The sequence below is a fragment of the Paenibacillus sp. FSL E2-0151 genome, assembly GCF_037993015.1.
GTDB classification, from domain to species: domain Bacteria; phylum Bacillota; class Bacilli; order Paenibacillales; family Paenibacillaceae; genus Paenibacillus; species Paenibacillus amylolyticus.
Window position 1 is genome coordinate 2,071,191 of sequence record NZ_CP150308.1, and the last position, 230,686, is coordinate 2,301,876.

The window sequence follows — 230,686 nt, forward strand, 5'->3', positions numbered from 1 at the left end:
AAAGTGGCAGAACCCATCAGATCAGGGTACATATGACGTCCATCGGCTTCCCGTTGATAGGTGATCGAATGTACAAGACACTACCTGTGCACGAGATCGATGAGCAGACCATGGCTGTCCGGGAAGAACGGGACAGCTGGATCGAACGCCAAGCATTACACGCTTGTGAGCTGACGTTTGAACACCCAATTCTACAGGAACGCATAACATTCCAGGCTCCTTTTCCAGCAGATATGGCCGCGCTTGAGAAGCGTTTGAATGATGAGGTAGCTCCCAGAGAAGAACTGTAGGAAGCTGCGACGAGTCCCTTAGATCTGCGCCCTGTGTCGCAGTCTCTTGCACGGCCTGTCCTGTTTGGAGTTCAACGCTGTTTGTCTTACCCTTGTGAGGGATGCTTAATGCACCCGAACAACATGCCGTAGGCTAATCTTTATGGTTCTATGGTTAATGTATTGATGTTTACCAATTTGATGTTAAATATTTCAAGAATTCAAATCTCAAAAGCTTTTAAGGATACAAAAGCTGTAAGATTTTGATCCGAAAAAATATAGACGAATGTGAGTTTTTGATCTCATTCGCAAAAGTCAGTAAAATTACATGGCGATGGTATCGATTTGGAGCGACTTTTGGATTTGCGAAGCAAACCAAGGGAAGCGAGAAGTCGAGACCGGAGCCACACAGGAGCCACACACTAGGAGGAAAATCAATGAGTAACTTAAAAATATATCAATATGCCAAATGCGGTACATGCCGCAAAGCTGTAAAATGGCTTGAAGCTCAAGGACATGAGCTGGAGTTAATCCCTATTTTTGACTCACCGCCTTCAGAATCTGAACTAACAGAACTCATCCAAAAGAGTGGACTGGAAGTGAAAAAGTTCTTTAATACGAGTGGGGAAGTATATAAAGAACAACAATTGAAGGACAAGCTTCCGAGCATGTCCGCTGATGAACAGATTCGTTTACTGGCTTCCAATGGTCGTCTGATCAAACGTCCGATCGTTACGGACGGAGAAAAGGTGACGGTTGGATTCAAGGAAGAAACGTACGAGCAGGAATGGAATAACGCATAAACGCGCTGAATATCAGCCTTGAATTGTTCAGAATTCAGGGCTTTTTTGGCTGAACGATGGTTGGCGGAACTATGCTATAATGATAGAATTAGTTTCGATATTTTATATGCTAGATTTAGATAGGAGAGAACAAATTCAAGTGAATCAACGTAATGAACCTACTTTGTTGCTGGTAGATGGTATGGCGGTGTTGTTCCGTGCTTTTTATGCGACATCTGCAAGCGGATATATCAGACGTACAAAGGCAGGATTGCCTACCAACGCAGTCTACGGATTTATCCGTTATTTCTGGGATGCGGTTCAGACTTTTGGGCCAAGTCATGTCGTATGTTGTTGGGATATGGGCGGTAAGACGTTCCGCGGTGAAGAATATGCAGCCTACAAAGGCAACCGGGCCGAAGCTCCGGATGACCTGATTCCCCAATTTGCTCTGATTCGTGAAGTCATGGATAGCCTGGGTATTCCGAATATAGGTGCACAAGGATTCGAAGCCGACGATTGTATCGGGACGCTTGCGAAGTATTATACCGAAGAGACCGATATGAATGTTATGGTACTGACGGGTGACCACGACATGTTGCAACTGATCAATGACCGCACAAGTATCATTATTATGAAAAAAGGCCATGGCAACTACATGGTGTACAACCCTGAAACGCTCATGGCTGAGAAACAACTGACACCTCGTCAAGTGATTGACATGAAGGGTCTGATGGGAGATGCCAGCGACAATTATCCCGGAGTACGGGGAATTGGTGAGAAAACAGCGTTGAAGCTTGTACAGGAATACGGCTCCATTGAAGGGATTCTGAGCAACATGGATAAACTGACCCCTTCGGTGCGTAACAAGATTGAGAATGATTTGGACATGCTTCATCTGTCCCGCAAACTGGCAGAGATTCATTGTGCTGTTCCGGTTGCCTGTGCGCTGGATATCTGTGAATTGCGTCTTGATCCGGATATGGTGATGGACAAGTTTGAACAACTTGAGATGAAGAGCCTTGGCTCTTGGATGGGAGTGGCAATAGGGTGAGCAACATGAATAACGTACGAACAGGCAAAAAGTGGTGGACAGGGGCTATGGCCCTTGTCCTGGCCTTGCCCGTAATTCTTTCGGGAGCAGTAAGTGCACCACAGACAGTGGATGCCAAAGCAGCAATTAGTACCAAAGTACAGAAAGTAAAAGCAGCAGGACGTAATTTTACCGTACAGACCGTTTCGATTCCAAAGGGAACACCGGTTACTGTCGGACTCGCGAAGAAGCAAGTTGGCCAGACGGCAACATTGCCATCGATTGTGAAAGCCTATGGTGCGCAAGCAGCCATTAACGGAGCATTTTTTGAAGCATATAACGGAGCACCAGATCCATACGGTATGTTAATAGCAAATGGTAAGGTCATACATATTGGAAGATACGGAACATCCATCGGATTTAAGGAAGACGGCTCGGCGATCATGGATTCACTTCAAGTGAGTTTGACAGGTAAAGTAATGGATACAAAAGGTAAATCACGGAGTTGGTATGCCACCTTTATTAATCGAACACCTTCAGCGAACGCAAGCATTACGATGCTATATACGCCTGAACGAGGTGCCACAGTCGGATTCAAAGGTGGCACTGCGGTTGTCATGGAGAAAGGTATCGTGACCAAAAAAGTGCCCAATACAAATGTAGCGATTCCTAAGAATGGCTCGGTACTGGTTTTCACAGGTAATCAGAAGTCTTCTTCGGATCGTTTCACCGTTGGTTCGACCGTAGAAATGAATTATAAGTATACGAACGCAGCAGGCAAAGAGATCCCTTGGCAAGATGTAGTGACTGCTGTTGGGGCAGGACCCCGTCTGGTGAAAGACGGCAAGGTAGCTGTCAATCCGACGAGCGAAGGTTTCAAGGATTCCAAGATTCTTAATGCTTCCGGAGCCAGAAGTGGTATTGCGATCATGGCAGACGGTTCTGTTATGCTGGCTACCGTTTCCGGAGCAACAATCAAGGAGTGGGCAGCGGTGATGCAGAAGCTTGGTGCCAAACAGGCCATGAATCTGGATGGCGGTGCTTCCTCGGGTATGTATGCCGGGGGCAAAATGCTGACTTCTCCAGGTCGGCTCTTGAGTAATACACTCGTATTTGGCGGCTCTGTGCGTTAAAAGAAAGTGATTATGGGAGGTATGACGCAAATGACACTCACATCTGATCGAAAGCCAGGGGAGGGCAATACAGCTGTTCTGGCCATTAATGTAGGACTGCCGCGGCCGCTCCCTGGGCAGAAGCGTGAAGTGCTGAGCGGCATTGTGAAACATCCTGTATCCGACGCGGTTTTCCTGTCATTCACTGGAATGACAGGGGACGCGCAGGCGGATCTGGTGCATCATGGCGGCCCTGACAAAGCCGTTTGTGTATACGATTACAGTCGTTATCCGGCGCTGGAACAACTGATGGATCGCAAGCTGGATTGGGGAGCTTGTGGAGAAAATCTGACGGTTGAAGGCTGTGCCGAAGAAGACGTACGGATTGGTGATGTGTACGAGTTGGGCGAAGCCACAGTGCAGGTCAGTCAGCCCAGACAACCTTGCTTCAAGCTGGGTGCGAGGTATGACTATAAGGAGCTGCCTGTTTATTTTCAGGAGAGTGGATATACCGGCTTTTACTTTCGTGTACTGCAAGAAGGTGAGATAAGGCCTTCATCGATATTTCGACGGATCAGCACCGATCCAGCCTCAATGACGGTTCTTGAAGCCAATCGAATCATGAATCAGGGGAAAGAAAATGTCGAAGGTATTCAGGCGTTGCTGGCCATTCCTGCGCTGTCAGACAGCTGGAGGCAAACGTTAATGAAACGATTGTCCAAGCTGGAGAACAAGTAGCAGGGTAATTATCGTGTCATCAAGTAAAGCAATTCGAATTCCTTTTTAAACTAACTTGGGAGTGTGACTAACATGACGATCTTAGGCGCAATTGAAGCAGGCGGAACCAAATTTGTATGTGGTATTGGCACAGAAAACGGAGAAGTTCTGGAACGCGTAAGTTTTCCAACAACAACACCGGAAGAGACCATGGCTCAAGTGATTTCATTTTTTGAAGGCAAAGGCATTGAAGCTCTGGGTGTAGGTTCATTCGGTCCGATTGATCCGATTGAAGGAAGCCCAACATATGGCTATATCACAACAACACCTAAACCACATTGGGGACAGTATAACGTGATTGGCAAGCTCAAGGAGCATTTTGATGTGCCGATGACATTTGATACGGATGTGAATGGTGCGGCACTTGGAGAAGCAACCTGGGGCGCTGCACAAGGTCTTGAGAGCTGTCTGTATATCACTGTGGGTACAGGTATTGGTGCAGGTGCTGTGGTTGGCGGTAAAATGGTCCATGGATTGTCACATCCAGAGATGGGACATATCATTGTACGCAGACATCCGGAGGATACATACGAGGGTTTCTGTCCGTATCATGGTGACTGCCTCGAAGGCCTTGCAGCAGGACCGGCCATTAACAAACGTTGGGAGCAACCGGCTTATGAACTGCCTGCAGATCATAAGGCTTGGGAGATCGAAGCACATTACCTGGCACACGCCCTGATGAACTATGTTCTGATTCTCTCTCCGCAGAAAATTGTCATGGGGGGCGGAGTAATGAAGCAGGAGCACCTGTTCCCGATGGTTCGTAGCAAACTGCAGGAGTTGCTGGCTGGATACGTTCAGCATCCGGCACTTCAATCCGACATTGACCAGTATGTTGTTTCACCAGGACTTGGCGACAATGCAGGGCTGTGTGGTTCGCTGGCGCTTGCCAAGTTGGCATTGAATAAGTAGGTCATTAAGGGATTGACGAATTTTACCATTGTGGTATGATATGGGCAACAGCATAGTACGGTTAATGAGGAAGCACCTCTCTTGCATGGATTTTGCAGGAGGGGTGTTTTTTTGTGCTGCCTATAGGTAGTATCTCTAACTCGTATAAGCTGAATATTCAAAGGGAGGGAACGAAAATGGAAGTCATTTTCATGAACAGATTGTCCAGAATGTCAGATCAGAATGCAGAGTATGCACAGTTATGGATTGGGGAAGAGGAAGATAGTTGGCAGCTGGGATGGAGTCGCTACGAGGAAGGAGAGCGTGAGGACAGCATCTGGTATGAAGGGACTTCTTGGGAGGAGCTGCTTCATATTTACCGTCATCAGCTTGCCATACAGATGAGTGAGGGGTACCGACCGCAGTTGCAGGGGTTATTTCATGAGAATGATGATCTGAAGTCACGCAGTTATGGTGGACAGCGGCTCCATTGTTACAGTGAGTTATACGGCAATGAACAATTATATACGGATCTGTGCACATGGCGCAGGAAGAGAGCTGTGTCTGACCGGAAGGCACCGTATTTTATTGCAACGAATCGTCTGCTGCGTTTGATCAGTGCCTTTGTTCCGCAATCGCTGGATGAACTGATGCAACTTCCGGGCGTAGGAGAGAGCAAAGCAACTGAGTATGGTGCGGAATGGATGGAGATTACAACCGGACTGGAGCGTTCAACGACATTCCCGCTGGACTGGGTATACACGGCGCTGAAGGAAGAAGAGTATGAGAGTTGGTTATACAAGCAGAGAGAGCAGAAGTACAAGCAGGAACTTGATAAGTTCACCACGCGTAAGCAGGTGCTTGAAGGCATGAAGGAAGGGCATACGTTAGAGGAGATTGTTAATCGATCTGGATTATCCCGACGCGAGTTGGTTGAGCTGTTAGAGGCACTGGATCACGAAGGTTATGACACCGATTGTCTTCTTGATGTGGAGCTGGCAGTGATGCCAGAGAACGAACAAGAGGCCGTATGGAGTGCGTATGAGGAGCTGGGAGATACGTTCCTGAAGCCAGTATTACATAAGGTGTATGGAGGAGAGAAACCCGATGGAGGAAGTCTGGAGCAGGTCTATGAAAGACTGCGCATGATTCGAATCCGCTTCCGTCGGCACGCAGAGACAGAGAAGAATGTTGGTTAATAATCAGAAATGAAAAAAGACGAGGCGTTTCTCCCGGAGGAGCGCTTCGTCTTTGTTATTTCATACGAGTTCATACCCAGTCTTTCTTGCGGAAAATGAAGAACATGCTCAGGCCCAGGGTAACCATTAGGCCAATCACAACAAAATAGCTGTATTTCCAGTTAAGCTCTGGCATGTTCGTAAAGTTCATGCCGTATATACCGGTAATGACCGTCAGCGGCATGAAGACCGTGGTAATGGCGGTAAATACACGCATGATCTCATTCGCCCGGTTCGCAATACTGGATTGGTAGGCTTCTCGCAAGTTGCCCATCAGGTCGCGATAAGTCTCAAAGGTTTCAGATATTTTTACAGCATTCTCATAGATGTCACTGAAATACTTTTGCAGTTGATCATCGATGAGACGCAGATCTTTTTTATTCAAGGTGTTAATGACCTCTTTCTGAGGTCCGAGCACTTTTTTCAGCCACAAAATCTCACTGCGCAGCCCGATAATTTCACTCAAATGTGACTTTTTGGTATGCATCAGAATGTCTTCCTCAAGCTTCTCGATTCGTGCTTCAATTCGGTCACCTACGGTGAAATAATTATCAACAATCAAGTCAACCAGTAAATACAGCAGACGATCCGGTGTACTGATTTCCTGTTCCCACAGGATCGGTTTCAGTGTGCGCAATTCGCTGATCTTGTGCTTGGTAACACTAATAATGAAATGTCTGCCAAGGAATAAGTTGACCGCACGTAGAAATATCTCTTCATCATCGAAACGGATGCTATTAATCACAATAAAATAATGGTTCTCATAAATTTCAATCTTCGGACGTTGTTCTTCGTCACTAAGACAGTCTTCTACAGCCAGATCATGCATCAAGAACAGCGGCTGAAGTACCGCCAAATCGTCTACGTCTGCATCAATCCAGTAAAATCCTTCCGCTGGTGGAGTCAGCGCCTGCTGAATGTCGTCCACCGGAATAAATACACCGTTGTTTACCAACCGGATTTTCATCGTTAATCTACTCCTTCTGCACCCGCCAACTTGGCGGATATTATCATTATGGGCGCAAAAAGAACAAATCAGCCGGTCGGCAGCGGAGCCTGGAGATCAGGGCTGCGTTCACTATATAATCAAACGGAAGTCACGTCCCGCTGCCGGCATGCTGATGTCAGTTCTCTATGCAGTTTGTCGGAATTCGGCTGCCAGTCAGGCCTCGGGTCGCCATCCATTTAATATGTCACCTCTCACATAAGGGTTTATAACACCTTGTTTAGTATACCGCTGGTACAAGGTGCTTTCAAGCGCAAAAATGTGTCTATTTCGCGCCCTGAGGCAGTGTATGACAATGGATGATGAACGGTTCCGATCTGGGAAGCAGACATCGAACTGCAACTTGACGTGAGGGCATTAATGTAATAAAGTAGACGGTGAACCATATTCAATTACAATCTAATACAGCGAAATCTTATCAAGAGTAGGTGGAGGGACTGGCCCGATGAAACCCGGCAACCGGCGGTATACCGCACGGTGCTAATTCTTGCAGCGACTAAGTGTCAAGTGGCACTGTTGTAACTGAGAGATGAGAGAGGCGCATATCTATTTTACATATGACCTTTCTCGAAATCCGAGTAAGGTCTTTGTCATATGCCCCGACTTCTCAGCAGTGATTTTCGCTAAGGAACTTGAGGTTGTTTGTAATGTTGGATGAAAGAGCAATTCAATGTTTTTACAAGCTCAAGGCAGTCTATAACTGTATTGATGTGAAGACATCAAGCCAGGGGTGGCTGCATCTATCTATGCACAAGGAGGAGTTAGACTTACTATGCCAATCAAAATACCCGATACGCTACCAGCAAAAGAAGTACTTGAAGGAGAGAATATCTTCGTCATGGATGAAACTTCTGCATATCAGCAGGATATTCGTCCACTCCGTATCGCTATATTAAACCTGATGCCCACAAAGGAAACGACCGAAACACAATTGCTTCGTCTGGTGGGAAACACACCTATTCAGGTGGATGTCGTTCTCGTACATCCCAAATCCCATACGTCGAAGAATACGTCTCAGGAGTATTTGGATCTGTTCTATAAAACCTTTGATGAGATTGAGCACCGTCGTTTCGATGGAATGATTATTACGGGCGCCCCTGTGGAACAGATGGATTTCGAAGACGTGAACTATTGGAATGAAATCCAGGAGATCTTCGAATGGACTAAAACCAATGTGACTTCAACCCTCCACATATGTTGGGCTTCCCAGGCAGGTTTATACCATCATTTTGACGTACCCAAGGTTGCACTTGATGAAAAGTGTTTTGGCGTTTTCCCACATACCATCAACAAACCACATGTTCCGTTGTTGCGTGGATTCGATGAAGTATTCAACGTTCCACATTCCCGTCATACGGAAGTGAGACGCGAAGATATTGAAAAGAATGAGAATTTAGAGATTTTGGCTGAATCCGAGGAAGCGGGGATCTTCCTGGTTGCTACCAGAGACGGCAAACAGATTTTTGCCACAGGACATGCCGAGTATGACCCGTTCTCATTAAAGTGGGAGTATGACCGGGATACAGCTAAAGGGTTGGATATCGCATTGCCTAGACATTATTATCCGAATGACGATCCTTCCCGTGTGCCACCAGCTACTTGGCGCGCTCATGCCAACTTATTATTCTCTAACTGGCTCAATTACTATGTGTATCAAGAAACACCTTACGATATTGGCCCGCAAATCTAATCGAGATTACAGGAGGATGCAGCAATGGAAGACAACAACAAGTTGAAAATCGAAAGCCGCTTAGCACAAATTGGGTCCATCAATGAACCGGTTACAGGCGCCATTAACTTTCCGATCTATCAATCCACTGCGTTTCGCCACCCGAAGCTTGGACAAAGCACGGGGTTTGATTATATTCGTACGACCAACCCAACTCGCAAAGTGTTGGAAGAGGCGGCCGCAGCGCTGGAGTCCGGTGATGCAGGATTTGCCTGTAGTTCAGGTATGGCCGCGCTACAAACCATCTTTGCCATGTTCGGTCAAGGGGATCATCTGATTGTATCGCTGGATCTATACGGCGGAACCTATCGTCTGCTTGAACGCATCTTGTCCCGTTTCGGTGTAACCGCAAGTTATGTGGATACAAATGACATTGCAGCACTGGAAAATGTTCGTCAGCCGAATACCAAAGCTGTATTTATTGAGACACCAACCAATCCGTTGATGATGATCACCGATGTGGAAGCTGTCGCTTCCTGGGCGAAAAGTTACAACCTGTTGACCATTGTTGACAACACGTTGCTGACTCCATTTTTCCAACGTCCGATTGAACTGGGTGCCGATATCATCATTCATAGCGCTACCAAATATCTGGGCGGACACAATGATGTGTTGGCCGGATTAATTATAACCAAGGGTGAGGCATTATCTGCAGAGATGGCGTTCCTGCATAATTCCATTGGAGCGGTATTATCTCCAAGTGACTCCTACCAGTTGATGAAAGGTATGAAAACCTTGGCTCTTCGCATGGAGCGTCATGAGTACAATGCACTTACCATTGCCAAATACTTGCTTGAGCACCCAGCGGTGGTTGAAGTGTATCATCCAGGCCTATCCGATCATCCGGGGTATGAGGTACAGAATAAACAATCCACGGGTAACACCGGTATCTTCTCTTTCAAAGTGAAGGATGCACGTTATGTTGAACCATTACTTCGTCATATCAAACTCATTGCTTTTGCCGAAAGTCTCGGTGGAGTGGAATCTCTCATGACTTATCCGGCGGTACAAACTCATGCGGATATACCTCTTGAAATTCGTGAAGCCGTAGGTGTGGATGACCGTCTGCTCCGGTTCTCCGTAGGCATTGAACATGCAGATGATCTGATTGCAGATCTCGGCAATGCTCTGACAGCTGCACAACAGGAAGTGGAAGGAGGCGTGCACTCATGAGTGAGTCCAACAACAAGCCCAATTCCGAGTTGAAATTTGATACCAAATTGCTCCATTTTGGCGATGAGATTGACAAAACGACTGGAGCCTCCAGTGTACCGATCTACCAAGCATCAACATTCCATCATTTTGATATCTTCAATCCGCCTCAACATGATTACAGTCGTTCGGGTAATCCGACACGTCAGGCTCTGGAAGATTACATCACATTGCTGGAGGGCGGCGCACGAGGCTTTGCCTATTCTTCGGGGATGGCTGCGATCTCAAGCGTGTTCATGATGTTCTCTGCAGGGGATCACATGATTGTAACGGAAGACGTATATGGAGGTACGTATCGTTTGCTTACTTCCATATTAAGCCGTATGCAGATCGAGACAACCTTTGTAGACATGACCAATATAGATGAAGTAAAAGCGGCACTCAAGCCAAACACCAAGGCAGTTTATATGGAAACACCGTCCAACCCTACACTGCGAATTACGGATATCGCTGCCGTAACTGACTGGTCGAAGGAACATGACCTCATCACGATTCTGGATAACACCTTTATGACACCGTACTATCAGCGTCCAATTGAGCTTGGTGTGGACATCGTCGTACATAGTGCTACGAAGTTTCTCGGAGGTCACAGTGATGTACTGGCAGGGTTAGCGGTTGCTCGCACGGAATCACTTGGCGTACAACTGAAACAGTTGCAAAATGGACTTGGAACTGTACTCGGGGCACAAGAATCCTGGCTTCTGATGCGCGGGATGAAAACCTTGGGGGCTCGCATGGCTCATAGTGAACGGAGCACAGCCAAACTGGCGGCATGGCTTAATGAGCGCAGTGATATTACCGCTGTGTTTTATCCTGGACTTGAGGATCATCCGGGCCGTGAGGCACATGAGCGCCAGTCCACAGGATATGGAGCTGTCGTTTCTTTTGACGTCGGTTCAGGTGATCGTGCAAAAGCAGTTCTTAACCGGGTGAAGCTCCCCATTGTTGCTGTAAGCTTGGGAGCTGTGGAGAGTATTCTGTCCTACCCAGCGATGATGTCTCATGCGGCAATGCCGGCTGAGGTTCGCCGTGACCGTGGCATTACAGATGGGTTGCTGCGCTTCTCTGTAGGTCTGGAAGATATCGAAGATCTCATTGTAGATTTGGAACAAGCACTTCAGGAATCCTAACAAAAGTGGATGCCCGAATACGCCGATGCGTATCACTTAATCTCGAACTAATTCTTTTCCATATGTAAAAATTTTTACTTATTTTTAAAGCACCTGTACATAAGGTGCTTTTTTTCACATGTAACCTGTGTTACGATATGTGGAGTACAGAAATACGATGTTGCCACCAGAACTTGCTTCTCTTGAGCAAGTTGGGACGGATCGTTATATAATTTCTCTTCATGAGGGAGGCTTTTTTACGATGAGTACGGTAGACCGTATCTTAGATAAAGCCCTTCGGGGCGAACGTTTGGACTTGGAAGACACGATTCAGTTATTTGAATCCAATGAAGTGGACAAAATCGGGGCAGCTGCTAATGTCATTATGAAACGCATGCACCCTGAACCATACAGAACATTTGTAATTGGGCGTAACGTCAACTACACAAACGTGTGTGATGTGTACTGCCGTTTTTGTGCTTTCTACCGCAGACCTGGTTCGGATGAAGGTTATGTGCTTCCGGACGAAGTGATTTTCCAGAAGATTCAGGAAACGGAAGATGTGAATGGTACCGAGATTTTGATGCAAGGTGGAACGAATCCAAACTTGCCTTTCAGCTATTATACAGACCTGTTGAAAGCCATCAAAGAGCGTTTCCCAAACATCACGATGCACTCTTTCTCCCCAGCGGAGATTATGAAAATGGTTGAAGTATCCGATGGCCTTACATTGGAAGAAGTTGTTCGTGCCATTCACGAAGCTGGACTGGATTCCTTGCCTGGCGGCGGTGCTGAAATTCTGGATGACCGCACACGTCGGAAGATCAGTCGCTTGAAAGGTTCATGGCGTGATTGGATGGACGTTATGCAAACTGCACACCGCATCGGTATGAACACCACGGCAACGATGGTTATCGGACTTGGTGAATCGATGGAAGAGCGTGCATTACACTTGCTCCGTGTACGTGAAGCTCAGGACGAATGTATTGCGAACAAGTATGACTCCGAAGGTTTCCTGGCATTCATTCCTTGGACCTTCCAGCCAGACAATACCAACCTTAAGCTGGAGCGTCAGACTCCGGAAGAGTACTTGAAGACTGTAGCCATCAGCCGACTGGTGCTGGATAATATCAAGAACATTCAATCCTCTTGGGTAACGATGGGTCCTGAGATCGGTAAGAAGTCGCTTGAATTTGGTTGTAATGACTTCGGTAGCACGATGATCGAAGAGAACGTTGTATCTGCTGCTGGTGCAACTTACAAAGTTAACATTGAATCCATTCTCCGTTTGATTCGGGAGTCCGGTTATATCCCGGCACAACGTAACACCCGATATGACATCGTGCGTATGTTTGACGAAGAGAATGCCGTGCATGAAGATTTCGTAATGCAGAACTAATTCTAATTAATTCAATACTACTCTTTATAAACTTTGATCGTTAGATAAGTATTTATGAAGCCAATCCCGCTGACTACTCCGTTTGGAGAGACGGCGGGCTTTTTGATTTCTTTCTGCGGTTCGAGGTCATCAAACAGTACATGTTACGCAATTGGCGATATTTTATATTGAAATTGAACTGTTACAATGAAGGGGAACTTGTGTAGACAGACACGCTGGAAGGGGTTAAACCGATGAAGAGAAGAATACTTGGCAAGACGAAACTGGACGTACCTGTATTGAGTTTTGGAGCATCCTCACTCGGTTCTGTATTTCGTGACATTGACCGGGACGAAGGGATTCGCACTGTACATGCAGCCGTAGATGCGGGGATGAATTACATAGACGTTTCGCCTTACTACGGGCTGACAAAAGCGGAGACAGTGTTGGGTGAAGCCATCGTTAGCTTGCCGCGAAATTCATATATGTTATCAACCAAAGCCGGACGGTATGGGGAAAATGAGTTTGATTTTTCACGTCAGCGGATTCTGGATAGCGTGCAAGAGAGCCTGGATCGACTGCATACAGACTATATCGACATTCTGTTCCTACATGATATTGAATTTGTGCCAGCAGAGATCATCGTAGAAGAAGCCTTTCCAACGTTGCTGCGTCTGAAAGAGCAGGGAGTTATACGACATGCGGGCATTTGTGGATTGCCCTTACCATTGTTTGAGAAGGTTCTGCCACAGATCGATGCGGATGCGATCATCTCGTATTGTCATTATTCATTGAATGATACCTCGTTATTATCGTTATTGCCCTTGTTGGAAAAAAAAGAAATTGGCCTTGTCAATGCTTCGCCTCTTTCTATGGGCTTGTTGAGTACCCGAGGGGCTCCTGCCTGGCATCCGGCAGATGATCGGGTGAAAGAGCTCTGCCTGAAGGCTGCCCGCTTCTGTGCAGAACAAGGTAGTGACATTGCCAAGCTGGCCGTGCAATTCTCCACATCGAATGAACGAATTCCGACAACACTGGTGAGCAGTGCCAGCCAGCGCAATATCCTCAATAATGCAGCCTGGATAGAGGAACCGTTGGATCAGAGCCTGCTGGATGAAGTGCTGCGCATTCTGGCTCCATTGCATAACGAGACGTGGTCAAGCGGACGACCTGAATATAATACGAAGCCAAGCAACACGTCAGCAGAAGCATCCAAGGGGGAACAACGATGAGAGCCATTGTATGTGAAGAAATAGATCAATTGAAGCTCCAGGACCTGCCTCAACCGGAACGAGCAGAAGGAGAGGCGTTGGTTGCCATTCGGCGGATTGGGATCTGTGGAACGGATCTGCATGCGTACAAAGGCAATCAGCCATTCTTTACCTATCCTCGTGTTCTGGGTCATGAACTGGCGGCTGTTATTGAAGAAATCGGTCCGAACGAGGCTGGGTTACAGCCTGGGGATCAAGTAAGTATTATTCCGTATCTGCACTGCGGTCACTGTATTGCATGTCGCAGTGGAAAAACCAATTGTTGTGCGTCCATGCAAGTCATGGGTGTGCACGTAGACGGAGGCATGAGAGAAAAAATTAACGTGCCTGTCTCACATCTGCTCTCAGCAGAAGGTTTGACGCTGGATGAGACGGCAATGGTAGAGCCATTAAGCATTGGAGCCCATGCTGTCAGAAGAGCAGGAATTAAACCTGGTGAGCATGTGGTTGTGATTGGAGCTGGCCCCATTGGATTGGGTGTGATGGCATTTGCCAAACAGGCTGGAGCGCGTGTTATTGCCGTTGATCGTAATCTGGACAGGCTGGAGCTTAGCCGGACTTGGGCTGGAGCGGATGACCTAGTACAGGCCAATGAACATACTGTACAACAAGTGGCTGAAATTACGGGAGGCGACTATGCTACAGCTGTCTTCGATGCAACAGGTAACGTGAATTCCATGAATGAGGCCATTCAATATGTGGCGCATAGTGGTCAACTCATTTTTGTTGGACTGGTGAAAGCGGATATTACCTTTCATGACCCCGAATTTCACAAGCGGGAGATGAGTATCCTGGGCAGTCGAAACGCAACCCGTGAAGATTTTGATCAGGTTCTGTCCACCTTGCGTCAAAAGAAATTAAGTATGGATGGGTATATCACACACCGTGTGGAATTTGATGAGTTACCTACTGCAATAGATCAATGGTTATTGCCAGATTCACATGTAGTCAAAGCCATCGTTGAACTATAATAACAATTAATTATAATAACAGAAAAAAACGCTCTCTGACCTTGGTGGACAATACTGTCCATCCATAGGGGAAGAGAGCGTTTTTTTATTTTTCCGGATTCGTTACAATGCCCGCATGTGGATCAATGTGACGCACAATGGACTTCAACCAGATCATCTCCAGCACATGTACCTCATAATAAAGTGCACCCGGGATTTGCCTGATCCATCCTTCCGCCATCGCGAGTTGTGTTGAGTCAGAAGTGGCTTCCAGAATTCCAGGTTCACGGCGTAGCCGTTTGCGTACAGCTTTTTCAACTTGAGAGCTTTGTGTGGTCAATATGCATACTTTGCGTTTGGAAGAGAAGCCCCTGAACGCAATGTACACCATTTCATAAGCAATAAGATAGGCGATTACAGAATACATCGCTTGGTCCCAGCCAAAGACAACACCAGCGGCTGTCAGTATCAACAAGTTAAGCAGCATGATTATTTTTTCGATAAGCATCCGTTTTCCGCTAAACACACGTTCAGGTGGGCGGGAAGACGGATCACCGATTTCCAGCGTATCCAGTGTCCCGCCATACCGCACGACGAGTCCAATTCCGAGTCCGAGGCATAATCCGCCAAACATGGCAGCAGCCAGCGGATGCTCTACAAGTGGCGGCATGGGATGAAGCACAATGGCACCGATCGAAAAGACAACCAGACCTAGAACAGTAACCAGTACAAATTTCTTCTGCACAATCTTGTAAGACAGAAATATAAACGGCACATTGAATAAAAATAGGAACAAACCAATCCTCATTTCGGTCCAGTGGGCGAAGAGTGAGGAAATGCCTGTAATGCCTCCAATAATAATTTTATTGGGGTGTAAGAACAATTCAAGTCCCACGGAGGCCAGAATTCCGCCCGCAATAACGAGAAACAGGTTTAACCAGCGGCGGGTAGACGATATCCTGGTCTTGGCGGTGTTTGGCACCGGATTAGCCGATATCAGAGGTGCTTTCATAGGTCATCCTCCTTAGTGCGGCTTTCGAGCCATTCTCCCTGGGTTAGTCACAGAAAGATCGGCGTAAGAGCCGCGAAGTACGTTAGTATGTCTGTTCTGTACAGACATAGGGATTATCCTTCTTTCTGCAGAACCTTTGGTTCTTCTTTCTTTTTCCGAGGATCTTTGAACTTGAATATTTTATCCAATAAACGGAATACATGTTTGGACTCTTTGGTTAATAAAGGACCCAGAATGGCCAGAATTAGGACATACAGCGCGGCAAACGGTTGAATCATTGGCAACAGTCCCCCGGCTTTACCCATGTTGGCCAAGATGATGGAAAACTCACCCCGTGACACAATGGTTAATCCGATATTCGCCGAAGCTTTGGGCGATAGTCCTGCACTGCGCCCGGCCAGCATACCCGCCAGGAAGTTACCGAACAATGTAATAACAACTGCAATCAGAGCTAACCATACGGCATCGCCACCTAAGGACAACGGATCAATGGACAATCCAAAGCTGAAGAAGAAGATTGCTCCGAAGAAGTCACGGAACGGTAGAATCAAGTGCTCAATCCGTTTCGCGTGTTCTGTTTCAGCAAGCACCAGACCAACCAGTAATGCACCAATCGCTTCGGCAACATGAATAGTTTCAGAGAAACCAGCTACCAGGAACAAGGCTCCAAATACAACGAGAGAGAATAGTTCATTCGATCGAATTTTAAGCAATTTGTTTAGTAGCGGTGTTGCTTTGCGTCCAAGGATAATCACGATAAGCATGAATCCGAGGGCAATAAGTGCGGACATGATGACGCCTCCGATGGAGGATGAATCACTAAGCACAAGTCCGGACAAGATCGAGATATATACAGCGAGGAATACATCTTCGAACATAATAATACCCAATATCATCTCTGTTTCCGGGTTGGCCGTTCGTTTCAAATCGACGAGTACCTTGGCCACAATGGCACTGGAAGAGATAGTAGTTATACCTGCGATAATAAGTGCTTCTGCAACTGGGAAACCCGACACAAAACCGAATATTAATCCCAGCGTAAAGTTAATGCCGATGTAGATCGAGCCGCCAACTGCAATAGAGCGACCCGATTTAATTAAACGACCTACCGAGAATTCAAGTCCAAGGTAGAAGAGAAGGAACAGGATACCGATCCGACCCATAAATTCAATAAAAGGCTGACTCTCAATAAAACGAAAGTCCAGATGCCAGATTTTCATGGCATGTGGCCCAACGGCCATCCCGATCAGAATATAAAATGGAACGACCGAAAATCTTAGTTTTGCCGATAAAAGGCCGGCTGCTGCAATGAGCACAAGGGCCAGACCTACTTCGAATATCAAATGATCCATCTATTTACCCCCTTCCAGTCAGGAGGAGGGATTTAAACAGTTTCTGCTGATTGCGTTCGCCAACGGCTACCACCGTGGATTCTGCACTGATAACTACCTCCGGACCTGGGCTGATATGTTTTTTGTGATTTTTCTCTACAACGGCGATAACCGTTGCCCCAGAGTTTTGACGTACATCCAATTCACCGATGGATTTACCGATACTTCCGAAGGATGGTTCGATTTTGTACCACTCGATAATCAGGTCGTCAAACGTTACTTCAATATTTTCAAGCTGTTTTGGTTTGTAAGTTAATCCGCCAACAATAGCAGCGATCTGTCGTGCTTCGTAATCGTCAAGTGTGATCATCGAGATGCTTTGATCGGGATCATCATACTCGAAGTGGTACATTTCCCGGCGACCGTCATCGTGAATAATAATGACAATTTTATCACCGCTGCTTGTTTCAATCTGAAATTTTTTGCCGATTCCCGGCAAGTCTGTTTCGCGTACATCCATGGATTGTTGCCTCCTTATAATTAGGGGCTGGCCATAGAAGACAGGCTTATTTCCCGAAAATGATTAATCTGCTGCTCAAGGGAACATCAAAAGATGCGGGTAAACAGAGCCAGAAATTCCTGACACAGCCATATGATTTGAATTTGTCGGTGTGGGTACAACAAAAATAGGTACTGTCATAAACATGGGTTTATCTAACGTGTGCTAAAAGGGTTATAAGTTATGCACAAGCGCACCGTCTTTAATTACAGAGGTGTCTTCATGCAAAAGCAACCTGTAAATACGTCGTAACGGCTAGTGAAGAGCGTTCACGTATTTTGGTGCTATAGGGGTGAGGGATACATACATGCTGGTAAACTTAATAGGTAGCAGAAATAATCTGCGTTTAAACAGACAATACCACGGTTTAAAGGACAGACCCGTTGTAGGGATTCGCAGCATCAATAACAATGCGAGGACAAGAAAGACAGGCTTATTATGCGTAACCGCAATCAGCTTGGACATAACTTGTGGATATTTGCGAATGACAGGTTTCTGCTGGGATTCGGGTATTTGCAACAGCACTTCCTTGTTGGAAGTTGCTTCTACAGACACCCCAACGGCAGATTCGGACTGCATCGGAATAGGGAAGCACAAGGCTTGGAAAACGCACAAAATGATAATGATAGTGTAGTGGAGTATTCTAGGTTGTTGTCTCATTTTGGCTTCCCTCCTTTCCCGTGAAATATACTGTTATTAAAATAATAACACATTTTTGTCTTAACTCCAAACCTCTTTATAATATACTGAGAAATCATGACACGCTTTCCATCAATCCGCTTCGTATATCCCCATCGGCCTTGCCATATACTTTGAACAGGAAGGAAAGGAGTGATTCTTGTGGAACTGTTTGCTGTATGGACCGATGTATCGGGGCAAGAGGAAGCGGATCAATTTTATCGTTGTGTCAAGGAAAAAACCAAAGGTTTACATATAAGTAAAAGAGGATTTCGGCTCACCTTCAAACATAATGATGGAAGAGCAACCTGGGTGTGCAGAGGGAATGAGAATCACGAAGACTTCCAGCAATGGCTTCCCCGGATCAGTGATCTGCTCTCCCTTGGACTCGCCGACTTCATTATGGAGACACAAGAACGGAGCATGGTGGAGGATATGATCGCCAAGGCGTGTTCTGTCATGGATGAGCATGAGGTGGAAAAGGTCAATCGAATTTGCATGCCACTTCTATTAAATGGTGATCTGGATCAGCCCGGACTTCGAGAGCGCCGTCGTACTACGTTAGCCAGTGGACTACGGCAGGACCTAGAGGATGTTCACTTTTTTCACCTTGAAGGCATTATCAACTTCCGCATACGGCCATATAAGCAGGAGCTTCAGGAATTAGTGGAGTATGCGCTGGATGAGTTCTGGATGGATCGGCAGTATGAAGAGTTTATGGGGTTGTTAAAATATTTTGTGTTTTTTCAAGAAGCCAAAGTACCTCTGGTTCATCTTGTACACAAGGGAATGCATGAATTTCAGGTCCTGGATGCTGGACTTAATCTGTTACCCGTGCAAAAGGATGAACAGGTCGTTGTGGAAATGCCGGGTCTTGAACTGGAGATGGATATTGAAGATATGATTGTAAGTACACTCATCTCAATCTCTCCTGAGAAGGTCATGCTCCATACACGCACCCCGGATCTGCCAATCATCTCGACCATATGCCAGATCTTTGAAGACAAAGTGCAAATATGTCATCATTGCCCGGAATGCGAAGTGCTGCGCTCAGGATTGTTGACAGGTCTTGACGCAAGTGATCTCGGCAATTATAATAACTGTTGATCCATGAATTTTTCATGTGAACCATTGAACCAAAAGCGTTGACAAAGACAACAACCACACGCAAGATCGGTGCAGAGAGAGGAACCAAGGCTGAAATTTCCTCCGGATATCCCGTATGGTTTACCCCTTTGTAGCTGCAATTTTGAAAGTGGAGTTAGAATATCGCCTTTATTGGGGATTATCCGCGAGTAAGGATCTGCCGGGTCATGCCCGTTATCGTCATGCCAATGAGGGCTGTATTTCCGAATATGGATGAATCAGCTGAATTAGGGTGGAACCACGAGTATATATCACTCGTCCCTTTGCCGGGACGGGTGTTTTTTGCGTTCCTTTGCAAAATGACTGGAATAGCAATAGATAATCAGTCCATAAATATCTGGACACAAAGGTTACATTAACAGGAGGAATGAGACAAATGGCAGTGAACATTAAATTACCGGATGGTTCGGTACGTGAGTACGCGGATGGCAGTAGCATTGAGGACGTAGCCGCTTCAATTAGCAGCGGATTGCGCAAAAATGCCGTAGCCGGCAAGCTGGATGGTATCGTGGTGGACTTGTCCACAACACTTCATGAGGGAGCATTGGTGGAGATCGTAACTCTGGATTCACCAGAAGGACTTGAAGTGATGCGTCATAGTACAGCTCACTTGATGGCTCAAGCAGTGAAACGTTTATATGGTAACAAAGAGGTACGCCTCGGTATCGGCCCTGTCATTGAAGATGGTTTCTACTATGATATGGACCTTGAACATGCGCTCAATCCTGAAGATCTGCAAAAGATCGAGAAGGAAATGGAACGTATTGTGAATGAGAACTTGCCAATTGTACGTAAGGAAGTTAGCCGCGAGGACGCGATCAAAACGTTCGAAGAAGTGGGCGATCCTTACAAACTTGAGTTGATTCGTGATTTGCCAGCGGACAGCGTGATTACGATTTATGAGCAAGGTGAATTCTTCGACTTGTGTCGTGGCCCTCACGTACCATCAACTAGCAAAATCAAAGTGTTCAAACTGATGAATGTCGCGGGTGCTTACTGGCGTGGAGATAGCAAAAACAAAATGCTTCAACGTATCTATGGTACGGCTTTTGTGAAAAAAGCACAGCTGGACGAGCATTTGCACTTCCTCGAAGAAGCTAAAAAACGGGATCACCGTAAGTTGGGTAAAGAGCTGGAAATGTTCACATTCTCCCAACTGGTCGGTCAAGGCTTGCCAATCTGGTTGCCTAACGGTGCGAAGCTGCGCCGTACTCTGGAGCGTTATATTGTGGATCTGGAAGAAAGCCTGGGATACCAGCATGTATACACACCGGTTCTGGGTAACGTGGAATTGTATAAAACATCTGGACACTGGGAGCACTACCAGGAAGATATGTTCCCGAAAATGGTTATGGATAACGAGGAACTTGTTCTCCGTCCAATGAACTGTCCTCACCATATGATGGTGTACAAGTCCAGCATGCACAGCTACCGTGATCTGCCAATCCGTATTGCCGAGCTTGGTATGATGCACCGTTATGAAATGTCGGGGGCGTTAACAGGTCTGCATCGTGTACGTGCAATGACACTGAACGACTCACACATTTTTGCACGGCCGGATCAGATCAAAGAAGAGTTCGCTCGTGTTATCGAGTTGATTCAAACAGTCTATAAGGATTTCGGTATTAACGAATACCGTTTCCGTCTGTCCTATCGTGATCCGCAGGATACCGAGAAATACTTCCAGAACGACGAAATGTGGGAGATGTCCCAACGCATGCTGCGTGAAGTTGTGGAAGAACTTGACCTTCCATTCTATGAAGCTGAAGGTGAAGCGGCGTTCTACGGTCCGAAGCTGGATGTACAGATCAAAACAGCTCTGGGCAAAGAAGAGACATTGTCTACGGTTCAACTGGACTTCCTGTTGCCTGAGCGCTTTGAACTTGAATATGTGGGCGATGACGGACAGAAACATCGTCCAGTCGTTATTCACCGCGGTGTAATTAGTACAATGGAACGTTTCACAGCATTCTTGCTGGAGAACTTTGCAGGAGCTTTCCCATTGTGGTTGTCTCCGGTACAGGCAAAAGTGATCCCGGTATCCGGAAACTTCGACGATTATGCGCGTGAAGTGGAAGCGAAACTGAAACGTGCGGGAATCTCTGCTGAAGCCGATCTGCGGAACGAGAAGCTTGGATATAAAATCCGTGAGGCGCAGCTTGAGAAAATGCCTTATATGTTTGTTGTTGGTGAGAATGAGCGTAATGCAGAAGCCGTATCCGTGCGTAAGCGTGGAGAAGGCGATCTGGGCATGAAACCGGTCGATGAAATTATCGCTCAATTGAAAGAAGAAATTGCAACACGTTTGGTATAAATGAACAAATGATCTATCAGATAACCAGTGCATAAGTTGCGCTGATCACTCTGAATAACGTCTGAATAACATGGGATTGACCTATGTTATTCAGGCGTTTTTTCGTAGTGTTTGCAGTAAAAAGTATAGATTAATTGCTTTTTGGAAAACCTTTGCAGTGAGGGGGAGGTTATACAATGAAAAAGCAATTCTCAATTCAAAAGGAACATATACGGGGTTTATTGGTTGGCTGTGTAATATTCGCCGGGATGATGATCAACCTGAATCAGGCGGATGCCTATACATTTGAAGAGGAAAGTACAGTACTGCATGTCGAGAGTCAGAGCAGCGGCATTGAAGGTCCAATTATTGAAACTTCGAGCAAGTCTGATCAAGAATTTCCGGAACAGGTTAGCCATCAATACAGCGATGAGGCTCAGTTGACGACCATGGTGTATATGGCTTTATTGTGGTCACCACAACCAATGGTCATTCCAAGACCTGAGCTTCCAGAGAAACAAGTGGCAGATCCGTCTATGCCGGTGCTTGCTCCGCGTTCAGAACAAATCCTGGGTACACAAAAGGTTACAGCAACGGGATATACGGCAGGTGTTGAGTCTACAGGAAAAGGACCCAAACATCCTCAATACGGAATTACGTATTCCGGTGTCAAAGTACGTCGTGATAAAGAAACAGTTTCCACGATTGCAGCTGATCCAAAATTGTTCCCAATGGGTTCCATTCTGTATATTCCAGGCTATGGTTACGGAATTGTTGCAGATACGGGTTCAGCGATTAAAGGTAATAAAATCGATCTGTATTTCCCGACAACCAAGCAAGTGTACAAAGAGTGGGGCAAAAAAGATGTGGAGGTACAGGTGATCAGGCAAGGCGCTGGGAAATGCACAGAAAAGATGCTCAGCGAGTTGGCCGATGCAATCGACGTGTACAAATCTGTACCGAATTCGTGGTTGGACAAGGCCATTTAATTTCACATGTTGAACATGAATAACTGAAGTGCTCTCTCCACATAATACTGACTGGGGACGAACCCCGCGGTGTAGCAATGCATCGTAAATATGAAGAGAGAGGTGATTCGTTGTGGCTAAAAAATCACAAGGGTACCAAACGCCAAACGAGAAGTACAATGCAGAGTTTGGAGAAGAGAATGCAGCAGCAAAAGTGAAGCAATCCGCTCAAAACAAAGTACAAGATAATTTCCAAACACCTGATGAAAAATACAATGCCGAGTTCGGTGTAGAAAACACAGGCCAAACTGGCCAAGGTCAAGGCAAAGCATCAAAATACAAAAAATAATTGAAGATTCATTAATCAAATGATGATTCAGCACCCTGGAGCAGCAGCTCCGGGGTGTTTTACATATGCGAAGTTTTTTTACATTAATATCCTCTGATCTCAGTCTCGAGACCGAGATGAATTCCACCTGCCGCCGCTGTTCTCATTGTCTTGTCTGAGTTACACTGGATACATAATACAGACAAAGGAGACATGAGCGATGAAACGATCGACGCGTGACCGCTGGTGGGTTGGCATACCTCTTATTGCTATTGGTGCGATGATCTTGTTCAGACAATTGGGATATGACATTGATGTAGGATATATTTTCAGAACATATTGGCCGTTATTTCTAATCTGGTGGGGGGTCAAAGGAATCTCCGAGATTCGTCGCAACGGAGGTTACGCCTTTATAGGACCGGTAATTGTACTGGCGATTGGTGGTTACTTTCTTGCCCGTAACCTGGGATGGATTGATTACTCCATGGGGGAGTTCATTCGTTATCTGATCCCGGTTATGCTGATTGGCGGAGGATTGTTCGTACTGATCGGGCCACGACGTCGTGATCGGAAACATCATGACAAGATGCAGCCACCTCCAGCACCTGAGCAACCTTATAAACCGTTGGCTCCAGAGGATCTGGAGATGCCGTCATCGTTTGACGAACAGTTCGAGAAAACATTTGGCAAACCAAAACAGGAACAGAAGAACGATGCACATGGCCCTCATTTCACAGGATCAACGGATTCATCATCACAAGGGCATCAATATAAGAAGAAACATCAATCGTATAACTCTAACGATACCGGATATGGAGAACATTATGATGATGGCTACGGAAATGGTTATGGGGATTATGGCAATGGCAATACCATTAACAAATCGGCGTTCATCGGTGATCTGTACATGGGGCAGGAAGTGTTCTCGTTGAAACCAATGAACATCTCGGCTTTTATCGGAGATACTGTAATTGATTTGACGAAGGCACAGATTCCTTATGGGGAGACGAAGATTGTCATTTCTTCATTTATTGGAGATGTGAAAGTATTTGTTCCAGAAGATATGGATCTGGGTGTGACGGTGACGACAAATTCCTTCATTGGAGATATGTCACTGTTGAACCAGAAACGCGGCGGATTCCTGAGTAGTGCCCAGGCTGAAACTGCCCATTACCATGAAGCTAGCAAAAAAGTACGGATTATTGTAAGTGTGTTTATCGGAGACGTCAAAGTGAATAAGGTGGGTTAATGCATGATTCGAACAATTCTCAAGGCCAATAAATGGGAACTGATGATGTATTTTGCGTTAACTGGTCTGATTACGCTGGGCGGATTCTATCTATTGTATGGAGAGGTGTTGATGGGGGCTGGTCGTCAGCGGGCATGGACCTATGTTGCTGTTGTTGTGCTGGCCACCGTTATCACCGGATATATCGCTGCATTACGACTCCAACGCAAGATCGACCTGCTTGATCTCAACATGTTGAAAGTATCCAAGGGTAATCTGGCGGTGCGCATGCCTGAAGCGGATGACGCTTCGTTTGGTCGTGTCTATCAGGAGTTCAATGTCATGATGGATTCGATTGAGAAAAAGATGAGACTGCTTCAGCGCCTCGGTGAGCAGGAAGTCATTGAGAAGGAGCAAGCCTCGGAGCGGGCTGTGCTTGAAGAGCGCAAACGAATGGCAAGGGACCTCCATGACACGGTTAGCCAGCAGCTGTTTGCCATGCATATGTCGGCTTCGTCCTTACCGCGACTGCTGGAGATGAATCCGGAACATGGCGGTAAAGTACTGGACCAGTTAATCCAGATGTCGCATATTGCACAGCGTCAGATGCGAGGACTTATTGCCCAACTTCGACCGGTGGAGCTGGAAGGGCGTGACCTCACCGCAGCACTGGATAGTTGGTTTCCTGATTATTGCAGGCAGAATGGTCTTAAAGGTGTGAAAGAGCTGGAACTGGATGGCGGAATCTCGGATGCCATTGAGCACCAGCTGTTTCTTGTTATTCAGGAGGCGGTTGCCAATGTTGTGAAGCATGCAGAGGCTGGAGTGGTTAGTCTGTCCATACGGGAGAGTGAACATCAGATCAGTATGAGCATCAGCGATGATGGTCAGGGATTTTTACAGCAAGCGGAGCGTCCGGGTTCATACGGGTTATCTACCATGCGTGAACGGGCAGAGAAGCTTGGGGGGCAAGTTCAGATTATATCGAAACCGGGAGCGGGAACGACGGTACGGGTATTGATCCCGAAATTCCCGAACGTTCCTGAGTGAACCAGAGGGGGAAACGCAATGAGTGGTAAAGTAAACGTGATGATTGTGGATGACCATGATATGGTGCGCATGGGGTTGAAAACATATCTGATGCTGGAACCTACTTTTCATGTGATGGGAGAAGCGGGCCACGGGCAGGATGCGCTTGATCAGTTACGTAAGTTAAATGATAGTGAAATGCCGGACCTGATTCTGATGGATCTGATGATGCCTGTAATGAATGGCGCTGAAGCAACAAAAGCCATCATGACTGAATTTCCAGGGATGAAAATTGTGATGCTCACCAGTTTCCTGGAGGATGATATGGTTGTGCAAGCGATTGAAGCGGGTGCGGTAAGTTATGTACTGAAGACAGTCTCTGCTGAAGAACTGATCTATGCTCTGCAAGGGGCCTATAGAGGCATGCCTGTTATGACAGGTGATGTGTCGCAGGCGTTAACCCGGGGAATCAGACAACGTACAGCGAGAGAGAGTGAATCAGGTCTGACTGAACGGGAGAAGGAAGTGCTGCTGCTTATTGCAGAGGGAAAGACCAACAAAGACATTGGAGAAGAATTACATATCAGTATCAAAACCGTCAAAACACATGTGAGCAACCTGCTGATGAAATGTGAGATGGATGATCGTACACAATTGGCCATCTATGCGCATCGTCAGGGTTGGGTGAAAACGAAAGGGTAAAATGCTGTCGTGACGGGGAAAAGAGTCTATTCTTACGTGCTTTTATCTCCTTTTTAATTGTTTTTAAGGTACGGTTAAGGTTTAAAGTACAAAATAAGGACAGTTAAAGAATATCTCTTGGGAATAAGAGATTGGGAGGTAGAGAGGCATGGACGAACGCAACTATAGATCGAACCGTCAAGACGAGGAAAACGAAACCAAACAAACGGAGAACCGCAATTCTTCCGGAACGGACGAATCCTCCTATTATTATTCTTATGGACCTTTTCAGTCCGTGAATCAGGAAGATACAGCAAATCACATGGGAAGCAATAATCAACGTGAAGAAGGAAATGTAGAGATTACAAAACCTGATCCGGTGAGACCCGTACCTACTTACTATAATAGTGAATCAACCGAACAAGCGAAAAGATCATCAGCAGGCGGTGGAAACGGCTCAGGTAACGGTGGAGATCAAGGGAATGGCGGCAAAGGCAACTGGAACTATAATAACCGCAAACCGCGTTCTTCCGTAAGATCACTTCTATTTTCCTTTATTGCCGGTATGCTGGTCATCACCGTTCTCATGTACACAGCTGACAGAACAAACATGTTCACACCGGAAACGGCACTTACGAACACGGACAATCAAAGTTCAGGACAGGAAGCGTCCACAAACACAGGCGGAGGCAACAATGTCACAGCGTCATTACTGCCAACAGGCAAAGAAGATGTGTCTTCCGTAGTAACAAGTACAAGTCCGGCTGTCGTCAAAATCGAAACACTCGCGAAGCAGTCCTCACGTACAGGATTAGGTCAGGGTGGATCCAATACAAGTGATCCGCTGTACCAATACTTCTTTGGTAATGGGGGCGGAACGGAAGGCAATCAAGGCCAAAGCCAGCAACCACAAAGCGGTAATCAGCTTGTGCCTATGGGCATTGGTTCCGGGTTCATTTTTGACAAAGAAGGATATATCCTGACGAACCAACACGTTGTTCAGGGTGCAGATGTAATCCAGGTAACCCTGGAGAACAACAGCAAGCCTTATGAGGCTAAATTGCTGGGAAGCAGCTTTGATCTGGATTTGGCTGTATTGAAAATTGAGAAAAACAGTGGTGACGATGCGTTCCCTGTAGCTCCACTGGGTGATTCCAACAGTACTCAAGTCGGTGAATGGCTTGTAGCTATTGGTAACCCGGAAGGATTTGAACACACCGTTACAGCAGGTGTACTGAGTGCCAAAGAACGTACGATCAGCATTCCAGATGAAGAAACAGGAAAAACACGTGAGTACAGCCATTTGCTGCAAACCGATGCTTCAATTAATCCGGGTAACTCCGGTGGTCCGTTGCTTAACCTGAATGGGGAAGTTATCGGAATGAACGTTGCAGTAAGCGCAGATGCACAGGGTATTGGTTTTGCAATCCCGTCGAGCGTCATCTCTGAAGCCGTTAAATATCTTAAAGAGAACAAAGAAGTTCCCAAAGAGCCAGTACCCTTTATCGGTGCGTCTCTGATGGCTCTCACGCCTGAAGTTGCTAAACAAATGGGAACAGACGTTACCGAAGGTTCAGTTGTAGCCAGCACGATCTTCCAATCACCGGCTTACCAAGCAGATCTTCGTGCATATGACATCATCACAGGTGCCAACGGTACGCCTTATGCGACAAGTCAAGACCTGATTGATTTCATCAAGAAACAGAAAATCGGCAGTGAAGTGACATTAAACGTGGTGCGTGACGGTAAGAAAATGGATCTGAAAATCAAAATCGGCAATAAAAATGATTTTGATACTTCACAAACCACAGATACACAACAGCAGCAACCATAAATATCGGGCAAGGATGAACACAACGGAAGGGTTTGAAGGCCCTTCCGTTTTTTTGCCCTGATGAAGCAGGGTTACAATGGACCAGGACGGATTGGAGACGCCTACTTGAAGATGCAGATTGTGCTTCTGCCTGTTACAATGGGATAAAACGTTAGGATAAAGGAGAAAGACCACCATGCGCTCAACTATTTTGATTGTGGATGATGACGAAAAAATTGTATCCATGCTCCGCCGGGGGCTGGCTTTTGAAGGATATGAGGTACAGACGGCTTCCAATGGAGCTGAAGGCCTCAGCAAACTGATGGACAAGGAGCCGGACATCGTTGTGCTGGATGTGATGATGCCGCAGATTGACGGATTTGAGGTATGTCGCAGATTGAGAGAAGCAGGCAGTAAAGTGCCTGTGCTGATGCTGACGGCCAAGGATGAAGTACAGAGCCGGGTGACCGGACTGGACACAGGAGCCGATGACTACCTTGTAAAACCTTTTGCGCTGGAAGAATTATTGGCACGTGTCCGTGCATTGCTGCGCCGCAAGTCAGATAGTGCGGGTACGCCGGACAACCGCTTAATGTATGAAGATATCATTTTGGACAATGACTCACGTGAAGTATTGCGAGATGGGCAGCGTCTGGAGCTGACTGCCAAAGAATTCGAACTGTTGAATCTGTTCATGCAAAATCCAAGACGGGTACTGTCCCGTGATCTGATTATGGATAAAATCTGGGGTTATGATTACAGCGGTGAGTCTAACGTGCTTGAAGTATACATTGCCATGCTCAGACAGAAGACTGAAGAATACGGTGGCAAACGTCTAATCCAGACCATCCGGGGAGCCGGTTATATTCTGAGAGGTGACTCCTGACATGTCCATTCGGTTAAGACTAACCGCATGGTATTCTGGTATTCTGGCCGCCGTGCTTATTTTTTGGGGCGTTGTCATCTATGCCTTTGTTTATTTTAATTCCTATCAGGAAGTCGAACAGCAATTAAAGGTGAAAAGTGCCCGGATTACGGATCAAATTGGTGTAAATCCTCTTTCGCAGTCGTTGGATCTGGACCCATTTACAGAGAGCCAGCTTCAGGAGGCACAAATTTACATTCAACTCTGGGATTATCAGAGTCGCTCAGGCATAATTTCCGGCAATATGAAAAAACTGGAGATTCAGTTTCCGGTATTAAAAGCCAATGAAATTCTTGAAAAGCGAGGCATATCCAAGATCTATGTGGATGGTACACCGTTTCTGGTGAATCAGCTTCCCCTTTCTCTTCAGGGAACCAATGAAGTACGTGGGATTCTTCAGGTTGGTGCGAATGTAAGTTCACAGGAGCGCTTGCTGGAAGCGTTGCTTAATATTTTGGTTTTTGGCTGGCTGGTAGCGATGGCCCTCGCTATTACCTCAGGTCTCGTCCTGGCTCGCAAGTCGATGCGTCCGCTCGTGACTGTCATTGATGCCGCCAATCAGATTCAATCTGGAGATGACTTAAGTGTACGTATTCAATATGCTGGGCCGAAGGATGAGATCGGGCGTCTGATTGAAACGGTGAATAATATGCTTGAACGTACAGAATTGTCATTCCGTGGTTTGGAGGAGACGAATGCTGCCCAGCGCCGCTTTGTATCCGATGCATCGCATGAACTGCGTACGCCGCTGACCACCATTCGCGGGAACGTAGACTTCTTGAAGAAGCTGTGGGATCAGGAAGGAAGCGACCGACCGAATCTGGATGAGGAGACTGTCAAACAAATGTCGCTGGAAGCCATTGAAGATATGGCGGACGAGGGAAAACGTATGAGCAGGCTGATCAGCGACATGTTATCGCTGGCGAGAGCGGATACGGGTCAGAAAATTGAACTGAATCCGATCCCGCTGCAGATACTCGTACAGGAAGTAGCACGCAGAGCACAATTTCTGGATCGTCAGGCAGACTGGCTTCCAGGAGATTTTTCCATCCTGAACGGCATTTATGTGAATGGTAGCAAGGACTATCTGCAACAGATGCTGTTTATTTTCATCGAAAATGCGTTTAAATACACACCTGAAGGCTCTGTGACGCTGGATGCCGTATTATACAAGGGCCAGGTGGGACTACGCATTAGCGACACCGGTATTGGGATGGATCGGGACGAAGTGCCGTTCATCTTTGATCGTTTTTATCGGGCAGATGAATCCCGCGGGGCTACACCGGGCATAGGTCTGGGACTTTCGATTGCGAAGTGGATTATTGAGGAACACCATGGATCGGTTGAGGTTGTGACCAGACGTGGAGAAGGAACCACCTTTATTATCTGGTTGCCGGTTGTCTTTGCTCCGCCTATCGAATAAAGGTATAATAGACAGGACTGCAATTACATCGGCAACGTTGCCGAGAAAGAAAGCGGGTGGCAACCAAGTGGAAGTACTACGAATTTCGCCGCGGGGATATTGTTACGGCGTTGTGGATGCGATGGTGCTCGCGCGTCAAGCGGCACGCAATCTGGATTTACCACGACCTATTTATATATTGGGTATGATTGTGCATAACCAACATGTGACGGATTCCTTTGAAGATGAAGGTATTATTACATTGGATGGTCCGAACCGGATGGATATTTTGAGCCAAGTGGAGAGTGGCACGATTATTTTCACAGCTCATGGTGTATCTCCTGAAGTGCGCAAGTTGGCACGGGACAAAGGATTGACAACAGTGGATGCAACATGCCCTGATGTCACCAAGACACATGATCTCATTCGGGAGAAGACGGCAGAGGGTTATCAGATCATCTATATCGGCAAAAAGAATCACCCTGAACCAGAAGGTGCCGTTGGTGTTGCACCAGATCTCGTTCATCTGATCGAGAAGGAAGAAGAGATCGAAGAGCTGAACGTATCTCCAGGCAAAATCCTTATTACAAATCAGACAACGATGAGCCAGTGGGATATCAAACACATTATGAGCCGTCTGCTGGAGAAGTTTCCGGGCGCAGAGATTCATAATGAGATTTGCCTTGCAACTCAGGTTCGTCAGGAAGCTGTTGCGGAACAGGCAGGTCAATCGGACCTGGTTATCGTGGTGGGTGATCCTCGCAGCAATAACTCTAACCGTCTGGCACAAGTGTCGGAGGAGATTGCGGGTGTTACGGCCTACCGTGTATCTGATGTTTCCGAGATTCAGCAAGAATGGCTGAAAGGTGTAAATAAGGTGGCGGTTACTTCGGGTGCATCAACACCAACACCGATCACGAAAGAAGTCATTCTTTACCTGGAACAGTATGAACATGACAAGCCGGAGACGTGGGAGATCAAACGTACCGTGAACATGAGCAAACTGTTGCCTCCAGTTAGAGAAAAAACACGTACACCTTAGGAAATGTAAAAGTAAGTCTAAGTGTATGTGAATTAAAAACGAGATGTGAATGAGAAGAATCCTGTTATGCAGATCCGAATGTCGGAGCCTGTGGAGCAGGATTCTTTTTTTGTATATGGATAAGGAATGTGTACCTTGACGCAATCAGATAACTGTGGTATATTCACTTTAACGGATAAAAGCTTAAAAGCGAACAAGCGTTTAAGCGCGACAGAGTTTTTATATTTAATCAGACGCACGTTAATGAAATTATTGTGCTCTCATACAAGGAAGGATGGGAATTAATATGATCGTTATTGCAGGCAAAGCTACACCGGAGGAACAGATTCAGGATATCGTTGCAGTTATTGAAAAAGAAGGGCTTCAGGTGCATATCTCTCGCGGAGAGGATCGTACTATCATTGGTTTGATTGGTAAAGTTGAACCTAAAATGCAAGAGCATCTTCGCCAAATGAAAGGTGTCGAGAATGTCGTTAAAATCTCGAAGTCCTACAAGTTGGCAAGCCGCGACTTCCATCCGGAAGATACGGTGATCTCCATCAAAGGTGTAGATATCGGCGGAAAAGAACTTGTTGTCATGGGCGGACCATGTGCGGTTGAATCCGCTGCACAGATTGATGAGATTGCAGGGCTTGTGAAAGCTGCTGGTGGGCAAGTGTTACGTGGGGGAGCATTTAAGCCTCGTACGGGTCCTTACAGCTTCCAGGGAACGGGCGTAGAGGGATTGATCATGATGGCGGAAGCAGGCAAGAAACATGATCTGCTGACCATTACAGAAGTCATGACACCTGAGTATGTGGATATTTGCGCCGAGTACGCAGATATTCTGCAAGTAGGTACACGTAACATGCAGAACTTTGACCTGCTCCGCAAATTGGGAGAGTGTGGCAAACCCGTATTGTTGAAACGTGGTTTCAGTGCGACATACGATGAATTGTTGAATGCGGCTGAATACATTCTTGCGGGTGGTAACCCAAATGTTATGCTGTGTGAACGTGGTATTCGTACGTTTGAATCCTACACACGGAATACGCTGGATCTGTCCGCGATCCCTGTTCTGCAGTCTCTGAGCCATTTGCCGGTTATTTCTGACCCGAGCCATGGTACTGGACGACGTGAACTGGTGGAACCGATGACAAAAGCTTCCGTTGCTGCAGGTGCCAATGGCCTGATCATTGAAATGCATACCGATCCGGATAACTCCATGACAGGAGATGGTGTGCAATCCTTGTTCCCTGACCAATTCGCTAACCTGTTGCAGGATCTGGAGAAATTGGCACCAATCGTGGGTAAATCATTCAGTACGGCCAAACAACCGGCAGAATTTTTCCCGGCACGTGTAGGCGTGTAATAAGAATTTCATAGTCAAGGTCTGGATCATCATCCGGGCATCTCCTCTGATCTCGTTCATTGCAACGGAATCAGATAGATGCTCGGTTTTTTGCATATTTTGCAGTTTTGAACGTATTTATTAATCAATAGTGATAAGAAACATTTATGATGTGAAGTTTTTCCCATGATTTAGGTTAAAATAGGGGTCGCTTTACCGCATTAAACCAGTTAAATGTATATGAAAATAGTTGTTATATGAATTTATGTTATTTATAAAGTGTGAGTATATCTAACATCCCTTCAAAAAATACCTTACATAAGTATTGACGATGTCATGTTTTAAAATTTATAATGACGACAGAAAAAAATTCGAATTTAGACATTTTCTTAGTGGGGTTGTTTAATGTTCGGAATATTTGGGAGGACGAATACATGTCGGTTGAAAACGTATTGAAATCAATTCAAGAGAACAACATCGAGTGGGTAGATTTTCGTTTTGTAGATTTAGCTGGTCGTGCACATCACATCTCGTTGCCAGCTTCGGCTGTTGATGCAGACACGTTCGTAAATGGAGTAGCTTTTGACGGTTCTTCTATCCAAGGTTTCCGCGGAATTGAAGAGTCCGATATGGTTATGATGCCAGACCCTGAAGCGACTTATGTCGATCCGTTCACTGCACACCCTACATTGAATGTTATGTGTGATATCTTCACTCCGGATGGCGAGCGTTATGAGCGTGACCCACGCAGCATCGCTGTTAAAGCAGAAGCTTTCCTGCAAGAAAGCGGCGTAGGTACAACAGCATTCTTCGCACCTGAATCCGAGTTCTTCATCTTCGACGATGTTCGTTATGAGAGCGGCACGAACAGCTCTTCCTATTTCGTGGATTCAGAAGAAGCTTCTTGGAATACCAACCGTCAGGAAGAAGGCGGAAACCTGGGCTTCAAAGTTCGTACTAAAGGCGGATATGTTCCAGTAGCACCAGTGGATACACAACAAGATATTCGTAGCGAAATGTGTCGCCTTTTGGAAGAAGCGGGCCTGTCGATCGAGCGTCATCACCATGAAGTGGCGACAGCGGGTCAAGCCGAAATCAACTTCCGTTTTGATACACTGAAGAAAACAGCAGATAACCTGCTTGCATACAAATACATCGTGCACAACACTGCACGTCAATATGGTAAAGTAGCAACATTCATGCCAAAACCATTGTTCGGTGATAATGGTAGCGGAATGCACGTTCACCAATCCATCTTTGATGGCGATTCCCCATTGTTCTATGACAAAGCGGGATATGCTAACCTGAGTGAAATGGCTCTGCACTACATCGGAGGTATCCTGTACCATGCTCCGGCACTGATCGCTTTGACTAACCCTAGTACGAACTCGTTCAAACGTCTCGTACCTGGTTACGAAGCACCAGTAAACCTGGTTTACTCCAAAGGTAACCGTTCCGCAGCAGTTCGTATTCCGGTTGCAGCTGTGACACCGAAGGGTTGTCGTATCGAGTTCCGTACACCAGACTCCACAGCTAACCCATATTTGGCATTCTCTGCAATGCTGATGGCTGGTCTGGATGGAATCAAACGTAAAATCAATCCAACTGAGCTTGGATATGGTCCGCTCGACAAAAACATCTATGACCTGTCTGATGCAGACAAAGAAAACATCCGCAGTGTGCCAGCTTCCCTGGAAGAAGCACTTGATGCTCTGGCAGCTGACAACGAGTTCTTGACTGAAGGCGGCGTATTCACAAAAGACTTCCTTGATAACTACATCAACCTCAAACGTGATGAAGCAAAAGCAGTAGCGATCCGCATTCATCCGCACGAGTACAGCCTCTACTTCGACTGCTAATCGGTCGGGGTCGGAACAGTTCTTGTTCCAACTTAAAGCCTCCGGGACACGCTCTCGGAGGCTTTTCCTTGAATTAAACAATGTAGTGCTTTAACTTTGCAGGGTGATAAAGGAATTTGATGACCTGAATTCAACACTTCAGTGCATATTGCCCTTGAAGCAGATAGAGAATACTGATATCATAGCGATAATATTTACTTTGAGTGCATTTTGCACAAATCCATAGAGCGACTTTCAATAAGTAAGATATAGATCAAAATGTTTCAATTTGTCTATACGTTGGTTGGATCAGGATGCTTCTTCCTGTCCAACTCTTATACCCGTGAGCGATTCTAATCGAATTGTGCAAAATGCTGTTTGTATGTCAGAGTTACGGATGGAAAGGGCGGGGGATTTTGTGACAAAAAGAGCGTATAACTTTAATGCAGGACCTGCGGCGTTACCACTTGAGGTACTGGAGCGTGCACAGGCGGAATTTGTAGATTTTCGTAATACAGGCATGTCGATTATGGAGATGTCTCACCGTGGAGCGGTGTATGAGTCTGTACATAATGAAGCTCAGGAGCGGTTGTTGTCGCTTCTAGGCAATCCAAAAGGATACAAGGTTCTCTTTCTGCAGGGCGGTGCAAGCACTCAGTTCGCGATGTTGCCAATGAACCTGCTCGGTGCAGGGCAGACTGCAAGTTACGTGATGACTGGCAGCTGGGCCAAGAAGGCTCTGTCTGAAGCGAAGTTGATCGGCGAGACACATGTTGCTGCATCTTCAGAAGCAGAGAAGTTCATGAAATTGCCGGATGTTTCGAATCTGAGTTTGCCAGAACGTACGGCTTATGTGCATCTGACTTCCAACGAAACGATCGAAGGTACGCAATTCAAGTCGTTCCCGGATACCGGTTCAGTACCTCTGATTGCGGACATGTCGAGTGATATTTTCTGTAAACCATTTGATCTTAATCAGTTCGGCATGATCTACGCGGGTGCACAGAAGAACCTGGGTCCATCCGGAATTACGGTTGTAATTGCTCGTGAGGAACTGGTGAGCGAATCGCCTAAAACGATTCCAACCATGCTTCGTTACAGCACACATGTAGATAACAATTCCCTGTACAATACGCCACCATCCTTCTCAGTATATATGGTGAATGAAGTATTGAAATGGATTGAAGAACAGGGCGGACTGGCTGGTATTGAGCAAAAAAATACGAAAAAAGCGGAATTGCTCTATAACACAATTGATGGTTCCGGTGATTTCTACCGTGGTTGTGTGGAACAAGAAGATCGTTCCCTCATGAATGTAACCTTCCGTCTTGCTTCTGAAGAATTGGAGAAAAAGTTCATCAAGGCTTCGGAGGAAGAAGGATTTGTAGGTCTGAAAGGACATCGCAGTGTGGGTGGTCTCCGTGCCTCCATTTATAATGCTGCTCCTTATGAAAGTGTTAAGGCACTGACAGACTTCATGAGCCACTTCCAGAAGACAAATGGATAATTAAGTATAGGTACGGTGTAATGGACCTTTGTGTCTTATCCTGTGCCTTACCAGAGCCTTCCACATTGACGTGTGGAGGGCTTTTCTTTAAGATTAGAGGGTTGTCGTCAACATGAAATGAAAAGGAGATTGAACACATATGGCTTTACACATCGTTCTGGTTGAACCAGAAATTCCGGCGAACACAGGCAATATTTCGCGTACTTGTGCGGCAACCGGTACCCATCTGCATCTCGTACGCCCACTTGGATTTCGAACAGATGATGCTACATTGAAACGTGCAGGGCTGGATTACTGGCATGCTGTCCATATTGAATACCACGACTCATTTGCTGAGGTTCAGGAAAAATATCCGGAAGGTCGTTTCTTCTATGCAACTACGAAGGCGAAGAACCGATATAGTGATTTTAATTTTCAGGATGGGGATTTCCTCGTTTTTGGTAAAGAGACTAAAGGCCTGCCACCTGAATTAATTGCTGCGAATCCCGATACATGCATGAAAATGCCAATGACTGGTGACGTTAGATCATTAAATCTGTCCAATTCGGCAGCAATTATTGTATATGAAGCGTTGCGCCAGCTCAATTTCCCGGGGTTAGAAGGATAAATTTTGGTTATAAATGACGGCTAGAATTCGGAAAAAAAACATTTTTCAAAAAAAAGGACAAAAAATGTTTATTTCCAGCAGGATTCGACAAAATCTTGGCGAATCTATAAACATAGTACAAATGTACCTAGAAATTTAGAGTAAGATAGGAGAGGTGTGCCGTAGCTATGAAGCCAGCTGGAGTAGTTCGCAAAGTTGACCAATTAGGTAGGATCGTATTGCCTAAATCTTTGCGTAAAAGGTATCAAATGAATGAGGGAGATCCTGTAGAAATCTTAGTACAAGGGGACCATATTATCTTGGAGAGATATCGTCCAAAATGTATTTTCTGCGGATCCATCGAGGAAGTCAACGAGTTCAAAGAGCGTTACATATGCGCACAATGTTTAGATGAAATGACTCAGCTTCCACAACACGGATAAGAAATAACGTCATGGGGTCCATTGACCCCGTGGCGTTTTTTTTTGTTTTATTCTCAATTGAATGGCATAATTGCAATTTGAAAAAAAGATAAAATACGTAGACTAACGCTGGGTGTAAAGGGGTGAAATCTCATTCCAGACGGCATTCAGGATGCCTTGCATATTTTCTTCCTCACTATTAATACATATGACAGCTTCCTTTGAGGGAATTACAATACACAATTGACCATAGGCGCCGTCGGCACGGTAAGCGCCATGAGAACACATCCAGAACTGATACCCGTAACCTTTTCCCCAATCTCCGTCTCCAGTCGTTTCGATCTGCTGGGACGTAGCCTGTCGAATCCAATCCGCAGGTACAAGCTGTCTGCCTTCCCAAAAGCCCTCCTGCAACAGTAACTGTCCAAATCGACTCAGTTCCTCATTGCTTATCCAAAGGCCTGCACAGCCAAGCGTTACGCCGAGTGGAGAGGTTTCCCACTCTACATCATGGATGCCAAGCGGATCAAATAACCGTGGAGTCAGGTAATCTTTCACGGTTTGGCCGGTAGCAGCCTGTAGCATGGCTGAGATCATAAATGTATCCCCGCTGCTATATGTAAATTGTTCTCCAGGTACCCGGTCCAGAGGCAGAGACATATAATATTTCGCCCAGTCCTTTTCGGTCAATGAAGCTCGTTCATCAGCCCAAAGAGGGGGAGAGTCATGACCTGAAGTCATTCGGAGAAGATCACGCAGTCTCAATTCTTGCGGCGATGGGAGATTGCCCTGTGCAGTGGGTACATGATCATAAGAGAAATAATCACCAAGTGTCGCATCCAGATGTATCAGACCTTCTTCAAGAGCAAGACCAACGGCCATACACGTGAAGGATTTACTGATGGAATGTTGTACCCTGCGCTGATCCTTATCCCGGTCCCAATGGGCAAGCAGATGCCCTTTTTGTAATATGCGAATGGAAAAAACGTTCAATTGTTGCTCCGTAATCGTATGAATGAAACCTTTGAGTTGCTCAGACATATTAACCTCCCTAATATCAGGTGAAACCTGAGTAAAATCGGTTGGTGAAACGTTTCCGTAATTCGAATGCAAAATCAGAACCCATGTTAGTATAAACCTGGTTTGGTGTCAATTAAAGTTGTAATAGCACTTACTAAATTTTCATTTTTTCGTAATAATAGTGTCTTTGGACGCAAATTTAGACTTAAAAGAGCATTTTTTCGAGAAAAAAACGCGAAATTTGTAAAAAGGTTATTGACAGGATTTACTCATCGGGCTTATGATTTATTCGAAACGATTCGAAGAAATCGCTTCCACATTAAAAGTGTTGTAATGAAGTCCATGTGGATCAACGTTGGCTATGTTTTGAAACGATTCGAGAAAATCGTTTCGATAACCCATCGTAATACAAGGGAATCTACAACAGCCTGCAATCCAACGCCAGAGAAACGAATGAGTAAAGACAGCAGGCGATGATGAGAGGGGTTACATTTATGGCACATATAACGATCGAAACTGGATCGCCAACCTTATGCATGAATACCAGCATACATGTTGTGTCCAGTGACTCCGGAGAGACTTCAGGCGGTACACTATATCTGTTGCACGGGGCAGGCGATAATGCGAGTACCTGGCAGCGGTTAACCACAATTGAGATGTATGCAGCGCAATATGGCTGTACTATCATTATGCCGGAAGCGAATCGAAGCTATTACACCGATATGGAATACGGCCTGAACTACTTCCACTACATCACTCAGGAGTTACCTGAAATATGCAAGCGTCTGCTCAATCTGAATCCTGATCCGGAGAAAACATACGTCGCCGGTTTATCCATGGGTGGATATGGTGCACTGAAATGTGGACTAACTTATCCAGAGCGATATCGCAAAGTAGTGTCTCTATCCGGCGTAACGGATATCCAGACACGACTTCATGATCCCCATATGCCAGCGACCATGATCAAGGAAATGAAAGCGGTTTTTGGAGAACGTTTACAGGTGAAAGCCGATCAGGATATTTACGCACTGTCGGCCAAGCTGCTGGAACAGGGTGTTCCTTTACCGGATATCCTCAGTTGCTGTGGCGATAGTGACCCCTTTGTAGAGATGAATCGCGACTATGCGAGATACATGCAGGGGACTGCCTTTGATTTTCGGTATGTGGAGACGCCGGGGGCTCATGAATGGAAATTTTGGGAGAACCACCTGAGAACGATGTTTGATTTTCTGTACAACGACAAGACCATAGTAGAGTGAGGAGATGCAATGTGAAACCTGCAGCCGAAGGACCTAGCAAAAAGCTGAAGGGAAACGTGAAGGGCAATTCGCTCTGGACTGAAATCTGGAAGCACCGAATGACATACACCCTGCTTATTCCGGGGCTTGTCTGGCTAATTCTGTTTGCCTACATGCCGATGGGTGGCCTGTCTCTGGCATTCAAAGATTACAAGGCTAACCTGGGCATCTGGGGAAGTCCATGGAGCGGATTCGAGAACTTCAAATATGTTTTCCGTGATCCAACCTTTATCGACGCAGTATGGCGTACGCTGTACATCAATATTCTGAAATTGATTATTCAGTTCCCGTTCCCGATTATTCTGGCGCTGTTGCTGAATGAATTGCGGATGCGCAGAGGGAAAAAATTGTTCCAAACCGTTCTTACGTTCCCGCACTTCCTGTCCTGGATCATCGTATCCGGGGTAGTCATCAATGTGCTGGCATATGACGGACTGGTAAATAGCGCGCTCGGATTACTCGGATTGCCAACGATTAACTTCCTGGGGTCCGAATCCAACTTTGTACCAATGTTGCTGTTGACTGATATTTGGAAATCAAGTGGATGGGGCGCGATTATATTCCTGGCTGCCATTTCCGGTATTGATCAGGATCAGTATGAATCAGCACAGATTGACGGGGCTTCCCGTATGCAACAGATGTTCAAAATTACTTTACCGAACATCCTTCCAACCATCACAATCATGTTTATTCTCTCGGTTGGTGGATTGATGTCTTCCGGATTTGACCAGATCTTCAACTTGGCAAATGCCGCTACCAAAAATGTATCGGAAGTACTCGATGTATATATCTATCGGATTACGTTCCAGTCATCTACCGATTTCTCATTCTCGACAGCGGTCAGCTTGTTCCGTTCCCTGGTGAATATGGCCTTGCTGCTTCTTGCTGACAGATTTGCCAAGTGGCTTGGCGGAGACGGTTTGTTCCGATAAGAGAGGAGGAAAAATGAGATGAGCAAGAAAGCTAACAAAAAACCGAGAATTGGTACAGAAAAAATGACACTTCTCGATTACATTATTTTTGCCGTATTACTAGTGCTTGCCCTGATGATCCTGATTCCGTTCTGGAATGTCATCATGATTTCGTTTGCAACACAAAAAGAATATGCTGACAATCCATTTTTGATGTTCCCTAAAGAATGGACATTGGATTCCTACAAGGCATTGTTCGCTGACGGAACGATTCTGACGGGGTACAAAAATACAATTATATTGCTAGTCATCGGCTTGCCACTCAGCTTGTTCCTGACAACGAGCATGGCATATGGTCTTAGTCGCAACAAATTTCCGTTTAAGAAATTTCTCTTTTTCCTGGTACTGTTCACCATGATCTTTAATGGTGGTATCGTGCCACTGTACCTGATCATGAAATCACTTCATCTTACAGGTACGCTGTGGTCCGTTATCCTGGCGGGAAGCTTCAGTGCGTTTAACATGATTCTGATGATGAACTATTTCTACACCTTGCCTGAATCGCTGATGGAATCGGCGAGACTGGATGGAGCAGGAGAGTGGAGAATTTTGTTCTCCGTTGTTCTTCCGCTGGCTACACCAATTATGGCTACAATCACGTTGTTCTACGGTGTGGCTTACTGGAACAGTTGGTATGATGCGATGATATTCCTTCGAAAAGCGGATCAGTTACCGCTCCAGAATGTACTCCGAAATATTATCGTGACATCTACGACGAATGCATCCAATGCATCCAGTGTGGATGCTGCCCAGGCAAGCAACTTCTCAATGGGTATGAAGATGGCGGCCGTATTTGTCACCATGGTACCAATTATGTGTTTCTTCCCAATGCTGCAAAAACACTTTGCCAAAGGGGTATTAACAGGGGCAATCAAGACCTGATATACGTATAGGATTTTGCAATAAAATTCTACTAAAAAACATGGGGGTAAAACATGAAAACGAAAAAAAAATTGTCAGTAAGAGCTCTCTTTGCCATCACGCTTAGTGTAGTTATGCTGATGGTGACCGCTTGTTCCAGTCAAGGAGCTTCAGGTGGTAACGAAAAAGATGCAGAGGGAAATTACAAAGACAACCTGACCATCTCTGTAGCTAACCTGACAGAAATCAAAAACGGGAACCTGGATAATGATTTCCACAAGTTCTGGACAGACAAATTTAATTTAACATGGGACTACAACTATATCGATTGGGATTCATGGGGCGAGAAGCTTCGTCTGTGGATCAACTCTGGCGACTTGCCGGATGTAGCGGTATGGAACTACGTACATGGCGATGCCATTAACAGCATTGAACAAGGTTTGTTCTACAAATTCCCGGATGACTGGAAAGAACGCTGGCCTAACGTGGCAGCAGCTTACAATTTGACGGGTCTTGGAGACAAGTTGGAAGAATTGACAGGTGGAACATATGTCCTGCCTAGACCAATCTATTTCGAGAACAAACCGGCTGACCCACTCACGAACCAAATTGGTGTCATTGCGCTTCGTAAAGACTGGGCTGAAGCGGTTGGTTTTGAACTGAAAGATGCTTATACAACAACCGAATTGAATGAATATGCTGCGCTAGTGAAAGAAAAAGATCCAGGCAAAGTGGGTAACAAACTTGTACCTCTGTCCTACAATGCGGCAGATGCTATGACAAACATGATTATGCCAAACAGTGTGCATGCCATGACTGACTCTCCGTTCTACAAAGGTGAAGATGGCCAATTCCACTGGGGACCAGCAGATCCTGAAACGCTGACAGGACTTAAATTGATGCAAAAAGCCTATAAAGATGGACTGCTCAATCCTGAGTTCTACACATGGAAAAACAATGAAGGTCAAAACAACTTCAAAGTAACAGGTACAGCTGCTGTAACAAGTCTGGGCGGACTGGCTTCCTACAGACAAGGTCTGGATTCCGATATGAAAAAAAATCTGGGTGTAGATAGTGATGAACTGGTACACACAGCAATCGTAGTAGGCGATGACGGTAAATACCGTAACATGGAACAAGCCAACTTCTGGTCTGCATTGATCTTCAATCCAGACATTAGTGACGAGAAATTCGAACGGATCATGGATCTGATCGATTACTCCGCAACAAAAGAAGGACAGTTGCTCATCAACATGGGCTTTGAAGGAAAAGATTGGAAATATGATGAAAACAACGAACTCGTTAGCTTGTTGCCAGAAGGAACGGTATTGGAAGATAAATATCCAGCTCGTTTCGAAGGTCTGTATCTGCTTGGTGACGACTTCAGTGTTGTAAACCCTGCAATCAAAAAAGATTACCGTGATAGAGCCGTGAAATTGTTCGAAGAAAAAGCAAAACTTGGTACAGAAGGCAAATCGCTTGCACCATACGATTGGGATGTCAACCTGTACGATTCCAAAGCTAAGAGTCAGGCTTCATTCGACTACCAGAATGAATATGCCAACTTGATCCTCAAAAACGGAGATCTAGAGGCAAACTGGAAAGAATGGGTAAACAGTAAAATGTCCCTGGTTCAACCTTATCTGGATGAGCTAAACGATAAATTCTAGTAATCATTCAGTAATTAATTTTGAACCCGGTGCGCGGTCTCTCCCCGAACGCAGCCGGGTTCTTTATTTCAACAACTTGTAGTGGAGGATACGATCAGATGAATAACGAGCAGTTGTTAGACCTGGTAAAACAGATGACGTTGGAGGAAAAAACAGCTCAGCTTCTTCAATTGACTGCCAACTTTTATGAAGGAACAAATGTTGAAGGTCAGATCACAGGGCCGATGGAAGAGATGGGAATTACGGAGCAGTCCGTGGATGCCAGTGGGTCCATTCTGGGATTGTCGGGTGCGCAGGCCATCATTGATGTACAGCAAGCTTATATGAAAAAAAGCCGTTTGGGCATTCCGCTTTTGTTCATGGCTGATGTAGTTCATGGATTCAAAACCATTTTCCCGATTCCACTCGCGATCGGTTGTTCATGGGACACAGAACTGGCTGAGAAAAGTGCTGAAATTGCAGCACGTGAATCAGCTGTATCCGGTTTGCATGTTACCTTTGCACCTATGGTGGATCTGGTTCGTGACCCGCGCTGGGGCCGTGTGATGGAAACGACAGGAGAAGATCCTTATCTGAACAGTTTGTTCGCGGCTGCGTTTGTACGTGGATATCAGGGCGACAGCTTGAAGGATGAGCCAGATCGTCTTGCAGCCTGTGTTAAACACTTTGCGGCATATGGAGCGGCTGAGGGTGGTCGGGATTACAATACGGTGGACATGTCTGAGCGTAACCTGCGTGAGTACTATTTGCCAGCGTACAAAGCAGCATTGGATGCGGGCGTGGAGATGGTTATGACTTCGTTCAATACGGTTGACGGTATTCCGGCGAGTGGCAATGAGAAGTTAATGCGCGGCATTTTGCGTGACGAGTGGGGCTTTGATGGTGTATTAATCTCGGATTGGGCTTCTATTCGCGAAATGATTGCGCATGGTGCTGCAGAAGATGATCGTGAAGCGGCATATCGTGCCATTCGCGCAGGAGTAGATATGGAGATGATGACACCTTGTTATGTGCATCATTTGCCTGAACTGATTGAGAGTGGTGAAGTGGATGAGAACCTCATTGATGAAGCCGTTCTGCGAATTCTGCAACTGAAAGAAAAGCTGGGATTGTTCGACAATCCGTTGCGTGCAGCCGATCCTGAACGTGAACGTGAGATTGTATTCTCCAAAGAGCACCGTCAGGTATCGTATGAACTGGCAACGAAATCAGCTGTCCTGTTGAAGAATGATGACAGCTTGCTTCCACTTCAACCTGACGCTAATGTTGCCCTTATTGGTCCTTTTGCACAGAGTCCTGATATTCTGGGCTGGTGGTCCTGTGAAGGAGTTAAGGAAGATGCAGTTAAGTTGGGAACAGCTCTGGAAGAACGCCTAACAGGTGGGAAAGTTCAATTTGCTCAAGGCAGTAATGTTCATACGATTACAGCTGAGCAGATTGCCGAAGCCCTGGAAGTGGCAAGCAAAGCAGACCTGATTGTCCTTGCTCTTGGTGAAGACTCCGAGATGAGTGGAGAAGGTGGCTCGCGCACGGATATTCGTCTGCCAGCAGCCCAATTGGAATTGGTTAAACAGCTCAAAGCAGCGGGAAAACCGATTGCCAGCGTTATTTTCAACGGCCGTCCATTGGATCTGCATGGTGTAATCGATGAATCGGATGCCGTTCTGGAAGCCTGGTTCCCGGGTAGTGAAGGCGGAGCCGCGATTGCAGATGTTCTGACAGGTGTAGTGAATCCATCCGCACGTCTGACGATGTCCTTCCCGCAGTCTATAGGTCAGATTCCGGTCTATTACAACCATTTCAATACAGGTCGTCCACTGAACCCGGAGAAGACGGAAGAACGTTATGTCTCCAAATACATTGACAGCCCGAATGAACCTTTGCTTCCGTTCGGTTATGGTCTCTCATACACTTCGTTCTCTTATGGTGATCTTGAAGTGTCAAGTAACGAGATGACTGCCGAAGAGTCCCTGAGCATCCAGGTACGTGTAACGAACACGGGTGAGCGCGCAGGCGTAGAGACCGTTCAGTTGTACGTTCGTGATGTAACGGGTGAAGTCGTTCGTCCTATGCGTGAGCTGAAAGGATATGTGAAGCTTGCACTGGCGCCAGGCGAGAGTGGTACAGCCACGTTTACGTTAAATGAAGAACAGCTTCGTTATCACCATTCTGACTTAAGCTACCGCAGTGATCGAGGCGAGTTCCATATTCTTGTGGGTGCAAACAGTCGGGATACTCAGAAGAAATCATTCAGACTTGTTTAATCTGATGAATGGAAAGAGTAATGTGTCAGGCCTTTTGTTATGGAAGGCCTGATGAACATAACAGGGGAGCGAAGAATGTGGTCAGTATCAAGGATATCGCCAAACAGGCGGGAGTTTCCATCTCTACTGTGTCATATGCGCTGAATGGCAGCAACAAAGTGACCGATGAGACGAGTTCCAAAATTTTGGCCATTGCCAAAGAACTGAACTATGTTCCAAATGCCGCAGCAAGAACACTGAAGAAGAGGGAATCCAAAATTCTAGGTGTATTCTTGACCGATTTTAGAGGAGATGTGTATGGAGACTTGCTGAGTGGCATGAAAGCCGTATGTAATGCTCAAGGCTATGACCTGATCGTGTGCAGTGGTAAACAATCCCATCGCATGCTTCCAGAGAGAATGATTGATGGTGCGATCATTCTGGATCATACGTTTGCAAGTGAGGAACTAATGCAGTATGCCGATCGTGGGCACAAAATCGTTGTATTGGACCGTGAGATGGATCATCCCAACATTAATCAGGTTCTGCTGGATAACAAAGCCGGGGCGACACTTGCGATGGAACATCTTATTGAACAGGGACATAAGAAAATCTACGTGGTGACAGGACCGGAAGGTTCGTTTGACTCTGTGCAGCGGTTAAAGGCTGTGAGACAGGTTGCTGAACGTGAAGCCGATGTGGAATGGATTGAGATTACGGGAGATTTCGAGAAGAGTGGTGGAGAACAAGCCGCAGATCAGATTGTGCAGGTGTATGATGGACCCGCAGCGGTATTCTGCCTCAATGATGAGATGGCTATTGGCTTGTGTGATCGTCTGGCAGACAGTACACTTGGCGTTGGTCAGGAGATTGACGTCATCGGATTCGACAATATTGAATTGAGCAAGTACGTGCAGCCGAGATTGGCAAGCATTGATTATTCCAAACGCAAGTGGGGATCGCTCGCTGCTGAACAATTGATCAAGATTATTGCTGGAGAACCCGTCGATCATGAACGAATTTATGTGACATTAGTTGAGGGTGGGTCGGTGAGTGGGCCTATTCCATCTGATTCGGTTATATCCATCCGGAATGACCGGGCAGTTAGCTATTGATCCCGAATACAGCAAGAGACAAGGCTTAGAAGAATCGAATCATTCTTTTAAGCCTTGTCTCTTGTTATTTCGAGGATGAAGCAATAGAAAAAGCCTCTCCGGAGAGAGGCTTGGCCTTTACAAGCCTTTTGTTTTGTCATTGTTGTAGGATGAAGTGAGAATGCCTGTAATGAAGAGAGTCAATACGATTGCAATAATCCAGAATGTCAGTGAAAATGACATGCCCTTCGCACCTCCTGCACAAGCTCATTTTCTTCTATTATAACCATTATAGGTAGAAAAGAAATGCTTCACCCTATTATTTGTAAAATAAAAAGTGTGTGGGCACTGGTCTGAGACTGCCATCTGAAGGGTTATTTACAACCCGATTATTCAGAATAAGCGAGGATGATCCACCGCCATCCAGATTATAGGCGTCAATCACCCCAAGCTTGTACAACCGCCCTTGCAACTCTTCAAGGGTAGCACCGGAACTTCCGCCCTCATTATATCCGTCAACTACAATAATCAATAACTGATCATCCTTATAATTGCCAATGACTGTACGTGGTGCTCGTTTGGGTGATACTTTCCATTTGGCAGGAATTGTGGTTTTACGCCCATTCTGTAGCAGCACCGGAACAAACGTAGCCCCGAATTGCGGTTGCAGGCGATCCAGTGAGTTTTTGTCGGAGAACTTGCCTCCAACCAGTTTACCGGCATCGTTAAGTCCTACAAAAAACAGATCTTTGAAACTGGCCTGGAAACCGTTCACGTATTTCCCGTCCATGACGGTTGTGCTAAGTGGATAACGTTTGCCGCCACTGTCAGCAAATCCACCTGCGTTAATCCCGGCAATAGCGCCGTTACGCTTCACAGCCTGCATGGTCGTCTCAGAACGCCCAGGTTCACTGTCTAGAGCCATCTGCATGGCTGTAGGGTCTTTTAGCTTGATCTTCATGGCATAGCCCTTATAGCTGCCAGGATTCACTCTGTACATTTCAATCGTTAGCCGGTCACTGTCTACCCGTTCAAATGGAACGCCAAGCTTGGATGAAATCCGGTTGTTGTAAATCTTTTCCGGACGATCCGCTTGGGTGGAAGCCTTCTGCACAAGTGTAGACATCGTACTTGTTGTTTTATTATAGAGCTGTGTCGTTCTTTTAATAGAAGAAGAAGTCTGGACAGCAGCATCTTTTGCCCCCGCAAGCTCTTGGCTAATTGCTTGGGTCCGGGGTGTAATCGTATCCTCTGACAGTTCGGTAGGCATCAAACCTCCGGGTTCAAGTGGAGGACGAAGCAGCAGCAGGCATAATATCAATCCAACAAAAGGAGCGAGTGCAAGCATAAAAAAACGATTAACCTGTTTGACGGGTGTAATCATTTGAGCAGGTCCATCTTTTTCTGGAGTGTCTCCAGTTGTTTTTTGACTTCGCTCAGCTGGGTATACAGTTTGTTGCTGTTATCCGTTTTGTCACTTGCATTATCCTTGGTGAAAGTCAGCAATTCATTGAAGGATTGAACCTGTCCCTGCAGGTCTTCTACTTCCTTTGATATCGTTGTTAGCTGATTTTCGTAGTCGGTTTTTAGTGCTGCAATCTGCTGCTGATTATGGGCTTGAAGCTGGTTAATCATCTGTTGCTGGAGATGGTTACTATAATAGTAGGTTCCAACGACTCCTAGTGCAATGAGAACAATCCACATTACCAGAAACAGCTTGATTGAAGATCCAGCCTTGCCTTTGGCGCTCCGGGTGTGATGGATGTCAGAGGACGGGGCAGATGGTTTCATGTCATCACTCCTGGTCATTTATAGGTACAAAAAAATTTCCAGTCCTCATTCTATCATGCCCCTATTGATTACGCAAAAATGAAATTCTTTACTTAATAGAGTAAAAAGAGATTGCATCGGAAGGAAGTCCTAGGATACAATTTCTTATAGATGCAATAAGTAGGAACTTTGGGCAGGTTTTTCGACTTTTTTAGATAGAAATGCAGGAAATTTATACTATATTTTGACCTTTCCGGGGATGGAAAGATGGACGTCATGGTGTTTTTATAACAAAATACAGTGAAAATAGAGCTTTTTTATCGGCTCCCTCCTGTATTTTTCTGTTTTTCGACATAATCCGACCTATGCTTCTTCTATACTCGGATTGTCGCATAGACGATGAAATCATCATGACAGAATTTAAAAGTTATTTGTCCAATACATAACAGGGGGAACAACAATGAAAAAAGTATGGCAGGTGGTCATCATAGATATCCACCCCACCAGCATGCTCGGTACAAAATTGATTTTGGAAGAGCAGCAAGATCTGACGGTACGTGGCATGACTTCGACCGGAACAGAAGGGCTCGATCTGGTGAATATTCACCAGCCTGATCTGATTCTGATGGATTATCGTCTTCCGGAGGGTCAGGCAGATCAATATATTGCCCAGATGAAGAATCTGTCAGCTCACAGTCACATCATTATTTTGACGGATGAAGACAATGTGAAGCTGTTTCGTCATCTGATGAGCCTTGGTGCAAGCGGCATGTTATCCAAACAGGCTTCCCCTAGCCAGCTGATTCATCTGATCTCTGGATTACGTGAGGGCCATGTGTCCATTCCATTGTCGTGGTTAAATAGTGCGGAATGGGCGCAGCCTGTGGAGTCTCCGACAGAAGCACGTGTCATTGAATTAACAGAAACCGAAACTTTTATCATGGAAAGAATTGTTCAGGGTGTAACCTATGATAAAATAGCGAATGAGATCAACGTTAGCAGACGTTCCATTGATAATTACCTGCGTAAAATATACGTGAAGCTGGAAGTGAGCAGTAGAGCACAGGCCATTGAACGTTATGCCTTGCATGCAAGACAAGTGAAGACGGGATCCTGACGAAACAGGTTTGTTCTTCCCATGATCACAACAGTTAGGTATGCATCCGGTCATATTCGATGGCGAGCAGGAATAGGTTGTAGGGCTGCGGACTGCGAGTACAGTTTCGGAATAGGGATGAAAGGGGAACGGATCGATGAAATATTTCTTTGCTTCCCGTACCAACAGGCTTTTGTCATCACCACTGAGGGATATACGTGAGATGTCTGGCAGGGATTATTTCATTTCTCTGGCAGAAGAATTGCCTGCGGAGGAGTTGTTTCCTTTCAAATTGTTGGAAGAAGCAGCGGTGTCTGTCTTTAGTTCAGGCCCCTCCGCATTGCAATATGGAGAGCCAGCAGGCTACACCCCCCTAAGAGAGTGGTTGAACAAAGACTGGAATGCACGCAAAGGCATACGAACGGTACCCGAGCAGATTCTGTTGACCACTGGTACCCAGCAGGCCATCGATCTGGTGATGCGTCTATTGCTTGAGCCAGGAGATTCTGTACTGGTTGAACATCCCACATCTCCAGGCTGTCTTGAGGTATTGGAGATGCAAGGAGCCAAGATTGTGCCCGTAATGGGTGATCGGGACGGCATACTGCCAGACCTTTTGGAGCATCACATGCAGCAGGTTAGACCGAAGCTGCTTTTTGCTGCACCCAGTTTCTCGAATCCGACCGGTGCTTTGTGGAGTATGGAGCGGCGGGAGGCTGTCCTTGAACTGTGTTCGCGCTATGGTGTACTGCTTGTGGAAGATGATTCTTACGGGGAGCTCCATTTTGATGGCCTTGAGCCAACGGAATTCTATCGTAAATATCCTTCACTCTTTGCACTGGATACTGCCGATCAGGGTGGACATGTTCTCTACATTGGTTCGTTCAGCAAAACGGTAGCGCCCGCTCTTCGAACCGGATGGGCCGCTGGACATCCTGCGCTGATTCAGGCAATGGCCTCGGTTAAACGAATTGCAGATGGTCAGTCCAGTCCGATGAATCAGCGGCTGTTGTATCAATTGCTTGCTCATTCCCCTTTTCGTTGGAGTGATCACTTATCCATGTTGAATCGGGAGTATAAGACAAGACTCAAACTGATGCTTGAACTGTTGAAGAGGCCGGGCTGGAAAGGGTGTCAGTACAACATCCCTGAGGGCGGAATGTATCTGTGGGTACAGTTGCCGGAAGGATTGGATAGTGGCGCTCTGCTTAAAGCGGCTTTGCCCAAAGGTGTATCCTTTCTTCCTGGATCACTATGCTCCACAGGTGTACAGGATCAACGGTACATCCGATTGAACTTTAGCCACCCAGGCCGGGATGAATTGCTGCTTGGCATGAACCTGATCAGTGAAGCCATTTCCGAATTTACGGCTCGTAGCTAAGTCAGATCAACAAATAGATTGTAGCAAAAATTAAAATTGGTTCATGACCAAAGTGATTACGTTATTGCATCCACTAACATTTTTATATATAATATGTATTAATGAGTTGTTGGTTTCTTTATATAAGCTACAATGGTGGCCAGTTCAGAAAAAGCACTCATATATTTTATTTAACGGGGGAAAATTCAACATGTCTAATATTTTATTCGTAAAAGCAAATGACCGTCCTGCAGATCAAGCAGTCAGCGTTAAATTGTACGATGCATTCTTGAGCGCATACAAAGAGTCCCACCCAGGTGACACAGTTACTGAGCTGGATCTCTACAATACAGAATTCCCATTCTATGGTAACACTGCTATCACAGGTACTTACAAAGCAGCTAACGGTTTTGAACTGACAGCTGACGAGCAAAAAGCGGCTTCACTTGCAGCACAATTGCAAGATCAATTCCTGGCAGCTGACAAAGTTGTATTTGCATTCCCACTGTGGAACTTCACTGTTCCAGCTCCATTGGTAAACTACATTGCTTACCTGAGCCAAGCTGGTAAAACATTCAAATACACTGCTGAAGGTCCTGTAGGACTTGCTGGCGACAAAAAAGTAGCTTTGCTTAACGCACGTGGTGGCGTTTATTCCGAAGGCCCAATGGCAGCTGCTGAAATGTCCCTGAACTTCCTGAAAACAGTTCTCGGCTTGTGGGGCATTCAAAACCCTGAAGTGGTTATCGTTGAAGGACATAACGCTTCTGCAGATCGTGCTGAAGAAATCGTTACTGCAGGTCTGAAATTGGCTTCCGAAGTAGCAGTAAAATTCTAATAATAATCTTCTATATAGAACACATCAAAACACCTGTAGTCTCCAGTGGAGATTACAGGTGTTTTTTTTGCATTCTTATTTTTCATATCACTTACTTCGAGTAATTCCATATCAGATATGGCCTGTATTTTTTAAGTAAAACTCTGCTGCTTCAGCAATGTGTGCAAGGTCGTCCTTATTTTCACCAGATACAGAATACGTTACATCGAGTTCATTAATGGTTCGTTCAATCATATCATTATCCTCAAGCATGTGTGCATGCTCGGTTAACGCCTGTACTCCCTTAATCGTCAAAATATACTTTCCACGGGAGAGGCGTTCAAACCAGCCATAATAATTTTTTTGCAGAATTGCTGCGGCAGAACCTACGCCTGTCTGTCTGGCAAGGTTGGCCGGAGAGGCTTCTCCGTTCGTTCGTAGAGCGGATGCTACACGTAAAGCCTTCTCACGATATGCTGTGACCAGCTGTCTTCGTGTGCTGCCTCCTGTATTGTAGTCTCCGCTTCGTTCGTCGAATTCCTTGAGCAATCGTTTCCGCCGAACTCCGCTTTTACGGGCAACCTGATTGCGGCCAGTGAGGGGGATCAGGGCGGAGGGCTCGCACAATACATCAATCAGGGGAGCTTTGGTTTTGTAAAATGTGACAGTCAGCAGCCCCAGACCGAGCTGTCTGCATAGTGCGGTCAGTTCGCTCCAGCGTTGGTTCACGGCTCCACGTTTGCTGCGATTGCGCTCGACGGCCAGATACACGAACGGGCTAAGTTTCAAGCGCTGCATGCCCTGCAGCAACAAGGAGAGGTTAAATGTTTTTTTCATCTCCACAATGAGTGGTTCGTCCTGGTCCGATCTGACTCCGACGAGGTCACAATGTCTGACTTCCGCCTTGACGTCAAAGCCACGCTGCTCGAAAAAAGCCTTCACAGGCGAATATAATTCGGTTTCGTATTTCACTGCCATCGTCCGTGCTCCTTTCCAGAAGTGGCCTGTCTCTGACCATGTGTTGTCCGGTTTCCTGAATTTAGAACCCTCATTATATCATATTCGTTCTTTTTTTTCTGAAGGCACAAGATGTCTGATAGAACAGGGAAAAGCCAAAATTCGAAGCGGTTGATTGAAAAAAAGAGGTCAACTTATCCGAATTGCCGCATAGGTATGTAATACACTTTTCACAACAAAACAAGACGTTTGGACAGAGGGTGGCGGGACTACACAGGACCGCAAGATTGGTATTCAAGCAGGAGCCGCAATTCTATTGATTTCTTCATACCATTCGGAATGGTTGACAATCACACTAAAGGAGCCATGGGAGGTACCAAGCATGAATATTTTTGAACGCGTTGCGGAACATCGGGCAGAGAGTGACCGTTTGACATGGAACGGAACATTTGAAGATTATATTGCACTGCTGAGAGAGGACCCGACTCCGGCAATGACGGCTCACGCCAGAGTGTATGAGATGATTGAATCGTTTGGGGTTGAAGAAGTAGGTGGGCATAAGCGGTACAAGTTTTTTGAACAGGAGATCTTTGGGCTGGACCGTTCGATTGAAAAGCTGGTTGAAGAATACTTCCACTCGGCAGCACGTCGTCTGGATGTACGGAAGCGGATCTTACTCCTGATGGGTCCCGTAAGTGGAGGGAAATCGACGCTTGTGACGCTGCTGAAGCGGGGGCTTGAACAGTTCTCGCGGACAGAGAAAGGTGCCATATACGCTATTGATGGATGCCCGATGCATGAGGAACCGCTGCATCTGATTCCACTGGAGCTTCGTCCTGAAGTGGAAAAGGAAATTGGAGTTCGCATTGAGGGTAACCTTTGCCCATCCTGCCAGATGAGACTGCGTACCGAATATGGTGGTGATATCAGCAAGGTGCCGGTGGAACGGGTCATTGTTTCCGAAGATAATCGCGTGGGAATAGGAACGTTCAGTCCATCCGATCCGAAATCACAGGATATTGCCGATCTGACGGGTAGTATCGACTTCTCCACCATTACGGAGTTTGGTTCGGAATCCGATCCACGTGCCTATCGTTTTGATGGGGAGTTGAACAAGGCGAACCGTGGACTGATGGAGTTCCAGGAGATGTTGAAATGTGATGAGAAATTCCTCTGGAATCTCTTGTCGCTCACGCAGGAAGGGAACTTCAAAGCAGGACGCTTTGCCTTAATCAGTGCGGATGAGATGATTGTGGCGCATACGAATGAATCGGAGTATAAGTCTTTTATCTCCAACAAGAAGAATGAGGCACTGCAATCCCGGATGATTGTCATGCCGATTCCGTACAACTTGAAGGTATCCGAGGAAGAGAAAATCTATGCCAAGCTCATTCAGCAAAGTGACATGAAGCATGTTCATATTGCACCGCATGCACTGCGGACTGCAGCCATTTTTTCCATACTTACCCGCTTGAAGGAAACGAAAAAACAAGGCATGGATCTCGTTAAAAAGATGCGCATGTATGATGGTGAAGAAGTAGAAGGATACAAAGAAGCTGATCTGCGCGAGATGCAAAATGAGTATCTGGATGAAGGGATGTCTGGCATTGATCCACGGTATGTCATTAACCGGATCTCCAGTGCTTTGATTAAGCAAAATCTTCAGTGCATTAACGCGTTGGACATTCTGCGGGCGATCAAGGACGGTCTGGACCAGCATGCTTCAATTACAAAGGAAGAGCGGGAGCGTTATCTGAACTTCATTGCTCTTGCACGCAAGGAGTATGATGAACTGGCCAAGAAGGAAGTGCAGAAAGCCTTTGTTTACTCATTCGAGGAATCCGCGAGAACGTTATTTGAAAATTATCTCGATAACATTGAAGCATTCTGCAACTGGTCCAAGATTCGTGATCCGCTCACGGATGAAGAGATGGACCCGGATGAGCGTTTGATGCGTTCCATTGAGGAACAGATCGGGATTTCCGAGAATGCAAAGAAAGCGTTCAGAGAAGAGATTCTGATCCGAATCTCGGCATACTCCCGCAAGGAGCGCAAGTTCGAATACAGCAGCCATGACCGTTTGCGTGAAGCGATTGAGAAGAAGTTGTTCACCGATCTGAAAGATATCGTCAAGATCACAACCTCAACCAAAACACCGGATGCAACACAATTGAAACGTATGAATGAAGTCATTAAACGCTTAATTGAGGAACATGGATATACCGCAGCCAGCGCGAATGAACTGTTACGTTATGTGGGTAGTCTGCTTAATCGCTAATCGGCAACGAACCATTCCGGATCAGGCTCCTGATGCCTGTTGTGAGGCTCCTTCACAGCAGGGTCAGGGCCTTTTTAATTACATGAAGGTCATATTAGGCTAAAAAGCTGACAAATAAGGTTAATTTTAAAGAGAATTAGTTCTAATGGTATATGTATATTTAGGTATTTTAGTCTATAATCAATACATATATTTACAATTTAAAGTAATTTAGTGTTTATTAAGGAGCTGACTGAACCAGATATGAGCAGTATTTCCGCAACAAGACAGAAGCAACTTGATTACATGGGATTAACCGCAGGGGATCTAACATTGCTTGCCGAACATCGGCCTGTTTTTAAAAAAGTCGTTAATGAAGTGGTGGATCATTTCTACAATCATGTGGGGAATTATCCTGAATTGGTAGATCTGATCGCAAGATTCTCTACCATTGATCGTCTAAAAGAAACACAGAAGATGTACTGGTTATCAATGACGGATGGAATCGTGGATGACGCATATATTGAGCAACGGATTGCGATTGGACTTGTGCATTCACGGATTGGTCTGTCTGAAGATTATTATCTGGGTACCTATATGGTCTACCTGGATATTGCAACGAGCATATTCCAACAGGTTATCCCTGATTCCTGGCATCTTGTCATTCAGGCGCTCAGCAAAATGTTTAATCTGGATTCACAGCTTGTCCTTGAAGCCTATGAGAAGAAAGAAAAAGAAAAGTTACATCAGCTTGCCGATGACCAACAACATACATTGCAGGCAATTACGCAGATTACCCAAGAGCTTACAGGCATGATTAGTGAATTAAATGAAAGTGCAATGGCGATATCAAGTGTTGCCAAAGAAACAGCGGCTTCTCAGGCTCAGGCTCAGGTTATGCTTACCGAATTAACAGGAGAGATCCAGCAGATCGGAAAAATGGGTGAACTCATTCGCGAGATATCGGATCAGAGTCATCTTGTCGGCCTGAATGCAGCGATTGAAGCTGCTCATGCAGGAGAGTTTGGACGTGGCTTTGAAGTAGTTGCCAGTGAGGTACGCAAGCTTGCCGCCAGCTCCCGGGATGCCCAAGGTAAAATCCAGTCTAATCTGGAGCAGATCATGAAGAAACTGAGCAGTGTGCAGCAGGAGTCGGATCATACGTCCAGAGGGGCACGTAGCCAAGCGTCACGTTCGGCTGAACTCGCTGTATTTGCAACAACAATGGAGAAACTGTCTCTGGATTTGAAGAAACTGGAACAGCAGGAATAGAGCTTAAAAGCATTAGGAACCTTCCATACCGTTTCAGGCTGTTTTAAGCTATAATGGGTAGACAAACCTGCCGATGTTATAGAAAATGCAGCCGGAGACAGGGGATTCGAAAGAGGTTGAGGTGATCAGATGGCTTCTATCCATGATGTAGCCAAGGAAGCGGGAGTATCTGTTGCAACCGTTTCCAAAGTGATAAACGATTATCCTGATGTAAGTGAAAAAACACGCAAAAAAGTCAATATAGCCATCGAATTATTGAAATATCAACCCAATGTGGTCGCACGTGGACTTGTCAAACGCCGTTCATGGACGGTGGGAGTACTGTTAACGGTTCCGTTTACGAACCCTTTTGTGTCGGAGTTGCTGGAAGGGATCAAGACAGCGCTGGAGAACAGTGGATATGACCTGGTCCGGTTGTCTACTCGATTCGATGATCCGGCGTACTCGTTTATCAAACATTGCCGCAGTCGTAATGTGGATGGCGTAGTGGTATTCGGGGAAGGCAGAGAAAACGCGAGTATTCAGGAACTGGTGGATGCAGAGATTCCGACGATGTTTGTTGATACGGACATGTTGGGCAAACGTGCCGGTTACATTACTACGGATAACGCGAACGGAATCTCGATGGGTGTCAAACATCTGCATGAGCTTGGGCACCGCAAAATTGCCTATATCTCAGGGACACTTGGACCTGCTGTAGCCAATCTGCGATTGGAAGGATATCGGGAAGGGCTGCGAGAATGCGGCATCCCTTATTCTACGGTATATCTGGAGATCTGCGATTATTCCTTCGACGGAGGAAGCAAGGCTGCCCGGCGATTGCTGGCACTTCAGGATCAACCAACGGGAATTGTCTGTGCATCAGACATGTCTGCCTTTGGTGCGATTCATGAAATTGAAAAGCATGGACTGAGTGTACCGGAAGATATCTCGGTTGTCGGGTTTGATAACACGTATTATGCTGAGGTATTCAAACCGGGGTTGACCACGGTGAATCAGAATATCTATTCCATTGGCATTAAGTCCATTGAATATCTGATTGCCATGATCGAGAATCCATCTTATTCTCCTCCTGTGGTGACGGAACCTTCCAATCTGGTCATCCGTCAGACGACAGCACCTTTAAAAGACTAAAAACGTAAATAGTAAAGATGTTTACACGAAGCACAGCTAATAAGCTGTGCTTTTTGTCGTTCTATATCTCATTTGGAAACATATGGCTTATGGAGTGGTGCAAGTCCTATAGTTTAACGGGTAAACAAAGTTTACTGGCAATCGTATAATGAAAATGCTTACAATTTTCTGTCCATTTGCATCTATCCATCCTGTATAACGATCTTGTAAAGGGCTGGCACATGGCAGAGCAAAGGTTATTCTTCACAAACAACGAACCAAGGAGGAGATCGGATGCATTTGAGAAAATGGTGGAGCTTGTGCTTGTCGGCTGTATTGATCTTCAGTTTGTTCCCAAGTGTGGGAACAGGAGGGACACGTGCTTCGGCAGCGGACGTTAAGACTGGCGATGATGAAGTACTGTTCAAGGCTGATTTTGAAGATGGTGTGTTGGGACAATGGCGTCCACGTGCGAGTGAAAAGCTTGATATCGTAACGCAAGTAGGTCATGACAGTACACGCAGCCTGAGAACCTCTTCACGTACCGAAACGTTCCATGGACCCTTAGTTGAAGTGCTGGATCATGTACAGAAGGGTAGCACAGTTCATATTTCATTTTGGGCCATGTACGATGAAGGACCGGACAGTCAGGTCATTAACGGTTCACTGGAGAAAGAATACAATAAGGACGCTTCGAGTCTTGAATATGCTACCTTTGCCTCCGCTACCTTGAACAAAGGACAGTGGAAAAAAGTCGAGGCCGATGTGGTGATTCCCGAAGAAAATAGTGGAATCACCGGATTCCGCATGTATGTGGAGACACCATGGAAGACGTCAGCGGAAGTGACGCCGGCAGATACGATTTCATTTTACGTGGATGATGTTCTGATTACGGCTGCTCAGAAAATTGAAATTGAGAAGGATATTCCGAATCTGGTCGATATCGTGGGACAAAATTACGCAATGGGAGCTGCCATCAACCAGTCTGCACTAGACGCGGAAAACCAGCATTCCCAGTTGTTGACGAAACACTTTAATAGTATTACAGCGGACAATTTTATGAAAATGGATGCGATGCAGCCCAAGGAAGGAGAGTTTGTCTGGTCAGAGACAGATCGCCTGGTGAAGTTTGCCGAAGCAAATGACATGGAAATCAGAGGTCATACGCTGTTATGGCATAGTCAGGTGCCGAATTGGTTCTTTACTGATCCGAATGATGCATCGAAACCTGCCACGCGGGAACAGTTGCTTGCGCGGATGAAAACCCATATTCAAAGCATCGTGACCCGGTACAAAGGAAAGGTTCATACATGGGATGTCGTCAATGAAGTCATCTCAGACGGAGGCGGCTTGCGGAATGAGGCCAGTAATTCCAAGTGGAGAGATATTATTGGGGATGTAGATGGCGACGGAGATGACAGTGATTACATTGAGCTGGCTTTCCGATATGCACGTGAGGCTGACCCCGATGCTGTACTGGTGATTAATGACTATGGAATGGAGGGCAATGGAAACAAGGTGAATGATATGGTGAAGCTTGTAGAGAAGCTGCTTGCCAAAGGAACACCGATTGATGCGGTTGGATTCCAGATGCATGTATCCATGTACGGACCGGATGTAAAGCTCATTCGTGAGGCTTTTGAGAAAGTGATCGCTCTTGGTGTAAATGTACAGGTTACAGAGCTGGACGTTTCGATCTATTCAAGTAATTCTGAACTGGAGATGCCTGTCACAGATGAATTAATGTTGCAACAAGCTTATCGTTATCGTGAACTGTTCGACCTGTTCGACGAGTTGGGAAAACGCGGTGTAATGGACAGCGTTACAGTATGGGGACTTGCGGATGATGGTACATGGCTTGATAATCATCCAGTCAAAGGACGCAAAGATGCACCATTGTTATTTGATCGTAAATTAAAAGCAAAACCGGCATTTTGGGCACTGGTGGACCCTACCACCCTTCCGATCTATCGTAATGAATGGACAGCATTGAAGGCCAGCCCTTCTTTCCCGAATCACAAAGGACAGGAAGATATTCTTTGGGGTGCTGTGAAAGGACTCGAAATTAATCATCTGGCAGATGGTACATCTGCGGTTACGGGTGAGGCTCGTATGATGTGGGATGCCAAAAAGGTGAATTTACGAGTGGAAGTGAAGGATACCACACGTCGCAAAGGGGATCAGGTGCAGGTTTTCCTCGCGGAAGAAGTCAAGGGGACCGGCGCTGTAACTTCTGAAGCTGATCTGTCTGCCAAGAAGAAAAATCCGCCGTCTGCAAATGGTCAATATACATTTAAACGGGATGACGGTAAAGGCAAAGATAAAAATACTTACAACGTACAGGAGACAAAAACCGGGTATGTTGTATACGCATCACTGCCTATGTCAGCTGCTTTACTTACCGAAGGCCAGGTCTTGTCTCTGGATTTTCGGATTACGGATGAACATGCTGCTGGAAAGACAGCGACCATTGTTTGGAATGATATTTCCAATCAACAGCCCGACAAACCAGCCAACCGGGGCAAACTGAAGCTCGGTTCTGTCTTGAAACAAACCAAGGTCACTTATGGCAAACCTGTAATTGATGCAAAAAAGGATAACGTCTGGAAAAAAGCTGCATCTGTTAAAACGGATGTCTGGGTGGTCGGAAACTCCGGTGCAACGGCGACTGCACAGCTGTTATGGGATGAGAAATACCTGTACGTATTGGCAGATGTGAAAGATCCATTGCGAAGCAAATTAAGTTCTAATGCACATGAGCAGGATTCGATCGAGATTTTTATCGACCCGAGCAAAGATCAGACAACATTCTATCAGGAGGATGACGCCCAGTACCGGGTCAATTTTGATAATGAGGCTTCTTTTGGTGGAAATGCACGGAAAGAAAGTTTCAAATCAGCTACCCGATTAACAAGCGGAGGGTATACAGTTGAAGTGGCAATCCCACTAGACAGCGTTCGTGCTGAAGGGCAAAGATGGATTGGGTTTGATCTACAAGTTAATGATGATGGCGCGGGAGATGGCAAGCGAAGCAGTGTATCCATTTGGAGTGATTCATCAGGTAATTCTTATCAAGATACTTCCGGTTTTGGCAGTCTGTTATTGACTCGTAAATAGAATATTTAGTTGTGAATTAGAATATGAGAATGTTAGTTATTCAACATTGTATATCTGGAAATAAGTGTTGATTTTAAAGGCTGGGACGTTTAGACTATATACATTCATAAAAACGGGTTCCAATGTATGACAACGGCTTCAACTAAGTCTGTTGTCACGAGTCAAATGATGCGGAGGGAGTGCCTGTCATCCAGACAGCGCACTCGCTTCTTTTTTACATTTTTGCATACATACAAGGCATTTCCCGGTTGAAAGGACAGAGTGAGTGGAGCACCTACATGGCACGTACAACTTAGAACTTGTTATTTTATCCTATATTATTGCATCGTTAGCTTCATACGCTGCCCTTGACCTTGCAGGCCGTGTAAGTCAGGCTAACGGGATGGCGAGGAATGTATGGCTTACCTGCGGTGCAGTATCGATGGGGCTGGGAATCTGGTCCATGCATTTCGTAGGTATGCTGGCTTTTGTTCTGCCTACGCAAGTCTCCTATTCCACCGGTAAGGTTGTTTTATCTGTTCTACTTGCTATTGTCGCATCGGGGGTGGCCTTGAACATTGCGGGTAGACAATCGGGCAGGATAAGCAAGCTCATGATTGCTGGAGTACTGATGACAGCAGGGATCAGCTCGATGCATTATGTGGGAATGGCAGCGATGTCAATTCCGGTTACGTATGAACCAGGCAGAGTGGTGTTATCCATTCTGATTGCAGCGCTTGCTTCCTTTGCGGCATTGTGGCTCATGTTTTTCTTCCGTTATCATCAATCAAGACATACTTGGGTTTACAAGATGGGCAGCGGTCTCATTATGGGTATTGGAATCTCTGGCATGCATTATACCGGGATGTCAGCCGCACATTTCCATCATTCACATGGCTCGATGGTAAGTTCAGGTATGCAGATTGAGCCAGGCATTCTCGCCTACTTGATCGCATCGGGCACATTTATTGCTTTGGGTTTGACGTTGTTTGGCATATTTATCAATCAGCGAATGTCACAGAAAGATCGACGGATTCATGAGAATGAGCAATGGTATCAGGCCCTGTATCATAACCATTCGGATGCTATTATTTCAGTGAACAAGGAAGGTATTGTCAAAGGGATTAATGCTGCTGTAACAACAATCACCGGATATCCTGAAAAAGAGGTCATGGATCGTTCCATTGATGAGATTGCTCAGCAAATCGATATAGAGTGGATAAGTGAATTTGATTCCATCGATTGGGATGATCATGGGCTGGAGCAGGCGCACTACATGGCCAAAATGAGAGATGTACAGGGTGAAATTCTGGACCTTAGTATTGTTGTAGTTCCTGTTGTCATTGATGGCAGACATGTGGGAAGTCACATTTTGATCAAAGACGTAACGGAGGAGAAACAGGCTCAGGAGAAGATTCGTCACCAAGCTTTGCATGATCCGTTGACGGGGTTGCCCAATCGGCGCAAGTTGGATGATGTGCTGGCTTGTACGATTAACGATTCAGCAGAAAAAGGGAATACTTTTGCCGTTATGGTGATGGATATAGACCGGTTCAAGATGATTAATGACTCGCTGGGACATTCCATTGGAGATGTATTTCTAAGAGAAGTGAGCAACCGGATCATGAAAGCTATAGAAGCTTCTGATCCCTTGGCTATGGAGAATGTTATGCTGGCTCGGATGGGCGGGGACGAGTTCACACTCGTTGTGACCCAGGGTCAAGCGACAGAAGTACGAGTGGCAGAACTTGCAAAACAGATTGTTGAAGCCATTCAGTTACCTTATCGACTGAAGGAAAATGACTTTTACGTAACCGCCAGCATTGGAATTGCGATGTATCCGGATCATGGAGTGGGTGTGGATGCTTTGCTGAAACATGCGGACTCCGCCATGTATGAAGTGAAGAAAAACGGCAAAAATGGTTTCCAATTCTACACTGCCCAACTGGATTCGGAACTATATGAACGCATTGAGCTGGAGGGTTATCTTCGTAAAGCTTTGGAACGCGATGAGATGGTCCTGTACTATCAACCACAGATTCGTACCGAGGATAGCCGAATGATTGGTGTTGAGGCTCTTATACGTTGGAACCATCCACTCAAAGGTCTGCTCGCACCCAATGTGTTTATCCCGCTTGCAGAAGAGACAGGCATGATCTATGAGATTGGCAATTGGACGCTGCGTGAAGCATGCAGGCAGATGAAACTCTGGCATGCCAGTGGGGGACCACTCATTCCGGTATCGGTTAACCTGTCCAGCCAGCAGTTCCACCAATCCAACTTGGTAGAACAGGTCAAGAATGCACTCTTGGAGACAGGGCTGGATGCTCGATATCTGGAGCTGGAAATAACAGAGAGCATGATGATGGATGCAGCCGTATCCACGGCGATCCTGAATGAACTGACAGCACTGGGTGTCAAGATCAGCCTGGATGATTTTGGTACGGGATACAGTTCACTCAGTTATCTGAAGCATTTCCCGATTCACAAGCTCAAGATTGATCGTTCGTTTGTGACGGACATTACAGAGAGTCACAGCGATCAAGCCATTGTGGCGACCATTATATCGATGGCACAGAATCTCAAGATGGAAGTCATTGCGGAAGGCATTGAGACGAAAGGCCAACTGGATATACTGATGCAGAATGATTGCCGGGAAATTCAAGGCTATTATTTCAGTCGGCCACTGCCGGCAAGTGAAGTGGAGCATGATTTTTTTGTGCCGCTGCGATTGCAGGGTAATGGTACACCACCGGCACCATCCTAATTTTATGTATGCCAAGCGGCAAGTCCCCGTGTATGTCGGGAACTTGCCGCTTTTTTATGTCTTATCTTTTATTAATCATTAATCTCACTCATGATAAGGGCATTTATTATTTTCGTTTCCAAAAACGATAATCGAAAACCTTACATAAACTTGCGGTGGTGTTTCTTGCCATCATACGTAAACCAGATCGGTTTATCCTCGACACGTGTCTCCACATGTACGGTACGTCCCCAGAGGCGATACAGATAAGGCAGGGTGCGTTCCATATATTTCAGATCCAACTCAATGCCTTCATATTGATGTTTCAGCACGAGTTCCCCTGTCCGCAGATAATCTGCATCTTGCACGACCAAGTAAGGGGAGCCCCCGTTGACACGTGAAAATACGAGCTGATCCCGTATGTTCTCCCAGGACTTGTCGGTGATTTTCCAGTCAGGGCCTTTTTTCTCAAATACGTAGAGGTCCAGATCCTCGGTTAATTGTTTGGTCATGTAATTGCGGATAAAGGAGGTATCGGAATCGAATTCACGCACCTCAAACATTTTGGCACGACCTTGCCCGGGTTTGCGGCCCCAACGTTCCTGTTCTTCACGGGTTGGGTTATCCCAGCGCCGTTCAATATCCTCGAAAATCTTCAGTCCCAAATAATACGGATTCAGACTTTGTTTGGATGGCTGCACCACGGAGGAGTTGAGCTTCGCAAATTCGATCGTATCCTCACTGTTCAGATCGAGCTCACGGATAATGCGTTGATGCCAGTAGGATGCCCAGCCTTCGTTCATGATTTTGGTTTCCATCTGTGGCCAGAAATATAACATCTCTTCACGCATCATACTCATGATATCCCGTTGCCAGTCGGTCAACACTTCCGAGAATTCCTGAATAAACCACATGACATCCTTCTCTGGTTCAGGCGGAAAATGATGGACCTGAATACCCTCAGCGGGTGCTTCTTCCGTCTGCACGTCATCAAGTGACCACAGATCATCATAGCGACCTTCCGGCCGTGGTTTTTTCTCACCGCGCTGCTCCCGCATTTTCATCTCCATGTAGCGTTGTTTGTCCAAATGGCGGGGTTTAATCAGCTGTGGGTCTACATGTTCCTGAATTGCGATCACGGCATCGATAAATGCTTCAACCGCTTCCGTTCCGTACTCCATCTCATAATTACTGATTCGATCTGCCGTAGCGGCCATGCTTTCGACCATATTACGGTTGGATTTGGAGAAGCGGGCATTGTTTTTGAAAAAATCGCAGTGTGCCAGGACGTGGGCTACGATCAATTTGTTCTGAATCAGGGAATTGCCATCCAGCAGGAAGGCATAACAAGGGTTGGAGTTGATGACAAGCTCATAAATTTTGCTGAGTCCAAAATCGTATTGCATTTTCATCTTATGAAATGTTTTGCCAAAGCTCCAGTGGCTGAATCTGGTCGGCATGCCGTAAGCTCCAAATGTATAAATAATATCCGATGGGCAGATTTCGTACCGCATGGGGTAATAATCCAGGCCAAAACCATTGGCAATCTCCATAATCTCGGCAATAGCGTATTCTAGGTCGCGGATCTCATCTGTCATCTAACGCTGCCTCCTTCCCGTTTCTGGAAAAAGCTGCGCAAAGCTTTGTACACTTCGCCTTTTTCTTTGATCACATAATACATGAACTGATCCATCTTGATATGACGGTAAGCCGACATCAGTGTGCTGCTGCGGTTGTACTGATTCACTTCGCCATATCCAAACATGTTGCTACGTTTCATTAACTCGCCGATCAGCTTCACACACCGTTCGTTATCCGAGGTCAGATTATCCCCGTCAGAGAAGTGGAAAGGGTAGATGTTGTAGCTTGAAGGTGGATACCGGCTGTCAATAATATCCAGTGCCTTCATATATACAGAGGAGCAGATGGTACCTCCGCTCTCGCCACGGGTAAAGAACTCTTCTTCGGTTACTTCCTTGGCTTCCGTATGATGGGCGAGGAAAACAATCTCAACTTTCTCATACTGACGACGTAGAAAACGGGTCATCCAGAAGAAAAAGCTGCGCGCGCAGTATTTCTCAAACGAACCCATGGACCCGGATGTATCCATCATGGCAATAATAACGGCATTGGATTGTGGAATGATTTTGTCTTCCCATGTCTTGTAGCGCAGGTCATCTGGACTGATGTGATGGATGCCTGGTGTACCGGTCGTTGCATTGCGACGCAGATTCTCCAGAATGGTACGTTTCTTGTCAATATTGGACTGCATGCCTTTTTTGCGAATATCGTTGAAAACTACCGTATGTGTCTCAATCAGGTCTTTGTCTTTCTGCTTCAGATCGGGTAATTCCAGCTCAGCGAAGAGCATATCTTCCAATTCCTCAATACTAACTTCGGCTTCCACGATATCATGACCAGGCTGATCGCCAGCTTTTTCACCTTTGCCGGGTTTCTGCGAAGCAGAGGGATCCCGACCGATGACGTCTCCGACCTGACTGTCACCGTCTCCTTGACCGACATGTTTTTGCTTCTGGTAGTTATACACAAAACGGTACTCATCCAGACTGCGGATTGGTACCTTGATGATTTGTTTTCCATCAGACATGATGATGTTTTCTTCCGTAATCAGATCAGGCAGATTCTGCTTGATGACATCTTTCACCTTTTGCTGATGGCGCTGTTGGTCCTGGTACCCTTTGCGGTGAAGCGACCAATCTTCCTTCGACACGACGAACGAGTAAGGCTGGTGTGAATTTGACATGTAGGCACCCCCCATTGATTACGCGGCACAGTTTGGCCTGTCGGTAATTAAGTATATTCACGGGCGAGGACGATATGTGATGAGAGTGGATATAAAATGATACAATTACGCAAGTTCACCTCGGAGGTGAGGTGAGTCGTAAGAACAGAACTGCACCATTTTTTACAGAAACAGTGAACAAGTGTGATATCCTTCCTTTACAATAGGAGAAAGACATCGATCTGGCATCTAATAGAGGTTGTTTAAAAAGTCCACTTAGACTTGTTGAACTCGCACTAATTTAGAGATGCATGTAAAGGAAGGATTTATGTGAATAAAAAGGCGATCAAGGCTTGGATTATGTATGATTGGGCCAACTCGGCTTACGCGACAACTGTGCTGGCCGCAGTACTGCCTGTATTCTATGCTTCGGTGGCTGCAGCAACGCTGGATACGGATACCGCCGCCTCCTACCTGGCCTATACACACTCCATTGGCATGTTGTGCGTAGCTCTGCTAACACCGTTGTTAGGCACGCTAGCTGATTTGTCAGGACGGAAGGGCGACTTCCTGCGTGTATTTGCAATTATAGGTGTCCTTGCTACATTGGGATTCAGTGCAATCGGTGAAGGGGACTGGTTCCTTGCTTCCGCGTTGCTGGTCATATCTACAATCGGTTTTGCGGGTGGTAACACCTTTTACGATGCAATGCTGCCGGATCTGGTACCCGTGGAACGAAGAGACATGATATCCTCCAAAGGTTATGCTTATGGTTATATTGGAGGAGGTTTGCTGCTTGCTGTGAACCTGCTGATGATTCAGCAACCGGGCTGGTTCGGGATGAGCAGTACACTGGCAGGCACAAGACTTGCTTTCATCTCCGTCTCGTTGTGGTGGTTGCTGTTCTCGATACCGATCTTTCGCCATGCTCCGAGACGGCCTGTATCACCGGATCTGCCCGGAACGTGGACAGGGTATGCTGCGGTGGGCGTACGCAGACTGCGGCAAACCTTTCGTCAGATGCGGCGTTTTCCCCAGTTAATCCGCATGTTGGTGGCTTTCTGGTTTTTTAATGACGGCATTAATACCATCATTCTAATGGCTACGATCTATGGGACAAGTATAGGCATAGGCACAGCCGACCTGATGCTCGCGCTACTGTTAACCCAGTTCATCGGGTTCCCGTGTACATTGTTACTGGGAGCATGGGCACAGCGTTGGGGAGCAAAGCAGGTATTAATCGTTAGCTTATCGGTCTACATATGTATTGTGATTCTCGGTTATTTTATGACACAAGCGATCCACTTCTACGTACTCGCCGGGTTGGTTGGTGTCGTGCAGGGTGTGAGTCAATCCACAGCGCGTTCCCTGTTTAGCAATCTGATGCCAGCAGGCAGAACAGGAGAGTATTTTGGTTTTGTGAATATTACAGGCAAATTCTCTTCGATCTTTGGTCCATTTGTGTTTGGTTATGTTGGGCAGATCACGGGTTCCACACGTTGGGGTATTCTGTCGCTCATCTTCTTTTTCGTCGCGGGCATTGCTGTATTGTTAACCGTGAAGGTACAGAAGGGGTTGCAGGATGTTACACGGGCAGATCAGGAAGAAGAGCGAAATGGGAGCGTTGGAGCTTCTGGGAAAAGTTCAGATGTAAGATTTACCTGATGGTTGTTCACCCGTTTTCATATTAAGTTTCTCAACGGATTACGTATGGCTTCAGGCATTGTTCCTCACAGAACATGTCTGGAGCTTATTCGCGTTTGTGCAATCAGAACATAATTGATCCATGAATAAGTGCTTAAATGACAGACAGCAGAATACAGTGAAAGAGTATCAATTTATGAAAAGGTGAAAATAAAAGATTGACATGATACATTTTGTATCATAGAGTAAAACTATAAATACATATTGTATCCGAGAGTTGTCGAATGTAACCATGTGTTTTGCTTCATTCCCGGGTGAACTTCCGACGGAATATTGCAAAATGCTGACCTATAGCGTGCATATTACTCGTTTTGCCAAACACAAAGGTAGAGTCTGGTCTATCCCAGCTACACATTTATACTAATGAACAGAGGAGAGGCTGCCATTGATCGATGCCCAAGGTAACGGACTTGTTTTCTTACTATGTGTTCCCCGTAGTGGTAGTTCCTTATCCACCGTAATGTTGCAAAATCATAGTCGTATATTTGCCACCCAGGAAATGTGGTTTCTGATGAATCTTGTCGATTTACCCAAGGCTGATTCACGTGCTTACGGTGGCAGCTCCATCATGCGCCAGTTCTACAATGCCATGGTATCTGAGGATGTCTTCGAGAAGGCGTGCAGAAGTTTTGCTCTTGAAATCTACAATGGATTCCTGGAGGGGAGCGGAGCAGACTTCGTCGTTGATAAATCTCCGCGTTATTATTACATGTTGGAATGGCTGGATCGTCTGTTCCCTCAGTCCAAGCGCATTCATCTCCAGCGTAATCCTCTGGCCGTAGCTGCATCATTCAAAAAGGTAAACCGCCACACAGGAGAAGGATTCGACCTGATTCATAGTCTGCAGAGCCCCAAATTAAATATGAAATCCGTAGATCTCACACTTGGGATGCTCCGCTTGAATGATTATTTTGCCAAACCCCACTCCAATGCGTATGAATTGCAATATGAACGATTGGTTTCCAATCCTCAAGAAGAACTTGAGAAACTATGTGCGTTTCTGGGAATTCGATATGAACAGGGAATGGAGCAGTATGGACAGTTTCTGGACAGTGCCAAGTCTGACATGTTCTACAGTATGGGCGTGGGTGATCCTTTCCTCTCTTCGCATCAAGAGGCACATCAGGGTTCTGTTAACAACTGGAAAAACATATTAGAACCACATGAAGTTGAACTGTATTGCCGTGTGATGGGGGCAGATCTGTTCCACCAGATGGGATACAGTGAACAGCTCGCAGAAGCCGAACAATGGACGGGTGTACATTATGATGCAAGTCCGGATCAGGAGGTCATTGATCGAATCACGCATCAGTTGACAGCAGCGACCGGTTGCCAGTGGCAACCGCAATACCGAATGCAGCCAGCAGATTCTGTCGTTCATGATCCGCTTGGGAATCTTAATGACCAAGTTGTCGAAGAACCGGAAAAGACAGACCCGACGCTAGCTGCACTGGTAACGATCAGACAGCTGCAAGCCGCATTACGGGCAGCAGATCATCGTCTGGAACGGGGTTACAGTGAGCGAGAACGCTTGAAGGTCCAGCTGGCTTCTGCTCAAAGCAAAATACAGCGTATCAAATCATGGGTACCATTTGGTCATCAGATCAGCGCATGGGCTTCACAGCGCAAGATTCTACGGGGAGGCAAGTCATGAGCGCCATAGCAGGAATTGTTCACAACGATGGTCAGCAGGCGCTATGGGAAGACAGCTGGCGTCTGTACGCAAGCCTGGGGCATGTCCCTGCGGATACAACAGGAGTGTGGAAAGGCAATGAGGCGTTCCTCAGCTGTCATGCCCAATGGATTACACCGGAATCGGTTAGCGAGAAGTTGCCTTTATATGATGAGGAAAGTGGTCTGACCATCACGGCAGATGCGATTCTGGATAACCGGGAACAACTGGCAGATCAATTACAGATATCCAGAGCTGAACTGGCTATGTTAGCGGATAGTGAATTGATCTTGCGTGCCTATCAGCGCTGGGGAGACAATGTAGCCGTCCGATTGCTGGGGGATTTTGTATTCGCGATATGGGATGAGCGGAATCGCAAACTGTATGCAGCAAGAGATATTACAGGCATGAGAGCTTTTTATTACCGACATGATGGTTCACGTTTTGCTTTCTGCACACTTATGAATCCGTTGCTCGGGCTTGAAGGGGTACATAAAGAACTTGATGAGACCTGGCTGTCCGAATTCCTTGCCATTCCTGACATGCATGATTCAGCAGATATCAATTCAACTGTATATCGGGGAATAAGCCAGCTGCCTTCTGCACATACACTTGTCTTCCGGGATGGGAGACTGGAGCTGAAGCAATATCATCGCTGGAATGAAGTGGAACCTCTAAGGCTTAAATCCGATGGCGAGTATGTAGAAGCGTTTAGGGAGGTCTTTGGGCAGGCGGTTGGATCACGATTGCGAACGCACAGACAGGTGGCTGCTGCATTAAGTGGCGGACTGGACTCGGGAGCCGTGGTTGGTTTTGCTTCCGGAACACTGAGAAGTCAGGGCAAACGGCTGCAGGCCTATAGTTATGTTCCCGTACCCGATTTCACAGATTATACGTCGAAAACGTTGCTCGCAGACGAACGGCCCTTCATACGTTCCACGATTAATCATGTCGGCAATATCACAGAGAACTACCTCGATTTTGAAGGCAGAAGTCCACTTAGTGAAGTAGATACCTGGCTCGACATTATGGAGATGCCTTATAAATACTTTGAAAATTCATTCTGGATTCGCGGATTCTATGAAAAAGCGAGCCAGCAAGATGCAGGCATCCTGCTCACAGGGGCACGTGGTAATTTCACCATCTCCTGGGGACCGGCTCTGGATTATTACGCCAGTCTACTGAAAAGTGGCCGCTGGTACCGCTGGTTCCGTGAGATGCAGCAGTATAGTGAACGAACGGGCATGCCTTTCTCACGTATAGCCAAGATTACCGGGAAAAAGGCATATCCGGATTGGTTCAAGGCTCAGTCCAAAGGAGCCAGCCAGGCCGCATCCGTACAATTGATCCATCCTGACTTTGCGCAGAGAACGGGTGTACTGGAAAGACTCAAATCCATTATTGTTCTGCAGGGCGGTGCCCAGGCTGATGCACTCAAAGTACGTGCCGAGAAATTTAATAACCTGGCCATCGCCAACAAAAACGGTGCTGTAGCTACGAAATGTTCTCTGCGTTACCGCGCTTGGGAACGTGATCCGACAAGTGATGCCAGAGTCATCCGGTTCTGTCTGTCCGTTCCGATTGAACAATATGTGAAACAAGGGACGGATCGTTCATTGATTCGCCGGGCTACTTCACCGGAGTTGCCTGACAAGGTCAGACTGAATCAACGGGTACGGGGTGTGCAGCCTGCAGATTGGTTACATCGCATCATTCCAAATTGGGATGCCTTTACCGCCGAGTTACGTGCTTTGTGTTCTGACAGCAAGGTCGCTGGCATATTAAACACGGAGCGTATCAAGTCTGCCCTGGCCAACTTTCCAAGTCCGAGACCAGAGCTTGCTTCACATCCTGATCTGCGATTGATGATGCATAGTCTGATTGTCTATCGGTTCATTCGGAAATTCTGATATAGCCCGGTGAACTGTGGGCCCGGATTTTTCTTACAATTGACTCATGATAGGAGGTGAATACGATGCAAATGGAAAAAAAGGAATGGCAAGCACCAGCACTGGAAATATTGGAAGTCAACCAAACAATGGCGGGCACAGGTTACAAACATATCGACTGGGTTACGGTTCACGATGCGGATCTCTACGGAACAAGTTAGAAAGCTTTACCATATGCCATCATACTTAGAAGTGCGAAAAGGAGGTGAATACGATGCAAATGGAAAAAAAGGAATGGCAAGCACCAGCTCTTGAAGTGTTGGAAGTCAATCAAACAATGGCCGGTACTGGCTACAGACAAATTGACTGGATCACGGTTCACGATGCGGATCTGTACGATCCAACTTCCTAAGTTGTTTAGTTTTATGAAGTGTCATCATACTTAAAGGGCGGAAATGCAACAAATCCAGCTTTTCGCCTCCGCCCTTATATTGAGCAACATGAATATAAGGGCTTTTTTTTACATTTTATTACGAAGGAGGCGTCGTTCATTGTTGCCTGTGCATTATGTGGCGTATGGTCTGCGCTGGTCGAGTCAAATTCGAATGCCTGAACTACAGATCGCACCCAAGGATGCAGAGACTGATTTTGATGTCGTGGATGTGCACATCGAGTCTTCAGATCTGACCCTATTGTGGGAGGGTTGGGATGTAGGCAACGACAACTTTGTGGCACGAGAGGGCAGTCTATTTTTCAAAATCGAAGATACAGGTCTGTTTCTAATGGAACAAGGAAAGCGCATTGTTGTATCCCCTCAGCCAGGAGCGGATGAGAAGAAGGTCAGATTATTCATCCTGGGCACCTGTATGGCGGTCATTATGATGCAGCGTGGCATCCTTCCATTGCATGGCAGTGCAGTGGTTATTGATGGCTGGGCTTACGCATTTGTCGGACATTCGGGAGCAGGCAAATCGACACTGTCGGCCGCACTGGCATCACGCGGATATCCACTTCTCACCGATGATGTTGTTGCACTGACCTGGGATGCCGGAGGAAGAGCTATCGTATCACCTGGTTACCCGCAACAGAAGTTATGGCAGCCCAGTCTGGACGGCTTCGGCATGAAGGAAGAGGATTATGCAACGGTTCACGCAGAGATTACAAAGTATGCGATACCTGTTCAGCACTATTTTCATGAGATGGCCGTACCACTAGGTGGAATATTCGAACTTGCTCCACAACCAGAGGCAAACCATACAGCTGTTCAACTGGTGGAAGTGACGGGGCTAGAACGACTGCATCTGTTATGCTCGCATACGTTCCGTGGTGGACTCGTTGCAAGACAGGGGCTGGCACAGTGGTTGTTCGAGACGGCTTCAAGACTTTCAGCAAGTGTGGAGATTGGCAGATTAGTCAGAACGGGTGCTGAGTTTACAGCATTTGAGATGGTGGATCGGATCACAGATCATATACGCAAAGGAGTGCATACAGGACAATGACAGCGACTACGCCGATGAATGTGGAAGACCGGGTAACCCGGAAGGAAGGCAATCTGGTCAGTGATATGGGTAGTGAGAAAGTCATGATGAGCATTAGCTCTGGAAAATACTATAATCTCGGGAGTACCGGTGGACGAATCTGGGACCTGATCGCAGAAGAACGCACGCTGGGTGAAGTTGTTGAGGTACTTGCTGCGGAGTATGAGATTGAGCCAGATGTATGTCGTGAGCAGGTGGTGCAATTCATGGAACATCTGTCCCGTGAAGGTTTAATCGACGTTACTCGCGGAGTGTAGAATGATGTTGCGAAAAATAAAGGCTTATCTCTCGCTCCCGCGGTCGATGCGTCGACTGGTATGGGAGGCCTATATCCTCCTTGGCTGGGCACGCATACAGAAGGCTATGCCATTTGCCAAAATCGCGCCAGGGCTGGGTACGCCTATGGTAGAAACACCGATGACAGGACTCGAACGCAGCGAGGTCATCACTATACGGAATATTTCCAAAGCAATTTCGCTCGCCAGCAAATATACGTTATGGGAAAGCCGCTGCCTTGTAATGGCGATTGCCGGGATGAAGATGCTTGAGCGACGCAAGATAGAGAGTACGTTATATATGGGGACTGCACGGAATAAGCAAGGACATATGATGGCTCATGCCTGGCTGCGAAGTGGTAAATTGATCGTGACCGGAGCTGATACTATGGACCAATATACGGTTGTCGGTGTGTTTGGCAAACGGTGTCCGGAGAAGGGATCTGGGGAGATTGTCTATGATACATGAAAGTGAACTCTATTCATCAGGGTTTCCAAAGGAGCTTAAGCTGATTTTGAGCATGATTAGAGGTGATCTGACGGCTCTATCCCCTGAAGAACTCAAGGCGGGTTTGCAAGGTACCGATTGGCAGCTTTTTCTGCGGCTTGTCTATCATCACCGCTTATACTCTGTGCTTTATGTGAAAATGAAAGAATTCAACTCTGCAATCATTCCTGCAGATGTTATGGAGAGTCTGAGACAACAATATACGGTCAATACGTTCCGCATGTTACATCTAACAGCTGAGATGGAGCAGGTGTGTGGAGCTTTTCGTGAACGCGGTATCCGCAATATTACACTAAAGGGACCGGCGCTCGCCCATGATCTCTATGGCGATGTATCGATGCGAACCTCCAAAGACCTGGATATCCTGATTCCGTTTGATGATGTGGAAGCAGCTGAAGGCATTCTGGCTACCCTCGGATACGTATCCAAGGAAGGGGAGCGGGCACCTACGGTGCGCAGCTGGAAATGGCGGGAACATCATATCTGTTACACCCATCCGGTCAAAAGGACTCAAGTGGAGATCCATTGGCGTCTGAACCCGGATTCGGGCAAAGAAACCGATTTTGAATTGCTGTGGAAACGAAGCCGGTTCAGTTCATACACACAGACACCTGTCCGTATGCTTGAACAAGAAGACCTATGGGCTTATCTCGTAACCCATGGTGCACGACACGGCTGGTTCAGACTGCGCTGGTTACTGGATATCGACCAGATGATCCGCAGCATGCCACTTGATGTGAAGAAATTAGAGAGACGTCTGAAAGCGGAGGGTCGTTTATCGATCGGTTCGCAGGCTCTTCACTTAGCCTCGGAGCTGCTGAATACGCCGCTGGATGTAGAGTACAGGTCCTTGATGTCCTTGAGTGACCGTACAGGCAAGCGATTAGCCAACGAAGGCGCAAAGTTCATGAACGACATGCTGGAAAGTCCGGCTGATATGAAGTCTTATCAATCGTATTTGTTTAAACTTCGAAGTACAAAACAGAAATGGTTTTTCTTTATTGAACGTTTATATCCAAGTACATGGGATGTGGATCAACTGCCGCTTCCGCGTTCTTTGTTTTTTCTGTACTTTCCGTTACGTCCGTTTCTCTGGTTCTGGCGGCGAATTAAAAGGTATACGGTGACGGAAAGGGGTAAAGTATGATCTCGGAATTAAGGTATTTCATGCGAAAGTTGCATCATGTCACGGGGCCCATCTTATATTGGAATCTGCTAGGGATGATCTGTATCAGTCTCATGGAAGGGATTGGCATCTACATGCTTGTTCCGATGCTGAGTCTGATTGGCATATTTGAGATGGGCTCCACAGGCTTAAACATTCCCTGGCTTGGCGACGTGTTGAATCGTTTTTCTGAAAATAGCCAATTGTTACTCGTATTGTTCACCTTTGTGTTAATTGTCTCCGGACAGGCCTGGATGCAGCGTCTCCAGACGATCCGTAATACTCGAATCCAGCAGCAATTTGTACGAACGCTGCGCATGGAAACCTATGGTGCTATTATTATGGCGCAATGGTCATTTTTTCTCCAAAAACGAAAATCCGATTTTAACCATATATTAACGACTGAACTTGCACGTGTGAGCCAGGGAACGAGCATTATGCTGCAAATGGCAGCCTCGCTGATCTTTACGGGCATTCAGATCGGTCTTGCTTTCTGGTTATCCGCCAAGCTGACGGCACTTGTGCTGGTCTGTGGATTGTTATTATTTTTTGTCTTGAGAAAATTCGTCAAGCGCGCCAAGCAGATCGGGGATCAGACCTCTGAATTCTCGCAAAGTTATTATAACGGCATTACCGAGCATTTTAACGGCATTAAGGATATTAAGAGCAACATGCTTGAGCGCTCCCACATGAACTGGTTTGAGCGCATGTGCAGACAGATAGAACGCAATGTCATTCAATTTAGCCAATTGAACAGTGGAACACAGCTGATTCACCGGATGTCCGCGGCAATCATTATTGCGGCATTCATCTATCTTTCTCTCCGTGTAATGACGGTGCCACCCGCAAGTCTGCTGCTCATCATCCTAATCTTTTCCCGCTTATGGCCAAGGTTTACGGCAATTCAGTCCAATCTGGAGTACATCAGCTCCATGCTGCCTGCATTTCGGGTAGTCAGAGAATTACAAGCGCAGACGGCGAAGAGTCGTGAGATTAGTGAAGAGATTGCTTCGGCAGGAGACGTTGGAACTGATGGGATTCAACCTATGGAACTGAAGGAATCTATCACCTGTGAGGATGTCTGCTATCGCTATGAGGGAAGTGATGCTTACTCATTGAGAAATGTGCAAGCTTCGATTCCAGCAAGGGGTATGACCGCAATTGTGGGGAAATCCGGAGCAGGCAAGAGCACGCTGATAGATCTGATTATGGGCCTTGTGAGGCCTGAAACTGGTCGTATTTTGATTGACGGTGTTCCTCTGTCAGAAGAACGATTATTGAGCTGGCGAAGTTCAATCGGATATGTCTCCCAAGATCCATTCCTGTTTCACACAAGTATTCGTGAGAATCTGCGTCTGGTTGATCCAAATGCAAGTGAAGAACAGATGTGGCAGGCTTTGCAATTTTCCTCCTCTGCAGCATTTGTACGGAAGTTGCCTCAGGGTCTGGATACGATTATTGGTGATCGGGGTATTCGTCTATCCGGGGGTGAACGTCAGCGATTGGTGCTTGCCCGGGCTATGCTGCGTAATCCTTCTGTATTGGTACTGGATGAAGCAACGAGTGCGCTGGACAGTGAGAATGAACAGTACATTCATGAGGCGCTGGAACGGTTAAAAGGATATGTGACCATTATCGTGATTGCACACCGATTGTCCACGATTCGGACGGCAGATCGTGTAATTGTACTTGATGAAGGTCGGGTGATTCAAGAGGGCGGGTACCAGCAGTTATCTACTGATCCGGTAGGGACGTTCAGCAAACTTTTGAACATGCAAGCGGGTGTTGTGGGGCAGTAAGTGAGTGGACATCAAACGTGATGATAGAGTATGTATCTTTTTCTCTTTATTCATTTATCTATGGTATAACCAGCAATGGGTTCACGTAAAGAGGCGCGCCACGATTGGTGCGCCTTTCATGTAAGTAGTTAGTATAATGAGCAAGAATTAATGAACGAGGGCTGTTTTCGTAGGAAGCGGCAGTTGAAGAGCACCGATCTGCTCCAAATGCTGTACGATCTCTTGCACGGCTTCCTCAATCGACCATTGCTCTGTATCGATGATAAATGAAGGAGATTTGGGTACATCATAGGGGGCGGAAATGCCTGTGAAATGCGGGATGTCACCATTGCGTGCTTTTTTGTATAGACCCTTGGGATCACGACGCTCACATTCTTGAATTGAACAGCGCACATAGATTTCAATGAAATCATCTGGTTCAAATAACTGTCTAACCATCTCCCGATCCTGTTCATGAGGAGAGATAAAAGCCGAAAGTACAAACAACCCGGCGTCTACCATTAACTTTGATACTTCACCAATTCGCCGCAGATTTTCTTGACGATCCCCTGCTGTAAAACCGAGATCACGGTTCAGTCCATGACGTACATTATCCCCGTCCAGAACATAACAGCGTACGCCTTGATCGGAGAGATACTGCTCCAGGGCAAATGCAAGGGATGACTTTCCTGCACCTGATAACCCGGTAAACCATATGGCACGACTATGGTGCCCATTATGCTTCTCCCGGTCTTGCCTGTTGATGCTGGGTGATTGCCAGGTTATGTTGCGCTCTTCCTTCGACATGAGTATCCCGCCTTTTCCCTACCATGATATGTATAATATTTTAACATATTTACAAGATTATAGCACCTTACAGATTTCTTCAAAATAAGCGTGAATCGACAAAATATCGGGTATAGATGTAGTACATACATAAGCATTATGCATATATCCAAGGAGTATTTTGAATCGAATGATGCAAAATGCTCACATAGCAGGAGGAACAATGTCATGAACAAAAACATACAAAACATACAAGTTGGGTTCAAATGCCATGATTGCCAGCAGGATATCCGCGCTGAATTTATAGATGAACAGGTCAGCACGGTTCGTTGTAAAGGTTGTGACAGAGCATATACACTTTTGAAGCCAACCATCGGTGATGAGATTCTACTGGATTGGGAGCAGGAGGCTTTGTATCACAAGCTGAGGGCAGAGCGGTCTGAACTGGATAATCACAATATGTCGGCCTTGATTATCAAAGTTATCGAGTTGCTTACATGGCGTGATCGGGGAGATGGACAGACCCGTGCCATACAGACCGTGAGGGAATGGCTTGCTTCCAGTGGCAAACCTCAGACCTTACTTGAATTGTTCCATCAATCTCCGCCACAACCTGAAAATAAACGTTTCGATCGTTAATGATTTACATACATTAGCCGTTCCTGTGGCATATTACCTGAAGGTGTTCGTGTGTGCAAACGACTAACCGAATTTTTCAGGAACAGGAGCGGATAGAATGAAGCGAATGGTTCTATATATACTGTTGGGACTGTTATCCATCAGTATGGTACCGGCACAGACTGAAGCATCACCGGTTACCGGAGCGTATCACTTTGGCTTCAAAAAAAGTCAAAACGGTCAACTGCCCTCCATTGATCAGGAAGGCTTCAAATCAATCTTACAACATAACGATGCCATTTTCCTGGGGGATACAAAACAGAAGGAATTGTATCTCACGTTTGATAACGGGTATGAGAATGGATTCACACCTGCCATACTGGATGTTTTGCGTACCAAGAAGGTGCCAGCTGCTTTCTTTGTGACAGGTCATTATCTGAAAGATCAGCCTGAGTTGGTCAAACGTATGGCGGCTGAAGGTCATATTGTCGGTAATCATTCATGGAGTCATCCGGATATGACCCGCATCTCCAATGAAAAGCTTAGAGAGGAACTTGAGAAGGTCAAGACGGAGGTCAATCGGCTGACCGGTCAACAAGCGACCTTTTTACGGCCACCGCGTGGAATTTTTAACAATCGTACGCTTGCAGAGAGTCATGCCCAAGGGTATGTGAATGTGTTCTGGTCTGTTGCTTATAAAGATTGGGATACCAATGTGCAGCGTGGCGCACAATATGCTCATCAACAGGTGTTGAAACAACTCCATCCGGGCGCTGTCATTTTGCTTCATTCGGTATCCAAAGATAACACGGAGGCTCTTGGTTCCATTATTGATGAGGCCCGCAAGCAAGGATACGTATTCAAAAGTCTGGATGATCTGCGGACCAAAAGTTATTGATCCATTATCATAATGAGCAATGGACCAAGTGTAGGTCATTCAAAAGTTTAGCAAAAATATTAAAGGGCATCCTGAGCGATTAAGCTCGGAATGCCCTTTTTAGTTATAACGGTATGCCAGTCCAAGTATTGGATGTACCACATACAGATTTAGAAGAAAGGATTGGATAATACGATACGATGTAACGTGTAATACTATAAAACAGTATTATAGATGATTCCAATCGTTTTCGGGCCGCAATGACTGCATACTACACAACCAGCAGTGGTTAGTTCAACTCGGGCACCCGTCTGTTCCTGCAAAGACTTCTGCAAGTCAAGCGCATCCTCTTCAGCCATGGTGTGCACAACAATCAGCAGGTCTGGATCGATCTGATCCTTCTGGCTGAGCGTATTATTCAACATTTGTTCCAGAGCTTTCTCCCGTTTGCCGCGCACTTTATAGGCAGGTGCCATCTTGCCATCTGTTACCCGGATGACAGGACGAATCTTCAACAGGCTTCCAATCAGGTTCTGCATGCCCGAACAGCGTCCGCCTTTATGCAGATACTCTAGTGTATCGATAACAAACTCCGTGCGTACATTTGATTTCATCGCCTCAATCAGGTGTGTAATCTGAGTCAGGTTTTGTCCTTTATCAGTAGCATGAACAGCTTTCATCACCATCAGTGCAATTCCTGATGAGAGATTCTGTGAGTCAATGACCGATATTCGACCTTCCGGGAACTCGGAACTCGCTAGTCGTGCATTTTGATAGGTAGAGGAAAGTTCAGAAGATAAGCTGATATATAAAATCTCATCCCCTTGATCTATGTAAGGTTGAAATGCCGTTATGAAATCAGCGGGGGAAGGTGCAGCTGTTTTGGGAAGACGCCCATCTCGGCTGACACGTTCATATAGCTGTTCAGGCTTAATCTCAGCACCGTCTTTCAGTGATTCTTCACCGAACACGACATATAAGGGGATGATACCGATATCGTGCTGCTGGATCCATTCGGGAGCCAGATCACTTGTGCTGTCCGCAAAAATTTTGATTCGTGACATGTCAATCTCCTTTGAAAACAATAATTTTGGCAAAAAATATAGATTATACTTATGTGAAAACCCATTCATTTTAATTATAAGGAAACATGACGCTGATGCAAAGCGTTACATCAGCGTCATGCCTACCAAGATAAGTCCAACGAATAACAGAATCATGATCCCATTTAATAGGGTTCCGATAATGGCAAAAACTTTCTTTCGATTCTTGAGGACAAGACCAATAATTCCGACGATGCCTCCGGCCAGATTGAGAATCAGGCAGACCAGGATGGCTAATGAAGCCAGAGCCACTGCTGGATGCAAGGCGATCTCTTCTGTCTGCAACGGGGTGAGAACTCCGATGGACTCGTTTACAGCCATGGTGGCAATAAAGAATATCAGAATATAACCCAAGATTGCAACCAACCCAATGACAAAGCTGGCGATCCCAGGTCCGGAATGTTTCAGTGGTGCCATTGGTTGCCTCTCATGATCTGGCGGGTATGCTTCATACCCATTGTTATTGTATGGATCTGCATGGCCAGGATTCTGATCCGTATTGTTATAACCTGAATTATAGGAATCACGATTATCCATAATGTTGACTTGCCTCCCTTAATCATCGTACTGAGTGTTATTAACCTAATCGATGAGTAATGATTCTCCTTTTAAAATACAACGATTACATACCTGTTTACTTTTCCATAATTATCGATAAAAATCAAGGATTTACGCCAGTTTTCTACGATATATAGGGTAGGGATAGGTTTGGTAAGTATAAACATACATATGATCTTTGAAGCTCTGTCCCGACTGGTAAAGGAGGAGTGGATTCGCTACAATAATAGGAGTGAAGTGTAGTTGAATTAAGGGAGAGAACTTACATGCAACGAAGATGGATGATGCTTGGAGCTGTAATGACCATGCTATCGGTAGCGATTGGTGCGTTTGGTGCTCACATGCTCAAGGATACGATTGGGCCGGCGGCCATAGCTACATATGAGACAGGTGTGCAATATCACATGATTCATGCATTGGCCTTGCTCATTATTGGCTTGACGGCTGGTCAACTTGGAGCATCGACAAAGCTGAAGTGGGCAGCGCGTCTGTTGTTTATCGGAATTATCGTGTTCTCAGGAAGCTTGTATGTGCTTAGTATTTCTGGCATCAAGATTCTGGGTGCCATCACACCGATTGGTGGGGTAGCCTTCATTGCCGGATGGTTGTTATTGGCATTAGATGTATGGCAGCGAGGTAAGGATCGCTCCTGATGGGTCCAAACAAATCTCGGAGGGTTCAATTCTACATGAACCATAGAACTAAAAAAGCAACTTGCGTTAGAATGTACCGTCATTCTAACGCAAGTTGCTTTTTGTTTTAATCCGATGAAGTTAGTTACAGGAACTCATCGATTTCATTGGTTCGGAACGTATACACCTGTTTTTCATCGACATGGTAGATGCTCACAATACTGGTATCACGATCAAAATTCAGAATACGGCAAGGAATGCTCTGATGTTTACCGTTCTTGTTATTGACAACAATACGGGTGAGTTTATTCTCTTTAATGAGTGTGTCAATCCACGCATCAAACGAGTTTCCATCGGATACATTGGATGTTTGGGTGGCAGGCTTTATCTCGCTAACCGGTTGTTCTTGTAGATTCTGTGTTTTGACTGGAGCAGGTGAGGCAGGTGTCTGAGCTGCAGTGGACGCCTTCTGTGCTGCGTTGGCTTTTTTGCGTTCGTTGTGAAGTGTGACGAAAGAGTCCTTCTTGGACTGGAGTGTCGCTTCAATAATTTTGCCTAGCTCTATGCCGGATTGAATCCGAAAGTCCGCAATTTGTTCTTCATTGTTTATGAACTCCAACAGGGACTGCAGTGCCAATGCATTTGAGCGGCTCTTAATAAGTATATCGACATTAAATAAAAAGCCGATGTCCTCTTGATTGGATAAGGTTTCTTTCATTCATCCCAGCCCCGTTAAAAATTATGTCAGCTCAAAAAAACGCTTCAAATTCACTATATCATTAAAAAGGAAATTATCATAGTGCTAGAGACGCAGAAATATGCCGATTCGAGATGAATCTAGTCCCGGAGTGCCCCTTAAATTCTCTCCAGAATAGAACAAATATTCTTCTTTTTTCATCCCCTGATCGTCCTGTTTGCCTGCGCCAGTCGTGCGGGTCTACTCTATAATTTATTTAATCAGGACAGGAAGCAACAGGGGGAATCGGGAATGGGCAATGCATATCAGGATCGATTGAGATACGTTTATAAAATTACATCTTCCAGAATTAGAAAAGCGGATTATGATCTGCATCTTACTTATCAAGAAGCGACAGTAAATGGAGAAGTGGCATCTATTGGAAACCATCAGGTGTTTCGTTTTATAGATCGTATTCGAGGCTACAAGGATAGAGAGGCAGATCTGGCTAGAATCAAGTTGGAAATGCAGCAGTTAAAAACCTTGAAAACCAATGCTGAACATAAAAGAACAATGAAGAAATTGCATGAAGAACTGAAAAATCTGAAGTTTGCCGATGATTACCTGCTGGTAGTCATTGAAAATAATAAAGACTATGATCGGCTGAATTCATCGAAAGCTTTCTCCATCAACGGCAAGAAATACAAGCGGTTATTGGCTACGACAGGTGGAGCCAAAAGTTCGACGGTCATCTATGTGAGTGAGGATATTCATCCGCTGTTAGAGAAAAGATTGAACAACGGCAGAGATCCCAATAAAGAGCTGGTTCCTGCCAAACTGGAGGCGTATAAGGCCTTGGCTTGCAGTACAAGCACGCCTGTGTCACATCCCGAGCGGGTATTGGTTGTTCATGATTGTATAACTGAATTTGGCGCAGACATAATTCAGATTGATGATACCGAGACAGAATACCCTCGCATAGAGAGTAGGAAAAATGAGCCTATTCAGATGAACATGAGTGATGGGTTCGGTCTTATCTCTCCTGCACTTAGTGAACGATGGGCAATCGAGCTGGGACATAAATATATCCCGAGTGGATTTTGTATTCGCAATAGCTTCTGTAAAGGTATGGTCTTTACATTTGATTATCACGAATTTGCTGATCGAGTTGCAGGTAATTATATGGTGGACGATGCCTGGGGTAATCCTGTGGATATTCGAGAGATAGACCTGATCATCACAACGTCTATGCTCAAACTATGGAGCTCATACAACAGTATCGACGATTACCTGTTATGTTGCGGTTATTATGGCTACACGTTTAGCGTAACGAAGGTTACACCTGAAGAGCTCGAGGACGAGCGTCATTTAAACTACCAGTTTATTCAGTCGCTCCAATTGGATGATAATGAGATTGGTGAACTTATTCGGCCTACGGTAGACTCGATTAAAAATGTGCTAGGTGAAGACTATCGCAAGGCACTGTTATTTCTCAAAGGAATTCACATCCATGAGAACGATTATAGAAATAGTCCAGATGATTATATTAAAGGGCTGATGGTAGACCCACGACTTATAGATGATCCTTTTGTACGGAGCAAAATCTATACATTAATACGCAAGCGAATGAATGAAGCCAAGATCGGAGTTTTAAGAGTTAAGGGCAATTTCAGCATTATTTCTGGCGATCCCTATACATTGTGCCAGAGCATATTTGGCTTACCTTTAACAGGATTGTTGAGCTCGGGTGAGTTCTACTCCAGATATTGGAATGAGCAGCATGTAGACCGCGTGGCTTGTTTCAGAGCTCCAATGACTTGTCATAACAATATCAAGGTGCTTCGTTTCCAAAACACGGATGAGATGCAGCATTGGTATCGCTATATGAACACGGTCACGATCTTAAATTCGTGGGATACGACGACACATTCCTTAAATGGTGCAGATATGGACAGTGATCAGGTTTTAACTACAGATAACACAACGATTCTTGGGGCAATTCAGGAGCTTGATGCGATTGTATGTGTACAGAAAACCTCAGCCAAAAAAATTCCGGATGAGAGGGATCTGATTCAGGCCAACAAAGACAGTTTCGGTGATCTAATCGGTTTTACAACGAACAAAATCACATCGATGTTCGATGTATTAGCCAATTATGAGGAGCATAGTGCAGAATATCAGGAAATGATGTACCGAATTCAATGTGGTCAGCATTATCAACAAAATGCTATCGACCAGGCTAAAGGTATTGAATGTAAAAAAATGCCGAAGCACTGGTATGATATTCGCGCTGCGGTAACGGACGAGCCGGCCTTGAAAATGGTAGCACACAAGAAACCTTATTTTTTCATATACAATGACCCGGAACAGAAAAAAGAATATACCAACTATGTAGAAAAAACGAGTCAGAAGTGCTTGCAGCTATTTGGCATGACTGTTGATGAATTAGTTTCGAAGAAGGAGCTATCTCCGAATCAGGAACAGTTCCTTGCACAGTATGAACAGAGAATGCCTGTATCCACGGCACCTTCTGTGATGAACCGGTTATGCCATCAAGTGGAAGACGAGTTCAACAAGTTAAAGTTAAAACAGACCGAGCGTCCGTTTGATCATACGATATTGATGAGTGCCAAGAAATACTCCCAGGCTCGTTACAAAGAGATTCAACGATTGTATCAGATGCATAACGAAGAGCTACGTAGCTATATGACTAACTTGCGCAAGAGCAAGGTGAAAAAGGAAGAAAGATCAGCCCGATGGCAGTTGTTTGTTTCACGCTTTAAGGAGCAGGCTTTGGAAATCTGTAATAACAAAGAAGATCTGTGCAATATGATTGTGGACATGTGTTATCGAAATGCCGAGAAATCAAAGCAATTTGTATGGGATGTTTCGGGGGATCAGATTATTCGCAATCTATTGCTCAGCAATGATCATATCATCCATTATCCAGTGAGAGATCCGGAGGGCGATATTCAATACGCAGGAAGAACCTTTAAAATGACACAAATGCATGTGAAGGAGCAACGCCCTTGAAAATCATTCTGAATGAACGTCATCATGCCGAGCAAGCAATTGCACATGGGAAAATGGATAAGAAGCCAACCAAAACGTTGATTTGTCTAGCTAAATACGGGCTTGAACAGGGGAAGAACGCCGAAGATGCATATGCGTTGTTAAATCAGTTTATGACCAAATACTATCCAGAGTACAATGCTGTCCAGTGGGATACATTTCTCAATCGTATCATTAAGCAGTCTCAGAAGTATATCAAGGTAAGGGAGGAGGCAAGCAAGAGCACGCTAATCGAGATTGATCATGTACCTGTAACGCACGAAGAACTACAAAAGATCAAACAACTTAAAAGTAAACGACTCGAGAAATTGGCCTTTGTTTTACTGGTCTACAGCAAGATTAATAATCGAATCAATGAAAATGATACGTATTGGATTAATAATGAATGGAAAGAAATCTACGGCGATAGTCAAATGGCGGTAAGCAAAAAAGATCAGGGGTTATTGGTTCACAAACTTATCCAATTAGGGTATCTCAAAGAAAGTAAACGCGTCGATTCAACTAATGTACAGGTTTTGTTCGCTGTGGAGCATGGTGAGGTTGCCTTCCAGTTAGTTCGCTTCGATGACTTTGTGTTGGAGTACTCTCGCTGGAAAGGAGAAAATATTAAAAATTGTACCGTATGCGGAAAACGGATGCTGGCAAAATCGAACCGAATGAAATACTGCAAGGAATGCAAAAAAACCGGCATTAATCCCATTAGAAAACTTCTCTAAAGCTAGACACAGCAATGCTCTGCATGGTTGTTCAAGAATTTCTTTAATGATAAGCCAGAGACAGGTTTCCTAGTTATGGGGGAGGTATCAACTTGGAAACAGTCTTATAAAAAATATGCTACATAACGCTTAGGTAGGTGAATTATGTCAAATGGGATAGCTTTAGCACATGTAGAGTCTTTAATTAGAGAAGCGGTGAAACATAGCGGTCCTGGACAGCCTGGAGATCCTGGGGAAACTGAACTCGCCATCAAACGTGCACTGGAGGCTGCTGGCGAAGCCTTACAGGCTGCCGGAAAAGCAAAAGAGGCATATCAGACGACTCGACTTGTGTACCAGAGTCCTGTTGCTGATTTAGAGGAGTTAAGTATGCAGTACCCTTCTCCTGAAATAGGCTGGACGGTACAGACGTATAAGGATGGAAAAAGATATCGTTTTGATGGAAAGACATGGGTAGAGATTGATGTATTTGGTCAAAACCTTCAGGTGGTTAATCCCGATGTGGATGGGCTCATGAGCATCGCTGAACATCTGAAATTAAATGAGATTCCATTGGAAGTACAGGATCGTGTTATTGTCTTTTGCAAAGAATCACAGGTTTACCCCGAAGTACTGGGCATTTTAGCCCCTTTTCCATTCGATGGCGAGATTTTACATGTAAAGGGCTACTGTGGGGTTACTGGAGATACCGCAACTGAAATAAGAATTGAACGCTCCAAGGATCTCATTCACTGGCAGGATGTGATGGGGAGTCCACTGAAGTTTGAAGAATTTCAACATCAAGATGACGGTAAGGCTACATTTGAGATCAAAAAAGTGGAGGCTGGAGATATCTTCAGAATCAACATCATCGAAGCCGGTTCAAACATTCAACATCTTACGATTCAATTAACGATCAGAACATAAAAAAGGAGATGGATTATAATGACACAACCAATTATTTCATGGATGGATGCTACACATAGTAATGAGATTATTACCCCTTTTGACTACAAGGTTATTGATGCGGATAGCAAAAGTGATATTTTTATTTTCAATGTATGGAACAATAAGAATGGTGCTTCGGATGTATCTAAAATGGAAGATTGCACGATTACAACGCGAGATATGACTGGTGGTACTGGTGACACAGAGGCTCATGATGTAGAAGTGGTGAAGAATAACTGGTTCCACGTTCAGGTTGATTCCTTGGGGGAGACAGACTTGGAAGAGGAAAGTTCTCGTATTGGCAGGGATTTTTCCAAACCGATCGGAACAACAGGCAAGACAACCAAAGATCATACGGGAACCGCTTATGCAACACCATTTGCACCGGGACCGAAAGAAATCCTGGGGGTTAGTAACAATGGAAATCCTCAAGATGCGGCAGGTAACTATGTGACCCTATCCATACAATGTGTAGTACCGCTGAATGCAAAAAGTGGCAAGCAACAGTTCAAGAAACGTATCTCCTATCGTTACGTGTAAAAAGAAACAGTCATGTGGACAGGCTATTGCAGCCTGTCCTCTTTATTAAAAGGGGGGAAGTCCTGTGATTCTAGGTAATACACAATTTACGCGCTCACCTGTATCTCAAGCTTATGTATGGATTGCTGATTACTATGATGGTACTTATTTAAGCGAATTCGATTTGCAGACACAACAATCAAACAGTTTTTATAAAATTAACAAGGAAAAGTTGGTCTCTTTTGGATTGATCGGGCAAGGATCTCACGTGTATCACAACGTTGCCAACGGTGTATTTCATATTAATGCGGATCGGTACTCTATATCATACGTATGTGAAGAACAAGAATACCCGCTAACGGGTAGGACCTTTCTATACAGTGACATCATTCAATTCAAGAATGTTTCTTCAGATGTGAATATGAGTGGACATTCAGGTAATGGGAGTTCGGGGGCTTTCCATAATACGATTGAATGTTTTAACTTCGGTTACAAAAAAATGATGAATTTGAACGATGTGCAGATTAACTTTCAATGTGTGTGTTCCCTGCCGTTGAAAGAAACTGCGTTTCTCCAAATTAAAATTACCTCAGATCAGGACCTGTCTGGGCAATTAGTTATTCGTAAAAATGGCTTTGTCATAGATCAAATCGTAGCCCCTCTGAAGGCAAATCATGCAGGAATCATAAACTGGGACATTCGTTGAATTGGATTTTGAGATGAGATAGGTGGTGAAAGTATGGCGATTCAAGAAATAGCACTGGATATAGATCTATCCATAGGTGTTTTCAAAGATACGATATATCAGGCTCAGAAGTTGAAATTAAGAGAGTTGAGCCATGACGCGGACGGGAATTCAATCTATCTTGGTAATGGATCTTGGGAGTCCACTCCCATTCGGATTCAGGATAAGATTGCTTCATTTAAAGGTGTGGCTGCAAGCGTAGATATTGCGGGTGGCGCAGCATACAAGATCTACTGGAGTTCATCTGAGGATGGGTTTGAGTGGGGGGCGTATGAGGAAATTTTAGCAGAGGTGACTGCTCCTAAGTCTCCAGCAAAGTATATGAAGGTGAAAATTGAGATTGTTGCTGAGAAAGAATATTCGAATTTCTACATAGATGATTTTAAGGAGAATGGGAAATACAACAATTCCTTTGTCGAAAGTGACTCGGGTTCTCTAGGCTTAAAGAAGATATATCAATTGAACATGGAACGAGCATCGGATACTCCGACAGGGATGGTGCTACGTCAGAAGGTTGAAAATACGAAATTCAAGAAATTAGATAGAATTAGAGTAAGTAAGGGGTGATTTTATGACAGCTCCAGCGACTACAGGGCAGTTGAGAGAAAAGCTTTCTGATATGGAGATCGGAGACTATATTGTCTGGAAGTACGACAATACAATAACAGGATATATTTTCGGAGGAAGTACGATTAGCTATACAGAAATTCCGTTAACAGGAAATCCGTTAGCCAGTATGCCTTTGAAATACTTCTGGTATGCAATCAAAGTGGATAAAGGTTTACTAATAGCAGATAGAGTTGTAAATAACACGACAACATGGGATTGGTTAAATTCCAATAAGTTCGTCGAAGGTTCGCCACGCATTATAAGTGAAACATCAGGTGTTGTTCGTTGCCCAAGCGGAGGTGTTGCATATACCGATGCGAGTGGAAATAAAGTTTTAACTACCACAAATACAGGGTATGGGGCTTGGCCTACGATAAATGAGTGGGATACATATGTTGTTAATTTCCCAAAGAATAAGATTTTTTCTGGAAAATCATTAAATGATGTATGGAACTTTAAGTGCATGACATGGTGTAAAGAAACGACAATATCTCTATCTGGAACAGTACCCGGAGGTTGGACAACAGGTGGCAGAACAGTTCGTTCTGAGAATACAACAAACAGTAAAGATAGACTTTGGAGTACAGCTTCTAACTACTCTAATGTAGCAGTGGGCTTTCGTCCAGTATTTGAATATAGGGAGGTGTAATATATGGCAACTGTAGGAGATCAGCTAAAAGAACCAGAGGTAGGATGGAGACGTTATGATGATACACATATAGGTTTAAAGTATACAGGAACTTGGACCACCCCATCCCCATCCAATACAGGTTATTATGGTGGCAGTATAAGAGTAACTAGCCGAGCTGTCGACAATAACTATGTTACATTTTCATTTTACGGAACAAAACTTAGGATAATCTCCGACTTTTATGAGCATAGGCATTCTGATAACGCTATCACGATAGATGGTGTAACAGAGACGTATAGTGCCTTTCGTGCAGTAGGCTCCCCTAGCCTTCAGCAATCCATAGTGTATGAAAAGACTGGATTACCTCTTGCATTTCACACAGTTACCATTGCAACAGGTCATAATCGTATAAATTTCACTTTAGATGCTATAGATATTGATGAAACAGGGTATCTGAGTGGGTATGCTTTAACGGCGACAGAATCTGGATGGAAAAGGTATGATGATAGTCATCCATTTGTGGTTCCCAGTGGGAACTTTGCACGAAATTCAACAGATACTAATTTTCACAACACATCCGCGATATTTATTCAAGATACTACAGGCGAAATAAAAATAAATTTCTATGGAACAAGGTTTAGACTGATCGGAGCTAAAAACACAAATCGGTCAACTAATGTAGAGGTGTTAATTGATGGAGTTTTGGATCAATCATTCTCTCAAAATGGAGCTCTATTGTATAAATCACTTGATTATGAAAGGTCAGGGCTTTCATTAGGCAACCATAGTATCATAATCAAAGGCAATGGATTATATGGATTTGATGCTATTGACATTGATGATAATGGACAACTTATAGCTAGTATTGGTTCCCGATTACCAACTCCAGATGAGTGGTGGAAGAGGTATGATGATAATAATTCGGCTATTAATTATGAAGGAGTAGGTTGGATTTCCGCTACAGGTGATCCTAATACTTATGCAGGGACAGCCCACTATACTTCGTTGAATGGAGAATCATCTAATAGGATCAAATTCAATTTTTATGGAACAAAATTGAGAATCATTGATCTGTATTGGACTAATAGAGTGAATAACGTGACCATAGAAATTGATGGAGAAGTCTCTACATGGAATCCCAACAATCCAGCGAATAAGTATCAAGTATTGGTTTTCGAAATATCAGGTTTAACAAAGGGTTTACACGAAGTGAAATTATCGACAACTAGTTCGAGTGGAACATTTTCTCTTGATGCTATAGACATTGACCTTGATGGTCGATTGTTCCATCCAGATGAAGTAACAAGTGTTACTGAACTTGAGATTGGTAAGCGTATCAGATGTCATTACCAGACTTCAGTAGCGAACAACGTTGGATTGTTTAGCGGATTAGGAGAGCAATCTTCTGATCTTATTCCTATATCAAGTTCTGCAACACCGAATGGTGATTTTTACTTCATTATGGTAGAAGATGGGGATGATCACAAGCTGTTGGTCGCTGATCGAAATATTCAACACAGCATAAGTTGGGACTCTATAAATGCAAATGGAATGGCTGGTGGTGGCGGTGCACCAATTTCATTATTAAAGACAAAAGAGATTTCAACCTCAATTCGACTTCCCACAGGCGGTATCAACGCAACGGATAAGGATAATGAATGGGATAAATATATTGTTAACTCTGCACTAAATGGAGCGATCAGTTCTGGTAGCAATGGTGTATGGAATTGGAGCGGAGCCGCATCATGGACTTCTACAACAAATACTGGTGGATCAGCAAACAGAACTGGACGAGGTGGCACAGGCGGAAATGTAGGAGCGAGTGGATATAATCCAACGTCTTATGTGGGTGCTGCTGCTGCAACTGGCTTTAGACCATTAATGGAAATTGAAATTCTCCCAATGTTTAGATCATTAATTAAGCATGACGCTGAATACAAACGCTTTAAATTGGGGAGCTCTAAAGTGGATAAAACTCTAATCATTACTCCTTTAATGACATCCAATACTACTCCATCAGGTGTAACAAGTGCAAGTAGCATATATAATTCCAGTTATGAAGGATGGAGAGCATTTAATGGTGGAGCAACAGGTACAGAAGATTGTTGGGCTTCAAGTGCTGGCAGTCCTAGTGGGCATCTAGCATATAAATTTAATGATATAACCACATTAAGTATGTATTCCATAACGTCAAGAGACGCATCAGATTTAGGTTCAGCACCTAAAGATTGGACATTTCAAGGATCTAACGATGGGATTAACTGGAGTGTAATTCACACGGTTAGCAACTCAACAGGATGGAGTCAGAAAGAAACTAGGCAGTTTGTTTTAGATAAAGAATATTCATACTTCAATTATAGACTAAATATTACATCTAATAACGGACTGAACTATACTACAGTAGGAGAATTGGAATTAATTAAGAAGAGTATAATTGATGCAATTCCATCTGAATGGAGCATGATTTCAGTAACTTTACCATCAGAAAGCACTTTTATTAATGATGGAATGGATGATCTGTCTGTATTTGATAGAAAGAATGTAGATTTAATTCAGATTATGACTGCCAATGGATCACTAGGATCAGGAAAATTGTTTAAAGGAAGCATTGATCTGAAGAAGTATATTGAAATAAAAAATGTGAGTGTGAAGTAGAGTATGTATGCTCTACTTCTTTTTTTATTTATATGAAAGGAGATAGATTTATGACAGGTGTATTTTGGCAACAACTACCTGGTATCACATTGTCGAATGATGATCTAACTGCAACATCACTAAACCATAATTATGCTGCAGTTGCTACAATAGGTAGGAGTTCGGGTAAGTGGTATTGGGAAGTGGTTTTGTCGGACAATTTAGCAATGATTGGTGTTACTAGCGTCACAACGGGTGTGAAAGTATGGAATACAGTTAATCATAGGGGATATTTCTCTGACGGTAAGAAATGGAGTGGTGCTTCAGGAGTAGCTTATGCGAACACTTTCATTATAGGAGATACAATAAGTATATTGATGGATTTGGATAATGGCACATTGGAGTTCTGGAAAAATGGGGTATCACAAGGAGTTGCATTTAATGACTTAAAAAGTCTTGGAATGATTTATCCAACTCATGGTAGCGGAGCAGCATCAACAGCATCCACTGTAACTGCAAATTTTGGAAAAAAAACCTTTAGATACAAAATGCCTTCTGGGTACGAGAGATATCAGGGATATGAAAATAAAATCTTACTTTCATCAGGCGATAAAGCATATTCTCTAATGAAGAAGTTTTCAGATAATTTGATAGCAATCATGACATCTAACACCACTCCAGCTGGAAAAGCATCTGCAAGTAGCATCTACAGTAATAATTATGGGGCGTGGAAGGCGTTTGACAGATTAGATGATCAATTTCCTTGGGCATCAACATCTAAAATTGGCTGGCTAGCATATGAGTTCTTTAAACCTGTAGTCATTGCTAAATATACTTTACTGGCAAATAGCGCAGAGTTAACTCAAGCACCTAAAAACTGGAAATTTGAGGGTTCTAACGATGGTGTTAATTGGACTGTATTAGATGCACAAACCAATCAGGTTGGATGGCAATCAGGAATGAAAAGAGAATTTGTAATTATTAATAAGAAGTCTTTCATTCAATACAGGGTAAACGTAACGGATAATAACGGAAGTAGTCTGTTATCTATCAGAGGTTTTGAAATGTATAATTATGAAATTAATCCAGATAAATTGGCTATCATCTCTAATCAATCAGAACAAACTTTTATTAGATATGGTATGGACTTATTAGTTGATATTGACCTGTTTAACGGAGTCCTGTCCGTTGAAACCAAAGATAATGTATTAAGTTCAGGCAAAACCTATGAGCACACAATTGATATGTCAAAACGCCGAGTGGATAAAATTACGCTTAGCTAAATTTATGAGGAGCACATCTATAAGGTGTGTTCTATTTAATTTTGAAAGGAGAAGGGTTGAATGGTAACATACACAGAAAATTTGATCCCTATCATGACATCAGATACCACTCCAAAAGGTAGAACTTTTGCAAGTAGTTTTAATCTCAATGGTGCGTTTATGGCATTTGATAATTCTGATACCTATGGATTTGTGAGTGGGAATGGTAGTGTTGGACAACTTGGATATGAATTCGTGAACTCTGTTAGAATTGGCAAGTACGTTGTTAGGAGCTTATCCTCAACTTACTTTGCTCATATGCCTAAATCATGGACATTCGAAGGCACTAATGATGGTGTTAGTTGGACTATTCTCGATACACAGTCTAATCAAATATGGACAACTGCAAATACAGATAAAGAATATATTATTGATTACAATAAAGCTAAAAGATACAAAACATATAGGTTAAACTGGACATCCAACAATGGGGGGGCACAAGTTGTAATAAATGAATTGAAAATGTTTGGAGTCGGTTATTTTGATAAATTCTTGATTTCATCTGAAGACACGACATATTCATTGTACAGAAAGATCGGCAAACCTCTAATTCCTTTGATGGACGGATATGAGAATACAATTGGTAGCGTTATTGGATCAGCAAGTTATTCGACTGGCTACACTTGGAAAGCCTTTGATAGTGATGATACTACCGCTTATGGGACTAACTTCATACCAGATTCGTCAAAACCAATTTATGTAGGCTTCAGATTCAATGATCCTGTGTGTGTAAAAAGATATTCTTTTTTAGCGGGCCTGAGAACATTTAAATTCATGGCATCCAATAATGGAACTACCTGGGATACCCTTGACACCCAAACGTCACTAGTATCGAATACTTCAACAATACAGATGTTTGATATACAGAACGATAAGCTTTATAGCTATTACAAACTAGAAGCGACATTAGCGACTAGTGGAAATGCTTGGGTGAGCATTTTTTCTGTTCAGTTTTATGGATTGATGCCTTCTATTCTATTAGAATGCCCTTCTAGCGAGGGGAGTTATATTCGGAATGGTATGGACAAAGGATTTCAAATCGATACAGTTGAAGTGTTGAATGTTAAACAACATATTAAAGAAGATTCAATTCCGCTAGGATCAGGCAAACTCTTCAGACAACCAATCGACAGGGAGAAGCATAGAGCAAAAAAAATTATATTAGGCTAAATTTATGAGGAACACATCTATATGGTGTGTTCTATTCGTTTTGAAAGGAGATGTTTAAATGGCGAAATACAGCAATAATATTCTTCCAATTTTTACGTCCGCAAGTCCTGTAGATGGTGTATCAATAACAGCAACACCATTCGTTTCTGGATTTGAAGGTTGGAGAATACTTGCGTCTTCAGGCAATGGATGGTATCCCAACAACTCTACATCTGGAAGAGATAGTGGTGTTATTATTATTGAGTTAGACAAACAAAGAAAAATCGGAAAATATGAAATTGAGAGTGGAAGCTATTTTCCGAAAACATGGACAGTGCAAGGTAGTAATACAGGACTTTTTTCTGGCGAACAAGAAGTACTTGCAACTGTATTGGATAGTGAAATTGCACCAGATGGCGTAGAGACTAAGACTTTTATTATTGAAAATCCTAAAAGCTACAGATACTATAAGTTCGATATAACTAAATCGGCTACAGGTACATTTCTTCAAGTGCGTAAGATAAAGATGATGGAGAAGCTTCCAGAACATAAATTCTTAATTTCATCTGGTGCCGAAACACTTTCTATCGTTGCTGGAAAGAAAATCAATGATACTGCAATACCAAAAATGACTTCTGATACAGCACCATCTGGCAGGGCTTTTGCTGAAAGTGTTTATAACACAGCTTATGCTCCTTGGTACGCATTTAATGGTGTTGATGATGCAGAGGGATACGCTTCGCGACAGAGCAGTGGTGGAGTAGGGTATTTAGGATATGAATTCAGTGATTCTATATCATTATATAAATACGCTGTTCGATCTTGCGGATCAAGTAGTCTAAATAAAATGCCGAAGGATTGGACATTTGAAGGCAGTAATGATGGATCTAGTTGGGTTGTACTGGATACGCAGATTAATCAAACTTGGACAACTCAATATACAGATAAAATTTATCTATTAGATGAACATGTCCATTATATGAAATTCAAGATGTATCGTTTAAATTGGACAGCTAATAATGGATTTGCAAATTATACAGATGTAAATGAATTGAAGATGTTTGAAATAATCTTTCCAAAGCATATCAAACTCCCTTCTGCATCTGAAGAAATGTTTGTTAGATATGGAATGGACAAAGGAGATAATATTGATTTGTTTGCAGATACTGGATCAATCAGTTTTCTAAATATTTCACCTGCAACGCTTGGTTCAGGCAAAGTCTTCAAGCAAAAAATAGATACAACTAAAATACCAATCAAGAAAGCATCAGTTACATAACTATGTGAAATGATTGTTTGATTTAGAATTTAGAGAGGAGTGAGACAATGGCAACAATAGGACAATTTTTACCATCTCCAGAATCGGGTTGGCAGAGAATTGATGATCGACATGAGCTAATCACCTACGCTGGAAGTAGTTGGTCAAAACCAGCATCTAGCGATTTATATAACAACACAGCGATGTTAGCATCGACTAATGATAGTACTGTTAAGTTTACCTTTAAGGGTACTAAAATTAGGTTAATCGGAGCTCAATATACAACTGGTAGTAGTGATATTAGTGTCATCATAGATGGAGTAGTTGAAAAAACTACTCAGAATGCTGGATTAGTTTATCAAGTTCTTACTTATGAAAAACTAGGTTTGATTAATAAAGTTCACACTGTTGAAATTAAAAATAATCAAAACGCAAATATTTGGATAGATGCTATTGATATTGATAGTTCTGGTGAGTTTGGTGCTACTGGTTCATATAAAACATTAGTCTTCCATGCCGATCAATATAAATATATCAATGGTACGAGCTGGACAACTCTGATTAATGCAATTCCAACGGAAAATGATTATAAAGAATTTGGGATAGATGATATCACTACTATTCCAGAAGACATGTGGGTGAAGTTGGTAGGCGAAATAGAATTGTGTTATTACACAACAGATTCAAGAGTTTCGAATGCATCCTTTAACATCGAAACCGAACCTTTTACTCTCGAAGAAGAGTGGGCAGACAAGGATATTGAAGTACTTTATTATACTGATGATCCAACGGCAACAGAATCAGTAGTCACAATTGAAACCGATCCCTTCACCCTAGCCGAAGAATGGGAAGACAAAGAGATCAAAATCATCGAATACACCGATGACCCAAATCAAACCGAATCAACGATTACAATCGAAACTGAACCGTTTACCCTCTACGATGAGCTGGGTGATAGTGTAGATGTTCTATACTACACGGACGATCCCTCCAAAACATCAGCGGAACTAAATATCAGAGCTAACTACTCCCCATTGGATGAACTTGAGGGAGATTTTGACTTGGTTACGTGGACGAATGATGAAGAGGTAATTACAGGTAATTGGGACATGATGCTAATGTATAACGCGCTACCGTTTGAGCAATTAATTGTGCAACCAACAGACATAGCGTTATATGGAGACGTGAAAAAGGTTGTCGCTACGAAAGTAACGGAGAACAGTCCGGAAGGTATATTAAGAATGGCTGCTTCGTTCGATTCGGGGCTCACATGGAAGACATACCGTTTCAACAAGTGGTTCGATCTGGATATCCAGAATACAACCCTATTCAAAAGAAAAGGAATGAATCTGGACACACTCAATGCCATCCCTGAAAAGGATCTAATAGCTCTAACTCGAATTGCCTACTACTTCGATAGCAGTAAGCACTATGAAAACAGCTATTCGCTGGACGAAGTGAAGATGGTCGTTGATGCACCGCGACATGCAGTGGAGTTTAGAGATATGTCACTGCAACTGTTAAACACCACAGCCACAATCGACCTGACCTTCTCTGGTAACAAACTTACAGGTGTGCTGGATGATGCAGATCAAGGCAAGGTTAAATACCGCGTCTTGTTGAACGGTAAAACGTATTATCCGGCGGATGGCAATTTTACACGACTAGCAGCATCTCCATTCAATATTGAACTCAATATTGACGAGAGAAATGTTAATTTTGGCGTAGAGAATACATTGAAGGTTGAATTTCAGGATTATTGGGGTGCCGTGGACTCCCGGGAAATCAAGTTTATCGGATCGTATTCAGGATTAATGTTTATGGACGAGTCTGGAGATTTTCTTTCAGATACCTTTGGTGGTATTTTGAAACAACTTGATTATGGGGTGATCATTGCCGGACAGACGACGTTAACAAAGAAAGTCAGAATCAAAAACTTGCTTGGTTATGCTGTGGATCATGTTTACCTGGAGATGGATAAGAAATTCGAAACGGATGGTGTTGAAGTCCAATTATCCAGACAGGCCGACCCGTTTCTTCCGATCGATTATCTGACCTATGGTCTGATTCAACCGGAGGATAGCATCGATTTTTATATTCGTATCGCAACGGATATTCATGCCAAGCCGAATCCTAATGGCAATTTTGAAATGAAGGTCACAGCAGACCGGGTGTAGCTCTCAATACAATGAGACAGGAAGTGAGTGGAATTAATAACGGGGAGACTCTATTAGATAGTTATATACATATTAAAAGTCCGGAAAATCGTTTTACAGCAAAGTATATTCTGTACAATCAGGTGGATGAAGAACTGTCTTCAACCCTAATAGCTGCTACAAGAAAAGTGTCCGAGATCGTCTCTAGTGTATCCGTACGTGTCAGACGGTCACAGGAATTGAGCAATTCGCTATCGGTGATGTACAGGTCGCAAGGGGATCTGAGCGCAACCATTCAAGCGGCATCCAAAGTTGATCTTGAATGCATGTTGTACGTTCGACCACATAACCGTGCACACGGCAAATATGAATTATTTGAAGCACCTCGTATGACTGTTAACCTGAAGCCTGTTGCTGATGCAACCACGCGAAGTCAAACTCACCTGCAAACGATCAACTTTGGTGATACACAGCGTATGATGATCGGCAGAGACGAGATAGAGCAATTCGAATCATTTATACATTTCGGTGATCTGGATACTAAAATACCTGATCTGTTATATCTGGAAGAAGCTAAATTGAGGTTATATTACACAGGAACCCTGGCACCTGAAGCACACATTGAGCTACATCAGCCTGATACACTGTGGCGTGAGTACGGGATTACGTATGCGAACAGACCTCAGTCCATTCAGCTCTTATCGTCCAGTTATATCCTGGATACGACTGAACGTTATGTTGAGTTTGATATGATGGCATTGCTTCGAATGTGGAGAGAAGGTATTCTTTCGAATGTTGGAATGATTATTCAGTCTAGCGGTAACACGCCGATATATTTCAACACTCGTGAATCTTCCAAACCACCTGTTTTGCAGATCAAATATATCACTTCTCAAATCTATTCCATTGGTCGAACCGAAATCGAAAGTGAAATTTTTATTTATGGTGCAGGTCACAAGGACATAGCTTCAACGTTAGTTGTACACAGTGATCTTGGGCTGGACTGGCTCAAATCTCAGTTGTACGTCCACCGTTATGAGGATCACATGCATCATGATATACCTCAAGTAATCGCGGTCAGCCGTCCGTACCTGGATGTAGATCTGACAATAGCTAAACGTATAGATGCAGAACTAGGTTCGAACATTTCTATTGCTGAAAGTAGGACAGAAGAGAAGGAAACATGGGTTTCTATTTCTAAGCCCGAGCTTCATGCGCAGTTCATTACTGCTATACGAACAACTAAGGATACAGACGGTAATCTTGCCGTTAGAACAGGTCTAGACGACGAAAAAACTGTAGAAATCGCAGTGTCTCATCCTGACTTGCCTTCAGTCATTACGGTAGATAGACAAATGTCTCTAGTCAGTACGTTAACGATATCACAGCTGCTCGATGATGGACGGGATACGAGTTTAATTGTATCCATACCTGATCTTCATACTTCATTGGAAGTCTCCAATTATACAAAAGCAACTTCAACGTTGGGGTCTTTGCTAACGGTCATGTACGACGATGATTCGACTGTGATTTCTGAGATTAAGGTTAATAAGCCTGATCTAAATAGTGATCTTCAAGTCAGAGCATTAGATCATGATGAGAGGGCAGCTAGTCTTGAGATTCCTTATTTGGAAGAACAGCTTGGGCAATTATATATCTCCAGACCTGATGTGCTTTCCAGCATTGAGGTCAAGTATATGGATGTTTTGGACGGCCACATTAGTATCAAGGAAAGAGAATACTTGGATAGCTATCTTCAGGTGCGAGAGTGGAAGGATATGCAGTCTACAGTAGATGTGAGACAGATTGTCGATATGGCTACTGAAGTGACAATTTCCAAGCCTGATCTGGCCGCGTATGTCTTACCAAGAGTTATTGCGAATGTAGAGTTAGATTCGATCACAAGTATCCGTAAACGGGATGCCGGTGATTTAGTGACCACAGTAATTGTGAAGAGTCCAGGAAATCAAGCGTATTTTTACATTTTATAAAATGAGTACATCATCAAAGAGGGCGTTGGCCCTCTTTTTTTTTACGTTTAGGCTCATGTCCATCCCTAAGCATCTGTACTTTATTGTGTAACAGTCGTCTTCTCGTTATGATACAATGTGTTCATCACACATTAAGGAATGAAGACCATGCATCAAGGGGACAGTGTATTTGAACAGATTATGAAGCAGAAAAGATTGAAGCCTATCAAGCCTGAAACTACAAAAGTTCTAGTTAAACCAATACATAAAAAGAAACTAGCTCAGGAGCAATTAAGTGATATGGATGTCCAGTTCAAAAAGTCGGTAGCTGAATCAATAGATCGAAGTGTACTTCATAGACGTGTACTGGGGATTAGAAGAGAGTTAATGGAGATAAGACGATTAAAGAATGATGAGCATACGTTTTAAGTTAGCGCCACTTTGACCATCCTTGGGTGAGGGTGGCTTTTTATATTTCAACTAAAGCATATCCCTCCTATCTAAGTCTGCGAAAAGACTTACCAACAATATATTTGAACTGTAAGTACCTACATTTTCTCAAACACGGCAGGTGTCCACACGACAATACAGATTGAGGCATACAATTATCGTGACCTGTGGAAGAGGAGGTGGATCGGGAAATTATGGTGACGATGGAGCCCATTGTAGTTGGAGAGCATGTATTGGTAGGGGTAGAAGTCAAGCTGCCCAAAACAACTTTGCTGACTATTAACACATCCAAAGGATATATCATGTGCGGAGCACTCGACGTGGGATTACTTAATGAGAAGCTCGGGGATCGCAAAATTATTGCAGCTCGGGCGGTTGGTGTGCGTACACTGGAGCAATTGTTGCATGCACCTATGGAGTCGGTGACAACAGAAGCCGAGGCCATTGGCATTACGGTTGGCATGACGGGTGTAGAGGCTTTGTTGAAAATGATCTAAGCACTAACAAAAGGGCTCCCTATGGGAAGCCCTTATTTAACGCCGTAATACAGAGCCTGGCACATCGTAGCTCCCACCTCTATACACACGAACGCTTTCTATTAAATTAAGCTTCTTCCTTCGCGAACAAGGCAGCCAGATTTTCTTGGAAAGGTGCGCGAACAACGCCTTTTTCCGTGATAATAGCTGTTACATATTCGTTAGGCGTTACGTCAAATGCCGGATTGTATACTTTAACACCTTGCGGTGCTGTACGTTTACCAAATCCTTCGGTCACTTCTTCCGCAGCGCGTTCTTCAATCGGAATCAGATCCCCGGATGGAGTGGACAAGTCGATAGTCGACAATGGGCTGGCTACATAGAACGGAATATTGTGAGCTTTGGCAAGCACAGCCACGCTGTATGTTCCGATTTTGTTAGCTACATCGCCATTCGCAGCAACACGATCAGTTCCGACGATAACGGCTTGAATCCAGCCTTTGGACATCACCATGCCTGCCATGTTATCACAGAGCAGCGTAACGTCAATGCCGGCTTGCTGTAACTCAAATGCAGTCAGGCGTGCACCCTGAAGTACAGGACGAGTTTCGTCTGCAAATACTTTCAGGTGAATGCCACGTTCCTGTGCGAGATACATTGGAGCAGTTGCCGTACCGTATTTCGCCGTAGCCAGTCCGCCTGCGTTACAGTGAGTGAGTACACCCATCCCATCTTCGAACAAAGGCAGTGCATTCTCGCCGATCATGCGACATACTTCTTCGTCTTCCTTCTGAATCAACAGAGCTTCTACTTCAAGAGCATCATTGCCCTCATCCAGGCTCAGGCCGGATTCAACGACCACATTTGCTCTCTGCATCATGCGATCCAGTGCCCAGAACAGGTTCACCGCTGTTGGACGGGAAGTAGCCAGATGAGCACATATGGATTTTACGTGGTCCAGCCAACCTTGAACGGTTGTTCCGTCATATGATTTGGCACCCAATACAACACCAAATGCAGCAGCAATACCAATCGCTGGAGCACCGCGTACTTTCATGGAGTGGATGGATTCCCATACTTCCTCGGGTGTATACAGTTTCAACATGAGGATCGTTTCGGGCAGCAGACGCTGGTCAAGCATTTCAAGCTTGTCCTTTTTCCAGATGAGAGAGGACAGAGGCTGATATTCAGGGGTTGTCATGGGTGGTTCCTCCGTTCCTTATGTTAAGCCTTAGTAGTAGTAACAGCTGTGGATACAATATCCAATACTTCGCCGATGGTATTCAAGCGACGATTGTTCTTGATCAATGCTTTACCAATGGACAACGCTTTACGCTGAGCATGTTCACGTTCAGTCTCATTTGGAATGGTATCTATATCCGCCACGTGAGCGAGTCCCACGATACGACGAACCATTTTGGCACCTGCAAAGCCGATCGAATCTCTGAACAATTGTTGCACATACAGATCCTGATACCCTGGCGTTTTTGCCATCGGATCAACGAGGTCGTTAACCCAGAGGGCACGGAAACGAGATTCGAATTCAGTCCATACATCACGAACCATATTCAGCAAAAGCGTCTCACGCTCACGCAAAGCAGTCTCATCCTGAATCCATCCTGGCAGGGATGCGTAATTCAAGAGCAGGTTCGCAAGGACTGCACCGACATCAAATCCCATGGGGCCGTAATATGCAAATTCGGGATCGATGACTTTAGTTGATTCAGGTGTAACAAAAATACTGCCTGTATGCAGATCTCCATGAAGCAATGCCTGCCCATGTGTTAGGAATTTTTCCCGCAGCAAGGCCACTTCAAGGTGAAGCACTCCATCTGTGCGAAGGGCTTCAGCCTCGTCCTCAATGGAAACATCATAATTATTTTTCTCGGCGATCCGGTAGGGTTCATCAAAGATCAGATCCTCCGTTATTTTGCATTGGTCCGGATTAATGAATCTGCCCTGTTGTTCCTTCTTCAATTGCTGATCCATGCCCAAGTCTGATGTGAAGAACAGCGTTCTTGCCATGAATTCCCCGATATGCTGTGCAAAAAGAGGATAGGAAACACCTTCGATCAGGCCTTTACGCATGATCACATGATCACTTAGATCTTCCATAACCGTTAACGCGAGGTCATCATCGTAATGATACACTTCGGGTACCATCCCTGGACATAGACGATACTCTTCCTGAAGAATCTCACGTTCAATGCGGGCACGTACCAGAGAGAGTGGCCATGATTCTCCAACCACTTTCGCATAAGGAAGCGCCTGTTTGATAATGATACTTTTATCGGAGTTCTGATCCGTGATGTGGAATACCAAATTCAGATTGCCATCGCCGATCTCGTGACAATCCAGATTCGCATCTGCCGCAAATGGACCCGGTAATGTTTTGGCCAGTTCAATTGCATCCTGGGGGGTAAACGGGCGATATTGGGACAAAGGTGCCACCTCCATATATATGAAGAAACAGGAAAACCCACTTCTTTGCTTGGTATATGTCAGTATATCGGAAATAACGCGGTTTTTGAACTTTTTTTTGAGACAAGTCAAGTCGATCCTGATTCGAACTTCCGGTTCAAGGGTAAAAACAAATAGGCCGGACGGTTGAGAGAAACGCCGTTAACAAGCCTCTCCACTACATGTGGTGACACATTATTAACTCTCTGTTATGCATTGCGGGACAACCTGCTTATCATGGCATGACAGACTAATTTTAAATAAAGGATGGGATTAATATGGCTACAAAAAACAAAACAGATCAAGCAAAATCGGTGGAACAAGTACTTAATCGTCAGGTAGCTAACCTGAACGTATTGTATGTTAAAATCCATAACTATCACTGGTACGTTAAAGGACCTAACTTCTTCACGTTGCATGTGAAATTCGAAGAGTTCTACAACGAAGTTACAGTACAAATGGATGAAATCGCAGAGCGTATCCTTACGCTGAAAGGTAGCCCGGCGGCTACAATGAAAGAGTATTTGGAGCTTTCCTCTATCCAGGAAGCAGCAGGCGGAGAAGACGCAAAAACAATGGTGCAAAACCTTATCGAGGACTTCGCTACACTTTCGAATGAATATCAGGAAGGTATCGAAGTTGCAGATGCAGCTGAAGATCAACCAACATCCGATATGCTGACAGGCTTTAAGGCTGACCTGGAGAAACACATGTGGATGCTTCGCTCTTTCCTGGGTTAATATAGCCAAGATTTCGCCTAATACAAATGGTCTCTTACGTAAGCTTTCTGAGCCCGGATCATGTTGTCAGAAACGCCCTGAGCGTCTATACTGCTGACAAGAATGATAGGGGAGGGGACCGCTTATGTTAGAACCAAAGATACCGGCTTTAAAAGAATGGGCTTCTGCAATCAAAGCGCTGGAAACGGGTCGCCAGATTATGGTGATGCGCAAAGGTGGGATTGTAGAGGAAACCCGACATTTTGAGCTGAAAAGTCCGGCGTTTTACCTGTATCCGACTTATGAACATCAGCGTAAAGAACTGATTAAGTCCTCGGATCAATCCTATGTTGAAGAATCACTGGCCGAATGGGTGCCCGAAGCTTCGACAATCCGTATTACTGCATATGCCGAAGTAACGCAGGATCTGGAGATACGAGATCAGGAGATGCTGGATCGACTTCTTGACTTTCATATGTGGACAGCGGATTTTGCCGAAGACCGTTTGAAATGGAAACGGAAAGATCCGCTCCATGTATTGATTTTACGTGTGTACCTTTTGAAAGAACCGATGGAAATCCCCGTACTGCCTGAATATAATGGTTGCCGTTCATGGATTTCTATTCCGAATGGTCCGGTGCCGCGCGAAATGACGCCGGTGGTGGACGTTGCGGATTTTGACGAACAGGTACAGAAGATTAACGAGATGCTCAAATTGTAAATGGTAACGTTATTTAACGGAGGGACTTGTCCATAATATGGATGAGTCCTTTTTTTAGATTAGTGTACAGCAGATGACATAAAAGCTTGAATTGCTGTGATTTTTCTCACTGTGCATTTGTGCTTAAGATGTTTTCTGATTTGATTCAATTTGTCTTTTACTATAGAATCAGAAAGAATAAGGTTTCATGCAATGGACAAAGGTTCTTAGGAAATGACTTGATTATCATTGAGAATCAGTTTAGAATTATTCTAAAGTGTTCTTGCTTTAAGAATCGAGTACAGGAGAAATTCAGGGGAAGCCCTGTTCAGATATAATAGGCGCTTTTTCGTTTTCGACAACTAACATCAATTTAATCAATGGAGGGAAACAATACACATGGCTACGAATTTCGTCATTGAAGGTCTGAAAGCGACGATCGAAGGTAAGGAAATCCTGAAAGGCATCAACCTGGAAATGAAAGGTGGAGAAATCCACGCAATCATGGGACCAAACGGAACAGGTAAATCCACTCTGGCTTCTGCATTGATGGGTCACCCTAAATATGAAGTAACAGACGGTAAAATTACACTTGATGGTGAAGATGTATTGGATATGGCTGTAGATGAGCGCGCACGTGCAGGTCTCTTCCTGGCTATGCAATACCCAAGTGAAATTGCAGGTGTTACGAACTCCGACTTCTTGCGTAGTGCAATTAACGCACGTCGTGGCGAAGGTAACGAGATCTCTCTGATCAAGTTCATTCGTCAAATGGAAGGTAAAATGAAAGAACTTGACATGAACCCTGAGTTCGCTCACCGTTACCTGAATGAAGGTTTCTCCGGTGGTGAGAAAAAACGTAACGAGATTCTGCAAATGATGCTGCTTGATCCGAAAATCGTAGTACTTGATGAAATTGACTCCGGTCTGGACATCGATGCTTTGAAAATCGTGGCTGACGGTGTGAACGCTATGAAGAGCGAAGACCGTGGCTTCCTGATCATCACTCACTACCAACGTCTGTTGAACTACATTACGCCTGACTATGTTCACGTAATGATGCAAGGTCGTATCGTGAAATCCGGCGGACCTGAATTGGCTCACCGTCTGGAAGCGGAAGGGTATGACTGGGTAAAGGCAGAGCTGGGAATTACAGACGAAACTGTAGGCCAAGAAGCGTAAAGACAAAACGGAGGAGGATTAATTAATGACTACACAAACAATTCTTCCGGTTGAATCTGAAGCGCTTCGCGCCTTGTCGGAAAGCAACAATGAACCCGGCTGGTTGACCGAACAGCGGCTCGAAGCTTTAAAGCTTGCGAGCGGGCTTGCGCTTCCTAAACTGGAAAAACAAAAAATCGAACGCTGGAATGTCAGCGAGTACGGAACATATAAAACAAGTGAAGCTATTTCTTCTTTGACAGAAGTACCTGCTTCTATCAAAGATCTGGTTCAGGATCAAGCTGAGGGCAGTCTGGTTATCCAGCGCAATTCCGGTACGGTATACTCCAAGGTGTCTGCTGATTTGGCAGCAAAAGGAGTTATCTTCACGGATCTGGCTACAGCGGTTCGCGAACATGGCGATCTGGTAAAACAATATCTGAACACAGCAGTGAAAGCGGATGAGCATTCCCTCGCTGCATTACATGCGGCACTTTGGAATGGCGGGGTCTTCCTGTATGTTCCGAAAAATGTCGAAATCGAAGTACCACTGCAAGCAGTGTTGCTTACGGACGACGCATCTGCAACGTTTGCACCTCACGTGCTTGTAGTTGCAGAAGCAAACAGTTCAGTAACTTATGTTGATAACTATGTATCTGGCGAATTGTCCGCACCTGTTTTCCATAATGGAGTTGTGGAAGTATTCGCAAAATCCGGTGCTAAAGTACGTTTCGCATCGGTTCATCAACTGAGTGTGAATGTAACTGATGTTTCATTCCGTCGTGCAGTGTTGGAGAATGATGCTTCCATCGAGTGGATTGTAGGCGAAATGAACAATGGCGACACAGCGAGCAACACGATGACCGTGCTGAAAGGCAATGGATCAAGTTCTGATTCCAAAGTCATCGCTGTAGGTTCCGGTTCGCAGAAAATCAACTACACCACAGAAGCTCGTCACTTCGGTAAGAATACGCCAAGCCAGATGATTACACGTGCAGTTATGCGTGAAGAAGCTTCTGCAATCATCAACGGCATCACGAAGATTGAGAAAGGCGCTACCAAAGCCGATGGACAGCAGACAGAGAAAGTGTTGATGCTGAGCCCTAAAGCACGTGGAGATGCGAACCCAATCCTCCTTATTGATGAAGATGATGTAACAGCAGGTCACGCGGCTTCTGTTGGTCAAGTCAATGCCGAGCAGATTCATTACTTGATGTCGCGCGGAATTAACCGTACGGATGCCGAACGCCTGATCATCTATGGCTTCCTGGCTCCGGTGGTGGCGGATATTCCTCTGGAAGCACTGCGCACCCAATTGCAGTCCCTGATTGAGAAGAAGCTGGGACAATGAACCCATCCATTCGCGAGCAGTTCCCGATCCTCCACCAGGAAATTAACGGACACCCGCTCGTATATTTAGATAGTGCTGCAACTTCACAGAAGCCTCATGCTGTGATCGAAGCAGTCAAACATTATTATGAGTATGAGAACTCCAACGTTCATCGCGGTGTTCATACCCTTGGAAGCCGTGCAACGGACGCTTACGAAGGCGCACGGGAGAAGGTAGCCAAGTTTATCAATGCCCGTAGTACACAGGAGATTATCTTTACTCGCGGGACAACGACAGCCCTGAATCTGGTGGCTTCATCATATGCCCGCGCCAATTGCAAAGAAGGCGATGAAATTGTTATCACGCAAATGGAGCACCATAGTAATCTGATTCCTTGGCAGCAGGTTGCCAAGGAGACAGGTGCAACATTGAAATACATCCCGCTTCAGCCGGATGGTCATATTGAATTGGCTGATGTCGAGAAGACGATTACGAACAATACTAAAATTGTAGCAATCGCTTATGTATCCAATGTTATGGGTCTGATCCATCCTGTGAAACAAATTGCTGAAATTGCACACCGTAATGGTGCTGTCATCGTTGTTGATGGCGCACAAAGCACACCTCACATGAAGGTGGACGTTCAGGATCTGGACTTTGATTTCTATGCATTATCCGGTCATAAAATGTGCGGACCAACCGGAATCGGTGCACTCTACGGCAAAAAGGCGCTGCTAGAGTCCATGGAACCCATTGAGTTCGGTGGTGAAATGATTGATGATGTGGGTCTGTACGAATCCAACTGGAAAGAGCTTCCCTGGAAGTTCGAAGGCGGAACCCCGATTATCGCAGGTGCGGTAGGGTTGGGAGCTGCCATTGATTTTCTGGAGCAGATTGGTATGGATGAGATCGCACATCATGAGAGTGTGCTGGCAGCTTATGCAACAGAACGACTGGCCGAGATCGATGGGTTAACCATCTATGGCCCAGCCAAGCGGCATGTGGGTGTTGTTACCTTTAACTTGGGTGATGTTCATCCGCATGATGTGGCAACCGTACTGGATGCGAGTGGCGTAGCCATTCGTGCCGGACACCATTGCTGTCAACCACTAATGCGCTGGCTTGAAGTTAGCTCAACAGCTCGTGCCAGCTTCTATCTATACAATAACGAACAAGATGTAGATCGGCTTGTCAGCGCCTTAATCCAGACAAAGGAGTATTTTGGCGATGCAACTTGATGATCTGTACAGACGTGTTATAATGGACCACTACAAAAACCCGCGTAACCGCGGAACATTTGATAATGACGCTGTCACGGTGAATTTGAACAATCCAACGTGCGGCGACCGGATTTCACTGCAAATTTTGCTGAAAGACGGAATCGTCCAGGAAGCCAAATATACGGGTGAAGGCTGCTCCATCAGCATGTCCTCTGCATCGATGATGACAGAGGCCGTCAAAGGCAAAACGATGGAACAAGCACTCGATATCGCTAACCGTTTTTCCTCACTGATGAAAGGTGAAGAAGTCGATTTCGACGATTATGAAGATCTCGAAGCCCTATCCGGTGTGAACAAGTTCCCTGCACGCATCAAATGTGCCACTCTGGCCTGGAATGCATTACGCAAAGGGATTGACGAAGAGAACAAAGTACAATAACGATAGGGAGGTAGAGCAAGATGGCTAAAAAAGCACCAGAAATGGAAGAGTACAAATATGGTTTTCGCGACGAGCACAAATCCATCTTTCAAACCGGTAAAGGTCTGACTGCAGAAGTGGTTACCGAAATTTCCAAGATTAAGAATGAACCGGAATGGATGTTGGAATTCCGTTTGAAATCCCTGAAACAATTCGAAAAGATGCCAATGCCAAAATGGGGCGGAGATCTAGACGGATTGGATTTCAATGAAATTCAGTATTATGTGCGTGCTTCGGAGAAACAAGGTAAAACATGGGAGGAAGTTCCTTCCGAAATCAAGGAAACCTTTGATAAATTGGGTATCCCTGAAGCAGAGCAAAAGTTCCTTGCAGGTGTATCGGCTCAGTATGAGTCCGAGGTTGTATACCACAACATGCAAAAGGAATTGGAAGACCAAGGTGTAATCTTCATGGATACGGACACGGCTCTCAGAGAGCATCCCGAAATCCTGCGTGAATATTTTGCAACGGTTATTCCACCAGCAGATAATAAATTTGCTGCATTGAATAGTGCGGTATGGTCCGGAGGAAGCTTTATCTACGTGCCTAAGGGCGTTAAATGTGAAGTACCTCTGCAAGCCTACTTCCGGATTAACTCCGAGAATATGGGACAATTCGAGCGTACACTCATCATTGCGGACGAAGATAGCTTCGTTCACTATGTAGAGGGATGTACAGCTCCAATCTACAGCACGAACTCACTGCACAGTGCGGTTGTTGAGATCATCTGTAAGAAAAATGCTCGTGTTCGTTACACAACGATTCAAAACTGGGCACCAAACATCTACAACCTCGTTACGAAACGTGCGGTTGCTGAAGAAAATGCAACGATGGAATGGGTCGATGGTAACATCGGTTCCAAACTGACGATGAAATATCCAGCGGTTGTACTGAAAGGCCGTGGAGCTAAAGGTTCCGTACTCTCCATCGCTGTAGCTGGTAAAAACCAGCATCAGGATGCAGGTGCGAAAATGATCCACTTGGCTCCGGATACAACATCTACGATTGTATCCAAATCCATCAGTAAACATGGTGGTAAAGTAACGTACCGTGGTTTGGCTTCCTTTGGGCGTCAAGCTGAGGGCGCGAAATCCAACATCAAGTGTGATACACTCATTCTCGATAATGAGTCCACATCAGATACAATTCCTTACAATGAAATCATGAATGATAACATCATGCTGGAGCATGAAGCTACAGTATCCAAAGTGTCTGAGGATCAACTCTTCTACCTGATGAGCCGTGGTCTGACTGATGCAGAAGCAACACAGATGATTATCATGGGCTTCATTGAGCCATTCACGAAGGAATTGCCAATGGAATACGCCGTTGAGATGAATAGATTGATCAAGTTCGAAATGGAAGGTTCCATTGGTTAATCCAATGCAGCGCCTTTCGAAGCCGTAAAGCTGAAGCTAGTTGCTGATGTTAAGCGGTAGATATCTTTTTATGTGATCGAATACCCTCTAGAACAGACTTTCTAAAAAGTCTCTCTAGGGGGTATTTTTATTCAAAAAATCTGGGGATAACAGTGATCAGAAGATTATTTGTTATCGGAGTGGCAAGCGACTCTCCAATTACATAAAGGAGCACTCGGACGGGAACGCAGTTATCGTATTTGGGGATACCAATACACGGTACACCCGTGCCGCTGACAATATAGAGCTACTCATGTCTGAGAATGGGTTAAGAGATCCATGGATCGATTTGATTCGAGGTGGGAGTATTCCCGCTGATGGAGAAGCCCTTATGGATGCAAGCAATTTAAATGGACCCAACTATGAGATCGTGGACAAAATTTTGTATCGCGGAAGTAAAGCATTGTCACTTAATGCACAGAGCTATCGGTTAGAAAATCAAACATTTGTTGACCCGAGTGGGAAGCAACTCTCCGATCATTATCCGATTACAGCGGAATTTGTGTACAGCACATCTTCTCAGTACCAACTAAGTTCAACAATCGGAGGATCTGGAGGAACTGGGTTTAATGATCTGAATCAGATTCCCGATGCCAGACCTAGCTCAGTGGTGCTTAATTCAGGCAATCGTGTAGACGGCGTTTCAACGCTGTACAGGGATGGAACGAACCTGGTACATGGTGGTCAATCCAACATTGCCACACTGAACTTGGCAGACGGAGAGTACTTAACCGAGGCAACAATTGGTCAGGGGACACGTAATGGAGATAAACGGATCTTTTACGTGGAGTTGTCCACCAATCTTGGAAATAAAGTTGAAGGCGGACAAAAGACCTCGGATCAAATCAAACTTGAGGCACCAGCGGGGTGGTACATTGCCGGATTTTATGGAAGAGCAGGACAGGAATTGGATCAGCTAGGCGTCATATACAGACCTCTGAATTAGAAGTGAGCAGTGGTTAAAATGAAATAATAATATATACATCTCATAGAGTGTTCATATTAGCACAGCGCCGCTTGGAATATACGTTGGAGAGAGACCATAAGGTTTCCCTAATGATATTCTGAGCGGTATTTTTGTGGAATAAAATAAGACCAATAGCACAAGCCATTTCATAGATTTAAGCATTTAATGATAGAAAAGGATGTGAGTGTATGAGCGTGAACCCTTTCGAGGGATATCGGATTACAAGTTCATTCGGCTATCGAATTCATCCTATTCATGGTGGACAGACATTTCACCGCGGAATTGATCTCGTGACAGAGCCTTGGAATGGCCCCGTCTATGCCTTTATGGAAGGTAGGGTACGTTTTGCTTCCGAAGGAGTTACAGGCTCCGGATTCGGCGGTTACGGGCTTACAGTTGCCCTTCAAGATCATCGTGGCTACTTGCATTGTTATGCTCACCTTTCGCGGATTACCGTAACCGTTGGGCAGCGGGTGAAGAGAGGCCAGCTTATCGGTAATCAGGGAAGCACGGGTCAGAGTACCGGCCCGCATGTACATTATGAGATTCGTAAAACAAGTGCACCATCGTACGGGTACACAGCTAGCGAAGATGGTGTGATGGAACCGGGTGCGTATCTACAGGCTGAATACGGAACTGCATCTCAGGAACAGGAGGCACCGCCGATGACCACTGAGCAGAAGAAAATGTTTGAAGCTATGCAGAAAACGCTGGAGATTCAAGGGGGATGGATTCAGCAACAGGAGCAACTTTCCAATATGGATTGTCCCGCATGGGCGAAGCAAGCATTTGATTATTATCGACCGTTTATTATGAACGACAAAGGCAGTTATGAATTTTGGAGATTACTTGTTATCATGTACCGCAAGGAAAAAGGCATCCAGGTTCATTCGGAGTCCGACATATAGATCCCTGTAAAGAACAGGGAGTAACAAAAGGCTGATCCACTCAGGTAGATGCAGACAGACAACCATTTATCGAATGTTGCCTGTTCGCCCGGTTCATTCCAACGGAAACGTCATATGTTAGGGTATACCTGATGAAGAGGAGGCAATCACATGAGCGAAGTAGGATATGGCTGTGGTGGCAATGTAGGCGGAGTAGGCGGCGTTGGTGGATACAATATGTTCACAAACACTGGTGCAATCTTGGTACTGTTCATTCTGTTGGTTATCATCACAAAAGCATTCTGCGTGTAATCCAACATGATTGAATCGGAATAGACAAAAGGGAAGCCGATTACGGCTTCCCTTTTGTCATACGCCAACCTATAAGTTGGTTATTTCAGTTACTATGGGGTTCTTCGTATACATGCTGTGTACAATGAACAGTTACTGTACATAAATCTCAACGATAGCAATATCTCTTTCTTTCGCTAAATCGATAAAGGCCGTAGAGGTCTGAACGAGTGGTCGGAAATAATCCGCAGGATTATTCATGACAATGAGCCCCGTCTGACCCGTGGTGAGCAGAACCCTTTTACCGATAAAATTAGGCAGCATATGCTTGATCAGTTCCTGTGTTGCTTCAGCATTTAACTGACCAAAGCTGAGGCTGTACAGTTCACATAGAACAGAGATCAGTTCCTGTTTGGTCTGGTATACCCGATTCGTCGTCATGGCGCTGTAAACGTCTGCTACAGCAGTTATACGGGCATATGGGTGGATCTCGTCTCCTCGCAGTCCATGAGGATAACCACTTCCATCCTCGCGCTCATGATGTTGAAGTGCAACCATTGCCAGAATTTCATCCTGCGTGGATTCTTTAATGATATCGTACCCATAGAATGTGTGTTTCTTCATTTCGTCAAATTCTTCCGTGGTCAATTTACCAGGTTTATGTAAAATCTCAGAAGGAATCTTGGACTTGCCGATATCATGAAGATATCCTGCTTTGGCTACAGTTAGACATTCCTCGGGGTTGTAACCCATCCAGCCGGCGATATAAAAAGCGAGCATTCCGACTTGCAATGAATGGCTGTACGTATAATCGCTATCCCCGTCCAGCATAAGCAACAAGGAGACAACATCTTTTTGTTTTTCCAACTGTTCTGTTAGGGTAAACAAAATCTCATCGACCTGTGTCTCATCAATAAAACCCTTCTCCATCGCTTGTTGAAATAGAGATTCAGTACCTTTGATCGTATCGTTAAACAAATTAGTTAACAGACGGGTTTGATCGGAAGGTAAGGTTTGTGCATCAGAGTGTAGGTCGGATGGTGTGTGTTCTACATCTGCGTACTCGATTCCATGTTGCAACAGTTTGGATAGGTCATCTTCACTGAGGGTGGAACCTTTCATCAGCATGTGGAGACCCGAACTGTTGTATACATCATTTTGTAACAGGTCACCCGGTTTAAGATCAGTAACATGCACTCTCACGTATAAACCACCTTTTCTCGACTAATATCGACACATATAATTATAATAACAAGAAAAAAATGGGTTGACAACGACTTATTTACTATTAACCCACTCTATCTAGAAGGTGTAAAGGCTCATTATTTAGTTCTCCATGGGGTTCCATGGTCCTAATTGATGTCCCTTCCATTCAGATCCATCTTCCCAAATTTCCTTTTTCCAGATCGGAACGGTCTGTTTCAGTCTCTCTATGGCGTAACGGCTTGCATCATAACAGTCGTTGCGATGAGGCGAGGAAACAGCAATGACTACACTAATCTCTGCTACATCCACTTTCCCGATTCGGTGACTGATTGCACATAATACACCAGGCCAGCGATCGGAGATTTCCACACCAATGGCTGCCATCTGAGAAAGAGCCATCGGCACATAGGCCTCGTATTCAAGATGGACGGTGCGCTGTTCACCGGTCATTTCACGAGTTGTACCTACAAAAGTAAGAGCTGCCCCGTGATTTGGGGTAATCACTAGCGCCGTTGTTGCTTCCACGGACAAAGTGGATTCTGTAATTAGAAATAAGCCATCTTCAGTCCGATGCTCTGGAACGTTAGAGCGAAGCTGTTCATCGGATATATCCGTACCATCGCCTCCAGAGACGGGAGGGATCAACGCAAGTTCATCTTCTGAGCTAAGTATAGTATCGGCAGGAGCGTACTGCTGGTTAACTGCCAAAAAGGATGTCCTTATCTGAGAAGCTGCCTCTGGGTAGGCCAGACTCAGTTTTTCTTTTAAATCGGCAGCGGTTGGAATGTCTCCAATGTACTCAAACTCCAGAAGGGATGTATTTAAACGTTCTGCAATGCCTGCAAATAGTTGAATTGTCAATTTCATAGATATGACTCACCTCTTTTTGATCTCTAAACCCTATAAATATATCATAACGACGCGGAAAATGTTATGCTTATCCATTAGAAGAATGAACGTTTATTGAAGAGCAGGGGAGGCGGTGTGATGAGCACCAGGGAGAAGCAAACGTTAACGATTCTGCACACCAACGACATCCACAGTCACTTCGGCTCCATGAGTACCATCGCCGCTATGATCAATGAGGAACGTGACCAAGGTGGCAACTTCCTTGTATTGGATATCGGCGATCATATGGACCGAATGGCCGTTGAAACAGAGGGAACACTGGGTACGGCTAATGTTGATGTTATTAACCTGACGGGCTACGATGCCATTACAATCGGTAACAACGAAGGACTAACCTTTACGCCAGATCAGCTCTCACAGTCCTACGCTGGACTTCTGTGTCCTGTGGTATGCAGCAATGTTGTAGAGCAAGATACTGGACTTGCGCCAGTGTGGATGAAACCTTCTCTGATTGTGGAGAAAGGTCCATTTCGCGTTGGTCTGCTGGGGGCAACGGCTCCTTTTACCACGTTCTATGAATTGCTCGGGTGGGATGTTCTGGACCCTGTGGAGTCATTAAGAGCTCAAGTGGAAGCATTACGTGATGAAGTAGATGTTGTGGTTATTCTTTCTCATCTGGGGCTTTCGACAGACCGGAGACTGGCAGAGCAGATTACGGGAATTGATGTTATTCTCGGTGGACATACCCATCATGTTCTCGAAGAACCCTTAGTCATTGGTCAGACCGTGCTGGGTGCAGCTGGAAAATTTGGCCAATGGCTTGGGAAAGTGGTTCTGGAACGAACAAGTGTGGGAGAACCTCTCCAACTGGTAAGTAGCGGTTGTATGGCTGCCAAGAGTATATTACTGGATGATCAGGTCGCGCTGGCAATCGCTACGAATCGTACGGAGGCTGAAAGGACACTCAATCAGACGGCAGTGATAACGGATCGGGTGCTGCCCATCACGTACGACCGGGAATCCCTGTTTGCAACCTTGCTTGCACAAGCTGTACGTCATTTCACGGGGGCACAGCTGTCTCTGGTGAATGCAGGTCAGCTTCTCGGAGATCTTCCACAAGGTAATATTACAAAAGGAATGTTGCATTCCCTATGTCCATCTCCTATAAATGCTTGTACAATATGCTTGAGTGGAAGTCATATTCGTGAAGCACTTGAGCAGTCCTTGTTGGACGAGTTTTCAGGTAAGCCCATTGTGGGATTTGGTTTTCGTGGTCATATTCTAGGCACGTTATGTATGGACGGAATAGAAGTTCAATACAACCCAGATGCGCCAGCCTATGAGAAGATCCAGACCATATCCATCAATGGGGAGCCTATGGACGAACAATGTGAGTATATCGTTGGGACACTGGACATGTTTACGTTCAATGTGGGGTATCCTCCTCTTGCTCATGGAACCCGTACGCTCTATCATCTTCCGGAATTCATACGCGATTTGCTGGAAACGGAAATAAAACGACCAGGGGCTCTGGACGACAGCCTGCGAGCCCGCTGGCATCAAAGCTAAATTTAAAGTGCTTGCCTTCTGCTGAAGCGGCGGCTAGTGGTAATTACATCTACGGAGCGGGAGAGGATAGGCTGTGCGTTTAGTACATATAAACTTATTGCAGCCTGGCATGAAGCTGGGGAAACGTATTTATAGTGAAGAAGGCCTTGTATTACTTAGTGAGGATGTAGAGCTAACCAGTCGATTGATTGGACGCCTTAAGGATCTCGGAGTCGGTTATGTGTATATTAAAGATGCTGCGACAGAGGACATCATTGTTCCTGAAATGTTGCAGGAAGAGACCCGAAGGAAAGCACTGGTCGAGATTAAACAGCAATTTCAGAGCATGTCAGGACTGAAAACCAAAAATCGGATTCCTCATTTCGGTAAAGTGCTTAGTGGTGTGATGAATGCGATTCTGGAAGACATCGGCAGTCAGAAGGAAGCCATGATTATGCTGATGGACATGAACTCCAGTGATTTTGACCTGTATAATCATTCGCTGAATGTATGTGTGTATACACTGGTTCTTGGTGTCGCTTCGGGTTACACACGCCAGCAATTAATGGAGATTGGCCTGGGTGCCTTATTGCATGATATTGGCAAGACTCAGATTGCACCAGAAATTCTGCATAAGCCTTCCAGATTAAGTGACGAGGAATTTAAAATCATTCAGCAGCACACTACATATGGACATCGTATTCTCAAAGACGAACCAGGTATACCGCTTCTATCTGCACATTGTGCATTGCAGCACCATGAGCGAATTGATGGCAGCGGATATCCCTTTGGGCTGAAGGATAAAGAGATTCATGAGTATGCCAAGTGGATTGCGCTTGCTGATTCGTATGATGCCATGACAACGAATCGAGTCTACAAGCAAGCCTTGCTGCCACATCAGGCCGTAGAGGTGCTGTATACGGGCTCAGGAACGCTTTATGAACAACGAATGCTGGAGAGATTCAGGGATTGTGTAGCGATCTACCCCGTGGGCCTATCGGTCACGCTCAGTACGGGAGAGGTTGGGGTGGTCGCAGCGATTCATCCACGTGTTCCTCAACGTCCACTTATCCGGGTGCTCAAGGATGCCGACGGCCAGACCTTATCTTCGCCCTACGAAATTAACCTGTCCACAGCACTGTCTGTGATGATCACAGGTGTAGAGGGTCTGGAGGATACACCTTCATCTGCCCAAAGTGAACGGTTGGAAAGCTGAACAAGCTTAGAAATGATTAGCGCTCATGTCGTAATATCGGGGCCGTTTCGTGATTCGGCCCGGAGTTACCTGAGTGTTTTTTGTCATGTAATGGACAGGGTCTACGTATGCCGGAGCATTCAAAATTGTGCTATGATAAAAGATAACTCCAAAAAGAGAAACACAAGGTATGATGTAAATAAAACTTTTTAGGTTAATAAAAGGAATAAGGTGAAGAACAATGACCATGCTAAACTCAGGATCGGTACAACCGATGCCTTTATCTCCAACGAATGATCCGTGGGATCCGATTGGCTCTCTGCGTACATATGGACGCCATGTGTTGACCAGTGTAGAAATGACTGTGACACATCTGTGTAACATGCGGTGTGAGCACTGTGCCGTAGGAGATATGCTTACGATGCGTGAAGCGCCGGCTCTTCCATTACCGCTGATGCTGAAACGATTGGATGAAGTGGAGCATCTGCAGACGATTAGTCTGACGGGTGGCGAGCCAAGCTTTAGCCAGAAAACAGTGGATGAGATGATCATCCCGCTGCTCAAATATGCCAAGGAACGTGGAATCCGTTCCCAAATCAATTCCAACTTAACGCTGGATATCAGCCGATATGAGCAACTTTTGCCGTATCTGGACGTTATGCATATCTCATTCAACTACCTGAATGCTGACGATTTCCATCAAGTTGGATTTGCGAATAGTGGCAGACCTGTGAAACGTGAAGTCGCGGTGAAGATGTATGAGAAAATGATTGAAAATTCCCGCAAATTAAGTGAAGCAGGCATGTTTATCTCTGCCGAGTCCATGATTAACTTCCGTACACACGACAAGCTGGATGGTATTCATCAATTGATTCGTGAGATGGGCTGTGTTCGTCACGAAGTGCATCCAATGTATAATTCGAACTTTGCTTCGTCGTTGCCCGTGTTATCACTGGACCATATGAGAGCAGCGATTCATCGTTTGCTTGATGCACGTGACAAAGATATGTGGATGCTCTTTGGTACTCTGCCATTCTTCGCGTGCAGTGCAGCAGAGCAGGATCGGGAACTGATCAACCGTTTATACAGCGAACCAAATGTGACGGTACGTAATGATCCGGACGGACGCAACCGCGTTAACGTCAACATGTTCACGGGTAATGTGTATGTGACCGATTTTGCCGATATCCCGGAATTTGGTAATATTCGTGATCGTAAACTGGATGATGTGTTCCATGAATGGTCAGCTGAACATCCGTTGAATCAAACGGTCAATTGCCATTGCGATATTGCATCCTGTTGCGGACCAAACCTGCTAGTGGCAGATATGTATTACAAAGGTGTGGATTTCAAATCGAGAAAGGCAATCACACGTTGATATTCCAGGTGTATTCCTGAAATAGATAGAAAAGGGGAGTTTCAACTTGGATATTCATACCGAATTTCATCTTGGGCAGCTGGTATTTAATCTGGTCTGTGTCTTTTTGCTCGTATTTTTGAATGGCGTATTTGTCGCAGCGGAATTTTCCCTTGTGAAAGTAAGGCAGACACGCTTAACTCAATTGCAGAGTGAAGGAAATCGTATGGCTGGTTATGCACTGAAGGTGAATAGTAAACTGGATTCCTATCTATCGGCAACTCAGTTCGGGATTACGCTGACATCGCTTGGACTCGGGTGGCTGGGAGAACCGGCCATCTCCGAATTGCTCGTTGAGCCACTCATGTTTAAACTTGGTGTAGGAGATACAGGGCTTATTTCGACCGTGTCGGTCATTATCGGTTTTTGTATCATTACGTTTCTGCATATTGTGCTGGGTGAGCTTGCACCTAAATCGTTGGCAATTCAAAAAACAGACGGAGTGGCATTGTTTTTATCTGCGCCCTTGCTGTTGTTCTACAAAATCTTCTTCCCGTTCATCTGGGTACTGAATGTATCGGCCAATGCATTGCTGCGTCTAGCGGGTATCGAACCTGCCAGTGAAGGCGAAGCTCACTCGGAAGATGAACTTCGTATTCTGATGAAGCAGAGTGCCAAAAGTGGTGTCATCGATAAAGATGAGATCAAACTGATGGACAACATCTTTGATTTCTCCGATATGCTGGCACGTGAAGTGATGCTGCCACGTACAGACATAGATTGTTTGTACACGCATATGTCTTTGGAAGAGAACTTGGAGATCATTAACGCAACCAAACATTCCCGGTATCCCGTAGCAGTAGAAGACAAGGATGAGATCATTGGATTTATACACATCACCGATCTGTTGCTGGCTAAACCGGAGCAACAACATGATCTGGCTTCACTTGTTCGTCCAATCTTAAACGTTCCTGAATCGATGGAAATCAGCCATGTGCTGCGTCTCATGCAGAAGAAACATTCACAGATGACGCTGGTTGTGGATGAATATGGTGGCACAGCGGGACTACTGACTGCGGAAGAAATTCTGGAAGAGATCGTTGGAGACTTGTATGACGAGTTTGAGGATGAGCGTCCGCATATGGAACGGAGTGGAGATTCATTTTCCATTGATGGTCGTTCGCTTATAGAAGAAGTTCATAAGTGGACCGGAGCCATCATTGAGGATGAAGAAGTGGATACCATCGGCGGATGGTTGTTTAAAGAGCTTGGGGGCAATCCATCCAAGGGGAAAACGCAGGAGCTGAATGGGTACGTTTTTGAAGTGGAAGAATCGACTCGTTTGCGAATTACCCGTGTTCGAGTGTACAAGCAATCTGTCCCTCAAGACATGAATTCGGAAGAAAAACCAGCAGAATAGAACTCGTTGCAGGAGTAAGATAAGACGAGCAAAAGTATGAAATGATGCAGATTACGAAGATCTGCCAGGATGTAAGACCTTTGGACGTTACCTGAAAGGGGAACGAACCGAAGGTCTTTTTTTATTTTAAAGAAGAATTTGGAGAAATTATGCACATAGTTCAAACGAATTTCGGATTAACTTCGGGGACAGCGTCATATGGATATAGAGACGGGAAGCGGGAAAGAACTCAGTGTTATTCAATATGCACCAACGATGTAATAAGGAGGCGTTGTTTTGTGAAAGATCCGCAACTTCGTGCTTACGCCCCTTTTGTGGGGCCGTTTGATCCTTGTCCGCCTGTAGAGATTCGAACGTATCTGGTTCCTCCGCAATTATTTATTCCATTTCAGCCTATGGGCTGGCCACAGTACAGTCCGGCAGAAGCATTAAGAGTGGGAACGTTGTGGCCTGCATTATACAGCCCTTATACACCAGCGAGATCAAAGGGAAGGAAGGTGGAAGTGGATGGAACCTGAAGTACCGAAACCCTGTGACCCTAAATACTACGAATTGCTTGAAGAACTTCAGGCGCTGGATTTCGTGTTAGTGGAACTGAATCTGTACCTGGACACCCATCCGGGAGACTTCCAAAGCATTGAGCAGTACAACAAGTTCAGTCAGGAGCGAATGCGGGTAGCCCATGAATTTCAGCAGTTGTATGGACCGTTGATGAACTTTGGTCATGCTTTCTCCAAGTATCCTTGGGAATGGTCTCAGACACCTTGGCCATGGCAAGTGTGACAACAGCAGCAGCCTCGGGTTTCCTTGCAAGACTATAAAGTTCGGGAAGCTCGGGGGCTGAAGAAGGGGCATTTTTTGATAACATAGAGGGAGGCGTCTGGCATGTGGGTGTATGAGAAAAAACTGCAATACCCCGTAAGGGTTAGTAAATGTGATCCTCATATGGCGAAATTGCTGGCGGAGCAATACGGGGGAGCGGATGGGGAACTCGCGGCGGCACTGCGGTATTTGAACCAGCGATATACGATTCCGGACAAAATTATCGGGCTATTGACAGATATAGGAACTGAGGAATTCGCTCATCTCGAAATGATTGCCACCATGATCTATAAGCTGACAAAGGACGCTTCGGTAGAACAGTTGCAAGAAGCGGGACTTGGGCCGAACTATGCGCAGCGTGACTCTGCCTTGTTTTATACGAATTCATCAGGAGTACCATTTACAGCAGCTTATATCGCTTCAAAGGGTGACCCGATCGCAGATTTGTACGAGGACATTGCAGCAGAAGAGAAAGCCAGGGCTACATATCAATGGTTGATTGACCTGACCGATGACGTGGATCTGCAGGATAGTCTGAAGTTTCTGCGGGAACGGGAGATTGTGCATTCCTTACGTTTCCGGGAGGCCGTGGAGATTCTGAAAGACGATCGGGATACGAAGAAGATATTTTGAACGTTTGGTATAAGGCAGAAGTCTGGCAGTCCATAAGGGCTGCCTTTTTGTATGAAAGGATCATATTATGAAAGGATTAATTTTAAAATAAAATTACATATAATTATATAATTTACAAATATTGTTGTAAAATACACTAGAATACTATACAATGAAATAGTAGTTAAAAATTCTATTTAGGAGATGATCATTTTGAGACTTAGTAAAGTTCTTATGTTGACTGCATGTTCCTTTATTCTGACCACTTCCATTTCAAGTGCAGGCGTGTCTGCGGCAAATATTCAACCGAATACTAGTGCAAGTGTATCAAACGTAGTAGCTGCTAAGCTTGAAAGCAGATTTGTATCTGTAGTGAATTATTACGCTGTAGGTTCTGGAGTACCGCAATATCTTACGAATTATCAGACGAGTGACGGTTATGTTGGAACCTTGGTGTTGGTTAGTTATAATACTGTGAATGGAACAGTTGCTGCAAGATACGAAGGGACCGTTTACAGATAATCAGAAATGGTAGATTAAACCTTCTAGTATTTAGATTCTTATAACAACGCATTTATTATAAATTTGAAAGTAGCAGTTCCAAGATTAAATAATTTTGGACTGCTACTTTTTACTTTTAAATAATATTTTTTGTGTAATAATATGTAAGTGTCTATTTTCACAATCGTGGATGTTTAATCTTCAATGATAGGGGGAGAAAAAGGAGAAAATAAAACCATCCCCAGTATACTACTGGAGATGGTTTTATTGAATTTGAAGTGTTTACCTAATATTCAACTACCATGGCAACATTTTGCCACCCGGCTCCAACGGTCCAGAACAGAACTTTGTCACCACGCTGAATCTGACCGGTTGTAACCGCTCGATGTAATGCGATGAACGGACTGCTGGTTGAGGTATACCCGAACTCATCTCCGATATAGACGGCAATATCATCACCAATGCCGACGTTCGCGGATACAGCCCGAATGTTACTAATGGATAGCTGGGAGAAGCAGGCGGCTCTGATCTCGTCTGGTCCAATCTCGTTACGTATCAGCAAGGTACGAATGGACTCTGAAGCAGCATCCACACAGATGGAATCATCAAATGGGATGAATTTCACATGAAAGGCACCCGCATCTACACCCGTTTTGCCCAGCTTTGCCAAGCCTTGTGCAGGAAAAAGAGAATTACCATACACGCAGGTATCCGTCTGATAGATTGAATCAATGAAACCGACAGCATGTTCATCCCGCTCTACAATAACCGCCGCTGCTGCATCACCGAAATTGGCGAAGTATACGGGATCATCGGGACTGGCGTGAGGAGCCACGTAATCAGAGCCGATGATTAATGCGCGGCGAATTCGAGGATTGCCCAGCATCTGCCGGCTAACTTGTTCGAAAGCAGCAGTCATACCCGCGCAGTTGGCGTTGCTGTCAATACAGATCGTGTGAGAAGCTCCGTTAATCAGGCGATGGATCATCAGGGAATTCGTAGGAAAGATGTATTCTGGCGTTTGGCTTGCATAAGCAATCAGATCAATATCTGCACCGGTGAGTCCGGTTTTCTCCAGTAGGTTACTGGCTGCCTCATAGGCCATGCTTAGTGAATTTTCGTCATCGTTGTCAATTTTATAACGTGTATCACGACCCAGTGCCTGTAACAATCCACGAATATCTACACCTCTTGCATCAAAATGTTCAATATAAAAATCATTGTGCACCTTGGTTGCTGGATGATAGATATCGATATCTACAATACGAATTCCGGCCATCTTCATTCTCCTCTTGAGCGGAAGGGTGAATTCACAGCTTGTCCGCCTGGTTTATTAAGTGGTAACGGTAGATATGATTTCGAGATTGTCCAGACCGACTGATCGGCCGAGCCGGGACAATTGCATTTTTAGAATCGCGTTGTTCTCGAGGGTCAACACGACTTTTTTATATTCATCTTTTTTGAACAATTGAAGGCAGCCTTCCAGAAGAGGAACAATCTCCGGAGCAGTAACATTCAACTTTTTGCAATCGATGTTCAGGTCATACTCCTTGGTGTTAATAGAAGCGATCGTATCCTGATAGGCCGAGATGGAACGCAAACCGTCTTCTTGAGAGAAAGAACCCTCCAGTTCAATGTTTAACACCTTGTTTGGAACGTCAGTCTTCAGAATGAAATTTCCCATGTTTGATCTCTCTCCTTTAAATGAGTTAAGGCTATCCTGTTAGTGGATACACAGCCCCATAGGGCCTCTGCTGAAAGCTTCTAAGATGAGAGCTGGTTCGAAGGATAATTTAACCATATTATAAAGGTAGGAATGTAAAAAGATCAATAAAAAAGTCGAATCATGTATAAAAATGTAGAAAAGTGAATTACTGTATTTCGTCCAAGGTGGCAAGCAAAATATTAAATGCACTTATAATGCGTGGAGCACCCACACATGGCGCCAGATGTAGCAATATTCCCTTGAGCTGATCTACAGTTACCCCGACACTCAGAGCCATCGTGTAATGTACGCCCAATTGTTCATACTGTCCTTGGGTGATCAACGAAGAGATGATAGCAACTTCCTTCCATTGATCCGTAATCGTGGTGCGCTGAAAGATATCCCCGTACGCCGTCCCCATAATAAATTCCGACAATTCGGGAAAATGTTCTTTGATGGGTGCGAGAGCTCTTGCGCCGTACTCACCAGATAGTTTCGCGAAACGGTCTAGTCCCTGAGCTACATGTTCACTCATGATATGCTCCTCCTAATTCAAATTTACGGTGCGGTGAGCTGTGGGTGGAATTTCATCTCGATCGGTCAGAAGCTCAATAACAGTTACCTGATTCAACGTCTGGGCTGTGTTCAACGCAGATGAGAATTCAGCAAGAGTCTCTGCTCGAAACGCAACCGCACCGAGAGATTCGGCAAATTTGGCAGCATCCATAGGAACTTCATATAACGTGCCATCAATTCTGCCTGTTGTTTTTTCCATTCCTTTGAGTGCCATGTCCAGTTGTTTGTTGTTAACGACAATGAAGATGACGTTCAGATTGTTGCATACTGCGGTATTGATCTCCGTCCCCAGCATCATGAAACATCCATCCCCGGTGATACATACAACGGTCTCTTCAGGAGAAGCGGCCTTTGCACCTATCGCCATACCAATGGCGTTCCCCATGCAGGCAAAGTACGCGTCAAACACAAAGCTGCCTGGTTTCTTGACTTTATATCGCTGGACCGCATGAAATCCATGGCTGCCATCATCAACAAACAGCTTATGATCATACGGAAGCAGATCACTCATTCCATCTAGTACAGAAGCTAGAGACAGTTGGGGGAGATCTGGTAAAGGGACAGTGTAATCCATGGGTGCCGTGGTTCTCACAGGAGTAGGGAGGTCTTCTAATATGCCCAACAAATATTGCAGGTTGTCCTTCAAATCACCGGTGATATGTAAGGTTTGAGCGCTCAGAATCTTGCCTACAAATGTAGGATCAGCGTCAAATTGAATGAGGTGTGCCGGGTGATGTTCAGGCTTCAGATTGCAGAGGGTCATGTCACTTAGACGTGAACCGAGTACGATATAAAGGTCACTTTGGTTCAACATGTCGTCTGCATGCGGGAAACCTCCAACACCACAAGGTCCATGGTACAGGGGATGGTCCCACGCAATCGCTCCTTTTCCACCAGGAGTAGTAATGACGGGAATGTTGAACGATTCGGCCAATTGAAGCAATTCATCATGGGCTCTGGCGCGACTTACGCCTTTACCAGCAATAATTAAAGGGCGGTTGGATTGTTGAATGAGAGGAAAAATGCGATTCAGATTAGATACGCTAAGCAGAGGTTCCGGTTCGGGAATAACAATCCGGCATTGGGATAACAATTCAGTCTGTACGTCAAAAGGAATACAGAGGTGAACAGGGCCTTTATTAGGGCCGAGTGCAATGGAAAGGGCATGATTCAGCAGTGTGCCGAAGTGATCTCCACGCTCAACCAGTTTGCTGAATAGCGTAGCAGGCCTGAACATTTCGGCCAGATCAGCCAGATAGGAAGAAGAATCCTGACACTGGGGGAGCCCCAGTTCCTGAATGGATTGATGACCCGTAATAAACAGTACAGGCAGATTGTTGGCTTTTGCATGGGCTGCTGCAGTAAGCAGGTTGGTTCCGCCTGGACCGGATGTGGCAAAGGCAACGCCGAGTTTACCTGTCTGTAATGCATAACCGGATGCGGCAAAACCTGAGCTGGATTCATGACGGCCTGGAATGAACTCTAATCCGTAATCCACCATTTTCAGTACAGCAGGACAGATGGATTTACCAATAATACCAAAGACATGAGTAACGCCTAGATTACGCAGAGTTTCTGCCAAATAGTCCGCAACTGTTCTCATGCGGGACACCTCGCTTCATGAAATAGGTTATTAGAACCATACGCATATTCCATTTATTGAATGCAAGTTACAGTCTAAGGTTGTAAGAGGAAATATTCATTGTTATTAGGAAGAGTATCTTTTTTTGTGGTTTTTTGTCAACCTGTTTTTGTGAGTCTAAATTCCTGATTCTTAAGTTGGTAACGCTTTAAGTGTTGCTGGTTAAAGTGAAAACAATTGGTTATATATCCCTGCAACGAATTACCCAATCGCAACAGAATTACAAATAATGTAAAATGATGACTGTAAATGAAGAATTTCAGCCTCTAATAGCAACTTGAAAGCTAGAGGTTTATTTTTTTTCGTAACAACGCATCGCATTCGCAATTCTTTGCTTTCTGCTATACTGGAAAGGAATTGGGAGGGGATGGAATGACAGTCATCAAGATGGCTCTGATTGGGCTGGGTAAAATGGGATTACATATGGTTCATCTAATCGAGAATACCAAGATGGGTACAAAGATTGAGATTGTAGCGGTGTGTGATGCGAATGAGGACGGTTTGGCGTCTTTTGCAGCTTCTCATCGGGGAGTTAGGACGTATACGGATTACAAGCAATTGATGAATGAACATCAGATTGATCTGCTGTATATTGCAGTTCCACCTAAATTTCATTACCCTGTTGTCATGGAAGCACTGGAGCGCAAAATTCATGTATTCTGCGAGAAACCACTTGCCAATAGTGTAGAAGAAGCCAAAAAGATGCTGGATGCAGCAGAGCAGGCGGGCGTAGTTCATGCCATCCACTTCTCTATGCCGCATGAACCTTCCGTGCTGAAGTTGCAAGAGATGATTGAGCAGGGTACAGTGGGGGCCATTCGCAAAATAGATCTCATTTTGCAATTTCCGCAGTGGCCACGATCATGGCAACAGAATGCATGGATTACGAGCCGGGAACAGGGTGGATTTATTCTTGAAGTGGGGATTCACTGGATTCATATGATTCAAAAGGTGTTTGGTGCCATCCGGGTTGTTAGCACTCAGGTTCAATATCCTGAGAATGGTGACTGTGAACTAGAAGTACAGGCTGCAATGGAACTGGAAGACGGAACCCGAATTCAGCTGAACGGCATCTCTCAATTTGCCGGGGAAGAACGTGTATCCATGGTGGTGTACGGTGCGAAGGGCACGATTGCCTTGGAAAATTGGGAAGAATTGAAGACGGGCCTGGTGGGACAGCCACTTTCTCCAGTGGAAGTGCTTGAATCCGCCAGTGAATTGCCGGTTCTTAAACATGTCATTGCCCGTATACAAGGCAAACCAGCTAAGATATATGATTTTAACGATGGGTATCAGGCACAATTGGTACTGGAAGCGCTACGGAACACAGAACAATCGAGATAAGAAAAGGAGTGCTTAGGTTTTTTCATATGAGGTGCACGGTGTACCTTTTCCTGATTCAGCTCTCCTTAACACAAAGAAGCATCGCAGAGGCTCGGGTGAGTCTGTCTGCGATGCTTTTTTCCTTTGATATATGCTCATGATACAGCTATTTAGATACTCGATCAGTATGTTGATTCAGTTCAAGCCAGCTTGAATTGCTTAACCAGCTGATCAAGTGCATCGGACATTTCATTCAACTGCTTGGACGTGTCAGACATTTCCTGCAGAGAAGCAAGTTGTTCCTCCGTCATCGCAGATACTTCTTCCGTGGCTGATGCAGTGTCTTCCACAACAGCCGATACTTCATTAATGGACTTCATCACAGCCTCACTACCGGAAGTTAACTCCTCGACAACAGCAGATACCTCTAGAACTTCACCACTGAGGTTATGAATATGCTGAGTAATGGTTGAAAAAGCATTACCTGCATCCTCAATGGTCCGCAATCCTTCATTCACATGTAGAGTGCTCTCATCAACCACTTGCACCGTACTTTGAACACCTGCTACCACGGTTTCCAATATACTTGTAATCTCTTTGGCTGATGTTGCACTTTGGTCTGCAAGATTACGGATTTCCGCGGCAACGACAGCGAAGCCGCGTCCATTATCCCCAGCGCGGGCAGCTTCGATTCCGGCGTTAAGTGCAAGCAGATTGGTTTGTCTCGCAATACCCGACATTGAATCTGCAATGTTGATCACTTGATCAGACATCTTCGAAATTTCATTAATGGCTTCCTGTACAGAGAGGAAGGATTGCTCAATGGAACTCATTTTACCTACAGCATTATCAATGCGCTGTTGCCCATCCACAGCAATGGATTCGGTACGAACTGCACGGCCTGCCACATCACTTGCCGAGGAGGCGACACGATTAAGCCCGTTGAGGGATTGCTGCATCGCAGCTACCATGGTTTGCGTAAGAGCAACCTGTTCATCAGCGCCTTCAGCGACACGTTCCATGGCAGTGGCAACTTCTTTTCCTGCAAGATGGCTATCGGCCACACCTTTATCCAATCGATCCGAAGCTGTGCTCAGAATCATGGCATTGCTCTGAACGTCCAGCATCATTTGCTGCAAACCAGTGAGCATTGTATTGGCCGCCTCCGCGAGTTCACGAGTTTCGTCTTTCATTGGCGTAGCGATTCTCAGTGTCAGGTCGCCATTGGAAGAACCGATGTCATTTAATGCCTGCTTTACGGTACGAATGTTTTTAACAATGGCACGTGACAGGACCAAAGCAGTGATGAACGAGATAATGGCCACAACGATAAGTGCCCCATACAGTTCCAAGTTCAGTATTGTGTTTTTTTGCTTCAGTGCTTCTGTACGGTTATCGGTTAACGTATGCTCGTTGGTTCGAAACGTATCGAGAGCAGTCCGAATCTGGTCCATGTCTCTTTTACCTGGATCATCTGCGAAAAAATCTCGAATGGCCTGTGTATTATTGGCTTGGCGAAGGGCGACCATAGGTTCACCAGCGACCTGGACCCAGTTCTCCATATTAGTATGTATGTCTTCCAAAAGTGCAAGTTGAGCCGGATTATCCGAAATTAAAGCAGCAAGTTCATCTCTGAGTGTAATAAGTTGCTCTTTTCCTTGGGTGTAGGGATCGAGATAGTTGTCCTGACCCGTGATGATGTATCCGCGTTGACCTGTTTCCATATCTACCATGTTTCTTTCGAGTTCATAGGTGAGGGCGTGTACCCTCATATCGTGATCGACCAGAAAATCCAGTTCCCGTTGGAGCTGACTTGTGCTGTTCTGAATCAGCAGGATGCAACCAGCCAGTACAGCCAGTACGAGTAAATATCCTAATCCAATCTTATAGAAAATCTTAAAGGTCTTTCGCTTTTTCATGTTTGTTATTCCTCTCTATGGGGTATATGTAGTTGTCGAAAAAACCGGAAATGTGATAATTGTAGGTCTTTAGATTAGGTGTCTAAAGAACTATTTTTTAGTATTATACGTAAAGAAACTTCTTTTGTATATAGTTTGTTTAACTATAATATAACGTTTGGTTAATGCTGTATAAGGTTGGGGTTGATGATGTTTTACAATCGTTGGTTTACACGTTCAAACGTTATGTTTATCATGGGAAGGGAACGATTCCAATTACATATACAATATCCCAATCCGAAAGGAACATTGGACATGAATAAAGAGAAGGTATTGCTCAAACCGGAAGCGATGATTTTTGACATGGATGGTACGCTGTTCCAGACAGAGACCCTGTTGTTGCCAGCTTACCAGCAACTATTTGATACATTGCGTGCCGAAGGGCACTTTGAAGGAGAAACTCCACCCGAGGAACGGATGCTGGGAAGTTTGGGCATGTTGCTCGAAGATATATGGAAAGTGGTTATGCCTGAGGCGTCGGAAGCGGCACATCGCCGTGCAGACGAACTGTTGCTTCAACTGGAGATTGAGGGGCTTGATCAAGGAAGTTCTCAATTGTATCCTGGGGTGAAAGAAACACTGCAATCATTAAAACAACAAGGAGTGCGTCTTTTTGTCGCAAGTAACGGGCTGGAGGACTATGTGAAGGGTGTGGCGTTTGCACACGAGATTATGCCTTTCTTTGAAGGGGTATACAGTGCAGGCCAGTACAAGACTCCTTCCAAGATTAATCTGGTGCAGATCCTGCTTGAGAAACATCGTATTCAGGACGCATGGATGGTAGGGGATCGCTCTTCTGATGTGGAAGCGGGTAAAATGAACGGTCAGGCGGTCATCGGCTGTGCCTATGCCGGGTTTGGTCGTGATGAGGAGCTTGCAGGCTCAGATGTGCTCATCTCTGATTTTACAGAACTGCTGCGTCTGTATGATGAAGCAGAGTAGCCTCTACGCCGTATACGTATCCTGAGATTTAAGATTACGAACCACATGATATGAACCTGTAGACTCAACGGAAATTCGTTGAATACAGGTTTTTTTGTATGATCATGCAGTCACATTCTCCCCTGTAGAAAGTTGATTTCCCTATCCCGCTTTCCTCCATATTCCCTCTATACTTCATTCAAAAGCTATAGGGGGTCCGATTCTGGTGAAACCATCCAAAATACATGCCTATATGTTCATCTTTCCAAGTCTTTTTTTAACTGTTGTATTCGGGATCTATCCGCTGTTATGGGCGCTGCGTTACATGTTCTATGATTATCAAGGCATCGGGACGCCTGTCTTCATCGGACTTGATAATTTTGGACGAATTTTGCGTGACGGCCAATTCTGGGATTCAGTAGGCAACACGGGTGTGTATGCCCTGGGCAAACTCGTCGTTACGATTCCACTGTCGTTAACTTTGGCGATTATTCTGAATCGCAAATGGAGAGGGCGATCCCTCTTTAGGGCGATCTATTATCTTCCCACTATTTTTAGCGCTTCGGTCATGGCGATTGTATTTTTTATTATTTTCAACTCCTATAACGGAATATTGAACCAATTACTGCTTAAGTATCATGTGATCTCCGAACCGATCGGCTGGCTGGGAGCTGAGCATGCTATGCTGACGACCATTATCATTGCCATCTGGGGTGCTGTGGGGAACTATATGTTGTTGTTCATTGCCGGTCTCCAGAGCATTCCCGAAGAGCTCTACGAGGCGGCATCACTGGATGGAGCCAGTGAGTTTCAGAAGCTGCGTAATGTGACGATTCCTTTGCTTGGTCCTGTTCTGCAGATGATTATCATGCTGGCGATTACCACGGCGCTGAAAGGTTACGAGAGTATTATGGTGCTGACCGAAGGGGGGCCGTATGGCAAAACAGAGGTGATGTATCTGTATTTGTTCAAACTGTTGTTTCCCGTGTCGGCTGACACACAATCACTCCAGCAGCTCGGTTATGGCAGTGCAGTCGGTTTCACAACGGCTCTCATCGTAGGGGCTGTGACGCTCATTTACTTCCGTATATCCAAAAAGCTCAATGATGTCTATTAATCCCTATCAGGAGGAAACGATGATGACTCAAAACGTGCTTGCGCCCTCAGGGTCTCCCCAACTCATTCGCTGGACCAAACGAACGGTACTTTGGTTGTTTTTGATCGCTATCGCTCTGCTGTCGTTGTTCCCCATCATACTTGTATTGCTCGGTTCCTTCAAAACAAACCAGGAATTGACCGGAGGAGCTACCATCTGGCCGAAGATTTGGCAGTTCTCCAACTATGCTCAGGCTTGGAAAACCGCCAATTTTTCGGGTTTTACCATTAACAGCGTGTTTGTTAGCATCAGTACAACAGTTGGCACACTGCTGGTAGCTTCGATGTCAGCCTACGCTGTGGATCGAGTGAATTTCAAAGGGAAAAAGGGGTACACCTTGCTCATGGCATCTACTCTGTTTATTTCCATAGGCGCGGTTGTGCTGCGTCCGCAATTTGACCTCATGGTCAAGCTGGGGCTGAATACCACGTTGTGGGGCGTTATTATTATATTGATCAGCGCACACGCTGCCACATACTTTATTCTGATTGGTTTCTTCAAGAGCATCCCGCGCGAACTGGATGAAGCGGCGATGATTGATGGCTGTAATTTCTTCACCACCTACTGGCGAATTATTCTTCCGCTCCTGCGGCCTGGACTCGCCGTTGCAGGTCTGGGTGTATTCCAGAGTTCATGGAATGAATATATTCTTCCTTTTGTGTTCACCATGAGCAATCCGGACTTGCAGACTTTGCCGGTTGGGCTGGCTAATCTGCGATATGGCATCGGAGCTGCGGCTGAGGTCCAACTGATGATGGCCGGAGCCTGTCTGTCCATTTTGCCACTGCTCATCGTTTATATTTTTGCCAACAAATCATTCATGCAGGTGACCTTGGGAGCTGTGAAAGGATAGGCGTGAGCACAATCATGGAAACGGTTTTACGGGTTATTCCACTGTGCTATACTCATTTTAATTCACAGCGGACGGGCCAAGCCGTGTTCAAGGAGCGAGCGCCGATGATATTCAACTTTTATAAAATGTCCCTGAAAAAAAGAATACAGCTGCTGTACATTTTTCTCGTTGTCTTGTGCATCAGTGTGACCGGGATATGCTCTTATCTCTTTGCTGCACGAAGCATTGAGCAGAATGCACTTGAACTGAAACAAAGCATTCTGAACAAATCGGTGCAGGTTATGGATGAACATCTGAGGCACATTGTTGTATCCTCTTTTTCTTTTATGCTCAATGAAACGTTCACCCAGGTCATGAAGGACGTGGGAAAAAATAACACATCTCATTATTATCAGAATCTCTCGCTGCTGCAAACATCGTTTGCTCAATTGAAGCTCGTAGAGCCACTGATTGATACCGCATATCTGACCACACCCATCGGTGATTTTTTCTCGACCAAAGATTTTCCGAATCACAATAACTCATTCAACAAGGAATACGGACGCTACGTGAAGCTGCAAGGCTGGAATACGATGTGGTTTGGTTCACATCAGAGTCAGTTATTCCAGTCCCAAGGAAATGTGTTATCTCTGTTGCTCAAACCCATTGTGATCGATAATCATACCTATTCGAATGTATACATGGTCGTCAATATGAAGGAAGAGGCGATGCGAGACATTCTGACGCAGGATCTCATGAATAACCAGATTCAACTGTTTTTGCTGCACAAAAACGGAAATGAAGTCATTCGGCCCAGGTCCCGAAATTACGATTTCATTATGGAGCCTGACTTTACCCAACAGTTTAGTCGTGGCGATGCTGGGGATTTTACCTACAGGAACGATCAGGGGGAGGACATGCTTGTTAACTATTCGGCATTGTCGATGAACGAGGATTGGGTCATGGTAAGTGTACAGTCCAAGGCTGACTTGTTGTCCCCCCTACAAAAGATACGCTGGCTGATCATCCTGATCATGTTGTTTTGCATTTTGCTCGCACTCGGGTTGTCCAAGCTGCTGGCCTCCGCTCTGTTGAAGCCACTGAACAAACTGCGACGCTTGATGGTTGAGGTGGAGTCCAATGATCTGGATGTGCGGTTTCGCAGCAAGTATGACGATGAAGTTAGCGCTGTAGGGCATCGTTTCAATCGGATGTTGGACCAGATTCAGATTCTGTTTGAAGAAGTACGGACAACGGAGCAAGACAAACGGCGGTTTGAAGTCAAGGCGCTTCAGGCGCAGGTTGATCCTCATTTCCTCTACAATACCCTTAATACGATGTTCTGGAAGAGTGAGAGCGGAGAGAAGAAGGATGTAAGTGAGATGATCGTCTCCTTATCCTTATTATTCCGTCTGGGACTGAATGATGGGAAAGACATCACCAGTGTGGATCAGGAGATCAAACATGTCGAACAATACATGCAGCTTCAGCAAAAATGTTACGAGGATCTGTTCGTTTATCGGATTGAGGTGGGGGACCCCTCTTGTTACGCTGTTGATATTTTAAAAATATTGCTTCAGCCCTTGGTGGAGAATTCCATCCTGCATGGATTCAAGGACAAAGAAGATTTGGGCGTTATCCTGATCCGCATTGATCGTCAGGGTGACACACTACGGCTGGAGGTGGCTGACAATGGATGTGGGATGGATGTAGCCAGTATCTATGCTGAGGATGTTCCTGACGGGGGACGCAAAGGTTATGCCCTATCCAATCTCCATGGCAGATTAAGCCTGCACTATGGGGATGTGGCCTCAATTGTATTTCATAGCAGTACAGATGTGGGAACAACGGTTGTTATCACGATTCCGATCACCTGAGGAGGGGCAGTATGGGCCAATTGACGATGTGTGTTATGGATGATATCCAGGCAGTTGTAAAGGGCATATCTTCAACTATTCCGTGGGAAGATCATCAGGTTCGGATTGTAGGCACGGCGAGTAATGGAGAGCGCGGTTGGTCCTTGTTGCTGGAGCAGCAACCCGACATCGTGATTAGTGATATCAGGATGCCCAAGTTGAGCGGGCTGGAGCTAATGAAGCGGGCATTGGATGCCGGACTGCGAGCCAGATTTATTTTCATCAGTGGTTATTCGGATTTTCAATATGCACAGGAAGCCATCAAGATGGGTGCATCCGATTATTTACTCAAACCGTTTACCCCTGAAGAAATACTCGGTGCGGTGTTGAAGGTAAGACAGGTGATTAAGGAAGAACAGGCACAGTGCAAACAGTTGGAACAGTTGGAGCAGAAGGTGGAGAGCAGCAGCCAGTACGAGCGTCACAGCTATCTACTGGGCTTGTTGCGTCATGAAGTCGGGGGATTCCTGAATGAAAGTCGCTGGAACGAGCTGCATATTGATCTCGATTCCTCCAATCTTATCGTCATGGTTATCGAGGTGGATGGTTATACGCGATATGGATACACGATGCATCTGGATGCCGAAATCGTTCCTTTTGCGGTTCAAAATATTGTTGGAGAAACCATAAATCGTTATACCAAAGGCGTTGTTTTACGGGAAAACCGATACCGGCTTGCAGCTATATTGAACACAACAAGCCAGATCGACGTCTCCGAGCTACTGGAGCAATGCCGCCAAAATGTGGAGCGATTCAGCAAAAAAACAGTCTCGATTGGTGTGGGTACGATTGCCCGCAGACCACAGGAGATCTGGACGTCCTACGCACATGCAGATCAGGCGATATCCTATCGTTTTTACAGTGAAGGAAATTGCATCCTCCAGTATACTGAACTGGAAAATCAGGCCTGTGTGGCTCCGATATATCCTCTGGAGAAGGAGAAAGAGCTCTTTTATGCACTGAAATGTGGTAATGAGAGCACCTGTCACCGCATCATTGATGAAATTCTCGAAGAATGGCAGGTTTCCGAAGGTTTTCCCGAGCCACTCACGATGATTCGTTTGCTGTCTGGACTTGCTTTTGCCATCTACCGTGCCTTTTGTGATGAGATTACAGCAGAGGAACGCTTGCGTCTGGAGGCCGACCTGACAGTGCTTGAGGCGATGCGCTCCTTGACGTTTGAGGGCTGGAGGGGATATATCAAACATTTTAGCAGTATGGGTTGCGAGATTATGGACAAAAAACGACTCACCGATGTCAAACAGGCGATTAGCAAGGCGCAGGAATATATCAGTTTGAATCTTGCAGAAAATCTGACGCTGCATGCCTGTGCCCAATCCGTACATTTAAGTCCGAGTTACTTTGCCAATGCCTTCAAAAAGGAAACGGGCATAACGCTGATTCAATATATTACTAAGATGAGGATGGAAAAGGCCAAAGAATTGCTGGTTGCAGGTGTACAGGTGCAAGAGATCTGCCAGAGGCTGGGTTATGAGGACAGGCCGTATTTCAGCGGTTTGTTCAAGAAATATTGCGGCATGACGCCAACCTGCTTCAGGCAAATGTATGAGAATTGAAACCGATACGGATCGTCATTTTTCCCACCATGCAAAGTCAGAATGTCCCTCACCTCCATGAAAGCGTAGCGATTATCATTACGTTAACGGATAACCAAACGGGTTGTCCAGACAAGCATAAGGGGGCATATCAATGGTTAAAAAGTGGATGGTGACTACGCTAAGTGCATTGCTGGCGCTAAGTTTGGCAGGTTGTTCTGCTGACAGTGGTACTTCGGCAAATAGCGAATCGGGGACCAGCGGGGAGAATGCCGGAGGGAAAACCAAAATCATATATTGGACACCGGACCGCCATGATGCTGATTTTATGAAATCCAAGATCGATGAGTTCAACCGGACGAACAAGGACAACATTGAAGTGGAGATGACCGTGATGGGGGACAACTATCCACAGGCGGTCGATATTGCTTTTGCCAGCAAGCAGGCACCCGATGTGCTGCAAGTTAATGATTTTCAGACGTATTATCAGAAGGGGTATCTCGCCCCGATCGATGGATACATGAGTGATGAGATGAAGGCCGTGTTTAAAGACAGCTTGATTGAAAATAAAAACACGATTGATGGAAAAATATATTCCCTCCCCAATACAGGGCAGGTCTGGCGGCTTGTGTATAACAAAGATATTTTCAAAAAGGCAGGGATCGAGAGTCCGCCAAAAACGTTGGCTGAGATGGTAGCGGATGCCAAAAAAATTACCGAAGTTGGTAAAAGTGAAGGCATCTATGGCTTTGCCAGCCCATTCAAGAGCAGCAGCGGCTTCTGGAGAGCAGCCAATACGATTGCAGGTGCAAGCAATAATGTTGGTATTGATGGTTACAACTACAAGACTGGTCAATTTGATTTTGGGATGTACAAGGATATCGCAATGGCGCTTCGTCAGATGAATCAGGATGGCAGCATGCTGCCAGGGGTTGAAAGTCTGGACATCGATCCACTCAGAGCCCAGTTTGCTCAAGGCAAAATCGGAATGTACATTAACCACTCCGGTGAACCAGGTGTATATAAAGATCAGTTTCCTACAAAAGAAAATTGGGCAGCCGCTCCTGTACCAACTAATGATGGAACGATCAAGGGCGCTTCACAAGTCATCGGGGGCTCCTACATCGGCATCAATGCAGATTCTGCCAACAAGGAAGCGGCATGGAAGTTTATGGCGTATGTGTACAGCACAGATCTTCAGAGTGAGTATTACGAAAAAGGATACGGAATCTCACTGATTCCTGCTGTACTAAGCTCTGACAAAAAACCAAGCATTCCGGGCATTGAAGGTTTCCTGCCCAAACGATATGATGCCATTTTCCCGGCAAATCCAAGTGTGGTGACCGAGAGTTCACTGGAAGGCACCAAATGGGGTGAGGCTTTTTCAATCTTTGTATTCACGGGTGGCGATCTCGATGCTGTGATCAAGGATCTGGATACAAGGTATAATGCAGCTCTGGAGAAAACCAAAGCGGCAGGGCTGACCAACATAACTGCTGATCCTTCGTTTGATTCTTCCAAACTTCAGGGTAAATTGTCCACAGAAGACTAATAAACGTTCATAGCGGCCGTGGTTTAACTACTTCGGTCGCTTATTCACAAGGAAAGGGGAAAAGCAAAATGATTATTAATCATGCGTCTATCGATGCACATATCGTGAACGAAACGAGTTCCCGCAAGATCTTGGGTATGGGCGGTACATTAATGATGGTGGAGGTTACCTTTGCTAAAGGTGGTATTGGAGAAGTTCACTCCCATGATGCGCACGAGCAGGTCAGTTATATCGTCAAAGGTAGCTTTGAGGTTCAGGTCGGTGAAGAAACTCGCATCTTAAAAGCAGGGGACAGCTTTTATGCCGGTTTTAACGTCCCGCATGGGGTTAAGGCACTGGAGGACTCCGTCATTCTGGATGTGTTTACCCCGTTCCGTCAGGATTTTCTTGAGGCGTCCCAATGAGCGATTTTTACCTTTCGGCAACGGACCTGCAACGGGCTGCCCAATATTATGAAAAACATTTTCCGGAAGAAGCCCGAAATTCGCTCACGATTGCCAATCGTGCCATCCTGAATGAATTTATCGTTCCTTATACCAACGATCTGAATCGCTGGATTCCGATGGGGACACCCTTGGACTGGCTTCACAACCCGACCAATGATCTGGAGTTCACATGGGGCATCAATCGACACTGGCATATGCTCGATCTGGGCAAGGCGTATCTGATGAAGGGCAATCCGCTATATGTAACAGCATTTATTGACCACTTCCGTAGCTGGAGACAGCAAAACCCGGTACCTGTAAATCTGGTTTACGACGAGGCTGTGTTCTTTCAAAAACCCGGTCCGTGGCGCCTGCTGGAGACGGGACTACGTGTGCAGTCCTGGATATCGGCATATAAATATATGGAAGCGAGTTCACTGATAGACGAAGGCTTTCAGGCGGAGTTTCGACAAGGTCTGGACGAGCACGCCGAGTTTTTGACCCGTTACCTCGGCAGCACGGAAATCAATCATGCCATTATGCATATGCAAGGGTTGTTCATGATCGCTACGTTCTACCACCAGCACCCGCGAAGTCCATACTGGCGTCAAGTGGCGATGGAACGTCTTGAGCTGTGTTTGCTGCATCAGTTGGGTGAAGAGGGAATACAGGTTGAACTGACAACACATTACCACAATGCCAGCATCGAAATGTTTGGCACCCCTTATCGGTTGGGCGAGATATCAGGACATCCTTTCTCGGCATGGTATGCCCGCTGTCTACGCCAAATGGCCGCATTTACTGAGGCGCTGATCCGACCAGATCATCAGTCTACCGGTATTGGTGATTCGGATTGGGTTGGCGATGGACGACAACGACTGACCCTGCTTGGAGCAATCCTGGACGATGATGATTTGATGGCTCGCGGAACGGATAGCTCGGAGTGTCTCTGGTTGCTGGGTGTAGAAAAATATGAGCGATGCCTCAGACTACAGGCTTCTTCTTCTCCGGTGTTGTCGAGCCGAGCCTTTCCGCAGACAGGATATTATGTCATGAGGGACAAGTATCAATATCTTTTTTTTGATGCGGCTGCCATGGGCGGAGCACACGGACATGCGGATGCGCTGAATGTGGAGTGGATGTGGAAGAACCAGCTTTTCTTCACGGACACCGGACGTTATACGTATGAAGAAGGGAAATGGCGTCGGTATTTCAAAAGTACGCGGGCACACAATACCGTCACGGTGGATGGTCTGGATCAGACACCTTATCTCTCCACACAGCAATGGGGTGAACCGGAGGCTCAGGCCACAACGTTACGTTGGGAGAGCAATGACACCTATCACTTCATTGATGCTTCACAGGATGGATATACACATTTGCCAGATCCAGTTACACATCGTCGGTGGATGCTGGCAGGGGTGGAGATCCCTATACTATTAATTGTGGATTGGCTGGAGGCAGAAGCAGAGCATACTCTGGAGCAACGTTTTCACCTGCATCCGCAAGCGGATATTGCGTTGAGAATGAATGAAGCTGGAGAAATGACGGCGGATATGAGCTATGAGGCATCTTCCATAACGCTGACGATGCAATGGGTTACGGCAGGCATCGGGAAGGGAGCCTTCGCGTTGACGGAGCAGCCCGGCTGGGTATCTGAGGTGTATGGTTCCAAGTCGGAAACATCGGTCATCCAGGGCAAGACTGATTTCTCGGGTAAAGTGGGTATTCTGACGTTGTGCCTCCCCGCGGATCATACAGACCAGGTTACACGTGTAACCACATGCCAACTGGAACCTGACCTGATGAGATTGGCATTATCTTATGTGCAAGGTGAGGAAAAAGGGTATATTGTGATTGACAACGACACGCTGCAATGGTCGAAAGAACAGAAATAAAAACAGTGAAGCAGGAGCAGATGCTCGCACTTGGCGAACATAGACTCCTGCTTTTTCTTCACTCACTTGGCTTTATTTTTTCTTTTTACTCTGGGTGATTTTTGCGTAACGGGCTTGGGACTGGCTGGCTTTCTGGCCGTTCCGGGAGGTCTGTTGCGATATACCCATAAGGCATACTCCAGCGGCTGAGTGATGGCTTTATAATAGATATCCCGCTCCCCGATGCGAGCGAATACTTCACGTGCAGGTTTGGGGTTAACTTCAAGCAGGTAGATACGCCCGCTTCTGTCAATCGCCAAATCCAGTGCCAACTCACATAGGTCCCCATACGTATCTTCCAGAAACGAAGCAACATCAATGCCGAATTTCTCTGCAGTTGTGTTAATTTCTGCCCGGAGGTCGTCATCTTCGATCCATTGCTTCATGAGTCGGTCCATCGCTATTGCCTGACCGCCGCCATGCAGATTGGAGGTCACGCTTTTTTCTGCACCCATGCGTCCGGCACATCCAGTAAGCTCCCATTGTCCTTCTCCGTTCTTCTGAACGAGCATGCGATAATCATGCACACGTCCATTCGGAAGCTGAAGTTGAATGCCCTTTTGTACAAGATACTTGTCTTTCATGTTCCAGTGCTGGAGCAACGCGCCAAGTCGTGATAAATGAACTTTACGTGGAGTGATGATACGACGCTTCTGATCCCGCCCTTGAACAAGCACTGTATTAGCCTCGCTACTGCTGCGTTCAATGCGCAGAATACCACGTCCGCCTGTTCCATTAATGGGTTTGAGATAGACCAGAGAAGAAACTTTAAGCATCCGGTTTACATCGGACATATCCTGAAATAGAGCGGTTTCCGGCAGGTGTTCACGAAAGTTGGCTTTTTGCAAAAGGGTCTGGTGGATGGTCCATTTATTGCGCAGTGGCCTGTTCAGAAAGAGCAGATGCCCATATTTCTCACGAAAAGCAAGCAATTGCTGGAACCTTCGGTTACGCTGAATCCGGCAACGATCAAAGATCAGGTCCGGGAATGATCGCCACTCCCTGGACCAGCCTTTTCCTTCATGAAAAACCATGGCTTCAATTTGTTTGCCGCCGGGGTGTACGTCGGCTGGTGTGAATACATAGATATCGAGTCCCCGCTTGCGCCCTTCAAGAATCATTCTGCGATAAACGCTTCGTTCTTCAAGAGCGCGATGTTCATTTAAGTACAACGTCATAATGCCCAGAACAGGTGAGGACACAAACAATCACCTTCTTTTTGCAGTATTCCTGTCTATCATCGTTTGGACTGACGGGCAAGATAAGCGCTGTAGTGAAATATACGTTCCAATGACCGCCGTCTGATCTGTGGTTCATCAAACTTCATGGGCTTTGCATTGGCTTCGAAGAACCAGAGTTCCCCCAGGTCATCAATGCCCAGATCCATGGACATTTCTCCGAGCGTGTAACCTGATCCCCGTTCTACCTGTCTTGCGATCATTAATGAAGTGGATTTCACACGTTTCATCAGGGTTGTTGACATTTCTTCGCCAAAAAGCTCGGTCAGCAGCTTCTCAGGGTCTTCTACGCTCCCGCCGCGCGGCACATGAGTTGTAATGCTACGGGAGCCAGCAAGTCTCGCTCCTACACCGGTTACGCTCCATTGGCCCTTGGTGTTCTTTTGTACAAGAACACGCAAATCGAAGGGGCGTTTACGAGAGGATGCCAGTTCAATGCCTTGTTGCATGATATAGGGCGTATGTCCGGTTTCTTTGCGAATTCGTGCCCATAACTTGGCAAGTGTAGATGCTTTATAGGTCGTGCTTCTACGTGTGGTTTGTATTTTGAGACGATAGGGAAGCCGTTCTTTTTCCTGAAATTTAAGCATCATGATTCCTTTACCAGCTTTGCCGCTCTCGGGCTTAAGGTACAGATAGGGATACGTCCGTAGAACGGCACCCAGAGAAGAAGCACTTCGCATCCGCCGAGTATAAGGGATCAGTTGCTGAGTCGATTTGGATTTCCTGAGCCATTCGAACAGATCCCATTTGTTGAAAAAGAATGGGTTATACAGTTCGATTCCTGATTGCATGCATTCGTCAATTTTACGCTGCACGGAAGGTTTTCCTTCGTCTTCCCGGTTGGGAATACGATTGTACAGAACATGGGGAAGGGGGAAAGGTTGTGAAACCCACTTTCCACTCCCCTTGTTGTACGTATATCCTTTCACGGTGGGGCCACTCACGTTCAGATCCCGTACAGTTACAATGTACACCACGTATCCCATGCTCTCGCCTGTCTGTAAGATATCCTGAAAATTTTGATGATTTCCCCTGAACATACGCTGTTTATCATGCATGGTCAAAACAGCAATGACAGGTTTGAAATCATCATGAAGGGTCATCAAATCTCTTCCTTCTTCCGGAACTTGCTCAAATACAGGCAGTGTTCCAAGATGTGCTCCACCGACGATTTGCCCTCCACCCGGAGTGAAGGGTGACGGAAAATGGAGCGCCCGGGTTTGGCGTTCGCTTCGAACATCCATACATGTTCCTCCTGATCAATGCCCAGATCAAAGCCAATCTCACCAATCAGATGCTGGTGCTGGGTTTCAATCGCCTGGGCCAGTGTAATAGCGACGGATTTGGCATGCTGAAGAACTTCTCCCGCACGATCGCCGAAGTTGCGACTGAGCGCCTGCTCAGGAGTCATTAGGGAGCCGCCATTTTTGATGTGTGTTGTGACGCTGCCACGTCCTGCCTTTTTGGCTCCAATTCCGACAACAACCCATTGATTGTTACCATTTTTGTGCATGTGAAAACGGAAATCAATTGGACATTCATCAATCTCAATTAGACGTATTCCCTGCTGAACTACATATCCGCGTAGCTGTTTGCCATGTCTTCCCTGAAGCATGCGCATCAGACTGTTGAAGGACCCAAAACGCAGGAGTGCATTACCGCCTTTTTTGCGATAACGTGCGAAATATCCACGTTTGGGCGAATAAGTCAGGCGGTAGATCCCGTTCCCCAGACTTCCTGCAGTAGGCTTATAGTAGACGAACTGATGGCGTTCCAACATTTCCTTCATCTGTTCAACGGAAGGATTGGTAATCGATTCAGGGATATACCGTCCTGCTGCCGGCTCGTTCTCCAGCAACGTATAGATATCCGATTTGTTGAAGAAGCTCCAGTTGAAGAACGGAATTTTTCGGCGAACAAATCGTTCCCGCAGCTGGTTGATTGCTGGTGAGAAGTCTGAACGACGGCTTGGTAACCGGTTGTAGACAACATCGGGCAGAGGTACCGTTCTGCGGGTAAAGCTTCCGTTATCATTCAGGAAAAAACCGGATACCGTCTCATTCTGCCAATTGATATCCCGAGGAGTAAATGCGTAAATGTAGGATTTACGGCTGCCTTCACGGAGTAACTGTTTGATGAAACCAGTACGGGAACCGAATGGATTCGTGCTCGTCGCAGGCCCATCAGAGAGTACGCCGATCAGTGGACCTAACTGGACCTCATCATTTTGCAAATTCCGGAGATAAATACTGCCCCGTTTGGGAACGTTCATCATATTACGGATACCTGAAGCGAGATACAGATGTTTACCTGCTTTTTTGATTGGTTTGATCGTTGCAGGTACCCGGTCACGCCCGAAGCGAAGGTGCACCGTTTTTTTGCCGGACAGGTTGAGGCTCTTCATTAAAGCGTTGGATACATAAACCACTTTATCCGGTTGCTTGGTGAAATGCAGATTGCAAAAGGTCAAACTCATGATTTATCCTCCTATCCTGAAAAGATCCTTGGGCTCCATGGCAAGCGGGCGCTGCGGGCCTCAGCCGCCGTGAATCGGGATGGGTTTCAGGCCAGCTTTGCTGGATGTATTCGGCAATTTCATTGGACGAAAGACGTCCGTGAGAACATGTTGTTGCAACAGATAACGGGCATAGGCAAGCGGCCGGGTATAAGTCAGGGTATGCATGCGTCGGTCGCCCGCTTCTGCAAATGAGGTGCGGCCTGGTTTGGAGTTGACTTCAATTAGCCAGAGTTGGCCCTCTGCATCTGCTCCGAAATCAAGCCCCAATTCGGCTAACCTGCCGAAACGGCTTTCCAGCAGGGTGGGGATAAGAGTAGCAGTCTGCCGGATGCTCTTCAGCAGAGTTTCCGTGCGGATCGTTCCATATCGCTGGAGCAGATATGCGTGGGCAGGATATGCTTTACCCCCACCGTGAAGATTGGACGTGAGTGAACCTTCGGGTCCTTCCCGTACCATACATCCGGTAAGCGTCCAGCGACCTTGCCCATTCTTTTGCATTAGAGCCCGTATGTCGAATGCTCTTCCATGATGGCTAAGCTCCAGATATGGCTGCACGATCATCTTACGTTCAGCCTGATGTAATGCTAGCCAGGAAGATACAGCCTGGGTATGGTTGAATGTAAGAAAAAAGGTTTCATTGTCCTCGTTACGGCCCTCCACGATCCATGTTGATGGAGTCGTTCCCCGAGACAGGCGAAAGGTATTTTTGCCATGAGTCCCGGATACCGGTTTGAAGAACAGTCCTTTGGGCCAACGGTCCAGCCATGTTTCCCAAGGAATATGCGATCCGATCCGGGTTGTGGGAGCAAGTTGTGACCTCAATTCAGGATTTCGGGACAACACACGATGTACCTCCCATTTTCCTGGAAGGGAAGCAGACCAATAACGGTGTTGATCTGTGCCGTTGGTTGGTATCCATTCCTTAAGCTGTTGTCTGACGTACCTGGAGATAGGGCGAAGACAACGATCCATAATGAGATCGACTGCAGGAACAGGTACCGAATTCCACTTCCCTTGATGATAGACATATCCCCATTGAAGAGGGAGATGGACTGCATCATTCGATATCGGGATCACAATAATCTGAAGGGCGTATTTCATGCTCCCCAAACTGAGACGACGGCAGAAAAGTTCATCCGTAAAGGGAGGTGAGCCTTCGGTTGCACGTACCAGAATGGCCAGTGTCTTGGTCTGAGATGTTGGAAACATTACGCTGCACCTCTCCTCTATCAGATTTGTTTCCAATAGGGAATAACTTTTCAAAAACCCGCCAGGTACGTAGAATATTCGAGCATGGCTTTGACGGAAGGGCGGATCTTGCTCTCACTCAGTGGTGTATTATCATTCTTGGATGGTTTGGAGTTGACTTCGAGCAGCCATACGCGCCCAGTGGTGTCCAAGGCCAGATCAATACCAAGTTCACCAAAATGAGCAGGGATGGCACTCTCGATTCCTTTAGCGATATCCAGTGCTGCGGTATGCAATCCTGCATACGCGGAAGCTTTGGCTGATCCAGACAACTGTGTTTTGGCAACAGCATCCTTGACGGTGCTGAGACTTCCACCCCGTGCCAGATTGGATACGTAGTGACTCCCGCCCGCAATCCGGGCGACGATGGAGGTTACACTCCATTTACCTGTACGGTTTTTTTGCACGAGCGCACGGAAATCCACGGGTCTGCCACTGTTGTCAATGAGAGTCAGCCCTTGTTGGATCTGATAACGCGTTGTTTTCATTTTCCCAGACATACTGGCATACAGTTTATCCAGAGAAGTATACGTTTGTTTCCGGGTCCCCCCGACGCCAGTCGCCAGAGTCAGGAAGCTTCCGTCAATCTGACGTGAGACCCGGATGATCCCTTTGCCCAAAGAACCGCGGACGGGCTTCAGAAATACAACCGGATGTCGGTTGCACATCGTCTTGAGCATGGCAGACGTCTTGAGCAAATGAGACTCGGGAAGAACTCGTTTAAGCGTTGAAATGGACTTGAGTGCGTCAAACACTTCGTTTTTGTCCAGAAACTTTTCATTGAAGGTTTGCGTGCCGTAGAGCGATTTTACTTCTTTCATAAAATGCTGTACGCTAGGTTTGTTCTCAAGCTTGCGGGACGTTAGCCGGTTATTGACGACGTCTGCTACAGGCAGAACAGTCTTTTTCCAGCCGTCATCATACACCCAGCCTTTCATATAACCCGTTACCGCTCCAATATCCTCCGGTGTGAAAAAGGATACATAGGCGCCTTGCTTACGGCAGGCGTTCACCAGTTCTTGACAGAACATCGTGATGGAGCCAAAGGGCCGATCGGGCTGATCGGGATAGTCCTGGCTAACCAGTACACTGATGTAGGGTCCAAGGCGAAGCGTACGGCTGGCTGAACGATAGGATACCCTCAGGACCGAACGTGGAACGAGACCGGTCTTGCTGGCAACTGTCTGATTGATGCGCAGCCCGTCATACCTTGGTACCGGAATAACAGTGACTTCGCGGCGGAAAGAGCCAAATTGCAACTGAAGCGGCCTTCCTGAAGGGATTTTAAGCGCCTTAAGCACCCCTTCGCCCAGCATGATGACGTCGTCCTGCAGGATGCCCGAGCCGGTAACCTGAATCGTTACTTTTTTAGTGGACATCACGGATCTCCTTCCGGGCGGCAACTTGATGTCTGATCTCGAAGTTGAACGGCATCTGAACATGGCATGTGCTTCATCATATGAGGACATATAACCCTTGGTGATTGACCCATATGGATTAAATGCATTTGATTTCGAGGCAGGTTATGGATGGCCTGTTTCAGAGCGCCCTTGTTTGACAGGAGAGAAAAGCGTGTATTAACACGGATGAACAAACCAATCTGAGGAGGAATAATAGTGAACATTTATGACAAAGCCAATGATTTGGCCAAAGCACTGAGAGAAAGCAGCGAGGTGGAAGAGATTACTTCCGCGATGAAGCTGATTGAAGCTGATCCGGATGCAAAAGCAATGCTGGATAACTTCCGTGATCAACAAATGGAATTGCAACAACGTATGATGAGCGGGGATATGCCAGCTCCGGATGAGATGGAGAAAATGGAGAAACTGTTTGAAGTACTGAGTTTGAATCTGAATATCCGTCGCTTGTTTGATGCGGAGCGTCGCCTCAGTGTCATCATTGAAGACGTGAATAAAATTATTGCTGACAGCCTGGGTCATCTGTACGGTGGCGCTGAAGCGTAAAAAGGTAATTCAAAAAGTCCACTTTTGATTACGAAGGATGCCTAGCTTCATTCCATCTTCTCGGTACTTAAAACTGATCTTTTTGAACACGTACTAAACGCTTGTCTTGTTTTTTTACCTGAACCTTTCATATTAGCTCCTTATCGTTCATAGACTAGACATATAGAGTCGATCAAGAACGAAGGAGCTGTGAATGGTGAAGAGGTTGAAAAAAGCAAAACATGTAATCTATCTGCTTATTGCGTTGTCGATGCTGGTCATTGCACTGCCGCGGATTTCCTTTGCTGGAGGAATGGACTGGGTTAATATTTTTGGCATCGTATGGGTGCTGTTCTCCTTATTAATCGTTGGTGCACATCTGCATTTTATTCTCGGTGTGGATGAAGAGAAGAAGCGTGCACTGGAAGCCGTTCGCCGGGCGAAGCTGCGGCAGTGGGAGATGAAACTGCTGGACAAGCAGGAGCGGAGCGAGTCTGTATAAGGTACAGTATGAGATCCAACATGGAAGACCGGAATCCCTTGGTACAAAGGGGCCCCGGTCTTTTTTGGTACATACAGAATTAGAGGTTAATGGAATGATTAAATTCAGATGGCGAACTTGCCTGTGAGAATGGGTAGGGGTGGGGTTATTTTCCTAAAGCCGTGTTATAATAGATACAGTATAGTACAGATGCATCTTCGGGGGTGGTACAGTTGGACGGACAGGAAGAGAACGTCACGAAGCATGAACAGTTACTTCAACATATTGAACAACTGAAGGTTGGCAGCAAAATATCAGTACGTGGACTCGCGCGGGAGCTGGGTGTAAGTGAAGGGACAGCGTATCGTGCGGTGAAAGAGGCGGAGAACTTCGGGCTGGTCGTGACCAAGGAACGAATTGGAACGGTGCGGATCGAGAAGAGACCTCGGGGCATGTCAGAACAGTTGACCTTTGCTGATGTTGTGACCATTGTGGAGGGCCATGTGCTGGGGGGGAACGAAGGTCTCGCCAAACCGCTACACAAGTATGTGATTGGCGCGATGAAGGAACAGGCAATGGCCCGTTATATTGACGCTGGGAGTCTGCTGATTGTGGGTAACCGTGAAGATGCTCACTCGCTTGCCCTCGAACAGGGAGCGGGCGTGTTGATTACGGGTGGTTTCGGGACAAGTCGTGAAGTAAGAATTATGGCTGACGAGCTTGGGCTACCAATTATTTCATCCAGACATGATACATTCACGGTGGCTTCGATGATTAACCGTGCGATCTTCGACCGGCTGATTAAGAAAAAAATTATGCTTGTTGAGGATATCATTGGTCAGAAACCTCGCTTGCAGGTGCTGAAGGTGACCAGTTCAGCCGCAGATTTTCATATGTTGGTTTCAGAGACGGGTGAACATCGCTTCCCGGTCGTGGATGAATGGAACCGGGTCATCGGGATTGTGAGTCTGAAGGATGTCAGTGAGCTGAAAGAAGATCAAAGTATTGAGAAATGTGTGATACGCCGCCCGATTACGGCCTCATTGCAGACATCTCTTGCTTCTGCTGCCCAGATTATGACCTGGGAAGGTATCGATTTTCTGCCAATCGTGGATCGGAATCGCAAACTGATTGCGTCCGTCACACGCAAGGAAGTACTTCAGGCCATGCGGGATGCACAGAAGCAGCCACAACTGGGAGAGACGTTTGATCATCTGATCTGGAACGGGTTTGCCGAGGAGCGCGGTGAACAGAACGAACTGTTATTTCACGGATTCATCATTCCTCAGATGGCAACGGATCTGGGTACGATCTCCGAAGGTGTTCTGTTGAATGTGATGACCCAGGCTGGCCGGCGGGCAGCGTGGGATGTTACAGGGAACGACCACGTGGTGGATAATGTAACAACTTATTTTGTTCGACCAGTACAGATTGAGGATCAGATCCTGGTTCGACCGTTAATTCTGGAAACCAGTCGTCGAACGTGCAAAATGGACATTGTGGTTACCCGTGAAGGCAGTGTGGTATGCAAAGCGGTAATGACATTGCAGTCGATTGACCATGCCTAGCAGGGTACGTTGCCTCGGGCATAGACAACAAAGAGAGTACTCCCTGATCAAGAAGCTCTGCCGGGTTGCGCTGTCGCGCGGTTCTGGCTTCGCTTAATGAAGGGGAAGTACTCTCTTTTTGCAGACACAACGATATAGCTTCAACGAATCATGCAGATTGTCCGGAGGTTGTACCTGATCCGTTACTGGACCGTTGTTGAAGCCGTGCATAATAACTGCGGTTACGTATTCCGGCAAATACATTGTACGCACCCATAATCAGAAATAGCGCTTCCACAATCACAGATAAAGTGGAGCCCGTGAAGACAAACATCAGGATCAGGGCAAGAACAACAAGCATGCCACCCATCCAGATATTTGTCCACGAACGGTACAGACCGGCGCTGGTAGCATCCGAACTTCTGTGTGAACGAATACTGTTCAACGCTGCAAAAACCATGGCAACAGCAAAGATGGCGATTAGAGCATATTTGAGTACATCAATGAACACAAAGACGCAGCTCCTTTTCTGGAAAGCATTTACTGCCCTTATTGTACCATGCAGAGATGCAGACAAGGGCAGTTTTTTGCTGTTACGCAGGAACGTGCATGCGAATCTGTACCCAAACTTGCAGTACCCCTTCCATAACCAGCATCGTTTTGACCTGAACGGTGTACTCCTTTTCCCTGACCGAGTACACTTTCTGATTCAGCATGATTCGCGTCATTTTGCTATATTCATCGATGTTGAATACATCTCTGCCCCGAAGTACCTCAAGTTCGTCTCCGAGCTTCTGTAACATCACTTTCAGAGAAGCCTCGTCTGGCCCCTTATCCGATTCTTCTGCACGGACTTTGATTTCCTTGATAACGGTTTGGCGTTTACTGTATTTTTTCAGCGTTTTGATATCCTCCTCATTCTGATGCAGCTGAAGCTGCAGCTCCTGATTGTTCAGCCACAACGCATTGTAACTCAGGTGAAATACACCGTTGTAGACGACACATCCAGCGATCATTCCCAGAACAAACACAGCGGTCATTCGCATCAGCGGGCGGTAACGAGAAAATGGCGGAACTCTCATGAACGCTGTTCCTGTCTCATATTAGCTCCGGCCTCCGCCGCACACCCATTTCACTAGCTCGGTTCCCATATGCGCGCCCATAAAAGCAGAGATCAGATACAGGATTTGTTTGACCGCCGGAGACAGGTTACCATCCAGAAAATTGCTCTCGATGACACGCATGGGATCTATTGTGCCGCCGACAGCGGCTGCGAGTGCCCATATCTTTATTTTTCCAGAAATATCGAGCATCGTCTGTGTCGGAGGCTGAAGAGAGATCACGGCTCCAATACCTCCGATCATCGCGCCGCCCAGCACGATTCCAAACGCAATAAAGAAATCAAGAATGGCTTTGGACAAAAATGTGCTCACTGGCAACACCCCTTTCAGACCTAGCAGCACACCTCCTGTCTTCGGTCTGTCACAGGGGGAGCGGCTTGTACTTCTATTGTATGGGCGTGCCCCCAAACGTTATGATAGAATGTCGATAAAAATGTATCGAGCGATTAAAGTTACTCACAGTCTGGCAGGGGAGATAAAGATATGAACTTGGAGACGAAATACGGATTGTTATTCAGAGACTGGACCATGGTGCTGAAAGATGCCGTGCAGGTCAGCTTGCTCGCAGGGGAAAAGTATAACTTCGGCACAGGTGTAGCTGTGAGGTCTGCTGCCGTATCTGGCGTGGAGTTGGTTCTTGGAGTTAGCGGCGATGGAGAGGTTGAACTGGAAGAGGGCATCCAATCCATTCGTCCCCATGACTTGCTTTTAATCGAAAAAGGGCAGTCGCCCTTTATGGTCAACCGGGGTTCAACTCCACTGGTCTGTTATATCATTCAATGTCATAGGGTTCGGCTGACGCAGGAGCTGGCACCCACGGAAGACCCATGGGACAAGCAGAATGATGAGGACGATCACGAGCTTGAGCCAAGCAGCTTCGTTGCTCTTCAACATGCTGCTGTGGAGGATATTAAGAAGATCGTGGAGGCATTTCAACATACTGACTTGCATGATCCAATGTGGTGTCATCTTCTTTTTCAACAATGGATATGTAAATTGGTCGAGCATATAAGAAGGGAAGCTGAACCCGAAGTTCACTCGCAACAGCCCGATCAGGCTGTACAAAGAACGATTGACTACCTAGATGAACATTACGACGAACCTGTCACGGTCCAGCAACTGGCGCAGATGGCTAATGTCAGCCGCAAATGGTACACCGTAAGGTTCAGGGAAATCACGAATCAAAATCCAAGTGATTATATCACCGAATTACGTATGAAACGGGCCAAGGAGTTATTGAATCTTACTGGAGACAGTGTCTATGAGATTGCCCGTAAGGTCGGTTATGAAGATGAGCATTATTTCAGCCGAAGATTCAAGCAAAAAGTAGGACGTTCCCCCCGTCTGTATCTGCATAATCGTCGATATTTAGGAACCACGATGACTGCACCTGAGCTGTTATATACACTTGGGATGACTCCAATAGCTGCCCAAGCGCCGTTTTGTGAATTTCCGCATTACCTGAAAGAATCGTTTAAGCAAGTTCGCAAGTGGGAGAGAAGTCATGTACTCAACCTGGAAGAGATTCGGAGGATGAAACCCGATCTGATCATTGCGTCCGCATGGCAGGACAGCATGAATTATGAGCAACTTAACCGAATTGCAACAACGGTGCTTCTGCCTGAGCGCAGCAACTGGAGAGAGGAACTAAGAGATCTGGGAGAATTATTAGGAAAAAGCAAACAGGCGCTGCAAGTGATCAGCAATTTTGATGAGGGGCTGTACCAGGCAAGAGAACAGTTACAGACGCTTATTCCTGATGAGACTATCGTCTACATTCGTCTGACCCGTGAGGGAATAACGCTTTATGGGGAACAGTCTTCAAGGGGGAGTATGCTGTATCGGGAGCTGGATTTGAACATGCCCAAGGCATCTCTTTTTTCTGGGGAGGGAACGCTGGTTGCCGTTGAACATCTCGCTGAAATTCAGCCTGATCATATTCTGCTTCAGATGGAGGATGGGGTAGATGCCCGGCTTCATCTTTATGATCACCCGATGTGGGATCGGCTTCTGGCTGTGCAGAATCATCGGGTGTATGTGCTTAGCAATACGGAGTGGTATAATTTCTCGTTTTCCCCACTTGCCACTCAATATGCCATTCATGAGATGTTAGATCTTTTGAAGAGGAAGAGACTGATAAGACGTATGACCTGAACTTGCCGACTTCGCAAAAATCCAAATCGGGACGCCCAAATATCCATTCATTAATATCTGGGTGTGTATATAATGAGAATGAGAATCGTTATTATTTAAACACCGAAGGGGATAAACAGATGAAACATTCGAACAAATGGTTTGGATTAGGAATGATCCTTACCTTGCTACTGGCTACAGCTTGCGCGGGGACGAATGGAGAGAAGGCGGAACCCAATGCGGGAACCGAACCTCAGACACAAGCACAGCGCGTGGTTGCGACTTCGGTGACATATCCTGATTTTTTGTATGTTCTTGGTGTGACTCCTGTGGCTGCAGAGAACTATCATTCGGATTATCCGGATTATTTGGAAGGCAAATTCGACAGCGTGCCTAAGTTAGGTAATGGTTCCAACATGGAGGGCATTCTCGCAACCGATCCGGATATCATTATCGCGCCGAAATGGCGGGATGAGAAATTATATGACCAGTACGCCAAGATTGCCAAAACAGTTCTTCTTCCCGATAGGGACAATTGGCGGGATGAATTGAAGGATATGGGTGAGGCACTGGGCAAGCAGAAGGAAGCGGAGCAGGCTATACAGGATTATGATAAGAAAATTGCGACTGCTCGCGATGAGCTAAAAGCTCTTGTAGGAGACGAGACGTTTATTTACTTAAGAATCATGCCCAAAGAAAGCTATGTTATGGGTGAACTGTCCAACAGAGGTATGGTGATTCATAAAGAGCTTGGATTGAAAACGGTAGCAGCCTATCCTAAAAATGAAGGGAGTGTGCCGGTCTCGCTGGAACTGCTTACCGAATATCAGGCTGATCACATCATTCTCCAAATTGACGGTGGCGATGACAACACGGATGCCCAGAAATTATACGATGAAATGAAAGAAAGTAACATCTGGAAAGGAATGAAGGCAGTCAAGGAAGATCAGGTATATCTGGTTGGGGACAAGGAGTGGATGAACTTTGGGTACTCATCCGTCGCTACTTTGAATGCAGTCGAGGATATTGTTTCTGTAATTAGGGAGAGAAATCACTAAGATGAAGAATACACAATCTAATTCGGTGGAGCGCGTTATTCGTGAGCGAAGAACAGTACGGTCATTCAGCAACAGACCCGTATCTGAGGATAAGCTGCTTGAATTGCTTGAGGCTGCGGTGTGGGCTCCGTATCATTCCAAACAAGAACCATGGCGCTTTATCGTTTTTATGAACGAGGGTCGCAAAATGTTCAGCAATGCTGTGCTATCGACATATACACCACAAGAACTCGAACAGTTTGGGCAGAGTGCAGCGAAGGACTATTGTGAAGACACGCCAGTGCATGTGTGCGTTGTGGTTCGACAGGGTACGGATCGTTGGAAAAATGAAGAGGCTTTGCTCGCAGCTGCTGGGCTGATTCAGAATTTGCAATTGCTCGCCTGGGAAGAACGCATCGGACTGGTATGGAAAACAAACGAATACAACCGGGAGGATACGTTTGCCGCGAAAATAGGCCTGAATTCCGGCGAACGGTTGGTGGGGACACTTCATCTTGGGTACCTTCGAGAAGATGCTGTTTCACGACCTGTAAGCAGAAAACCGGCAGAGCAACTCATTACCTGGATTCGTCATGAAGAGGGATAAGAAGGTCACACAGACTTGTAAAAAGAGATGTACAGATATTATGATATATCTGTTACCTCTCTTTTTTTTGTTCCCAGTCACACGTTTTTGCAAAGTTTAGCATACGTCTTTTATTTATAGATTTTTAATGGAATGTCTTTAGTGGGGAAAGGAAGAAAAAAACATGAGTTCTTTTGTGCATTTGCACGTTCACAGCGAATACAGTTTGCTGGACGGCGCTGCGCGTATTCCGGATCTCGTGGGCAAAGCCGCAGATCTCGGAATGACAACACTGGCGCTGACCGACCATGGCGTGATGTATGGTGCTATTCCTTTCTATAAAGCCTGCGTTGAACGAGGCATCAAGCCGATTATAGGGTGCGAGGCATACATGACAGCAGGGTCCCGCAAAGAGCGGGGAAGCCGCAAGGATCAACCGATTCATCATTTGATTTTGTTAGCCAAAAATATGACGGGTTACCGAAATCTGATGAAATTGTGCTCGATTGGACATCTCGAAGGTTTTCATTACAAACCCCGTGTAGATATGGAAAGTCTGGCTGCCCATCACGAGGGCATTATCTGTCTAAGTGCGTGTCTTGGTGGTGAAGTACCACAACATTTACTGCATGGACGAGAAGAAGAGGCGAGACGTGCGGCGTTACGCTACAAAAATATTTTTGGTGACGACTTCTATCTGGAACTTCAGGATCACGGGCTGTCGGAGCAAAAAAGGGTAAATCCACAGTTGATCAAACTGGCTGCCGAGCTTGAGATTCCACTTGTAGCCACCAATGATGCACATTATCTGTCCGAAGAGGACGCGGAGCTTCAGGATGTACTGATCTGTATCGGAACAGGCAAGACCGTGGATGATGAGAATCGGCTCCGAATTGGAACCAATCAGCTCTATCTGAAAAGTGAAGAAGAGATGGCTCGTTTGTTTCCTCATGTACCGGAAGCTCTGGCAAACACCGTCCGCATTGCGGATTCCTGTGAGTTGAAGCTGGAATTTGGCAAATCGATTTTGCCGGAATACAGACCGCTTCCTGATGGACTCAGCCCTTCGGTGTATCTGCGTCAGCTGTGCGAAGAAGGAATGAAGGAGCGTTATGCGCAGTCCACACGTTGGACAGATGCAGAGCTTCGATCCGAACTCGAACAACGATTGGCGTATGAGCTGGGTATAATCGACAGCATGGGATTCTCGGATTATTTTTTGATTGTTTGGGATTTTATCGCCTATGCGCATAAGCAAGGCATTGTTACTGGACCGGGCCGGGGCTCCTCGGCAGGTAGTCTGGTAGCGTACACTTTGCATATTACCGATGTTGATCCGATGAAATACAACCTGCTCTTCGAACGATTCCTGAATCCCGAGCGGATCTCCATGCCGGATATTGATATTGACTTCAGCGATGAGCGGCGGGATGAGGTCATTGATTATGTCGCGCATAAATATGGCAAAGCCCATGTCGCCCAGATTATTACGTTTGGAACGATGGCTGCCCGTGCAGCCGTACGTGATGTTGGGCGGGCCCTGAATGTGCCTTATGGCGAAGTGGACAAGGCTGCAAAGCTGATTCCGGCGCAACTTGGTATTAACATCGAGCGGGCCATGGAAGCTACACCTGAGCTGAAGGCGCTGTATGAAACCAAGCCTAAGACACGTGAGCTGCTGGATATGGCGATGAAGGTCGAGGGCATGCCACGTCATGCTTCGACCCATGCTGCGGGAGTGGTTATCTCCCGTGACCCGCTGACCGATGCGGTGCCACTTCAGGAGGGCAGTGAAGGGACAGCGTTAACCCAGTATTCCATGGAAAACCTGGAGTCTATTGGGCTGCTTAAGATGGATTTTCTTGGTTTGCGTACCCTCTCAATCATTGAGCGGTGTGTACGCTGGATTGGGGAACATGGAGAAATTCCGGATTTCCGCCTTATCCCCGATGATGATCCGTTAACGTACGAGATGCTTGGGCGAGGGGACACGATGGGCATATTCCAACTGGAATCTGCCGGGGTACGCCGTGTGCTGAAAGAGATGAAGCCAAGTAGTTTTGAAGATGTAATCTCTGTACTTGCCTTGTACCGTCCGGGTCCGATGGAGTTCATATCCAAATACATTCAGGGCAAGCATGGACAGATTGAAGTGGATTACCCCCATGTGGATCTGGAGCCTATCCTGAAAGATACGTACGGGATCATCGTGTATCAGGAACAGATCATGCAGATAGCCTCCCGGATGGCGGGTTTCTCGCTGGGTGAGGCAGATTTGCTCCGCAGAGCGGTCTCCAAGAAGAAACGGGAAGTGCTGGATCTGGAGCGTGGACACTTTGTACAAGGCAGCCTGAAACAAGGGTATAGCGAAGAAGAGGCAGACCTGGTCTATGATATGATCGTCAAGTTTGCAAACTATGGCTTCCCGCGTGCTCATGCCGCGGCATATGGTGTGCTTGCGTTCCAGACGGCTTATCTGAAGGCGCATTATCCGGTTCATTTTATGGCATCCATGTTAACAGCCGTAATGGGCAGTCATCGGAAAGTGGCAGAGTACGTGGTGGAATGTCGGCGTATGGACATGGAGGTGCTTCCGCCGGATGTGAATGAGAGCGGTATTCTGTTTACACCTGTATTTGTGCCGTCCGGCAGCGCAGGAGCCGGGGATCAGAGCAATGTATCACAGCAGACTGCGGGAGCAGATGCAGAGAGTAACCCCGGAAGCCCTGCCGAAGAACATGCCACGAATGGTAACGGGAGTTCTATCAGGGGAGATCGCGTTCATGAGCATGATGGTCATTCGGGACAAGCCGAATATGGTGAAGCACCTCTGCCGGATGATCCCGGTCCTGGACCGGAAGAGGACGGTGGTGGATATGAGTGGCAGGCAGCGACAACCATGCCTGAGGCATCCGACAACCGGAAGGAACCGGGATTGGTGACGGTTTCTTCAATGGATAATGGTAATGACGAAGGACAAGAGGTGTCTTCTTCGCGCGCGGAACAAGAGGAGCTGTCCTCTGTGGAGAAGAACGTTGCAGTGTCTGATGATAATTCGGATGAGGAAAAATTAACGGGTGCAATACGATTTGGTCTGGCCGCTGTGAAAAATGTCGGTACCCAGGCAATGGAAAGCATTATGATCGTAAGGCAGGAGAGACCGTTCGACAGTTTGCTCGATTTTTGTCGTCGTGTGGATTTGCGTGTATGCAACAAACGTGTGATTGAATCGCTGATCCAAGCCGGAGCTTTTGACACATTACCTGGGCACCGGGCCCAATTGCTGGCGATGCTGGATGAGACTGTTGAAGCAGCGTTGAAATGGCGCAAGGAACGTGAGGATTTGCAGATTCAATTGTTTGACTTTGTTGAGACGCCAAACTGGGAGATTGAATATCCGGAAATTCCTCCTTATTCCTCAGGGCAACAACTGGAGCTGGAGCGTGAGTTGTTAGGTTTGTATCTCTCCGGGCATCCGCTGGATGACTATGAAGATGTGCTGGAATCGAGTGGGGCTGACCGGATCATGGAGCTGACCGAGGCGGCAGACGACACGATGACCGTCGCCGCGGGTATGGTTGTGTCTGTGAAGTCGATTACGACGAAACAGGGCAAGGCTATGGCGTTCATGGAGCTGGAAGACCAGATTGAACGCTGTGAAGTGGTTCTCTTTCCCGAGGTATGGCGGCGTAGCCAGCAACATGTCGGGAAAGGTGAACTGCTCGTCGTGCGTGCCAAAGTGCAGCAGCAGGACGAAGGGTTTAAGCTGCTGGCTGAGGAAGTGGTGGCGTTGTCACCGGCGGCACTGGAGCAGCAGCTGCGCAGCCGTGACCGGCGCGTCAAGCCCGGCAGCGGCAGCTCTTCGCGCGCGGCGCAGGCGGCTTCGCCGCGGCGACCAGCGGGCGCAGGAGCCGAAGCGCAGCGCAGCAGCGCAGGCGGGGATGCTTCCGCTGTGCGTAGCAGCGGGAGCCAAGGCTCGGCAGCGACGCGCAGCGATGCGGGAGGTACGGGCGCAGCCACGGCGGCGGCAGGCAGCCCGGAGCAGAGCCGCGAACCGCGGGCTGTGGAGCAGCGGGTGTTCGTGAAGATTGCCCCGCATGCGGAGAAGCCTGAGCTTCTGGCACGTCTGAAGCAGCTACTTCAGGAGCATCCCGGACCTGTGGCGACAGTGCTCTTCTATGAGCAACAGCAGAAGCTGCTTGCGCTGAGTGATGCCTACCGGATTAAGCCATCACCAACCTTGTTCTCCGAGATGGAGAAAATGCTGGGTGAAGGCACGGTCAAAATTAAATAAGAGGCTGTCCCGTAAGTGATAGCACTTATCCATAGTATGAAACCTGTTTGGCTCAATGCTGAACAGGTTTTTTTTGATTATTTTAGTGCGAGCTCGGTTCCCTGACGACAGGGTTTAAACAAACAAATTGCAGACTTGTTATAGGCCAGCTACAGACCAGAGCGGAATGTACAATCCTGAAACAGGTTTAGGCTGCGACTGGTCTTAACCATCCGCACATTTTATGAACATTTTAACAGGTTGCTGCATACACTTGAGAACACCGAAGGACCTCGTGGTCCTCGGGGGATTGATGCGGGAGGTCGAGATATGTCATATGAAATCGTAGAAGCCATGCTGGCCCGGCGGGGTGTACGGATTGATGCAATCGCAGCAATTGTATACCGTCTGCAAAAAGGGTACCACCCCGAACTGACCTTGGACGACTGTGTAACCAGCGTGAAATCCGTTCTGCAGAAACGAGAGGTGCAATATACGCTCTATACGGGTATTGCTCTCGACGAACTTGCGGAGAAAAAACTCTTGCCCCAACCGTTACAGGCTATTATGGAAGCGGATGAATCCCTGTATGGAGTGGACGAGACTCTGGCCCTCGGCATTACTCATGTGTATGGTATGATTGGTTTAACCAGCTTTGGTTACCTGGATAAAGAAAAAATAGGTGTAATTCATGATTTGAACGAACACACAACAGCCATTCATGTCTTTTTGGATGATCTGGTCGCAGGGGTGGCTGCTGCGGCTTCTGCCCGGATTGCACACAAAAATATTAAAGCCAAAAAATACCCCTCAGACCTTTAACCCCCTGTATTTCCATGCTTGTCTGTTATGGTCAATCTAATGGCTCATATGAAGGTCTTCAAGGGCGGCTGACGCTGCCCTGATAAGCTTGCGGCTGCTTATGGAAGAGGTATGAACAAGAAGATTTCGTCAACCATATGAGTTATTCGTGGGGGACTAATGTCCCTCATGATCCCAAATTCTCCCCAAAGGTCCCGAACCCTTTCTTGCAGAAAAAAAGTGAGGTATGTTATCATTAGTCCAATATACGGGCTCTGAACATTAGCTTAGGGGGCGGACAAGGCATGTGGACGGTGATTTACATTGCACCGACAGCAAAGGTTGCGGACAAGATCAAGACCAAGCTTTCGGAAGAAGGTTTTCTGGTACAGACCCGTCCCATCAGTTTATCCAAGCAGCAATTTGAGATTCGCGTCCCTTCTGGGGAATTGGAAGAGGTCCAGGAAGTGTTGAATTCCATTCTGCATTCCTGATTTGTTCGACATCAACGTGCCTTGGCAGATGAAGAAGTACCATCGGTACATAAGGGACTAATCGCGTAAGCGGAGAGAGGAATCGACTTGCATGTATTGTATGCTGCTGTCCTTCCTTCTTTTTTTGTTAGGACAAGGACCGACCTGGTTGCTCCCGGAGACCCTACCAAGATAGATTCAAACATCGGCGCAACAATCTTTCGGTTTTTGCAGGTAACATCAATCGTGCTGACAGAAGCCGGTGATCCTTGCCCTGTACCGGCGGATTTTTTTGTTGTGAATGCTGGACAAGGCCCATGGCAGCGTGTGGGTCGTAAGCGGTTTACCGTAACACGCGGATGAAGCTGCCACAAGCAGCGCTCTGCAGGTTGCGGCCATCAAATCAACGGCTGGAGAGGTGTAGTTGTGTTCAAAGATATATTCCAGAAGAAACGGAAGTACGCTACCATACCTTCCGAGCGTGCACTTCCCGGCGAAGGCCAGGAAGTCCTAGAACGCCCAAAACGTGAAATACCTGAAGGGCTTATGAACAAGTGCAGCAAATGCGGCACCATTCAATATAGCAAGGAATTGGAGAAAAATCTGAAAGTATGTCCTGCCTGCGGTTACCATATGCGTCTTAACGCTATGGAGCGCATTGCTATGGTACTTGATGATCAAGGATTTGTTGAGTTTGATGCTGATATGATATCGGTTGATCCACTTGGCTTTCCTGGATATAGCAACAAATTGGAACAACAGCGTCTGAAATCGGGCCTGAAGGAAGCGGTAATTACAGGGGAAGGAACCATTGATGGCCTGCCTGTAGTTGTTGCTGTCATGAGCTTTGATTTCTTCACAGGCAGCATGGGTTCTGTTGTAGGGGAGAAAATTACCCGTGCCATTGAGCATGCCACAGAGAAACGGTTACCATTGATTATTTTCTCAACATCAGGTGGTGCCCGGATGCAAGAGAGTATTCTTAGCCTCATGCAAATGGCTAAAACAAGCGCAGCTTTATCCCGTTTGGATGAACAGGGCGGGCTGTACATTTCGGTCATTACGGACCCAACGACAGGTGGAGTCTCGGCAAGTTTTGCGAGCTTGGGCGATATTAACATTGCCGAACCTGGCGCTGTATTTGGTTTTGCCGGCAGAATCGTTATCGAACAGACGATCCGTCAGAAGTTACCTGATGATTTCCAGACGGCTGAATTTAATATGCAACATGGTCAGTTGGACATGGTTGTGCACCGGAAAGAGCTTCGGGCCACTCTTGGCAAGCTTCTGGATATGCATAGTGAAAAAGGAGGGGTCTAAATGGCGGGTGAGTTGCCATATGAAGCGCCTCTGGTTGAGATGCGCAAAAAGATTGATGAACTCGTACAGTTTGGACAGGAAAAAGGGATCGACTTCACGGACGAGATTGCCCGCCTGGAAGAACGTTACCATAGACTTGAAGAAGAGATCTACACTGGCATAACAGCAGCTCAGAAGATGCATCTGGCCCGTCATCAGCAGCGCCCAACGGCGCTGGATCTGATCCAGTTGATATTTACGGACTTCATTGAGCTGCACGGTGATCGCATGTTCGGAGATGATCTTGCGGTTGTTGGCGGACTTGCCAAGTTGAATGGAAAGACAGTAACGGTAATCGGACAACAGCGGGGGAAAGACACGAAGGATAATATCGCCCGCTTTTTCGGCAGCGCTCATCCAGAAGGTTTCCGAAAAGGACTTCGTCTGATGAAACAAGCGAACAAATTTGGCCGTCCTATTATTACGTTTATTGATACTAAAGGGGCGTATCCGGGTAATACTGCAGAAGAGAGAGGTCAATCGGAAGCGATTGCTCGCAACCTGATGGAAATGGCGAAGCTATCGGTTCCTGTTATTGTTGTGGTCATCGGCGAAGGTGGAAGCGGCGGTGCCCTCGCTATGGCTGTGGGTAATCGTGTGTTGATGCTGGAACATGCGATCTATTCTGCAATCTCTCCGAACGGCGCTGCTTCGATTCTCTGGAAGGATGCATCCAAGGCAGATCAGGCGGCTGAAGCAATGAAAATAACAGCCAAAGACCTGTTGGAGATGGAAGTCATTGAAGAGATTGTCCCTGAGCCACGCGGCGGTGCTCATCGGGATTATGAAGCGTCTGCTGCTTTCATCAGTGAAGCTTTGGTCCGTCATCTCGACGATATGAAGGGTTGGAGCGGGGATCAACTGAAACAGGATCGTTATGAGAAATTCCGTAAAATTGGATCGGTCACGTTTGAACCTCAAGCATCCATTGAAGCCCCTCAAGAGCTTGTAAAAGTCGATGTTGCGAGTAATTTGTCGGGAAATGCTGAATAATGTGACGAATTTCCTATACAAATGAGCAAAAGTATAGTAAATTTAATAGTTGGAAAAAGAAAAATAGATAAAGAGTAATACCTTTAAAATCGGAGGAAACCCAAAATGCGTAAAACGAAAATTGTATGTACCATTGGTCCATCCAGTGAATCTCTGGAGAACACCAAAAAATTGATTATGGCCGGTATGAATGTGGCCCGTCTGAACTTCTCCCACGGTGATTTCGATGAGCACGGCGGACGGATCATTGCGATTCGCCAAGCATGCGAAGAGTTGAACAAAACAGTAGCAATCCTGCTGGACACCAAAGGACCGGAAATTCGGACAGGTAAACTCGAAGTTGAACCGATCGAATTGGTTCAAGACGAGTACATCACTTTGACAACAGAAGAAATTCTGGGCACCAAAGAACGTCTTTCCATTACGTATACAGATCTTCCGAATGATGTTGAACCGGGATCTACAATTCTGATCGACGACGGTCTGATCGGACTGACTGTGGTGGAAGTGCAAGGCACCGAGATCAAATGCCGTATCGTTAACGGCGGGTCGATCAAAAGCAAAAAAGGTGTTAACGTTCCGGGCGTTGCCATTTCTCTACCGGGTATCACCGAAAAAGACGCTAACGATATCGTATTTGGTATCGAACAAGGTGTCGATTTCATCGCGGCTTCTTTTGTACGTAAAGCAAGTGACGTACTTGAGATTCGTGAATTGCTTGAAAAACACAATGCTGGACATATCCAAATCATCTCCAAAATCGAAAACCAACAAGGTGTCGATAACCTCGACGAAATCCTTGAAGTGTCTGACGGCCTGATGGTTGCTCGTGGAGACCTGGGTGTTGAGATTCCTGCGGAAGAAGTACCATTGGTACAAAAACGCATGATCCAAAAATGTAACGTTGCAGGTAAACCGGTTATCACAGCTACACAAATGCTGGATTCCATGCAGCGTAACCCGCGTCCAACACGTGCGGAAGCAAGTGACGTGGCGAATGCGATCTTCGACGGTACGGACGCAATCATGTTGTCCGGTGAGACAGCTGCGGGTAAATACCCTGTTGAATCTGTTCTGACCATGTCCCGTATTGCTGAAAAAGCAGAATCTGCTCTGCCTTACCAAGAGTTGTACCTGAAACAACGTGTTGCTCAACAAACAACAGTTACAGAAGCAATCAGCCAATCGGTTGCTCTTCAAGCTCAAGATTTGAACGCAAAAGCGATCATTACTTCGACTGAATCAGGACATACTGCACGCATGATTTCCAAGTATCGTCCAGAATCTCCAATCATCGCTGTGACAACGGAAGACAGAACTTCCCGTCGTTTGGCTCTGGCTTGGGGTGTAACTCCTGTCAAAGGAAGACTGGTTGATTCTACGGATGCTTTGTTCGAAAATGCAATTGAAGGCGGCGTAAAATCCGGACTTGTTAAAGAAGGAGACCTGGTTGTGATCACAGCAGGTGTACCTTTGGGTCGTTCCGGTTCTACCAACCTGATTAAAGTAAGCCAAATTCCAAACAACGCTTAATAGCGTCTTGGATGGAGAAGCAACAGGAAAGAAGCAATGGGGCTTTATTGTCCCGTTGCTTTTTTTCCATCTTAGTGACACTTTACAACGATGTAACACGTATGAATGATAGAGCGAAGGAGGCCGATAACATGCGAGAACAGAGCAATGGTAACTGGTATGCGGCACGTCTTCGTGTACGCTATCAAGAAAGTGACCAGATGGGCGTGGTCTACCACGCGAACTATTTGAATTGGTTTGAAATCGGTCGAACTGAGATGATTCGCCAAATGGGGTATACATATCGTAAAATGGAGGCACAGGGGTTACTGCTTCCCGTAACCGGACTGGATGTGAAGTATCACAAGCCTGCCCGATATGATGATGAGATTATCATTTTCACCCGTATTGCTGCATTCAGTGGTCTGCGACTGAATTATGAGTATGACGTAAGACGCATGTCTGAAGAACCTGATGAGCGTATGGCGATTGGAGAACGGGTATGGTCAACTGATGAATCACTCCCCGGTGAACGGCTAGTTACAGGTTCTACCCAGCATGTATGGGTGAATGGGGACTGGAAGCCAGTTCGGCTGGATAAGGCAGCCTCTGAGTTATACAGCGCGCTTGAAAAGGTGTGGCTTTCGGGAAAGGGGTAATACGTCAATGCGAAAATGGATGTGGGCTTTACTCTTAATCATTCCGGTGATTGAATTATTTGGTTTTGTTCTGATGAGTGACTGGATCGGAGCCGGAAAGACATTGCTTCTCATGATTCTCACGTCCTTGATTGGTATAGCAATGTTGCAGTTTGAAGGGCGAAAAGTACTTGTGGACGCCAAATCCGAGATGGAGCGTGGCAAGGTACCTGGAAGAAAAATGGTCGATGGTCTTTTTATTTTTGTCGGTGGTTTCTTGCTTTTGATTCCAGGCTTTGTAACGGATCTGATCGGCTTTACACTGGTATTTCCTTTAACACGTCCGGTGTACCGTCTGTTCTTCCTGGGGTGGCTGGAGAAAAAAATGAAAAGTGGCAAAATTACGTTTTATCGTCGTCCGAAATGAAACACCAGTTGTTTTGCATAATAGAAAAAGGCTCCGCTCAGCAGATGATTTCTGTTGAACGAAGCCTTTTTCTATTTTCCTGGGTGCTCATAAGATGATGCCTCATCGGACACGGCCGTTGATGATATACGTTCTGAGGTCGCGTAATACGTTAGCCCGATTGAACGCATCGAGAATCACGAGACTGACAGGGCCAATAATCAAGCCCAGAACACCAAACAACTTCAAACCCACAAACATGCCAACCAGCGTGGCGAGTGGGTCGAGGCCTACACTGCTTGCAAGTACCTTCGGTTCAATAATCTGACGGGCGATCAATAAGATCAAATAGATAATACTAATCCCAATGCCCAGATACAGATCCCCATTCATAAAGAGGTACGCTGCCCAAGGCACCATGATAAGGCCAACACCCAGATAAGGAAGCAGATCGACCAAACCAATCATCAGAGCGATGGTGAAGGCTGAATTGACTTGCAATATAAGCAGTCCAATCATGACGAATAGTGCTGTAATCGAGATCATGATCAATTGTGCTCTTGCGTATCCGAACAGTGCCTTCTTAAGGTCGGTCCAGATGTCGGATATCGGCTTGCGAATGGAAGAGGGTACCCATCCCGATACGGTGATGTTGTGCCTGGTCCAGCTTTTGCTAATGAAGAATGTAGACAACAGAACAACGATTAATACCGCGCCCATGTTCGGCAGGGAAGTCAGCAGACTCAGAATCATGTTGAAAAATCCGGTGACCAGATCTGTGACGGCTGTACCCACCGTTTCAGTTGTTTTACTAATATTGCTGTTGATGGTTTCCTGGTAGTTGGGATTTTCCTTGTAAAATTCATTGATCTGCGCAGTCAAACTTTGAATGGTGTCATTCTGGGTCCAGCGCACAAACGTGTCCTTGATCTCATCAACATGAAGATCAAAGCTTGTCGTAAGTGAAATGACTTCTTTTACCATGCGGGTAATCGCCGCAGACAGCACCACCGCAATGGCTCCAAAATAAAGGATCAATGAAAGAGTCACAGCCAGCCAGCGCGGGAATCGTGCTCGATGCTGAAGCAGTTTCACTAAAGGATTCATGGCATAGGCGATAATCCAAGCAATCGCAAAAGGGTACAAAAGCGGGAACAACAAGTATATGGCAACGGCGATCAGAACGGCCGCAATGATAACCCATAAGCCACGGAGCAGGCGTTTCATTATTATTCTATCCAAGCATCAACTCTCCTTATTTCAATTAAGCCGACCTATGTATGATCCATGAAGCAGTATTAAAAATAGATGGCTATCTTAATTAATATAGAGCATTTACAAGGTTTTGAAACGCCGGGATGTTACCAGATCTTGTTCAAGAGTGGACTTTTGAACAAGATGTATGGGGATTCTTTCTTTTGCCTAGAGTATGCCTTAGTATTACAGAATATAGCAATAGAAAGTTCTTCATACGACAGGATTGGTTAAAAAACATTAAATGTCAACCTTGTTTTTGTAAAGGCTTTCAAAAATGCTTTATCGGTCCGATAAAGAAGTTTGATGTGCGAATGAACTCTCATCATGTTCACATAAACGACAAAATCCAGTATGATGTTATAAGTAAATACCGATTGACAGATAGGAAAACCGCAGTTTGAAATATTTGTTAATTTTAAAATGAAAATGTTTACAAAAAGAGAATAGGTGCATTTTGGCACTTATATGACACTCTGGAATGGTTCCTGATTTCGCTTATTAAAGGAGAGATGTAATATGACAGCTACCAAAGGTCTGGAAGGCATCGTTGCGACAACCTCTTCGATCAGTTCTATTGTAGACGGTGTGCTCACATACCGTGGTTACGATATCGACGATTTGGCTGAACATGCCAGCTTTGAAGAAGTTGCCTATTTGTTGTGGTTTGGTAAATTGCCAACAACGGATGAATTGAAATCCCTTCGTAAAAGCCTGAGCGATTACGCGCCGATTCCGAGCGAGTTGATTGCACAAATCCAATTGTACCCGAAAAACGTCAGTACCATGGCAGCACTTCGTTCCGCAGTCTCTGCACTTGCACTGTACGACGAGCAAGCGGATGAGATGACAACGGAAGCGAATGAGAACAAAGCGGTTAAGTTGCAAGCACAGTTGCCAACGATTGTGGCAGCCATCGCCCGTATCCGTCAGGGCAAAGAACCTGTGGCTCCAAAAGAAGGCGCTTCCATCGCAGAGAACTTTTTATATATGATGACTGGTGAAGAACCATCCGAGACCGCAGTGAAAGCATTGGATCAAGCCCTTGTCCTGCATGCGGATCACGAGTTAAACGCTTCGACATTTGCAGCCCGTGTAACGGTTGCTACGCTGTCAGATATCTATTCCGGTGTAACTTCCGCCATTGGCGCACTGAAGGGACCACTGCATGGCGGTGCTAATGAAGCCGTTATGAAAATGTTGAATGAGATCGGTACGCCTGATCGTCTTGAAGCGGCAATTCAGGAAAAACTGAATAATCGTGAAAAGATCATGGGTTTTGGACATCGTGTGTACAAAAACGGTGATCCACGCGCCAAACATCTACAGAAGATGTCCAAGGAACTTGGCGAGATGAACAATGATACGCGCTTGTATGATATGTCTGTGAAGATCGAGGAACTGGTAACAGGACAAAAAGGACTGAAGCCTAACGTAGACTTCTATTCTGCTTCTGTATATACCCAACTGGAGATCGAACAGGAATTGTTCACTCCGATCTTTGCCATCAGCCGGGTGTCTGGATGGACTGCGCATATTTTGGAACAGCTTGCGGACAATCGCATCATTCGTCCACGTGCGGAGTACACTGGTCCTACAGAACAGAAATACGTTTCTATTGAACTTCGCTAATAGCCGCAAAAACAGTATAATAATATGGACGAGGTGAAGGGTTGGAAAGCAGAGGCTTTACTGGCTTAAGCTCTCAGGACCCTTCTCTCAACAAGACTAGTGGTATGATGAATACTGCATATACGAAACTTAGGAGGAATTTTAACTATGAAATTAGAAAAATTTGCTCACCCAACTGAAGGCGAAAAAATCCAAATTGATAACGGTACACTTCAAGTACCTAGTAATCCAATCATTCCATTTATCGAAGGTGACGGTACAGGCCGTGATATCTGGAAAGCTTCCAAACGTGTATTGGATGCAGCTGTTGAAAAAGCTTATGATGGCAACAAAAAAATCGCATGGTATGAAGTGTTTGCTGGACAAAAAGCATTCGATACATACGGTGAGTGGTTGCCGAATGATACACTGGAAGCCATTCGCGAGTATATCGTAGCGATCAAAGGACCATTGACTACGCCAATCGGTGGCGGTATCCGTTCCCTGAACGTAGCCCTGCGTCAAGAGCTTGACCTGTACACATGCTTGCGTCCTGTTCGTTATTTCGACGGTGTACCTTCTCCGGTTAAACGTCCTGAGTTGGTAGACATGGTCATTTTCCGTGAGAATACGGAAGATATCTATGCAGGAATCGAGTATGCTGAAGGTTCTGAAGAAGTGAAAAAAGTGATCCAGTTCCTTCAACAGGAAATGGGTGCTAACAAAATCCGTTTCCCTGAGACTTCCGGTATTGGTATCAAACCAGTTTCTTCCGAAGGTTCGAAACGTCTGGTACGTGCAGCTGTGCAGTATGCAATTGACCATAACCGTAAGACGGTTACACTGGTACACAAAGGTAATATCATGAAATTCACAGAAGGTGCCTTCAAAAACTGGGGATATGAAGTGGCTGAAGAAGAGTTCGCTGACAAAGTATTCACATGGGCACAATACGACATCATCAAAGAAAACGAAGGTACAGATGCAGCGAATGCAGCACAAAAAGCTGCTGAAGATGCTGGTAAAATCATCGTAAAAGATGCGATTGCCGATATCGCTCTGCAACAAGTATTGACTCGTCCAGGCGAATTTGATGTTATCGCAACATTGAACCTGAACGGTGACTATCTGTCCGATGCACTTGCAGCGCAAGTTGGCGGAATTGGTATCGCTCCTGGAGCGAACATCAACTACGTAACAGGACATGCTATCTTCGAAGCAACTCACGGTACTGCACCTAAATACGCGGACAAAGATGTCGTGAACCCTGGTTCCGTTATTCTGTCCGGAGTAATGTTGCTTGAGCACTTGGGATGGCAAGAAGCAGCTAACCTGATCTACAAAGGTATGGAAACATCCATTAACAATAAAACAGTAACGTATGACTTTGCACGTCTGATGGACGGCGCTACTGAAGTGAAATGTTCTGAATTCGCGGATCAAATCATTAAAAACCTGTAAGGGGAGATGTGAATCTTGACTATTCAGCGCAAAAAAATCACAGTAGTCGGCGCCGGTTTTACCGGTGCTACGACCGCATTAATGCTTGCCCAAAAAGAACTCGGGGATGTTGTGCTGGTTGATATTCCTCAACTGGAGAACCCGACGAAGGGGAAAGCACTCGATATGATGGAAGCAAGTCCTGTTCAAGGATTTGACAGTCATATCGTCGGTACTTCCAACTACGAAGATACTGCAGGTTCTGAGATTGTAATCATCACCGCTGGTATCGCCCGTAAACCGGGTATGAGCCGCGACGATCTGGTCAATACGAATGCGGGTATCGTGAAGTCCGTTTGTGAAAATGTGAAAAAATATTGCCCTGATTCCATCGTCATTATTCTAAGCAACCCGGTGGATGCGATGACTTATGCAGCTTATCAGACCCTTGGTTTTCCTAAAAACCGTGTTATCGGTCAGTCAGGTGTTCTGGATACAGCACGTTATTGTACCTTCATTGCGCAAGAGTTGAATGTATCTGTTGAAGATGTTCGTGGATTCGTTCTTGGCGGCCACGGAGACGACATGGTGCCACTCGTTCGTTATTCGAGTGTAGGTGGTATTCCGATCGATACGTTGATTCCGGCAGACCGCATTGAGTCCATTGTTCAACGCACACGTGTTGGCGGAGGCGAGATTGTGAATTTGCTGGGTAACGGCAGTGCCTATTATGCACCAGCAGCTTCGCTTGTTCAGATGACCGAAGCGATTTTGAAGGACAAGAAACGTATCATTCCAGTGATCGCTTATCTTGAAGGTGAATATGGCTATAATGATCTGTTCCTCGGTGTACCAACCATTTTGGGTGGGAACGGCATTGAGAAAATATTCGAACTTGACCTGACTGCGGAAGAAAAAGCAGGGTTGGATAAATCGGCTGATTCGGTTCGCAACGTCATTTCGGTAGTAAACCTGTAAGTTTGAAAACTTTTTGAACAGAAGCTAAAAGAAAACCTCCGGTAAACCCGGAGGTTTTCTTTTCTTTGGATAAGTTCCCCAGTATAATGGGATGTGATGTATAGCACACCGAAAATGTTGAGGAGGATGAAAATTTTGACAATGATTATGTATTTGCTCCATATTGTTGGAGCACTGGCGATGGGATTCTATTTGATTCTGCCATTTGTGGTCGGTAAAATCCGTACTTTGAATGCCGCAGCACAAGAGGGAGCCTTTGCATCACTTCGTTCTTTGAACAAAGTCGCGCAGTATGGACTTGTAATCCAACTTCTTACTGGTGGTTACCTGATGACCAAAGGTGAGTATTCTCATGTCTGGATGGCTGTCGTTGTTGTTCTGCTCTTGGCTATTGCGGCTATTGGAGGAATCATGGGTAAACCGTTGCGACTCGCTTCAGAAGGTGTGAAAAACAAACGTGATGTGGGTCCTGAGCAAAGCAAGATCCGTATGTTCAGTACACTTCTGGCTGTATTCTTGCTAATCATGGTGTACCTGATGGTGAATAATCAGGTGATCTAAATGCGTTGCGGACGGTTAATCCACCTTACGAAGATGTATTGTTAGTCGTTGGTTAAGCGTTTGCAGACGTACTTAGGACAAGCCGGATGAGATGTAAGATGGTGTTTCGTTGAAACAAACAAAAAATAGACAGCCTCATTGGCTGTCTATTTTTTGTTATTACCAAGATGAAATCAGCAGTACTCGGTTTATTTTGAACTGGAACTAGAGGGAATCACTACCATACATAACAGCATGCATATTCCATCAGACGCGATCTACATTGGTTAGGTTGTACTCACAGTGTACGCACGCACTGCATTTCGACCATTACGCTTGGATTCGTACAAGGCTGTATCAGCGTCGCGTAACAAGGACTCCAGCGAATCTGACCCTCCATTGTACTGGGCAATACCAAAGCTTGAGGTCAGCGTAATAGGCACTCCCTTAACATCCAGGGGGTCATTCAATAAGGCAACTCTCAGTTGTTCGGCAAGTTTCTCGGCTTCTTGAAGCGAGGTATTCGGAAGAGCGATGACAAACTCTTCGCCTCCATATCGGGCAAACAACATCTCAGGGCTTAAATATCGATTACAAACAGAGACCACATGAATGATGGCCTGATCGCCAACATCATGCCCGTATGTATCGTTGATGCGTTTAAAGTAATCAATATCAAATAAAATGAATGAAACAGGTTGCGGGTTAAGCTGAGCTTCACTCAAAATCTCTCGACCTCTATGCAAAAATTGAGTGCGATTATAGATTTTGGTCAGACCATCAAAATAAGCCAACTGTTTCAGCTGTTCTTGCAAGAAGCGTTGTTCCGTTATATCAATTAACATAATTAGACTGCCCACAGTCTGTGCATCCTTGTTATATACGTAAGATGTCCTGACCTGATAACAGACGGTCTCTCCATTTAACTGCCAGTACAGATCAGTTTGCAATCCTTCTCTTCCGTATTCAACGGGAAATGTCTTTCCAGCAAGATTAAGCCAGATATCATCCAAGGGTTGGCCAATCATGGTTGTATTAAGCTCTGGCAACATGTCACGCAGAGATCTGTTGTAATCGACCAGTCGATTGAAACTATCCAGTACAATTACACCTTCACGCATGCTCTCGAAAATACTGTCTTTGGCGATGGGTACGATGGTCAGTAGACGTGAGGATAGAATGGCCCAGATATACATGGCAGATGTGATACACATGAGCACGGGGACGGGGTCCATCCCGCCGGGGGTCAAACCAAGCAAATACAGAAAAGCTGCGACCATAGGAATAATCTGTGAAGTAATGAGAGTAAGTAATTGACGACGATACATCTTCTTGGTGTGTCTCCATTGTCCAATCAGAATAAGGCAGGCACATAACAGACAGGAGAAGGTGAATGCACCATGTACAACATACCATTGACCCACTGCGATATCCATCAGAGGAACGGGACTATCTTCTCTTAGCCATACTTTTTTATAAAATAGATGATGAAAGTCATTGGTTGCAACCATACCTAGGGTAATGGAAGGGATTACAAACAGCGCGGCAGTTACCTTTTTGGATAACGTTTTTCCTGTGTACTTTATCATCAACATGAGGCCAAGAGATGCGGAGAAGGGCATGCCTATATACTCCACGGTGGTCCAAAACATCATCTGTTCCAGCGTGTTGCTGGCTAGCTCAATCGCATAACCAAAAGTATATATGGAGAGTGCTGCTGTGTAGAGAATGAATATTTTGGAACTGGGAATCTCGGATCTTCTGAAATAGGTATATAAACACAAAAAGACATTCAGCACGGCTGAAGTAGCGACGAGTGTTATATATGAATTAATATGCGATTCCATTGTCAGGTCTCCATGTTAGGTTAGAATGATTAAACCAATAAAGATGAGAGTTAAAGCACATCAGTATACTGTACATTGTACATCAGCCCAAGCAGCATAGGAATACACTTTGTATCATGAAACAGTCTAATTTCGAATAAATTTCGAATTTTTGGCCAAACAGGCATTGAAGCAAATTGGTTGTTTGATATCTAAAGAGAGTGGTAAATAACGATTAGAGACAGCACGCTGAGGCTTAAGTTGCTGTTCATCGCAGAAGAATAATCTGAACTGTTCATGCCATCCTACAGAATGAGACTTTTTCAGAGAACGAAAGACAAGGAAGTATACAGTTAGGGTCCATGTCTTCTGTAATCCAAACATGTTCACATTTTGAGAGGAGAATGTTAGATGTCAACCAACACACAACAAAATCAAAAAACAATGCCAGCACAGCATCAGGATCAACGCCCCGGTATTGAATCGGAGATGCATCCCAGACCGGAATTTGAGAAGCCTGAATACAAGGCAGCAGGTAAACTGACGGGTAAGGTGGCCCTTATTACAGGGGGTGACAGCGGAATTGGACGTGCTGTTGCTGTTACCTATGCCAAGGAAGGCGCGGATGTCGCCATTGTATACCTGAGCGAGCACGAAGATGCCAAGGAAACGAAGCGTCAGGTCGAACAAGAAGGACGCAAGTGCATCTTGATTGCAGGTGACATTGGTGATGATGCCTTTGCGAAGAAGTCGGTTCAGCAGACAGTAGATGAACTGGGCAAACTGGACATTGTCGTGAATAACGCAGCAGAACAGCATCCACAGCAGAATCTGGAGGATATTACGCCAGAACAGTTGGAGCGTACATTCCGTACCAATATTTTTGGCATGTTCTATGTGACGCAAGCAGCCCTGCCACATCTGAAGAAGGGCAGTACGATTATAAATACAACCTCTATCACAGCTTATCGCGGAAGCCCAACCCTGCTTGACTATTCATCTACCAAAGGAGCAATCACTTCGTTCACTCGTTCGCTATCGATGAATGTGATTGAGAAGGGAATTCGTGTTAATGCCGTTGCACCAGGGCCGATCTGGACACCACTCATTCCATCCACATTTGATGAGAAAAAAGTAAGTGAGTTCGGCGCAACGCAGCCAATGAAGCGGCCAGGGCAACCGGATGAACTGGCTCCCGCTTACGTATACCTTGCTTCGGATGACTCTTCGTATGTAAGCGGACAGGTGATGCATGTGAATGGTGGCGAAGTGGTGAACGGATAATACGTTAAGAACGTTTAGATTCAGGATAGGATTGATTATATAGAGAGGCGTACCGCTTTCAGCATGGCTGAGCGGTGCGTCTTTTTTATATCAGGTGAATATGTATGTCAAAGATGCGGATAGCACCTGTTTACAAAAGTCGGCATCTCTGTTGATACAACTATGATATTTTATTATTAGCCTTGTCTCACTGCAGTTGATAGCGTATTGCAAAGTACTGACTGAAAAGATTGGGAGTCCCCTAATCTGTGATATGATAGATCGAGCAATTATACTCGGAGGGACAAGTCATATGAAAATGAGTAAACAGAATGCAGCACATTATATATGGGGTGCACAGTGCGATGGTTGGCATCTCGTTCAAAATGAAACACTGAGCATTATTCATGAACGAATGCCCGCAGGAACGGCTGAAATACGACATTATCATTCGGTAAGCCGTCAGTTTTTTTTCATCCTCAGCGGTGAAGCGTGTATGGAACTTAATGGAGAGACGTTTGTGCTGGAAACCCATGAAGGAATAGAGATTGTACCCGGAATGCCGCATCAGATGATGAATCGGAGCGACGAAGAAGTGGAGTTTCTTGTAATTTCCAATCCGGGTACCCGTGGGGACCGAATTGAACTGGATTCAATGTAGAGCAATTCATTAGATATTAATCTGATCATAAAGGAAGAGATAGATGAGACCGTTCCGAATTCGCCTTGCCATCATTATGATGGTGCTGATCGGCGTATCCGTCATTGTGGCTGGATACACGATGGGCAGAGTGTTTAAGACTACGCATATAGCCGCATTGGAGCAAACCATGGTGCGCGAGATTAATTTGCTCAAAGCAACTTTTCCATTCCATGATGCAAGTGATCCAACCTCGGAAGCCACACGAAAGTATTATTCAGATCGGGCGCTGGAACTGGACCGTCTGACGGATTCCCGGGTAACCTTCATCAATAAAGACGGCATGGTCATTGGAGATTCCGAGAGTGATCCGGCATCCATGGATAATCACTTGAACCGTGAGGAGATTAAGGGTGCCGTCGGAGATGGATACGGGCAATCCATACGTTACAGTGAGACACTGGGACAAGACATGCTGTATGTAGCACTACCTGTGAATTCGGATCAAAGTGACATGATTGAAATACCTAGCGGCAAATTTGATGGTTACATTCGTCTATCCATGAGTCTACAGGCTGTGGATCAAGGGCTTCAGCGTGGTTGGATGATAATGTTTGCTGCACTTGGGCTATTGTTCTTAATTGTCGCGTTTGTCAGTTATCGGGTTGCACGTGGATTAACCTCCCCGATTGAGCATATTACAAAAGTGGCCCATCGGATCACCAAGCTGGAATACGATGCCAGAGTTGATGTAACGCGTAGAGATGAGATCGGACAGCTGGGGCTTGCCATAAACGGAATGGCAGACAGCTTGCAGTCCCAGCTGAAGACGATCCGTGACAATGAAGCGTTGTTACAGAGTGTCCTCGCGAACATGACCGGAGGTATTGTCATGATCGACGCAGGGCAATCCATTGCACTGGTCAATCGGGAAGCGGAGCGTATGCTTGGTATTCAGGCAGGAAAGGTTACGGGTAAGCCTTATACTGAATTGAAAAGACACTACGAATTAACACGTACCATTGAAGAGAGTGTTGCACTGAAAGAACGGATGCATGAAGAAGTGAGTGTGTTCAACCCGGAGGAAAAACTGATTCGTATTGATGGAGTACCGATGTCCGAAGATGATGGTGGATATCGAGGCATGTTGTTCCTGTTGCAGGACGTGACGGCGATTCGCCGATTGGAGTCCATGCGCAGTGAGTTTGTTGCAAATGTCTCTCATGAGCTCAAGACACCAGTTGCTGCGGTCAAAGGGTTTGCCGAAACGTTGCTCAGCGGCGGGGTACAGGATAAGGAGACAGAGCGATCATTCCTGAAAATCATCTATGATGAAGGAGATCGACTTAACCGATTAATCGGGGATATTCTGGAGTTATCCAAAATTGAATCGAAACGCGCACCGCTGCAATGCTCACCTGTGCATGTACACTCTTTCTTCGAAATGGTGCTGGGCACCTTGTCCAAGGTGGCGGAGAAAAAGCAAATTCGTCTGGAAATGCATGTTCCGGAGGAACTGTACATTGAAGCGGATGAGGACAAGATGAAGCAGATTTTCATCAATCTGTTATCCAACGGCATCAACTATACCCCCGATGGTGGACGAGTGAAGTTACAGGTGACGATGGATAACGATGATGAAGTTGTCTTTGCGGTGTCAGATACAGGAATTGGTATACCGAAAAAAGATTTGCCGCGAATCTTCGAGCGGTTCTATCGTGTTGATAAAGGCAGATCTCGTAATTCAGGGGGCACAGGCCTTGGACTTTCCATCGTTAAACATCTGGTGGAATTGCATCATGGCAAATTGTCTGTAGAGAGTGAACTGGGCATGGGGACAACGTTCCGTGTGATCCTTCCATTCATTCAAGACGAAGAGATGTAGGCGTCTGGTATCAAGATGTAAAAAGTGTGTATTGTTTTACACCGCGTTAACAAATTAATGCTATGATAGAAAAAGTGTTGTGGCAACAGACAACCTATGAAGAGAGAAGGGGTATCATGGCACAGCGTTTACTAGTTATTGAAGATGAACCTACATTATCAAGATTACTCACGTATAACCTGACACAGGAAGGTTATGACGTTACGGCAGAGGATCACGGATCTGCAGGATATGATCGGGCCTTGTCCCAGGAATTTGATCTCATTTTGCTGGATTTGATGCTTCCGGGCATGAATGGTCTGGACATTCTGAGCAAGTTAAGAATACAGGGTGTTAGTACACCGGTTATCATTCTGACGGCCAAGAACGGTGAAGCCGAGGTTGTACAGGGACTGAAATCAGGTGCCGATGATTATATTACCAAACCGTTTGGTGTATCTGAGTTATTAGCCCGAGTGGATGCGGTATTAAGACGTTATTCCAATGGTGAAGATTTACCACAGCTTGAGGACAAGGATGGCTCACGAATTATTCTGGGAGAGCTGGAGATTTATCCTCTGAAATATGAAGTGACACTGGGTGGACAATCCATCAGTCTGCGTCCAAAAGAGTTCGAAGTACTTCTATATTTGGCCAAAAAGCCGGGTGTGGTACTGACAAGGGATGATCTGATGAACGCTGTGTGGGGCTTCGATTATATCGGAGGTCAACGAACCGTGGATGTACACGTCAGCTCATTACGTAAAAAGCTGGAGCTGGACCCGGAATCGGTTCACATTGATTCGATTCGCGGTGTAGGTTATAAATTGGTTGTAAAAAGAAAAACTCCCCATCATTCAAGTTAGCAATGATCGGGGAGTTTTATTTTACGTTCATTTAACATAAAGGAAGATTTTTCTTTACGTAGAGGGAGTAGCATGGACTTATCTGAGTGATACTTTGTACCTACATAACCCACCTCAAGACGGAGGTATTACGTAAAGGAGATTGCGCATTTATGCCCATGTTGCTCGAAGTGAAACCTGACCAGCCTCATGTTGTTTTACATAATGAAGAATTAACGACACCCATAATGGAGCAAACTGAAGTAGCACTAGTTGCTGAAGAATTTGTGATCCATTTGCAGGACTATTATCGTCAGGTACCTGTCGCGGGAGTCCATACCACCTGTGGAGAAGCTGCCACGATGATGAATCAGGATCAGGAGCACCCATGTATTGTATTGTGTGATGAGCAGATGAAACCTACTGGATTGTTAATGCGAGAGACGTTATATCGGATGTTAAATGGCCGTTTTGCCGCAGATCTATTCTACCGTAAGCCGGTCATACAAGTAGTGAATACATCTCCCGTTATTGCAGATATTCATATGGAAGCCGCAACGATTATTGATATCGCACTTGGACGGAATGAACAGCATTTCTACGATTGTCTGCTGGTTACGGAACAAGGCAGACTGCTTGGTGTGCTGACGATGCGAGACGTAATGTCCCTCTCTCGCAGACTGCAACAGGCTGTTACGGAAGAGCGTATACGTACAGTAACCGAGAGCAGACAGGAGATATCCAGAATCAACGATGCGGTCACCAAGCTGGTGCATGCAGCGAATCAGACCGTTCATGAGGCCCGTGAGATCATGGCATTGTCCAAGCAGGGCGAAGAGAGTTTGAAACACGTTGATGCTTCCTATAACCGGGTACATCAGCATATGGAGAGTCAAGGACAACATGCGGATCACATGCTGAATTCGATCAAAACAGGCTCAGGGATGGCACAATCCATTCGCTCCCTGGCAGATCAGAGTGGTCTTCTCGCCCTGAATGCTTCCATCGAAGCAGCTCATGCCGGTGAATATGGACGAGGTTTTCAGATTGTTGCAGGCGAGATTCGAGCGCTCGCAAAACAGACCCGTGAGGTTGCGGGGAACATGTCTTCTTTGTTAGAGAATATTGGTGGATTGACCCTTCAGACTGTTGAACTGGTTAAGGCAAGCGGAGCGGAGATTGACGACAGTTCGGTGCATGTCACCGCAGGGGGAGCAACGTTCCGACAACTGAACAGTGCGGTGAGAGATTTGGCTCGTATAGCAGAGGAGATCGCCATGGAAGGCGGGAAAGCTGGAGAAGTTGCAGAGCACATTCGTACGAAGCTGGATGAGATGGTTTCGAATGGAGAGTAAACTATAAGGTAGTCAATAAAGCAGGCATCAGCAATCAGATTGATCCATCAAGCAGATCATGAAGGTTAAGGATGTCTTTTTTACATTCCGTTAACATGAAAGTGATACTGTTTTTACAATGAAAGGGTAGGATATTAAAGATGGCCGAGCAGCGATGAAAGATTATCAGTATCGGTCTCAACGTAAAGGGAGTTTCCGTGTCCCTGCAGCGAAGGAGAAGTGAACATCCATGAAGGACCTCATTCACATTGAAAATCTTAATTTATATTATGATACGCATCACGCGCTTAAAAATATATCGATGGATCTGCCGGAAAAAACCGTTACTGCGTTCATCGGGCCGTCAGGTTGTGGTAAATCGACATTGCTTCGCACGTTAAACCGGATGAATGACATGATTCCGGGTGTTCGTGTGGAAGGACAGGTTATGCTGAACGGCTCCGATATCTACAGTAATGAGATTGAAGTGGAGACACTGCGCAAACGAGTTGGCATGGTGTTCCAACAACCGAACCCTTTTCCAAAATCCATATACGATAACGTGGCTTATGGACCTCGCTTGCACGGGGTAACCCAAAAGGCTGAACTGGATCAGTTGGTGGAACAAAGTCTTGTCCATGCTGCATTGTGGGATGAAGTGAAGGATGTATTGAAAAAGTCGGCACTTAGTTTGTCTGGTGGACAACAACAGCGTCTCTGTATTGCACGGGCGCTGGCTGTACAGCCTGACGTTCTGCTGATGGATGAAGCAACGTCTGCACTCGACCCGATCTCCACATTGAAGATTGAGGAACTGGTGAAGGAATTGCATCACAAGTACACGATCGTTATGGTTACCCACAATATGCACCAAGCGGCACGGGTATCTGGACGCACGGTATTTTTCCTGAATGGTGAAGTGGTGGAGGCAGCTGATACGGAGACGTTATTCTCCACACCGCAAGATTCTCGAACCGAGGATTATATATCTGGAAGGTTCGGTTAAGCGAGCTGAATTGGAATGATCCCGGCATACCCGGAGATGATGGATAAGGAGGACATGAAATCTATGATTCGCAGAAAAGAATTTGATCAGGAGCTTGAAGAGCTGCGTACCTTGCTCAAACAAATGGGTGAACATGTAGGAGCAGCATTGGATGGTGCTATTGAGAGTTTACAAACGATGAACGCGGAGAAAGCTCAGGTCATCATCAAGAATGATGCGAATCTGAATGCCCTTGAAGACAAAATTATGGAACTTGGCTCCAAACTGATCATCACACAACAGCCGGTGGCAAAGGATCTCAGACGTATTATCGTGGCATTCAAAATCTCCAGTGATCTGGAGCGTATGGGAGATCTTGCGCTCGACGTGGCTAAGGTAACACTCCGGATGGATGGACAGAAGCTGATTAAACCTTTGGTGGATATCCCGCAAATGGCAGAAATCGTGAAATCCATGATTGATGAATCCATCGAATCTTTCCTGAAAGAAAACACAGACCTGGCCTATAAAATGGCTCAAACGGACGATCAGGTGGACCAACTGTATAGCCACATGATCAGTGATCTCTACACGTTAATGTCAGAGCATCCGAATCAGGCTTCTCAGGCTATGCTGCTGATGATGGTTGGGCGTTACATTGAACGTATTGGCGATCATGCAACCAACATTGGTGAGAGCACGGTATACCTGGTGACAGGTAAACGTCCGGATCTGAATCAATAGAAGAGCATTGCTTTGGAATTGGGGAATCAGTACTGATTAAGTAATGCAATCATATGAATGGAAAAGGACTTTCTCTCAGGTAGGCTGTGTACAGCTGTCTGTGGAGAAGGTTCTTTTTTGCGATTAAATGTGAAGTGAAAGAGGCTATTCTTTTTGATGTGACAGGTGGGTATGGTATCATGAGAGTAGATGTAATTTGAAGAGGTTGACCATATAATACGCGAGGTGCTGGAATGGACAAGTTTATTCTCATAGATGGAAATAGCATTATTTACAGGGCGTTTTTTGCAATGCCGCCTCTGACCAACTCGAAAGGTCTGCATACCAATGCGGTATATGGCTTCACTACGATGCTGCTGAGATTGCTTGAAGAGCATAAGCCTACACATGTCATGGTTGCATTTGATGCAGGCAAAATCACGTTCCGCCACGAAGGGTACCAGGAATACAAGGGCGGACGGGAGAAAACACCACCAGAGTTGTCAGAGCAATTTCCTTTGCTCAAAGAACTGCTGAAAGGACTTGGCATTGCTCAGTTTGAGCTGGCTGGATTCGAAGCGGATGACATCATCGGAACGTTAACCAAACGCGCAGATGAAGCGGGCAGACAGGTGCTTGTTGTATCGGGTGACAAAGATATGCTGCAGCTTGCTTCCGAACATGTACATATCGGGCTGACACGTAAAGGGGTAACCGATATTGAGCTGTATGATCCTGCTCAGATTAAGGAGCGTTATGGTCTGACGCCGCTGCAAATCATTGATCTCAAGGGTCTGATGGGCGATGCGTCCGATAACATTCCAGGGATTCCCGGGGTTGGAGAGAAAACAGCGTTGAAGCTGCTACACCAGTTCGGATCGGTAGAAGATGTGCTGAACGGCACTAGTGAGCTGAAAGGCAAGATGAAAGAAAAGATCGAGGCCCATGCCGAAGATGCCCGGATGAGCAAACAACTCGCGACGATTCACCGGGAAGTTCCGCTGGAGCAGACGTGGGAGGATATGCAATTCGCTGGATTAAAAGAAGAACATGCGGGCCCTGCATTGGCCAAGCTGGAATTCAAATCCTTGCTCGAACGCCTGTCGTTCAGTGGCAGCATCGGTTCTGAACAGGAAGCGGTCCCTGCTGCCGAAGTTGAATCCTCCATTGCAACAGAGGACAACATCAGTGAGCTGTTCAGTTCCCTCGATTCCATTGATGTACTCCACGTGGAGACACATGGGGATAACCCGCACCAAGCGAAATTGATTGGACTTGCTGTAGGTTCCGCTGGAACGTATACGTTCATATCTCCCGAATTGCTTCATTCCGAGGCTGCGGCTCCAGTGCGGGCATGGCTTGGTAATTCAGACCAGCCAAAGCGGGGTTATGATCTTCATCGTGTAGACCTGGCCCTGCATGCGCATGGCATTGAATTCGCTGGTGCGTCATTTGATGTACAACTGGCAGCGTATTTGCTTGATCCAACCGAATCCAACCAGACGATTAGTGGACTCACGACCAAGTATGGTCTGCCGTCGCTTGTGGAGGATGACACGGTTATGGGCAAAGGTGCCAAGTACAAGGTACCGGAAGTGGAGATCTTGGGTGATTTCCTGTGCCGTAAAGCTGCTGCAGTAGCAGCCATTATTCCACTTCAGGAGCAGGTGCTGGAAACCGATGAGATGAATTCACTGTTCCATGAACTGGAGATGCCGTTGTCACGCATATTGGCGGACATGGAGAAACAGGGCATCAAGGCCAATACAGCCGATCTACAGGCTTTGGGCAGTGAGTTTGAAGAACAGATCAGCAGGTTGATGGCTGAGATCTACAAGCTGTCAGGAACGGAATTTAATCTGAATTCACCGAAGCAACTGGGTGAGATTTTATTTGATAGACTGGGCTTGCCAGTGGTGAAGAAAACAAAAACGGGTTATTCCACAGATGCTGAAGTGTTGGAGAAATTGGCTCCTTATAATGATGTGGTCAAGCATATTCTGCAATATCGTCAGCTTGCCAAGCTGCAATCCACTTATGTGGAAGGATTGCTCAAAGAGATATCCAATCGGGATGGCAAGGTGCATACGTATTATCGTCAGACCATTGCTGCAACGGGACGACTTAGCAGTCAATTCCCGAACTTGCAGAACATTCCGATTCGGATGGAAGAAGGTCGCAAAATCCGGAAGGTATTTGTTCCTTCCGAGCCAGGATGGTCCATTTTGGCAGCAGACTATTCCCAGATTGAACTGCGTGTACTGGCCCACATTTCGGACGATGAGCGCTTGAAGGAAGCGTTTGTCAACGATATGGATATTCATACAAAGACAGCTTCGGATGTATTCGGTGTGAAGCCTGAGGATGTGGATGGGGATATGCGTCGTTCCGCGAAGGCAGTTAACTTTGGTATCGTGTATGGCATAAGTGATTATGGCTTATCACAGAACCTGCACATTACACGTAAAGAGGCCGCGCAGTTTATAGATCAGTATTTTGAAGTATTCCAGGGTGTGCGCCGATATATGGATGATATTGTGAAGGAAGCTCGCCAGGATGGTTACGTCAAAACGCTGTTGGAACGTCGTCGCTACCTGCCAGAGATTAATGCCAGCAACTTCAATCTGCGTTCCTTCGCAGAGCGTACGGCGATGAATACACCGATTCAGGGAACAGCGGCAGATATCATCAAGCTGGCCATGGTACAGATGGATGAAGCGTTGCGGGAACGCAAGTTGAAGAGCCGCATGTTGCTTCAGGTGCACGATGAACTTGTATTCGAAGTGCCTGCGGATGAATTGGAACTGATGAAAGAGTTAGTACCTTCTGTTATGGAAAAAGCTTTGGAACTGTCGGTTCCGCTGAAAGCAGAAGTCAGCTTTGGTGAAAACTGGTACGAAGCGAAATAAATCAAGTGCCGCGCGGTTTTTCCGGTATTTTACAAAAGGCCTTTCCACGTTTGAGATATAAGAAAAGGGTCCCGCTGAGCGCCATCTTCCGTTATAATATAGGGGAGGTGAGAACATCATGCCGGAATTACCGGAAGTCGAAACAGTCAGAAGAACATTGAATCAACTTATTGTGGGCAAAACGATTGATCATGTTACCGTTAGCTTGCCGCGGATTATTCAGCGGCCGGACGACATAGATGCATTTGCAATGGAACTCGCGGGACATACCGTCATTGGCGTGGAGCGCCGCGGCAAGTTTTTGCGTATTTTGCTGGACGGGCTGGTGCTTGTCTCCCATCTGCGGATGGAAGGAAGGTACGGTGTGTACGAGCAGCATGAAGATGTGGAGAAACATACACATGTGATCTTCCATTTTAATGATGGTACGGAATTGCGTTATAAGGACGTGCGTCAATTTGGTACGATGCATCTGTTCAATGCAGGTGAGGAACTGGTGTCCAAACCTTTGCTGAAGCTGGGACTGGAGCCGCTTGATCCAGCCTTTACGGTAACTGCATTCCGCGAGGCGGTTGGCAAGCGTACAACCAAAATCAAGGCTGTGCTTTTAAATCAGGCATATGTGGTCGGTATCGGGAATATTTATGTGGACGAGGCTCTATTTCGCGCAGCTATCCATCCCGAGACGATTGCCAAGACACTGACCGAAGCTCAGTTAACGGTGCTTCATGAAGCGATTGTGGCTACGTTGCAAGATGCAGTGAATGCAGGTGGATCTTCCATCAAGTCCTATGTGAATGGACAGGGTGAGATGGGGATGTTCCAGCATCAACTGAAAATCTATGGACGCAAATCAGAACCTTGTACAACTTGTGGTACGTTAATTGAAAAAACGGTGGTTGGTGGCCGTGGCACGCATTTTTGTCCGAACTGTCAGCTGTTGTAACATGAACTGAATGAACGAAATGATGAAATCATAGCACCCTTGGATTCCTCCCTCCATATACTGATATGGCAGAAATAAGCGGGCGTATACCCATACTGGCATCTTCAGTTGGCACGAGTACCGCACAGAGGAGGAGTCCGGGGTGCTGCATCATTTTATTTCATTGCTGGCGCTTGCTTTGGCGCTTAGTTTAGATGGTTTTGGAGTCGGGATTACATATGGGTTACGGAGGACTAAGATTCCCCTGTTATCTATCGCTGTTATTTCGATCTGTTCGGGATTGGTTATTGCCTTGTCGATGCAAGTAGGTGTGTTGTTGTCCCATGTGGTGTCACCGGATATCGCTTCGATCGTGGGAGCCGTCATATTGATAGGTATTGGTGCATGGTCACTGTTGCAACTAATTCGAAAGCAAGGCAAAGAACAGCTGGAAACAGACACTGGAATGGGTGAGGGAACAGAAGCAAAGGTAACTGGAGTGGGAGAAGCACAAGAGAGACTGTCGGATTCAAAGGGCAGGAATCAGGTGCTCGCACTGGATCTGGAGCAGTCGGCTTCAAATGGATCACTGGAACGAATGGTATTTACACTGGAGCTGCGCAAGCTGGGCGTTGTCATTCAGATCCTTCGCAGTCCCTCCAAGGCGGATATGGATAACTCGGGGAGTATATCTGCTCAAGAAGCGATGTGGCTGGGTATTGCCCTGTCTCTGGATGCGTTTGGAGCAGGTTTGGGAGCGGCACTTCTGGGATTCCCTACACTATGGACAGCACTCATTATTGCACTGTTTAGTGGGGCGTTTTTGTCACTCGGCATGAAGGTTGGCCTACGATTCTCAGCTCTGCGCTGGATGCGAAGACTGTCTGTATTGCCAGCGCTAATGTTAATGATTATGGGAATAATGAAGTTGTTATGAGGTGAAACGATGAATATAGGCTTAACCGGCGGGATCGCGACAGGCAAAAGCAGTGTTTCCGCCTATCTCGCCAGTAAGGGAGCGTTGCTCATCGATGCAGACGTTATTGCCCGGGAAGTTATGATGCCTGGGCATCCCGTGTTGGCCGCCGCTGTTAAGCGGTTTGGACAAGCCATACTGAACGAAGATGGAACACTGGATCGGAAAAAGCTTGGAAGTATTGTTTTCGAACAACCAGAGGAACGAAAGGCATTGGAGGCTATCACACATCCGGCGATCCGAAGAGAGATGCGCGAACGGGCTGCTGCATACGCGTTGCAACATCCGGATAAACTTGTGGTATCTGATATTCCTTTGCTCTACGAATCAGGTCTGGAGAACGGTTTCGAGGAAGTCATGGTTGTATATGTCCCGAGATCGGTGCAACGAGATCGCTTGATGAGTCGGGATGGAATGACTGCAGCACAGGCTGAGGCTCGAATGGATGTTCAGATGGATATTGAGCGCAAAAAGCAGCTGGCAGACATTGTCATCGATAACAGCCGCTTATGGACAGAGACGGAGCAGCAAATTGACTCATATCTACAGCGTAAGGGTTTGTTATGAGAATATTGCGTAAGAAACGTGTACTGCTGTTGATGTTTGTGTCCTTTGTACTGGTGTTATTTCTGAATACAAACTGGATGGCATGGTTCTATCCCATACATTATAAGGAAGAGATCCGTGCCCAATCTCAGAGTTATGAGGTTGATCCGTTTCTGATTGCTTCCATTATCAAGGTGGAGACCAATTTTAAGACAAGCAAGGAATCCAAACGAGGTGCCATTGGGCTCATGCAACTGATGCCAGACACGGCGAATTGGATACTGGAACAAGCCAAAATTCCCGACACTTCGCTGGAGGAATTGAAGCACGAGCCTGAACGAAATATTCAATTAGGCACATGGTATCTGCGGAATCTGTCTGATCAATTCGATGGCAATGAAGCAGTTATGATCGCTGCCTATAATGCGGGGCCAGGCAAAGTGAACAGTTGGCTTAGAGATGGTGTATGGGATGGCTCGTTCGATACAGTGAAAGATATTCCGTTTGGTGAGACGCGTCACTATGTACAAAGAGTCATTTACTATTATAATCAGTATGTAAAGATCTATAATACGTTCTAAGTATATAAGTAGAAGCACAGAGCAGGCCGGTTATTCACCGGCCGCTCCATGCTCCTCTGTGTAGCGTATTACGATGCAGATATTATTGGTATTGACCTGCCAATTGCTGTTCTGCAATTGTTACCAGACGCTTCGTGATGTATCCACCGATCGAACCGTTCTCGTAAGAAGTCATGTTACCTTGGTATCCGTCTTGTGGGATGCTGATTCCGAGTTCTTGAGCAACTTCATATTTCATTTGCTCGAGTGCTGCGGAAGCTTTAGTTACCACCAAGTTGTTGGAGTTACCATTGCTTTGTGCCATTGCTGTTCACCTCCTCGCGGGTTGGTAAAAGTATTATGTGTCGGCAATGCGTTTTTCATTACAAAATCAGTACAGGGAATATGTGGTAAAAAGTAAAACGTGGGAAGTGATCTGTTTTGAAGTGTCCTTATTGCGGTTATATGGGTACCAAAGTGCTTGATTCGCGTCCGGCCAACGAAGCAAAATCCATTCGTCGTCGCCGTGAGTGTGAGCAGTGTGCCCGAAGATTTACAACGTTTGAGATGATTGAGGAGACTCCACTGATCGTCATTAAGAAAGATGGCAGCCGGGAAGAGTTTAGCCGGGACAAGATTCTCCGTGGGCTTATTCGTGCCTGCGAGAAGCGTCCAGTCTCCGTAGAGACCCTGGAGATGATGGTATCTGAAGTGGAGAAATCTCTCCGTAATACAGCTGATGCTGAAGTTGAGAGTCGCCAGATTGGTGAGCTGTTGATGGAACAGTTGTTTCCAGTCGATGAAGTGGCGTATGTCCGTTTTGCGTCGGTATACCGCCAGTTCAAAGATATCAATATGTTCATGAAAGAACTGAAATCCCTGTTGTCCAAAGACGATCTGGAGGATTAGTGAAGTGGGTAAAGGGAGAAGAGCAGTCTGGAGTTCCAGTCCGTGTGTACCAGAGAAATCGGTTGTTCTTCTCCAATCACTTTGGATCTTGAGAAAGTGATTGACAGCGAAAGCTGGATTTTATATGATATAGAAGTCGCCTGTGGAACGTAGCAGCGCTGGACAAGTTATCTATTTCATATCCTGGGGCCTTAGCTCAGCTGGGAGAGCGCATCGCTGGCAGCGATGAGGTCAGGGGTTCGATCCCCCTAGGCTCCATAATCAAGAACGCCATCACGTCATGTGATGGCGTTTTTTTGTGCGTGAAATAAATCAGAACATGCATTAATTAATTAGAATTTTTTGGACTTGGGGACAAATATTCTAGATGCAAAAATAGAGGGTTTAAAGTCCTGACTGTGGAGTTGTCAAAAAAAGTACAGTTGGAAAACAAGGAGCCCCTTCCGGCTGGATATTGTCCAACCGGAAGGGGCTGCATTTTTCTGTATACGCTTTCACTTAGCTAGATATTCAACGAACCTTACAAAGATAGTGGCTACTTCGGCGCGTGTGGCGGTGGCTTTGGGAGCAAAAAAGTTGTCCGTCTTGCCTAATACAATGCCGATGCCTTGTAGCGCCTGAACGGCCTCCAACGCCCAAGAGCTGATCTCACTCTCGTCCGTGAAGGACTTAGAGTGGCTTTCAGGTATCTCATAGCCTTTGTACTTCATGTAGTTGTACAGTATCACCAGCATCTGCTCACGCGTCATCGGTGAATTGGGATTAAACAGGTCTGCGTTTGTACCTTTAACTATGCCTTTTTCGGCTGCCCACTCGGCTGCCGCGGTGTACCATTGTCCGTCCGTCACGTCGTTAAAGCGGGAACTCGTATAGCTGGACAGGTTTACGTTCTCAAGATTAGACAGTACCTGCACGAACATTGCACGCGTCATTGCGGTGCCGGGTGAGAACGCCGTGGACGTGGTGCCGTTGAAAAGATCGTATGTGTAGGCGAAATTTATATCGTTGTAGAACCAGTCGTCCATGTTGGCATCCCTGAAAGGATTGCCCGATATCACGAGGAAGCCCAGTGGGGTGGCGTCATCAAATGCCAGCTCCGTACCCTCACGGATGTTCAGCGACATGCCGTTATCTAAGCTAACTTTTGCGCCGCTCGGTCCTACCACAACCGCTCCGCCGCTCTGTATCTTCGATCCGCCGTGAATATCCACACGGTTGCCGTTTGGCAGGCCCACATGCGCGTCTTTGCCGCCTACTGTAACCGTACCGTCGCTCGCGATCGTCGAGCCGCCCGAAATGGTTACTATGCTGTTGCCGCCGGGTAGTGTCACTTCGGCGCTCTTGTCTGCCGGAATGGTTACCTTACCGTTTGAGTCTATCGTTGTGCCTTCGGGTACCTTAATCTTGGTCCCGTCTTTGGTCGCAAGCTCGCCACCGCCGGGGAGGGTGGTGTTGCCGTTTTTGTCTGTGACCGCGGGTTTATCCTTCGGTGTATTCACTGTGTAGGTCGACTTCAACGTTCCAGCGTCTGTCCCGGTGCCCGTATTGTCGGTGTTGCCCGTATTACCGATGTTGCCGGTATTTCCGGTGTTGCCCGTATTGCCGCCAGAATCAGGCACAGTGGGAGTCGTCGTCTTCATCGGCGTCGTCGTAGCACTTATCTCCGCGCCGTCGCCCTTCGCGTTCATCGCGATGATGGTGAAGTTGTAGCCTTGGCCGTTTGTCAGGTTCTTAAAGGTATATTTGGTCTCCGTCGCATCCAGTGTGACCGGCGTCACGTTGCCATACCATACCTTGTAGCCCAAGATCGCACTGCCACCGTCGTCAGCAGGGGCGGTCCAGCTCAATGTGACCTGTCCGTCACCGGCTGTCGCCTTGAAGCCGCTCGGAGCACTGGGCACGACCGGTTTTCTCTGCGCGAACATCCAATCAAAGACGTCTGTGTAGTCATTGTTCCAAACTGGCAAGTTAGAGGACTGCGCCGTGGGAGCTATGCTCCAATTCCCCATAGTTATCTCGTTGTAAAGAACCGCCGCTTCAACTTCGTGGGCTATGTAATCAGCCAGAACAGGTGTGTTGGCCGGATTTGGCCTCAGATTCGGCTGATCAAATTGATTGTAGGGCCACGTAAGAATCTCATTGCTCTCAAAGCGCGAAGCTCTCGCGTTGATCATTTTCGGCATATTGTTATTGATGAAGTTATTGAGGTTAGTCTGGTAGCCTCCAACATTATGAGTATTTAAAAACATCCAATAGGCCAAGGTGTTGTGAGCGTCATTGTCCTTAGCATTCGGTGAACCGCTTACCGGGGCCATAGGTGCGGCGGCGGCGAAGAAGCCCGGGTGGCTGTTAACTAAGTTGTTTGTATACTGGCCGCCCCATGAGAAGCCCGCCGCGTAAACACGATTAGGGTCTACTTCGCCGCTGGCAATCAGGGCGTCTATGACCTTCTTAACATTCTCTGTTGAGGGAACAGATACGCCATTATAGGAAATGTTCAGTACATGGCTGGCGTACTTATCGGGATTTTGTTCCATCTTTTTCATTAGAGCGACCGAGCCGTTGGCGGATTTCATGGCCGCTTTTTGGTCTGTCGCAGCGTTTGTGCCGCCGCGTGACATGCCGTGGGTATAAACATACAGCGGCAATCCTTTGATCACTTTACCGTCTTCATCCTTGTGAAGGTAGAGCGAGCGATTGACCGAATTGTCCGTGAATGTTGTAAACTTGTCAAGGATCGGATTCACAACTTTTTCCTGTTCAAAAACCACGTTGCGAAGTGGACTCCCTTCTGTCAGTACGATCTCTCCGTTTGGGACGATGTTGTAAACCTGCTTTGTCGAGTTACTGCTGCCATCCAGCGTTGTTTTGCCGCCGCTCGCTGAATAAAACTCAGACTCAACTACGATGTAACGGCCACTTGCCAGTCCGTCCTGATAATCCGGTGAATTGCTTACCGGCCCCAGATAGCCGCGTACCTTCGGTTCGTCATTAGCGTATACCCTTGTGATCTTGCGCGTTCCTTCAAAGGTCACCGCTTCGCCGTTCAGGGTTGTGTTCCTGGCTGACAAGGTAAACAAGCCCGAATTAAGCTCGGAGCCTAACGCTGCCTTCCCCTCGCCTAAGTCGATGATGACAGCCGTTGTGTACTCGCCACTGGCGAAGTTGTCATTCCATACGATAAAGGGAAGTATCCCCGCGTCCGGATCGTTTTTGAATGTTACGTGAATTGTATGGTCAGCCTCAATATTCGAAAAGGTATAAGTGCCAGCAGATAGAGTCGCGGTCTCACCGTCTACCGTTACGGTATCCACCATTTTGCCGGAATCGGGGGTAAACGTAAATTCTTTGTTAGAGTCCCGATCTACTCTCAGAACATCGCCGGGTGGGTTCGGCGTTATTCGGCCGCCCGGTCCCGCAGTGGCGGTGATTGAGAATCTGGTGTCCACTTCATTGGCTAAAGAGAGCTGCAGGCTGTCTGTAAATGAATCAGCGCTGGTATAAGCTGCGTCTGGAACTCCAAAAGAGGAAACGACTTCATAACGATCACCGCCCTTTTCCGTTGAGTTATTAATATAAACCTCAAAGGTAAGCTTGCCCTCCTCCAAGGTCAAGGTTCTTTTGGGTATTCTCATCTCCACGATATATCCTGTTTCCGTGATCTGGGTCCATGCAGCTCTGCCCGGAGCGGCCTGCCCTGAGAACACACCCGTCGCGCTAACGCGCCATTGGTTTGAGCCTCCGGTTCCGGTGCCGACATAAAACTCCAGGCTGTCGTACTGGTGATCTCCGCCAGCTCCCTGATATAGATTACTGTCATTCACAACTACTCTGGAATACAGGTAGTCATGGTCCCAAAGGATTCTGGCTGTGCCCGTGGCATGGGGTCTGGGATCGGCGGGCACAGTGCTTTTGTTGATGTGATGCTCCATGGTCTGGCCCCAGAGTGGGTCGTTTGACCCGAGTTCGGGAGTTCCAAAAATGGCGGTGGGTGTTTCATTCGCTTCTGCGTTCTCGATGTTGTCAGTGGCGGCGGCATAGCTGGTAGGTATTAGCGACGCCACCATTACCAAGCAACAGAGGAACGCGAGCATTCTGCTAAATCGTTTTGGCATAAATGAAAATCCTCCTTATTTTTCGATGCGGTGCGCCCATGGCTTACCGCATCGTATTCGGACACGTTGTCCATATGACAAGCGCCCAACTATATATATTATGTTTATCAGGCGTTCAATCCTTTAATTTAAACATAGCGTATATTTAGAATGAAAACGATTACTTCGAAGTATAGGGATAGTGTTGAAGTTTGCGGGAATTGCAATAAAAAAATCCACCTTATTAACAAGATACTACATTGAATTGGAAGTGTTGAAGACGTAATATGAGAAGAAATGTAAGCGCATTCTTTTTTTAAAACGTATCTCTATTTCCTTGAGCGAGGTGGTCTGGTTTTATAGGTGAGAGATATGGGTTGTATGCTTCTGAAAATTAATCGAAGGGAAGAATGCTATGCGGAAGCAAATTACAATCCTAATGTTAGTTTTACTTATGACCTTCAGTAGCTGTTTTAGTCTTGTTCTGCCATTTAGCAATCAAGCTTCAGCGGACAGAGTAACACCAACGATGTTGGCGCATTATCCATTGCTTGAGGATGTACAGGATATATCAGGTAATGAAAAGCATGGAACGGCTGTAGGAAACATTACGTACACCGATGGTCTCACTTTACCTGGGGGAACTGATAGTAATACAAACTACGTTCAGCTTCCTACTGGTTTGTTTGATAATCAAGAAAATACAACGATATCTGTATGGATCAAGAGCAACACTGGAAGTGGGAACTACTCAGCATTATTCTACGGTACTCCAGCAGCTGGCAATAACTTGCCAACGAATTACTGGATGTTGAATCCATCGAATCCAAGTGGTGATTTTAAGTCAGTATTTACGAATAGTAATAATGTTGACCAGCCTTGGACGACTGAGGTAGGAGTATCAGGCACTTCTACGTCACAGTACGAAGGTCAATGGGTTCACTATACGACGGTCATTACAGAACGCTCTATTACAGGTTACATTAACGGTGTAAGTATAGGCACGACCGCCAAAGAGAAAACAACAGCAAGTTTTGGTACTGATTTGCATGCTTACATCGGTCGCTCCAATTATTTAGGGGATGCTACTTTTGCAGGCAGCTTTCAAGATTTAAGAATTTACGGAGAGGCACTAAATAATGAAGATATCGCTGTAGTATATGAACAATCGTTTAATGAAAAGCAAGTACAACAAGGTAAAGTAGAGCTAACGTTAGGTGATATATCGGCAGTTACAGAATCTCTTGAACTGCCTACTGAAGGTAAGAATGGCGCAATGATCTCATGGACTTCTAGTGATGAAAGTGCGATCAGTCCAACTGGTGAAGTGATCTTACGAGAAATTGAACAACAAGTGATGTTAACTGCAACCATTTCTTTAGGTGGAAGCCAGGCAACGAAGGAGTTCATTGTTACCTTACTACCTAAGGATGACTCTATTGAGCAGATTGCCGTTAAGAATGTCTTGCTTAATGAACCTACATTTATTTTATCAGCGGGGGACAGCGAGACATTAGTGGCTACGATTTCACCTTCAAATGCAACGAATAAAAGAGTTATCTGGACATCTAGTGACTCCAGTGTAGCGATTGTCAATTCAACGGGTAAAGTTACAGCTGTTAGTGGAGGTACAGCCACAATTACGGTACAGACGGAAGATGGAGAGTTTACAGCCACATCAGCCGTTACCGTTAAGGGAAAATCGCTAAAAGATGATCTTATCCTTCATTACAACATGAAGACGACTGAAGAAGTAGACGGTCAACTCGTACTGAAGGATGTTGCCAACAAGGCAGTTACATTTGACGGAATATTTAGAAATCCAAACAATGGACAATTCATTTCAAACAGTGAGGTTGGCTTTGTTTCCTTCAATGGTGGAAGCTCTACATCTAATAGTGGGCATGTTGAGATTCCTAAGGGCTCAAATGGACTAGATCTACTACACGGTCTGAATGAGATTACAGTATCTTCAATCGTGAACTGGACGAATGATGGTACGAATCGCTGGATCTTCGGTTTGGGTACTGTATTAACACCAGAAACGAACAAATATTTCTTCGTAACACCACGTCACGGTAGTGGATCAGGTAATATGATTGCTACAGGTATCTCTAAAAATGGCTGGCCGAACGAAGCATTAGTTACAGGTAGCGCAAATTCAAACCTTATCGGTGGGCAGTGGAAGCATGTAACGGTGTCCTTGTCCGAAGCTAGCAATAGGATAACGTTATTCGTGGATGGAGTTAAGGTTGCTTCAGGTAATGCGAAGGGACTAAAGCTGTCAGAAATTATTAACTCGGATGCTCCGTTCTCTGGTTTTATCGGTAAGTCAATCTTCTCAAACGATCCGTATCTTCAAGGTAGCGTAGCTGATTTTCGAGTATATGATCGCGCGTTGACGGAGCAAGAAGTAGGCGAGTTATATCAACAAGAGGGAGCAACTCACATCTCCAAAATACGTCAGCTCACTGTTGATGATGCAGCGAATCAACTTGACATCAGTCGTTACTTAGGTGAAGGCGATAAGAGCGCTGATATGATAACAAGAAACGTTACATTACCGACAAGCGGTAAAAACGGCGTGAGCATTACTTGGAGTTCTAGTCATCCTGATGTCATTTCTAACCATGGCACTGTACAACGTCCAGCTGTTCAGGAAGGTAATGTTCAAGCAAAGCTTACGGCCACTTTAACGTATCAAGGCGTATCTACTACAGCTATATTCCCTGTTACGATCTTGAAGCAATTCGATGATCAGCAGAAGGTTGATTTAGATGCTGAACAGATAGAGATCTACAATGCTGACAACGTTAAAGGTAACTTACGTCTTGTCACTACAGGTGAACAAGGCTCCACAATTACATGGGTATCTAGCAGACCGGCAGTTGTGAAAGGAACGGCTGAAGCGGCTGGTGACGCTACACAGCTAGGCTGGGTAAGCCGTCAAGCTACGGATACGCCCGTTACGCTAATAGCTACAATTACGAATGGTGCAGCTTCTAAACAGCTTACGTTTAACGTTACGATTAAACAAGCAGCTGCGCCAGTACAGCATGATGCTTACTTCTTTGCGTACTTTACAGGTGAATATGAGGGTGGTGAAGAGATATCCTTCGCTACAGCTGAAGATCCATTGTTCTGGAAAGCGCTGAATAATGGTAAGTCGATCCTTCAATCCGATATGGGTGAAAAAGGACTTCGTGATCCATTCGTTATTCGGTCACCAGAAGGTGATAAATTCTATATGCTGGCAACCGATTTGAAAATGGGTGAAAGTACAAATTTCGACCAAGCTCAAATTACAGGTAGTCATTACATGATGATATGGGAGTCGGAGGATCTCGTTCATTGGAGCGAGCAGCGTATGATCGAGGTTGCTCCTAAGACTGGAGGAAATACGTGGGCACCAGAAGCTATCTATGATCCAGTAACTGGAGAGTATATCGTATTTTGGGCATCATCGATGAAAAACACAGAGACATACGGTGATTATAACGGAAGACCTGCAGGTCAGTACAATGTGATGTACTACGCAACAACAAGAGACTTCTACAACTTCTCTGAGCCAAAGGTCATGATTGATGAGTCACTTCCGACCATTGATACGACGTTTATTGAGCATAATGATATGTTGTACCGATTCACCAAATCAGAAGTGAATACTAAAGTGTATGTGGAGAAAGCACCAACTTTTTACTATGACAAGGACGGTATTGCAGCAAACGGCCTTCAATACGACGCTGTTCCGGGTACACGTGATAATAAACTTGGCTTGATCGGAAATAATGGCAACAACGAAGGGCAAACGATTTTTAAGGATAATAAAAAAGACAAATGGTATCTGTTCCTTGATTCATGGCCATATCATGTCCGATATACAACAGATCTGGATAGTAGCACGCAATATATGAACAATGTATTAAGTAGTGATAAATATGCACTGCCGCCAGGACCACGACACGGAACGGTAATTCCAATCTCACGTGCAGAGTATGATGCTTTGCAAGAGAAGTATGCATGGAAAGGTCCAGCACCATCAACAGACCCGGTTGTACATTACTCATTCGATGCAAATACAGTGAATGGTACAACGGTGAATGACATTTCTGGCAACGGTCATCACGCAACACTAGTAGGTGGAGCAACGATTAATGAAGAGGATCGCATTGGTAAAACGGGTGGTGCACTAGAGCTTAATGGATCAACAGGATATGTGAAGCTGCCAGATAACTTGATTCAATCCTTGAATCTTGAGAAGGCTACGTTCTCTACATGGGTTCAAATGGACAGAAATCAAGCAAATCAAAGAATATTTGATTTTGCTTCCGACACAGGCAGACAGGTTAACCGCAACACCATGTACTTGAGCACACAAGGTGATACAGGTAGTCTAGAGTTTGCTGTGGTAACACCTTTTACAGAGAAATTTAGCAATGACAGCACGCGACTGGGATCAGAATATAAATATGCGGTGAGAAATTCCGGGTTATTTCCAACGAAGACTTGGCAACATGTTGCAATTACAATGGATGAATTTGATACCGTATTGTATGTGAATGGTCAAGAGGTTAAACGTAGCTCGACATTTAACGTTGAGCCGAGAATGTTACTGGAAACAACGATGAATTATATTGGTAAATCGAGAAACAGCTCTCATAGTTTATTTGATGGTAAATTGGATGATTTCCGTATTTATAATCGTGCATTATCCGTTGAAGAGATTGCAACATTAGCTGATGAAGACGTTACTCCTCCAGTTGAGCAGCCATCTGGGGCAGAGCTCATTCTTCACTACGATATGAATGATATCGATGGTGCCACGGTTATTGACCAAACAGGAAACTTCAACGGAAAATGGATGAATCCGTCTAAAGCAGAATGGATTCGTACACAAGATGCTGGTGTACTAAGCTTTACTGGTGGCACAACTAACTCTTATGTAGAACTACCACAAGGAGTACTTGATGGATTAACGGATATGACTGTTTCATCCATTGTGAACTGGAGCGGTAAAAACGCTGCCGAGTGGTTATATGCATTAGGAAGACCAAATAATAATACGCACTATACGTATTTCACACCACGTTATAACGCTAACGGTCTGGCTCGCCTAGGTATCGCGACGAATGCTTGGAACAATGAGTCTTCAACTTCTACCACAGGCTTAAAGAATAATGAATGGAAAGTCGTTACGACTGTTGTTTCAGGCACGGATGGTACACTAACGCTTTATATCGATGGTGTTGCTGTTGCATCAGGCTCAACGAATGGAATGACACTAGAACAAATAAAAAATACTTCAGGCAGTAGTGGAACCATCGGTAAGTCATTCTATACAGCTGATCCATACTTCGGCGGGTTGATTGCAGACTTCCAAATCTATGATGGTGCTATGACTGCGGCAGATATTACATCACTTAAGGCTCATGCAGATCAGAAGATTGCTTTGATGGAGGGCATGCTTGTATCGGCTGCGACAGAGAAATTAACGATTCATGATCTTCTTGCTTCTAATGCTTCAAAAGATGCGATTATAAGCAATGTAACATTGCCAACATCAGGTGTTTATGGCACAACAATAAGCTGGACTTCAGATAAGGGGAATGTCATCTCAACTACAGGTGCCGTAACCAGACCAGCTAACGCAACAGGTGATCAAGTTGTAACGTTAACAGCAGTATTTACAGATGGTACAGAGACAGTTAACAAAACTTTTCAGTTGACGGTTAAGGCATTGCCAAACGATGTCACTTCTGTAGATGAAGCAAAAGCAGCACTAGTCGTTCATAACATTAATGATGTAAGAGGTCATATGGCATTACCAACATCTGGACTATATGGAGCAACGATTACTTGGGCTTCTGTACAACCAAACGTCGTTTCAGTTACTGGAGAAGTAAAACGTCCGGCACACGGTAGTGGAAATGTAGACGTGAAGCTTACAGCTACGATTACATTAAATTCAGCATCCACTACGAAGGAATTCATTGCGAAGGTGAAGGAATTGCCTGCTGATGAAAAATATGCGGGATACTTTTTCACATATTTCACTGGAGAAGGTACCGCAACAGGGGAGCAAGTTTACTTTGCACTAAGTAACGGTAATGATCCGTTGAACTGGCGAGAATTGAATAATGGTAAACCTGCATTGACCTCTACCTTAGGGGAGAAGGGTGTACGTGATCCGTTCATTATTCGTTCGCCTGAAGGTGATAAGTTCTACATGATCGCTACCGATCTGAAAATTAACGGCAATGGTAACTGGGGCAGAGCACACACATGGGGCAGTCGTTCCATTATGGTTTGGGAATCGAATGATCTAGTCAATTGGACAGATCAACGCATGGTAGAGGTTGCACCGGAAGAAGCGGGTAATACATGGGCACCAGAAATTATGTACGACAACACAACAGGTGAATATATCGTATTTTGGGCATCAAGAATGTTTGATGATGCATCCCATACAGGCGATGCTTATCAAAAAATGATGTATAGTAAGACAAGAGATTTCTATACGTTTACTGAACCGCAAGTATATCTGGATTATGGATATTCAATCATTGACACAACGATGATTGAGCATGAAGGAAAAGTGTATCGCTTTACGAAAGATGAGCAAAACAACGGAGCTTCTGCTCCATTTGGTAAGATGATCTTCCAAGAGGTCGGTGACTCGATCTTAGATCCAACCTTCAAGATGATTAATCAAGGCGTTGGTAACATCAAATGGGTCGAGGGTCCAACGATCTTCAAATCGAATACCGATGAAAAATGGTATTTATTCGTAGATGAGTTTGGTGGAAGAGGTTATGTTCCATTCGAGACAACAAATCTTGCATCAGGTGTCTGGACATTATCTTCTAACTACAACTTACCAGCCAGTCCGCGTCACGGAACGGTAATTCCAATTACACAAAGTGAGTATGATGCACTCAATGGGAAGAACGTACCCGTTAGCGAAATTAGCTTGGACAAAACGACGTTGTCAATCGTAGAAGGTCAATCAGGGCAACTGACAGCTACGGTAACACCAGCTAATGCAACGAAAAAAGCAGTAACATGGAGCTCAAGCAATACAGCTGTAGTCACTGTAAGTGCGACAGGTCAAGTAACAGCGGTGGCACCAGGAACAGCAAGGATTACAGTAACTACAGTGGATGGTGGTTTTTCATCTAGCGCTACGGTAACGGTAACACCATCGGTTGATGGAACACCACAAGCACCAAGTAGTGGTAATGGAAATGGTGGCGGTGACGGTAACATTCCTGCACCTACAGTACCAACAGCTCCAGGTGGAAATGAGCCAGTGGTGATGGACAACGGTCAAATACACATTAAGCCGGTCGTAAATGAGAGCGGTGTTTCTAAAGTGAAGTTAAGTGCGGATACGGTGAAGCGTGCGCTTGATCAAACGACAGGCGGTAAGCTACACATGCAAGTTGAAGCTGATGCAAGCTTGAACGGGCTAACGATTGAGCTAGCAGTAGATGCGCGCTTAACAAGTGGAGCTTCTATGGTAGATCGCATCGAGATCAACACAGGCTCGGCAGTCGTAACCGTGGCAACCGAACTGCTTGGAACAGGAACAAGTGCAGGGAAAACGTTAGGATTGTCGATTAAGAAAATCGCAGCTAATCAACTGCCAGCTGGCGCACAAGCTCAGCTGAACGGTGAGGTCGTATACGATATTGAGCTAACGATTGATGGTAAGAAACTTACAGAGTTTGATGGCAGAGATGATCTCGTGATTGAATTGCCATACACACTAAAGGCTAACGAAAATCCAAACAACGTCGTTGTATACGATGTGAAGGACAACGGAGAGCTAAGAGTGGTGACGAATGGTAAATACAATGCAGCGACAGGAAAAGTAGAGTTCAAGCCAACGTATCTAAGCAAGTATACGGTAGCGTATGTTGCAACGAGCTTTAAGGATGTGACCCAAGATTGGGCGAAGGATGCGATCTCAGCATTGGGAGCAAGAGGCATTGTGAAGGGTGTAGGCGACGGCGAGTTTAATCCGAATGGTCAAGTGACAAGAGCAGAATTCATCACCATGCTGATGAAGTTGTTTGAGCTATCGGATGAAAGCGCAACGACAAGTTTTAGTGATGTGAAGCAAGGAGAATGGTACCATGGAAATATCGCAACCGCGCAGAAGTTGGGGATTGTGAACGGGAAACCAAATGGACGATTCGGAGTTCATGAGAACATTACGCGAGAAGATATGGCGGTTATGGTATACAAGGCTGTCCAAATTAAGCAACTAGCGTTAACAAGTGGTGAAGCTACAGCCTTCAAGGATGAAGCACACATCGCAAGTTATGCGAAGCAAGCGGTAGAGACAATCCAGGGAGCAGGCATCATAAACGGTGTAGGTAACGATGAGTTTGCACCGAAGAAGAATGCCAGCCGTGCAGAAGCAGCAGTGATGATCTATAATTTGTTGGGTTTGATGTAGACACGTTAATTATAAGGCAGTTGCTATTGATTCACTCAGATCATAAAGTTGGGCGGAAGAACTTGTTCCGTCCACTTTATTGTCTGTTTAATCAGCGAGTAGGAAAAGCCGTTAGATCCTGGCTTAAAGAAGTAGCTGTTAACTTTACCTTAATACGGGCTCAATTCTTCCTCTAAGATTATCGGTATAGGCCAGATTTCCATCCGTCGTGATTACGGCAGCTTCGATATCCTTCATATTATTAACTTTATGAATAATGGAGACCGCATCTAACCCAAATAATTCTGTAGTATATATATCGGAGTCGAGTGATCGATCCGCAATAATCGTTAAAGAAGCGATATTACTTTCGATTGGATAGCCTGTTCTGCTGTTAAATATATGATGGTACTGACTCCCTTCCTTCTCTAAAACTCTCTCATATATTCCTGATGTAACAACGGATTGCTCGCGTATACTAACGAGTGCTGCTGCATTTCCTCTAGGTAAAAAGGGATTTTGAATTCCAACTTTCCAGAGACTGGACCCGGTGGGAGAATCGCCATGAACCAGAACATTGCCGCCCATATCGACCATAGCTGATGCAGCTCCGTTTTTCTTGAAAAATGACATAACTTGATCAGCAAAATAACCTTTAGCGATCGCTCCAAGGTCGATTTCCATGCCTTTTTTGAATAAATGGACCGTTTGCAGCTCATCGTCAAGCTGTATATGCTCCGGATTCAAGAGTTCCAGCACCGCTTTAATCTCTGTATCCTCCGGCACATGTGCCTCGCGGAAACCAATTCTCCACAATTTGATCAAAGGCCCTATCGCAATATTTAAAAATGAATCTTTATTCAGGCTGTGTTCTTTGCCTATCTTAATAAGATCATACAGTTCCTTGTCTACTCTAAGCGGATGTGATGCGGCTTCTTTTTTTAGCAGGGCAAGCTGCGATTGCTGACTGTTGGCACTAAATACTTGTTCATAACGGATGAGCATATTCACGGCTTCCTCGGCAAGCTCTTCAGCATCTGTCCCCTCGATATAGAGGGATATGTTCGTTCCCATGAGCGGTATCGTTCTCGTAAAAGCTTTCATGATAGCCTCCTATATTGCACATTGTTGTCCGTGATTGAGAAAAGTATGGATGAGGTCATGATCCACGCTATTCAACTTTTTTTCTCCATGATGGGCTATAAAATAATCCAGACTCATCTTCTCTACAGGGATAGGATAGATGTTGTATTCCGAAGGGCACTCCTTGATATGGATGCTTTCAGGCACAAAAGTCAGACCTAAATTATGCTTTGCAAGCTTGAGTACAGTGTAGATTTCATTACTTTCCATAACGATATTAGGCTGTACCTTATAGACACTGAGCAATTGATCAATCTGTTTTCGGATTGCCGAACCTTTGGACGTTAGAATAAGCTTTTGATTCAAAATGGTGCTGATCTCAATTGTGCCCTCCGGGATGACTGCAACATTCTCTTGATATAATTCGCAGCAACGCGGAATGATGGCCTGGTAACTGTGCCTGCCCCAGTTAAACGAGTTCAAGTTAGGGGAGATACTGCTTGAATTTTGCCCGATCCAGAAGTCCAGCTCATTATTTTGGAGACGTTTCTCATTTTTTTCAGGTAAATCCTCGACAAGATTAATTTTATAAGCAGGATGAAGCTCCAGAAAATCTGGTAAAAAAAGGGGCGTTAAGTACACACCGAGGCTCGGAAGAATGCCGATCCGTATCACCTTATTGCCAATATCCGATACATATGAGATTTCCCTAATAAGCTTGGCGTAGCTGTTTTCGAGTGAAGTTAAGTATTGATAATATATTTTCCCCTGCTCGGTTAATCGGTACGGAAGTTTGTTGCGAGTGATTAGCTCACAGCCCAACTCAATTTCGATTTTCTTGATGACCTTTGTGAGGTAGGGCTGAGATATGTAAAGGGATTGTGCAGCCCTGCTATAGTTGCTGTATTTTAATAGGCTGTCAATGTAACACAAGATATCTTGAGATTCTAACTTAGACATGTTCCTCACCCCTTGTGAAAAAAGTAACAAACTTTGAATTTGAGGTGATTATAACAAATTAGTTATCAAACTGCAATGAATAACTATTAGATCATTTGAGCTTTGATATGTTAGAGTTAGGCCGAAAGATTGAGCCTGACAGTAACGAACATCATCTCGAATGACAGAGAGGGGATTACGATGAACTATTTAGCTATCGTGGGCACAAATTCGGATGTGTCAACGAACCGGACGCTACTTCAATTTATGCAAAAGCATTTTGCTAGTGAAGCCCAGATTGACTTGTTTGAAATTAAGGATATGCCTGCCTTTATTGAAAAAGATGAATTAGAGGATGCTGAAGTTGATATTCCTGTGAAAGTACAAGACTTATTAGATCAAATCTCTAAAGCGAAAGGTGTCATTATCGCTACTCCCGAGTATGACCATGCGATCCCTGCCGTGTTGAAAAGTGCTCTGGAATGGATCAGCTACACGACTCAAACCTTGAAAGACAAGCCTGTTCTGATTGTAGGTGCTTCACATGGTGCACTCGGTTCTTCCAGGGCACAAGCGCATCTTAGACAAATCCTGGATTCACCTGAGCTTGGTGCGAGAATGATGCCTAGTAGCGAGTTTCTTTTGGGAAAATCCCAGAGTGCATTTGATAGCAGTGGTAATCTCATTGACGCTCAAAAAGTGGCCGAGCTTGACGAAATCTTCAATGAGTTTGTTTTGTTTACGGAGCTCACTACGGAACTGTTATCCAAAAGGACGTTGAAGAAAAAAACGAAAAAATTTTCCTGGCAAGAGTAGGGGGCTAATCACAATGAAAATCATAGCGATCGTTGGCACAAATGCAAAGAAATCGTATAATCGCAAGTTGCTTCAATTCATACAAAAGCATTTTGAGTCCAGAGCAGCCATTGAAATCCTCGATATTACAGATGTTCCGATGTTTAATCAGTCCGATAACCAAACAAACAGTGTAATTATACAATCGTTTAATGAAAAAATTATCGCAAGTGATGGTGTCATTATTGCGACTCCAGAATATAACCATTCCATCCCTTCATCCCTTAAAAGCCTGCTGGAATGGTTGAGCTTTGAAATCCATCCGCTTGCTGGCAAGCCCGTGATGATCATTGGTGCGTCACAGGGAACACAAGGTTCCTCGCGTGCACAACTGCATCTTCGTCAAATCCTGGATGCACCAGGTGTCGAAGCTAACGTGATGCCAGGGTATGAATTTTTGCTTGGCAGCGCACATAAAGCATTTGACGAATCAGGCAACCTGAACAATGAAGGAACGATCGATTTCCTGGAAACATGTTTCCTGCGGTTCCTTCGGTTTGCCAAAATTTCAAATCAGCTCAACGAAGAAGAGGAGTTTACCTATAGACCCGGTGTGTATGAGATCAATGCCATAGGTCACAGTGGCAATCTGCAGATGAAGGTATCCTTTAGTGAAAATAGAATTGAAAGCATCGATATCGATTCGAAGGGTGAAACGGAAGGGATCGCCGATGTTGTTTTTGTAAGAATTCCGAATAAAATCATTGAGGGACAGACGCTGAATGTAGATGCTCTCTCAGGTGCTTCTGAAACCAGTAATGCTGTCATCAATGGTGTAGCCAAAGCGGTTAAGCTTGCCGGAGTGAATCCTGACATCCTGAAAAGACGTCCAAAACCTGCTAGCAGCCAGATGAAAGATGACGAAGAATACACTTGCGATGTGGTCGTTGTAGGTGGAGGTGGCGCAGGACTCAGTGCTGCTGCTACAGCTTTACAACAAGGAGCAAGTGCGATTGTACTTGAGAAATATCCTGCTGTTGGGGGGAATACGATCCGCTCAGGTGGTCCTGTCAATGCTGCAGATCCTGTATGGCAACAACAGTTCACTGAGAATCCAGGGGAAAGACAGACGATTGAGAATTTATTAAGTACCGATGAGAGCTTGATCCATCCAGAATATGTAGATGATTTCCATGCACTCAAAGAAGAGTTTACTGCATATCAGGATAAGTTCGGCACAGAAAAGGCTTATTTATTCGACTCCCCACTTCTTCACAGAATGCAAACGTATTTTGGGGGCAAACGTACAGACCTGAATGGGAGCATGATCTATGGACAATACGATCTGGTCAAAGTACTTACAGACCGTGCCTTGGAAAGTGTAACGTGGCTTGAGGATATCGGGGTTGAGTATGATAAGAGTATCGTATTTGCTCCAGTGGGTGCCCTTTGGCGTCGTGGCCATAAACCTGTCAAAAGTTATGGCTCTGCCTTTATCATTGCACTTAGCAAATATGTAGAAGAGCATTCAGGAAAAATTATTACAGATAGCCCGGTCAAACAATTGATCATCGAAGATGGAAAAATAACAGGTGTTATCGCAACAGGTGTCAATGGTCAGAACATAACCATTCATGCCAAAGCCGTTGTGCTTGCCAGCGGCGGTTTTGGTGCAAATACACAGATGCTCAAGGAATATAACACATACTGGAGCCATATTGACGATGATATCAAAACAACAAATTCCTATGCGATGACTGGTGATGGAATATCGCTTGGCAAGAGTGCAGGAGCAGCGCTGACAGGCATGGGCTTCACTCAAATGATGCCGGTAGCCGATCCGGATACGGGCGAACTCTTCAGTGGACTGCAAGTACCGCCTGAAAACTTTGTCATTGTTAATAAAAAGGGAGAACGATTTGTTAATGAATTCTCTGGACGAGATGTCTTAACGAAAGCAGCTATCGAGCAGGGAAGTTTATTTTACCTGATTGCGGATGACGAGATCAAGAAAACGGCAGCGAACACAAGCCAGGAAAAGATAGACCGTCAAGTCGAAGAAGGTACCTTGTTCAGAGCCGACACGATAGAAGAACTGGCAGTGAAAATCAAAATGGAACCTGAAGTTCTTAGAAATACGATTGATAAGTATAACTCATATGTGGATGCGGGCTTTGATCCGGAGTTCCATAAGGATACGTTTAGCTTAAAAGTTGAGAAGTCTCCATTCTATGCTACGCCTAGAAAGCCGGCGGTTCACCATACAATGGGTGGTATCAAGATCGATACCCAAACTCGCGTATTGGATGAAAACGGTCAGCCGATTGCACATCTGTATGCCGCTGGGGAAGTTGCAGGAGGTATACATGCAGGCAACCGTTTAGGCGGTAATGCCTTGACGGATATCTTTACTTTCGGACGAATCGCTGGTAAGACTGCTGTTGATGAGATGAATGATTAGAATGTAACCTAAGAAATATATATCACTCCAGGTTCCATATGTAAAGAACCCGCTTAACACAAGGATTTTCGAGTGTTTTGCGGGTTTTTTCGATGTGGAAATGGTTTGGTTTTGTGGTCGTGGTAATACGAATGTTCTCAGACCCCAAACCAAGCCCGGTGAAGGGCATATACGCCTTCTGTAATATCCTCAATACTCAATCCACCAAAACCAATCTGAACCATGGATTGCTCCGCTTGAGCTGGTTGCGCCCAAAAGGGGGATACCGGGTAGACCTTGACACCTTCCTTCTCAGCAGTAGCAATCAGCTTGTGTTCATCCATTCCGTTATGTACACGCAACAAAATATGAAGTCCTGCATCCTCACCAATGATGGTAACTTGAGCACCCATCATCTTCTGAATCATTGAAATAAGTGTGAATTGCTTCTGTCGATATACCTTCCTCATCTTGCGAATGTGGGCTTCCCAATGTCCATTACTCATAAACAGCTCTAAGGTGTTCTGCTGAAAATGAGAGACCGTTTGATCATATAATCGGTAGTCTTGTTTACGGTGTAGCTCTAACATGGTCTGTGGTAAAACCATATATGCAATTCGTAATGAAGGAAGAAGGCACTTTGAAAATGTCCCCAGGTAAACGGTTCGCTGTTGAGTATCCAGGCTTTGCAGGGAAGGTATCGGTTTGCCGACATATCTGAACTCACTATCATAATCGTCCTCAATAATGATCCCATTCTGATCTGTTGCCCATTTTAGTAATTGCATTCTCTTGGCCAGCGGCATGACCATTCCATAGGGGAACTGATGTGACGGTGTAATGTAGACGATGCGGGAATTGCTTTTGTATAACTTATGGATATGAAGTCCATCTGCTTCTAGCGGAATAGGGTGAATGTTTAGACCTTTATGTTGAAAAACCGTTCGAACACCGTCATATCCCGGGTCTTCTATCGCGATACCGTGACTAACGTCACCTATTAATCCAGATAACACACCGAGCAGGTATTGAACACCAGCTCCAATTATAATTTGATCAGGTGAACAATTTACTCCCCTAGAGCTGTGCAGGTAAATTGCAATTTCAGATCGAAGTCCCGGTTCTCCAAGAGGATCGCCATAAGAGAACAACTTCATTTGGTTCTGGAGCAAGCTCTGATTGGATAACTTGCGCCAAGTGGCAAATGGAAAATGCTCGGCATCTACGTCACCATAACGAAAATTGTATCGAATCTCTGGGCTATCCTGAATACTGTTTTCCAACCAATCCTTACTCACTACATGGGACAAGGGCAATGCTTCCAGCTTCAAATCCATTATGTATAAGCCACTTCTAGGTCTGCTCTGGACATAACCTTCGGCTAATAACTGTTGATAGGCCATATCGACTGTATTACGGCTAATGTGGAGGTGGCTGGATAGTGAGCGAATAGAGGGAAGTCGAGAATCGGCTGGTAACTTTCCGTTCAAAATATCTTTTTTAATATAGTTATAAAGCTGAGCGTATAACGGATCTCCAGACTCTTTGTTCAACAATAATGTCAAATCAATCATGTTAATCCTCCTCGTTGCCAAAACTGACCCTGTTATTTTGTTGAGAGTTGTCACTACTTATGGGGTCAATCGATGGTTACAATTATATCAGTTCCGGTCGAATTGAAAAGATACCAGTACACTGGATTACTATTGTTGTAGGAGGAGAAGGAATGAACAAACCTATAGATGTTATGGAACGAATAGAAAATCCGTCAACACAAGCGGTGGAAAACTTCAATCAACACCCTGGTTTCCGCCGTATGTTTGCCCCAGACCAATTAACAATAGGGCTGTTTTTACCACTTAAATTTTATAAAGGACACATGGATGTTCTAAAAGGACAAGCTGACCTCGTGGAAAGCATTGATCAACGAAATTTTGCAGCCGTATGGGTGCGAGATGTCCCTTTATTTGATCCTGGCTTTGGAGATGCTGGACAAGTATTTGATCCATTTGTCTATCTAGCCTATCTTGCTGCAAGAACCCAAAACGTCTCCCTAGTAACAGGAAGTGCGATCTTCTCGCTTCGCCATCCGATTGATTTAGCCAAGGCAGCTGCATCCATTGATGTACTTTCGGGCGGACGACTTGTGTTAGGGATTGCTTCTGGCGACCGACCTGCTGAGTTTCCGGCTTATGGGATAGATGGGGAGCATCGTGATGTGCGATTCCGGGAGACGGTGGAGTTTTTTCGTGAGCTTATACAGGATAGAACTGGCGCAATTCAATCTTCTCTTGGTCAATTGAAAGGGCTTGAGTTGCTCCCGAAACCAGCAGCTGGTGGTATTCCGCTCGTTGTGACAGGCTCAAGCAGGCAGTCTTTAGATTGGATTGCGAAGAACAGTGACGGCTGGCTCACGTATCCCGAAGCAACGGCAAACGAATCCGGTCCTCAGATGCTTGGCCATAAGATTAGTGCCTGGCGTGAAAAAATACCTAATGGCATGTTCAAGCCGCATATGACCAACGAATGGATTGATCTTGTGGAAGATGTCAATTATCCGCGAACACCGCTTCGTGGCGGATACATATTACGTACAGGTCGGGCAGGTTTGATTCAGCTTTTGGAGGAATGGCGAGCGGTGGGAGTTAATCATGCTGCACTAGGCATTCATTTTTCGAGTCGGCCTCCTGCTGAGGTGATTCAGGAGTTGGCAGAGGAAGTATTGCCGCTCTTTCCTACGCATGTGAATCCGAAGCCGTTGTTTACAGGGTGGTAGAGCATAAAATTATTGCCTGATGACACAGATGGCTTTTCTCCGCATTTCTGTTAACGATCAGAAGAGTATCGATCCGCTGACAGCGATAAGGTCAGGGGTTCGATCCCCTAGGTACCATAACGAAAAAGACGTCATCATGTAACATATGATGGCGTTTTTTTGCCTTCATGTAAACGCTTTAATTAAATATAGACAAGGGATGCCGACGGTGATAATATTGTTTCTATAAGAAACAATATTGTTCTTATCAAATATAATTATAAGGACTTCATTCTTAAGTACACGAATAACGCCCTGTACTAAAATAATTTAATTGTTTGGTGCTTGAGCGTAGCGAGAGGGATGGGAAATATTATGAGTATAATTGAAAAAACAATCGAATCTTTTGACGGTACTCGGCTATATTCTAGTAAAAATTTAGTTAGTGATGCGAAGGCAGCTGTAGTCATTGTTCACGGACTAGCTGAACATGCAGGGCGCTACGATTATTTGACAGAGAAGCTGAATCAGCGCGGGTTTAGCGTATATCGGTTTGACCATCGTGGTCATGCCAGATCCGAGGGACAGCGTACGTTTTATAAAAAGTTTGATCATCTTATTGAAGATGTTCATGTCATTGTCGAGGCGGCATTGCAAGAGAGCGGCGATCTTCCGCTGTTTGTCATCGGACATAGTATGGGCGGTTTTGCAACCTCGTCCTTTGGAACGAAATATCCAGGCAAGGTCAAGGGCATCGTACTATCCGGAGCGCTCACTCGTTACAATACAAAAGTTGCCGGAGAACTGCCGATGGATCTTCCTACAGGCACGTATTTCCCTAATGAGCTGGGCAGTGGCGTATGTAGTGATCCCGCAGTTGTATCCGCTTACGCGAATGACCCACTGGTTGAAAAACAGATTTCTGTAGATTTATTTAACAGTCTGGGAAATGGAATAACATGGCTCAAGGAGAACGCCAAGCAGTTTACAGATCCCGTGCTTGTACTGCATGGGGCCAATGATGGACTGGTCAGCGAAAAGGATTCCCGTGACTTTTACGGCGATATCGCTTCAACGGATAAAACACTCAAAATTTATGCTCATCTGATGCATGAGATCTTTAATGAACCGACTCGTGATGATGTTATTGAAGAAGCGATTACATGGATTGAAAAACGGATCTGATTTCAGTAGAGTAAGAGAGAGAATCTGAACATGAAAGGGATTACGCATGAAATTAGATTGGATGGGCGACCATCGGGAACTGATTGAGAAAATTATCAAATACGGTAATGCGTACTCGAACACCTATAAGCTGCAGCGAAGTTATGGTACAGACATGATGTTCTCGGCTTCACAGATTCAGACGCTGGAATACATTCTGGAAGCCGAGGACAAGGAAGAGAAGATGTCGGAGATGGCCGCACGTCTGGGTGTAAGCCGCAGTACATTTTCCAAGAACGTGAAGAATCTGACGGAAAAAGGCCTGCTCGAAAAATTTCATTTAAGCGGTAACCGCAAAGACATTTACGTCAAACCTTCGGAGAAAGGTCGCGAGGTATATGCGAAGTATACCGAATTTGTAAGGGAGCTTTGCTTTGATGAGATTTTCAAGTATGCAGATCAGATTTCAGAAGCGGATAAGCAGAACTTTGTTCGCATCATGGATCTGTTTGCCGACGTGCTCGTCTGGTATGGTGAAAAAGAACAGGAAGCGCGCAAGTTAATCAGAATTGATTCCTCTGAAACATGAACCTTGAAATTAAGGGCAACAGCCCATTCCCTCCGCGAATGTCCGTCATACAGTATAAAGTGCTTGATGCAGCAGAGGCTGTAGGACAATTATTCAGCAGGGAGTGGGACGTGTGAAATCATCAACAAAGCTTACCGGACGGGTTATTTATAAAGGAGATCCGGGATATGAAGCGGCGCGCAAGAACTGGGACCCGCATACGGACAAATTTCCCAAAGTGTTTGTATTTGCCCAACGGACGAAGGATGTATCCAATGCTATCCGATGGGCTCGTGAAAACAATGTACCGATCAGGCCGCGGAGCGGCAGACATGCGCTTGAAGTGAATCTTTCACAGGTGAATGGCGGTATCGTGATTGATGTGAGTGATCTGAATTCCATCAAGCTTGATAAAAAAAATGGAACGGTTGTTGTTGGAACAGGAAACCGAGTGGGAAGAATTGCAAATACCCTTGCCAAGCAAGGTTTCATAGCTCCTTTTGGTGACAGCCCTACTGTAGGGATCGGTGGAATTACATTAGGTGGGGGAATTGGGCCTCTCCAGCGTACCATCGGTCTCATCAGTGATAACCTGCTTGAGGTAGAGATGGTGGACGCCAAAGGAAAAGTGATTCGGGCTAATAAAAATCGTAATTCGGATCTCTTTTGGGCCTCGCGGGGAGGAGGCGGCGGTAACTTCGGAGTATACACCCGTTACAAATTCAAAGTGCGCCGTGCTCCAGCGAAGGCGACTGTATTTAAAATCACCTGGCCATGGGCTCAATTCGAAAAGGTGCTCAAAGTATGGCAGAGGTGGGCTCCCTCTGTGGATACAAGACTGGGCAGCGAGTTGTCCATCGGACCGAAAAAGGGTGGCAATGTTGTCATGGAGGGGCTGTTCCTAGGGTCAAAAACAGAGGCACTCCGTCTATTGCAGCCGATTACGAGTGTTGGCACACCGACAAGTTCCATTGTTCGTTTGTTACCTTACACGGAAGTTGTGAAGTTTTTATTACAACCTGATCCGACCGAGACTCAACGGTATAGCAACCAGTTCTCGTCCGGTTTTGGACGAAAACCATTCCCCGACAAAGCCATTAAATCGATGCGAACATTTTTGGAGAACCTGGAAGAGGGGCCAGGCGGATTCTATTTCCTCAACTGGGGCGGAGCAGTAAGTCGCAAATCACCTAGATCAACCGCCTTCTTCTGGCGTAAAGAGAAGTTCTATGTGGAATGGACCAGTACGTGGCTCAAACCATCCCATGCCGCCAAAAATATCGCACTCGCTCGTAATACTCGCAAGAAATTGCAACCATACATTGTGGGTTCCTATATCAACGTTCCAGACCAAGGGATCAAAAATTCCGGTCCAGTGTACTATGGAGCCAACTATGCCAGACTGCGGAGAGTCAAAGCCAAGTATGACCCGAAAAATGTGTTTAACAATCCGCAAAGCATTACTCCTGCTCGTAGTGTAAAGGTTAAGTAATTTTTTCTGCCGCCATCTGTGAAAGTTGAATGAGTCTTCCCACACCAAAAGGAATTTCCCTAAGGCTATCCAATGGCCTGAAGGAAAATTCCTTTTTTATATGATGGGAGAGGGAATGTATATTTTTTGTTTATCTGGGCTAATTATCGAGAGAATGAATGTGCGGTCTTTAATCGATCGGTGGAGACATGTAATCAGGCTTGTATAGGTTCCATATTTGTCACACTAATTACTAAACTCTTCGAGAACGCGTCTGGATTCGGACACAACCTTTCTTCTATCCGATTACAGGATTTGTTAGCTTTCTTTTTCACTTGTTACGATATTCCTGCGGCGTGCAGCCATAATGTTTTTTGAAGATTTTGATGAAATGAGGGGGGAGCCAAAAAACCGAGCAACCCGCTGACTTCCGCGATCTTGAGATCGGTGCTCCGCAACAGATGAATGGCCCGTTCCATCCGGGTACGGTACAAATAATCACCGATTGTTTCGCCAGATACGGTCTTATACACTTTAGATAAATATACAGGATGCAGTTTCACGTGGTCCGCGATCGTCTGAAGGGAAATCCCCTCGGCAAGATGTTCTTGAATGAACGTTCGAACCTTAGAGGCGATCCGCTGGTGTGAATCTTCCACTTGACAGGAGGTCTTTACACGCAAGGTTCCGATTAGATTCTCAGCCCACTGAAAGATACGCTGTCTTGAAAGCTGGCTTTTCTTCCGCAGGAGCCCATACGATCAAGAGGCTCACCACCAGCTCGCGCGTGAGACGATGGTGCTGCTGAAGAATGAGGAACAGTTGCTGCCTCTGGCGAAGACGGGCAAGATTGCACTGATTGGCGCTTTGTCGGAGCGAGTGCGTTATCAGGGCGGCGGAAGCTCACATGTGAATCCGACCAAGCTTGATTCTATTCAGGAGGAGATTCGGAAGGCAGCGAGCGAGGAAGCCGAAATCATTTACGCACAAGGCTACGATCTGGATAGCGACGAGAACGACATGGCTTTGCTAAACGATGCAAAGCGGATCGCAAGCGAAGCGCATACCGTTGTTTTGTTCGTAGGATTGCCCGATCGATATGAATCGGAGGGTTACGACCGGACGTACCTGGATTTGCCGGCGAATCAATGCCACCTGATTGAACAAGTCGCTTCTGTTCAGCCAAACATCGTGATGGTGCTGAGTAATGGAGCCCCGGTGGTCATGCCTTGGCTAGGGCGTGTAAAAGCGGTGCTGGAAGCATACTTGGGCGGACAAGCACTGGGCGGCGCAATCGCCGACCTGTCGTTCGGAGATACGAATCCTAGCGGAAAGCTGGCGGAGACGTTCCCGCAGCATGTGAAGCATAACCCGTCCCATCCATTCTTTCCTGGGGAGAGAGCACGTGGAGTATCGGGAAGGACTGTTCGTCGGATATCGGTATTATGAAGCGAAGGAGATCGAGCCACTCTTCCCGTTCGGTTACGGCTTGAGCTATACAACGTTTGAATACAGCAATCTGAAGCTGGACTCACCAGAGATCACGGACCGGGATACGCTGCAAGTCAGCCTGGACGTGAAGAATACGGGCATCCGGCTTGGCAAGGAGACTGTTCAGCTGTATGTGCGCGATGTGGCGTCCAGCGTTATTCGTCCGGAGAAAGAGCTGAAGGGCTTCGAGAAGATTGAACTGGCGCCGGGTGAGACGATAACGGTAACATTCACGCTGGACAAACGCAGCTTTGCATATTACAACGTTGACCTGAGCGATTGGCACGTAGAATCGGGCGAGTTCGAGCTGCTGATCGGCAGTTCCTCTCGGGATATAACACTCCGGGCTTCGGTAACGGTTCGGTCGACGCAAGAGATTGTCACGGCGATCCACCGGAACACGACGATTGGCGATCTGATGGCCAATCCGAAGACCGCCCTGATTCTGCAACAACTGAGAGACAAACGGCCTGAACTTGCACCGTCCGATGCTGTTTCCTCCGAGATGATGGCTGCCATGATCCGGGATCTGCCGTTGCGTACGTTCCTGTCCCTTGTCGGAGGGGGATGACCGAGGATAGGTTACCCAAGTTGCTTGACCAACTTAATCAGGCAGTAGGCTTTGAACAATAGGTTATATCACATAGAGAACAGTGGTAATATTAATTATACTTCCCTTGACCAACAGCATACGAGAGTGTTGATAGCAATACCACGCATGCTTGCAGTCCATCAGAAGGCCCTGAACACAGCGGTCCTGGTTTCGGATGAAGAGCCAGAGACTCCAGATGTTGCTTCACATAGGCTTGAAGGTACCATTGGCCTCAGCAGTGATCATTTGCTTGAGCTGGAGATGGTGGAGGCGAATGGAAAAGTGATTCGGGCCAATAAAAATTGCAATGCATATCTTTTCTGGGCTTACTGCCAATGTTAGATGGGTCTAACAATCGGAAGTTCAGTTCTAAAAACGCGCCTTTTATGGCGTGTTTTTTTGATTTTTATGTTAGTATAGATGCCAAAACCAGGAACGGATATCAACATGGAGAGCAGATATTATAGCTGTAACTTAACCTGTTAGATGAATTTTATGATACTTGAATGGAGGGTTTGATCATGTTTGTACCTATCTTATCCACCAAATTATACATTCCAACTCTTCGTACTAAAGTGGTAGATCGTCCTCGACTGAATAATCTCTTGAACGAGGGGATGCGTGCGAAACTGATCCTGGTGTCTGCTCCCGCAGGTGCGGGCAAAACGACGTTAGTCAATCAATGGATCACGGCTTCTTCCCAATTAACTGCATGGCTCTCGCTGGAGGAAGCCGATAAAGATCCTGCCCGATTTTTGACATACCTCTGTGCTTCTTTACAGACGATTTCTCCTAAACATGGAGAGGCTATAATAGAATTAATTCAATCACCCGAGCCGCCAGTGTAGTGCATCTTTAATTGTTTAGGTTGTGTTTTTATTGGGAAATAGAAAAAATATCAATTATAACCATAAAATTACTTGTATGTTTTTAATACATGATGTAAAATTTTTGAAGTAAATAGAAAATGTATCTCAAATAAGGGGTTGGTTAAATCACGTGAAAAATTTATGTACATTATGATTAAAATGGATGCTTAGAAATCTTCTTCAATATATAACTGATCATTTTTGCATAAATCGAGCTAGCGATCTTAAATAAAATATATAGAGCGGAAATCTACTACTGATCTGTATATTATAGCTTTAATCGTTAAAATTCTATTTATTCAAATGATGAAATTTTAATAAACCTAATGTAGTTGATATTGAAGTGAATGTAGCAAATTACTTTATTCTGCAGCATCCAAAGGTAATCCATGTCAGATATTAAAATCCAGATCTGTTAATCATCAATTTCATTTATTATTAATTAAAGAGGAGAGATTGAATATGAAGTTAAAAAAAGTTATTATTAGTATTATGTTGGGTGCGCTTACGCTAAATATCTTACCAATCCCACAATCACATGCTTCTACAATTAACATTCAAGGAACAACTTTGTATAATGATAATGGTGTAGAAATTACTAAAACAGATAACGGTGTATTTCTGAATGATGAAATTAATAATGAAACATTAAGTTTGGTATACAAAAACTCTGAACATACTGAAGCGACAATTACAGATCAGAATGGGAACATACAAGAGTTATTTAAAGATGACAATGGAAATGTATATCTTGATGGAGAATTGTTTTTAGAGTTTACAACCAATTCAGAGCAATTAAAATTAGATGCTAGTACACTAAATGCGCGTTTATCTGCTGCTGAGAATTGGACTTTGTTCACTACAGCAAGGTACAAACAAAGTCTAATTGATAACGTTAACAAAGCAGCTATAGCTATAGCATCTTTATATCCTTATATAGGTTTAGTGACAGGTATTGCAGCTGTAATTCAGAGTGTGTACAATATAAATAAACCATTACAATCAGAAATATACCTTGAGATAAAACAATATCACAATAACATGGAAAAAACCCCTTCATTTTATCAGATAAAAACTGAAACTAGCTTTTATAAGAACTCTAATTATACTGGTTTAATAGGTACTACATCTTCTATTAAAAAACCTTTCCAATAGAGTTTTAATTGTAAGATTAATGCAACATGGACTACATCACGATGAAAAAGAGGGAATAATGTGACTAATACAAAGTTCTTAAAATTTTTTATTATTGTAGATGTAATTAGTATGTTGATCCTGACAATTTTATGGGCTTATGACTTCTATAGAGGATATGATTCCCAGCCGTATTTCCGTGTTTTCTTTCTTTTAATCGGTTATATTCGAATTACTTACTACACTCGGAAATTTATAAAATTGAAGGCTGTCAAATGAACTAAGAAGTTACTTGGTCTGCAGTGATGTATACGTTGTGGCTTTATCGTATTAATAGATTAATAGTCAAGTGAGTCCTGTCTGTTTTAGATAAACAGCAGGGCTCTTTTGTTTTTCACTTCAGACTCCCTGAATTACAAGGGAAAAGGTTGCTCGAGAAATAACATTTAAATGGCATTCGCAAAGATATCTATGCTAATTCTTCTGCGGAAAGGACGAGAGATGCAGGGCAAGTACATTGAATTTTTTTGCTAATGTATTGCTCTGATATGGTGAAAAAGAACAAGATCCGCGTAATTTCATTAAAATTGATCAGGTAAATGAATATCACCCCACCTCAAAAGGATTTTCTCTAAGGCTATCCAATGCTGCGGAGTGGAAGACATACGCTTGAAGTTAATCTTTTACAGGTGAGAGTTCGCATTGTTATCGGAACAGGTAACCGAGTAGGGAGAAGGTTCATTGCGCCCTTTGACGATAGCCCAACGGTTGGAATTGGTGGAATTACTTTAGGTAGCGGGATCGAACCGCTTCCGCGTACGATTGGTCTCAATAGTGATAACCTACTCGAACTGGAGATCGTGGATGGCAACGGAAAGGTGTTTTTGCGAGCAGAAGTTGCAATACTGATCTTTATTGGGCTTCTCAAGGAGGTGGCGCGGGCAATTCGGCTCGAATAAAAAGTAGGGTAACATTTGCTGCTGGTTAGTATGATAGGGAGGTATTCTTGAACTGGTCATGAGGGTTACCACTATTTCTGCTCACTAAACGAAGAAGAACCAGGTAGAAGTCATCCTAGAATGACTTCTACCTGGTTCTTCTGTCATATAGCGTATAATGAAGTACTCAACGCGGTGATTTTTAAGCTTTAACTTGTTCTCCAGCAAATACTTCAACGTTCATTGGAGCGGCCATGAATGCTGCTGCTTGTTGAACAAAAGCTTGGAAATGCGCGCTTGTGTTGTGGGAAGCTGTAGCAGCTTCATCTTTCCACAGCTCGATCATCGTGTATTGTTGTTCGCGTTCTGTGCTTTTTGCCAAATCGTAGCTGATGTTACCTTCTTCTTGACGTGTTGCAGCAATCAGTTCTTTCGCAGATGCGAGGAATGCTTGCTCTTGGTCCGGTTTAATTTGCAGATGAGCGTGAATGATAATCATAATGTATAACCTCCATATTGTGTTAGTTTGGAATGTGTTAAGAAAGGGGAAACCGTCCCTGATATTATGCCCAAGTTGTGATTGTTTCTACAGGCAGGCGGTAGGATGGGTGACCTTCTTTGGCCGATTTACCGATCGAGATCAACATAACCGCTTGATAACGCTCTTTGTCCATGCCAAATGCTTCTGCGATTTGGTCTTTTTCGTAACCACCGATTGGGTTAGTATCATAACCGTGAGCACGTGCTACAAGCATTAATTGCATGGAAGCAAGTCCAGCGTCGATCATATTAACTTCGCGAATAGCGGAAGCAGGCATATTTTCATAATAAGGCAATACTTTTGATAGTTGCATATCTTTAACTTCTTGTGGCATATAACCAAGTTCTACGGCTTTACCAAAAATTTCTTCCATATGTTCCGCGTTTTTCATGTCAATGAATACGCCAATGACTGCGGAGGAAGTCAACACTTGATTTTGATTAAATCTCGCAAGTGGAGCAAGCTTTTCTTTACCTTCAGTTGTATCTACAACCAGAAAACGCCAAGGCTGCAAATTGATCGAAGATGGTGCACGGGAAGCTTCTGACAGAATTTCAGTCATTTCTTCACGGCTAATTTTCACTTCAGGATCGTAAAGTTTAACAGAACGACGACCGTAGGTGATTTCGTTAAAATCATTGGTTTTTTGGAATTTGCTTTCAATTGTACTCATGCATGGATCTCTCCTCTATATATGGGTTTAGAAATTGTTCTGCATACGTTCCAGGAAATCGGCGAGTGACTGAACTTCGTCTTCACTGAAATCCTGTAAAATCTGGTTGATAAAATTGGTCTTCTCAGCTTTGTAGCCTTCAATCTGCTTCCGACCGTGGTCCGTCAAACGAACAAAAGTGACCCGATTATCATCAGGATTTTTACGTCTTGTAACCATCAGGTCCGCCTCAAGCTGTTTCAAGTGTCGTGTAATCGCAGCACTATCAATGTTAATGATTTTCTGCAGCATGGATTGGTTAATCTCATCGACCTGATCCAGCTCATGCAGAATTTCAAAGCGAGAGGAACTGATACCTGTACAGCGTTCGAACTTGGGACTGAGTTTGTTACCCAGCACGTTCAACAGATTAATGATTTGTTCTTCTTTGGAAACAATACGTGTCATGACTAGACCTCCCGGGTGAATCTGAATCATGAACAACGGCGCATGTTAACCAATGATTAATGTTGCAGTATACAATGCCATTGCCTAATGATTATTTGGATGCTCTCGAATCATTGATGTATCAATATTTGATGCATCAATCATTGATGGCTCAATTAATATATCATGCCTTTTATGATTTTGCAACAGGTTAGAAAATGTTGCTGATTCTAGCGTTATTATCCCGCTACGTATACATTGCAGTCCAAATATGTTGTCCAAATGGATAAGTTAATATTGATTGTGCATGTTATTGAGAATTGTTATCAATTTATTTATAATGAAATGAAATATACATAATGAGCGAAAATTACAGGCAGTCATAAGAGCAGCAAGAAGGTATGTCGATGTAATATGGCGGGAGGGAAAGTACAGCGGATATGAATTTGAATGATCACATCAGGTTGTGGAATCATGCTTTTGTCAAAATACTGGATGTACGCCAAAACGCTTTGCATCCTGGGGAGAAGTTGAAGAATTATCAACTACCAGCAAGTACCTATCTATATATCACCGACGGAAGTGCACGGATACGAATGGATCAACACAGATACATCGTGGAGGGATTCCACATCATTCATGGAGGCAAGCAGGCGTATTTAAACATGGAGACGGATTCGGGCGTGGCGTATTATATGATTTTGTACAAAGCCATCCTAGCCTTGCCCTGTGGGATGGAAATTCAGTATCTGATGGACCATGAACGTCCGTTTCAGGACCAATATGCACTTGTACCAACCCGTCCGCTACACATGTATCAGTGTATGGAGGAATTGAAACAGGAGTGGGAGCAGTCTACTAAGCTTGCAAAGTTACATGCCAAAACCTTATTTCATCAATGGGTATATCTTTTATTGACAGACTTACACGAACAATCCATTCAGCCACATAAACCGGATACGGTCACACAGGCTATTGAATATATGAAAGCTCATCTCCATGAGCCCATAGCTCTTGACGTAATGGCAGAAGCAATGGAATGCAGTGTGGGGCACTTGTCGAGGCTGTTCAAACAAAAGTTAAACATCAGTCCCATCCAGTATCTTGGACAGATTCGAATGGAGAGGGCCGCACATCTTCTGGTGCATACCAGTGCAACGCTGCAACAGATTGCAGAACAGATCGGCTATCCGGATGCACATTCACTGAGCCGCAGTTTCAAAAAAATAAAAGGGCTTTCTCCAATTCGCTACAAAAAAGGAGTAAGTCAACGATTAAACAAGTCGAAACACCCATTGGTATTGAACAACAAGCAAGATTTGCCCAGTGTAATGCAAGAAAATGCCCTTCATTCGTTACATTCCCATCTATATAATGATATTGATTATCAATATCAAAAGAGTGTTGGAGGGGAATTAATAATGCAAGGAAAATTCAAAATGACAGCACTAAGCATGATGTTGTGTCTCACGCTATTGCTCACGGCCTGTTCCAGTCCAGCGCCGTCTGCAAGTGGTACGCAAACAGAGACCAATGCGACTACTACACAATCGGGTAACCAGGCAACGGAGGCAGGGAAATCGACCGCACAGCCGGAGACGCGGACCGTCTCTACAATGAGGGGAGATGTGGTAATCCCGGCCAATCCGCAGCGTGTTGCTTCAGATCAATATATGGGGTATCTGCTGAAACTGGGCATAGTACCGGTTGGTGTAAGAACATTTATGCTGAACGAAGGATGGATTGAAAAGTCTGGCATTGCTACTGAAGTTATAGCGGGTATTGAGGATTTGGGAGGAGAGTTCCCAATGAATCTGGAGAAGTTAGTGTCACTTGAGCCGGATCTCATCATCGGTTCCATTGATAAAAATATTGAGGATTACGAAAAAATTGCAACGACCGTCTTTTTACCTTATTGGGAAGGTGATAAAACTTCTGGCCCACTGGAAAAGCTGCGCCGGATTGCTGGTGTTTTTGGAAAAGAGAAGGAAGCAGAGCAATGGATCACGACATATGAAGAGAATATCGAAGAGACTAAGAAGCAGATTGATGGTGTAATTAAAGAAGGCGAGACCGTATCCATCATACAAATAGGGTACAAAGCGTTGTATGTACTTGGTGCAGAAGGCGGGAACTATGGTAGTTCCACGATCTATGAGATGCTGAAACTGCCTCCAACTCAGCAAGCACTCGAAATGAAGGATGGATTCGAGACGATCTCCCTTGAAGTACTGCCTGAGTATATGGGAGATCATATCTTCTTATATGGTTCGGGTAGTGAGGACGCCAAAGAGATCCTGAACAGCGAGGTTTGGAAACGTCTGCCTGCTGTGCAGAAAGGACAAGTCTACGCCTATGGTTCCTTGGATGGTACAGAGGATGAGTTCGTCATGGAAGATCCCTATTCACTGGAGTTGCAGTTGGATAGTATAAAGAATTTACTATTGGGAGCTGAAAAATAGAGTGTAATCAGTTCACATAGAATCGATCCAAAACGGGGAGGTGACGTCATCATGGAGGAAAATGATTGGATCAAACAACTGGAGCGACTACATTTCTCTGCTGTCCACGTCTGCCATTACTCTAGCAATCCGGGGGCTGTTCAGCGTCGGATCTGGAAAAGGTTCGCCATTTGCAGGGTCATCGTGGGCAAGGGATCTTTGTCTATGGATAACATTGTACATACAGTATCTCAAGGCGAGTGGTTTTTGTTGAAGCCAGGAATGCATGTGGAGTTTCAGACGGATATGAAAGCATCTGTCCGATATCAGATCATTTTATTCTCCTGTGTTACACTTACCCGGCGTAAGAATGCTTGGCATACCGAGGCATTTGATCTCCCTGTGACGGGCAAACTTAATGTTCCTTCCAATACACGTGATATTCAGGAGATGATGGATACCCTGGTGAGTGGAAAACACTCGTTTACGAGTCTGGAAAAGACGCGCAGGAAACATCTTTTGCATCAGTTGTTGATTCAGTTAATGATGCACGTGAAAGAAGCAACTCCCCCTGTAGCGGGGATGGATTTGGCACTGGATTATATGACGCATCAGTATAGGGAAGATATTCGAATTGATCAGATGGCCAGCATGGCAGGGCTTAGTGTGAATCATTTTATAAGAACATTCAAACGACAATTAAATATGACCCCGATTGAATATATACTGAAACTACGTATGGCAAAGGCCAAGCAGTTGTTATTTTCTTCAGATAAAATCAAGGAAATTGCGGAGCAAGTGGGTTATAAGGACGAGCACTATTTCAGCAGAGTTTTCAAGAAAAACGAAGGAATCGCCCCAACGTTGTATATGAAAAATAAAGTGAATCGCATTGCCACCTTATATTACGGGTTGGACGATTATGTGATAACGCTCGGTTTGAGGCCAGTATCCGCTTTATCCTATGGTCAGAGGGTGGCTCGTCATGTTGCCATACCTGCGCTTCAAGCACACAGTCATCAGGGACTTATTCTGGATAGCTTCAATCAGAACTATGATGATTTGAGGCGAGTCCAACCGGACCTGATCATTACAAGTGATCGTTTGGAGCCAAATGACTCCCTGAATCGTATCGCGCCTACCACCATGCTGGAGCATACCAACCATTTTGGCGAGAGGCTTCTGTATATGGCGGACATTATGGGTCGCACCGAACAGGCCGTACAGTGGATAGAACAACATGCTGAACTGAGCCGGGTTCTTCGAGGACGCATTCAATCGAGGTGGGGGAAACAGAGTGCCATGTTCATCCGGGTGACTTCTCATTTCTACCGAATGTATGGATTGAACAACCAGACAGGGGCGCTATTGTATGATGATCTGGGATTTTATTTGCCTCGTGATTTTCCGGAACAACAGTGGGCTGTAGAGAGCAAAGTTTGCGATTTGCAGTTATACGACGCGGATCATGTGTTTGTAATGGTCGATCCCACAGAAGACGCACGTGCTCAACTGAGGCAATTACAGCAATCCAGTGCATGGTTGGCATTAAAGGCTGTTCAAGAAGGCCATGTATATAATGCAGGAGATATTTTTTTCAAAACGCTGGGTCCCACCGGACGCATGTGGGCCATGCGATATGTGGCAGAGCAACTTGGGGTTACCTTACGGTGATATTGTGCAAGAGAAGAGAGTGGAATAATCCATGGTAAGCCTGTATGCTTTTCCCTACTATAGTGATAATGATTATTATTATTAAATAGTAGAGGGGATTTACTACAAATGGTAAGACAGAGAGCAACAACGATGATACTGTTGGCCCTGCTTGTGCTCGTTCTGACGGCATGTAGCAAGGCATCAGAAGTAACAGAAGCAACGCCTCCGCAACAGGATACACCTGTGGAAGAGAGTGGTACGCAAACGATTGAGCATCTTAAAGGAACAACGGTTGTACCGCAAAAAATAGAGCGTATGGTGGTATTATCTGCTGCTTACATCGATCACATGTTGACGATTGGTGAGAAACCAGCAGGCGTTAATGTAGAAGTTCGTTACGGAGGAGATTATTTGCCTTACTTTGCAGATCAGCTTGCCGGCATTCCAACGGTAGGGTCTGCAGACAGTCCTAACCTGGAGGCTATCCTTCAGATTGATCCGGATGTCATCGTTATTGAGAGTCGAACTGCGGAGAGTACGTATGATCAGTTGGAGAAAATCGCTCCGACGATTGTACTTGGTACTGAATGGCTGGATTTTGTTGATGATACAACATATTGGACACAGGATCTGTTGACCATTGCCGGGATGTACAACAAAGTGGATCTGGCAAAAGAAAAGATAGCCGAGGTAGAGCAGCAGGCGAAGCAATTAAAAGCGAAGATCGAACAACTGGATCAAAAAAAGTTGGCTTATCTGCGTGTAAGAGAGAAGACCTTACAAATTTACGCGGCAAAAGGACATCCAACCAACACACTTTTGTATCATGATCTTGGATTTGTGCCAACGACTGTGACACCTGCCGAACAACGTGAGGACCTGTCCATGGAGAAAATTGCAGATGTGGATGCTGATTTCGTAGTTCTGGAGATTGACCCGAATGCCGATGAGTATGTAAACAACATCAACGCAAGCTCACTCTGGAAGGCAGTGCCGGCTGTCGGTGCAGACCAGGTCTATACGACAGATTCGTTCTGGTTGTTTAAGGGCTGGGGAGCAATTGGGCGAAGCGAGATTATCAACGAAGTTGAAGAGATGATTCAATAGATGAGACATTATCCAAGACATGATTATTCAGAGATGTCGGAAGTGTTACAGCAATTTTTTGTGACGACGATCCAAGTGGACTGCGATGATTCCAAGTATCCTTTCCGTGTGAAGGATCTGCTGAATGAAGAGAAACGAAACTTGATATTGCGTGAACAGGCTATGCAGCAAGGGCTTCAATTGGGCGGAAGAGGAAGTGCGGCCGTCGGTACACTTTTTGCCAAACGTTACTCCGTATTCGTGATGTCCGTAATTTCAGCATTCAGTCTATACGATACGATACTTAGCGTTGCAGACGATGATGTGCGGTTTGAATTGAATGGTGCAGGTGGCATGCGATATGAGACTCTGCTGGAGAGAACCTCTCTGGAGGGTGAAGATCCTGTTCAGCGCAGGTCAGAGAGTGGCTTGCTCAAGAAAAGAGTGCTGCTACATCTGGAACCTGTCCTGCGAGCGGTAGCCGTCGCTACAAGAGCGAGCGATAAGGTCATGTGGTCTCTGGTTGCCCATAATGTGCAACAATTGTATGCACGTATGATCAATGATCAGAGCATTTGGAAGACAGATGAACGGCTTGCAAAGATTCAAGAAGATCAAAGCCTCTGGCTGGATCGGCAAAACGATAATGCATGTACATTTGCCAATGAGCTGCAGCGCTTCGAACATTCCGGGTGGCAGGGACCTCCGTTCCTGCTACGCCGATATTGTTGTTTGGCTTATCTGGTTGGAAACGGAAGTCATACACATGGGTATTGTGACAGTTGTCCGAAGCTGGATTCGGAATCCCGATTGCGTAAACTTCTTCAGCAGTGAACAGACACTCTTGTACCGCATGGTACGAATCTGTTTCAGACAAACCATGTTCTCTTCGGTTTCCAGTGGATAGAATCTATGATCGACAAGTTACACAACCTGCAGCGGCTTGAGCCAGCGTCTGCGGGTTTGTTGGCTTTGTACAAGGTCACGATACCTTTGCATTGAGGGATAGTATTCGTTATACTTCAAGCTATTGATCAATTAATCACTAACTATTGGAGGGCGGATTATCATGGCAAAGGATAAAGCAGCGTCGGTTAACCGGCGAAATGATATTATCTCTGCAGCAATTGACGTCTTCGCGGAAATTGGCTATTATCGTGCGACTACAGCCCAGGTGGCTGAACGGGCACAGATCTCACAGCCGTATATATTTCGTTTTTTCAAAACAAAAGAAGCTTTATTATTAACTGCAATTGAGGTCTCATGGACACGGGTGATTGATTCGTTTCGAATTGTGGTGGAGATGGCGACACCAGATCAGTTAGAGAATGATCTCATTGAAGCCTATGATAAGATTCTGGAATCGCACAAGAGCGAGATCTTGCTTCAGATGCAGGCGCAAACGATCCGGGAGGAAGTCATTCGTCAGGCTATGCAAAAAGGCATTAGTGATGTAAGAGCCATGGTACTGGAAGCTTTCACCGTTGCAGGAATTGCTGAACCGCTAAAAAGAACTATGATTTTTCTGGCAATCGGGATGTTGTGTAATGTATCTAATGCGCTGGATATGCCGGAGCTGAAGGAACGATAGAGAGGGAGGGGGAATTCCCTTTTTGAATTCAGTTATTGATCAATCACTAAATGGATGAAAGAGGATGATATATGATGAAAAAAGCTTTTGTGATTGGAGCCACAGGTGGAACAGGTGCAGCGATTACGGAGGAATTGATTAGACGAGGGATTTCTACGATCGCATTTGGGCGCTCACGTCAAAAACTGGAGCAACTTGCGGTAAAGTTGGGATCTCCAGATCACCTGCAAATCGCAGTGGGAGATGCATTTCGGTCGGATGATATTATCGTTGCTTCCCAGGAAGCGGATGTCCTGTTTCATTGTGCGAACGTCCCGTATAACGAGATGGAGAGCAAGCTGATTCCGCTAGGCGAATCCGTAATGGTAGCGGCAGAACACTTGGTTCTGAAAGTGGTGGTAATAGACGGAATTTACCCCTATGGCAGAAGACAAATGAACGAGGTAACCGAAGAACATCCGAAACAGCCACATACCCGTAAAGGCAAGATACGACTTGCCTATGAACAGATGTTATTCAGCACAAGTTGGAGCAGAGCTCAGGTGATGATTGTTCGCTTGCCGGACTATTATGGCCCAACGGCCAATCAGGCTTCCTATCTGGGTTCAACTCTTGAAGCGATAGCAAAAGGAAAGATGGCTTTTTTTATCGGGAATATGAACGTGCCGAGAGAGTATATTTATTTGCCGGATGCTGCGGTCATGGTGGTGGAGCTGGCAAGCAGAGAGACGACGTATGGACAGAACTGGAACATTCCTGGATCGGGGATCATCTCGGGTCATGACAATGTGGGATTGGCACAGAAGGCTACGGGAAGAAGCAAACCTGTGATGGCGTTAGGAAGGGTGGGATTGTCTTTGATTGGACTAGGTGTACCCGTTATGAAAGAAATTGTAGAAATGTTATATCTGACCGAGGAACCCCTGATCTTGAGTAGACAGAAGTATGAGGAACGGATTGGCCCGATTGTGGCAACATCTTTTGAGGAAGGAATTAAGTTGACGATTAAGGAGTTGGAGTTGCAGAGGGAGTAGAGGGGAATATATTTTTTGGATAAAAGTAATTGATTGATCACTAACTGTGAAGGTTTCATAGGTACATTGAATAGGGGGCGCACAAAGCTAGTCCAGGGCATAGAGTGTACTATTGTAAAATGCGGGGATTTGACGTGGTGTACAAGGAGGGGGGATTCTCTTGTGAGCGGTATATCCAAAAGGAAACGCAAAATTTCCTCAATCAGTACAGGTAAACGGAAAGCAAAAAAATCAAAAAAGCACTCTATCCCAAAGAAGAAGAGTAAGTCTTGTAAGAAAAGCAGACGTAAATGCAAAAAAAAGAAAAGTCACAGGATTCCTTTCCTTCGCGGCCCACGGGGTTATCAAGGAATGAGAGGATTCACTGGAGCAACAGGTGCTACTGGGTTAACCGGAGACCCTGGGTATCCCAGCATATGGGGAGCAACCATTTTAACAGGACGGACCGGAGTAACTGGAACCACGGGAAGTACCGGAATAACTGGAGTCACAGGTGCAACAGGAGCTACCGGACTGACGGGCACCACAGGTGTGACTGGAACTAGAGGAGTTACAGGTCTGACCGGTCCAACGGGTGAGGCGGGAGCAACTGGTTCTACAGGAAGTACAGGAGCTACAGGTGCAACTGGCACTGGATCAACTGGAGTCACAGGAACAACCGGCGCAACTGGAATTACCGGAATTGGTGTTACAGGCGTGACCGGTGCTACAGGAAATACCGGTATAACCGGCTTTACAGGTCCAACTGGAGTTGCAGGATTAGCTGGGGCTACCGGGTTCACTGGAGCAACTGGTCCAACTGGAATTGGTGTGATGGGACTAACAGGATCTACTGGTGAAACAGGATTCACGGGAGTTACAGGTTCGATTGGCCCAACCGGAGCGACGGGTCTAATAGGTATTACGGGTGCGACTGGATTAACGGGAAGTACTGGCGAAATTGGAATCACAGGCCCGTCCGGAGCAACTGGTATTACTGGAACCACAGGTATTACAGGAGTCAGTGGCGTAACTGGAACGACAGGTACTACGGGCGCGATAGGAGTAACGGGAGGTACGGGTCCAACTGGAAATACTGGCATAACCGGCACGACAGGGATAACAGGTGCGATCGGAGCAACTGGTGCCACTGGGGAAACGGGTCTAACGGGAATTACTGGTACGACAGGACCCACTGGGGGGATCGGGTCTACGGGAGTTACTGGTGTAACCGGAACTACAGGAAGCACTGGTACTTCTGGAACAACAGGCACTACGGGGGCAACTGGATTAACGGGTGTGACGGGAGCAACCGGCGAAACAGGCACGACAGGCATCACTGGCGTTACTGGAAATACTGGTGCTTCAGGGATTACTGGATTTACGGGCAGTACAGGTGCGACCGGCACGACTGGTTTGACAGGATTCACCGGAGCGACAGGAAGTACTGGTGAGGCGGGGCTAACAGGAGTTACAGGTACGACTGGTCTAACGGGGCCCACCGGGGGCACTGGCGAAACAGGAACAACCGGAACTACAGGAAGTACTGGAATAACAGGTAATACTGGTGAAACAGGATCAACAGGTACGACCGGATTACCTGGCGTTACGGGTACCACGGGTGTAACCGGTTCTACTGGAATTACAGGCCTCACGGGAATTACTGGAGCAACTGGTGCTACTGGCACTACCGGTGTCACAGGTACGACTGGTGTGACAGGACTCACTGGGGCCACTGGTATAAGTGGTGTCACTGGTGAAACAGGACCAACAGGTACAACCGGATTAACTGGCGTTACAGGTATAACTGGCGTTACTGGAATTGCGGGCACAACAGGAACGACTGGAATAACAGGTGCAACAGGTATTACTGGATTTACAGGCAGTACAGGTGCGATCGGAGCAACTGGTGCCACTGGCACAACCGGAGTCACAGGTACGACTGGTGTGTCAGGACCCACCGGGGATACAGGAGTAACGGGAACTACCGGTACCACAGGAATAACTGGCGTTACCGGAGCAACTGGTGCCACTGGAGAGACGGGTTTAACTGGGAACACCGGCACGACAGGTGTGACAGGACCGACCGGGGCTACTGGAGAAACGGGTACCACCGGAGTTACAGGTGCTACAGGATCTACTGGGGCGATAGGGGCAACGGGAAGTACAGGTACAACCGGCGTTACTGGCATAACAGGTACGACCGGTACTACGGGAGTTACAGGCATAACCGGCAATACTGGTGTAACAGGAGCCACAGGAATTACTGGAGCAACTGGAACTACTGGAGATACAGGTCAAACAGGGGTTACAGGAACGACAGGTGTGACGGGAGAAACAGGATTCACAGGACTAACGGGAGTTACCGGTCCAACAGGAACGACAGGGTTAACAGGGGTAACCGGAATCACCGGTGAGACCGGAGCCACAGGGATTACAGGTACAACTGGACTAACTGGCATTACTGGAACCACGGGTAACACAGGCGTGACCGGAGCTACCGGACTGACTGGTGTCACTGGGGAAACGGGTCTAACAGGATTCACAGGCACGACAGGAGCGACGGGACCGACTGGGGCGACTGGAGCGACCGGAATTACAGGTATCTCGGGAGTGACTGGCGTAACCGGAACGACGGGAATTACGGGAGCGACCGGGCCCACTGGTGTCATTGGAGAGACGGGTCTAACAGGAGGTACAGGTGCAACTGGTATTACAGGTCCTACGGGTGAGACTGGAGAAACAGGAAGTACAGGTGCCACGGGAGTAACCGGCGCAACCGGAACAACTGGTGCAACTGGGCTAACCGGAGTCACTGGTGTCACCGGGGCTACAGGTGTAACGGGCTCAACCGGTTCGACTGGCCCAACAGGAGAGACAGGACTAACAGGTATAACTGGAGCTACTGGAAGTACGGGTGCGACGGGAACAACTGGTGTTACAGGTGCAACCGGAGTTAGTGGCCCAACAGGAATTGCTGGTGTAACTGGCGCGACAGGACTCACCGGGGTTACTGGTTCAACTGGTAATACCGGAGCTACTGGCATAACCGGGGTCACCGGCGAAACAGGGCCAACCGGCACAACTGGCTTAACTGGCGTTACGGGTACCATTGGTGTGACCGGAGCAACAGGCGTCACTGGAGAGATAGGAGCTACAGGTCTGACGGGAAATACAGGACCAATGGGTGACACCGGATTTACGGGTCCAACAGGTGAAACAGGAATCACTGGAGTTACAGGCCCTACTGGAGCAACCGGCTCAATCGGAACTACTGGAGATACAGGTTCAACAGGGGTCACAGGTACGACTGGTGTGACGGGACCGACCGGAACCACTGGAGAAACGGGAATTACAGGTGCGGCTGGACTAACTGGCAATACCGGAACCACGGGTGTCACAGGAGGTACCGGAGCTACAGGAATTATGGGAGCGACCGGAACCACTGGCGTTACTGGGGAGACTGGTCTAACAGGGAACACAGGTGTAACGGGACCAACCGGCACGACTGGTTTAACTGGCGTAACGGGACTTACTGGTGTGACCGGAACTACTGGCACTAGTGGTATAACGGGAACAACTGGTATTACAGGAGTAACCGGAGCAACAGGTGTCACTGGAGAGACGGGTCTAACAGGAGGTATAGGTGCAACTGGTATTACAGGTCCGACTGGTGTGACGGGACTGAACGGTGCAACTGGAGAAACTGGAATTACAGGTACAACTGGACTAACTGGCATTACTGGAACAACGGGTATCACAGGCGTGACCGGACTGACTGGTGTCACTGGGGAAACAGGTCTAACAGGATTCACAGGCGCGACGGGACCGACGGGATCGACTGGGGCGACAGGAGCAACCGGAATTACAGGTATCTCGGGAATGACTGGCGTAACCGGAACGACAGGTGTTACTGGAGAAACAGGGTTCACAGGAATTACTGGAACGACGGGAGCAACTGGCGTCACTGGAGAGACAGGAGCAACCGGCTCAATCGGAACTACTGGAGATACAGGTTCAACAGGGGTCACAGGTACGACTGGTGTGACGGGCCCTACCGGTTCGACTGGCCAAACTGGTGAAATAGGACCAACCGGCACAACGGGTGCAACTGGTATTACAGGTCCTACGGGTTTGACTGGAGAAACAGGAAGTACAGGTGCCACGGGAGTAACCGGCGCAACCGGAACAACTGGTGCAACTGGGCTAACAGGAGTCACTGGTGTCACCGGGGCTACAGGTGTAACGGGATCTACCGGTTTGAATGGCCCAACAGGAGAGACAGGACTAACAGGTATAACTGGAAGTACGGGTACGACGGGAACAACTGGTGTTACAGGAGCAACCGGAGTTAGTGGCATAACAGGAATTGCTGGTGTAACCGGTGAAACGGGTACGACTGGAGCAACGGGAAGTACGGGTACTACGGGAGCTACTGGTGTAGCAGGCACAACTGGTATCACAGGGGAAACAGGTCTAACAGGAATTACTGGTCCAACTGGTGTTACGGGATTAACTGGAGCCACGGGCACGACAGGACCAACAGGACCAACCGGAGCCACAGGTGTGACTGGCATAACTGGAGTCACAGGTACGACTGGAGTTACAGGAGCTACGGGGAGTACGGGTTCCACAGGAATAACTGGCGTATCCGGGCCGACTGGTGCTACTGGAATTACTGGCCAAACTGGTGTGACAGGATCAACCGGAGTTACGGGAGTAACTGGACTTACTGGATTAACTGGGGAGACGGGTCTAACCGGGATTACAGGTGCGACTGGTGAAACAGGAATAACCGGCATGACCGGCGTAACTGGCATTACGGGTGTGACTGGAGCTACTGGAATTACCGGCGCCACCGGCACAACTGGCCAAACTGGTGAGACGGGAGTAACTGGACTTACTGGGGTTACAGGTAATACTGGAATTTCTGGAACGACGGGAGCGACTGGAGCCACTGGAGAGACGGGTCTAACTGGGGTCACAGGTACGACTGGTGTGACGGGGCCCACCGGGACTACTGGAGCAACAGGAACCACGGGCATTACAGGAGTGATGGGTGTAACAGGCGCTACCGGCACGACAGGTGCAACAGGACCAACCGGAGCCACTGGTGCGACTGGCATAACCGGAGTTACAGGTACGACTGGTACTACAGGGGCAACCGGTCCAACGGGTATTACTGGTGACACAGGAATAACCGGCACGACCGGCGTAACTGGCATTACGGGTGTGACTGGAGCTACCGGAATTACAGGTGCCACCGGCACAACTGGCCAAACTGGAGAGACGGGTGTAACAGGGGTCACAGGTACGACTGGTGTGACGGGACCCACCGGGGCTACTGGAGCAACCGGTCCAACGGGTATTACTGGTGAAACAGGGCCAACCGGCACGACTGGCGTAACTGGTGTTACGGGCACAATTGGTGCGACCGGAGCAACAGGCGTCACTGGAGAGACGGGTCTAACTGGGAGCACAGGAGCCACAGGAATTACTGGTGCTACAGGTCCAACAGGGGTCACAGGACCGACAGGTGAGACGGGTCTAACCGGGATTACAGGTGCGACTGGTGCTACTGGAGTTACTGGGGTAACTGGATTTACAGGTGTTACAGGAGCCACTGGCACAACTGGCCAAACTGGAACGACAGGAGCCACTGGAGAGACGGGCGTAACAGGTGCCACCGGTACAACAGGTGTAACGGGACCAACCGGTGTTACAGGAGCCACTGGGGCAACCGGAACTACGGGAGTTACTGGCGTAACCGGCTCGACTGGAGAGACGGGTGCAACAGGCGTTACCGGCACGACAGGTACAACAGGACCAACCGGAGCTACTGGTGCGACTGGCATAACCGGAGTCACAGGTACGACTGGTGCTACAGGGGCAACCGGTCCAACGGGTATTACTGGTGAAACAGGAGCAACCGGCACGACCGGCGTAACTGGCATTACGGGTGTGACTGGAGCTACTGGAATTACAGGTGCCACCGGCACAACTGGTCAAACTGGAGAGACGGGTGTAACAGGGGGCACAGGTACGACTGGTGTGACGGGACCCACCGGGGCTACTGGAGCAACCGGTCCAACGGGTATTACTGGTGAAACAGGGCCAACCGGCACGACTGGCGTAACTGGTGTTACGGGCACAATTGGTGCGACCGGAGCAACAGGCGTCACTGGAGAGACGGGTCTAACTGGGAGCACAGGAGCCACAGGAATTACTGGTGCTACAGGTCCAACAGGGGTCACAGGACCGACAGGTGAGACGGGTCTAACCGGGATTACAGGTGCGACTGGTGCTACTGGAATTACTGGGGTAACTGGATTTACAGGTGTTACAGGAGCCACTGGCACAACTGGCCAAACTGGAACGACAGGAGCCACTGGGAAGACGGGTGTAACAGGGGTCACAGGTACGACTGGTGTGACGGGGCCCACCGGGGCTACTGGAGCAACAGGAACCACGGGTATTACAGGAGAGACGGGTGTAACAGGCGTTACAGGCACGACAGGTGTAACGGGACCCACTGGGGCTACTGGAGCAACGGGAACTACGGGAGTTACTGGTGTAACCGGCGCGACTGGTGCCACTGGCATAACTGGCACAACTGGCGTAACTGGTGTTACGGGTACAACAGGTACAACCGGAGCCACTGGTGCGACTGGCATAACCGGAGTCACAGGTACGACTGGTGCTACAGGGGCAACCGGTCCAACGGGTATTACTGGTGAAACAGGGCCAACCGGCACGACTGGCGTAACTGGTGTTACGGGCACAATTGGTGCGACCGGAGCAACAGGCGTCACTGGAGAGACGGGTCTAACTGGGAGCACAGGAGCCACAGGAATTACTGGTGCTACAGGTCCAACAGGGGTCACAGGACCGACAGGTGAGACGGGTCTAACCGGGATTACAGGTGCGACTGGTGCTACTGGAATTACTGGGGTAACTGGATTTACAGGTGTTACAGGAGCCACTGGTACAACTGGCCAAACTGGAACGACAGGAGCAACAGGCGTCACTGGAGAGAGGGGTCTAACTGGGAGCACAGGAGCCACAGGAATTACTGGTGCTACAGGTTCAACAGGGGTCACAGGAACGACAGGTGAGACGGGTCTAACCGGGATTACAGGTGCGACTGGTACAACAGGTGTAACGGGACCAACCGGTGCGACCGGAGCCACTGGGGCAACCGGAGCCACTGGGGCAACCGGAACTACGGGAGTTACTGGCGTAACCGGCTCGACTGGAGAGACGGGTGCAACAGGCGTTACCGGCACGACAGGTACAACAGGACCAACCGGAGCCACTGGTGCGACTGGCATAACCGGAGTTACAGGTACGACTGGTGCTACAGGGGCAACCGGTCCAACGGGTATTACTGGTGAAACAGGAGCAACCGGCACGACCGGCGTAACTGGCATTACGGGTGTGACTGGAGCTACTGGAATTACAGGTGCCACCGGCACAACTGGTCAAACTGGAGAGACGGGTCTAACAGGGGGCACAGGTACGACTGGTGTGACGGGACCCACCGGGGCTACTGGAGCAACGGGAACTACGGGTGCGACTGGTGCCACTGGCACAACTGGCGTAACTGGTGTTACGGGTACAACAGGTACAACAGGTACGACTGGAGCCACTGGGATCACAGGTGTGACTGGAGCAACAGGAACCACGGGTATTACAGGAGAGACGGGTGTAACAGGCGTTACAGGCACGACCGG

General features: G+C 45.8%; 192 protein-coding genes, 1 tRNA gene, 1 pseudogene and 1 riboswitch (2 of these 195 only partly in view). Of the genes and pseudogenes, 151 read left to right on the forward strand and 43 right to left on the reverse strand.

From position 1 onward, the window contains the following. From MHI55_RS09685 to MHI55_RS09715, 7 genes are all read left to right on the forward strand, one after another. A protein-coding gene (locus tag MHI55_RS09685) for an RluA family pseudouridine synthase (RefSeq protein ID WP_340389843.1) crosses the window boundary here: on the forward strand, positions 1 to 290 show its 3' portion. The gene continues 694 nt to the left of window position 1, outside the view; the window shows 290 of its 984 coding nt (coding positions 695-984); the start codon falls outside the window, past its left edge; the stop codon is at positions 288 to 290. 416 nt (positions 291 to 706) lie between these two features. Next, positions 707 to 1,072: an arsenate reductase family protein gene (locus MHI55_RS09690; protein ID WP_340389845.1), complete on the forward strand. Its 366-nt coding sequence runs from the start codon at positions 707 to 709 to the stop codon at positions 1,070 to 1,072. 139 nt (positions 1,073 to 1,211) lie between these two features. Next, positions 1,212 to 2,105: a 5'-3' exonuclease H3TH domain-containing protein gene (locus MHI55_RS09695; RefSeq protein WP_017689620.1), complete on the forward strand. Its 894-nt coding sequence runs from the start codon at positions 1,212 to 1,214 to the stop codon at positions 2,103 to 2,105. Between the two features lie 5 nt (positions 2,106 to 2,110). Continuing rightward, positions 2,111 to 3,217, forward strand: coding sequence for a phosphodiester glycosidase family protein (locus MHI55_RS09700; protein WP_340389847.1), 1,107 nt, complete (start codon positions 2,111 to 2,113; stop codon positions 3,215 to 3,217). A gap of 30 nt (positions 3,218 to 3,247) precedes the next feature. Beyond that, complete coding sequence (locus tag MHI55_RS09705; protein ID WP_340389849.1) at positions 3,248 to 3,934, forward strand: MOSC domain-containing protein; 687 nt, start codon at positions 3,248 to 3,250, stop codon at positions 3,932 to 3,934. Positions 3,935 to 4,006: 72 nt separating this feature from the next. Beyond that, positions 4,007 to 4,885, forward strand: coding sequence for an ROK family protein (locus tag MHI55_RS09710; RefSeq protein ID WP_047842269.1), 879 nt, complete (start codon positions 4,007 to 4,009; stop codon positions 4,883 to 4,885). Positions 4,886 to 5,061: 176 nt separating this feature from the next. Further along, positions 5,062 to 6,063 carry an HRDC domain-containing protein gene (locus MHI55_RS09715; RefSeq protein ID WP_076318310.1) on the forward strand — a complete coding sequence of 334 codons (1,002 nt, stop codon included), beginning with the start codon at positions 5,062 to 5,064 and terminating at the stop codon, positions 6,061 to 6,063. Positions 6,064 to 6,133: 70 nt separating this feature from the next. Here MHI55_RS09715 and corA read toward each other — a convergent pair whose 3' ends face one another. Continuing rightward, positions 6,134 to 7,069, reverse strand: coding sequence for a magnesium/cobalt transporter CorA (corA, locus tag MHI55_RS09720; RefSeq protein ID WP_036610074.1), 936 nt, complete (start codon positions 7,067 to 7,069; stop codon positions 6,134 to 6,136). 451 nt (positions 7,070 to 7,520) lie between these two features. After that, positions 7,521 to 7,644: riboswitch (SAM riboswitch) on the forward strand. A gap of 236 nt (positions 7,645 to 7,880) precedes the next feature. Here corA and metA point away from each other — a divergent pair. From metA to MHI55_RS09750, 6 genes are all read left to right on the forward strand, one after another. Continuing rightward, positions 7,881 to 8,798, forward strand: a complete 918-nt coding sequence (metA, locus tag MHI55_RS09725; protein WP_211081144.1) for a homoserine O-succinyltransferase — start codon at positions 7,881 to 7,883, stop codon at positions 8,796 to 8,798. Positions 8,799 to 8,822: 24 nt separating this feature from the next. Next, positions 8,823 to 10,010 carry a PLP-dependent transferase gene (locus MHI55_RS09730; RefSeq protein ID WP_340389851.1) on the forward strand — a complete coding sequence of 396 codons (1,188 nt, stop codon included), beginning with the start codon at positions 8,823 to 8,825 and terminating at the stop codon, positions 10,008 to 10,010. Continuing rightward, positions 10,007 to 11,179 carry an aminotransferase class I/II-fold pyridoxal phosphate-dependent enzyme gene (locus MHI55_RS09735; protein WP_036669808.1) on the forward strand — a complete coding sequence of 391 codons (1,173 nt, stop codon included), beginning with the start codon at positions 10,007 to 10,009 and terminating at the stop codon, positions 11,177 to 11,179. Before MHI55_RS09730 ends, MHI55_RS09735 begins: the two co-directional genes overlap by 4 nt. 241 nt (positions 11,180 to 11,420) lie before the next feature. Beyond that, entirely contained in the window at positions 11,421 to 12,557 is a 1,137-nt protein-coding gene (gene mqnC, locus MHI55_RS09740; RefSeq protein WP_074096829.1) for a cyclic dehypoxanthinyl futalosine synthase, read from the forward strand. Between the two features lie 233 nt (positions 12,558 to 12,790). Beyond that, on the forward strand, positions 12,791 to 13,768 hold the full coding sequence (locus MHI55_RS09745) for an aldo/keto reductase (protein ID WP_340389853.1): 978 nt from the start codon (positions 12,791 to 12,793) through the stop codon (positions 13,766 to 13,768). Continuing rightward, positions 13,765 to 14,778, forward strand: coding sequence for a zinc-binding alcohol dehydrogenase family protein (locus MHI55_RS09750; RefSeq protein ID WP_339188630.1), 1,014 nt, complete (start codon positions 13,765 to 13,767; stop codon positions 14,776 to 14,778). Before MHI55_RS09745 ends, MHI55_RS09750 begins: the two co-directional genes overlap by 4 nt. Positions 14,779 to 14,863: 85 nt before the next feature. Here the strand turns inward: MHI55_RS09750 and MHI55_RS09755 are convergent, their stop codons facing one another. The 4 genes from MHI55_RS09755 to MHI55_RS09770 form a co-directional block, all read right to left on the reverse strand. Further along, complete coding sequence (locus MHI55_RS09755; protein WP_051447155.1) at positions 14,864 to 15,769, reverse strand: YitT family protein; 906 nt, start codon at positions 15,767 to 15,769, stop codon at positions 14,864 to 14,866. Positions 15,770 to 15,882: 113 nt separating this feature from the next. Then, complete coding sequence (locus MHI55_RS09760; protein ID WP_036610060.1) at positions 15,883 to 17,121, reverse strand: cation:proton antiporter; 1,239 nt, start codon at positions 17,119 to 17,121, stop codon at positions 15,883 to 15,885. 4 nt (positions 17,122 to 17,125) lie between these two features. Beyond that, positions 17,126 to 17,620, reverse strand: a complete 495-nt coding sequence (locus MHI55_RS09765; protein WP_036610059.1) for a cation:proton antiporter regulatory subunit — start codon at positions 17,618 to 17,620, stop codon at positions 17,126 to 17,128. Positions 17,621 to 17,914: 294 nt separating this feature from the next. Then, complete coding sequence (locus MHI55_RS09770; protein ID WP_051447154.1) at positions 17,915 to 18,319, reverse strand: hypothetical protein; 405 nt, start codon at positions 18,317 to 18,319, stop codon at positions 17,915 to 17,917. 171 nt (positions 18,320 to 18,490) lie between these two features. Between MHI55_RS09770 and MHI55_RS09775 the strand changes: the two genes are divergently transcribed. The 16 genes from MHI55_RS09775 to MHI55_RS09850 all read left to right on the forward strand — a co-directional run bounded on the left by MHI55_RS09775 (position 18,491) and on the right by MHI55_RS09850 (position 36,896). Then, positions 18,491 to 19,444: a putative sporulation protein YtxC gene (locus MHI55_RS09775; RefSeq protein ID WP_051447153.1), complete on the forward strand. Its 954-nt coding sequence runs from the start codon at positions 18,491 to 18,493 to the stop codon at positions 19,442 to 19,444. Positions 19,445 to 19,859: 415 nt separating this feature from the next. Further along, positions 19,860 to 21,797, forward strand: a complete 1,938-nt coding sequence (gene thrS / locus MHI55_RS09780) for a threonine--tRNA ligase (protein WP_036610058.1) — start codon at positions 19,860 to 19,862, stop codon at positions 21,795 to 21,797. 176 nt (positions 21,798 to 21,973) lie between these two features. Further along, positions 21,974 to 22,765, forward strand: coding sequence for a 3D domain-containing protein (locus MHI55_RS09785; protein ID WP_339188626.1), 792 nt, complete (start codon positions 21,974 to 21,976; stop codon positions 22,763 to 22,765). Between the two features lie 112 nt (positions 22,766 to 22,877). Continuing rightward, complete coding sequence (locus MHI55_RS09790) at positions 22,878 to 23,093, forward strand: hypothetical protein (protein ID WP_036610057.1); 216 nt, start codon at positions 22,878 to 22,880, stop codon at positions 23,091 to 23,093. Between the two features lie 199 nt (positions 23,094 to 23,292). Continuing rightward, on the forward strand, positions 23,293 to 24,321 hold the full coding sequence (gene liaF, locus MHI55_RS09795) for a cell wall-active antibiotics response protein LiaF (RefSeq protein ID WP_047842275.1): 1,029 nt from the start codon (positions 23,293 to 23,295) through the stop codon (positions 24,319 to 24,321). A gap of 3 nt (positions 24,322 to 24,324) precedes the next feature. After that, complete coding sequence (locus MHI55_RS09800) at positions 24,325 to 25,350, forward strand: sensor histidine kinase (protein ID WP_036669825.1); 1,026 nt, start codon at positions 24,325 to 24,327, stop codon at positions 25,348 to 25,350. Positions 25,351 to 25,368: 18 nt separating this feature from the next. After that, positions 25,369 to 26,031 (forward strand): response regulator transcription factor, encoded by a 663-nt coding sequence (locus MHI55_RS09805; RefSeq protein WP_340389855.1) that lies wholly within the window; start codon positions 25,369 to 25,371, stop codon positions 26,029 to 26,031. Positions 26,032 to 26,179: 148 nt separating this feature from the next. Then, on the forward strand, positions 26,180 to 27,844 hold the full coding sequence (locus MHI55_RS09810; protein ID WP_339188619.1) for a trypsin-like peptidase domain-containing protein: 1,665 nt from the start codon (positions 26,180 to 26,182) through the stop codon (positions 27,842 to 27,844). Between the two features lie 175 nt (positions 27,845 to 28,019). Continuing rightward, positions 28,020 to 28,709, forward strand: a complete 690-nt coding sequence (locus tag MHI55_RS09815) for a response regulator transcription factor (protein WP_036610048.1) — start codon at positions 28,020 to 28,022, stop codon at positions 28,707 to 28,709. Position 28,710: 1 nt separating this feature from the next. Next, positions 28,711 to 30,171: a HAMP domain-containing sensor histidine kinase gene (locus tag MHI55_RS09820; RefSeq protein WP_036610045.1), complete on the forward strand. Its 1,461-nt coding sequence runs from the start codon at positions 28,711 to 28,713 to the stop codon at positions 30,169 to 30,171. Between the two features lie 67 nt (positions 30,172 to 30,238). Further along, positions 30,239 to 31,192: a 4-hydroxy-3-methylbut-2-enyl diphosphate reductase gene (locus MHI55_RS09825; RefSeq protein WP_036669829.1), complete on the forward strand. Its 954-nt coding sequence runs from the start codon at positions 30,239 to 30,241 to the stop codon at positions 31,190 to 31,192. 286 nt (positions 31,193 to 31,478) lie between these two features. Next, a complete protein-coding gene (aroF, locus tag MHI55_RS09830; protein ID WP_036610039.1) occupies positions 31,479 to 32,543 on the forward strand; it encodes a 3-deoxy-7-phosphoheptulonate synthase in 1,065 nt (354 codons plus the stop codon). Between the two features lie 413 nt (positions 32,544 to 32,956). After that, positions 32,957 to 34,381 (forward strand): type I glutamate--ammonia ligase, encoded by a 1,425-nt coding sequence (glnA, locus tag MHI55_RS09835; protein WP_036669830.1) that lies wholly within the window; start codon positions 32,957 to 32,959, stop codon positions 34,379 to 34,381. 397 nt (positions 34,382 to 34,778) lie between these two features. Beyond that, positions 34,779 to 35,867, forward strand: a complete 1,089-nt coding sequence (gene serC, locus MHI55_RS09840) for a 3-phosphoserine/phosphohydroxythreonine transaminase (RefSeq protein ID WP_076318316.1) — start codon at positions 34,779 to 34,781, stop codon at positions 35,865 to 35,867. A 139-nt stretch (positions 35,868 to 36,006) separates the two neighbouring features. After that, the gene (gene trmL / locus MHI55_RS09845) at positions 36,007 to 36,474 is read left to right on the forward strand and encodes a tRNA (uridine(34)/cytosine(34)/5-carboxymethylaminomethyluridine(34)-2'-O)-methyltransferase TrmL (RefSeq protein WP_017689589.1); all 468 of its coding nucleotides are present in this window, start codon (positions 36,007 to 36,009) and stop codon (positions 36,472 to 36,474) included. A 167-nt stretch (positions 36,475 to 36,641) separates the two neighbouring features. Beyond that, complete coding sequence (locus tag MHI55_RS09850) at positions 36,642 to 36,896, forward strand: AbrB/MazE/SpoVT family DNA-binding domain-containing protein (protein ID WP_036610032.1); 255 nt, start codon at positions 36,642 to 36,644, stop codon at positions 36,894 to 36,896. A gap of 102 nt (positions 36,897 to 36,998) precedes the next feature. Here the strand turns inward: MHI55_RS09850 and MHI55_RS09855 are convergent, their stop codons facing one another. Then, entirely contained in the window at positions 36,999 to 37,916 is a 918-nt protein-coding gene (locus MHI55_RS09855; protein WP_340389857.1) for a serine hydrolase, read from the reverse strand. Between the two features lie 473 nt (positions 37,917 to 38,389). On the opposite strand from MHI55_RS09855, the gene MHI55_RS09860 reads away from it, so the two are divergent. The 6 genes from MHI55_RS09860 to MHI55_RS09885 all read left to right on the forward strand — a co-directional run bounded on the left by MHI55_RS09860 (position 38,390) and on the right by MHI55_RS09885 (position 46,053). Beyond that, positions 38,390 to 39,154: an alpha/beta hydrolase family protein gene (locus MHI55_RS09860; RefSeq protein WP_340389859.1), complete on the forward strand. Its 765-nt coding sequence runs from the start codon at positions 38,390 to 38,392 to the stop codon at positions 39,152 to 39,154. 11 nt (positions 39,155 to 39,165) lie between these two features. Next, on the forward strand, positions 39,166 to 40,125 hold the full coding sequence (locus tag MHI55_RS09865; RefSeq protein WP_017689585.1) for an ABC transporter permease subunit: 960 nt from the start codon (positions 39,166 to 39,168) through the stop codon (positions 40,123 to 40,125). Positions 40,126 to 40,143: 18 nt separating this feature from the next. Then, positions 40,144 to 41,046 (forward strand): carbohydrate ABC transporter permease, encoded by a 903-nt coding sequence (locus MHI55_RS09870; protein WP_036610027.1) that lies wholly within the window; start codon positions 40,144 to 40,146, stop codon positions 41,044 to 41,046. Positions 41,047 to 41,099: 53 nt separating this feature from the next. Beyond that, positions 41,100 to 42,695, forward strand: a complete 1,596-nt coding sequence (locus MHI55_RS09875) for an ABC transporter substrate-binding protein (RefSeq protein ID WP_076252415.1) — start codon at positions 41,100 to 41,102, stop codon at positions 42,693 to 42,695. Between the two features lie 98 nt (positions 42,696 to 42,793). Next, entirely contained in the window at positions 42,794 to 44,959 is a 2,166-nt protein-coding gene (bglX, locus tag MHI55_RS09880) for a beta-glucosidase BglX (RefSeq protein ID WP_340389861.1), read from the forward strand. Positions 44,960 to 45,036: 77 nt separating this feature from the next. Continuing rightward, entirely contained in the window at positions 45,037 to 46,053 is a 1,017-nt protein-coding gene (locus MHI55_RS09885) for a LacI family DNA-binding transcriptional regulator (protein ID WP_074094324.1), read from the forward strand. Between the two features lie 298 nt (positions 46,054 to 46,351). On the opposite strand, the gene MHI55_RS09890 is transcribed toward MHI55_RS09885, so the two are convergent. Beyond that, complete coding sequence (locus MHI55_RS09890; RefSeq protein WP_036610017.1) at positions 46,352 to 47,416, reverse strand: phosphodiester glycosidase family protein; 1,065 nt, start codon at positions 47,414 to 47,416, stop codon at positions 46,352 to 46,354. After that, positions 47,413 to 47,823 carry a uroporphyrinogen-III C-methyltransferase gene (locus MHI55_RS09895; protein WP_017689578.1) on the reverse strand — a complete coding sequence of 137 codons (411 nt, stop codon included), beginning with the start codon at positions 47,821 to 47,823 and terminating at the stop codon, positions 47,413 to 47,415. The genes MHI55_RS09890 and MHI55_RS09895 overlap by 4 nt, the downstream gene beginning before the upstream one ends. Before the next feature lie 439 nt (positions 47,824 to 48,262). Between MHI55_RS09895 and MHI55_RS09900 the strand changes: the two genes are divergently transcribed. The 3 genes from MHI55_RS09900 (at position 48,263) to MHI55_RS09910 (ending at position 51,096) form a co-directional block, all read left to right on the forward strand. Beyond that, a complete protein-coding gene (locus tag MHI55_RS09900; RefSeq protein ID WP_017689577.1) occupies positions 48,263 to 48,919 on the forward strand; it encodes a response regulator transcription factor in 657 nt (218 codons plus the stop codon). Between the two features lie 136 nt (positions 48,920 to 49,055). Beyond that, complete coding sequence (locus MHI55_RS09905) at positions 49,056 to 50,279, forward strand: PLP-dependent aminotransferase family protein (protein ID WP_036610015.1); 1,224 nt, start codon at positions 49,056 to 49,058, stop codon at positions 50,277 to 50,279. A 190-nt stretch (positions 50,280 to 50,469) separates the two neighbouring features. Beyond that, positions 50,470 to 51,096, forward strand: a complete 627-nt coding sequence (locus tag MHI55_RS09910) for an FMN-dependent NADH-azoreductase (protein WP_036610012.1) — start codon at positions 50,470 to 50,472, stop codon at positions 51,094 to 51,096. A 111-nt stretch (positions 51,097 to 51,207) separates the two neighbouring features. Here MHI55_RS09910 and MHI55_RS09915 read toward each other — a convergent pair whose 3' ends face one another. Beyond that, entirely contained in the window at positions 51,208 to 52,053 is an 846-nt protein-coding gene (locus MHI55_RS09915) for a DUF2161 family putative PD-(D/E)XK-type phosphodiesterase (RefSeq protein WP_340389863.1), read from the reverse strand. A 361-nt stretch (positions 52,054 to 52,414) separates the two neighbouring features. On the opposite strand from MHI55_RS09915, the gene MHI55_RS09920 reads away from it, so the two are divergent. From MHI55_RS09920 to MHI55_RS09940, 5 genes are all read left to right on the forward strand, one after another. Continuing rightward, the gene (locus MHI55_RS09920; RefSeq protein ID WP_036610009.1) at positions 52,415 to 54,310 is read left to right on the forward strand and encodes a PrkA family serine protein kinase; all 1,896 of its coding nucleotides are present in this window, start codon (positions 52,415 to 52,417) and stop codon (positions 54,308 to 54,310) included. Between the two features lie 243 nt (positions 54,311 to 54,553). Continuing rightward, positions 54,554 to 55,561: a globin-coupled sensor protein gene (locus MHI55_RS09925; RefSeq protein WP_340389865.1), complete on the forward strand. Its 1,008-nt coding sequence runs from the start codon at positions 54,554 to 54,556 to the stop codon at positions 55,559 to 55,561. A 129-nt stretch (positions 55,562 to 55,690) separates the two neighbouring features. Continuing rightward, positions 55,691 to 56,695 (forward strand): LacI family DNA-binding transcriptional regulator, encoded by a 1,005-nt coding sequence (locus MHI55_RS09930; protein WP_076252402.1) that lies wholly within the window; start codon positions 55,691 to 55,693, stop codon positions 56,693 to 56,695. Between the two features lie 273 nt (positions 56,696 to 56,968). Further along, a complete protein-coding gene (locus MHI55_RS09935) occupies positions 56,969 to 59,791 on the forward strand; it encodes an endo-1,4-beta-xylanase (RefSeq protein ID WP_340389867.1) in 2,823 nt (940 codons plus the stop codon). A 265-nt stretch (positions 59,792 to 60,056) separates the two neighbouring features. Then, positions 60,057 to 62,537, forward strand: a complete 2,481-nt coding sequence (locus MHI55_RS09940) for an EAL domain-containing protein (RefSeq protein WP_340389869.1) — start codon at positions 60,057 to 60,059, stop codon at positions 62,535 to 62,537. A gap of 140 nt (positions 62,538 to 62,677) precedes the next feature. On the opposite strand, the gene MHI55_RS09945 is transcribed toward MHI55_RS09940, so the two are convergent. After that, positions 62,678 to 64,114, reverse strand: coding sequence for a SpoVR family protein (locus tag MHI55_RS09945; protein WP_076252399.1), 1,437 nt, complete (start codon positions 64,112 to 64,114; stop codon positions 62,678 to 62,680). Beyond that, positions 64,111 to 65,280 carry a sporulation protein YhbH gene (gene yhbH, locus MHI55_RS09950; RefSeq protein ID WP_036609998.1) on the reverse strand — a complete coding sequence of 390 codons (1,170 nt, stop codon included), beginning with the start codon at positions 65,278 to 65,280 and terminating at the stop codon, positions 64,111 to 64,113. The genes MHI55_RS09945 and yhbH overlap by 4 nt, the downstream gene beginning before the upstream one ends. Positions 65,281 to 65,589: 309 nt before the next feature. Between yhbH and MHI55_RS09955 the strand changes: the two genes are divergently transcribed. The 10 genes from MHI55_RS09955 (at position 65,590) to MHI55_RS10000 (ending at position 75,809) form a co-directional block, all read left to right on the forward strand. Continuing rightward, complete coding sequence (locus MHI55_RS09955) at positions 65,590 to 66,924, forward strand: MFS transporter (protein WP_340389871.1); 1,335 nt, start codon at positions 65,590 to 65,592, stop codon at positions 66,922 to 66,924. 424 nt (positions 66,925 to 67,348) lie between these two features. Continuing rightward, entirely contained in the window at positions 67,349 to 68,617 is a 1,269-nt protein-coding gene (locus MHI55_RS09960; RefSeq protein ID WP_339188591.1) for a sulfotransferase, read from the forward strand. Continuing rightward, a complete protein-coding gene (locus MHI55_RS09965) occupies positions 68,614 to 70,545 on the forward strand; it encodes an asparagine synthase-related protein (RefSeq protein ID WP_339188588.1) in 1,932 nt (643 codons plus the stop codon). The genes MHI55_RS09960 and MHI55_RS09965 overlap by 4 nt, the downstream gene beginning before the upstream one ends. A 65-nt stretch (positions 70,546 to 70,610) precedes the next feature. Next, positions 70,611 to 70,745 carry a paeninodin family lasso peptide gene (locus MHI55_RS09970; protein WP_200868501.1) on the forward strand — a complete coding sequence of 45 codons (135 nt, stop codon included), beginning with the start codon at positions 70,611 to 70,613 and terminating at the stop codon, positions 70,743 to 70,745. 53 nt (positions 70,746 to 70,798) lie between these two features. Then, positions 70,799 to 70,936 (forward strand): paeninodin family lasso peptide, encoded by a 138-nt coding sequence (locus tag MHI55_RS09975; protein ID WP_174806426.1) that lies wholly within the window; start codon positions 70,799 to 70,801, stop codon positions 70,934 to 70,936. 139 nt (positions 70,937 to 71,075) lie between these two features. After that, on the forward strand, positions 71,076 to 72,023 hold the full coding sequence (locus tag MHI55_RS09980) for an aldolase (protein WP_339188586.1): 948 nt from the start codon (positions 71,076 to 71,078) through the stop codon (positions 72,021 to 72,023). Then, positions 72,020 to 72,319 carry a lasso peptide biosynthesis PqqD family chaperone gene (locus tag MHI55_RS09985; RefSeq protein ID WP_036669864.1) on the forward strand — a complete coding sequence of 100 codons (300 nt, stop codon included), beginning with the start codon at positions 72,020 to 72,022 and terminating at the stop codon, positions 72,317 to 72,319. Before MHI55_RS09980 ends, MHI55_RS09985 begins: the two co-directional genes overlap by 4 nt. 46 nt (positions 72,320 to 72,365) lie before the next feature. Beyond that, positions 72,366 to 72,806, forward strand: coding sequence for a lasso peptide biosynthesis B2 protein (locus MHI55_RS09990; protein ID WP_235193775.1), 441 nt, complete (start codon positions 72,366 to 72,368; stop codon positions 72,804 to 72,806). 52 nt (positions 72,807 to 72,858) lie between these two features. Beyond that, entirely contained in the window at positions 72,859 to 73,992 is a 1,134-nt protein-coding gene (locus MHI55_RS09995; protein ID WP_339191365.1) for a nucleotidyltransferase family protein, read from the forward strand. Then, on the forward strand, positions 73,992 to 75,809 hold the full coding sequence (locus MHI55_RS10000) for an ABC transporter ATP-binding protein (RefSeq protein ID WP_340390586.1): 1,818 nt from the start codon (positions 73,992 to 73,994) through the stop codon (positions 75,807 to 75,809). The genes MHI55_RS09995 and MHI55_RS10000 overlap by 1 nt, the downstream gene beginning before the upstream one ends. 147 nt (positions 75,810 to 75,956) lie before the next feature. Here the strand turns inward: MHI55_RS10000 and cysC are convergent, their stop codons facing one another. After that, a complete protein-coding gene (gene cysC, locus MHI55_RS10005; RefSeq protein ID WP_340389873.1) occupies positions 75,957 to 76,595 on the reverse strand; it encodes an adenylyl-sulfate kinase in 639 nt (212 codons plus the stop codon). Between the two features lie 207 nt (positions 76,596 to 76,802). On the opposite strand from cysC, the gene MHI55_RS10010 reads away from it, so the two are divergent. Together MHI55_RS10010 and pdaA are read left to right on the forward strand one after the other, a co-directional pair. Then, positions 76,803 to 77,213, forward strand: coding sequence for a hypothetical protein (locus MHI55_RS10010; protein ID WP_127544363.1), 411 nt, complete (start codon positions 76,803 to 76,805; stop codon positions 77,211 to 77,213). A gap of 97 nt (positions 77,214 to 77,310) precedes the next feature. Continuing rightward, positions 77,311 to 78,090, forward strand: a complete 780-nt coding sequence (gene pdaA, locus MHI55_RS10015; RefSeq protein ID WP_339188579.1) for a delta-lactam-biosynthetic de-N-acetylase — start codon at positions 77,311 to 77,313, stop codon at positions 78,088 to 78,090. A gap of 194 nt (positions 78,091 to 78,284) precedes the next feature. Here the strand turns inward: pdaA and MHI55_RS10020 are convergent, their stop codons facing one another. Together MHI55_RS10020 and MHI55_RS10025 are read right to left on the reverse strand one after the other, a co-directional pair. Then, on the reverse strand, positions 78,285 to 79,133 hold the full coding sequence (locus MHI55_RS10020; RefSeq protein WP_340389875.1) for a DegV family protein: 849 nt from the start codon (positions 79,131 to 79,133) through the stop codon (positions 78,285 to 78,287). A 105-nt stretch (positions 79,134 to 79,238) separates the two neighbouring features. Beyond that, positions 79,239 to 79,709: a hypothetical protein gene (locus tag MHI55_RS10025; RefSeq protein ID WP_340389877.1), complete on the reverse strand. Its 471-nt coding sequence runs from the start codon at positions 79,707 to 79,709 to the stop codon at positions 79,239 to 79,241. A gap of 287 nt (positions 79,710 to 79,996) precedes the next feature. Here MHI55_RS10025 and MHI55_RS10030 point away from each other — a divergent pair, with 287 nt between their 5' ends. Further along, entirely contained in the window at positions 79,997 to 80,383 is a 387-nt protein-coding gene (locus tag MHI55_RS10030) for a DUF423 domain-containing protein (RefSeq protein ID WP_017689551.1), read from the forward strand. A 124-nt stretch (positions 80,384 to 80,507) separates the two neighbouring features. Here the strand turns inward: MHI55_RS10030 and MHI55_RS10035 are convergent, their stop codons facing one another. Continuing rightward, positions 80,508 to 81,080 carry a hypothetical protein gene (locus tag MHI55_RS10035; RefSeq protein ID WP_076252384.1) on the reverse strand — a complete coding sequence of 191 codons (573 nt, stop codon included), beginning with the start codon at positions 81,078 to 81,080 and terminating at the stop codon, positions 80,508 to 80,510. Positions 81,081 to 81,350: 270 nt separating this feature from the next. Here MHI55_RS10035 and MHI55_RS10040 point away from each other — a divergent pair, with 270 nt between their 5' ends. The 15 genes from MHI55_RS10040 (at position 81,351) to MHI55_RS10110 (ending at position 99,693) form a co-directional block, all read left to right on the forward strand. Further along, entirely contained in the window at positions 81,351 to 84,071 is a 2,721-nt protein-coding gene (locus MHI55_RS10040) for a hypothetical protein (RefSeq protein ID WP_340389879.1), read from the forward strand. Next, entirely contained in the window at positions 84,068 to 84,826 is a 759-nt protein-coding gene (locus tag MHI55_RS10045; RefSeq protein WP_340389881.1) for a hypothetical protein, read from the forward strand. Before MHI55_RS10040 ends, MHI55_RS10045 begins: the two co-directional genes overlap by 4 nt. Positions 84,827 to 84,970: 144 nt before the next feature. Next, positions 84,971 to 85,732 (forward strand): hypothetical protein, encoded by a 762-nt coding sequence (locus MHI55_RS10050; RefSeq protein ID WP_340389883.1) that lies wholly within the window; start codon positions 84,971 to 84,973, stop codon positions 85,730 to 85,732. 18 nt (positions 85,733 to 85,750) lie between these two features. Continuing rightward, a complete protein-coding gene (locus MHI55_RS10055) occupies positions 85,751 to 86,293 on the forward strand; it encodes a hypothetical protein (RefSeq protein WP_340026902.1) in 543 nt (180 codons plus the stop codon). A gap of 64 nt (positions 86,294 to 86,357) precedes the next feature. Further along, positions 86,358 to 86,978 (forward strand): hypothetical protein, encoded by a 621-nt coding sequence (locus tag MHI55_RS10060; protein WP_340389885.1) that lies wholly within the window; start codon positions 86,358 to 86,360, stop codon positions 86,976 to 86,978. Positions 86,979 to 87,011: 33 nt separating this feature from the next. After that, positions 87,012 to 87,584 carry a hypothetical protein gene (locus tag MHI55_RS10065; RefSeq protein ID WP_340389887.1) on the forward strand — a complete coding sequence of 191 codons (573 nt, stop codon included), beginning with the start codon at positions 87,012 to 87,014 and terminating at the stop codon, positions 87,582 to 87,584. Between the two features lie 4 nt (positions 87,585 to 87,588). Continuing rightward, complete coding sequence (locus MHI55_RS10070) at positions 87,589 to 88,275, forward strand: hypothetical protein (RefSeq protein WP_340389889.1); 687 nt, start codon at positions 87,589 to 87,591, stop codon at positions 88,273 to 88,275. A 3-nt stretch (positions 88,276 to 88,278) separates the two neighbouring features. Next, a complete protein-coding gene (locus MHI55_RS10075) occupies positions 88,279 to 90,912 on the forward strand; it encodes a discoidin domain-containing protein (protein ID WP_076252376.1) in 2,634 nt (877 codons plus the stop codon). A 50-nt stretch (positions 90,913 to 90,962) separates the two neighbouring features. Further along, entirely contained in the window at positions 90,963 to 92,174 is a 1,212-nt protein-coding gene (locus MHI55_RS10080; protein ID WP_076252374.1) for an SPRY domain-containing protein, read from the forward strand. Between the two features lie 60 nt (positions 92,175 to 92,234). Then, positions 92,235 to 93,383, forward strand: coding sequence for a hypothetical protein (locus tag MHI55_RS10085; RefSeq protein WP_076252372.1), 1,149 nt, complete (start codon positions 92,235 to 92,237; stop codon positions 93,381 to 93,383). A 58-nt stretch (positions 93,384 to 93,441) separates the two neighbouring features. Then, on the forward strand, positions 93,442 to 94,641 hold the full coding sequence (locus MHI55_RS10090; RefSeq protein WP_076252370.1) for a hypothetical protein: 1,200 nt from the start codon (positions 93,442 to 93,444) through the stop codon (positions 94,639 to 94,641). A gap of 47 nt (positions 94,642 to 94,688) precedes the next feature. Further along, a complete protein-coding gene (locus tag MHI55_RS10095) occupies positions 94,689 to 96,797 on the forward strand; it encodes a hypothetical protein (RefSeq protein WP_076252368.1) in 2,109 nt (702 codons plus the stop codon). An 11-nt stretch (positions 96,798 to 96,808) separates the two neighbouring features. Beyond that, entirely contained in the window at positions 96,809 to 98,767 is a 1,959-nt protein-coding gene (locus MHI55_RS10100) for a DNRLRE domain-containing protein (protein ID WP_340389891.1), read from the forward strand. A gap of 138 nt (positions 98,768 to 98,905) precedes the next feature. Continuing rightward, entirely contained in the window at positions 98,906 to 99,175 is a 270-nt protein-coding gene (locus MHI55_RS10105) for a hypothetical protein (protein ID WP_179087897.1), read from the forward strand. 215 nt (positions 99,176 to 99,390) lie between these two features. Then, a complete protein-coding gene (locus MHI55_RS10110; RefSeq protein ID WP_076252362.1) occupies positions 99,391 to 99,693 on the forward strand; it encodes a DUF1805 domain-containing protein in 303 nt (100 codons plus the stop codon). Positions 99,694 to 99,799: 106 nt separating this feature from the next. Here the strand turns inward: MHI55_RS10110 and mtnA are convergent, their stop codons facing one another. Together mtnA and mtnK are read right to left on the reverse strand one after the other, a co-directional pair. After that, on the reverse strand, positions 99,800 to 100,873 hold the full coding sequence (gene mtnA / locus MHI55_RS10115) for an S-methyl-5-thioribose-1-phosphate isomerase (RefSeq protein ID WP_076252360.1): 1,074 nt from the start codon (positions 100,871 to 100,873) through the stop codon (positions 99,800 to 99,802). A 23-nt stretch (positions 100,874 to 100,896) separates the two neighbouring features. Next, a complete protein-coding gene (mtnK, locus tag MHI55_RS10120; protein ID WP_076252358.1) occupies positions 100,897 to 102,114 on the reverse strand; it encodes an S-methyl-5-thioribose kinase in 1,218 nt (405 codons plus the stop codon). A gap of 296 nt (positions 102,115 to 102,410) precedes the next feature. Here mtnK and MHI55_RS10125 point away from each other — a divergent pair, with 296 nt between their 5' ends. From MHI55_RS10125 to MHI55_RS10170, 10 genes are all read left to right on the forward strand, one after another. Beyond that, positions 102,411 to 102,872 carry a Dps family protein gene (locus MHI55_RS10125; RefSeq protein WP_017689542.1) on the forward strand — a complete coding sequence of 154 codons (462 nt, stop codon included), beginning with the start codon at positions 102,411 to 102,413 and terminating at the stop codon, positions 102,870 to 102,872. Between the two features lie 124 nt (positions 102,873 to 102,996). Continuing rightward, positions 102,997 to 103,572: a DUF1802 family protein gene (locus MHI55_RS10130; protein WP_076252356.1), complete on the forward strand. Its 576-nt coding sequence runs from the start codon at positions 102,997 to 102,999 to the stop codon at positions 103,570 to 103,572. A 378-nt stretch (positions 103,573 to 103,950) separates the two neighbouring features. Further along, on the forward strand, positions 103,951 to 104,733 hold the full coding sequence (sufC, locus tag MHI55_RS10135) for a Fe-S cluster assembly ATPase SufC (RefSeq protein WP_036609931.1): 783 nt from the start codon (positions 103,951 to 103,953) through the stop codon (positions 104,731 to 104,733). Positions 104,734 to 104,758: 25 nt separating this feature from the next. Beyond that, on the forward strand, positions 104,759 to 106,063 hold the full coding sequence (gene sufD, locus MHI55_RS10140; RefSeq protein WP_036609929.1) for a Fe-S cluster assembly protein SufD: 1,305 nt from the start codon (positions 104,759 to 104,761) through the stop codon (positions 106,061 to 106,063). Beyond that, positions 106,060 to 107,280: a cysteine desulfurase gene (locus tag MHI55_RS10145; RefSeq protein ID WP_340389893.1), complete on the forward strand. Its 1,221-nt coding sequence runs from the start codon at positions 106,060 to 106,062 to the stop codon at positions 107,278 to 107,280. Before sufD ends, MHI55_RS10145 begins: the two co-directional genes overlap by 4 nt. Next, entirely contained in the window at positions 107,270 to 107,701 is a 432-nt protein-coding gene (sufU, locus tag MHI55_RS10150; RefSeq protein ID WP_017689537.1) for a Fe-S cluster assembly sulfur transfer protein SufU, read from the forward strand. Before MHI55_RS10145 ends, sufU begins: the two co-directional genes overlap by 11 nt. A 20-nt stretch (positions 107,702 to 107,721) precedes the next feature. Then, entirely contained in the window at positions 107,722 to 109,119 is a 1,398-nt protein-coding gene (sufB, locus tag MHI55_RS10155; protein ID WP_036669904.1) for a Fe-S cluster assembly protein SufB, read from the forward strand. Positions 109,120 to 109,489: 370 nt separating this feature from the next. Beyond that, the gene (locus tag MHI55_RS10160) at positions 109,490 to 110,104 is read left to right on the forward strand and encodes a jacalin-like lectin (RefSeq protein ID WP_256720076.1); all 615 of its coding nucleotides are present in this window, start codon (positions 109,490 to 109,492) and stop codon (positions 110,102 to 110,104) included. 209 nt (positions 110,105 to 110,313) lie between these two features. Next, the gene (locus MHI55_RS10165) at positions 110,314 to 111,033 is read left to right on the forward strand and encodes a M23 family metallopeptidase (protein ID WP_076252354.1); all 720 of its coding nucleotides are present in this window, start codon (positions 110,314 to 110,316) and stop codon (positions 111,031 to 111,033) included. 150 nt (positions 111,034 to 111,183) lie between these two features. Next, the gene (locus MHI55_RS10170; protein ID WP_017689533.1) at positions 111,184 to 111,324 is read left to right on the forward strand and encodes a hypothetical protein; all 141 of its coding nucleotides are present in this window, start codon (positions 111,184 to 111,186) and stop codon (positions 111,322 to 111,324) included. Positions 111,325 to 111,456: 132 nt separating this feature from the next. Here MHI55_RS10170 and MHI55_RS10175 read toward each other — a convergent pair whose 3' ends face one another. Then, positions 111,457 to 112,506 carry an HD-GYP domain-containing protein gene (locus MHI55_RS10175; protein ID WP_340389895.1) on the reverse strand — a complete coding sequence of 350 codons (1,050 nt, stop codon included), beginning with the start codon at positions 112,504 to 112,506 and terminating at the stop codon, positions 111,457 to 111,459. Between the two features lie 123 nt (positions 112,507 to 112,629). Then, positions 112,630 to 113,376 carry a molybdenum cofactor biosynthesis protein MoaE gene (locus tag MHI55_RS10180; RefSeq protein ID WP_076252351.1) on the reverse strand — a complete coding sequence of 249 codons (747 nt, stop codon included), beginning with the start codon at positions 113,374 to 113,376 and terminating at the stop codon, positions 112,630 to 112,632. A 120-nt stretch (positions 113,377 to 113,496) separates the two neighbouring features. Between MHI55_RS10180 and MHI55_RS10185 the strand changes: the two genes are divergently transcribed. The 8 genes from MHI55_RS10185 (at position 113,497) to MHI55_RS10220 (ending at position 120,834) form a co-directional block, all read left to right on the forward strand. After that, positions 113,497 to 114,927 (forward strand): 5'-nucleotidase C-terminal domain-containing protein, encoded by a 1,431-nt coding sequence (locus MHI55_RS10185; protein ID WP_076252349.1) that lies wholly within the window; start codon positions 113,497 to 113,499, stop codon positions 114,925 to 114,927. Between the two features lie 73 nt (positions 114,928 to 115,000). Continuing rightward, positions 115,001 to 116,122, forward strand: a complete 1,122-nt coding sequence (locus MHI55_RS10190; RefSeq protein ID WP_340389897.1) for an HD-GYP domain-containing protein — start codon at positions 115,001 to 115,003, stop codon at positions 116,120 to 116,122. Positions 116,123 to 116,342: 220 nt separating this feature from the next. After that, positions 116,343 to 117,479, forward strand: a complete 1,137-nt coding sequence (yfkAB, locus tag MHI55_RS10195) for a radical SAM/CxCxxxxC motif protein YfkAB (RefSeq protein WP_101313331.1) — start codon at positions 116,343 to 116,345, stop codon at positions 117,477 to 117,479. 46 nt (positions 117,480 to 117,525) lie between these two features. After that, positions 117,526 to 118,878: a hemolysin family protein gene (locus tag MHI55_RS10200; protein ID WP_076252347.1), complete on the forward strand. Its 1,353-nt coding sequence runs from the start codon at positions 117,526 to 117,528 to the stop codon at positions 118,876 to 118,878. A 278-nt stretch (positions 118,879 to 119,156) separates the two neighbouring features. Further along, positions 119,157 to 119,396: a spore coat associated protein CotJA gene (locus MHI55_RS10205; RefSeq protein WP_076252345.1), complete on the forward strand. Its 240-nt coding sequence runs from the start codon at positions 119,157 to 119,159 to the stop codon at positions 119,394 to 119,396. After that, positions 119,386 to 119,661: a spore coat protein CotJB gene (locus MHI55_RS10210; RefSeq protein WP_017689525.1), complete on the forward strand. Its 276-nt coding sequence runs from the start codon at positions 119,386 to 119,388 to the stop codon at positions 119,659 to 119,661. Before MHI55_RS10205 ends, MHI55_RS10210 begins: the two co-directional genes overlap by 11 nt. 102 nt (positions 119,662 to 119,763) lie before the next feature. After that, on the forward strand, positions 119,764 to 120,333 hold the full coding sequence (locus MHI55_RS10215; RefSeq protein WP_076252342.1) for a manganese catalase family protein: 570 nt from the start codon (positions 119,764 to 119,766) through the stop codon (positions 120,331 to 120,333). A 192-nt stretch (positions 120,334 to 120,525) separates the two neighbouring features. Further along, entirely contained in the window at positions 120,526 to 120,834 is a 309-nt protein-coding gene (locus MHI55_RS10220) for a hypothetical protein (RefSeq protein WP_076252340.1), read from the forward strand. Positions 120,835 to 121,099: 265 nt separating this feature from the next. Here the strand turns inward: MHI55_RS10220 and MHI55_RS10225 are convergent, their stop codons facing one another. From MHI55_RS10225 to MHI55_RS10240, 4 genes are all read right to left on the reverse strand, one after another. Next, positions 121,100 to 122,092, reverse strand: a complete 993-nt coding sequence (locus MHI55_RS10225) for a 3-oxoacyl-[acyl-carrier-protein] synthase III C-terminal domain-containing protein (protein ID WP_076252338.1) — start codon at positions 122,090 to 122,092, stop codon at positions 121,100 to 121,102. 54 nt (positions 122,093 to 122,146) lie between these two features. After that, the gene (locus MHI55_RS10230) at positions 122,147 to 122,497 is read right to left on the reverse strand and encodes a hypothetical protein (protein WP_036609902.1); all 351 of its coding nucleotides are present in this window, start codon (positions 122,495 to 122,497) and stop codon (positions 122,147 to 122,149) included. 187 nt (positions 122,498 to 122,684) lie between these two features. Next, positions 122,685 to 123,053, reverse strand: coding sequence for a carboxymuconolactone decarboxylase family protein (locus tag MHI55_RS10235; protein ID WP_017689521.1), 369 nt, complete (start codon positions 123,051 to 123,053; stop codon positions 122,685 to 122,687). A gap of 12 nt (positions 123,054 to 123,065) precedes the next feature. Further along, positions 123,066 to 124,697 carry a thiamine pyrophosphate-binding protein gene (locus MHI55_RS10240; protein ID WP_076252336.1) on the reverse strand — a complete coding sequence of 544 codons (1,632 nt, stop codon included), beginning with the start codon at positions 124,695 to 124,697 and terminating at the stop codon, positions 123,066 to 123,068. A 411-nt stretch (positions 124,698 to 125,108) separates the two neighbouring features. Between MHI55_RS10240 and MHI55_RS10245 the strand changes: the two genes are divergently transcribed. Continuing rightward, positions 125,109 to 126,080, forward strand: a complete 972-nt coding sequence (locus MHI55_RS10245) for a Gfo/Idh/MocA family oxidoreductase (protein WP_076252334.1) — start codon at positions 125,109 to 125,111, stop codon at positions 126,078 to 126,080. Between the two features lie 179 nt (positions 126,081 to 126,259). On the opposite strand, the gene MHI55_RS10250 is transcribed toward MHI55_RS10245, so the two are convergent. Continuing rightward, complete coding sequence (locus tag MHI55_RS10250; protein WP_076252332.1) at positions 126,260 to 127,978, reverse strand: methyl-accepting chemotaxis protein; 1,719 nt, start codon at positions 127,976 to 127,978, stop codon at positions 126,260 to 126,262. A gap of 294 nt (positions 127,979 to 128,272) precedes the next feature. Here MHI55_RS10250 and MHI55_RS10255 point away from each other — a divergent pair, with 294 nt between their 5' ends. From MHI55_RS10255 to MHI55_RS10290, 8 genes are all read left to right on the forward strand, one after another. Beyond that, positions 128,273 to 128,959 carry an HAD hydrolase-like protein gene (locus MHI55_RS10255; RefSeq protein ID WP_076252725.1) on the forward strand — a complete coding sequence of 229 codons (687 nt, stop codon included), beginning with the start codon at positions 128,273 to 128,275 and terminating at the stop codon, positions 128,957 to 128,959. Between the two features lie 205 nt (positions 128,960 to 129,164). Next, the gene (locus MHI55_RS10260) at positions 129,165 to 130,055 is read left to right on the forward strand and encodes a sugar ABC transporter permease (RefSeq protein ID WP_017689516.1); all 891 of its coding nucleotides are present in this window, start codon (positions 129,165 to 129,167) and stop codon (positions 130,053 to 130,055) included. Positions 130,056 to 130,077: 22 nt separating this feature from the next. Then, the gene (locus MHI55_RS10265; RefSeq protein ID WP_051447142.1) at positions 130,078 to 130,947 is read left to right on the forward strand and encodes a carbohydrate ABC transporter permease; all 870 of its coding nucleotides are present in this window, start codon (positions 130,078 to 130,080) and stop codon (positions 130,945 to 130,947) included. A gap of 104 nt (positions 130,948 to 131,051) precedes the next feature. Then, positions 131,052 to 132,803, forward strand: coding sequence for a sensor histidine kinase (locus MHI55_RS10270; protein ID WP_076252330.1), 1,752 nt, complete (start codon positions 131,052 to 131,054; stop codon positions 132,801 to 132,803). A gap of 11 nt (positions 132,804 to 132,814) precedes the next feature. Next, on the forward strand, positions 132,815 to 134,419 hold the full coding sequence (locus tag MHI55_RS10275) for a helix-turn-helix domain-containing protein (protein ID WP_076252327.1): 1,605 nt from the start codon (positions 132,815 to 132,817) through the stop codon (positions 134,417 to 134,419). 133 nt (positions 134,420 to 134,552) lie between these two features. After that, on the forward strand, positions 134,553 to 135,950 hold the full coding sequence (locus MHI55_RS10280; protein WP_076252325.1) for a sugar ABC transporter substrate-binding protein: 1,398 nt from the start codon (positions 134,553 to 134,555) through the stop codon (positions 135,948 to 135,950). A 68-nt stretch (positions 135,951 to 136,018) separates the two neighbouring features. Continuing rightward, a complete protein-coding gene (locus tag MHI55_RS10285; protein WP_036669940.1) occupies positions 136,019 to 136,354 on the forward strand; it encodes a cupin domain-containing protein in 336 nt (111 codons plus the stop codon). Further along, on the forward strand, positions 136,351 to 138,273 hold the full coding sequence (locus MHI55_RS10290) for an alginate lyase family protein (protein WP_076252323.1): 1,923 nt from the start codon (positions 136,351 to 136,353) through the stop codon (positions 138,271 to 138,273). Before MHI55_RS10285 ends, MHI55_RS10290 begins: the two co-directional genes overlap by 4 nt. A gap of 62 nt (positions 138,274 to 138,335) precedes the next feature. Here the strand turns inward: MHI55_RS10290 and MHI55_RS10295 are convergent, their stop codons facing one another. The 5 genes from MHI55_RS10295 to MHI55_RS10315 are packed head-to-tail and all read right to left on the reverse strand — an operon-like array spanning position 138,336 to position 144,698. Further along, entirely contained in the window at positions 138,336 to 139,514 is a 1,179-nt protein-coding gene (locus MHI55_RS10295) for a YheC/YheD family protein (RefSeq protein WP_143781262.1), read from the reverse strand. Between the two features lie 35 nt (positions 139,515 to 139,549). Continuing rightward, a complete protein-coding gene (locus MHI55_RS10300; protein ID WP_036609870.1) occupies positions 139,550 to 140,656 on the reverse strand; it encodes a YheC/YheD family protein in 1,107 nt (368 codons plus the stop codon). Beyond that, a complete protein-coding gene (locus MHI55_RS10305; RefSeq protein WP_036609869.1) occupies positions 140,656 to 142,029 on the reverse strand; it encodes a YheC/YheD family protein in 1,374 nt (457 codons plus the stop codon). Before MHI55_RS10305 ends, MHI55_RS10300 begins: the two co-directional genes overlap by 1 nt. A gap of 60 nt (positions 142,030 to 142,089) precedes the next feature. Beyond that, a complete protein-coding gene (locus tag MHI55_RS10310; RefSeq protein ID WP_076252321.1) occupies positions 142,090 to 143,280 on the reverse strand; it encodes a YheC/YheD family protein in 1,191 nt (396 codons plus the stop codon). Positions 143,281 to 143,330: 50 nt separating this feature from the next. Next, complete coding sequence (locus MHI55_RS10315; protein ID WP_036609865.1) at positions 143,331 to 144,698, reverse strand: YheC/YheD family protein; 1,368 nt, start codon at positions 144,696 to 144,698, stop codon at positions 143,331 to 143,333. A gap of 237 nt (positions 144,699 to 144,935) precedes the next feature. On the opposite strand from MHI55_RS10315, the gene MHI55_RS10320 reads away from it, so the two are divergent. The 3 genes from MHI55_RS10320 to MHI55_RS10330 all read left to right on the forward strand — a co-directional run bounded on the left by MHI55_RS10320 (position 144,936) and on the right by MHI55_RS10330 (position 147,311). Beyond that, positions 144,936 to 145,283 carry a YlbF family regulator gene (locus tag MHI55_RS10320; RefSeq protein ID WP_036609862.1) on the forward strand — a complete coding sequence of 116 codons (348 nt, stop codon included), beginning with the start codon at positions 144,936 to 144,938 and terminating at the stop codon, positions 145,281 to 145,283. A gap of 196 nt (positions 145,284 to 145,479) precedes the next feature. Further along, a complete protein-coding gene (locus MHI55_RS10325) occupies positions 145,480 to 145,764 on the forward strand; it encodes a hypothetical protein (protein ID WP_085981456.1) in 285 nt (94 codons plus the stop codon). A 212-nt stretch (positions 145,765 to 145,976) separates the two neighbouring features. Next, positions 145,977 to 147,311 (forward strand): DRTGG domain-containing protein, encoded by a 1,335-nt coding sequence (locus MHI55_RS10330; protein ID WP_036609860.1) that lies wholly within the window; start codon positions 145,977 to 145,979, stop codon positions 147,309 to 147,311. A 148-nt stretch (positions 147,312 to 147,459) separates the two neighbouring features. On the opposite strand, the gene MHI55_RS10335 is transcribed toward MHI55_RS10330, so the two are convergent. The 3 genes from MHI55_RS10335 to MHI55_RS10345 form a co-directional block, all read right to left on the reverse strand. After that, positions 147,460 to 147,801: a YtpI family protein gene (locus MHI55_RS10335; RefSeq protein WP_036669948.1), complete on the reverse strand. Its 342-nt coding sequence runs from the start codon at positions 147,799 to 147,801 to the stop codon at positions 147,460 to 147,462. 82 nt (positions 147,802 to 147,883) lie between these two features. Then, positions 147,884 to 148,372, reverse strand: a complete 489-nt coding sequence (locus MHI55_RS10340) for a hypothetical protein (RefSeq protein WP_036609856.1) — start codon at positions 148,370 to 148,372, stop codon at positions 147,884 to 147,886. Between the two features lie 21 nt (positions 148,373 to 148,393). Next, the gene (locus MHI55_RS10345; protein ID WP_026081169.1) at positions 148,394 to 148,723 is read right to left on the reverse strand and encodes a YtrH family sporulation protein; all 330 of its coding nucleotides are present in this window, start codon (positions 148,721 to 148,723) and stop codon (positions 148,394 to 148,396) included. A gap of 171 nt (positions 148,724 to 148,894) precedes the next feature. On the opposite strand from MHI55_RS10345, the gene MHI55_RS10350 reads away from it, so the two are divergent. From MHI55_RS10350 to MHI55_RS10405, 12 genes are all read left to right on the forward strand, one after another. Next, positions 148,895 to 150,565, forward strand: a complete 1,671-nt coding sequence (locus tag MHI55_RS10350) for an ABC transporter substrate-binding protein (protein WP_076252319.1) — start codon at positions 148,895 to 148,897, stop codon at positions 150,563 to 150,565. A gap of 119 nt (positions 150,566 to 150,684) precedes the next feature. Then, positions 150,685 to 151,602, forward strand: a complete 918-nt coding sequence (locus MHI55_RS10355; RefSeq protein WP_076252317.1) for an ABC transporter substrate-binding protein — start codon at positions 150,685 to 150,687, stop codon at positions 151,600 to 151,602. A 1-nt stretch (position 151,603) separates the two neighbouring features. Next, positions 151,604 to 152,188 (forward strand): nitroreductase, encoded by a 585-nt coding sequence (locus MHI55_RS10360; RefSeq protein WP_076252315.1) that lies wholly within the window; start codon positions 151,604 to 151,606, stop codon positions 152,186 to 152,188. Between the two features lie 163 nt (positions 152,189 to 152,351). Beyond that, entirely contained in the window at positions 152,352 to 156,461 is a 4,110-nt protein-coding gene (locus tag MHI55_RS10365; protein WP_340389899.1) for a DNA polymerase III subunit alpha, read from the forward strand. Positions 156,462 to 156,770: 309 nt separating this feature from the next. Continuing rightward, positions 156,771 to 157,262, forward strand: a complete 492-nt coding sequence (locus tag MHI55_RS10370; RefSeq protein WP_036609851.1) for a phosphatidylglycerophosphatase A — start codon at positions 156,771 to 156,773, stop codon at positions 157,260 to 157,262. A gap of 284 nt (positions 157,263 to 157,546) precedes the next feature. After that, a complete protein-coding gene (locus MHI55_RS10375; RefSeq protein WP_017689496.1) occupies positions 157,547 to 157,735 on the forward strand; it encodes a hypothetical protein in 189 nt (62 codons plus the stop codon). A 207-nt stretch (positions 157,736 to 157,942) separates the two neighbouring features. Further along, complete coding sequence (locus MHI55_RS10380; protein WP_255319678.1) at positions 157,943 to 158,077, forward strand: hypothetical protein; 135 nt, start codon at positions 157,943 to 157,945, stop codon at positions 158,075 to 158,077. A gap of 63 nt (positions 158,078 to 158,140) precedes the next feature. Next, on the forward strand, positions 158,141 to 159,034 hold the full coding sequence (accD, locus tag MHI55_RS10385; protein WP_036609844.1) for an acetyl-CoA carboxylase, carboxyltransferase subunit beta: 894 nt from the start codon (positions 158,141 to 158,143) through the stop codon (positions 159,032 to 159,034). After that, complete coding sequence (locus MHI55_RS10390; RefSeq protein ID WP_036609840.1) at positions 159,035 to 160,066, forward strand: acetyl-CoA carboxylase carboxyltransferase subunit alpha; 1,032 nt, start codon at positions 159,035 to 159,037, stop codon at positions 160,064 to 160,066. It abuts the gene before it with no gap. 105 nt (positions 160,067 to 160,171) lie between these two features. Next, positions 160,172 to 161,599, forward strand: a complete 1,428-nt coding sequence (gene pyk, locus MHI55_RS10395) for a pyruvate kinase (RefSeq protein ID WP_017689492.1) — start codon at positions 160,172 to 160,174, stop codon at positions 161,597 to 161,599. A 131-nt stretch (positions 161,600 to 161,730) separates the two neighbouring features. Beyond that, positions 161,731 to 162,237 (forward strand): thioesterase family protein, encoded by a 507-nt coding sequence (locus tag MHI55_RS10400; protein WP_340389902.1) that lies wholly within the window; start codon positions 161,731 to 161,733, stop codon positions 162,235 to 162,237. Between the two features lie 7 nt (positions 162,238 to 162,244). After that, positions 162,245 to 162,643: an FxsA family protein gene (locus MHI55_RS10405; protein WP_036669966.1), complete on the forward strand. Its 399-nt coding sequence runs from the start codon at positions 162,245 to 162,247 to the stop codon at positions 162,641 to 162,643. Positions 162,644 to 162,745: 102 nt separating this feature from the next. Here MHI55_RS10405 and ytvI read toward each other — a convergent pair whose 3' ends face one another. After that, the gene (gene ytvI / locus MHI55_RS10410; protein WP_036609832.1) at positions 162,746 to 163,864 is read right to left on the reverse strand and encodes a sporulation integral membrane protein YtvI; all 1,119 of its coding nucleotides are present in this window, start codon (positions 163,862 to 163,864) and stop codon (positions 162,746 to 162,748) included. 531 nt (positions 163,865 to 164,395) lie between these two features. Here ytvI and citZ point away from each other — a divergent pair. The 4 genes from citZ to MHI55_RS10430 all read left to right on the forward strand — a co-directional run bounded on the left by citZ (position 164,396) and on the right by MHI55_RS10430 (position 168,466). After that, positions 164,396 to 165,508: a citrate synthase gene (gene citZ / locus MHI55_RS10415; protein WP_017689488.1), complete on the forward strand. Its 1,113-nt coding sequence runs from the start codon at positions 164,396 to 164,398 to the stop codon at positions 165,506 to 165,508. A gap of 147 nt (positions 165,509 to 165,655) precedes the next feature. Beyond that, on the forward strand, positions 165,656 to 166,948 hold the full coding sequence (gene icd, locus MHI55_RS10420) for an NADP-dependent isocitrate dehydrogenase (RefSeq protein ID WP_036609828.1): 1,293 nt from the start codon (positions 165,656 to 165,658) through the stop codon (positions 166,946 to 166,948). A 15-nt stretch (positions 166,949 to 166,963) separates the two neighbouring features. After that, complete coding sequence (mdh, locus tag MHI55_RS10425; RefSeq protein WP_036609827.1) at positions 166,964 to 167,905, forward strand: malate dehydrogenase; 942 nt, start codon at positions 166,964 to 166,966, stop codon at positions 167,903 to 167,905. Positions 167,906 to 168,040: 135 nt separating this feature from the next. Further along, entirely contained in the window at positions 168,041 to 168,466 is a 426-nt protein-coding gene (locus MHI55_RS10430; protein ID WP_340389904.1) for a hypothetical protein, read from the forward strand. Between the two features lie 266 nt (positions 168,467 to 168,732). On the opposite strand, the gene MHI55_RS10435 is transcribed toward MHI55_RS10430, so the two are convergent. After that, a complete protein-coding gene (locus tag MHI55_RS10435; RefSeq protein ID WP_047842321.1) occupies positions 168,733 to 170,292 on the reverse strand; it encodes a histidine kinase N-terminal 7TM domain-containing protein in 1,560 nt (519 codons plus the stop codon). 390 nt (positions 170,293 to 170,682) lie between these two features. On the opposite strand from MHI55_RS10435, the gene MHI55_RS10440 reads away from it, so the two are divergent. The 12 genes from MHI55_RS10440 to MHI55_RS10495 all read left to right on the forward strand — a co-directional run bounded on the left by MHI55_RS10440 (position 170,683) and on the right by MHI55_RS10495 (position 183,862). Continuing rightward, positions 170,683 to 171,555: an SDR family oxidoreductase gene (locus MHI55_RS10440; RefSeq protein WP_047842322.1), complete on the forward strand. Its 873-nt coding sequence runs from the start codon at positions 170,683 to 170,685 to the stop codon at positions 171,553 to 171,555. Positions 171,556 to 171,847: 292 nt separating this feature from the next. Then, positions 171,848 to 172,195: a cupin domain-containing protein gene (locus MHI55_RS10445; RefSeq protein ID WP_100529454.1), complete on the forward strand. Its 348-nt coding sequence runs from the start codon at positions 171,848 to 171,850 to the stop codon at positions 172,193 to 172,195. 43 nt (positions 172,196 to 172,238) lie between these two features. Then, positions 172,239 to 174,059: an ATP-binding protein gene (locus MHI55_RS10450; protein WP_036669981.1), complete on the forward strand. Its 1,821-nt coding sequence runs from the start codon at positions 172,239 to 172,241 to the stop codon at positions 174,057 to 174,059. A 116-nt stretch (positions 174,060 to 174,175) separates the two neighbouring features. Then, complete coding sequence (locus MHI55_RS10455; RefSeq protein ID WP_036609823.1) at positions 174,176 to 174,904, forward strand: response regulator transcription factor; 729 nt, start codon at positions 174,176 to 174,178, stop codon at positions 174,902 to 174,904. Between the two features lie 152 nt (positions 174,905 to 175,056). Continuing rightward, positions 175,057 to 176,238, forward strand: coding sequence for a methyl-accepting chemotaxis protein (locus MHI55_RS10460; protein ID WP_340389906.1), 1,182 nt, complete (start codon positions 175,057 to 175,059; stop codon positions 176,236 to 176,238). Positions 176,239 to 176,467: 229 nt separating this feature from the next. Beyond that, positions 176,468 to 177,223, forward strand: coding sequence for a phosphate ABC transporter ATP-binding protein PstB (pstB, locus tag MHI55_RS10465; RefSeq protein ID WP_036609821.1), 756 nt, complete (start codon positions 176,468 to 176,470; stop codon positions 177,221 to 177,223). Between the two features lie 63 nt (positions 177,224 to 177,286). Further along, a complete protein-coding gene (gene phoU / locus MHI55_RS10470; RefSeq protein ID WP_036609819.1) occupies positions 177,287 to 177,946 on the forward strand; it encodes a phosphate signaling complex protein PhoU in 660 nt (219 codons plus the stop codon). 233 nt (positions 177,947 to 178,179) lie between these two features. Next, a complete protein-coding gene (gene polA / locus MHI55_RS10475; protein WP_340389908.1) occupies positions 178,180 to 180,834 on the forward strand; it encodes a DNA polymerase I in 2,655 nt (884 codons plus the stop codon). Positions 180,835 to 180,952: 118 nt separating this feature from the next. After that, positions 180,953 to 181,780 carry a DNA-formamidopyrimidine glycosylase gene (mutM, locus tag MHI55_RS10480; RefSeq protein ID WP_036609815.1) on the forward strand — a complete coding sequence of 276 codons (828 nt, stop codon included), beginning with the start codon at positions 180,953 to 180,955 and terminating at the stop codon, positions 181,778 to 181,780. 100 nt (positions 181,781 to 181,880) lie between these two features. Further along, positions 181,881 to 182,696, forward strand: a complete 816-nt coding sequence (locus MHI55_RS10485) for an MntP/YtaF family protein (protein WP_076252301.1) — start codon at positions 181,881 to 181,883, stop codon at positions 182,694 to 182,696. 9 nt (positions 182,697 to 182,705) lie between these two features. Next, entirely contained in the window at positions 182,706 to 183,302 is a 597-nt protein-coding gene (coaE, locus tag MHI55_RS10490; protein ID WP_076252299.1) for a dephospho-CoA kinase, read from the forward strand. Next, positions 183,299 to 183,862, forward strand: a complete 564-nt coding sequence (locus MHI55_RS10495) for a lytic transglycosylase domain-containing protein (RefSeq protein ID WP_036609809.1) — start codon at positions 183,299 to 183,301, stop codon at positions 183,860 to 183,862. The genes coaE and MHI55_RS10495 overlap by 4 nt, the downstream gene beginning before the upstream one ends. 82 nt (positions 183,863 to 183,944) lie before the next feature. Here the strand turns inward: MHI55_RS10495 and MHI55_RS10500 are convergent, their stop codons facing one another. Continuing rightward, on the reverse strand, positions 183,945 to 184,166 hold the full coding sequence (locus MHI55_RS10500; protein ID WP_017689472.1) for an alpha/beta-type small acid-soluble spore protein: 222 nt from the start codon (positions 184,164 to 184,166) through the stop codon (positions 183,945 to 183,947). Between the two features lie 116 nt (positions 184,167 to 184,282). Here MHI55_RS10500 and nrdR point away from each other — a divergent pair, with 116 nt between their 5' ends. After that, positions 184,283 to 184,750 carry a transcriptional regulator NrdR gene (gene nrdR, locus MHI55_RS10505; RefSeq protein WP_036609807.1) on the forward strand — a complete coding sequence of 156 codons (468 nt, stop codon included), beginning with the start codon at positions 184,283 to 184,285 and terminating at the stop codon, positions 184,748 to 184,750. A gap of 185 nt (positions 184,751 to 184,935) precedes the next feature. After that, positions 184,936 to 185,008, forward strand: a tRNA-Ala gene (locus tag MHI55_RS10510). 236 nt (positions 185,009 to 185,244) lie between these two features. Here MHI55_RS10510 and MHI55_RS10515 read toward each other — a convergent pair. Then, the gene (locus tag MHI55_RS10515; protein ID WP_340389910.1) at positions 185,245 to 188,865 is read right to left on the reverse strand and encodes an S-layer homology domain-containing protein; all 3,621 of its coding nucleotides are present in this window, start codon (positions 188,863 to 188,865) and stop codon (positions 185,245 to 185,247) included. 418 nt (positions 188,866 to 189,283) lie between these two features. On the opposite strand from MHI55_RS10515, the gene MHI55_RS10520 reads away from it, so the two are divergent. Continuing rightward, positions 189,284 to 197,308, forward strand: coding sequence for an immunoglobulin-like domain-containing protein (locus MHI55_RS10520; protein WP_340389912.1), 8,025 nt, complete (start codon positions 189,284 to 189,286; stop codon positions 197,306 to 197,308). A gap of 144 nt (positions 197,309 to 197,452) precedes the next feature. On the opposite strand, the gene MHI55_RS10525 is transcribed toward MHI55_RS10520, so the two are convergent. Continuing rightward, positions 197,453 to 198,391, reverse strand: a complete 939-nt coding sequence (locus tag MHI55_RS10525) for an FAD:protein FMN transferase (RefSeq protein WP_340389914.1) — start codon at positions 198,389 to 198,391, stop codon at positions 197,453 to 197,455. 9 nt (positions 198,392 to 198,400) lie between these two features. Next, positions 198,401 to 199,330 carry a LysR family transcriptional regulator gene (locus tag MHI55_RS10530; protein WP_340389916.1) on the reverse strand — a complete coding sequence of 310 codons (930 nt, stop codon included), beginning with the start codon at positions 199,328 to 199,330 and terminating at the stop codon, positions 198,401 to 198,403. A 180-nt stretch (positions 199,331 to 199,510) separates the two neighbouring features. On the opposite strand from MHI55_RS10530, the gene MHI55_RS10535 reads away from it, so the two are divergent. Further along, positions 199,511 to 200,125, forward strand: a complete 615-nt coding sequence (locus MHI55_RS10535) for an NADPH-dependent FMN reductase (RefSeq protein ID WP_101313358.1) — start codon at positions 199,511 to 199,513, stop codon at positions 200,123 to 200,125. 13 nt (positions 200,126 to 200,138) lie between these two features. Next, positions 200,139 to 202,565, forward strand: a complete 2,427-nt coding sequence (locus tag MHI55_RS10540; RefSeq protein ID WP_340389918.1) for a flavocytochrome c — start codon at positions 200,139 to 200,141, stop codon at positions 202,563 to 202,565. 137 nt (positions 202,566 to 202,702) lie between these two features. Here the strand turns inward: MHI55_RS10540 and MHI55_RS10545 are convergent, their stop codons facing one another. Beyond that, entirely contained in the window at positions 202,703 to 204,118 is a 1,416-nt protein-coding gene (locus MHI55_RS10545) for a PLP-dependent aminotransferase family protein (RefSeq protein ID WP_340389920.1), read from the reverse strand. Between the two features lie 152 nt (positions 204,119 to 204,270). Here MHI55_RS10545 and MHI55_RS10550 point away from each other — a divergent pair, with 152 nt between their 5' ends. The 4 genes from MHI55_RS10550 (at position 204,271) to MHI55_RS10565 (ending at position 208,523) form a co-directional block, all read left to right on the forward strand. Next, complete coding sequence (locus tag MHI55_RS10550; protein WP_339188494.1) at positions 204,271 to 205,320, forward strand: LLM class oxidoreductase; 1,050 nt, start codon at positions 204,271 to 204,273, stop codon at positions 205,318 to 205,320. A gap of 354 nt (positions 205,321 to 205,674) precedes the next feature. After that, positions 205,675 to 206,484, forward strand: a complete 810-nt coding sequence (locus tag MHI55_RS10555) for a lysophospholipase (RefSeq protein WP_339188491.1) — start codon at positions 205,675 to 205,677, stop codon at positions 206,482 to 206,484. 46 nt (positions 206,485 to 206,530) lie between these two features. Continuing rightward, on the forward strand, positions 206,531 to 207,052 hold the full coding sequence (locus MHI55_RS10560; RefSeq protein WP_036609787.1) for a MarR family winged helix-turn-helix transcriptional regulator: 522 nt from the start codon (positions 206,531 to 206,533) through the stop codon (positions 207,050 to 207,052). 112 nt (positions 207,053 to 207,164) lie between these two features. After that, positions 207,165 to 208,523 (forward strand): FAD-binding oxidoreductase, encoded by a 1,359-nt coding sequence (locus MHI55_RS10565; protein ID WP_340389922.1) that lies wholly within the window; start codon positions 207,165 to 207,167, stop codon positions 208,521 to 208,523. Positions 208,524 to 208,840: 317 nt separating this feature from the next. On the opposite strand, the gene MHI55_RS10570 is transcribed toward MHI55_RS10565, so the two are convergent. Beyond that, complete coding sequence (locus MHI55_RS10570) at positions 208,841 to 209,161, reverse strand: helix-turn-helix domain-containing protein (protein WP_340389924.1); 321 nt, start codon at positions 209,159 to 209,161, stop codon at positions 208,841 to 208,843. Between the two features lie 136 nt (positions 209,162 to 209,297). Between MHI55_RS10570 and MHI55_RS10575 the strand changes: the two genes are divergently transcribed. The 6 genes and pseudogenes from MHI55_RS10575 to MHI55_RS10600 all read left to right on the forward strand — a co-directional run. After that, complete coding sequence (locus MHI55_RS10575; protein ID WP_340389926.1) at positions 209,298 to 209,951, forward strand: glycoside hydrolase family 3 C-terminal domain-containing protein; 654 nt, start codon at positions 209,298 to 209,300, stop codon at positions 209,949 to 209,951. Beyond that, positions 209,908 to 210,564 (forward strand): fibronectin type III-like domain-contianing protein, encoded by a 657-nt coding sequence (locus MHI55_RS10580; RefSeq protein WP_340389928.1) that lies wholly within the window; start codon positions 209,908 to 209,910, stop codon positions 210,562 to 210,564. The genes MHI55_RS10575 and MHI55_RS10580 overlap by 44 nt, the downstream gene beginning before the upstream one ends. Positions 210,565 to 210,711: 147 nt before the next feature. Beyond that, positions 210,712 to 210,927, forward strand: a complete 216-nt coding sequence (locus MHI55_RS10585; RefSeq protein WP_101313367.1) for a hypothetical protein — start codon at positions 210,712 to 210,714, stop codon at positions 210,925 to 210,927. Between the two features lie 179 nt (positions 210,928 to 211,106). Then, positions 211,107 to 211,433 carry a hypothetical protein gene (locus MHI55_RS10590; RefSeq protein WP_101313368.1) on the forward strand — a complete coding sequence of 109 codons (327 nt, stop codon included), beginning with the start codon at positions 211,107 to 211,109 and terminating at the stop codon, positions 211,431 to 211,433. Between the two features lie 483 nt (positions 211,434 to 211,916). Next, entirely contained in the window at positions 211,917 to 212,609 is a 693-nt protein-coding gene (locus MHI55_RS10595) for a hypothetical protein (RefSeq protein ID WP_101313369.1), read from the forward strand. Positions 212,610 to 213,229: 620 nt separating this feature from the next. Next, positions 213,230 to 213,534 (forward strand): annotated as a pseudogene (locus tag MHI55_RS10600) (FAD-binding oxidoreductase); the annotation flags it as partial. Positions 213,535 to 213,728: 194 nt separating this feature from the next. Here the strand turns inward: MHI55_RS10600 and MHI55_RS10605 are convergent. From MHI55_RS10605 to MHI55_RS10615, 3 genes are all read right to left on the reverse strand, one after another. Continuing rightward, positions 213,729 to 214,025 carry a putative quinol monooxygenase gene (locus tag MHI55_RS10605; protein WP_221823222.1) on the reverse strand — a complete coding sequence of 99 codons (297 nt, stop codon included), beginning with the start codon at positions 214,023 to 214,025 and terminating at the stop codon, positions 213,729 to 213,731. 64 nt (positions 214,026 to 214,089) lie between these two features. Continuing rightward, a complete protein-coding gene (locus tag MHI55_RS10610; RefSeq protein ID WP_340389930.1) occupies positions 214,090 to 214,740 on the reverse strand; it encodes a nitroreductase family protein in 651 nt (216 codons plus the stop codon). A 27-nt stretch (positions 214,741 to 214,767) separates the two neighbouring features. After that, on the reverse strand, positions 214,768 to 215,187 hold the full coding sequence (locus MHI55_RS10615; RefSeq protein ID WP_036609779.1) for a MarR family transcriptional regulator: 420 nt from the start codon (positions 215,185 to 215,187) through the stop codon (positions 214,768 to 214,770). Positions 215,188 to 215,606: 419 nt separating this feature from the next. Here MHI55_RS10615 and MHI55_RS10620 point away from each other — a divergent pair, with 419 nt between their 5' ends. The 7 genes from MHI55_RS10620 to MHI55_RS10650 form a co-directional block, all read left to right on the forward strand. Further along, positions 215,607 to 217,628 carry an AraC family transcriptional regulator gene (locus MHI55_RS10620; protein WP_340389932.1) on the forward strand — a complete coding sequence of 674 codons (2,022 nt, stop codon included), beginning with the start codon at positions 215,607 to 215,609 and terminating at the stop codon, positions 217,626 to 217,628. Between the two features lie 51 nt (positions 217,629 to 217,679). Then, on the forward strand, positions 217,680 to 219,281 hold the full coding sequence (locus MHI55_RS10625) for an AraC family transcriptional regulator (RefSeq protein WP_340389934.1): 1,602 nt from the start codon (positions 217,680 to 217,682) through the stop codon (positions 219,279 to 219,281). Positions 219,282 to 219,389: 108 nt separating this feature from the next. Further along, the gene (locus MHI55_RS10630) at positions 219,390 to 220,370 is read left to right on the forward strand and encodes an ABC transporter substrate-binding protein (RefSeq protein ID WP_036609773.1); all 981 of its coding nucleotides are present in this window, start codon (positions 219,390 to 219,392) and stop codon (positions 220,368 to 220,370) included. Then, complete coding sequence (locus MHI55_RS10635) at positions 220,371 to 221,183, forward strand: (2Fe-2S)-binding protein (RefSeq protein ID WP_047842336.1); 813 nt, start codon at positions 220,371 to 220,373, stop codon at positions 221,181 to 221,183. It begins immediately after the preceding gene. Positions 221,184 to 221,418: 235 nt separating this feature from the next. Further along, complete coding sequence (locus MHI55_RS10640; RefSeq protein WP_036670036.1) at positions 221,419 to 221,940, forward strand: TetR/AcrR family transcriptional regulator; 522 nt, start codon at positions 221,419 to 221,421, stop codon at positions 221,938 to 221,940. A 74-nt stretch (positions 221,941 to 222,014) separates the two neighbouring features. Continuing rightward, complete coding sequence (locus tag MHI55_RS10645) at positions 222,015 to 222,974, forward strand: NAD-dependent epimerase/dehydratase family protein (protein WP_340390587.1); 960 nt, start codon at positions 222,015 to 222,017, stop codon at positions 222,972 to 222,974. A 351-nt stretch (positions 222,975 to 223,325) separates the two neighbouring features. Further along, positions 223,326 to 230,686, forward strand: partial view of a hypothetical protein gene (locus tag MHI55_RS10650; RefSeq protein WP_340389936.1) — the 5' portion only. Its footprint extends 1,012 nt past the window's final position; only the first 7,361 of its 8,373 coding nucleotides appear in the window; its start codon is at positions 223,326 to 223,328; its stop codon lies off the right edge, out of view.

Bases quoted from the DNA above. Each gene is read 5' to 3' on its own strand.
- MHI55_RS09690 (WP_340389845.1), top strand. From the start codon at position 707: ATGAGTAACTTAAAAATATATCAATATGCCAAATGCGGTACATGCCGC.
- MHI55_RS09820 (WP_036610045.1), top strand. From the start codon at position 28,711: ATGTCCATTCGGTTAAGACTAACCGCATGGTATTCTGGTATTCTGGCC.
- MHI55_RS10225 (WP_076252338.1), bottom strand. From the start codon at position 122,092: ATGGCCGGAATTCGTATTGTAGATATCGATATCTATCATCCAGCAACC.
- MHI55_RS10520 (WP_340389912.1), top strand. From the start codon at position 189,284: ATGTTAGTTTTACTTATGACCTTCAGTAGCTGTTTTAGTCTTGTTCTG.
- MHI55_RS10555 (WP_339188491.1), top strand. From the start codon at position 205,675: ATGAGTATAATTGAAAAAACAATCGAATCTTTTGACGGTACTCGGCTA.
- MHI55_RS10230 (WP_036609902.1), bottom strand. From the start codon at position 122,497: ATGGGAAATTTCATTCTGAAGACTGACGTTCCAAACAAGGTGTTAAAC.
- MHI55_RS09705 (WP_340389849.1), top strand. From the start codon at position 3,248: ATGACACTCACATCTGATCGAAAGCCAGGGGAGGGCAATACAGCTGTT.
- MHI55_RS10625 (WP_340389934.1), top strand. From the start codon at position 217,680: ATGGAGGAAAATGATTGGATCAAACAACTGGAGCGACTACATTTCTCT.
- MHI55_RS10575 (WP_340389926.1), top strand. From the start codon at position 209,298: ATGGTGCTGCTGAAGAATGAGGAACAGTTGCTGCCTCTGGCGAAGACG.
- MHI55_RS10550 (WP_339188494.1), top strand. From the start codon at position 204,271: ATGAACAAACCTATAGATGTTATGGAACGAATAGAAAATCCGTCAACA.
- MHI55_RS10275 (WP_076252327.1), top strand. From the start codon at position 132,815: ATGGGCCAATTGACGATGTGTGTTATGGATGATATCCAGGCAGTTGTA.
- MHI55_RS09715 (WP_076318310.1), top strand. From the start codon at position 5,062: ATGGAAGTCATTTTCATGAACAGATTGTCCAGAATGTCAGATCAGAAT.
- MHI55_RS10210 (WP_017689525.1), top strand. From the start codon at position 119,386: ATGGAACCTGAAGTACCGAAACCCTGTGACCCTAAATACTACGAATTG.
- MHI55_RS10455 (WP_036609823.1), top strand. From the start codon at position 174,176: ATGGCACAGCGTTTACTAGTTATTGAAGATGAACCTACATTATCAAGA.
- MHI55_RS09925 (WP_340389865.1), top strand. From the start codon at position 54,554: ATGAGCAGTATTTCCGCAACAAGACAGAAGCAACTTGATTACATGGGA.
- icd (WP_036609828.1), top strand. From the start codon at position 165,656: ATGAAATTAGAAAAATTTGCTCACCCAACTGAAGGCGAAAAAATCCAA.
- MHI55_RS10100 (WP_340389891.1), top strand. From the start codon at position 96,809: ATGAGACAGGAAGTGAGTGGAATTAATAACGGGGAGACTCTATTAGAT.
- MHI55_RS10540 (WP_340389918.1), top strand. From the start codon at position 200,139: ATGAAAATCATAGCGATCGTTGGCACAAATGCAAAGAAATCGTATAAT.
- glnA (WP_036669830.1), top strand. From the start codon at position 32,957: ATGTCGGTTGAAAACGTATTGAAATCAATTCAAGAGAACAACATCGAG.
- MHI55_RS10050 (WP_340389883.1), top strand. From the start codon at position 84,971: ATGTCAAATGGGATAGCTTTAGCACATGTAGAGTCTTTAATTAGAGAA.
- MHI55_RS09770 (WP_051447154.1), bottom strand. From the start codon at position 18,319: ATGAGACAACAACCTAGAATACTCCACTACACTATCATTATCATTTTG.
- MHI55_RS09995 (WP_339191365.1), top strand. From the start codon at position 72,859: ATGATTAGAGGTGATCTGACGGCTCTATCCCCTGAAGAACTCAAGGCG.
- MHI55_RS10070 (WP_340389889.1), top strand. From the start codon at position 87,589: ATGACAGCTCCAGCGACTACAGGGCAGTTGAGAGAAAAGCTTTCTGAT.
- polA (WP_340389908.1), top strand. From the start codon at position 178,180: ATGGACAAGTTTATTCTCATAGATGGAAATAGCATTATTTACAGGGCG.
- MHI55_RS09765 (WP_036610059.1), bottom strand. From the start codon at position 17,620: ATGGATGTACGCGAAACAGACTTGCCGGGAATCGGCAAAAAATTTCAG.
- MHI55_RS10450 (WP_036669981.1), top strand. From the start codon at position 172,239: ATGAGACCGTTCCGAATTCGCCTTGCCATCATTATGATGGTGCTGATC.
- metA (WP_211081144.1), top strand. From the start codon at position 7,881: ATGCCAATCAAAATACCCGATACGCTACCAGCAAAAGAAGTACTTGAA.
- MHI55_RS10630 (WP_036609773.1), top strand. From the start codon at position 219,390: ATGGTAAGACAGAGAGCAACAACGATGATACTGTTGGCCCTGCTTGTG.
- sufB (WP_036669904.1), top strand. From the start codon at position 107,722: ATGGCTAAAAAAGCACCAGAAATGGAAGAGTACAAATATGGTTTTCGC.
- MHI55_RS09815 (WP_036610048.1), top strand. From the start codon at position 28,020: ATGCGCTCAACTATTTTGATTGTGGATGATGACGAAAAAATTGTATCC.
- MHI55_RS10025 (WP_340389877.1), bottom strand. From the start codon at position 79,709: ATGGATAATCGTGATTCCTATAATTCAGGTTATAACAATACGGATCAG.
- MHI55_RS09985 (WP_036669864.1), top strand. From the start codon at position 72,020: ATGACAGCGACTACGCCGATGAATGTGGAAGACCGGGTAACCCGGAAG.
- cysC (WP_340389873.1), bottom strand. From the start codon at position 76,595: ATGTCGAAGGAAGAGCGCAACATAACCTGGCAATCACCCAGCATCAAC.
- MHI55_RS10615 (WP_036609779.1), bottom strand. From the start codon at position 215,187: ATGACACGTATTGTTTCCAAAGAAGAACAAATCATTAATCTGTTGAAC.
- mutM (WP_036609815.1), top strand. From the start codon at position 180,953: ATGCCGGAATTACCGGAAGTCGAAACAGTCAGAAGAACATTGAATCAA.
- MHI55_RS09730 (WP_340389851.1), top strand. From the start codon at position 8,823: ATGGAAGACAACAACAAGTTGAAAATCGAAAGCCGCTTAGCACAAATT.
- MHI55_RS10595 (WP_101313369.1), top strand. From the start codon at position 211,917: ATGAAGTTAAAAAAAGTTATTATTAGTATTATGTTGGGTGCGCTTACG.
- MHI55_RS10535 (WP_101313358.1), top strand. From the start codon at position 199,511: ATGAACTATTTAGCTATCGTGGGCACAAATTCGGATGTGTCAACGAAC.
- MHI55_RS09900 (WP_017689577.1), top strand. From the start codon at position 48,263: ATGAAAAAAGTATGGCAGGTGGTCATCATAGATATCCACCCCACCAGC.
- MHI55_RS10180 (WP_076252351.1), bottom strand. From the start codon at position 113,376: ATGAAATTGACAATTCAACTATTTGCAGGCATTGCAGAACGTTTAAAT.
- MHI55_RS10035 (WP_076252384.1), bottom strand. From the start codon at position 81,080: ATGAAAGAAACCTTATCCAATCAAGAGGACATCGGCTTTTTATTTAAT.
- MHI55_RS10185 (WP_076252349.1), top strand. From the start codon at position 113,497: ATGAGCACCAGGGAGAAGCAAACGTTAACGATTCTGCACACCAACGAC.
- MHI55_RS10255 (WP_076252725.1), top strand. From the start codon at position 128,273: ATGAATAAAGAGAAGGTATTGCTCAAACCGGAAGCGATGATTTTTGAC.
- MHI55_RS09965 (WP_339188588.1), top strand. From the start codon at position 68,614: ATGAGCGCCATAGCAGGAATTGTTCACAACGATGGTCAGCAGGCGCTA.
- MHI55_RS10030 (WP_017689551.1), top strand. From the start codon at position 79,997: ATGCAACGAAGATGGATGATGCTTGGAGCTGTAATGACCATGCTATCG.
- MHI55_RS10280 (WP_076252325.1), top strand. From the start codon at position 134,553: ATGGTTAAAAAGTGGATGGTGACTACGCTAAGTGCATTGCTGGCGCTA.
- MHI55_RS09895 (WP_017689578.1), bottom strand. From the start codon at position 47,823: ATGAAACCATCTGCCCCGTCCTCTGACATCCATCACACCCGGAGCGCC.
- corA (WP_036610074.1), bottom strand. From the start codon at position 7,069: ATGAAAATCCGGTTGGTAAACAACGGTGTATTTATTCCGGTGGACGAC.
- MHI55_RS10090 (WP_076252370.1), top strand. From the start codon at position 93,442: ATGGCGAAATACAGCAATAATATTCTTCCAATTTTTACGTCCGCAAGT.
- MHI55_RS09710 (WP_047842269.1), top strand. From the start codon at position 4,007: ATGACGATCTTAGGCGCAATTGAAGCAGGCGGAACCAAATTTGTATGT.
- MHI55_RS10095 (WP_076252368.1), top strand. From the start codon at position 94,689: ATGGCAACAATAGGACAATTTTTACCATCTCCAGAATCGGGTTGGCAG.
- MHI55_RS10640 (WP_036670036.1), top strand. From the start codon at position 221,419: ATGGCAAAGGATAAAGCAGCGTCGGTTAACCGGCGAAATGATATTATC.
- MHI55_RS10170 (WP_017689533.1), top strand. From the start codon at position 111,184: ATGAGCGAAGTAGGATATGGCTGTGGTGGCAATGTAGGCGGAGTAGGC.
- MHI55_RS09850 (WP_036610032.1), top strand. From the start codon at position 36,642: ATGAAGCCAGCTGGAGTAGTTCGCAAAGTTGACCAATTAGGTAGGATC.
- MHI55_RS09860 (WP_340389859.1), top strand. From the start codon at position 38,390: ATGGCACATATAACGATCGAAACTGGATCGCCAACCTTATGCATGAAT.
- MHI55_RS09735 (WP_036669808.1), top strand. From the start codon at position 10,007: ATGAGTGAGTCCAACAACAAGCCCAATTCCGAGTTGAAATTTGATACC.
- MHI55_RS10010 (WP_127544363.1), top strand. From the start codon at position 76,803: ATGAACAAAAACATACAAAACATACAAGTTGGGTTCAAATGCCATGAT.
- MHI55_RS10460 (WP_340389906.1), top strand. From the start codon at position 175,057: ATGCCCATGTTGCTCGAAGTGAAACCTGACCAGCCTCATGTTGTTTTA.
- MHI55_RS10375 (WP_017689496.1), top strand. From the start codon at position 157,547: ATGTGGACGGTGATTTACATTGCACCGACAGCAAAGGTTGCGGACAAG.
- trmL (WP_017689589.1), top strand. From the start codon at position 36,007: ATGGCTTTACACATCGTTCTGGTTGAACCAGAAATTCCGGCGAACACA.
- MHI55_RS10310 (WP_076252321.1), bottom strand. From the start codon at position 143,280: ATGTTTCCAACATCTCAGACCAAGACACTGGCCATTCTGGTACGTGCA.
- MHI55_RS10105 (WP_179087897.1), top strand. From the start codon at position 98,906: ATGAAGACCATGCATCAAGGGGACAGTGTATTTGAACAGATTATGAAG.
- MHI55_RS09810 (WP_339188619.1), top strand. From the start codon at position 26,180: ATGGACGAACGCAACTATAGATCGAACCGTCAAGACGAGGAAAACGAA.
- MHI55_RS10360 (WP_076252315.1), top strand. From the start codon at position 151,604: ATGAAGAATACACAATCTAATTCGGTGGAGCGCGTTATTCGTGAGCGA.
- MHI55_RS09975 (WP_174806426.1), top strand. From the start codon at position 70,799: ATGCAAATGGAAAAAAAGGAATGGCAAGCACCAGCTCTTGAAGTGTTG.
- MHI55_RS10300 (WP_036609870.1), bottom strand. From the start codon at position 140,656: ATGACCCTTCATGATGATTTCAAACCTGTCATTGCTGTTTTGACCATG.
- mtnA (WP_076252360.1), bottom strand. From the start codon at position 100,873: ATGACAACCCCTGAATATCAGCCTCTGTCCTCTCTCATCTGGAAAAAG.
- pdaA (WP_339188579.1), top strand. From the start codon at position 77,311: ATGAAGCGAATGGTTCTATATATACTGTTGGGACTGTTATCCATCAGT.
- MHI55_RS10165 (WP_076252354.1), top strand. From the start codon at position 110,314: ATGAGCGTGAACCCTTTCGAGGGATATCGGATTACAAGTTCATTCGGC.
- MHI55_RS10130 (WP_076252356.1), top strand. From the start codon at position 102,997: ATGTTAGAACCAAAGATACCGGCTTTAAAAGAATGGGCTTCTGCAATC.
- MHI55_RS10305 (WP_036609869.1), bottom strand. From the start codon at position 142,029: ATGAGTTTGACCTTTTGCAATCTGCATTTCACCAAGCAACCGGATAAA.
- MHI55_RS09930 (WP_076252402.1), top strand. From the start codon at position 55,691: ATGGCTTCTATCCATGATGTAGCCAAGGAAGCGGGAGTATCTGTTGCA.
- MHI55_RS10645 (WP_340390587.1), top strand. From the start codon at position 222,015: ATGAAAAAAGCTTTTGTGATTGGAGCCACAGGTGGAACAGGTGCAGCG.
- MHI55_RS10590 (WP_101313368.1), top strand. From the start codon at position 211,107: ATGTTTGTACCTATCTTATCCACCAAATTATACATTCCAACTCTTCGT.
- MHI55_RS10215 (WP_076252342.1), top strand. From the start codon at position 119,764: ATGTGGGTGTATGAGAAAAAACTGCAATACCCCGTAAGGGTTAGTAAA.
- MHI55_RS09935 (WP_340389867.1), top strand. From the start codon at position 56,969: ATGCATTTGAGAAAATGGTGGAGCTTGTGCTTGTCGGCTGTATTGATC.
- MHI55_RS09750 (WP_339188630.1), top strand. From the start codon at position 13,765: ATGAGAGCCATTGTATGTGAAGAAATAGATCAATTGAAGCTCCAGGAC.
- MHI55_RS09745 (WP_340389853.1), top strand. From the start codon at position 12,791: ATGAAGAGAAGAATACTTGGCAAGACGAAACTGGACGTACCTGTATTG.
- MHI55_RS09800 (WP_036669825.1), top strand. From the start codon at position 24,325: ATGATTCGAACAATTCTCAAGGCCAATAAATGGGAACTGATGATGTAT.
- MHI55_RS10495 (WP_036609809.1), top strand. From the start codon at position 183,299: ATGAGAATATTGCGTAAGAAACGTGTACTGCTGTTGATGTTTGTGTCC.
- MHI55_RS10085 (WP_076252372.1), top strand. From the start codon at position 92,235: ATGGTAACATACACAGAAAATTTGATCCCTATCATGACATCAGATACC.
- MHI55_RS10160 (WP_256720076.1), top strand. From the start codon at position 109,490: ATGGATGCAAGCAATTTAAATGGACCCAACTATGAGATCGTGGACAAA.
- MHI55_RS10235 (WP_017689521.1), bottom strand. From the start codon at position 123,053: ATGAGTGAACATGTAGCTCAGGGACTAGACCGTTTCGCGAAACTATCT.
- sufU (WP_017689537.1), top strand. From the start codon at position 107,270: ATGCAACTTGATGATCTGTACAGACGTGTTATAATGGACCACTACAAA.
- MHI55_RS10250 (WP_076252332.1), bottom strand. From the start codon at position 127,978: ATGAAAAAGCGAAAGACCTTTAAGATTTTCTATAAGATTGGATTAGGA.
- mqnC (WP_074096829.1), top strand. From the start codon at position 11,421: ATGAGTACGGTAGACCGTATCTTAGATAAAGCCCTTCGGGGCGAACGT.
- MHI55_RS09905 (WP_036610015.1), top strand. From the start codon at position 49,056: ATGAAATATTTCTTTGCTTCCCGTACCAACAGGCTTTTGTCATCACCA.
- MHI55_RS10075 (WP_076252376.1), top strand. From the start codon at position 88,279: ATGGCAACTGTAGGAGATCAGCTAAAAGAACCAGAGGTAGGATGGAGA.
- MHI55_RS10020 (WP_340389875.1), bottom strand. From the start codon at position 79,133: ATGTCACGAATCAAAATTTTTGCGGACAGCACAAGTGATCTGGCTCCC.
- MHI55_RS10515 (WP_340389910.1), bottom strand. From the start codon at position 188,865: ATGCCAAAACGATTTAGCAGAATGCTCGCGTTCCTCTGTTGCTTGGTA.
- thrS (WP_036610058.1), top strand. From the start codon at position 19,860: ATGGCAGTGAACATTAAATTACCGGATGGTTCGGTACGTGAGTACGCG.
- MHI55_RS10440 (WP_047842322.1), top strand. From the start codon at position 170,683: ATGTCAACCAACACACAACAAAATCAAAAAACAATGCCAGCACAGCAT.
- MHI55_RS10545 (WP_340389920.1), bottom strand. From the start codon at position 204,118: ATGATTGATTTGACATTATTGTTGAACAAAGAGTCTGGAGATCCGTTA.
- MHI55_RS10605 (WP_221823222.1), bottom strand. From the start codon at position 214,025: ATGATTATCATTCACGCTCATCTGCAAATTAAACCGGACCAAGAGCAA.
- aroF (WP_036610039.1), top strand. From the start codon at position 31,479: ATGATCGTTATTGCAGGCAAAGCTACACCGGAGGAACAGATTCAGGAT.
- sufC (WP_036609931.1), top strand. From the start codon at position 103,951: ATGGCTACGAATTTCGTCATTGAAGGTCTGAAAGCGACGATCGAAGGT.
- MHI55_RS09760 (WP_036610060.1), bottom strand. From the start codon at position 17,121: ATGGATCATTTGATATTCGAAGTAGGTCTGGCCCTTGTGCTCATTGCA.
- MHI55_RS10240 (WP_076252336.1), bottom strand. From the start codon at position 124,697: ATGAGAACAGTTGCGGACTATTTGGCAGAAACTCTGCGTAATCTAGGC.
- MHI55_RS10560 (WP_036609787.1), top strand. From the start codon at position 206,531: ATGAAATTAGATTGGATGGGCGACCATCGGGAACTGATTGAGAAAATT.
- MHI55_RS09920 (WP_036610009.1), top strand. From the start codon at position 52,415: ATGAATATTTTTGAACGCGTTGCGGAACATCGGGCAGAGAGTGACCGT.
- MHI55_RS09945 (WP_076252399.1), bottom strand. From the start codon at position 64,114: ATGACAGATGAGATCCGCGACCTAGAATACGCTATTGCCGAGATTATG.
- coaE (WP_076252299.1), top strand. From the start codon at position 182,706: ATGAATATAGGCTTAACCGGCGGGATCGCGACAGGCAAAAGCAGTGTT.
- MHI55_RS10445 (WP_100529454.1), top strand. From the start codon at position 171,848: ATGAAAATGAGTAAACAGAATGCAGCACATTATATATGGGGTGCACAG.
- MHI55_RS10125 (WP_017689542.1), top strand. From the start codon at position 102,411: ATGGCTACAAAAAACAAAACAGATCAAGCAAAATCGGTGGAACAAGTA.
- MHI55_RS10290 (WP_076252323.1), top strand. From the start codon at position 136,351: ATGAGCGATTTTTACCTTTCGGCAACGGACCTGCAACGGGCTGCCCAA.
- MHI55_RS10080 (WP_076252374.1), top strand. From the start codon at position 90,963: ATGACAGGTGTATTTTGGCAACAACTACCTGGTATCACATTGTCGAAT.
- MHI55_RS10405 (WP_036669966.1), top strand. From the start codon at position 162,245: ATGCGAAAATGGATGTGGGCTTTACTCTTAATCATTCCGGTGATTGAA.
- MHI55_RS10585 (WP_101313367.1), top strand. From the start codon at position 210,712: ATGCTTGCAGTCCATCAGAAGGCCCTGAACACAGCGGTCCTGGTTTCG.
- MHI55_RS10355 (WP_076252317.1), top strand. From the start codon at position 150,685: ATGAAACATTCGAACAAATGGTTTGGATTAGGAATGATCCTTACCTTG.
- MHI55_RS10530 (WP_340389916.1), bottom strand. From the start codon at position 199,330: ATGTCTAAGTTAGAATCTCAAGATATCTTGTGTTACATTGACAGCCTA.
- MHI55_RS09875 (WP_076252415.1), top strand. From the start codon at position 41,100: ATGAAAACGAAAAAAAAATTGTCAGTAAGAGCTCTCTTTGCCATCACG.
- MHI55_RS10145 (WP_340389893.1), top strand. From the start codon at position 106,060: ATGAACCCATCCATTCGCGAGCAGTTCCCGATCCTCCACCAGGAAATT.
- sufD (WP_036609929.1), top strand. From the start codon at position 104,759: ATGACTACACAAACAATTCTTCCGGTTGAATCTGAAGCGCTTCGCGCC.
- MHI55_RS10270 (WP_076252330.1), top strand. From the start codon at position 131,052: ATGATATTCAACTTTTATAAAATGTCCCTGAAAAAAAGAATACAGCTG.
- MHI55_RS10110 (WP_076252362.1), top strand. From the start codon at position 99,391: ATGGTGACGATGGAGCCCATTGTAGTTGGAGAGCATGTATTGGTAGGG.
- MHI55_RS10435 (WP_047842321.1), bottom strand. From the start codon at position 170,292: ATGGAATCGCATATTAATTCATATATAACACTCGTCGCTACTTCAGCC.
- MHI55_RS09755 (WP_051447155.1), bottom strand. From the start codon at position 15,769: ATGAAAGCACCTCTGATATCGGCTAATCCGGTGCCAAACACCGCCAAG.
- MHI55_RS10370 (WP_036609851.1), top strand. From the start codon at position 156,771: ATGTCATATGAAATCGTAGAAGCCATGCTGGCCCGGCGGGGTGTACGG.
- MHI55_RS09785 (WP_339188626.1), top strand. From the start codon at position 21,974: ATGAAAAAGCAATTCTCAATTCAAAAGGAACATATACGGGGTTTATTG.
- MHI55_RS09870 (WP_036610027.1), top strand. From the start codon at position 40,144: ATGAGCAAGAAAGCTAACAAAAAACCGAGAATTGGTACAGAAAAAATG.
- pyk (WP_017689492.1), top strand. From the start codon at position 160,172: ATGCGTAAAACGAAAATTGTATGTACCATTGGTCCATCCAGTGAATCT.
- yfkAB (WP_101313331.1), top strand. From the start codon at position 116,343: ATGACCATGCTAAACTCAGGATCGGTACAACCGATGCCTTTATCTCCA.
- MHI55_RS10620 (WP_340389932.1), top strand. From the start codon at position 215,607: ATGAATTTGAATGATCACATCAGGTTGTGGAATCATGCTTTTGTCAAA.
- MHI55_RS09805 (WP_340389855.1), top strand. From the start codon at position 25,369: ATGAGTGGTAAAGTAAACGTGATGATTGTGGATGACCATGATATGGTG.
- bglX (WP_340389861.1), top strand. From the start codon at position 42,794: ATGAATAACGAGCAGTTGTTAGACCTGGTAAAACAGATGACGTTGGAG.
- citZ (WP_017689488.1), top strand. From the start codon at position 164,396: ATGACAGCTACCAAAGGTCTGGAAGGCATCGTTGCGACAACCTCTTCG.
- MHI55_RS09855 (WP_340389857.1), bottom strand. From the start codon at position 37,916: ATGTCTGAGCAACTCAAAGGTTTCATTCATACGATTACGGAGCAACAA.
- MHI55_RS10400 (WP_340389902.1), top strand. From the start codon at position 161,731: ATGCGAGAACAGAGCAATGGTAACTGGTATGCGGCACGTCTTCGTGTA.
- MHI55_RS10610 (WP_340389930.1), bottom strand. From the start codon at position 214,740: ATGAGTACAATTGAAAGCAAATTCCAAAAAACCAATGATTTTAACGAA.
- MHI55_RS09910 (WP_036610012.1), top strand. From the start codon at position 50,470: ATGTCTAATATTTTATTCGTAAAAGCAAATGACCGTCCTGCAGATCAA.
- MHI55_RS10315 (WP_036609865.1), bottom strand. From the start codon at position 144,698: ATGTCCACTAAAAAAGTAACGATTCAGGTTACCGGCTCGGGCATCCTG.
- MHI55_RS09890 (WP_036610017.1), bottom strand. From the start codon at position 47,416: ATGATTACACCCGTCAAACAGGTTAATCGTTTTTTTATGCTTGCACTC.
- MHI55_RS10365 (WP_340389899.1), top strand. From the start codon at position 152,352: ATGAGTTCTTTTGTGCATTTGCACGTTCACAGCGAATACAGTTTGCTG.
- MHI55_RS10390 (WP_036609840.1), top strand. From the start codon at position 159,035: ATGGCGGGTGAGTTGCCATATGAAGCGCCTCTGGTTGAGATGCGCAAA.
- MHI55_RS09990 (WP_235193775.1), top strand. From the start codon at position 72,366: ATGCGTCGACTGGTATGGGAGGCCTATATCCTCCTTGGCTGGGCACGC.
- yhbH (WP_036609998.1), bottom strand. From the start codon at position 65,280: ATGTCAAATTCACACCAGCCTTACTCGTTCGTCGTGTCGAAGGAAGAT.
- MHI55_RS10525 (WP_340389914.1), bottom strand. From the start codon at position 198,391: ATGAAAGCTTTTACGAGAACGATACCGCTCATGGGAACGAACATATCC.
- MHI55_RS10265 (WP_051447142.1), top strand. From the start codon at position 130,078: ATGACTCAAAACGTGCTTGCGCCCTCAGGGTCTCCCCAACTCATTCGC.
- MHI55_RS10500 (WP_017689472.1), bottom strand. From the start codon at position 184,166: ATGGCACAAAGCAATGGTAACTCCAACAACTTGGTGGTAACTAAAGCT.
- MHI55_RS09700 (WP_340389847.1), top strand. From the start codon at position 2,111: ATGAATAACGTACGAACAGGCAAAAAGTGGTGGACAGGGGCTATGGCC.
- MHI55_RS10055 (WP_340026902.1), top strand. From the start codon at position 85,751: ATGACACAACCAATTATTTCATGGATGGATGCTACACATAGTAATGAG.
- MHI55_RS10340 (WP_036609856.1), bottom strand. From the start codon at position 148,372: ATGAGAGTTCCGCCATTTTCTCGTTACCGCCCGCTGATGCGAATGACC.
- MHI55_RS09915 (WP_340389863.1), bottom strand. From the start codon at position 52,053: ATGGCAGTGAAATACGAAACCGAATTATATTCGCCTGTGAAGGCTTTT.
- phoU (WP_036609819.1), top strand. From the start codon at position 177,287: ATGATTCGCAGAAAAGAATTTGATCAGGAGCTTGAAGAGCTGCGTACC.
- MHI55_RS09970 (WP_200868501.1), top strand. From the start codon at position 70,611: ATGCAAATGGAAAAAAAGGAATGGCAAGCACCAGCACTGGAAATATTG.
- MHI55_RS10635 (WP_047842336.1), top strand. From the start codon at position 220,371: ATGAGACATTATCCAAGACATGATTATTCAGAGATGTCGGAAGTGTTA.
- MHI55_RS10040 (WP_340389879.1), top strand. From the start codon at position 81,351: ATGGGCAATGCATATCAGGATCGATTGAGATACGTTTATAAAATTACA.
- pstB (WP_036609821.1), top strand. From the start codon at position 176,468: ATGAAGGACCTCATTCACATTGAAAATCTTAATTTATATTATGATACG.
- liaF (WP_047842275.1), top strand. From the start codon at position 23,293: ATGAAACGATCGACGCGTGACCGCTGGTGGGTTGGCATACCTCTTATT.
- MHI55_RS10065 (WP_340389887.1), top strand. From the start codon at position 87,012: ATGGCGATTCAAGAAATAGCACTGGATATAGATCTATCCATAGGTGTT.
- MHI55_RS10245 (WP_076252334.1), top strand. From the start codon at position 125,109: ATGACAGTCATCAAGATGGCTCTGATTGGGCTGGGTAAAATGGGATTA.
- MHI55_RS10350 (WP_076252319.1), top strand. From the start codon at position 148,895: ATGAACTTGGAGACGAAATACGGATTGTTATTCAGAGACTGGACCATG.
- MHI55_RS10285 (WP_036669940.1), top strand. From the start codon at position 136,019: ATGATTATTAATCATGCGTCTATCGATGCACATATCGTGAACGAAACG.